The organism is Diaphorobacter sp. ED-3, from assembly GCF_027625375.1.
Lineage (GTDB): Bacteria > Pseudomonadota > Gammaproteobacteria > Burkholderiales > Burkholderiaceae_C > Diaphorobacter > Diaphorobacter nitroreducens.
Genome location: NZ_CP115182.1, coordinates 1,342,501 through 1,564,428 on the forward strand (window position 1 = coordinate 1,342,501; position 221,928 = coordinate 1,564,428).

Sequence of the window (221,928 nt, forward strand, 5' to 3'; positions counted from 1 at the left end):
GACGGAAAGACCCCATGAACCTTTACTGTAGCTTTGTATTGGACTTTGAACGGATCTGTGTAGGATAGGTGGGAGGCTTTGAAGTGAGGTCGCTAGATCTCATGGAGCCAACGTTGAAATACCACCCTGGTGCGTTTGAGGTTCTAACCTAGGTCCATTAGCTGGATCGGGGACAGTGCATGGTAGGCAGTTTGACTGGGGCGGTCTCCTCCCAAAGCGTAACGGAGGAGTTCGAAGGTACGCTAGTTACGGTCGGACATCGTGACGATAGTGCAATGGCATAAGCGTGCTTAACTGCGAGACTGACAAGTCGAGCAGATGCGAAAGCAGGACATAGTGATCCGGTGGTTCTGTATGGAAGGGCCATCGCTCAACGGATAAAAGGTACTCTGGGGATAACAGGCTGATACCGCCCAAGAGTTCATATCGACGGCGGTGTTTGGCACCTCGATGTCGGCTCATCTCATCCTGGGGCTGTAGTCGGTCCCAAGGGTATGGCTGTTCGCCATTTAAAGAGGTACGTGAGCTGGGTTTAAAACGTCGTGAGACAGTTTGGTCCCTATCTTCCGTGGGCGCTGCAGATTTGAGGAAGCCTGCTCCTAGTACGAGAGGACCGGAGTGGACACACCTCTGGTGTATCGGTTGTCACGCCAGTGGCATTGCCGAGTAGCTAAGTGTGGAAGAGATAACCGCTGAAAGCATCTAAGCGGGAAACTCGTTTCAAGATGAGATCTGCCGGGGCCTTGAGCCCCCTGAAGGGTCGTTGTAGACCACGACGTTGATAGGCTGGGTGTGGAAGTGCAGCAATGCATTAAGCTAACCAGTACTAATTGCCCGTGCGGCTTGACCCTATAACTTTGACTGCCAATCGCAGTTCAAGACTGTTATGCCAAGTACGCAATCAAATCCACGCTGATTCACAGACTCTATGAATTCGCTGTGCAGTCCTCACTGCTCAGCAACCCTTTATGCCTGATGACCATAGCAAGTTGGTCCCACTCCTTCCCATCCCGAACAGGACAGTGAAACGACTTCGCGCCGATGATAGTGCGGGTTCCCGTGTGAAAGTAGGTCATCGTCAGGCTCTTACAGCCCAAACCGCCCTCCCACTAACATAGTGGGAGGGCGTTTTGCTTTGCAGCGATAACGCCGTATTTCATGCAGCTTCAGGACATTCTCTATTCGCAAGGATTCGGCACGCGCCGCATTTGCGCCGGCTTGATTCAGCAGGGCAGAGTTGCCATTCATGCGACAGGCACCCTAGAGCCCACGATCTGCCAAGACGCGACGCAGGATATTGATGTCGAAGGTTTGGTGTTGCGCGTTCAAGGAGTGGATTGGCCATACCAACCCAGGGCCTATGTCATGCTCCATAAGCCTGCAGGAACCGAGTGTTCGCAAAAGCCATCGGCCTATCCCAGCATCTACACGTTGTTGCCCGCTCCGCTTAGGCAGAGGCCCAGCAAGGGTTCTGTAGATGGTGTGCAGGCCGTGGGGCGCTTGGACCAGGACACCACCGGTTTGCTGTTACTCAGTGACGATGGGCAATTCATCCACCGCATGAGTTCGCCCAAAAAGCATGTGCCAAAGGTGTACCGTGTGACTGCCAAGCATCCGCTGACCAAGGAGCAGGTCGACCGCTTGCTGGCAGGTGTGGTGCTCGATGATGACCCACGCCCTGTGCGGGCGGCTGCCTGCGCGCTAGTCGACGCGCATGTGCTTGACCTGACCCTGACGGAAGGAAAGTACCACCAAGTGAAGCGCATGATCGCCGCGGTAGGCAATCGGGTGGAAGCCTTGCATCGGTCGCACATCGGCCGTTTGGCATTGCCGGCGGATATGCAGCCGGGGGAGTGGCGTTGGCTCGGCGAAGAGGAACTCGCCCTGCTGCGGTAGCGAAAGACAGACAAGTGGTCTGCGCCCGTCGCGATCCAATAGGCGATTGCGTCAACGTCGCGCACATCGCGTCCGTTGTCTGCAAGTCACTTCTGTGAGTGATGTCCGAATGTTCGCAGGCGGGTGCCCAGTAGGAAGGGGAGCAGGGTGGTCAATCAGATGATGAGGCGCGTGGCATGCGCGTGGTGGGCTGCTTGGCTGGTGTGGGGAACATCCGCTGGTGCGAGTGAGCCACCGGTGTTCGTTCTCAATTCGCTGCAGGCGGACATCAGCGTCATCGACCCCGCGACCTGGACCGAAATCGGCCGTATTGCCACTGGCAAGGAGCCGCACCACCTGTACCTCACGCCTGACGAGAAATCGCTGATTGTTGCCAACGCGCTCGGCGATAGCCTGACCTTCGTGGACCCGGCCACAGCGCAAGTGCAGCGTACGGTGCGGGGGATCGTGGATCCTTACCACTTGCGGTTTTCACCTGACATGAAATGGCTGGTCACGGCCGCCAACCGCCTCAACCATGTGGACTTCTACCGTTGGGACGGCAAGGAGCTCACGCTCGTGCAGCGCGTGTCCACTGGCAAGACGCCAAGCCACCTGTGGATCGATGCCGGCAGCCGCACGGTGTATTCGACCATGCAGGACAGCGATGAGCTGGTGGCCATCGATATATCGACGCAAAAGATCAAGTGGCGCACGAAGACAGGTGCCATGCCGGCGGATGTGTACGGCAGTCCCGACGGCAAGCATCTTTTTGTCGGCCTTACCGGCAGCGATAGGGTGGAGGTCTTCGATATTGCCGGTGAGCAGCCGCGCAGCGTGCAACGCATCAAGACGGGAGATGGCGCCCATGCCTTTCGCGCTGCGGGCGACGGTCGCCATCTGTTCGTGAGCAACCGAGTGGCCAATACCATCAGCAAGATCGACATGCAGGCGCTGCGCGTGGTGGATAGCTATCCGGCGCCCGGCGGGCCGGACTGCATGGATGTCTCGGCGGATGGTCGCTGGCTCTACGTCAGCGCCCGCTGGGCGCGCAAGATGCTCGTGATCGACACGGTGGAGCGCAAGGTGGCACGGGCCGTTCAAGTGGGCAAGTCTCCCCACGGCGTTTGGACACTCCGACATGCCAAGCGCTGAGCCACGCGGCCGCTCCCCCGGAGCACGGCGGACGTGGCATACTTGTTGTGCTTCAATTTTGATAGCTGCTTGCGCTTATCCAGCAAGCGCTACAGGCCAAAATGACTGCAAAGGCGCGGTGTACCTGACTTTTGACACTGGCCACATGGGCGTTGCGCATCTGGTGGCCGAGGTGCTGCAGCGCCAGCAGGTCAAGGCGACCTTCTTTGCCGCAGACGAACCGACTCAGACGGGCGGCAGCAGCCTGGATGGCTACTGGGCGCCCTGGTGGCGCGCGCGCGCTGTAGAAGGGCACGAGTTCGCATCGCAGTATCCGTCCAGCCACCCCATCTACCCCGAATGAGCAATTGCAAGCACCATCGTGTCCACGTAAACCATCGTGCACACCATGTCTCAAGAGATTCCCAACTCGCGCTCCTGTGTCCCCCGCACTCGCCGGGTCTACAGCGCGCAATTCAAGGCTGAACTGATCGCCGCGTGCCAGCAGCCCGGCGCATCCATTGCCGCCACGGCGCGTGAACATGGCATGAATGCCAACGTGCTGCATCGCTGGCTCAAGGAGCATCGTCTGGGCCAGCACCAGAGCGCCTGCGATACCGCGCATGCCGATGCGTCCGGCATCGCCCCACACTGCGACGATGCAGCGGCTGAGCCAATGGCCAATGCACAGCCTGTTCGTGCCCCAGCGCATCAGGTTCATCCGGCGCTTGCCAACCCCGCACCCGCCTTCATCGCCATGACACTGGGCTCGCCAGTGATGGTTCCCCAGGCAGCGGGTGCACAGGCGGCCCCCACCAGTGCTGCATCGGCAGCTGCCTCCTCAGACATCCGCATCGAGTGCTGCCATCACGGCACCCTCGTGACGGTCAACTGGCCTGTGGGCGCTGCTGCCGAGTGTTCCCGCGCATTGCAGGGTTTGCTGCGGGTGCTGCGGCAATGATCCGCATCGACGCCGCCTGGCTGGCCACGGCACCGCTGGACATGCGCGCCGGCACCGACACGGCGCTGGCCCGGGTGGTCACCGTGTTCGGTGCCGTCCACCCCCACCACGCCTATCTGTTCGCCAACAAGCGCGCCAACCGCATCAAGGTGCTGGTGCACGACGGCATCGGCATCTGGCTGGCCGCGCGCCGTCTGCACCAGGGCAAGTTCATCTGGCCGGCACCAGGCGATGAACAGTGGCAGTTGGAGTCCAATCAGCTCGATGCCCTGGTGCTGGGCCTGCCCTGGCAACGCATGGGGGACGCGGGCATCATCACCGTGGTTTGAAGTCTGAGCGGCAGGTCTGCCGGCGCGCAATCCGTGGATCTGCGCATGACAGTGCAGTGCCTTCCTTGGCACACTGCCTGTCATGTTGATGCAGCCGCAATCCCTGGATGATCTGAGCGCAGAGCAACTGCGCGAGATGACCACGCGGCTGCTCACCGAACTGCGCCACAGCCAGGCCCTCAACGCCAAGCTCACCCACGAGAACGCGCTGCTCAAGCGCATGAAGTTCGCGGCCCAGTCCGAACGCTTCAACGCCGAGCAGCGCAGCCTGCTCGAAGACGAGATCGAGGCCGACCTGGCGGCGGTCGCCATCGAGATAGAGCAACTGCAGCCGCCTGCGGCGCCAGCCCCCCAAGCCAAGCAGCAACCCAAACGCCACCCCCTGCCGGCCCATCTGCCGCGCCGCGAGATCCGCCACGAGCCCGATTCGACCACCTGCCAGTGCGGCTGTGCGATGAAACGCATCGGTGAAGACGTGGCCGAGAAGCTCGACTACGTGCCCGGCGTGTTCACGGTGGAGCGCCACGTGCGTGGCAAGTGGGCCTGCGCCCAGTGCGAGACCATCACCCAGGTGCCAGTCGACGCGCATGTGATCGACAAGGGCATCCCGACTGCGGGCCTGCTGGCCCAGGTGCTGGTGGCCAAGTACGCCGACCACCTGCCCCTGTACCGCCAGGAAACCATCTTTGCGCGCGCCGGTCTGGCCATCCCTCGCTCGACCCTGGCGCAATGGGTGGGCACCTGCGGCGTGCGGCTGCAGCCGCTAGTGGATGCGCTCAAGGCGGAAATACTCGGCCACCGTGTGCTGCACGCCGATGAAACGCCGGTGCAGATGCTCCAACCCGGCAAAGGGGCGACGCATCGGGCTTACCTTTGGGCCTACGTGCCAGGCGCGTTCGAAGACATGAAGGCCGTGGTGTACGACTTCTGCGAGTCAAGAGCGGGCGAGCATGCGCGCCACTTCCTGGGCGATTGGAAGGGGGCACTGGTCTGCGACGACTTTGCTGGTTACAAAGTCACGATCGCCAACGGCGTGACCGAGGTGGGCTGCCTGGCGCACGCCCGGCGCAAATTCTTTGACTTGCATGCGGCGAACAAAAGCCAGCTTGCCGGGTTCGCGCTGGAGCAGTTCGCCAAGGTCTATGACATCGAGCGCGAGGTCAAGGAACTGAACGCCGATCAACGCAAAGCCATTCGTCAGCAGCACACCAGGCCGATCCTGGATGCGTTACACCAGTGGATGACATTGCAGCGGCAAAAGCTGCCAGACAGCTCGGCGACTGCCAGGGCCCTGGATTACAGCCTGCGGCGCTGGACTGCGCTGACGCGCTTCGTTGATGACGGGCAACTGCCCGTGGACAACAACTGGATCGAGAACCAGATCCGGCCGATTGCCATTGGCAGGAGCAACTGGCTGTTCGCCGGCAGCCTGCGCGCGGGCCAGCGTGCGGCTGCTGTGATGAGCCTGGTGCAGTCGGCCCGAATGAACGGGCATGACCCCTATGCCTACCTCAAGGATGTGCTCACAAGGCTGCCCACGCACAAGGCCAGCCGTATCGACGAGCTCTTGCCGCACCGCTGGCAAGCTCTGATCGTCTGATCAATAACCGGGTGACCGACAACGGTCAACATGGGATTACCGCGCGCTTACGCATCGCACACGCTGCACCATGTGTACTGGCGTGCCGACCAGGGGACGCCGCTGCAGCCGCGGTTCAAGGTCAGGCCATCGGCCGGTCCTCAGGCAGGTCAGGACCTGACGATGACGGGGGCGCAATACTGCGCACAGATCGATGGCGCTGCGAGCCGGTTGCGTGTCCTGACGGGCCGGGAGCCGCTCCCGCTATTCCGCGCGCCGGGCGGCAAGACCTCTCAGCGCCTGCTGGAGGCTGCCAAGTCCTGCGGTTATACGCATGTGGGATGGAGTGCTGCAGGGTTCCTCGGGGACGAGCTGCCCAGCGACCACTACAGCAATACGGCCCTGCTGGAGCGTGCGTTGCGCACCGTTCGTGACGGCGACATCCTGCTGGCGCATCTGGGCATCTGGTCTCGCAAGGATCCATGGGCACCCGCTGTGCTGGAACCTCTCGTCAAAGGCCTGAAGGCGCGGGGCATGTGCTTTCGCACGCTGCGCGAGCATCCTGTGTACGGAGCACAAGCGCAGAGAAAATGACACAACGCCCGGCTATGCTGCCGCGCACCCACGCAACGCCACGGTGACTCATGTCAGGGCTGACCTATTTATTCGATACCGCGCAGCAATGGCTGTTCGAGACGCTGGTACAGCCCGCGCTCTTCATGCTGGGCCAGGCCAATGTGCTGGAGGACGGTTATGCCGCCACCGGGTGGCTGCTGGTGGGACTGCTGCAACTGGGGGTGATGGTCGCGGTGATCGGGCCTTTGGAGCGTTGGCGCCCGGTGGAGCCGTTGCGCGACCGTGGTGCCGTGCACGTGGACATGCTTTACACGCTGATCCATCGCCTGGGTCTTTTTCGCCTGGCACTGTTCTTCACCACGGAGCCTCTGTGGAATGCACTGTTTGGCGCCCTGCGCGCCCATGGCTGGAAGACCCTGCAGCTTGATGCGCTCTGGCCGGGTGTCTCCGACTTGCCCGTCGTGAGCCTGCTGCTGTACCTGCTGGTGTTCGACTTCGTGGACTATGGGATCCACCGCGGCCAGCACCGCTTTGAATGGTGGTGGAGGCTGCATGCGCTCCACCATTCGCAGCGGCAGATGACGATGTGGAGCGACAACCGCAACCATCTGCTGGACGATCTGCTGCGCGATGCCATCATCGTGTTCGTCGCGCAGTGCATCGGTGTGGCGCCGGGGCAGTTTGTCGCCATCGTGGCCCTCACTCAGCTCAGCGAGAACCTGCACCACGCCAACCTGCGCCTGTGGTTCGGCCAAGTGGGCGAGCGCCTGTGGGTCAGCCCGCGTTTCCACCGCATGCACCACGCCATGAGCGTGGGCCCTGAAGCTGCACCTGGGCAGGGAACCGATCAGCACCTGCATGCGGCAGTGCCCGGGGGCAACAACTTCGGCGTGTTGTTGCCGTGGTGGGACATGTTGTTCGGTACGGCCAACTTCGAGCATCGCTACGAGCCCACGGGCGTGCGCGACCAGGTGGAGGCGGACGCGGACGGCCGCGTGCGTGATTACGGGCGGGGGTTCTGGGCGCAGCAGTGGCGCGGCCTGCTGCGGCTGGTGGGGCGGGCGTAGAGAGCCGATCGCGCTATGCTCGCGCGCATGGGGCTTTTCATCGATTCCTTCTGGCGCGCAGTGGGCTATTGCCTGATGCCGCGCGTCATTGCGCTGTCGCTGTTGCCGCTGGTGCTGATCACGGTGGTGGCGCTGGGCGGCGGCTACCTGTTCTGGACAACTGCCGTGGCCTGGACGCAGACGGCGCTGGAAAGCTCCACCTGGCTGGGCCTGCTGTGGGGGTGGCTGCACAACTTTGGCGTGGATAACCTGCCCGTGGCGCTAGCGCCGCTGCTGGTGCTCATGGGCGCCACGCCACTGATCGTCATTGTCTGCGTGCTCGCGGTGGCCGTATTGATGGCCCCTGCCATCGTGACTCTGGTGGCGCAGCGGCGTTTTGCGCAACTGCAGCGCAAGCGGGGCGGTTCATTCCTTGCCAGCGTGCTGTGGTCTCTGGGGTCGACCATCGCGGCGCTCATTGCGCTGGTGCTGTCCATGCCGCTGTGGCTGGTCCCGCCGCTGGTGTTGATCCTGCCTCCGCTCATCTGGGGATGGCTCACCTACCGTGTCATGGCCTTTGACGCACTGGCCGAACACGCGAGCAAGCCGGAGCGGCAGGAGATTTTCAAGCGCCATCAGCTCAGCCTGCTGAGCATTGGCGTGCTGAGCGGATTTCTAGGGGCCGCGCCCGGCATTGTCTGGGCGTCGGGAGTGGTGTTCGCAGCGGCGTTCCTCGTCCTAGTGCCGATCGCCATCTGGATCTACACGCTGGTGTTCGCCTTCTCATCGCTGTGGTTCACGCATTTCTGTCTGGCCGCGCTGCAACAGCTGCGCGAGCAGCGAGGCGAACGCCCGCCGGGCGATACGCCTGCAACCGCCGCGCCCGCAACGCCAGCGCCTTCTTTGCCATCCTCGTCTCACCTGCAGGACAACCCATGACACCGGCTTTCGGCCTCATCATCGTTGGCGATGAAATCCTCTCGGGCAAGCGGGCGGACAAGCACCTCGCCAAGGTCATCGAACTGCTTGCGGCACGCGGGCTTGCGCTGTCCTATGCGGACTACGTAGGCGACGACCGTCCGCGCATCACGGCGGCGCTGCAGCGGGCCTTTGCCTCGTCGGACATCGTGTTCAGCTGCGGCGGCATTGGTGCCACTCCCGACGACCACACACGCCAGTGCGCGGCGGCCGCGCTGCAGCGCCCGTTGGTCCTGCACCCCGAGGCCAAGCGCCTGATCACCGAGCGCATGCAGGATGTGGCACGGGAGCAGGGCGAGGCGTTCGACCCCGACCGCGCCGACAATCTGCATCGGCTGAACATGGGCGTTTTTCCTGAGGGCGCGCGCATCATTCCCAACCCTTACAACAAGATCCCCGGCTTCTCGTGTGACGGCCCTGGGGGCGGCATGGTGCATTTCGTGCCGGGGTTCCCGGTCATGGCCTGGCCTATGGTGGACTGGGCACTCCAGCATTACTGTGCCCCGTGGTTCAACCAGCAGCCGCAGATGGAGCGCTCCGTCGTGCTTTATGGCGCAATGGAAGCCGCGCTGACGCCGCTCATGGAGCGGATCGAGGCCGGACACCCGGGGATCAAGGTGTTCAGCCTGCCGAGCGTGGACCATCCGGTGCACGGGCGCCATGTGGAATTGGGCGTCAAGGGGGCCGCTGCCTTGGTGCCTGCCGCGTGGCAGGCACTGCAGGAAGGTTTGCACCAAACAGGTGCATCCATGGGCCCTGAAATGGTGCGCAAATGGTAAGAAGGCGGACCACTTAAAATCCTGCACGCGTTTGGTGCGCCGTCGCAGGGCTCTGCGCCCGGCTTGCCCCGTACGGGTGTCCCCATTCGCTGGCACGCAAACTGCTTTTCTGTGCGCATCATTGTTGATGAGCACTTCTATCCCTGGAGAACCCTGATGGCCAAGACCGTTGCAGACGTGATGAAGATGGTGAAGGAAAACGAAGTCAAGTTCGTGGACTTCCGCTTCACGGATACCCGCGGCAAGGAACAGCACGTCACCGTGCCGATCTCGCACTTTGACGAAGACAAGTTCGCCTCGGGCCATGCGTTCGACGGCTCGTCGGTCGCCGGCTGGAAGGGTATCGAGGCGTCGGACATGCTGCTCATGCCCGATCCGAACACCGCCAACATCGACCCGTTCTTCGAAGAAACCACCATGATCATGGCGTGCGACGTGGTGGAGCCGGCCGACGGCAAGGCCTACGACCGCGACCCGCGCTCCATCGCCAAGCGTGCCGAGGCGTACCTGAAGGCCTCCGGCATGGGCGACACGGCCTACTTCGGCCCGGAGCCCGAGTTCTTCATCTTCGACGGCGTGCGCTGGAGCACCGATCCCAACCACACCTTCTACGAGATCGAAGAGTACGAAGCCCCCTGGAACACCGGCGCCAAGCTCGAAGGTGGCAACCGCGGCCACCGTCCCACCACCAAGGGCGGCTACTTCCCCGTGCCCCCGGTCGACAGCACGCAGGACATGCGCGCAGAGATGTCCCTGATCCTTGAATCCCTGGGCATTCCGGTCGAGGTGTTCCACCACGAAGTGGCCGGTGCCGGCCAGAACGAGATCGGCACCCGGTTCAGCACGCTGGTGGAGCGTGCCGACTGGACCATGCTGCAGAAGTACGTGATCCACAACGTGGCCAATGCCTACGGCAAGACCGCCACCTTCATGCCCAAGCCCTACCACGGCGACAACGGCTCGGGCATGCACGTGCACCAGTCGGTCTGGAAGGACGGCAAGAACCTGTTCGCCGGCGACGGCTATGCGGGTCTGTCGGACTTCGCGCTGTACTACATTGGCGGCATCATCAAGCACGCTCGCGCACTGAACGCCATCACGAACCCGGGCACCAATAGCTACAAGCGCCTGGTGCCGCACTTCGAGGCGCCGGTGAAGCTGGCCTACTCGGCCAAGAACCGCTCGGCCTCCATCCGCATCCCGTTCGTGGCCAACCCGAAGGGCCGCCGCGTGGAAGCGCGCTTCCCCGATCCGCTGATGAACCCCTACCTGGGCTTTGCGGCCCTGCTGATGGCGGGTCTGGACGGCGTGGAAAACAAGATCCACCCGGGCGAAGCCGCTACCAAGGACCTGTACCACCTGCCGCCGGAGGAAGACAAGCTGGTGCCCACCGTGTGCCACAGCCTGGACCAGGCGCTGGAAGCGCTGGACAAGGACCGCGCGTTCCTGACCAAGGGCGGCGTGTTCACCGACTCCATGCTCGACGCCTACATCGAGCTGAAGATGCAGGAAGTCACGCGCTTCCGCATGGCCGTGCATCCCGTCGAGTACGACATGTACTACTCGCTGTGATGGCAGGGGCTCAGGCCCCCGGCTGTTGTCAACAAGGCGGCTCCGGCCGCCTTTTTCTATGGATGGGCTGCATGCGTGGTTGACGGAACACGGCAGCCCGTCGCACCAAAACCGCAGCGTTGGGCCGTCGCAATTGGCGGGTTGGAGTGATTGGGGGATACTCACCGGCACCGCGCATGCCCGACGCATGCCATGTGAGGAATTCGATGAAAAGCACTTTGTTCGCCCTGACCGTTATCGCCGCCGTGCTGCAGCCCGCTTGGGCGCAGGACCGCATTTACCGCTGCGGCAACGAATACACCAACAACGCCACGCAGGCCAAGGAGCGCGGCTGCAAGCTCGTGGAAGGTGGCAATGTGACGGTGCTGCAGGGTTCGCGCCCGGCGGCGGCCTCCTCGGGCGGCAGCGCCGGCGCTTCCGGTGCCAGCGCCAGCAGTTCGCCCGCGAACGCTCCGCGCGTGGGCGCGGCCGACCAACGTGCGCGCGACGCCGATGCGCGCGCCATCCTGGAGTCTGAACTGAGCAAGGCGGAAACCCGCCTGGCCGAGTTGCGCAAGGAGTACAACGACGGCTCGCCCCAGCGCACGGCGCTGGAGCTGCGCAACCCGCAGGGCTACATCGAGCGCACGGCCGAGCTCAAGGCCAGTGTGGCCCGGGCCGAGGCCGATGTGGCCGGCATCAAGCGCGAACTCTCGCGCCTGAACAAGTAAGCGCCGCGGTCCCTGCGTGCGGCACAAAGGCGCGATCATCCAAGAGCCCACCCCAACGGACCGCTACCAGGCGCTGGACCTCGTCTCCACGCTGATTGCCGTGCTGCACCCCGGCGGGGCGGTCCTCTTCGTCAACGCAGCGCTGGAAAACGCCCTGGGCCTGTCGCGCCGCACGCTGGAAGGCGTGGACTTCGCCGGCCTGTTCACCGATCCGACCATCCTGCAGACGGCGCTGGCCGGCGCGCGCGGGCGCGACTTCGCGGCGCTGCGCTTCGAAGCCGTGCTGCGCCGCTCGCCGCAGGAGCCTTTGCCGGTGCACGCCAGCGTGGCGGTGGTGGAGCACAGCGGCGACGTGATCGTGGAGCTGTGGCCCCTGGAGGCGCAGGCGCGCCAGGACCGCGAGGAGCGGCTGCGCGAGCAGGCGCAGGCCAACAAGGAGCTGATCCGCAATCTGGCGCACGAGATCAAGAACCCGCTGGGCGGCATCCGAGGGGCGGCGCAGCTGCTGGAGATGGAGCTGGAAAGCCGCGACCTGACCGAGTACACCCAGGTCATCATCCACGAGGCCGACCGCCTGCAAAGCCTGGTGGATCGGCTGCTGGCGCCGCACCGCCACCCGCACCTCGTCGGCGATGTGAATATCCACGAAGTCTGCGAGCGCGTGCGCTCCCTGGTACTGGTTGAGCATCCGCAGGGCCTGGCCGTGCTGCGCGACTATGACACCTCCATCCCTGAGTTTCGCGGCGACCGCGCGCAGCTCATCCAGGCCGTGCTGAACATCGTGCAGAACGCGGCGCAGGCGTTGCACGAGCGCATTGCCGCGGGCGACGCGGTCATCACGCTGCGCACGCGCGTGGCGCGGCAGGTCACGTTCGGGCGCCAACGCTACCGGCTGGCATTGGAATTGCATGTCATCGACAACGGACCGGGCGTGCCCGAAGCCATCAAGGAGCGGATCTTCTATCCGCTGGTGACGGGGCGGGACGGGGGATCGGGACTGGGCTTGACGCTGGCGCAAACCTTTGTGCAGCGACACCATGGGCTCATTGAGTGCGAGAGCCAGCCGGGCCGCACCGACTTCCGCATCCTCATACCACTGCCTTGAGTCCCTGACACGCACGACCCCAACGGGTAAAGGTAAAGGGAGCTGGAACACATGAAGCCGATCTGGATAGTAGACGACGACCCTTCGATCCGCTTCGTCCTCGAAAAGGCGCTGGCGCGCGAAAACCTGCCCACGCGCAGCTTCACGCAGGCGCGCGATGTACTGGACGCGCTGGCCGATGTGGCCGCGGGCGACCCCACCCACCAGGGACCGCAGGTCCTGGTGAGCGATATCCGCATGCCGGGTGGCTCCGGCCTGCAATTGCTGGAGAAGGTGCGCGGCCTGCAACCTGGTCTGCCGGTCATCGTGATGACGGCGTATTCCGACCTGGACAGCGCCGTGTCCGCCTTCCAGGGCGGCGCCTTCGAATACCTGCCCAAGCCGTTCGACCTGCCCAAGGCGGTGGAGCTGATCCGCCGCGCCGTGGAGGAGAGCCAGCGCGAGGAGGTCGCCGAGCAGCAGCTCACCGCCATGCCCGAGATGCTGGGCCAGGCACCCGCCATGCAGGACGTGTTCCGCGCCATCGGCCGGCTGAGCCAGAGCGTGGTCACGGTGCTGATCACGGGCGAATCCGGCTCGGGCAAGGAACTCGTGGCACGCGCGCTGCACAAGCACTCGCCCGTGGCGGGTGGGCCCTTCGTGGCCATCAACACTGCGGCCATCCCGAAGGACCTGCTGGAGAGTGAACTCTTCGGCCATGAGCGCGGCGCCTTCACGGGCGCGCAGACGCAGCGGCGCGGGCGCTTCGAGCAGGCCGAGGGCGGCACGCTGTTCCTCGACGAAATCGGCGACATGCCCTTCGACCTGCAGACGCGCCTGCTGCGTGTGCTGTCGGACGGGCAGTTCTACCGCGTGGGTGGCCATGCCGCCGTGAAGGCCAATGTGCGCGTGATCGCCGCTACGCACCAGAACCTGGAGCAGCGCGTGAAGGATGGGGCCTTCCGCGAGGACCTCTTTCACCGCCTCAACGTGATCCGCCTGCGCCTGCCGGCGCTGCGCGAGCGCAGCGAAGACGTGGCCATGCTGACGCGCTACTTCCTGCAGCGCAGCGCACGGCAACTGGGCGTGGAGCCCAAGCGCATCTCCGACGCGGCGCTGGCCCTGCTCACACGCTTTGCCTTCCCCGGCAACGTGCGCCAGCTGGAGAACATCTGCCACTGGCTGACGGTGATGGCGCCCGCGCAGGTCATCTCGGCGCAGGATCTGCCGCCCGAGGTGCTGGAGGCCACGCCGCATCCCGCCGCGCCGTTGCAGGGCGTGGCGGACGAGGTCGCCGCTGGCGCGACGAGCGCGTCGGCCCCCGCGCTGCCGCCTGCGCCGGCGGGCACGCGCACCGACCAGGCTGCGGCCCTGGATGGCATGGGCTGGGAGCCCGCGCTGGTGAGCGAGGCCCAGCAGCTGCTGCGCAGCGGCCAGGCCGACGTGTGGGACGTGCTCACGCGGCGTTTCGAGTCGCGCCTGATCCGCACGGCGCTGCAGGCCACGCACGGGCGGCGCATGGAAGCAGCGCAGCGCCTGGGCATCGGCCGCAACACCATCACGCGCAAGATCCAGGAACTGGGCCTGGATGCGCACGATGATGAGTGAAACAAGGCGCTGGCGCTTTGAGGAAAAGCGCTAGTAGCTATTGATTCGATAGCATAAGACCTGGTGGCGCGCATGCACAGCGTGCGCGTGAGTCCTACAGGCAGGGGCTGCCGTCACCGACCCGATGGTGCCCGGGGGGGCTTCAACAATGAATTCATTGTTCAACCAACCGGAGTCGATACATGTCGGATTTCAAGGATGCCAATCGTGACCCCCTGACCAACGAACCGGGGGCCCACCCCATCGGCACGGGCGTAGGCGCCGCGGGCGGAGCCGTTGCGGGCGCCGCCACCGGCGCTATCGGCGGCCCCATCGGTGCTGCCGTGGGCGGTGTGGCGGGAGCCGTTGTCGGCGGTCTGGCCGGCAAGGCGGCGGCCGAGGCGGTCAACCCCACGGCCGAGGACGCCTACTGGCGTGAAACCTACCAGCGCGAACCGTACTACGTGACCGGCCGGGCCTACGAAGAATACCGCCCCGCCTATGAGATGGGCTGGAGTGCCGCCAGCCGCTACCCCGGTGATTTTGAAACGGTAGAGCCCGAACTGTCGCGCGACTGGGGCCGCGCCCGTGCCCAAAGCTCGCTGGAATGGGCGCAGGCCCAGCCCGCCGCGCGCGCCGCGTGGGACCGCGTGCGCCGCAACCCCACGGTGACCGCGTCGGGCACCGCGGCAGGCGCCACGCTGATGGACAACGAGGACGTGGTGGACGTGCTGGACGATCTGCTGGAATGCAGCCGCGACGGCGAGTACGGGTTTCGCACCTCGGCCGAGCGTGCGGAATCGCCCGAACTCAAGAGCCTGCTGGAGCGCCGCGCCCAGGAATGCGCAACCGCCGCCACGGAGCTGGAGAGCGCGATCCGCAGCCACGGCGGCGAGCCCTCCAGCGGCGGCACCATGGCCGGCGCGCTGCACCGCGGCTGGGTGTCGGTGAAGGCGGCGCTGAGTACCTATGACGACAAGGCCGTGCTGGAAGAGTGCGAGCGCGGCGAGGACGTGGCCGTGGCCCGCTACAACAAGGCGCTGGAGAACGCACTGCCACCCGCCGTGCGCGCCCTGGTCGAGCGCCAGGCCCAGGGCGTGAAGCGCAACCACAACGAAGTGCGCGCGCTGCGCAACCGTTACCAGGCTGCGTCCTGATGGCCTTCAGCGCGGGCGCCTGTCACCCGCGTTGGCCACCTCAGCCCAGCGACACCACGACCGGCGCGTGGTCGCTGGGCTGCGGATTTTTGCGCGGCGCGCGGTCGATGCGGCAGGCCGTCACGGAGGGCCGCAGCGCAGCGCTGACCAGGATGTGGTCGATGCGCAGCCCGCGGTTCTTCTGAAACCCCAGCATGCGGTAGTCCCACCACGAGTAGCTCTTCTCGGGCTGATCGAACAGGCGGAAGGCGTCGGTCAGACCCAGCCCCAGCAAGTCCTGGAAGTGCTGGCGCTCCTCTACCGTGTGGTGGATGGTGTCCTTCAAGCCCACGGGATCGAAGGAGTCGCGGTCCTCGGGGGCGACATTGAAGTCGCCCACCAGCACCAGCCGTGGATGCGCGGCCAGCTCGGTGCGCAGCCAGTCGCGCAGCGCCTCCAGCCACAGCAGCTTGTAGCTGAACTTCTCGGTCCCTGGCGCCTGGCCATTCACAAAGTAGCAGTTCACCAGGCGCAGCGGGCCTTCAGGCGTATCCAGCGTAGCGGCGATGACGCGGGCCTGCTCGTCGCCATGGCCCGGGATATTGCGCACCACGTCGCGCAGCGGCGTGCGGCTGAGGATGGCCACGCCGTTATAGGTCTTCTGGCCGAAGCACACCGCGTGGTAGCCCGCTGCTTCGAAGGCGTCGTGCGGGAATTTCTCGTCCACCAGCTTGAGCTCTTGCAGGCCAATGGCGTCCACGGGGTTGGCCTCCAGCCAGGCCAACACCTGCGGCAGGCGCACGGAAAGGGAATTGATGTTCCAGGTGGCGATTTGCATTTTTTTGGCCTCCAGCGCTTGTCCAGCAAGCGCAAGCAGCTATCAAAAATAGAGTGATAAAGGCGGGGCGTCAGCCGCGGCGCTCGAAGGTCACGAAGGCGTAGGGCAGGCCGCCCGCGCCCACATGGCTGCTGCGAGCCGTTTCCACCCATTCAGGTCCCAGGGCCGGCGCGCAGGCATCGCCCTCGTAGTCCTGCGCGATCTCGGTCACCTCGACGCGCGCCGCCAGGGGCAGTGCCTGGGTGTAGATCTGCGCGCCGCCGATGACCCATGCCGTGGTGCTGCCGGACTGCTGGGCCAAGGCGAGTGCCTCAGGCAGGCTGGACGCGCGCTGGGCGCCGCTTTCCTGCCAGTCGGCCTGGCGAGTCACGACGATGTTGGCGCGGCCCGGCAGCGGCCGAAAGCGCGGGGGCAGCGAGTCCCAGGTCTTGCGGCCCATGATCACCGGGTGGCCCTGGGTGAGCGCCTTGAAATGCGCCAGGTCTTCGGGCAAATGCCAGGGCATGGTGCCGTCCTTGCCGATCACGCCGTTGGCGGCGCGCGCGTAGATGAGGGCAGTTTGCATTGCTATTCGAATTGCAAATCGTCGGGCCAGATAAAGTAAGAGCCAAATTTTTTACTGAATTTGTACTCGCCACCTGCATCTTTACCCTTAGCCGTGAGGTGGGGCTTCCCATCTTTGAGTTCTAGATGCCCTGTGCCAATCAGACGTTCAATGAACTGAGCTGTTTTAAGGCCGTGTTTGGCTGCTATTTTGGATGAAGTTAATTTACTTCCCTGTTCTTCCTCTGTGGTTTCTTCGGAATCTTTTGAATTTATCCGCTCTAAAGATATTCTTACCTCTTCGCTGATCCGGATAATACGTTGAGCCTCTTCGTAGGCGTCGCGATAAAGTTCTGGATCATCGGTGCGATTAAATAAAACTCCCATTTCGTTATTATTGACTTGACTGAATTCATAGAGATTCAGGCTTGTTACAATGCAGAACGATTCGTTTATGTAGCATTTTGCGTGCAAATTTTTACAAAAGCTTGTGCGGATGTAAGTGAGGTCATTTAGCCAGGAAATTTCCTCAGGCTGGAGTTCGCTTTTTCCGTAAACGATTCTTACATCAATTTTAAGCCTGTTTTTGTCTGCTAGAAGCTCCTTGATTCGATCGTTAAGTTTTAAAAAAGGACTGATTAAAACTAGGCGATCTTTCGCATCTTTGATTAGTTCTTCTAGAAAATAATTGGTTGCGCTAGTGTTCAAAAACTTAGCCATTGATATTGCTTGGTATTTAAGTTAATGAAAAGACTGGCTACACCGCCACCGGCGCCTTGATGGCGGGGTGGTGTTCGTAGCCCACCACTTCGAAGTCTTCGTAGGCGTAATCAAAGATGGATGCGGGCCGGCGCTTGATCTGCAGCGTCGGGTAGGCATAGGGCTGGCGCGCCAGTTGGGTCTGCACCTGCTCGAAATGGTTGCTGTAGATATGGCAGTCGCCGCCGGTCCAGATGAAGTCACCCACCTGCAGGTCGCACTGCTGCGCCACCATGTGCGTGAGCAGCGCGTACGACGCGATGTTGAACGGCACGCCCAGGAAGATGTCTGCGCTGCGCTGGTAGAGCTGGCAGCTCAGTTTGCCCGGCTCACCAGCCACCTGCGATGGCGCCACGTAGAACTGGAAGAACGCGTGGCAGGGCATGAGCGCCATCTGGTCCAGCTCGGCTACGTTCCAGGCGCTCACGATGATGCGGCGGCTGTCGGGGTGGGTCTTGAGGGTGTCGATCACTTGCTGGATCTGGTCGATGTGGCCTCCGTCCGGCGTGGGCCAGCTGCGCCACTGCACGCCGTACACGGGGCCCAGGCTGCCGTCGTCGCGCGCCCACTCGTCCCAGATGGTGCAGCCGCGCTCCTGCAGCCAGCGCACGTTGCTGTCGCCGCGCAGGAACCACAGCAGCTCCAGGATGATGGACTTGAGGTGCACCTTCTTGGTGGTCACCAGGGGAAAGCCTTCGGCCAGGTCAAAGCGCATCTGGTGGCCGAACACGCTCCTGGTGCCCGTGCCCGTGCGGTCGCCCTTGGCCGTGCCGTGCTCGAACACATGGCGCATCAGGTCTTCGTATTGGTGGCGGATGGGGCGTGGGGTCATGGTCTTGAATGAAAAGTGGCTCCAGCGCTTGCTAGACAAGCGCCAACAGCTCTCATTTTTGAAGAATGCAGCCCGGGTTCATGATGCCTTGCGGGTCCAGGGCCTGCTTGATGGCGCGCATCAGCCCCAAGGCCACGGGCGACTTGTACTGCGCCAGCTTGTCGGCCTTGAGCACGCCCACGCCGTGCTCGGCCGAGAACGAGCCGTCGAACTGCGCCACCGCGTCGTACACCAGGGCGTTGACGCGGTCCTCCTGCGTGCGCAGGAACTCCCGCGCATCGCCGCCCGCCGGCGCCTGTACGTTGTAGTGCAGATTGCCGTCGCCCAGGTGGCCGAAGTTGACCAGGCGCACGCCGGGAATCTCGCGCTGCAGCAGCGCATCGGTGTGCTCCACGAACGCGGGGATGCGCGACGCGGCGATCGAAATGTCGTGCTTGATGTTCAGGCCTTCTTCGGCCTGGGCCAGCGGAATGCTCTCGCGGATATGCCACAGCTCATGCGCTTGCGACAGGCTCTCGGCGACCACGGCGTCCAGCACGCAGCCGTCCTCGAAGGCCAGTTCCAGCAGCGCCTCGAAGCGCTGGCGCGCGTGTTCTTCGGATTCGCTGTCGCTGTTTTCCAGCAGCACGTAGTAGGGCGGCGCGCCGTCCAGCCCGGCGAACGGCACGCGCAACTGCGGCATGTGCTTGATGACCAGCGACAGCGCGAACTGCCCCATCACCTCGAAACCCGTGAGCCCGGCCCCCAGGTGCTGATGCGACAGGCCCAGCAGGCGCACGGCCGCCCCCATCGACGGCACGGCGGCCCAGGCGGTGAGCTGCGCGGCGGGCTGGGGGAAGAGCTTCATGGTGGCCGCGGTGATGATGCCGAGCGTGCCTTCGCTGCCGATGTACAGGTCGCGCAGGTCGTAGCCGGTGTTGTCCTTGCGCAGGCCCGAGAGGCCGTTCCACACTTCGCCCTGGGGCGTGACCACCTCCAGGCCCAGGCACAGCTCGCGCGTGTTGCCGTAGCGCACCACCTGCGTGCCGCCGGCATTGGTGGACAGGTTGCCGCCGATGGTGCAACTGCCTTCTGCGGCAAGCGACAGCGGGAACAGCAGATCGGCTTTCTCGGCCGTCTCCTGCAGGGCCTGCAATATGCAGCCGGCCTCCACCGTCATGGTGAGGTTGTCGCGGTCGATGGCGCGCACCGCATTCATGCGCGTGAGGCTCAGCACCACCTGCGTGCCGCTGCCGTCGGGCGTGCTGCCCACCGACAGGCCGGTGTTGCCGCCCTGCGGCACGATCGCCGCGCCGGCATCGGCACAGGCGCGCACCACTGCTGCCACCTCGGCCGTGCAGCCCGGGCGCACCACGGCCAGGGACTTGCCATGGGAGCGCTTGCGCCAGTCCTGTTCATAGGCGGCAAGGTCGCCCTCGGTCAGTACATGGGCGGCGCCAACGATCTGGCGCAGGGTGTCGAGCAGGGCAGTGGTCATGGCGGTCAATCCAGTCGATGTCAGGCAAAGGCTCAGCACGCTCATGCAGGCGCGGCGGCGCGTGCCGCCTTGGCGGCACGCTGGCGCAGCCGCACATGCAGCGCGCAGGCGGTGAACAGCAGCAGGCACAGCACGATCTCCAGGCCCGCCAGCCAGTTGCCGGGCGCCGGGTCGCTCCAGGCGCGCACCACCCCTTCGGTGAAATACAGCCACACCAGCAGGCTGACCCAGCGGTAGGTGTACATGCGCCGCTTGAGCAGCCCGGCCAGCGGCACCGCCAGCGGCAGGGCCTTGATCGCCAGCCACGAGCCGCCCGGGCGCACCGGCGCCAGCCACAGCTCCCAGGCCAGGCACAGCACGATCAGCGCCGCCAGGCTGCCCACGGCCAGCCAGCGCGTGGCCGCCACGTCGGTGGCGATGTGCAGGGCGGGGGCGGGGGGCAGGGTTTCGCGATGCATGGGGCTGGCATCATATCGGTCATGTCGTTGTCCCTACAGTCCATTGCAGTGCGTGCCGAGGAGTGGCTGGTGGAGCTTTCCCACTTCCCCTGGCGCACCACCGCGCAGACGCTGCGCGAGCGCTTTCGCGAGGACCGCCTGGGGCTGACGGCCAGCAGCCTCACCTTCACCACGCTGCTGTCGCTGGTGCCGTTCGTGACGGTGGCGCTGGCCATGTTCACCGTGTTCCCCATGTTTGCCGAGATGCAGCTCGTGCTGCAGCGCTGGCTGGTGGACAGCCTGGTGCCCGACAGCATCTCGCGCCCGGTGCTGGGCTACCTCACACAGTTCGCCGCCAAGGCGCATGGCCTGGGCGCGGCGGGCTTGTCCATCCTCATGGTGACGGCGCTGGCGCTGATCCTCACCATCGATCGCACGCTCAACAACATCTGGCGCGTGCAGCGCCTGCGCCCGCTGGGCCAGCGCGTGCTGATCTACTGGGCCGCGCTCACGCTCGGTCCGCTGGTGCTGGCGGCCAGCCTGGCGCTGACCACCTCGGTCGCCAGCGCCGCGTCGCGCGGTATCGGCGACACGCTGCCGGGCGGAGCGCGCCTGCTGTTCGATGCGATCGAGTTCTTCGTGCTGGCCGCCGGCATGGCGGCGCTGTACCGCTATGTGCCCAACACCCAGGTGCACTGGCGCCACGCCTGGGCGGGCGGGGTGTTCGTCGCCGTGGGCATTGAGCTGGCCAAGAAAGTGCTGTCGCTGTACCTGGCGTCGGTACCCACCTATTCGGTGCTGTACGGCACGTTCGCCACGCTGCCCATCTTGCTGCTGTGGGTGTACGTGGCCTGGGTCATCGTGCTGCTGGGTGCGGTGGTGGCCGCCTATCTGCCGAGCCTGCTCGCCGGCGTGGCGCGCTGCGCCACGGGCGAGGGCTGGGCCTTCTTGCTGGCCGTGGAGGTGCTGCAGCAGCTGCACCGCGCGCGCCAGCAACCGCCCCACGGGCTGAGCGTGTTGGAGCTGGCCCAGCGGCTGCGCGTGGATGTGCTGCAGGTGGGGTCCGTGCTGCCGGTGCTGGCGGCGCTGGATTGGGTGGTGCGGGTGGACGAGACGGCCGCCGATGGGTCCGACGCAGCCGACGCACGCTACGTGCTGCTGGCCGAGCCAGCCACCACGCACATGGAGCCGCTGGTGCAGCGCCTGCTGCTGGCGCGCACCCCGCCGCTGGAGCGCCTGTGGGCGCACACGGGGCTGGAGGTGCTCACGCTGGCCGACGTGCTGCCGCGCGAGTCCGTGCAGCGGTCGCCTGAGATGCTCCTTAAACGATAGCTGTTAGCGCTTGATGGGTAAGCGCTAGAGGCTGTTTTGGCCTAAATCATGCGCGGCCGCCGCGCCGTGCAGTACCGCACCCTCCAACGTGGCGGGGTAGGGCCCTGCCACGTAGTCGCCGCAGGCCTGCAGTCCTGGCGCAATCACGCGCGGCGGGCGCGCCAGGGCGGGCGTGCAGGCAAAGGTGGCGCGCTTTTCCACCACCGTCTGCACCGCGCGCAGGCCGGGCAGGGCCAGGTCCTCGGCCGCCTGGGCCAGCACGTCGCGCTCCAGCGCGGTGCGCTCGCCCTCGAAGGCGCTGACCACGAACGCCAGCAGCCCGGCCGGGCCGCCCAGCAGCGCGCGGTCGAAGACGAACTGCGCGGGCCGTTGTGCCCGCGCGCGCAGCGCCAGCATGGGGCGGGGCAGCAGCGGGGTGCGCGCTCCCGGCAGTTCGGCATACACGGTGGCGATGGCGCCAAAGCGCAGTGCCTGCGCACCGGCGGCCCAGGTCTGCAGGGCGGGGCGCTCGGCTGCGGGCACGGCGGCGTCGGCCACCAGGCGGGCGGACTCGGTGCTGCTGGTGGCCAGCAGCACGGCGTCGAACGCGCAGCCGTCCACGCGCCAGCCGGCCTCGTCGCGTGCGAGTGCCTGCACGCGTTGGCCGCGGTGCACCGCGTGGCCGCGCTGCTGCAGCCAGTGCGCCGCGGGCTCGGGGAACAGCGCGCCCAGGTCGGTGCGCGGCAGCAGCAGGTGGGAGCCGCCCCGGCCGGCGAACAGGCTGTCGTGCAGCACGCGCAGGAACACCTGGCCGCAGGAATCTTGCACGGGCGTGTTCAACGCCGACACGCACAGCGGCGCGATGAACTCGTCCACCAGCCGCTGTGGCAGGCCTGCGCACAAGTCCGACACGCTGGTGCCCGGTGCGCACCGGAACCCCGCCAGCCGCCAGCGTGCGGCGCGCGCCAGCAGGGCCGCACGCTCGCGCAGGCTCCAGCCGCGTGCGCGGGCGATGCCGGCCAGAGCATCCCAGGGCGGCGGGGCATCGGGCAGGGCCAGGCCGCTGCCGTCGGGGAACACCAGCGCCAGGGGTAGGCGCAGCAGGGCGGAGTCGGGCGTGACGCCCACGGTGCGCATCAGGCGCAGGCATTCGGCATAGGCGCCGATGAGGATGTGCTGGCCGTTGTCCAGCACCAGGGGCGAGCCGTCCGCGCGCTGGGCGGCCACGGCGCGCGCGCGCCCGCCCAGGGTGCGGCTGGCCTCGAACACGCTGACCGTGTGGCCCGCCTGGACCGCGTGCACGGCCGCGGCCATGCCGGCCCAGCCGGCGCCGACGATGGCAACCTTCACATCATCCCCAGCGCCTGCACCTTCCAGGCCAGCCAGAACTTGCGCAGCGGCGTGAGGCTCGTGCGCTGGTGCAGTACCTGGAAGTTGTCGGCCTCGATCTCGCGCAGCAGCGTGCGGTAGATGCTGGCCATCATCAGGCCGGGCTTCTGCGCGCGCCGATCCACGTCGGGCAGCAGCGCCAGCGCCTGGTCGTAGAAGAGGTGCGCGCGCTCGGCCTGAAAGCGCATCAGCGCGGTGAAGCGCTCCGAATACTCGCGTTTGGTGATCTCGTGCGCCTTCACATCGAACTGCTGCAGCTCGGAAATGGGCAGGTAGATGCGCCCGCGCATGGCGTCCTCGCCCACGTCGCGGATGATGTTGGTGAGCTGGAACGCCAGGCCCAGCTTGTGCGCGTACTGCGTGGTGCGCTCATCTTGCTGGCCGAAGATGCGCGCGGCCACCTCGCCCACCACGCCGGCCACCAGGTGGCAGTAGCGCGCCAGGCCCGCGAAGTCCAGGTAGCGCGTCTGCTCCAGGTCCATCTGGCAGCCCTCGATCACGGCCAGCAGGTGGCGCTGTTCGATGCCGTAGGCGGCCGCATGCGGCATCAGCGCCTGCATCACCGGGTGGCTGGGTTGCCCGGCAAAGGCCTTGGCCACCTCGCCCTGCCACCAGGCCAGCTTGGCCTGGGCCACGCTGGCTTCGGAGACTTCGTCCACCACGTCGTCCACCTCGCGGCAAAAGGCGTAGAAGGCCGTGATGGCCGTACGCCGCTCGCGCGGCAGGAAGAGGAAGGCGTAGTAGAAGCTGCTGCCGGAGGCGGCGGCCTTTTGCTGGACGTACTGTTCAGGACTCATGGGGGCGTGATTCTCCCATGGCCCTGGGCGGGGCTCGCGGGGGAAACATGCGCGGCGCAGGGCCTGAGCGCTGCGCCGCCGCAACGTCACTGGGCAGACGTGGAAATGTCATGCCGCTGTCGTGGCGCCGGCCCACCATGCCTGTTCATGATGCGCGACGATGCCTTCCTGAACGCCTGGAAATCCTCCGCGGCCCGGCCCCCGGACGACCCGGCGGATGATGCATGCGACCCGGCGCGCCCCCCGCTGCGCTACCGCACGCTCTGGATTTCCGATCTGCACCTGGGCACGCCCGGCTGCCAGGCGCAGGCGCTGCTGGACTTTCTCAAGCACACCGAGTGCGAGACGCTGTTTCTGGTGGGCGACATCATCGACGGCTGGCAACTGCGCCGCCAGTGGTACTGGCCGCAGGCGCACAACGACGTGGTGCAGAAGCTGTTGCGCAAGGCCCGCAAGGGCACGCGCGTGATCTTCATCCCCGGCAACCATGACGAGTTTGCGCGCCGTTATGTGCAGCTCAACTTCGGCGGTGTTGCCGTCGCCGAGGACTGGGTGCACGAGACGGCCGACGGCCGCGCGCTGTGGGTGATCCATGGCGACCTGTTCGACGGCGTGATCCAGTGCGCCAAGTGGCTGGCCCATGTGGGCGACTCGCTCTACGAATTCACGCTCAAGCTCAACCGGCACCTGAACACCCTGCGCGCGCGCCTGGGGCTGCCGTACTGGTCGCTGTCCAAATATCTCAAGCTCAAGGTCAAGCGCGCCGTGAGCTACGTGGGCGACTTCGAGAACGCGGTGGCGCGCGAAGCGCGCAAGCGCGGCCTGCACGGCGTGGTGTGCGGGCACATCCACCATGCGGAGCTGCGAGACATCGACGGCATCCTGTATGCCAACGATGGCGACTGGGTGGAAAGCCTCAGCGCGCTGGCCGAGCACGCCGATGGGCGCCTGGAGATCCTGCACTGGGCGCAGCACATGCCCGTGCAGCGCAAGAGCGGCGCAGAACTACCGCAACCCATTCCTGTCACTACCGATTGAAGTCCATGGCGCCTGAAGCTGCCCCGTTGGTCGAGCTGATCTATTTCAATGCCGGGGGCGGACACCGCACCTCCGCGCTGGCGCTGGAAGCGGCCATCGCCCGCGCTGGGCTGCCGTGGCAGGTGTGCCGCACCAATCTCTTCGAGGTGCTGGACCCGAACGCGCGCTTTCGCCAGTGGACGGGCATGGAGCCGGAAGACGTCTACAACAAGCGCCTGGCCCGGGGCTGGACGCTGGGGCTGACGCACGAGTTGCGCCTGCTGCAGGGCATGATCCGCTGGAGCCACCAGCGGCTCATGCAGTCGCTGCGCCGGCACTGGGCGGCACGCCGGCCGGCGATGGTGGTGTCGCTGGTGCCCAACTTCAACCGCGCCATGGCCGACGCGCTGGAGCAGGCCCTGCCAGGCGTGCCCTACGTCACGGTGATGACCGATCTGGCCGATTGCCCGCCCAGCTTCTGGATGGAGCCGCAAACCCAGCAGATCGTGGTCTGTGGCTCGCCTTATGCCGTGGACCAGGCGCGCGCTGCGGACTTTCCGCCCCACCGCATCTGGGAAACCTCGGGGATGGTGCTGAGTGCGCAGTTCCATGCGCCGGTGGACCAGGATCGTGCCGCCGAGCGGGCGCGGCTGGGGCTGGACGAGCGCCCCGTGGGGCTGGTGCTGTTTGGCTCCGAGGGTTCCAGGGAGATGGTGACGATAGCCCGCCGCTTGACGGACACCCCGCTGATCCTGGCCTGCGGGCGCAACGCGGCCCTGGCGCAGGCTCTGCGGGCACTGCGCCGCAACGCGCCTACCGTGGTGCTCGAATACACGCGCGAGATGGCGCGCGTCATGCAGCTGGCGGACTTCTTCATCGGCAAGCCGGGCAGCGGCAGCCTGAGCGAGGCGGTGCACATGGGGCTGCCGCCCATCGTCACGCGCAATGCGTGGACCATGCCGCAGGAGCGTTACTGCACGGAATGGGTGGGTGAGCAGGGCCTGGGACTGGTGTTGCCGAGCTTCCGGTCCATCGCATCGGGCGTGCAGGCCCTGCTGGCCGACCTGCCGCGCTACCAGGCCGCGACGCGGCGCATGCACAACCGTGCGGCGGCCGAAGTGCCGCAGGCGCTGGCGCAGATCCTGCGCCATGCGCAGGCCCGCGCCGAATGGGCCGGGCGCTGGGTAGCCTGAGGGTTGCACGCGCGCCGCGCGATGCGGTGATGGGGCCCCATTGACCCCCGCGTGCTCGCGCTGCTGCAGCCGGTGGGGCGGCCCTTACATGCGCGCGGCGCGCGCCAGCATGCGGGGCCAGTCGAGCGTGCCCAGCCGCGGCCGCGTGAGCAGGCTGGCGCCATCCAGCGCCTGCACCTTGTCCAGAATGCGCAGACCGCCCTGCACGACCAGGCGCAGCTCCCACCCGATGCTGCCGCTCAGCCGGTGTACCAGGGGGCTGCCTTCGAGCATGAGAGCGCGGGCCCAGGCGGCGCAGTCCAGCACCAGCCGGTCGCTGGCGGCGGAGCGGCGCTGCGCTGCGAGGTCCGCGCGCGCCACGCCATGGGCGGCGCAGTCGGCATCGGTGAGGTAGTGGCGCCCGCGGGGCAGGTCCACGCTCAGGTCCTGCCAGAAGTTGATGAGCTGCAGCGCGCTGCAGATGGCGTCGCTCTCGCGCAAAGCATCGTCGCTCTGCACGCCGTACAGGTGCAGCAGCAGACGCCCCACGGGATTGGCCGAGCGGCGGCAGTAGTCCAGCAGCGCGGCGCGGTCGGGGTAGGTGGCGCCGGCCTCGGTCAGGGTGACGTCCTGCATGAAGGCGTCCAGCAGGTCGTCCAGCAGCGGCACGGGCAGCTGGTGGCTGCGCAACACCGCCTGCAGCGGCCCAAACACGGCGGCCCAGCGCGTCTGGGGGGAGTGCCCGGCCGCCACGGATTGAAGCTCGGCGCGGTAGGCACGCAGGTCGGCCAGGCGCTCGTCGGCGGTGGCCGAGCCCTCGTCGGCAATGTCGTCGGCCGTGCGCGCAAACGCGTAGATCGCGGCGATCGGCGGGCGCAGCCGTGGCGGGCACAGCAGCGAAGCCACGGGAAAGTTCTCGTAGTGCGTGACCGGCGGCGCCTCGGCGGGCGCGGTGCGCGGATCGCGCAGGGGGGCGGGGGACTCGGGATGCTTCACGCGGCCATTGTCGTGCTTGACAAGAGCGACCGGCCTCTCATAGATTACTAACCAGTCAGTCAGTAATTTGGCATACCGGATGTTTCCATGACCCACCCTGTCGCACAGCGCGCCGCGGGCCTGCCGGGCCCGTCTTCATTGCAACCCCGCCGCGGGGTTTTTTTGTGGCCGCCGCGTGGCGGCGTGGCGGGTGCTGCACTGGTGCTGGCCGTGGCTGCCTTGGCGCTGGCGGGATGTTCGCGCCGCGAGCCGGCGCCAGAGCCGGTGCGCGCGGTGAAACTGCTCACCGTCGGCGTGGCGCCCCTGCAGATGCACCTGGAATACGCGGGCGAAGTGCGCGCGCGCGTGGAATCGCGCCTGGGTTTTCGCGTGGCCGGCAAGATCGTGCAGCGCCAGGCCGAGCTGGGCCAGCGCGTGCAGACCGGCCAGGTGTTGGCGCAACTGGATCCGCGCGACTATGAGCTGGCCGCGCAGGCCGCGCGCGCCCAGGTGGCGTCCGCCACCGCGCAGCGTGATTTGGCCGCGGCGGATTTCGAGCGCTTTTCCAAGCTGCGCGCGCAGAACTTCATCAGCGGGGCGGAGCTGGACCGCCGCCAGGCTCAGCTGAAGGCCGCGCAGGCTTCGCTGGACCAGGCGCGCGCGCAGCTCGCTTCCCAGGGCAACCAGACCGAGTACACACGCCTGGTGGCGGATGCGCCGGGGGTGGTGACGTCGGTTGACGCCGAGCCCGGCCAAGTGGTGTCTGCGGGCGCGCCGGTGGTGCGCATTGCACGCGACGGCCCGCGCGACGCGGTGTTCTCGGTGCCGGAGGACAAGGTGGGCCAGTTGCGCGCAGGGCAGGCCGTGCAGGTGCGCGCCTGGTCGGGCGACGCGCTGCTGCTGGGCCGGGTGCGCGAGGTGGCGGCCAGCGCCGATCCGGTGACGCGCACCTTCCTCGTGAAAGTGGCGGTGGAGGGCGCGGACGTGCCGCCGCTGGGCGCCACCGTGTATGTGGCGCCGCAGGTGCTGGCGCGGGGCGGCGTGCAGGCGATCAAGCTGCCCACCAGCGCCCTGCGCCAGGAGGGCGGTCAGACGGTGGTGTGGGTCTATGAGGCCAAGAACGGCAGTGCCACCGGCACCGTGCGCCTGCAGCCGGTGCAGATCGCCACGGCCGACGGCAACGAGGCCGTGATCGCCGCCGGCCTCACCCCCGGCATGCAGGTGGTGGCCACGGGCGTGCATGTGCTGGCGCCGGGACAGGTGGTGACGGTTTACAAGCCAAAAACGGCTCCAACGCCCGAAGGGCAAGCGCTACCAGCTATTAATAATGAAGCGCCAGCGGCCTCCGCTGCCGCTCGCTGAGGAGCCGCCCCATGCAGCAGACGCAGCCCAAGCAGGGCTTTAACCTGTCGCGCTGGGCGCTGGAACATGCCGCGCTCACGCGCTACCTGATGGTGGTGCTGATGGTGCTGGGCATCGCCGCGTACTTTCAGCTGGGGCAGGACGAGGACCCGCCCTTCACCTTCCGCGCCATGGTGGTGCGCACCTACTGGCCCGGCGCCACGGCGCAGCAGGTGGCCGAGCAGGTGACGGACAAGATCGAGCGCACCCTGCAGGAGGTGCCCTACGCCGACAAGATCCGCAGCTACAGCAAGCCGGGCGAGTCGCAGATCATCTTCGAGCTCAAGGACTCGTCCAAGCCGGCGGAGGTGGCCAACATCTGGTACCAGGTGCGCAAGAAGGTGGGTGACATGCGCTACCAGCTGCCGGGCAATATCCAGGGGCCGTTCTTCAACGACGAGTTCGGCGACGTGTACGGCGTGATCTACGCCCTGCAGGGTGAGGGCTTCAGCTATGCCGAGCTGAAGGACTTCGCCGACGACGTGCGCCAGCAGTTGCTGCGCGTGAGGGACGTGGCCAAGGTCGAGCAGTTCGGCGTGCAGGACGAGCGCGTCTGGGTCGAGGTCTCGCAAAAGCGTCTGGCGCAGCTGGGGCTGGACTTCAACGCGGTGTTGCAGCAGCTGGGTGCGCAGAATGCGGTGGAGAGCGCGGGCGCGATCCAGTCGCCGCAGGACGTGGTGCAGGTGCGCGTGGGCGGGCAGTTCACCAGCGTGGAGCAGCTGCGCGACATGCCGATCCGCGGCGGCTCTGGAGCCCAGCTGCGCCTGGGCGACATCGCCGAGGTGCGAAGGGGCTATGTCGATCCGCCGGGGGTGAAGGTGCGCTTCCAGGGGCACGAGGTCATCGGCCTGGGCATCTCCATGGCCAAGGGTGGCGACATCATCCGGCTGGGCAAGGCGCTGCGCGCTGCAGCGGCCGACATCCAGGCGCGGCTGCCGGCCGGCGTGCAATTGCACCAGGTGCAGGATCAGCCAGCGGCCGTGGCCGATTCGGTGGGCGAGTTCATCAAGGTGCTGATCGAGGCCGTGGTGATCGTGCTCGCCGTGAGCTTCATTTCGCTGGGGCTGCACAAGGGCGGGCGTTTTGGCTGGCACGTGGACTACCGGCCGGGCCTGGTGGTGGCGATCACCATCCCGCTGGTGCTGGCCGTGACCTTCCTGGCCATGCACTATTTGGGAATAGGGCTGCACAAGGTGTCGCTGGGGTCGCTCATCATCGCGCTGGGGCTGCTGGTGGACGACGCCATCATTGCCGTGGAGATGATGGTGCGCAAGATGGAGGAGGGCTACGACAAGGTGCGCGCGGCCACGTTTGCGTATGACGTGACGGCCAAGCCCATGCTCACCGGCACGCTCATCACGGCCGCGGGTTTCTTGCCCATCGGCATCGCCAAATCGGTCACGGGTGAATACACCTTCGCGATCTTCGCGGTGACGGTGATTTCGCTGGTGCTGTCGTGGATCGTGTCGGTCTATTTCGTGCCCTACCTGGGCACGCTGCTGCTGAAGGTGAAGCCGCATGCGCCCGATGCGTCGCCGCCCGAGGTGTTCGACACGCCGTTCTACCACCGCTTCCGGCACATGGTGGACTGGTGCGTGGCGCACCGGTGGATCACCATCGGCGCCACCATCGGCATCTTTGCGCTGGGGCTGGTGGGCATGGGGCGCGTGCAGCAGCAGTTCTTTCCCGACTCCAGCCGGCCGGAAATCATGGTGGACCTGTGGTTCCCCGAGGGCACCTCCTTCGCAGCCAACGAGGCCGTGGTGCGCCGTGTAGAGCAGCGGCTGATGGAGCAGGAAGGCGTGGCCAGCGTGGCCGCGTGGGTGGGTTCGGGCACCCCGCGTTTTTACCTGCCGCTGGACCAGGTGTTCCCCCAGCCCAACGTATCGCAGTTCATCGTGCTGGCCAAGAGCCTGCCCGAGCGCGAGTCGCTGCGCCTGCGCCTGCCCCGGTTGTTGGCCGAGGAGGTCCCCGAGGCACGCGGCCGCGTGAAGCTGCTGCCCAACGGCCCGCCCGTGCCCTACCCGGTGCAGTTCCGCGTGGTGGGCAGCGACCCGGCCGTGCTGCGCGAGCGCGCCGACGAGGTGAAGGCGCTGATGCGCGGCAACGCCAACCTGATCGGCGTGAACGACAACTGGAACGAGTCGGTCAAGGTGGTTCGCCTGGAGGTGGACCAGGACAAGGCGCGCGCGCTGGGAGTGACCAGCCAGTCCATCGCCCAGGCTTCGCGCATCATGTTCAGCGGCTCCACGGTGGGGCAGTACCGCGAGGGAGACAAGCTCATCGAGATCGTGCTGCGCCAGGCGCAGGACGAGCGCGAGGCGATCTCCGACATCGGCAACGCCTACCTGCCCACGGCTTCGGGCCGCTCCATTCCGCTCACGCAGATCGCCAGGCCCGTGTTCACCTGGGAGCCGGGGGTGATGTGGCGCTGGAACCGCAACTACGCCATCACCGTACAGGGCGACCTGGTGGAGGGGCTGCAGGGCGCCACCGTCACGGCGCAACTGCTGCCCGAGTTGCGCGCGCTGGAGGCCCGCTGGCAGGAGGCCGGTGAGAACGGCGTGCGCATCGAGGTCGCGGGTGCGGTGGAGGAGAGCAGCAAGGGCTCGGCCTCCATCGTGGCGGGCGTGCCCGTCATGCTGTTCATCGTGTTCACGCTGCTGATGCTGCAGCTGCACAGCTTCAGCCGCTCCGTGCTGGTGTTCCTCACCGGCCCGTTGGGGATTGCGGGAGTGGCGGCGGCGCTGCTGCTGCTGAACCGGCCCTTCGGCTTTGTGGCGCTACTGGGGGTTATCGCTCTCATGGGCATGATCCAGCGCAATTCGGTGATCCTGATCGACCAGATCGAGCTCAACCGTGCGGCCGGCGTGCCGGCGTGGGACGCGATCGTGGCGGCGGCCGTGTGGCGCCTGCGGCCCATCGTGCTGACGGCGGCGGCGGCGGTGCTCGCCATGATCCCGCTGTCGCGCAGCGTGTTCTGGGGGCCTATGGCCGTGGCCATCATGGGTGGACTGGTCGTGGCCACGGTGCTCACGCTGCTGGCACTGCCCGCGATGTACGCCGCGTGGTTTCGTGTGCGGCGGCCCGATCCCGGAGCGCCGATAAACGATTCCATTTAAAGGCGGGCCGCAACAGGGTAAAATCTGCCGTTTGACCTATTCCACCGGGGTGGCCTGCTGTGCCTGCCATCCGGGTGGCTTTCAGAACTGCGCGGGTGGCGAAATTGGTAGACGCACCAGGTTTAGGTCCTGACGCCAGCAATGGTGTGGGGGTTCGAGTCCCCCCCCGCGCACCAACGTGAGACTTTGGCGGGAACGTGGTGCAGGCTTGCACTGCAAGTCGGCACGGTCCGCATCCAGACACTAGGAACAACCATGGCCGTAACTGTTGAAACCCTTGAAAAGCTTGAGCGCAAGATCACGCTGAGCTTGCCCCTGACCACGATCCAGACCGAAGTGGACGCGCGCCTCAAGCGCCTGGCCCGTACGGTGAAGATGGATGGTTTCCGTCCCGGCAAGGTCCCTATGAGCGTAGTGGCTCAGCGTTACGGCTATTCGGTGCAATACGAAGTGCTGAACGACAAGGTGGGCGAGGCGTTTGCACAGGCCGCCAATGAAGCCAACCTGCGCGTGGCAGGCCAGCCCCGCATCACGGAGAAGGACGGCGCGCCTGAAGGCGAAGTGACTTTCGAGGCCGTGTTCGAGGTGTTCCCCGAGGTCAAGATCGGCGATCTGTCCACCGCGGAAGTCGAGAAGCTCTCCGCCGAAGTGACCGACAGCGCCATCGACAAGACCTTGGACATCCTGCGCAAGCAGCGCCGTACCTTTGCACAGCGTGCCCTGGCCGCTGCTGCAGAAGACGGCGATCGCGTGACGGTGGATTTCGAGGGCAAGATCGACGGCGAGCCCTTCCAGGGCGGCAAGGCCGAGGACTTCCAGTTCCTGGTGGGCGAGGGCCAGATGCTCAAGGAATTCGAAGACGCAGTGCGCGGCATGAAGTCGGGCGAGAGCAAGACCTTCCCCCTGGCCTTCCCCGAGGACTACCACGGCAAGGACGTGGCTGGCAAGACGGCCGACTTCATGGTGACCGTCAAGAAGATCGAAGCGGCCCACCTGCCCGAGGTGAATGAGCAACTGGCCAAGTCGCTCGGCATTGCCGACGGCACGGTGGAAGGCTTGCGCGCCGACATCAAGAAGAACCTGGAGCGCGAAGTCAAATTCCGCCTGCTGGCCCGCAACAAGCAAGCCGTGATGGACGCTCTGGTGTCCAAAGCGGAACTGGATCTGCCCAACGCCAGCGTGCAGGCTGAAATTGCCCGCCTGCTGGAAGCTGCACGCGCCGACCTCAAGCAGCGCGGCATCAAGGACGCCGACAAGGCCGAAATCCCCGAGGACGTGTTCCGCCCTCAGGCCGAGCGCCGCGTGCGCCTGGGCCTGGTGGTCGCCGAACTCGTGCGTGCCAATAACCTGCAGGCCAAGCCGGAGCAGTTGAAGGCCCACGTGGACGAGCTGGCTGCCAGCTACGAGAAGCCTGAGGACGTGGTGCGCTGGTACTTCAGCGACCGCAATCGCCTGGCTGAGGTGGAAGCCGTGGTCATCGAGAACAATGTGACCGACTTCGTGCTGGGCCAGGCCAAGGTGAACGACAAGGCCGTATCCTTCGATGAACTGATGGGCCAGGCCTGAGTAGCTGGCCCTTGCCCCGGGCTTTGACCCAGGGGTGAGGACGAAACCCGGCGGGGCTTGTGCTTTGCGGCACAAGCCCCAATTCATTTTCTGGGTACAGTATCCGCCTGACTGGAGAAACGTATGAGCGCATTGGAAACGCAAGCCCTGGGCATGATCCCCATGGTCATTGAGCAGTCCGGCCGCGGCGAGCGGTCCTACGACATTTATTCGCGCCTGTTGAAGGAGCGCGTGATCTTCCTGGTGGGTGAGGTCAATGACCAGACTGCCAACCTGGTGGTTGCGCAGCTGCTGTTCCTTGAGAGCGAGAACCCGGACAAGGATATTTCGTTCTACATCAACTCCCCGGGTGGCAGCGTGACGGCGGGCATGGCCATCTATGACACCATGCAGTTCATCAAGCCGGATGTGTCCACGCTGTGCTGCGGCTTTGCGGCGAGCATGGGGGCTTTCCTGCTGGCTGCAGGGGCCAAGGGCAAGCGCTATTCGCTGCCCAACTCCAAAATCATGATCCACCAGGTGCTGGGCGGTGCCCGCGGACAGGCGACGGATATCGAGATTCACGCCCGCGACATTCTGCGTACCAAGGATCAGATGAACCGCATCCTGGCGGAGCGCACGGGACAGCCCATCGAGAAGGTGAAGGCGGATACCGAGCGGGACTATTTCATGACCGCGGACGAAGCCAAGGATTACGGCATCGTGGACCAGGTCATTGCCAAGCGCCCCTGAGTTTTGGCCGGCGCGCGCGGCGTTTCCCCCTGTGGGAAACGCCGTTTTTATTTCGTTATCATCTTGACAACATCCCCAGTCATAAGGCATTGCCCCCATGGCCGAGAAAAAAGGCTCCTCCAGCGAAAAAACCCTTTACTGCTCTTTTTGCGGTAAAAGCCAGCATGAAGTAAAGAAGCTGATCGCCGGTCCGTCGGTCTTTATCTGCGACGAGTGCATTGACCTGTGCAACGAGATCATCCGTGATGAGCTGCCCACCGGCGATGCCGGACGCGAAGGCCGCGGAGATCTGCCTACGCCTGCGGAAATCAAGACCAACCTCGATCATTACGTGATTGGCCAGGAAAAGGCCAAACGTACGCTGGCCGTCGCCGTGTACAACCACTACAAGCGCCTGCGCCACAAGGACAAGGCCGGTAAGGACGAGGTGGAACTGTCCAAGAGCAACATCCTGTTGATCGGCCCTACGGGGTCGGGCAAGACGTTGCTTGCGCAGACCTTGGCGCGGCAGCTCGATGTGCCTTTCGTGATGGCTGACGCCACCACGCTGACGGAAGCCGGCTATGTTGGAGAGGACGTGGAGAACATCGTCCAGAAACTCCTGCAAAGCTGCAACTACGATGTGGAACGTGCCCAGCGGGGCATTGTCTACATCGACGAAATCGACAAAATTTCGCGCAAATCCGACAACCCCAGTATTACGCGGGATGTCTCAGGTGAAGGTGTGCAGCAAGCGCTGCTCAAGCTCATCGAGGGGACCATGGCGAGCGTGCCTCCACAAGGTGGACGCAAGCATCCCAATCAGGATTTTCTGCAGATCGATACCACCAACATTCTGTTCATTTGTGGTGGTGCGTTTGCTGGGCTGGAAAAGGTCATTGAGAACCGTACTGAAGCTTCCGGTATTGGCTTTGGCGCGGCAGTGCGTAGCAAAAAGCAGCGTTCTTTGACCGAGGTGTTTCAGGATATCGAGCCTGAGGACCTCATCAAATTCGGCCTGATTCCAGAGTTGGTGGGTCGCATGCCCGTGGTCACAGCGCTGGCCGAACTGAGCGAGGACGCGCTGGTGCAAATCCTCACCGAGCCCAAAAACGCCTTGGTCAAGCAGTACAGCAAGTTGCTGGCGATGGAAGGCGTTGAGCTGGAAATTCGTCCCGCTGCGTTGAAGTCGATCGCGCGAAAAGCCATCGCACGCAAGACGGGTGCCCGCGGCTTGCGCTCCATTCTTGAGCAAGCGTTGATTGGCACCATGTTTGACTTGCCCAACGTCTCCAACGTGGAAAAGGTGGTGGTGGACGAGGCCACCATCGAAGAGAACAAGGCCCCTTTGCTGGTTTATCGCGAGGCCGCCAAGACCGCCTGAAAGCCGTGTGTCGCCGGGAGTCGCGCGCGTTAGTGATGCGCCCGGCGAGCCATGTTGCTAACACCTGGGTGCAGATGCTGCCGGGTTGAAAAATGTGGTCCATGGACCATATTCCATGGAACTACTAGAGGATTGCCCCATGTCCGGACACACACCCCTGCCCGATACGCCCCTGGATCTACCACTGTTGCCTTTGCGCGATGTGGTGGTCTTTCCTCACATGGTGATTCCCCTGTTTGTGGGGCGTCCCAAGAGCATCAAGGCGCTGGAAGCCGCCATGGATGCCGATCGACGAATCATGCTGGTTGCGCAAAAAGCAGCCGCCAAGGATGAACCGCAGGTTTCGGATATGTTCGAAGTCGGGTGCATATCCACCATCCTTCAGATGCTGAAGCTTCCCGATGGCACGGTGAAGGTGCTGGTGGAGGGGCAGCAGCGCGCCCACGTTCGCATGGTGCATGAATCGGACGTTCACGTCACGGCGACGGTTGAGCCCATGCAGGCGTCCGCCGAGGACGCCGCTTCGAGTGAAATTGAAGCGCTGCGCCGGGCGGTAATGCAGCAGTTTGATCAGTACGTCAAACTGAACAAGAAGATTCCCCCTGAGATTCTGACTTCCATTTCGGCTATCGATGATCCGGGGCGGCTGGCTGACACCATTGCCGCGCACTTGCCGCTCAAGCTGGAGAACAAGCAGGTTGTTCTCGACTTGGCAGGCGTCAAGCAGCGTCTGGAGAATCTGTTCGAGCAGTTGGACCGCGAAGTGGATATCCTCAATGTGGATAAGCGCATTCGCGGTCGCGTGAAGCGCCAGATGGAGAAAAACCAGCGGGACTTCTATCTCAACGAACAGGTCAAGGCGATCCAGAAGGAACTGGGCGAAGGCGAAGAAGGCGCGGATCTTGAGGAGATCGAGAAAAAGATCAAGGCCGCGCGCATGCCGGTCGAAGCGCGCAAGAAGGCGGAAGGTGAGCTGAAAAAGCTCAAGCTCATGTCTCCTATGTCTGCCGAAGCCACTGTGGTTCGCAACTACATTGATGTGCTCACGGGACTGCCCTGGAGCAAGAAGTCCAAGGTCAAGCACGATCTTGCCCATGCAGAGGCTGTGTTAAACGAGGACCACTATGGCCTGGAAAAGGTGAAAGACCGAATCCTGGAATATCTCGCCGTGCAGCAGCGGGTGGACAAGGTGAAGGCGCCCATCCTGTGCCTGGTCGGCCCACCGGGTGTGGGCAAGACTTCGCTCGGTCAGTCCATTGCAAAGGCAACGGGGCGCAAGTACGTGCGTATGGCGCTGGGGGGGATGCGTGACGAAGCAGAGATCCGGGGTCACCGTCGTACCTACATTGGGGCGATGCCAGGCAAGGTGTTGCAGAGCCTGGGCAAGGTGGGGGCGCGCAATCCGTTGTTCCTGCTCGATGAAATTGACAAACTAGGCATGGACTTTCGAGGTGACCCCTCGAGCGCGTTATTGGAAGTCCTCGATCCTGAGCAGAACCACAAGTTCGGCGACCACTATGTGGAGGTCGACTTCGACCTTTCCGATGTCATGTTTGTCGCGACTTCCAACTCGATGAACATCCCGCCGGCGCTACTTGATCGCATGGAGGTGATACGTCTTTCCGGATATACCGAGGACGAAAAAACCAACATTGCCATCAAGTATTTGCTCCCCAAGCAGATGCAAAACAATGGCGTGAAAGACGCCGAGTTGCAGGTCACGGAATCCGCCGTACGGGACATTGTGCGCTACTACACGCGTGAAGCGGGCGTCCGTTCCCTAGAGCGCGAACTCTCCAAAATCTGCCGAAAAGTGGTCAAGGCAATCCAGCTCAAGAAGCTGACGGCCCCCGTGGAGGTGTCGGCGGACAACTTGCCTGAATACTTGGGAGTGCGCAAGTACACCTACGGTCGCGCGGAACAGCAGAACCAAGTGGGACAAGTGGTTGGCCTGGCATGGACCGAAGTCGGCGGGGATCTGCTCACGATCGAGGTCGCGACCATGCCCGGCAAAGGCAACATCCTTCGCACAGGATCGCTGGGCGATGTCATGAAGGAGTCGGTCGAAGCGGCCCGCACAGTAGTACGTAGCCGTGCGCGCTTACTTGGTATTCGCGATGAGGCGTTCGAGAAGCGAGATCTCCATATCCACGTGCCCGATGGTGCGACCCCTAAAGATGGTCCTAGCGCCGGCATTGCGATGACGACGGCGATCGTTTCTGCGCTGACCGGAATACCGGTCCGCGCAGATGTTGCGATGACGGGGGAGATCACATTGCGCGGAGAGGTCACAGCAATTGGTGGGCTCAAGGAGAAACTTTTGGCGGCATTGCGTGGAGGGATCAAGACGGTGTTGATTCCTGAAGAAAACGTAAAAGACCTCCAGGAAATTCCAGACAACGTCAAGATGGGGCTGGAGATCATTGCTGTGAAGTGGATCGACAAGGTGCTGGAGATAGCACTCGAGCGCAAGCCTGTTGCATTGGCAGAGGAGGACGGTGCCCAAACCGTGACGGTGCCTGCCCCCGCCGATGTGTCACGGGGCTCCGTGAAACATTGATGGAAAAAACTTTGCACTATTCTTGGAGCCCGCGAAAAGTACTCTATAATTTCACTTGTCGACGCTAAACATGCTACAGTGTGAGGCTTAGATAAATGCGGGAATAGCTCAGTTGGTAGAGCGCAACCTTGCCAAGGTTGAGGTCGTCGGTTCGAGACCGATTTCCCGCTCCAATTTATGATCTACAGACTTCCACTGACGTCTGTAAGTCATTGAAAAGAGGAGCTTCGGCTCCTTTTTTCATTCCAGCGAAAGCCACGGAAGTCCACTGACAGCCACCATTTTTGAGGCCAAAAACAAGGCCAAAGAATGCGGGTCGTGCCGGTTCCGGGTTGTTGCTGGGGTTGGATCGGGATGACAAGCAGCATCGGGCCTAAGTCCAAGACTTAGGAGCTTGATGATGACACTCTCTGATCTGACCGTGCGGCAAGCCAAGGCCGCCGAGAAAACCTACAGCATCCCCGACACCGATGGCCTCGGCCTGGTGGTCGCCCGCACCGGCGGCAAGTCGTGGCATTTGCGCTATTACTGGCTCGGCAAGCAAAAGCGCATCTCCCTGGGGAACTACCCCGAGATCGGTTTGCGCGAAGCGCGCACCTTGCGCGACGAAGCCCGGGCGCTTCTGGCAAAGGGCGTCAACCCCCATACCGATCGGAAACAGAAGCGACACGCGGTCAAGCTTGCGGCCGACTACACCTTCAAGGCCGTCTTCGATGCGTGGGTCGAGCATCGCCGCAAGGAAATCAAGGAGGGCAGGAACAGCACGCTGTCGCAGATCCTGCGGATCTTCAACAAGGACGTGCTGCCTAGCCTCAAGCAGATGTCGATCTACGACATTCGCCGGCCCCAACTCCTGGGCGTCCTGGCGAGGATCGAGGAGCGCAAGGCGTTCACCACTGCCGAGAAGGTCCGCACCTGGCTGGGGCAGTTGTTCCGCTATGCCCTCGTCATCGTGGAGGGGCTGGAAGCCAATCCGGCCTCCGACCTGGACGTGGTGGCCGAGCCCAAGCCCCCGGTGAACCACAACCCCTACCTGCATCTTCCGGAGCTTCCCGAGTTCCTGCACAAGCTCAGGCTCTACAACCCTCGTGGTTGGCAGACCCAACTCGGCATCCGGCTGCTGTTCCTGACCGGCGTGCGTACCGGCGAGCTGCGGCTGGCGACCCCGGACCAGTTCGATCTCGACCGTGGCCTGTGGATCATCCCGCCGCAGATCGTCAAGCAACTCCAGGACGAGATGCGCAAGGCCGGCAAGCGCCCGCAGGACGTTCCGCCCTACATCGTGCCGTTGTCCGTGCAGGCCATCGAGATCGTGCGCTACCTGTTGGGTGTGATGAGGCCGGCTCAGGTCCATCTGCTCACGCACCGCAGCGAACTCAAGAAGCGCATCAGCGAGAACACCCTCAACGCGGCCTTGAAACGAATGGGCTACAAGGATCAACTGACCGGTCACGGCATCCGCGGAACCATCTCGACGGCGCTCAACGAGATCGGCTATCCCAAGATTTGGGTGGACGCGCAGCTTTCGCACTCGGACCCGAACAAGGTGAGTTCGGCCTACAACCACGCCAAGTATGTTGAGCCGCGCCGCCGGATGATGCAGGACTGGGCGGATCGTCTCGATCTGCTCGAACAGGGCCAAGTGGAAGCGGCCAGCGCGCATCTGACGATGCGTATCGACGGGGTGCCGGCGATGGCGGAAACTGAGGACGTGGTGGACGCGGTCCCCATGGTGGCCGAGCCCGCTTCCCCTGGCGTCCCGCCGATGGTGGCCACGCCCATCGTCGTGACCCCGAACAGTGGCGAGATCACGTTCCAGCGGCTGTCGCAGGTGCCGCCACCGCCGACGCATGCTCCGGAGCCGGAAGTCTCCGCAATCCAGCGGGAGCGCGAGGAAATGCTGGCCATGTACGAGTCGCCGAACAATCTGCCGGTGCCGCTGTTCGGCAAGCTGGCCGGAAAGTCCAAGGACCAGATCAACCGGGAGCTGAAAGCCGGCAAGCTACTGTCCATCAGCCTGGGCAATCGGGGGCAGCGGGTTCCCGACTGGCAACTGGTGCCGCTCAAGCACAAGCTGGCTCAGGTGCTCATGAATCAATGTCCGCGGGCGGACTCGTGGGATCTGTATCGCATGCTCACCCGGCCACATCCGGACCTGGGTGATCGTGCCGCCATCGACATCGTGACGCCAAGCAATCTGGGCATGGTCGTCCGGGTCATCGCGGCCACCCACCAGCAGACAGGTGCGTCTGAGGCTGGCTTGCCGCCGAGGCTCATCCCCGAGGACGTCCAGCAGAGCGTTCGTCGGCTGGTGGACAGCGCTGCGATGCTTGAGACGGCGTAATCCGAGGTTCGACGGTACCGTGGCCAGCGGCACCATTCCTGTCGCTGACCACTGCATTTCGCCTTATTGCAACGATGTGCCCGAGCGCACCACGACGGCGTACAGATCGGCAATCGTCGCCAACGCGCCCTCATGCAGCACCTCGGCCGACACATTCACCACGCCCCTTCGGATGGGCCGCGTCGCGCATGCATCGGCCACCATGGTGGGCTGGTTGCCGCGTAGAAACGCACCCTCGGCGGTGAACGTCACGCACATGTGAGTCATTAATCCCATGACGATGACCTGTTTGTTACCGGCCGCCTCAACGCGCTCGCCCAAATCGGTGCCGACGAATGCATTGGGCGCCGTCTTGACGACCACGGGCTCGTTGGACAGCGGCGCGACGGCGGGATGAATCTGCCGATCTTGGCGGCGAGGTCGTAGGGCGAGCCCTCTCCACCATCGTGAACGACATGGATGCTGTTGGTGCCGGCGGCGCGCGCCCGGGTCAACAGTTCAGATGCCGAAGCCAGCGCCGGCTGCCAGCCGGCCAGTTCCATGACGCCGCGCGTGTAGGTGTTCTGGTAGTCCACGAGGATCAAGGTGGCACCGTCTAACGTGGCCGGTGTGGGGTCCAGTCCGTTGAGCTGGCGCAGCGTGGTCGAGGAGTTCATGGTTGTACTTCCTTGAATGGGAAATGGAGGATCCGGCCATCAGAAATGACCGCCTCGTCATGCTAGAAGCGCAGCGGAATGTCGGCAATGTCATCTAACATGTAGATTCAGACATTGCGGTGCGCGGGCACCCACGGAGCTTGCAGCATGGCAAACATCAAGCGCCTCATCGTCATGGTGCTGTTCGAGCACGTCTATCTGCTGGACGTGACCGGTCCGGCCGAGGTGTTCTCACTTCTTCAGCGCGAGATGGACGAGCCGACGGGCTACGAGGTGGTGTTGGCGGCTGCGACGCTTGCGCCCGTCATGACTTCGGCCGGTGTGCGTGTACTGCCCGATACGACATTCGCCGACCTCGCCCCCCGTAGGATCGACACCCTCGTGGTGCCGGGCGCGGTCGAGGTCGATGCGCAGCGACGCGTGCGCGCCGTCGTAGCGCCTTCGGTGGTGGTATCTGTGAGGGCGCTTGCAGGCCATACCCGACGCCTCGCGTCCGTGTGCGTGGGCGCGCATGTCCTGGCTGCGGCAGGCCTGCTCGAAGGCCGTCGTGTCACCACACATTGGTCCACCGCGCAACAACTCGCTGACGAGCACCCGGAGGTCAAGGTGGATGCCGACCCGATCTTCATCCGCGACCGTGATGTCTGGACCGGCGCCGGCCTGACCGCCTGTCTGGACCTGGCGTTGGCTTTGGTCGCCGATGACTTCGGCGAGCGGTTGGCGCTGCGCGTGGCGCGCCAACTGGTGATGTTCCTAAAGCGCCCGAGTGGGCAAAGCCAATTCAGTGCCTCGCTGGAACCGGCGTCCAAGACCCGGCGCATGGATGCGCTGCGCCACTACATCATGCGCTGCATCGGTAAGCCCATGAGCATCGCGGAACTGGCCGAACAGGCACATGTAAGCGATCGGCAACTGACCCGCATCTTCAAGACGGAATTGAACATGACGCCGGCCGCTTACATTGAATCGGTGCGCGTGGAGATGGCGCGCAATCGGTTGGAAACCACCGACGAACCGCTTGAACGGATTGCCACAACCTGCGGCTTCAATACCACTGACGCGCTCAACCGCGCATTCCGCAGGACCCTGGGCACCACGCCGGCCGAGTACCGCAGCCGGTTCAGGACAGTGTGCTGATCGCGCCCGCCTCGCCTGTCACTATCAGATCGTAACTGCAACCTGCAGCGCTCTGCGCTCGAACCGCTCGGTCGCCGGAGTGGCTTGTACGTAGGGCCGCTGGAGGTACGTCACGACCTCGTAGGGGCCGTCGGCGAGCGATCGCATACTGAGTCCCCATCCGTGAGCGCGCTCGATGCGCGATTGCGTAGAGATTCCCACGCCATAGCCTGCGGCGACCTTGAGCGCCAGCATCTCGAAGGAAGCCACGTACTGCGTGCTCTGCTGCCTCACCGCAGGAAGTGAAGACAACCGCTGATCCAGCAAAGGGCAACTCTCTGCCTGCCAGCGGAAGACAGGGTGATCCAGCAAATCGGCGATCGCGAGCTTGGCGTGATCCATCAAAGAGGATCGCAACGGCATAGCAACTGCCATGTGCTCGATCCACAAGGGTTGTGTATGGAGAGCCGAATCGGTCGCTCCTTGAAGCGACATCGCTGCGTCGTAATGGCCATCCTTCAGTCCCGCAAGAATCTCGTCACCTCTGACCTCAAGGAGCGCTATGGTGACCTCTGGCTCTTCGGCGCGTTGGAGCGCAAGCAGGTCCGAAAGCCTCGATGACGTTACGCCTGGCGCTATCGCAAGCCTGAGATGGGGAGGTTGGCTGATGACGGTGGGCATGTGAGCCTATAAAAGCGAAAAAGCAGATCAGGTTCAGCCAACATGAATTAATAGAGTGAAGTTTAACGTCTATAACTTTAACGTGGTTAATTTTTGCGGATTATTCGACGCTTCTGCTGATGCAGAAGCCCACTATTCAGCCAGGTCGTCCCGCTGGCACATCTACGTATGAGTCCGCTCCAGCAATGGCGTTTGGGCAGGCCGTACGCGCAGCGCGTGTCGCTCAAGCAATCGCTCAAGACGAGTTCGCAGCCCTGGCAGGCATTTCGCGCTCGCACATGGGCAAGATCGAGCGTGGCGAGCATGTACCCACGCTCCCCCTCATACTTAAAATTTCCATGGCGCTCAAGATCAGTGCGGCCGAATTGATCGCGGCAACGGAAAGCAATCTTCGCAATCCAACCGAGGCCTGAGATCGAGCGTTCCGAAGGGCAGCACCTTCCCTCAGTCACCCGAGTGTTCGCGCAGGCGCACGATAAATCGCTCCAGCGCCTCCGGCAAGTCGTCGCTATCGGGCCGAAGCAGATAGGTGGTGATCACCGCCGAATCAACGGCCAGGGGACGGACTACGACATCAGGACGCTGGCTGACTGCGATCCTGGCCGCGGTTGTGAAGCCGACACCATAGCCTGCGCCAACCAAGGTGAGCATCATGTCGAGCGAAGACACCTGCTCAGCGACGTTGGGTTCACGTTCCAGCGGCCGCAAGAGCCGGGCCAGTTCACGGCAGTAGCCTTCGCATACCTGTGGGTTGCACAGCACCAGAGGATGGCAGGCGAGTTCGTGCAGGGGAATCTTCTTGTGCGACAACAGCGGGTGCCTAGGAGGCATCGCGACCACCAATGGATCCTGCCAGATTGTTTCGGCCACGATGCCTTCGCCCACATCGGCAGCGTGCGCAAATCCGATGGTGAAGTCGCCTGATCGGAGTCCTCGCACTTGCTCGGCCAAGGGCACTTCGGACAGGCGAATCTCGATCTCCGGCTCTTCCTCGCGACAATGGGCCAGGAACGCCGACAGCCGAGGATCAATCGCGCCTTCGGATACGGCGATGCGCAGGCTCCCTTGTGAGCCCGCTGCTACCGCTTTGACGTTCTCCCGTGCTTGTTCCAATACGGTAAACAATCTGCGAACGTCCTGCAGAAAGGCGACGCCCGCGGAGGTCAGCAGAGTTCCACGTCGATTTCGATCGAAGAGCACCACTCCTAACTCATCCTCAAGTTCCTTGATGGCTCGGGACAGCGGGGGTTGCTCGATATGCAGGCGCTCCGCCGCTCGGGTGAAATGCAACTCTTCTGCTAGGGCTACAAAACAACGAAGGTGTCGCAATTCCATGGATCAGTGCCCCAAGATTGAATGCATGAATTGCTTAACCATTGTTCAGGTCACCCCTGACAGAGTGATGAGCAGATGATTATTTTCTTGTAAAGATCAATGCAATAGGAAGTCCTTGCCAGAGAGAAATGCTCCCGGCTTCTGCGCGGGCGGCTTGATCCCTCGCGTCCAGCAGGGCCTCGTCGTGAGGCCCTGCCGCGTTGCAACGTTAGCGTGGCTTACGCATCAGCAGGTAGGCAGCCGGAATCACGAACAGCGACAGCAACGGTGCGGTCACCATCCCGCCGAGCATCGGGGCTGCTATGCGGCTCATGACTTCAGAGCCCGTGCCGCTGCTCCAAACAATGGGTACCAGGCCCGCCAGGATGACCGCAACGGTCATCGCTTTTGGGCGCACGCGCAGCACCGCCCCTTCCCGGATCGCATCGAGCAGTTCTTCTCGCGTCGGTTCGCGTCCATCGGGGCAACGTTCCGCCAAGGCCTGCTTCAGATAGATGAGCATCACCACGCCGAACTCCGCCGCCACACCTGCCAGCGCGATGAATCCCACGCCGGTGGCGATGGACAGGTTGTAATTCAGCAGGTACAGGAACCAGATGCCCCCCGTGAGCGCGAAGGGCAAAGTCGCCATGATCAAGCCCGCTTCGTCCACACGCGCGAAGGTCAGGTACAACAGAACGAAGATGATCAACAGGGTGGCAGGCACCACAACCTTCAGGCGTGCATTGGCCCGCTCCATGTATTCGAACTGCCCGGAGTAGGTGATGCTCACACCCGGCTCCAGCTTGACCTGCTGCCCGATGGCATCGCGCAGTTCATTGGCCACCGAGGCTAGATCACGGCCGCGCACATCGACATAGACCCAACCGGAGGGCCGTGCGTTCTCGCTCTTGAGCATGGGCGGCCCATCGGTGATCGCGATGCGTGCCACGGTCCCCAACGTAATCTGCTGACCCATCGGCGTGAAGATGGGGAGTTCTGCCAGCCGTTGTGGTGAATCACGCCATTCTCGCGCGTAGCGCAGATTGATCGGAAAGCGGGCAAGCCCCTCGACCGTCTCCGAGACGTTTTCGCCACCCACCGCGCCGGCGATGACCGCCTGGATATCGGCGATGTTCAGGCCGTAGCGACCGGCGGCTACGCGATCGATCTGAACATCCACGTAGCGCCCGCCCGTCAAGCGCTCCGCGAGTGATGACGTCACGCCGGGAATGCCCTTGGCGACCTGCTCGACCTCTGCAGCGATGCGATCGATCACGCCCAGGTCGTTGCCAGTCACCTTCACCCCGATCGGGCTCTTGATGCCGGTAGCCAGCATATCGATGCGATTGCGGATAGGGGGAATCCATATATTGGACAGGCCCGGGATCTTCACGGCACGATCCAGCTCTTCCACGAGCTTCTCGGGCGTCATGCCTGGACGCCATTGTTCCCTGGGCTTGAGCTTCACCGTGGTCTCGAACATCTCCAGGGGCGCCGGATCGGTCGCAGTTTCGGCCCGTCCTGCCTTGCCGAACACCTTGTCCACTTCAGGTACGGTCTTGATCATGCGGTTGCTCAGCTGCAGCAACTCCGTGGCGCGCTGCGCCGAGAGTCCCGGCAGGGCCGAGGGCATGTAGAGCAGGTCCCCTTCGTCCAACCTCGGCAGAAACTCACCGCCGAGCCGCGCCAAGGGCCAGGCCGTGGTCGCCAAGGCCAGCACGGCGATCAGCAGCGTCGCCTTGGGCCGGCGCAGTACCCACTCCAGTGCTGGCCGGTAGGCTGCAATCAGGATGCGGGTAATGGGGTTCTTCTGCTCATCTGGGATACGCCCGCGAATCCAGTAGCCCATGAGTACGGGAATCAGCGTCACCGACAGCCCTGCGGCCGCAGCCATCGCGTAGGTCTTGGTGAATGCCAGCGGGCCGAACAGCCGGCCTTCCTGCGCTTCTAGGGTGAAGACCGGGATGAACGAGAGCGTGATGATGAGCAGCGAGAAGAAGAGCGCAGGACCGACTTCCTCCGCGGCCTGTGTGATCACGTCCCACCGTTCCTTGCCCTGCAGTCGTTGATTCGGGTGCGCGTGCTGCCAAGCCTCCAGCTTCTTGTGGGCGTTCTCGATCATCACCACCGCTGCATCCACCATCGCCCCCACGGCGATGGCAATCCCCCCCAGCGACATGATGTTGGCGTTGATGCCCTGGTAGCGCATGACCAGGAACGCCGTCATCACGCCCAGAGGTAGCGAGATGATGGCCACCAGCGCAGAACGAAGATGCCAAAGGAACAGTGCGCAGACCAGCGCCACCACCAGAAACTCTTCGCCCAGCTTGGTCGTGAGATTGCGAATGGCCCGCTCGATCAGCGCGCTGCGGTCGTAGGTGGTGACGATCTCGACGCCCGGCGGCAGGCTGCCCTGCAGCTCCGCCAGCTTGGCCTTGACGGCAGCGATCGTCTCCTGGGCATTCTTGCCGGAGCGCAGCACCACCACGCCGCCGGCGACCTCGCCTTCTCCGTCGAGTTCCGCAATGCCACGCCGCATCTCCGGGCCTATCTGGAGCATCGCCACATCCCCCAGCCGCACCGGCACACCGCCGCGTGCCGTCAAGGGGATCTCCCGGAACTCGTCCAGGGTCTTGAGGTATCCGCTCGCGCGGACCATGTACTCCGCGCCTGACAATTCCAGGACGGAGCCGCCGGTCTCCTGGTTGGCCGCCATCAGGGCATCGCGGACTTGAGCCTGACTGAGGCCATAGGACGCCAACTTGATCGGGTCGAGCACGACCTGGTACTGCTTGACCATGCCCCCCACCGATGCCACCTCGGCCACGTTGGGCAGGCTCTTGAGTTCGAACTTCAGGAACCAGTCCTGCAACGCACGCAGTTGCGCCAGATCGTTCTTGCCCGTGCGATCCACGAGCGCGTACTGGAAGATCCAGCCGACGCCTGTGGCGTCCGGACCCAGGGCCGGCTTCGCCGTGGCGGGCAATCGGCCCTGGACCTGGTTCAGGTATTCCAGTACCCGTGAGCGGGCCCAGTACAGGTCGGTTCCGTCCTCGAACAAGACATAGACGAACGAGTCGCCAAAGAACGAGAAGCCGCGCACGGTCTTGGCCCCTGGCACCGACAGCATGGTGGTGGCCAACGGGTAGGTGACCTGGTTCTCGACGATCTGCGGCGCCTGTCCTGGGTAGTTGGTGCGAATGATGACCTGCACGTCTGACAAGTCCGGCAGCGCATCCACGGGCGTGCTGCGAACGCCCCACACGCCCCATGCCGTGAGCATGGCGGTGGCCAGCAGCACCAGGAAGCGATTGGCCACCGACCATCGAATCAGCTTGGCGATCATGGCTGCACCTTTTCGATGGCCGTGATCACGTAGTCCTCACCTTGCTTGGAGAAGGTGAATCGCACCTGCTGCCGAACCGAAAGACCCGCGGCGAGCTGCGGGCTGCTCAGCTTGAAGCCCATGGTCATGGCCGGCCATTGGAGGGCCGGCACGGCCTCGTGCGCCAGCGTCAGCTCGGTGGGCGACATCTCCTCGATTGTTAATTTCCACGCAAAACTGACCCGCCTCAAACCCGCTAGGTTCTAGAACCAGAATCGCACGCCAGCCACCCAGCGCGTCTGCTGCGCACGGCCGCCTTCGGCACGCACATAGTCCGCGGTGCGTCCGAAGCTGCCCGCCCGTTCCACGCCGATATAGGGGGCGAACTGGCGACTGAATTCATAGCGCAGGCGCAAGCCAGCAGACGCTTCGGCCAGGCCCTTGCCGATACCGCGTTCCGGGTCGTCCTTGCCATAAAACTGCAACTCGGCGCGAGGCTCCAGAATCAGTCGCTGGGTCAGCAGCAGCTCGTAGCTGCCTTCGACACGCAGCGCCGTACGTCCACCACTTCCCAGGTAGCCCGTCGCCTCCAGCTCGAACCAGTAGGGGGCGAGGCCCTGGATGCCGAAAGCCAACCATTGACGGCTCGGGCCTTCCCCGTTATCCACCCGAACGCCGAGCTGGGTGTCCCAGTACGGTGCGACGGCGTGCCCCCAGAGAAGCTCGGTACGCGATTCTTCGAGCTTTCCTTTGGCGATATCGCCTTCGGCCTTCACGACGGCCTTGTTGTAGGTCGTCCCATACCACGCCTGGAGGTCGTAGGCCGTGGAGTCGTCTCCTTTGCGCGTGAAGCGGCGTTCCAGAGTTTCGCCGCGCAACGAAAAGAACCTGTGTTCGTCGGCCAGCATCAGCCGCGGCACACCGGGTACGGCGTAGTCGCCCGATCCCAATGTCAGGCCATTGGAGTAGCCATGCGGATCGCGGGCGTCAGGAGGCGCCGACCCGCCCTGCATCTGCATGTTGCCGTGATCCATGGCCGGGGCCGCGGTCGAGCCGCTCGCCGACGTCGCGTGACCCGCGTGCGGGTCGGCGGCAGGAGCCACGGTCTGAGTGGATGGCGCGGCCGTTTGAGCGTCGGCCTGGCCGTGCGCTGCATGGTCGTTCTGTGCTTGTGCCTGGGCGGCGACGCTTACCAGGGCCAGAAGCGTCGTGGCCAGTGCGCGAGTGGGGAGTGCTTTGGACATTCTTGGTCTTCCTTGTGCGCTGGGTTCAAGACACCACGACTTCGCGGAACATGCCGGCATCCATGTGGAACATCAGGTGGCAGTGCCACGCCCAGCGGCCGAGCGCGTCGGCTGTCACCAGGAAGCTGATGCGTTGTGCCGGCTGCACCGGCAGGGTGTGGCGGCGCGCAAGGAAGCGACCGTCGGGGCTTTCCAGCTCGCTCCACATGCCGTGCAGGTGCATGGGATGGGTCATCATGGTGTCGTTGTGCAGAATGACCCGCAGCCGCTCGCCGTGTTTGAAGTGCACCGGCGTGGACTTTCCGAACTCCAGCCCGTCCAGGGACCATGCGTAGCGTTCCATGTTGCCCGTGAGGTGCAGTTCGACCTCCCGGCCGGGGCCTCTCTTGTCCAGCGGCCCCGACGGGGTATGCAGATCCGCGAGGGTCAACACGCGCCGACCGTTGTTGCGCAGTCCGATGCCGGGGTCATCGAGGTTGGTGCGCGCCATGTCAACGCGCATGTCCGTGCTGGCACCATACTCGGTGCGAGCGTGGCGAGCAGTAGTGCTGGGCACGGCCAGTCCCCCCGCCGCCGCGGCGTGTTGGCTGTGATCCATCGCCATGCCACCGTGGTTCATGGCGCCGTGATTCATGCCTGCCATCGCCCCATGATCCATCCCGGACATCGAACCCGAGCCCATCCCGGTCATCCCGGTCATGCCCGTCATCCCGGTCATCTCCATGGCCTGGCCGGACCCGCCATGGTCCATGCCCCCCATCATGCCGCCCATCATGTCGTTCATGGTCAGCCATTCGACCGGATCGAGGGCAGGCACGGGAGCTTGAAGACCTTCACGCACGGCCAGCGTGGCACGCGCGTAGCCTGTCCGGTCCATCGCCTGGGCGAAGATCGTGTAAGCGTCATCCCGTGGCTGGACGATCACGTCGACGGTTTCGCCAGGACCGAATCGGAACTCATCGACGGTCACCGGCTCCACGTCAACACCATCGACGTGCACCACCGTGAGTTTCAGTCCTGGAATGCGTACGTCGTAGAAGGTGTTGCCCGCACCGTTGACCATGCGCAGCCGCACGCGCTCACCCGGTCGGAACAGCGCCGTCCAATTGCCGGCGGGGGTGACGCCGTTGGCCAGATAGGTCAGCGTGGCGGCAGACAGATCTGCGAGATCCGTCGGATTCATCCGCATCTCGTTCCACATCTTGCGCTTGTCGATCGCAGCGGCCGTGCCTTCGCGCGAGGCGTCCCGGAAGAAGTCGAAGACGGTAGGTTGGTTGTAGTTGTAATAGTCGCTTTGGGACTTGAGCTTGGTGAACACCCGCATCGGGTCTTCGTCGGTCCAATCCGAGAACAGCAGCACGTGGTCACGGTCGGCGTGGATGGTCTCGGCGCCAGCGGGGTCGATGATGATCGCCCCGTACATGCCCGTGAGTTCCTGAAAGCCGGAGTGCGAGTGGTACCAGTAGGAGCCGCTCTGCTGAACCTTGAAGCGGTACGTGAAGGTCTCGCCGGGAGCGATGCCATTGAAGCTGATGCCCGGCACGCCATCCATCTGATACGGCAGGATGATCCCGTGCCAGTGAATGGATGTGGCTTCACGCAGCTTGTTGGTTACACGGATTGTGACGGTGTCACCCTCGCGCCAACGCAATGTCGGTGCCGGCAGCGAGCCGTTGATGGTCGTAGCCACGCCTGGCTTGCCCGTGAAGTTCACGGGCGATTCGGCGATCACCAAGTCGAACTCGGTGCCCTTCAGCACAGGGGCGGCACCGCGCGTCGCGGAGCCTTGCTGGGCAAATGCCTTGAACGCCGGCGTGGACAGCCCAGCGAGAACGCCGCCGGCGGCTAACCCTTGGACGAAACGCCGACGAGAAAGGCCCTGTGTGGGCACGATAAAAAAGGGTGAACGAGGCGGCATGGCCTGAAATCCTCCATAGATGACTCGGAAGTCGTTCTAAACGCCACCCCATCCTGAGCGGCACAGTTCGACGCAATGCAGGTCATGCTATGGGTTGGGCACTTTCCATCGAATGACCCCTGAATTACATTCATGTAATGTTCGTGGAAGCTGGCAACCAGTAAATTGCTGATTGAAAGTGGATGAATGCGTACATCGTGAGCGGCTATTTTTCCGCGCCGTAGCGATTTCATGGGACATGCGATGAAACTGCTGGTCGTTGAAGACGAGAACAAGACGGCGGATTACGTCCGCCAAGGTCTCATGGAGGCGGGATTCGTCGTGGATCTGGCGCGCAACGGATTGGACGGACACCACCTGGCCATGGGCGAGACATACGATCTGGTGGTCTTGGATGTCATGCTGCCGGATGTCGATGGCTGGCGCATCGTGCGTGCCCTTCGAGATGCCGGTAAACAGGTCCCTGTGCTCTTTCTGACGGCGCGTGGCGGTGTAGACGACCGTGTCAAGGGATTGGAACTGGGAGCGGACGACTACCTCGTCAAGCCATTCGCGTTCTCTGAGTTGCTGGCGCGGGTGCGGACGCTGCTGCGACGCGGAAGCGCTCCGAGCCAGCCTGATCGCATCCAGGTTGCCGATTTGGTGCTGGACTTGGCGCGCCGGCGCGCAACGCGCGCTGGCCAACGCATCAATCTCACCAGCAAGGAGTTCGCGTTGCTTGAGCTCCTGGCCCGTCGCCACGGGGAGGTCCTTCCACGTTCTCTGATCGCGTCGCAGGTATGGGACATGAATTTCGACAGCGATAGCAACGTCATCGATGTAGCCATCCGCCGTCTCCGCGCGAAGATAGACGATGCGTTCAATCCGAAGCTCATTCACACCGTGCGTGGAATGGGATACTGAGGTTGCCCCCGAATTTCGGAGTTCATAGCTCAACCCGGAGAATGCCGGTATGGAGCATGAGATGAATGAAGTGAAAAGCAGAGGGAAGTACACCCTGGAGTTCAAGCAGGAGGCCGTCAGGCAGGTGAAGGGTGGACGGGCAGCGTCGGTGGTGGCCAAGACGCTGAGGATGCCCAAGGCCAGTCTGACGAACTGGGTCAGGGCCGATGCCAAAGGCCAGTTGGGGATGTCCGCAGAAGGTAAACCCGTGGCGATGGTGACCCCCGAGCAGGGGGAGATCGCTCGGCTGCGAGCGGAACTGGCACGGGTAAAGATGGAGCGCGACATCGCAAAAAAAGCCGCCTTGGATTCAACCCGTCGCTGCAACGGCTCGCTGAAGTCTACTGGCAGGAGTTTCATAGTCCAGCGTTTTTCGAGGCCTCATGTTCAAACGCATGGAGATCGCGTCCAGGTCTTCCTGGCTGTAGACCGATAGGTCCGCACCCTTGGGAAGGTACTGACGCACCAACCCATTGGTGTTCTCGTTCGTTCCTCGCTGCCACGGGCTTCGTGGATCGCAGAAGAACACATCGACTTCAGTGGCCATGGAGAACGTTCGGTGCAGGGCCAGCTCCATGCCCCGATCCCAGGTCAATGATTTCATCAAGCCTCCTGGGAGTCGCTTGACTTCACGCGTCAAAGCCTGCACCACGCTGGCCGTGTCCTTGCCATCGACCTGGACCAGTAGCGCGAAACGTGAATGACGCTCCACCAGCGTCGCAATGTGGCTATTCTTTGCTCCCGTGACCAAGTCACCTTCCCAATGACCAGGAACCGCCCGGTCTTCGATCTGCGCGGGACGGCTGTGGATGGATACGGCGTCAGTGATCTGCCCACGAGGAGACTCCTTGCCCAGGCCTGCTCGCGCTCGCCGCATTGAGCGACGAGTACGAAGATGCGCCATCAGCTCCTTCTTCAGCACGCCGCGCGCCTGTACGAAGAGACTGCGATAGATCGTCTCGTGCGACACCTGCATGCAGGCAGTATCCGGGTGTTCTCGTCGCAGCCATCCAGCGATTTGCTGTGGAGACCACTGAAGTGCCAACTTCTGGGCCACAAGGCTGGTCAGCTCAGGATTCAGTGCCAACGCACAAGGTTTGGTGCGGCGTGCTTGCTCCCAGGCTCGCTCATCGGCCACAGCCGCACGATATCGCGCGGCACCACCATTGCGATGTACCTCTCGGCTGATCGTTGAAGGCGAACGACCAAGTTCCGCGGCGATCTGCCTGCAAGAGTGCCCCGCCGCCAAGCCGCGAGAGACCTGCTCACGATCATCTGCTGTCAACGCCGAGGCTGCCCGTTTCCGCGCTGGTCTATAGATGCCTCCGCCTAGCGCGAGAACCCCATGCACAGACCCAGGGTACTTGAACAACGCACGACCGATGTCGCTGATGGAATCCCCTGCCTTCCAGCGCTCCCACAACTCGCGCCTCTGCGCATCCGACAGTCCGGGACGTCCCAATCTCGCCATGAATTTTTACCTCGCTGCATCCTTGTACCAAAGGTGTTGCAGCGACGGGTTGAATCCAAGGCGGCGTACTTTGCACAGGACGTGTTGCAAGGTACGCCTGGATCAGGTCGATGAAGAGACGTTGGCCGATCACGCTGATGTGCGAGGTTCTGGAGGTCAGCCCCAGCGGGTACTTCAGCTGGCAAGCATCTGGGCGCGGGCCTGGACAAGGCCCCAGGCGCAGTCTTGGCGATGAGGCAGTGCTGGCGCACATCCGGGCCATCCACGCGCAGTTGCGTGGCGAATACGGCTGGCCGCGCATGCGCAAGGAACTGCTGTCGCGAGGCCATCGGGTGGGCAAGGAGCGGGTTCGGCAGTTGATGCAGCGCCACGGTATCCGGGCCAAGGGGCGCAGGAAGTTCGTGGTGACCACGGACAGCAAACATCGCCTGGACGCCCTTGCCCGCCAACTTCGCATGCCAACAACTGCGGCTGCCTGAAAACGGAATTGTTCAGGGCGGACTAGGTAATGGGTCACGCTGTTTGGCGTGCCAGCTGGCACGCGACGGAATTGCATCATGGGAAGTGGACGTCAACGCGGAGAGCATCCTTGGGGTAATCAGTGCGATGGTTTCGAGCCCAACGATTCAGGAGCACCGAACATCACGCCGCCTGCGACCGGCGAGCAGTCTGGGCATTCAGCGCAAAACCGACCAATGCAATGATGAGGATCACGGCTTGCGCTAAGGTGGTCTCTGCCGACGGATAAATCCCAAGCACTTCGATGCGTGGCCAATGGATCGGGCTGGCGCTCAGCCAACCGGCTTCTTGAAGACCCGCAACTCCCTTGCCCGCAAGCACTACAGCGAGGACAGCGACCAGAATCGAGCTGAGGCTGAAGAACTTTCCAATCGGCATACGGGCGCTGGTGCGCAGCATGAGCCATGCGAGGATAGTCAGGGCGGCCACCCCGCTCAGCAGTCCGCCGAGCAATGCACCGTTATTGCCGTCACCGGCCAAGGCCGAGTAGAAGAGCACCGTCTCGAAAACCTCGCGGTAGACGGCGATGAACGCCAGCGCGAACAACGCCCATGCCGAGCGGCGCGTCATGGCTGCGGAGAGCTTCTCCTTCAGATATGCCTGCCATTTACCGGCGGTGCTCTTCTGGTGCATCCAGAGGCCGACACTCAGCAGAACAATAGCAGCGAAGAGTGATGACACCCCTTCGGTCACCTCGCGGCTGGCGCCGCTGATGCTCACGAAGTAGGTTGCCATGGCCCAGGTCAAGCCTCCGCACGCGAGCGCCGTAAGCCAACCTCCATGGACGTAGGCCAGAACATCGCGCCGTTCGGCTTTCTTCAGGAATGCGAGCATGCCGACGACGATCAACAGCGCCTCCACGCCTTCGCGCAGCAGGATGGTGATCGAGGCAATGAAGGTGGTCAGTGGCTCGGCTTTGTCCGCCCCCAATTCGGTATCGACTTGGGCAAAAAGGTAGTCCAGCTTTTGGGCCGTGGCGTCGGCTTGCTCCAGCTTGCCACTGGCAAGTGCGCCGCGGTAGGCCAGCATGGCGTTTTCCACTTCAGTGAGAAGCGCCTGGTTGCGCGCGCGCAATGCCGGTTCCAGTGGTTCAAAACCATCCAGGTAGGCGGACAAACCCAAGCGCGTCGCGTTGGCCTGGTCGCCTGCGCGCGCTGCGGCAAGGCTCTCCTGAAGCCGTGCGCGGGCCAACCCCAGCCCGCCCGTGCCGTTGGCGGTGACGGTCACTTCTGGATGGCTGCGGACGTAGGCGGTCAGGTCGCGCGCCGCGTCGGGTGGCATCCGTTCGGACAAGGCGGCCTCGGTCAATGTGGCAGCGGCCGCCAGGTCGGGAAAGACGGCTTTGGCGGTGGCGTCTCGGCCCCAGGATTCTTCACCGCGCGCCCGCATGGCGTCGTCGTGCGACAGCGTTCCGGCGAAAAATGCCAATGCCCACCGATCCTCGTCGGAGAGCGTGGCGAAACTGGGCATCGACGTGCCGGCGACGCCTTGAGAAATGACTTGGTAGAGCGCGAGCACGCTGCGCGAGCGTGCCCGGCCGCGATCGGTGAACGCGATCGGCGGCGGGGTCAGCTTTGCGCCGAGCGGGCCATCGCCCCGGCCAGTCGCCCCGTGGCATGCCGCGCAGTTGGCTTCAAACAGCACCTTGGCGCGCGTGAGATCCGGCGGCGTGGAGGGGGAAAGCGGGAACGGGTACGCCTTGACCAGTGCCGCCGCCAGTGAATGGGCACTGTCGGCCACTGTCTTCGCGTCGGCCTTGGCTGCGATGAGTTCGCTCAGTGCCGTGGCCTGGCGTTTCAGTTCGGGAAGTGCAGGCGTGCTCGGCAATGTGGCGATCTGCTGCCCCGCTGTCGCGGCGAACTCCTTCATTTCTTCGTATTCGCTGGCACTTTGAACCTTGCCATCCCGCACAGCGCCGCCGTAATCGACCGCTAGGTAGTCCAGCAATTGCCAGGTTTGCTTAGCCTTGTCTTGCGTAGCCAGAGGATCGGCATGCGCGACAGAGATGACCATGAACCAAGAGAACAGAACGGCTGAGAGTATGCGCAGGGCTTGCATGAGGGCCTTACCGGCAGAAAGTTCGCATCACAAATGCGAATGATTATAATTCATTGTTCTTGCGGGCCGCCAGCATCAGGGAGCTGGCGGGGCCTGTTGTTATGGCATGATCGGCTCGGCCCACTGGTCACTTGACGGGAGCAGTTGCTTCCTGCGCATCACATGCGCATCCCGACAGCCCTTGCAGAATTCCGCACGCTTCGACAGGTCTGGCACCGGAACATGCATCGCGCAAATCGGCCAGCTGGTGTTCCAGCTCGCGCAGCGCTTCAATCCGTGATTTCACCTCCCGGATGCGCTCATCGAGAAGAAGGTTGACTTCACCGCAATCCTGCGCAGGCCGATCCCGGTAGCTCAGCAAAGTTCGCACGTCGCTCAATGGCATGTCCAGCGAACGGCAGCGAAGTATGAATTGCAAGCGCTCCACATGCGCCTCTCCATACAAGCGGAAGTTCCCCTGGCTGCGGCGAGCCTGCGGCAGCAGCCCCTCTCGCTCGTAATAGCGGATCGTCACCACCGGACAGGCAGTGCGTTTGGCAAGTTCTCCGATCTGGAGGTTCATGGTGCGGATTGGGATAAAAGGAAAAAGGACTTGACTCTATAGTAACTATAGAGTGTTAAATCATCAACCTCAGATCTACACAAGAGGAGTTGCCATGAGTGAATGTGGCTCCAAGGGATGTGGCTGCTCTACCGTTGTGGTGCCCAACCCGAAACCGAACATCGTCGAAGCAGCGTTGCCGCAGGTGCGCTACCGCATCGAGAACATGGATTGCCCGACCGAGGAAGCGTTGATTCGCGACAAACTCGGAAAGGTGCAGGGCGTGAGCAGCCTTGAATTCAATCTGGTGCAGAGAACACTGGGAGTCAGCCATCAGCTTGCCTCGTTGCGCCCTATCGAAGACGCGTTATCGGCCATCGGGATGCGAGCGGTTCGGATGGATGAGAAGGCAGCCCAGCAAAGTACCTGGTTATCCATCCAGCAGATGGACTGCCCCACCGAGGAGGCATTGATCCGCGGCAAGCTTGCCGGCGTGCCAGGCGTTGCGAATCTTGAATTCAACCTCGTCCAGCGCAGGCTGCACGTCGCACATACACCCGACGCACTTCCCAATGTGCTTGCAGCCCTGAAATCGCTCGGCTTCGACGCCGAGGTGCGCACTTCTTCGGCCCCTTCGGCAGCCGAGGCGCAAGCGCCTGCACGCACAAACTGGTGGCCGCTGGCAGTGTCAGGCGTCACCGCAACGCTGGCCGAGGTTGTGTACTGGCTCAACGGCGGCAACCACTGGGTCGTGGTCGCGCTGGCCGTGGTGGCCATCCTCACTGGCGGCCTCACGACTTACAAGAAGGGCTGGATTGCGCTCAGGAACCGCAACCTGAACATGAATGCGTTGATGTCCATTGCGGTCACTGGGGCCATGCTCATAGGCCATTGGCCCGAGGCGGCTATGGTGATGGTGCTGTTCGCACTAGCCGAGGTGATCGAGGCCAAGTCCTTGGATCGGGCTCGCAATGCCATCCGTGGCTTGATGGACCTCGCGCCGGATACCGCATTGGTTCAACAAGCGGACGGCAGTTGGGCTGCGGTGGACGCCAACGCCGTGCCCGTGGGCAGCCGTGTTCGCGTCAAACCTGGTGAGCGCATTGCCCTCGATGGGCTGATCGTCGAAGGCCGCTCCTCCGTCAATCAGGCGCCGATCACTGGTGAGAGCCTTCCGGTAGACAAGGCTGAGGGCGATTCCGTGTTTGCAGGCACGATCAATGGGGAGGGTTCGTTTGAATTCCGCGTCACCGCTGCCGCCAGCGCATCGACATTGGCCCGCATCATTCATGCCGTTGAAGCGGCTCAGGGAAGCCGCGCGCCGACGCAGCGTTTCGTCGATCAGTTTGCGCGGCTGTATACGCCTATCGTATTTGCGGTAGCCCTTGCCGTGGCGCTTGTGCCTCCGCTGGTATTCGGCGTGCCGTGGCTGGACTGGATCTACAAGGCGCTGGTTCTATTGGTCATCGCTTGTCCTTGTGCTCTGGTGATCTCCACGCCGGTGAGCATTGTGAGCGGTCTGGCTGCTGCCGCACGGCACGGCATCCTGATCAAGGGTGGCGTCTATCTGGAAGAGGGGCACAAGCTCAAATGGCTGGCCCTGGACAAAACGGGCACGATCACACACGGCAAGCCAGCGCAGACTGATTTCGCTGCATGGGGCAACGCCGATCCTGATGCGTCCAGATTGCTGGCCGCCAGCCTCGCAGCCCGTTCAGACCACCCAGTGTCCTTGGCAGTGGCCCGTGCAGCCGTCAACGATGGGTTGACACCGCGTGATGTAGCCGATTTCGCAGCGCTGCCTGGGCGCGGGGTTCGTGGCGACATCAACGGGCAGATCTATCACCTGGGTAACCACCGCCTGGTCGAGGAACTGGGCATGTGTTCGCCAGATCTGGAGTCCAGGGTGTCTGCGCTTGAAGCCGAGGGCAAAACCGTAGTGATGTTGACGGGACAGGAAGGAGTGCGGGCGCTCTTCGCAGTGGCTGACACGGTGAAGGACAGCAGCCGCCAGGCCATTGCCGAACTGCACCGACTGGGCATCAAAGCCATTATGTTGACCGGTGACAACCCGCACACTGCCGCTGCCATTGCCAGTCAGGTCGGCATTGACCGCAGTCGTGGCAATCTGCTGCCCGAAGACAAACTGCATGAAGTGGAGCGACTGTCGGCGGACGGGAAAACTGGCATGGTGGGCGATGGCATCAACGATGCCCCGGCGCTCGCGCGTGCGGACATCGGCTTTGCAATGGGGGCGGCGGGAACCGATACGGCCATCGAAACCGCCGACGTTGCGTTGATGGATGACGACCTGCGCAAGCTGCCGACATTCGTGCGACTGTCCAGTGCAACAGCTAGCGTTTTGAAGCAGAACATCGCCCTCGCGCTGGGCATCAAGGCGGTGTTCCTGATTCTGACTTTCACCGGGCAAGCCACGATGTGGATGGCGGTGTTTGCCGACATGGGGGCCAGTCTGCTGGTGGTCGGCAACGGGTTGAGGCTGTTGCGCCGATGAACTGGAAAGCCATTCTTTACGATTGGGGTGGCTTGAATAGCGCTCTGTTTCAGCTCGTCTACGAGGCCACGCCGCCGATTTTGATACCGCTGGCCTGGATCTTCAGCAACGTCCTGGGCAACTACTGGACTGCGCCCCTAGTGATGCTCGGACTGTGGGCATGGTCAAGATCAACGGCAGCAGCCGATCACGCCTTGGCAATTCGGCGGCAGCTTCTTCAATTCGTGATCGGCTTCGGCATCGCGATCGCAATAGCCTCCATCTTGAAATTTTGGCTCGATTTTCCGCGACCGGCAGCGGTATTTGGCCATTTGAATCACGTGCTTGGCACAGTGGAGGAGCACTATAGCCTGCCGAGCGGTCATTCCACTTACGCCGCACTTGTTGCCGGGGCGTTGTGGCCGCTGACAGGTGTACGCCACCGATTGGCGTTAGTTGCTTATGTCGTTCTGGTCGGCTGGTCGCGCATTGCTGCGGGCATGCACTTTCCCGCCGACGTGCTGGCCGGCTGGGGCATCGCCTCCGGCAGCCTTGCGCTTGCTGGTTCGCTGTTGACGATGCTGGCGAGTGCCTGGAGGCTGACGAGGCTGCGGGCAATCGGAATCTGGTACGGCTTGGCTGCCGCAGTGCTATTTGGCGATCAGGTCGCAAAGGCCGCCGTCTCGCTTTTTTTCGGCTATGGCGATCAAGTCGCTGTAACCCCTTTCTTCAATCTCGTCCACTTGAAGAACAACGGCGCCGCATTCAGCCTGCTGGCTGGTGCTGGTAGCTGGGCGCGTTTCGGTTTTGCCGCGCTTGCGCTGGGAGTCTCAATCTGGCTGATCCGCCTATTGCGTCAAGGAGTATCTAAATGGGAAGGCGTGGGTTATAGCCTGATCTTAGGTGGCGCGCTGGGTAACGCAGTTGACCGCCTGTTGCGAGGGGCTGTAGTCGATTTCCTCGATTTCCATTGGCACGGAGCGCATTGGCCCGCTTTCAATTTGGCTGACGTTGCAATATCCCTTGGCGCGATCTGCTTGCTTTCGGCCACCATGCACCAAGGAAAACGGGATGTCGCCGTAAGCGGACAAATTCCTATGAAAACTCCATAGTCGGATACAAGTCAAGGAATATGAGGCGCGTATCGGGTGTGATCGACACATAACTCAGGAGCCAGAAAGACTGATTTGGAGAATGCCGCTGGTGACCTTTCGATGGGATCGCTTGCTGAGCCAACGTCGGAGCCAGCAGTTGGTCTCCATAAGAGGAGGGTGAGTATCCGCTACATTAAGGACTGTCCGCTCCTGCCGATTTCGAAGGGCGCTGACAGCTTTCGCCGCTACGTCTTCGATTCACTGCAGGAGGTGCGTGACATGACGGCCGACTGGCTACACCGATACAACCACCATCGACCCCATGAAGCCCTCGGCCGAATCCCACCGGTCGAGTACCGTGTCAAACTGTTCCCCAATCTCTACTTCTGAGTGGCTCAGGTATTTGAGGGGACTTCAATGTTGACCCTCATTGCTTTCATGAAGTCCGCTTCCTGTGGTCTCACACAACAGGGATAAGTAGGGATTATTCGGCGGCGTTTCTAAGAAAAGCAGGCTTGAATCTTCCAAAAGGTATCCGTGCAGGTGACGGGACTTTCTAGGCCCGGTGACTTTACAGGTCCAGATATTCAGGCCGTTCGGCTGCTTGCGATGCAGTTGCAGCCTCTCGAAGCGCTTTTGTATCCACTGCCAGTCTTGCTGGCTCTCCTGCTTAGCCTGCGCGCCGACTTGCGGGTGCTCTTGCGCATAGCGCTGGAAGACCCCGGGACTGACCAGGTAGGTCGTGCCGCTCACCGTATGCACGAGCGCTTTTGCGTCGTTGATGATGAGTCGGCGGGACAAGATGCCCTGTTTCAGCCACGCCATGAAGTGCTCCCCGGATGGATGCGCTATCGAGGGCGCTGGCGCAGGCGACGACGGCAGTGACGCGGGCAAGGTTGGTATTTCGGGACGTGCGGCAGGCACCTGCTCTGAGAGCACTGCCGCGTCCTGCCCGATCGCGGGTAAGTCGCCGATACCCACCATCGAAAGCATGTCTTCCATCACGTCCGGCAAGGTTTGGAACTTGGACGAAGGAGCTGAAGATGAACGACCTCCTTCCCCTGGTGGATCTTCTTGGCCTTCCGGGGCGGCCAGCGGGCCGGCCGTCGAAATGGTGGTGAACACGTCAGCCTCTTTGTCCGTGGGCGCCACGTCGATCGCCACCGTGCCGGGGAACGGTGCCGGCCGCTCACGCGGCTCCCAGATCAGCGTGGGCGTTAGACGCAACAAGGTGAACGAGTGGGACCAGCCAGTCGTGCTGGTCACAGTCGCGCGCCAGACCGCCTTGCCGTCGGACGTCGGCTGCAACATGCCGTGATCCTGCAGGACGTTGAACACCGCGGTGTTGTTCGCTGGAATGCCGTCGATACCCTGAGACAGCAGGTGCGCACGCAGCTTGTCCGAGACTGTCTTGCTCACCAGCCACAGGGCATCCTCGGTGAGCCAGCCATCGGAGGCTTCCGGCTGGTTCAGTTTCAACTGTTCCTTGAGCAGGTAGCGCAACCCGTCGAGCAGCTTGCGCTGCAGCGCGTGCTTGGGCGCAGCCATGGCGCGGGCCGGATCGCCGCCCAGTTCCTGGGCCACCGAAGCCCGGTCGGCCTGCACGACAAGTTCGCCCAGCACGCCGGCGTGCTCGTACTGGCCGGCCAGGACGTAGAGCAGCGGTCCCCACAGGTCGGGATAGCCACTGAGCCAGTCCAGGGCATCACGGTCGAGGAGTTGGCGGTAGAGCAAACCTGTCGCGGCGCTGTGAAGCCGATATTCCCGATCGTCGCGGTAGCGGAAGCGGTATGGCTGGTGCAGCGGGCCGTGCCAGGGGTGCCACAGCGAGCCGTCGGCCAGTTCGACGTGCAGATCGACGGCGATCTTGCCGATGTCGTGCAGCAGCGCGGCATAGGCGACCGCGGCAGTCCAGGCTTCAGACTGCGCCGCCTGGTCTTCGGGACTGGCGCCAATCGGCAGCAGATGGGACTGCCGCAGTTTCAGGCTGTAGGCGACGATTTCCAGGCCGTGGTCCAGCATGCCGCCCGGGTAGGCATGGTGATGCGCCTCGGAGGCCGGGAAGGCCTGGACCAGCTCGGCGTAGCGCTCCAGGGGCGCCCGGTACAAGGTGGCGAACTGCTTACGTGAGAGCGACGTGCGCTGCCAGATGTGCTCCAGCAGCTTCTGCCGGCGCGGGGTGGCCAGCAGCGATGCGGCCGACTCGGGCCGCATCAACCCTTTCGGGAGGTCGGTGACCGATGGTGGCGTCGGAGCGGCAGCGACCGCGGGCCGTTTTCGCTGGAACAGAGAAAGCATGCGGGTGTCCTGTCGGGGGCCGAGCGGGAGGCCTTTTTGCCTTTTGGGGATAGAGCCTTTCCCCTTGCACTCCATTCCCTTGCCATTTCGACCCTTTGCGGCCTTTGGGTATAGAGCAACGGGTCCTGATCGTCCATCGCCAATGTGGGTTGCGGCAGGGCCGGATTGATGCAGGAAGGCTGGCTGTTCACGCCCTACGATGGGCCAATTCTTGGACCGGGAGAGCGCCATGAGGCTTCACATTGACAAAGTAAGGAAATTTCCTTACCATGCGGGTATCGCAATCAGGAGAGCCGCCATGCCTGCCATCCACGAAGTCGCCACGTTGACCTCCAAGGGCCAGGTCACGCTGCCCAAGCCTATCCGGCAGGCGCTGGGCGTTGATGCCGGCGGCAAGCTCGCGTTCGATCTGCGGGGCAGCGAAGTCGTCGTCACCCGTGTCGATGCCGAGCACGAGGACCCCGCCATCGGCGCGTTCCTGAGCCTGCTGGCCCGCGACATCGAAGCTGGCCGGAACGTCCAAGGCCTGCCCGAGGATCTGGCCCGCGCCATGCTGGAGCATGCTGGCCATGGCGTGAACCTGGACGAGGAGATCGACGGGGAAGTGGAACTCTGATGCAACGGCATGGCTGGACGCTGCTCTTCCACGACTGCGTGATTGAGCCGTTGCAGAAACTGCAAGCGGCCGCGAGGCGCGCGCAGGAGAACGACCCGAAAGGCTTCGAGTCCAATGCCAACGTCAAGCTGTTCCGGGCCTTGAGCCAGTTGATGTTGGAAGTAGTGCCAGGCGATCCGGCACGCGACGAGTACCGTCAGGGCAATACCTTGGGATCGGCCCACCGCCACTGGCGAAGGGCCAAAATCGGAAGGCGGTTCCGGCTGTTCTTCCGGTACGACTCGAAGGCGAAGGTCATCGTGTACGCCTGGGTCAACGATGAACAGACCCTGCGGTCTTCGGGTAGCAAGTCGGACCCGTATGTCGTCTTCGAGAAGATGCTCGGACGCGGGAACCCGCCAGACGACTGGCACGCGCTGATACAGGCAAGCAAGCAGGATTGGAGCAAACTGGAATAGGCATCCCTCAGTAGCAGGAGACGACCATGACCACCACGACCCGCATCAGTACCGCAGAACGACTCGGCCGCGCCTTGGGTCGCGGATGGCGTGCCTACGTGCGCGGCGAACGCCGGGTATCGAGCTGGTTGGTGTCCAAGGGGATGCCGGCGGCCGGTGCCACCGCGCTCGTGTGGGTGGTCAAGCTGGTTGCGCTCGGGGTGCTGCTGTACACCACCTTCTGGCTGGCGGTGTTACTACTGCTGGGCGTTGCGGCGGCATGGATGGCTGGCAATTCGGCTAGAGATGACGACCGCTGGGCGCAACAGGATGAACTGCGCAATGGCGAGGCGGGCTTTGGCCTGTATTCTTCCAATGGCCAGCGGCTCGACCCTCACGACCCGAACGATCCGTTCGATGACTGAGATTTGGCCTGTCCGTCACAGAACCTTGCCGGCTACCTTGTTTGCACCTGACCCGGCGCTATCACGCGCTTCCTTGGAGCCGACAGCAAGGTTCTGAGCAATCACCCCAGCCTTAACTCCGACCCACCCCAAGGCAGCGACCCAAAACGTCGGCAGGACCAGAAACATCGTGCCCGTGACGAACATCAGGAGCATGTCACCGAAGGCGTTGTTCAGTCCTACCAACGGGTCGAAATTGGTGTGCGGCCGGTTCCAGCCGAACCCCCAGCCATAAAGTGCGTCCAGGATCGTCGAATCGATCCAGCGCGCAAGCTGAAACCAGAAGTCCGTGAAGAACAGCGCGAACTGCACGACGCTGACCGTGACGACCGTCTTCAGGTCATAGGTGCCCACAACCAGCACGAGCGGGATGCAGATGACCAGCGCCATCTTGAGCAAGGCGAGCACCATGGGCAGGGCCTGTCTCACAACGTCCATGGCGGGAAATGCCGCAAGCGCGCCGACTGCCATCCCAACGTCTCCCGTGGCCCGCGTCACGATGTTCGGCAAGGTCTTGTCGATCTGGCCGCCGTAGTCCGTATAGACGCTGCCCTGGTTCAACTTCTGCTGCCTCGGCGACGCGATGGTGCGGATCACCGAGTCGTCCACCTCGGCCCGGCTCAGGAACCCGGCCCAGCCCGCCAGCCGATTGAGCAGGCTCGGGTCCACCTGTCCCAGCAGGCGTGCCCGCAGGCCATTGCTGCCATCAGCCCACCATTGCCTGCAGGTCGGGTAGCCACCGCCACTGGATACCTGAGCCAGCCCGGCGTCGCGGTTGCTGTCATAGGGCCAGTCATCGCGCGGCGTGCTGGAACGGTACGTGTCGTAGTAGCCGTTCGTGTCGGTGAAGAACCGCGATCCGATCCAGGTCACGTCGTGCATCTGCTGCTCATCGAGCTGAGGGCGCTGCATGAACAATTTGGCCCGTGCAGGCCCATAGCAATCCCGCGAGAAATCCGCTACTTCCTGAGCCAGCACCGGGTCATCGATGCGCGTGGCGTCGATCTCCATGCGCATCTGCCGCAGGTCCGTGCCACACGGGATCGCCGCCACCGAGGCGCTCGTGACGGCGCGCGAGAGTGCATGCATGAACGCCCACCAGACGGGCACCTTCGCCGACTGGTTGTTGATGGTGCTGAAGGACTGCGACCAGCCGGTATCCGTGGGCTGCGGCACGCTGACCTGGCACTGGGCCGAGCGCGAGCTGTCGTACTGGATGGTGTTCAGGTCCACGTCGATGAACGGAATGCCGGCGAACATCACCACCACGATGGCGACGAAGACCCGGTTCTCGATGCGGGCGGCGCTCAGCACGCCTTTATTGCCCTCGTCGGCACCTTCCGCACGGGCCTTCAACCACTCCTGCACGATGATGGCGACGAAAGGCAGCGCGAATACCCCGCTGGATACCAGCACCGCCCAGATGCCGTTGTTGACGATCCAGGACACCAGCGTCAGGTAGTACTCCAGGTAGTCGGTCGTGAAAAGCGTCATCGCGCCATCTCCCCTCAACCGGCCTGCATCAGCAGGCTGGCTTCCAGCGCCACGATGGCGACGACGCCCGCGACCTCGGTGCGCACCAGGCGGCGCCGCGCCTGGGCGTCGTCCTCACGTACCAGCAGCCGGCGCCGCATCCAGACCCAGCCATAGGCCGTCGCCCCGTACAGGCACAACCGCCACACGAAGAAGTAGCCCGATGCGGCCGCGAGCCACCGCTCCCAGCCGGCCACGCTCCCGACCAGGTAGATGCCGGCGACGTTGGCCCCCACCGCAGCGGCGACGATCACCACCGCCCACAGCAGTGCTTTCGCCGCGCGCCGGCTGAACAGCCAGCGCAAGGGGCGCCAGGTCATGCGCATTGCGCTCATGGCCTGACTCCCGGATTGCCCTTCTGCAACTGGTCGAGGCGGTCGGGCACCGGATCGCCCTCGTAGATGCCGCGCGAGCCGGCCGCGCGCGTACCATGGCGCTGGATGATCGCCATCGGCGAGTTGTTCGCCAGCTCGCGGCGCAGCTCCAGCTCCGTTTTCAGGTTGCGGATCTCCCGGTCGAGCGTGTCGCTCTCGTGGTTCACAGCCTCGACCGCCAACTCGTTGGCCGCCACGTTGGGCTCCTTCTTTCCCGTGAGCAGCGTGCGCTGGAGCAACAAGGCCTTCTCCAGCACCGACGACAGCGCCACCTCGGACGCAAGGCGCCGCGCCAGCAGGTCCTGGTCCGGCTCGTCGCGCAGCGCCTCGATGACGCCGCGCGTGATCGGCAGCGACGTGCTGCCGGCCTCGCGCAAGTTCTCGAAGGTGGTGTTGCGCACGCCGGAAACCAGTTCCTGCAAGACTTCCAGTTTGGCTTCGTACTCCTCCTGGATCAGCGGCGTCAGCCCGACGCCGGGCACCGTCTCGGTCTTGGTGCAGGAATCGCACGTGCGCTGCACCTGTTCCCCGAGGACCCGGGTGGCCCATTCGGTCGCCTGCTGCGGCGACGTCCAGGTCTGGCAGGACAGGCTCGCGCAACTGGCGGGCGCGATGGAGGATGTGTCCGTCACGCCGCGCCCGTTGACCAGGTTGTAGCCCGCGCGGGTGACGTCGCCGACCACCCGAATGGCGGACTGGCCTGCGCCACCGGCATTGCTGCCGCCCACCCAGGGAACGCCGTCGTTGCCGCGGCGCGTCTCAGCCTGCTCGACGGCCGAAACGGCATCGTTGCTGCCAACCGCGTCACGCAGGGCCATGCCTTCGGCCATCTGGCTCCAGCCAAGCTGGCCGCCCGCCGTCTCGGCCATCTTCTCGGCCATCGCGCGGCACGTCAGCTTGGAGCGGTCGAAGTCCAGCCGCGCCTGCAGCACGCCGTTGGTCAGCAGGTTGTACAGGCCGGGATCGGCGCGCTGAATGATCAGCGCCGGCAGGGACGCCACCGCGCTGGTGGCGCTCTGGATCACGTTGCTCATGATCTGCTGGAAGCCGTTCGTGATGCCGTTGAGCTGGTTGCGCAGCGTGGTCTGGATGCTCATGTCGCCGCAGATCAGGTTGCTGTTCCACCCCAAGCCGACCCCGATGGAGCGCATGCCAGCCGCGCGGCCCATGGACACCGCGCTGCCGCCTCCGATCGAGTACATGACGTCATCGCCAATGACGGGGCCGCTGTTCTGGTATCCGACCTGCGCCCACGCCAGGCCGCAGACCAGAGCGAGCGTGCCGGCCAGCGCCGTCGGGCGCAGCAAGTAGCACGCCTTGGCGGAAAGGTTCATCGGTTCAGGACGCTTCATCGTGGCACCTCAGAGGAAATCGACGCTGCCCAGGAACACCTGCCCGCGGCGTTCGCAGCAGGCATACGGCCGCCACAGCGCCCAGGCGTAGTCGCCTTGCTGGGCCTGGGTCAGCGTGCCGCTGTGGGGGAAGACCACGCAGGTGTTCGACAGACGAGGGGTCAGCTCCTGCCACTTCCCGGTGGAGGTATCGCCTTCGACCAGCGCCCCGGCCGGCCAGTAGCCGTCACGGGCGTTGGCGAGCAGTGGCTGGTACACGTGCAACTGCCCGCGGCGCGTGACGACATCGCCCGCGCGCTGGGCCACCACCGCCCCGGATTTGTGGTCGTCGGTCTGGTGCAGGAAGCCACCGCGTGGATAGACATTGCCCCAGAGGTTCATCGTGGTGCGCGCACCGACCTCACGCATGCCCGGAATCAACGCCTCCGGGTAGGCCATCTCGGGCACGTTGTAGCGCCAGGCCAGCGTGTCCAGGGTGCTGAGCAGATACGGCATGAAGGCCGTGCCCGCGCCTTGGCAGAAGTAGCCGGAGGACGACGCGAACTGGTTGAACACCTCCCCGCCAGGATGGCCGATGACATCGCTGTTCTTGAATTTGGCGAGGTTGTTTTCGTGGTCTTCGTTAGTGGTCCCATCGCCGCCGGCCTGTGCGGAGGGATTGGGCGTGCTCATCGCCTGCACCTCGACCCAGGGGTTCTCGCCGGTGTTGCTGTAGCTGGAGACGACCGCATCGGGCACGTAGTGCCTGACCTTGACCGACGTGCGCACCGAGCAGCCGCCATAGGTGCAGTACAGCCAGTAGCAGATGCCCACCACCCGGTACTCCAGGCAGTCCGGCGACATGACGGACGAGACGATCGTGGCGGTGTTCAAGGCGTAGCTGCCTGTGGCGGTGGCCAGCAGCAGCGAGGCCACGGGCACGCGCAGGCGGCGCAGCAGATCGAATGGGCGCGTCATGGCTGCGCCCTCCGGTGCTGCTTGATGCGCGCGATGGCGCGGGCGACGTCCGGCTCGCCATAGACCACATAGCGCTGGTCCACCACCACGGCCGGGATGGTCGTGACACCCAAACTCCATGCGTCGGTCACGCCTTGGTAGGCCATCGCGATGCGGCGCTGAAGGTCGGCGCCTCCCTGGTTCAGGCCTTGCCGGACGATGGCTGCTGCCCGCTCAGGGTCGGCTGGAAGATTCGCGGAAAGCTCGGCCTCCATCCGGGGCGTTTCGTCCAACTCGATCAGTCGCTCGCCACCCATGGTCTTGACCGGGTGGCGGCTGTCGGTGACGACCACCACGTCGGCGGCGAAGGTGGCCGGGCTGAACACCGCCAGAGACACCGGCAGCGCTACGGCCAGGCCAAGGGTTCGCCAGCTTGGTGCGAACCGGATAAAAGCTGCTGGCATGTCATGCGCCCCGGAAGTTGATCAGGGCCATAGTCAAACGCCGAACCCCATGCGGGCCCAACAAACAATGCGCATCGCGGCCACCCCGCATAGCTGCTTGTGTCGCCACGAAGAAAAAGCGGAGGCCGAAGCCTCCGCGCTGATCAACGAAGCAGTGCAACCTTTACAGCAGGCCGGACTCCGCAAAGGAGAACGGGGCGCCCTGGCCGATGATGATGTGATCCAGTACCCGCACATCGATGAGCGCGAGTGCGGCTTGCAGTTGCTGGGTCAGCATGCGATCCGCGCTTGACGGCTCGGTGATACCCGAGGGGTGCTGGTGGGCGAAGACCACCGCGGCGGCATTCAACTCCAGCACACGCTGTACGACGACACGCGGATAGACCGAAGTCGAGTTGATCGTGCCCCTGAACAACGGCTCGTAGGCCAGCACCTGGTGCATGCTGTCCAGGAACACAGCGGCGAATATCTCATTGGGCTCGGCGACCAGTTTCAGACGCAGGTAGTCCCGCACAGCGGCCGGTCGGCTGAGGCACGGCCCAGCTTTGAAAATCCGTCTCTCCAGCAGCACGATGGCTTGCTGGATGATCCAGTCCTCGTGTTGGGCAGCGATGGCGGAAAGCGACTCCAGGCAGGAGTCATTGACGACGAAAGACATGGCGAACCTCCAGACGGTGAGATCGGAGGGCGCGCGCCCTGGGAGGGCAAGCCCTCCTGGGGATGAGAATGAAAAGATGCATCCATCACCGCGATTGCAGTGACCGTTCGCGGCCAGGATGCGAGGCGAACGGGTTTCGGTCAGCGCAGTGGACTGCGCCGTAGCCTTGAAGACCGGGGCTACCTGGGCATGTCGCCGACAACGTCGGCAGGCATTTCCGATGTGGGTGTGGCGGCGGGATCGCCGGCGGCGAGCATGTCCATGGCCGACAGCAAGGCATCGCCCTCGATCGGACCCTGCAGCAGGATCGCCTTGCCGGTTCCACGATCGTGCAACCGCAGCGACGGCGTGGCGGTCACGCCGCTGTTCGTGGCTTCCGCAGCTTGGGTGCGGATCGCCGCGTCGGGCCGCTCGCTCGCAATGCACTGCTCGATGGCTGGCGTAAGGTCGGGGTAGTGCAGGTCCTCGGGCAAGCCCTGGCCGTCGCTGCGCGTGTGGGCATAGACCCACTCGACGGCTTGCCAAAAGGCGGCGCGGCCGCCGGCTTCGCCCGCGCATTCCGCCAGACGCGCTTCGGCCGAAGCGGCCGGCTCGTGTGCGGCCAACGGCAGGTGGTGCCATTGCAAGGTCACGTCCGCATTGCCAGCCACCCAACGCTTGAGCAGTGGGAAATAGGACCGGCAGAACGGGCATTCGAGGTCCGCGTAGAGCGTCAGCGTGAAGCGTCCTTCCGGATTGCCCATCTGCCACGGAGGCCCAGCCACCTGCGTCTCGCTGACTGGCGCTGAAGTCTGAGGCGTGGACTGCCCGGGCCAACGGGACACGAGCCAGATCAGCAGCAGTGCAACCAGCGCTGCGGCCACTGTCCAAGGCCAGCTGGGCCGCCAGTGCCGACGGCGGAACGCCTGCACCTGCATCGGAATGGAAGGACGTTTCTGTTCCATGGCGTTCTCCGGTGTACGGCAGATTCAGGGCAGGTCCAGGGTCGGCGACTCGATGCCACGTGCCCGGTCGATCTTCTCAGCCACCTTGAAGGCGGCATCCAGCTCGCTGACGCCGTGCTGCTGCATGAGTTGGTAGCGTTCTGCCTTCTCCTCGGGCTCGGTTTGCGCGAGCGCGAGGTAGAGACTTGGCGGCACGGCGCGGAACAGCACTTCCATGCTCTTGGAGAGGATGACGCCCTCGGTGAACTTGCCCGCTTCCTTGCGTGCGGAGAGCATCAGCGCCTTCTGCGCCGGCGAGAGTTCGCGGAAGCGCGCGATCTTCTCCACCTCGTCCGGCGGCATCGACAGGCACACCCACCACTCGATCATGTTGAGCATCGGCTCCGCTGCACGTGGCAGGTCGTCGATGTTCTGCGTCGCCAGCCAGAACCAGGCGCCCAACTTGCGCCACATTTTTGTAATTTTCACGACATAGGGCGCGAGCAGCGGGTTCTTGGTGATGATGTGACCTTCGTCGGTCACGTTGACGATCGGCCGTCCCAGGTACTGGTCGCGCTCGGCGATGTTGTTCACCGTGCTGATCAGGCTGATGTAGGCGATGGAGAGCTGCGCGTTGTAGCCCTCGCGGGCATAGGTCGCCAGATCGACCAGCGTGATGTCGGCCTCGGGCCACGGCGTGCCGTCGCGGTCGAACATCTCGCCGTCCGTGCCTTGGCAGAACATGTCCATCGCGTCCGCCATCTCCAGCAGCCGCGCACGGCGCATCTCGGGCAACGTCGGGTCCTGGCCACGGGTGCGCAGTGCATTGCGCACATCGCGCGTGAGCACGGTGCGCTTCTCCGCCACGCAATGTTCGGCGGCGTCGAGGATGCACTGGCGGATCAGCGAGCGGTCGGCCCGCGTCATCCGCGCTTCTTCCTTGTCTTCGCCGCCCGTGATCATCAGCCGTGCCGTGATCTCCAGTTCGCCGAGCACGTCGCGCTGCTCATCCGCCTCCATGGCCGAGGCATCCGGTGGCAGGTCTTCGTCCAGGGCATCGGCATCGAGCGTCTGCACGTCGCTGGGCGTTTCGATCAGCCGGCGTGCGTCGGCGAACGGCGCCAGGCTGATGCCCGATCCGGGGGCCAGCTTGACCCGGTTCACGGTCAGGCCCAGGCGCCGCGCGAAGTCGCTGAACAGGCCGAAGCTGTTGCCGGCTTCCACGATGAAAAGCCGCGGCCGGTAGATGGCCGTCACCTGGTTCAGCAGGTTGTTGAGTGTGGCGGACTTCCCCGAGCCGGTGGGGCCAAATAGAAACAGATGGGCATTCATCTGCCGATCCAACCTGTTCAAGGGGTCGAACGTAATCGGGCCGCCGCCGCGATTGAACATCGTGATGCCGGGATGCCCCGTGCCCTGGGCGCGGCCCCACACCGGCGACAGGTTCGCCGCATGCTGGGCGAACATCAGTTGCGTGTACCACCGGCGCCGATCCTGGCCGGGGTTGTAGCAGCACGGCAGCCAGCGCAGGTAGCTGTTGAGCGGCGCCACCTCGTCGTCCTCGCGCACCGGCTGCAGGCCGGCGTTGAGCATCACGTTCGCGAGGTCCAGGCCGCGCCGATCCAGTTCCGCCTCGTCGCGCCCGCGTAGGTAGAACGCCAGAGTGCCCCGGTAGAGCTTGTGCGCGCTGCCGATCAGGGAGCGGGCTTCATGCACGTCCTTGAGCGTCTGCTCCGACGCCAGCGTCTCGCCCACAGCTTTCTTCGCCAGATGGTTGAGGTCCGATTCGAGGACGTCCTGCGGCGTGGCGACCATCGTGAGACACATCAAGGTGTCCTCGGGCATCTGGTCGAACAGCGTGTTGATCGCGTCCCCCTTGCGGGTCTCGCCGGTCAGGTGCCCGGTGCCGGGCGGCATGCGCAGCCGGTCGGTGATCAGCACGCGGTGCGGCATGCCGTCGAAGTACCAGGCCCCTTGCGCCACGTCCGAGCGCGGCTGCCCAAAGAACAGCCGCTGGCTGAAATCCCGCCCGCTCGCCAGCTCGATCTCGCCGGCCTCGCTTTCCTCGGTACTGTCCGGATAGCGCGCCAACGCGTAGAAGCGCTCCCGGTCCTCCACCCCAGGCCCGAGCAGCGTGGGGCGCGGGTTGAACCACCGCAGCAGCCAGTCGTGGACGTCGGCCGCGACCATGCGCCGGGCCTGGATGCCGGCGTTCGCCAGGCCGCCGCACAGGCGGTCGCAGACGATGCCCAGCATCTGCTCGGGTGTCTGGCCGCGGCGGTTTGCCTGTCCCTGTCCGCTCGCGCGGCGGTACACCACCATGCGCACGCGCCGCGTCTGGCCGCGCCAGCGCAGCCGCGTGACCACCGTGTCCTCGAACAGGCCGCCGGGCTTGGCCACAGCGCGCAGGTGGTGGCCGAAGAAGCGCAGGTAGAACTCGGTGAACGCCGAGCCGCGCGCACGTGGCTGCACGTAATCGCGCAAGGTCTGCATGTACTGGTCGAAGCTCGGTTCGTCCTGGGCATAGAGCTGGAGCACCCACGGGTTCTCGTCCAGTTCATCGAAACTGTCCTGAAGCGCGTTTTCCAGGGCGTCGCGGGCATGCGCGAGCCAGCCGGGTTCCCGGCCTTCGGTGCCCAGCGGCACCAGCTCGTAGAACGCCGCCACCGATTGGCCGTCCTCCAGGAGCATCGATTTCGACTCGGGCATGAACTCCACCCAGGGCAGCAGTTCCACGAAGGACGGCGCAACGTCGTACAGCGCCTGCTCGTCGGCCACGGTCGCTGGCTTGCGGCCGTGGACTGCCGAACCGGGTTCGGGGATGCCGGCCTGGCGCAAGGCCTCGACGTGGCGCTGCCAGCTGTCCGGCTGCTCATCGCTGGCCGGGCTACTGGAGCCGGCGCCGGCCAGCTTCGGCCATGGGAGTTTCCACCGCATCAGTAGTCCTCCACGCGCTCGCCCGGCATCGCGTACTGGATGCGCTGGTAGAGCGGGAAGACGGTCGTGTAGCCGGGCACCGGCACGGGATCGGTGCCGGCCAGGTGCGGGTACACGTACATCACGAGATCGGGATTGGGCAGGCGCTGGAACTGGCGGTGGACCTCATTGCGCGCGGTGCGCGTGTAGCGCATCTGCTCGACAGGTGCGGCCTGCACGTCGGCGTCGGTCAGGGGCCGACGCAGGCTCTGGCGCGCGTCGAGCAGCTGGCGGCCGGCGTTCCGTCCGGCTGCGCCACCGCCGTCGCCGGCCTCCTGCTGCCAGATGTCCATCATCGTGCGGTCACCGTGGGTCAGCAGCTTTTCCTTGCTGGTGGCGCAGCCGCCAAGCACCGCGACGGCGAGGGCCAGTGCCAGGCCACGGGCCAGGTTAGTCAAGTTCGAGTGCATGGCTTTTTCCTGCGCGGTGATCGACCTTGCGGCCTTCGGGATCGAAGTCGATGGCGAGCGGCTTTTCGAGGTGGACGGCCACCTTGGCGCCGGGCTGAACATAGACGGCGGCGAATGCCTGGCCGTACAACTTGTTGACCCAGGCCGACATGTCCCGCACGCCGCCCGCCAGAATCTGGCCGACCGCTTCCTGGCCGGTGATGCCCACGGTGCCGATGGAGCCGTCCGAGCCGACATAGGACATGCGGCCGCTGTCGCTCTCGATGAGCGAGGCCACACCGGCACCGGCCGCGGTGATCAGGGCCTGCGAGCCGAGGTATTGCTGGGCGTTGCTGCGCCGCTCGCCGCTGACGCACGGGATGCCGTGGGGATCGCTGATCCAGCCCAAGCCCCCACTTTGAGAGTTCTGCTGTTGGTTGTCCTGCTGGTTGCCCTCGCGGTCTTCGGGGATCGTGCGGATCGTGCCGTCGTGGAAGACGAACGTGATGCTGCGCACCTGACCGCGCACGCACGACAGCGTCCAGTCGCCCGAGGCGGTGCCGCTGAACACGGCGCCGGCCACGTCGGGAATGTCGATGCCATTGGCGGTCAGGTTGTCCGGCCCGACCAGGACTTTGAACGGATAGGGATCGTTGACCGTGCCGTCGATCGGCACGCGGCCGATCAGGGCCGTCATCGCCACCGATCCCATCAGCGTCGAGTTGGTCGGCACGGTATAGACCGGCTTGGCACTCTTGACCCCGGCGGCGCGGGCGCCCGCGTTGGCCACGGTTTCCGCGGTGGTTTCGAGCGTGCTCTGCGCCGGGCCGAAGCTCGTGGGGAAGCTCATGCCGCCGCTCGCGCCACGCCCCCCGTTGCGCCCCTCGGCGGGCTTTGCGTCGTCCGGCTCGACCCACCGCACGCCGCCCTCCATGCCGGCCTCGTCGCCGCCCTGCAGCCCCAAGCCCACGGGCAGGTCCGCATGGCCGCCGCCGCGCCCGCCGATGCTGTCCAGGCGCCGCTGCAGGTCGGCGAGCAGCCCTTCGGTCTGCTGGCGCGCGCTGGCCGCCTGCTCCTGGTCGCGGCGCAGGTTGGACCGCTCGGATTCGAGCGCCGAGTTGATGCGCTGGTCGATGGAGTTTTCGCGCTGACGCAGCCGCTGGTTCTCTTCACGCTGGGACTTGTTGTCCGAGAGCGCGGTCTGAAGCTCGGTGCGCAACTGCTTCACCTGCGCCACCAAGGTCGCCACGGTGTCGCGCGGGGTATCGCCCTCGATGCCGAGAGCCTTCATTTCATCGGGCGTGAGCTGGGCGCCGTTGTCCTCCGCGGGTGGCGCCGTGCTGCCTCCACCCGAGAACAGCCGGATACCGACGAACAGCACCAGGATGGCGACAGGGATCATCAGCCACTTGAGCAGGCCGTTACTGCGCATGGCGGGCCTCCTTGGTGTTCTCGTCGCCGTCCGGCTGCGGCAGATGCAGGGCAGGGTCGAAGCGGTGAATCGCCGGCAGCAGCGACTGCGCGAGGCCGCGGCCGCGCGTGACCAGGTACAGGACGGTCGTGTCCTCGGGCGTGCCGCGCGGGCCCAGCGCCTCGTGCTGGAAGGTGGCGGTGAGGAAATCGCCTTGCAGCACGCGCGGGTCGAGCGTGATCCAGCCGCCGCTGCCGTTGGTCAGGCGCACGGCTGTGACCCACTGGTCCTCCAGGCGCCACGACGCGAGCGCGACCGCGCGCACGGGCAGCGTTGGCATCAGTGTGTCCAGGTCGAGGTCGCGGGGCAGGTTGACCCGCATGACGCCCGGCAGCGGCTCCACGGTGCGCAACGGCGCGTAGAGGTTCTGCGCGGCGAAGCGCGTCAGGACGACAGGGACCGGGGTTTCGCGCCGCGCGGTCCGAGCACCTGCCTGGGCACGTGCTGGGGCATCGTCGGCGCCGCCTGCCTGATCGCCGTAGCGCGCTGGAGTGCTGCTGCCCTCGACGATGCGCACCGGCTCCAGCTCGGCCTCGCCGTCCTTGGGTGGTTCGGCCGCGATGTCCAGCAGGATCAGCGCGCCCGTGTCGGCGTCCTGCAGTTGCAACCGCGTGGGCTCGATCGGCTCGCTGGCGCGCAGGTACACCGCGCCGCCCGCGCTCTGTACGCGGAGGCGCTCGCCCACGCCCGCGGGCACGCCCACGCGCACGTCCCGGTCGATGAACACGATGCGTTCCTGACCGACCTTCAGCGGCACTGCCAGCGGCATGCGCTCCCAGCGCAGGATTTCCACTGCATGGGCGACGGGTGCCGCGGCCACGGCCAGCAGTCCCAGCAGCGCGAGTACAGGGTGCTTCATGGGGTGTTTCCTCCTTGAGGCGCTTGCGGAGACAGGCCACTCGGCGCCGGGCGCGTCGGCTCCGGTGCACTGATGCGCTGGGGCGCGCCGTCGTAGCAGTCCAGCGCCAGGCCGAACGGGTTGCGGGCGGGATCGACATCCACCCGCGTGACCTTGATCGGATAGCGCACCAGGGCGCGCTTGACCTGCTCGGCGCCGTAGTACTCGTCCGCCGTGATGTCCAGCGTCACCACCCAGTCGCGGTCGGACACGGTGCGCACGCGTGCCGTGGGGTCGTCGCCATAGCCGCGGCCGGGAATCTCGTAGATGCCGCGCACGCGCTGGCGCAGCTCGCCGGTGGAGCGGCGGTAGTCGTAGTCCGCCCGCAGGAAGGCCTGGCAGGATGGGGTGAGGTACGGCGAGAGCGTGTGGAGGTTGCGCGGGTAGTCCTCTTCGCCATTGGTCGGCCAGCGGTTCAACGTCTGGAACACGTAGAACGTGAACGCATAGACCGATTCGGGCGGCACCTCCCACCACTTGCGGGTACTGCCAGAGCGCAGGTCGGGCGGGACGTGGATGGTCAGGTCGCGCGGCGCGCTCCACCAGCCGCCGCCCATGACCAGGGCAACGACGACCAGCGCGCCCGCGCCCAGCCGCAAGGTCTTGATGTGCGCCTGCAGGTGGGCGATCTCGTTCTTGAAGCGGCTCATCGCATGCTCCTGCGGGTGGACCAGAAGCCCGAGCGCGAGATCAGCACATGGCCACCAACCCAGCCTGCCATCAGCGGATGGCGCGTGACGATGCGCCATTGCAGTTGTCGATACAGCCAAGTGTCGGGACGCCCACGCTTGAGGCGGCGCAGGATGCCGCCGCCGATGAAGACGCCGAGCGCCACACCCAGGACGACGAACGTCGGCGCCAGCGCGATCGTGCGGAACACCCAGGACAGGGGCGCGCCGACCAGCAGGCCGGCGGCGCCGGACAGGCCGCAGCAAATCCAGAGTTCATCGGCGGTGAGGCCGCGCACGACAACGGGATGGCGGTTGAGCCGGTGCGGAAGGAACGTCACGGTCCCGTCCGCACGGACGTGCTGCTGCTCGGACATACCGGCCTCGCTTACAGGATGCCGGTAGCTTCGGTGAGCAGCCAGATGCCGATCACCAGCAGCACGGCGCCGATGGCGACCGTGAGGCCGAACTGGCCCCACGTCTTGCGGCCGGTGTGGATCTCCGCGTAGGTCCCGTAGGCGTGGTAGCAGACGCCGATGAACATCGACGCCACCACCAGCAGGGCCACGAGCATGATGATGTCGTAGCCGTAGTTGCGGATGGTCTCCATGATGCCGTTGCCGGTGCCGCGCGTGGGGTTCTCCAATTGCGGCAGACCTTGCGCGAACGACAGCGCGGGCAGCGCGGCGGCGCCCAGGGCCACGGCGGCGCGCTGGGCAAAACGGGAAGTGAGGTTGCGGTTGTGCATGGTCGGGCCTTTCAGGTCAGGACAGAAGCAAGAAACTCAGGACGAGGTACATCGCGACGAAGCGGATGCAGACGCCGAGGAACTGGCGCTGGTTGAGGCGGCTCTCGGACCACCCCACGTAGGCCGTTCGGATGGCCCAGACGCCCCACACGAGCAGGACCGCGAACACGACGCCGACCAGGACGGTCGCCATTGCGGAAGGCGCGATGCCGCTGTTGGCTTGAAATGCCGAGACCTGGGCGCCGTTCATTGCTTGCCCCCCGCAGTCGTCGCCGGCAGCGGCTCGGCCGCCCGCTCGGTGCGGTAGTCGCCGGCCAGTTCGGAGGGGTCGCGCGGCTGAGCGCGCGATGGCGTCAGGTGAAACTGGATGCCGGCGCGAACGCGCGCCAGGTCAGCCAGCAGCCGCGGGTAGTCGAAGTGGTAGCGCTCGCCCGGCTGGATGGGGGCATGCGCGGCGCTGTCCGCGACGGTGCGCTCCAGCGCGTCGAGCTGGCGCAGTGCGGCGACCAGCTTCTGGCGCTGTGCCGGAGACTCGGCCAAGGCCATCTGGGACAGACCCAGCAGGAGGGCCGTCACGAGAAAAGTGGGCACGCCGCGATGCGCGGCGCGCAGCCAGATCGAAGCCACCATCGCGCCATTCCTGTGTGATCAGCAATGGGGTGATCGTGGAGATCAGGGCTGTTTTAGGCCGCAAACAATAGGAACTGGCGGACGACCGGATTGGGCATACCGCGAGCGAACCTACAAAAGCCCGGGTCGAGTTTCGATTATTGCGTTTTTCGAGTGTTTCGAATATGATCGGCTCTGCAACCGTTTTCGCTTAGGAGCTACCCATGACCACCGCCACTGCCCAATCCAAGATGACCCTTCCCGCCGCGGGAGAGGTTAAGGCAGCCGTCCAGGGTCAACGTGCCTTGGCGGCTTACCTCGCAACCCAGTTCGAGACGCAGCACATCCAGATCTTTGATGACCACAAACAGGCTCATCAGGTGGAACTGCCTACCTCGGCTTTACGCCTGCTGGTCGACATCCTGGCCGAGTTGGCCGATGGCAATGCAGTAAAGGTGGTGCCCGTCCATGCAGAGCTGACGACCCAAGAGGCGGCGGACTTGCTCAACGTGTCCCGTCCCCATTTCGTCAAGCTGCTAGAAGATGGGGTGTTGGCATTTCATCGCACCGGCAAGCACCGCAGGGTGAGGTTCGCCGATCTGATGCAGTACAAGGAAGCGCGCGAGCGCGCCAGTGAGCAGGCGATGGCCGAACTCGCTCAGCAGTCGCAAGAGTTGGGAATGGGATACGAATGAGGCATTCCCCATTCACCGCCGTCTACGACGCGTGCGTTCTATATCCCGCGCCACTGCGGGATTTCCTGATGTGGCTCGGCCTGTCTGGCCGCTTCCGGGCGCGGTGGAGCCAAGCCATTCATGAGGAGTGGAAACGCAATCTGTTGATCAACCGCCCCGATCTCACCCGGGTTCAGGTCGACAGGACGTCGGATCTCATGGACAGGGCCATTCCGGACGGCTTGGTGGAGGGCTACGAAGCGCTCGTGGCAGGCCTGACATTACCCGATCCGAACGATCGGCACGTCCTGGCTGCGGCGATTCGCTGCGGTGCGAGCGTGATTGTGACGTTCAACGAACGTGATTTCCCGAACGATCTGCTGGCTCCGTACGGCATCGAATCGCAGCACCCCGATGAGTTTGTGGACAACCTGCTGGATCTGGATGCGGCCGCCGTAGTGTCGGCTGCGCAGCGCCAGCGTGCCCAACTCAAGCATCCGCCGATCGATGTGGACCGCTATCTCGAAATCCTGCTGCGCCAAGGCCTTGTGCAAACGACCAAGGTGCTGGCGACCTATCGCACCATTCTCTGACCCGCCGAGAGCCACGGATGACCAAGAATCCTTCATCAGACGCCACTTTGCCGAAAGGCATCCATCGAAGCTGGAAGCTGCCGGATAAGTCGCTGGGTGACTTGTGGGATTCGATCGTGATGGACGAAGCCATCAAAAAACAGTTGCTGTCACAAGCGATCGTCAACTTCACGGTGCGCCCCAAGGTGGAGCGCACGGTACTCCCCCTGCACGGCGTGATCTTGTTGGTCGGCCCGCCGGGGACTGGGAAGACCTCCTTGGCACGGGGCTTGGCGCATCGTGTGGCCGAATCTTTTTCTTCTGCGAAGTTTCGATTGCTGGAAGTGGAGCCTCACACGCTGACGAGCTCTGCAATGGGAAAGACTCAACGCGCCGTGGCAGACCTGTTCTCGCAATCGATCGCAGAATCCGCAGCGGCGGGCCCGACGATCGTCCTTCTGGACGAGGTCGAAACGCTTGCGGCTGATCGAGCCAAGCTCAGCCTGGAAGCCAACCCGGTTGATGTGCACCGGGCCACCGACGCGGTGTTGGTGCAGTTGGACATGTTGGCCGAACGCAACCCGCATCTGCTGTTCGTGGCCACCAGCAACTTCCCACAGGCCGTCGACAGTGCCTTCCTATCTCGTTGCGACATGGTGATGGAGGTGCCACTGCCAGGCAAGGATGCCTGCAAGCAGATCCTGGTGGACTGCCTGAATGGCCTGGCAAAGACATTTCCGGGGATTGGCAAGCTTTCCTCGGCTCACCAGTTCGACGCGTGCGCTGGCGAGTGCGTCGGATTGGATGGTCGGGCCATTCGCAAGGTCGTAGCCAACGCCCTCGCGGCCGACCCGCAAGTGGCTATCGATCCGAACAAGCTTTCCGTAGAGCACCTGCGCAGTGCGATACGACAGGCAAAGCAAATGCGCCTTCAAGGAGGGAAGCAAAAATGACCACCGTTGTCAGCCGGACGTTTCGCAGCTCGCCGCACCGCGATGCGTTGCAGACGTGGGATGCCATTGTCGAACTGCTCACTCAGGGCAAGGACGGCACGGCTCGCTCTGAACTCAGGGCCGTGGCGGGCGTGGCCGCCAGCTTGATCGCCGACCAGGCACCCAAGAGCGCGCCCATCGTTGCGACATGCGATGGACCACGGACCAGGATCTACTGCCTCTTCGACGAAGACGCGATCGATGGTGATGATGCCAACGAAGATGTCTTGGGGTTCGAGCCGTTGAAGGGAGACTGGGGAGTCTCGCTGCCGTGTCCGAAGGAGCAGCTCGGCTGGGTGCAAACCGCGCTCAAAAAGCACAGTTCTCGCATCATTGCACGGGACTTGAGCCAAGGAATTGCCACGCAGGCGCAGGCCGATGCTGGGCAAGCGCTGTCGCTCGACCTCGGAGGTTTCCTCAAGTCATGAGCACCGTCGCCACCTACTCGTACACGCACTCGGTTACCTATGTGACCGACAACATCCTCAAGAGCTTGAAAGACATCATCCTGCTCAGTGGGCTGGACCCCGAGCACTTCGCGGATCGCTGGGAGAGCAATACCCGAGCCATCAAGACGTGGCTCGGGACCGGTGATCTGCGCAAGGTGATTCTGGAGATCTACAACCCGGCAGCCGACAAACTCGTGACCCGATGGGATATCGACATCGTGTATGGGTGGTCCGATGGCGACGGCAGCTTCTGGACAGATACCGAGCAGTTGAAGTACGCGATCAAGAAAGCTGGGCTGCTGCCATCGCAGGCCAAGTACAAGTTAATGCTCGATACAAAGCCAGGGCGGCCTGATGTGGAGGGGTGGAGCAAAGGAAGTTATCGCTCGACGGATGGAATGGTCAAGCAGAGCCTAGGCTCGACTGTCGAACACAGCGGCCTGGCGGGTCAGGCCGGATATTGGAGGCAACGCTGATGCTGTCGATCGATGAAGCTTTTCGCAAGTTCAAGTCGCGTCTGGAACTCAACGAACGCGAACAGAAGAATGCCTCGCAACGTCAGAACGAAGGGCGGGACTACCTGCAGACCAAGTTCGGCATTGCGCGCAGCTTCCTGACCGGGTCCTATGCTCGATACACGAAGACGAAGCCGCTCAAGGATATCGACATCTTCTTCGTGCTGAAGGACTCGGAGAAGCATTACCACGGCAAGGCCGCATCGGTAGTGCTGGATGATTTCCACTCTGCATTGGTGGAGAAATACGGTTCGGCGGCCGTGCGCAAACAGGCGCGCTCGATCAACGTGGATTTCGGTGTTCACATCGACGCGGAGGACAACACGGACTACCGGGTGGTCAGCGTGGATGCGGTGCCCGCATTCGACACCGGCGACCAGTATGAGATCCCCGATACGGCGTCCGGAAAGTGGATCAAGACGGACCCGGAGATCCATAAGGACAAGGCGACCGCAGCGCACCAAGCCTATGCCAATGAGTGGAAAGGTCTCGTGCGCATGGTGAAGTACTGGAACAACAATCCCAAGCACGGCGATCAGAAGCCGGTGAAGCCCTCGTTCCTGATCGAGGTAATGGCCCTTGAGTGTCTTTACGGCGGCTGGGGAGGATCGTTCGATCGCGAGATCCAGTCGTTCTTTGCCACGCTTGCCGATCGTGTTCATGACGAGTGGCCGGATCCCGCCGGACTTGGCCCGGCGATCAGCAACGATATGGATGCCGCGCGCAAGCAGCGCGCGCAGCAGCTGCTGTTCCAGGCGAGCCAGGACGCAAGCATCGCCATCGACCACGCGCGTCGTGGTCGCAATATCGAAGCGCTTCGCGCCTGGCGCGCACTGTTTGGCCCCAAGTTCCCACTGTCCTGATTCCATCGGCTTCCATACACGTCCCATCGAGGTACAGCATGTCCCAGTGGTCGCTTTCCCAGCTCCTGTCGTCCCTGCATGAAGACATCCAGCAGCGCTTGTCCGTAGTACGCAAGACCTTCGGTCACCCGGGTACGAAGGGGGATGCGAGCGAGAATGTCTGGATCGACATGCTGGATACCTATCTGCCCAAACGGTACCAGGCGGCGAAGGCGCATGTGGTGGACAGCCTGGGGAACTTCAGCCAGCAGATCGATGTGGTGGTGTTTGATCGGCAATATTCGCCTTTTATCTTCACCTACGAGAACGAGACGATCATTCCAGCCGAAAGCGTGTACGCCGTGTTCGAGGCCAAGCAGACGGCTGACGCGGGGCTTGTGGCCTATGCCCAGGAGAAGGTCGCCAGTGTGCGCAGGCTGCACCGCACGAGCCTGCCGATCCCGCACGCTGGCGGGACCTACCCAGCGAAGCCGTTGATTCCGATTCTGGGTGGCTTGCTCACCTTCGAGAGCGAATGGAGTCCTGCATTGGGCCCATCCATGGACAAGGCGCTGAATGCAAACCTCACCGAGGGGCGTCTGGACATCGGATGCGTTGCCGCCCACGGGCACTTTTTCTATGACCAAGCCAGCGGCGCGTACAGCTACACCAACGAAAACAAGCCGGCGACCGCGTTTCTTTTCAAGCTGATCGCGCAGCTTCAGTTCAGTGGAACGGTCCCCATGATCGATGTGGAGGCTTACGGTCAGTGGTTGACCAAGTGAGGGGTCGCTGTGGCAAGCATACGTTCGGAGTACCACCGGTTCCTGGCGCACTTGACGCAGCGGCACGTGCACGACGACGTGCGCCGGCTGGCGCACCTGGTGCTCGATCACCTGCAGCCACTGGCCGAGGTCGGTGCTGCACGCCGGGGGCGCTCCACGCGCTTGGCGCCGCTGGCCATCGCGCATCTGGCGCAGATGCCTGTCGCCTACGACGGGGACGCGCGCGGCCCCGAAAACGGGCCGGCGCTCGGGCGACTGCACCAGCTCGAAGTCGGGCCGTTTCGAGGATTCATGCGGCAGGAGACGTTCGACCTCAGCCATGACATCACCTTGGTCTACGGTGCCAACGGCACCGGCAAGAGCAGCTTCTGCGAAGCCTTGGAAGTGGCGATGCTCGGTTCGATCAGCGAAGCGCAGGCCAAGCGGGTCGACCAGCGGACGTACTGCAACAACGCTCGCCTGCGCCGCCACATCGCGCCAGTCCTGTCGTCTACGGCGGCGGGCGAAGCGCAGGCCGTCCAGCCCGACGAAGCTGAGTATCGCTTCTGCTTCATCGAGAAGAACCGCCTCGACGATTTCGCCCGAATCGCCGCGCGGACCCCGAGCGATCAGCGCCAGCTCATCGCCACCCTGTTCGGCGTGGACCAGTTCAGCGAGTTCGTGCGCGGCTTCAACCCCTCGCTCGATCAGGACCTGATGCTTGCCGGCGTGCAGGCGGCGCAGCTGGCGCAGCGTCGCCTGCAGTTGGCGAACTCCGAACAGACCATCGCCGCCTACCCGCAGAAGATCGCAGCGGTCGAGGGCCTGGAACAAGCTTTGGCGCAGCGCATGTCACCTGGCGCGACCTATCAAACCTGCGTGGACTGGCTGCTGGGTACGCCGCAGCAGCAAGGACGGCTACCGTATGTCCAGGCTCAGCTGGACGCCAACCCGCCTGCCATTCACGAGGTGACCCAGGCCCGCCTGCAAGCGTTGCTGGCAGAGGCCTACCGCGTCCAGGGACTGTGGCAAGCGTCTTCCGCGCAACTCGCGGCCCGCGCCGGCGAGGTGTCGTACGCGAAGCTCTACGAGGCCGTGCAAGCGTTAGCGGACGGGGCGACCGCGTGTCCGGCATGTGGAACCGGACTGGCCGCCGTGGCGCAGGACCCGTTCGCCAGGGCGCGAATGGGCCTGGAGCAGCTCGCGCAACTGGCCGTCCTGCAGCAGCAAGAGGCCGGGCATCGGACGCAGTTGAGCGAGGCGGTCCGAGCGCTGTGGGACGAAATGCGCCGCGTGGTGGCGGCGGCTGGGGTCGCTTGTCCTGCCGAATCGCAGGCCGCGGGCCTGCCACTGCTGCCTCCCACGTCGGCGGGCAATTGGCTCGGCGGCTGGGTGAATGGGGACCAGCGCGCCTGGCAAGCCCTCTTACGGATCGCACAGATCATCGAAGGCTTCGACGCGCAGGCGCGCGACGTGAATGCCCAGCGCGGCGCGATGGCCCAGGAGCGGGACCGCCTGCAACAGCATCAGCTGGAGATCGAACGGCTGCGGACCATGCGCACGACTGCGGATCAGGAGCTGGCGGCCGCCCGCCAAACCGTGGCCCAGTTCGACGACGCGAACCGCGGCCTAATCCAGGCGGCCACGGACGAAATGCCGGTGGTGGTGCACCATCAGCGGGTCAAGGCCGCCTACGACGGCTTCCTACCCGAGATTCAGGCATACCTGACCGCTCTGCCGGGGGTTCTGCTACAGGGGCTGGGAGACCAAGCCCGCCATCTCTACAACGCATTCAACCGGGCCGATCCGCCCGGCGATCTGCTGCACGCGCTGTGGTTGCCCGTGGCCGAGAACGGCAAGATCGAGGTGGAGTTCGCCGGCGAGCCGGGCGTGCGCTACGACGCGTTGATCGTCTTCAGCGAAGGGCACATCAAATGCTTGGGTCTGGCGATTCTGCTTGCCAAGAACCTCGCGCAGGGCTGCCCCGTGGTCATCTTCGATGACGTCGTCAATGCGATAGACGACGACCATCGCGATGGCATCTGGCGTACCTTCTTCGAGGACGGTTTGCTCCACGGCAAGCAGGTTATCCTCACCTCGCACGCAGAGGAGTTCCTGCACCGCATCCAGCAGGAGTTGGGCGTGCGCCGCGCCGCGGCCATCAAGCGCTACAAGTTTCTCCCGCATCAGGGAGAGCACGAACTGCGGGTCGACAGCGACCCGCCAGCGAAGAACTATGTTCTTCTGGCCCAGCAGGCGTTGGCGGCTGACGAGAAACGCGAGGCACTGCGCCAGGCCCGGCCGGCGCTGGAGAGTCTGACGGACCGCCTGTGGACGTGGCTGGGTCGGCGGGCGGACGGCCGGATCGACATCAAGCTGAGCGGGCCCCGCGCGCCTTGGGAGCTGAACAATAAATGCACCAAGTTGCGGTCGGCCGTCGAGCGTATCGCGGCGCAACATGCGGGTGCGCCGGATGCCGTAGGGGCGTTGGTCAGGCTGCTCAATGTCAGCGGTACGAGTATTGAATGGGGTTACCTCAATAGCGGTGTGCACGACGCTCAGCGCGATCATGAGTTCGATCGGGCGACGGTAAGAACGGTCGTCGAGGCGGTTACGGCGTTGGATGCTGCTCTTGATACCCTGCAGAACCGATGAACGGCACACGGCTTTGCAGAGCAGTGCCGCCCGTGTCACCTCATAAGTACTTCTTGAAGCTGCCTGCGGTCAGGCTGACTGCCATCCCCAGCAACGCCGCGCTGGGCAGCAGGATGACCAGAGGATGCACCGATATGGGCAGAGCGAGATAGGTGACCCAAGGCAGCACGGCCAACGGCATCAGGCTGGCCTTCGCGCGGTGGTAGATGAAGCCGGATTCGCGGCCGGCGCCGAACCGGCGCACATCCCGTCGCACCAGGCCGTCAATCAGGCCGACGAATGCCGCCGTGAGGATCAGGGGCAGCGTGAGCACCAGGACCAGCAGGCGCACCAGGAAGGTGAGCGTCGTGAAGGCCGCAGCGATCAGGTAGCTTTCGGCCCAGACATAGACTTGGCTGATGTAGTAGCGGAAGTTGCGGCTCTGCCCGTGGCTGGCCGAGCGGACGCGCTCGGCGGTCTGGCTCATGCGCTCCAGCAACCCCGAGCGCACGAACACCCACTCGTACCCGGTATCCACCAGCTCGTGCGCCGTGCGCCCCGGCTCCTGCACGACCACGCTGCGCGTGAAGTGGTCGGACAGGTGCCCGAGTTCGTACTGCAGCATCTGCTGGGAGTGGCGCCAGCCCTGGTCCTTCCAGAACAGGTGCATGCCGACGCACTCCACCGCGATCGAGAACAGCAGCGAGCCAATGAGCACCCCGAGCAGCCGGAACGGTAAGGTGATGGTGCCGACGATCAAGCCTTGGCGTTTGTTCTGCTCCCGCTGCGCGGTCGAGGCGGCATCCTTCATGGCACGGCCTCGTTGTCCGCGCCATCGTCGGCGCCGGTGGCCACCGCGCCGGGCTCGGCCGCAGCGGCATCGTCAAGCAGGTCGTCGGGCAAGGCCGGATCCTGCAAGGCCGACGAGCTGGTGAACTCCCACCACTGCGTGGCCTCGCTGTAGCTCTGGCGCATGTACCCGGCCAGTTGCTGCAGGTCCGCCGGCATCACTTCATCCGCGTCCGGCGCCGGCAGCGGCATGCGTACCTTCCAAAGCTGGCCGCCCTGCAGCAGCGCGAAGCACTGGCCCTTGGGCAGGCCGACGACGTGTGACGGCTCGATCATCGGCACGCTGGACATGCTGATGCGGTCCTGGGTGTTCGACGTGAAATCCGTCGCGCCGCGGATGTCTGAGCTGTCCGTCGCGCCCGAGACGATGGTAGTCGTATAGACCTCGACCTTCGGCAACTGCCTCGTCAGCAGTTCCGCGGTGGCCGTCTCGCGCACGCGCAACATGAACAGGTTGTTGAAATTCCCGATCACTTGGCCGGCCTTCGCGCGATTGCCGATGCGGGCCTCGATGTCCGAGAGCGTTTGCGTGTAGGCGGTGACTTGCAGGCCCGCGCCACCGCCCTTGTTGATGAGCGGAATGAACTCGTCACCCATCAATTCATTGAACTCGTCCGCATGCACGTTGATCGGCACGCGCGCACCAGCCGATGCACCCGGCAGTCCATCGTCGATCCCGTGCTTGTAGATGTGGCCTGCGACCGAAACCAGGTCGGAGAACATCGAATTGCCGACCGCCGCGGCGACCTCGGCATCGGACAGCGCATCCAGGCCCACATAGACGACGGCTCGCTTCCTGATCACCTGCATCCAGTCGAAGATCGGCCGTGGGTCGGCCAGGTCGGAGTAGTTCGGCGCCAGGAGCTGGGCGATCTTGCCGCTGGTGAGCTTTTCCAGCAGCGGCAGAAGCGATGCAACGATCTTGTCGAAGTAGGTCTTGTCGTAGCGGACCGCCGAGCGCAGCCCGTCGAGCACCGGGTCGTAGTTGCGCGCCTGGGAGAGGTACTGCTCCAGCGCCACCACGCGCTTCTCGCGCCCGATCATGTTCCTTGGGATGTTCTTCTCGTTGAGCTTGGCCTCGATCTGGACGATCACCTCCCAGGCCTTGGGCTCCGTCTTGGCGAAGTAGTGCTGGGCGTACTCGATGAACAGCGCGTCGATGTTGATGACGTGGCGCTGGATCAGCATGTAGTCCGGGCGCTGCCCCAGTTCCACCAGGGCGCGGGCGATGATGTTCACGAAGCGCCATGCGAACTCGCGGAACGCCGCGCTGTTGCCTTCGCCGGAGAGCTGCCCCGCCACCCGGGTCGCCACTTCGCTGATGCGGCCGAAGCGGCCCACCGCGTTGTAGCGTGCCGAAATGTCCGGCCAGCCCAAGTGGAAGACGTAGAACTCGCCTTCGCGGCCAGCGCGCTGGGCTTCGACGTACATCCGCTTCAAGAGATCGGCATCCCCCTTGGGATCGATGACGATGACGACCTCATGCTCGCCGGCAGCATTCCTGCGGCGGATGTCCTGCGTGACGAACAACTCGGCCAGGCGCGTTTTGCCCACCCGCGTGGTGCCCAGCACCAGCGAGTGGCCGACGCGCTCGCCCAGCGGCAGGCTGACATCCACCTCGTCGGGTTCGATGCCGTGCAGGCGCGGCAGGCCACCGACAGGCGGCAACGGGCGCACGGCGTTGAAAGGCACGTCCCAGCCGGTGAGCTTCGGCAGGCGCGAGAGCGGCAATGGCGCGAATTCCAGCCGTTCCTCCAGGCGCCTGGCCAGGCGGTAGGCCGGCGTCGGCTCGACGTAGCGGCGGAACTCGGGCCGGTACGTCTGCATCAGCCGATGCGTGTGCTTCTGCTCCCAGAGAAAGCCGCGCCCCACGAATAGGCGCTGCTGGCTGACCGGCACGTCCTTGCTGGTCATCACGTACCGCGGCAGACGGCGGATGTTGCGCCGGTAGCGCAGGATGATGCGGGCATCGCGGTAGCGGATCGCGCCGTAGGCGCCGAACGCCAAGGCGCTGCCGATGCCCATGGCCGGGCTCAGCGCGAGCGACCATGGGGCCACCAGGCACAGAAACGCGGCGCCTGCACACGCCGCGACGGTGTATAGCTCCACCGCTGGGCGTAGCAGAACCTCGACCGGCTGTTTGCCTGACATGGCTTCATTGCTCGATGCCGGTGGCCGTGATCAGCGCCGGGTAGTGCCGCAGGCCCAGGCGATCGGCCAGGTCGTCGCCGGCCACGGGCGCGAGCGGTACGCCAGGCACCAGGGCGCGCAGCCGCGCCAGGCCCTGCGCGGTCTCGACGTTGACCACCAGGCCGACCACGCCGCGTTCACGCAAAGCGGCGGCGCGGCGCTGCAACCAGGCCCGGGAAGCCTCGTCGTCGCCGATGACCACGAACGGCCGCAGGCCGGGCGCTTCGATCACCCGTCGCGCGACGGTGCCGGGCGTGAGCTTGGCGCTGCGCACCGGCAGCATCGCGGCTTCGTCCGCTGGCGTGGCGGGAACCCGGGGCGTCGGGATGGGCGGCCGCGCCGGTGCGTTGGCGCGCGGCTGCAGGTTCAGGGCTTCGTAGTACGGCAGCGCCGACGTGCCGCCGCGGTCCTCGACAACGATCAGTGGCTCGCCGGCACGCGAGGCCAGCGGCAGGCCTGACAGCAGCATGAGCAGGCCCGTGAACGCGAGATGGGCGGGATGGGGTTTCGTCATGGGGAGGTCTCCTGGCGCGCCGCGAGGACCGCGGCGGCTGGTCGCGTGCCCTGCACGCGGGCAAGGTGGCGCGACACGCTGCGCCGATAGCGGGCGGCGGGCTCGCCGCCTGCGGGGCGGTGGTAGCGGCCGATCGCCAGCAGCCAGTCCTCGCCGGGGGTGTGCTGCTCCTTCAGGATCTCGGCGGCAACGGCCAGGTTGCGATACGGATCCAGCAGGTCGCACGCGCCGGTAAAGCGGTGCTTGTGGTAGCCGAGGTTGATCTGGCCCAGGCCCGCATCAATGCGCGTGTGCGGCGTGGCGCGCATCGCCTGCTGCAGGTCAGCGCAGGCGTCGGCGCGCGTGGCGAAGCGGCGCGACTGGCCGGCGACGTTGAGGGACCACGGCCACGGCACCAGGCGCCCGTTGCGCCGGATGCCGCTCTCCTGCAAGGCCACGGCGTAGAGCACGGTCGAGGGGATGCCTGCGCGCTGGGCGGCAAGCTGGTAAGCCGGTGGCGGAACCTCCTGGGCCAGGGCGGCAACGGCATACAGGCCGGCAGTGAGCACCAGTGCGCGCAGGGGCATGGCTACGGCTGGCGCTGCCATTGGCCATTCACTTCGCGCACGGCGGCGGGCAGATCGCCGGGCAGGCCCAGCGACAGCCAGCGGCCGCCGTCGTGGTTGAGCGTGATGCTGCCGGCGCGCACGCGCGCCGGATCGACGTTCGCGCGCTTGGCCCAGTCGCGGATGCGCGCATCGTCCTGGCGGCTGCCGACCATGTAGAGGTCGAACTCGGCGCCCGAGGATTGCAGGCGCTGCACGAGTTGCCCGCAGGCCGCGCAGCCGTCCTTGACGAACACCGCCGTGCGGCTACTGCCGCGCACGCCTGCGGCGGTCGGCAGATCATCGGGGAGGTTCACTCGCTGCATGCCGGGGTTCAGGCGCTGCCACGCTTCGTCGTAGGCGCGCTGGTAGGCAAGCAACTTCTCGACGCGCCTTGCCTCGGCTTTCACCTGCATTTCGGCGTAGCGGCGCCGCTCTTCATCGGAGCGAGCCTCGACGCCCAGCGCGGAAAGCGGGTCCAGGTTGGGCGAGTAGATGCCCAGCGGCCCCTCCATCAGTTCGCGGTAGCGCGCCCACTCCTGCGGTTGCAGTCCCCAGTCGCTCGCCACGCGGTCGTCCAGGATGCGGCCGATCACGGGACGCTCCTGGCTCTGGGCATTGCGGGACTGGGCCGTGGCGGGCTGCTGCGCCCAGACGGGCAACTGCGCTGCGGCCAGCAGGAACAGGGTGAGCAAGATCGAGGGCTTCATGGCGGGACGGTCTCCGTCAGGGAATCGCCAAACGGCGGGTCTGCTCGCCGGCCTGGAAGACGGCGGTGTTGCCCTCGATCGCCTGCAAGCGCCACGGGCCGACCGCATCGCCGGGCAGCAGCACGTGAACCTGGTCGGCAGTGAACTCGCCCGTCGCTGGTGCAACGGAAAGGCTGCGCTGGCCGGCTCGCAGTTCGGCACCCACGATGCGGAGCGGCAACGGGAAAGGCTCAGGTTTGGCGGCGGCCTTGCTTGGTGAGCGCGGCTGCGCAGGCACAGCGGCACGAACCGTCGCTTGGCGAGCCTTGGCCTGCTCGACCTCGGCGCGCAGGGCCTGAAGGTCGTCGTTGGAGGCATGGCCGCCCAGCGCCTGTTCAACCTGCGCGATGCGGGCTTCCAGCGCCTGCCGGATGTGCTGCAATTCCGCCGCGGTTGCGGTAGCCGGCCGCTGCTGTACGGTCTCGGTCAGCCCGACCACCTGTGCTTCGAGCTGCTGCAGGCCGGAATCCACCCGTTCCTGGTCGGCCAGGCCATTCATCGCCTGGTGGTTCAGGGCAACGAAGACGCTCAGGCCGATCAGCCAAAGCCAGAGCAGGCTCTGCACGATCACGGCGGCGGTCGAGCGCTGGGAAGGCCGTGGTGCGTTGTTCATGGCTGACCTCCCGCGAGCGGGAACGTCTGCACCGCCTCGGTGGCGAGTGGTTCGGGAACCGGATCGGCATCTGCATCGCGGCCGTGCCGCTCGAAGCAGACCTGTCGCGTCCGGTCATCGGCGTGCAGGTCCCAGGCCGGGCCGGCAAGGGTGAGTAGCGCATCGCGCAAGGTCATAGGGCCGAGGTGCAGATGTGCCGCAGGCAACGGCAGCGCGTACAGCTCGATCACGGCATGCGCGGTCTCGCAAAGGCCATAGCCGCTGCGCTTGAGCACATGCCGCAGCCCGTCGCCAACCGTGGCGCGGGCATCCTCGGGCATGGACACGTCGATGGTCTGCAACAGCAGGTCGCGCTGCGCCGCCGTGGGTGCCAACTCGACCAGGGTGTAGCGGCCGTAGCGCACGACCGGGATGTACTCGGGCGCCTCGGGTTCGGGCGCGGCCGAGACTTCCTCGATGGCATCGGGTGCGAGCGGCGCCGTGGTGGTCGCGCAGCCGCTGGCCAAGGATGCGGCCAGGAGGCCGGCGCCGACCAGGTGCCGGGATACATGGATTGCGGGCATGGCATCGGCTCTTCTGTTGCGATGCCGATACCTTGGCCGCGCGCGGCGGCGCGGTCAGTCAGGAATGCGAACTCGGAGCTACCCGCTTTTGCAGTCCAACACATAGCGCAACCCGCAAACCCAACCGTGGTTTGCACATTGATTCAATACTTGTTGTATTATCGAATAATGCAAGAAGATCAAGCCATTTCCGCCTTAAACGCCCTGGCTCACACCCAGCGCCTGCGCGTGTTCCGCGCCTTGGTCGTTGCTGGGCCGGGCGGACTGACCCCGAGCACGCTAGCCGACCAGCTCGACGTGGCCCGCAACACCTTGTCGTTCCACTTGAAGGAGCTGGCCCATGCTGGCCTCGTCAGCATCGAGCAGCAGGGTCGCAACCTGATTTATCGCGCCGAGTACGGCCGCATGGACGGTCTGATCGGTTACCTGACCGAGCATTGCTGCCAAGGTGGCGTATGCGAGGTTTCTCCATCCAAGACCTGCTGCTGACCATGACCGATACCACTTACAACGCCTTGTTCATCTGTACGGGCAATTCGGCCCGCTCCATCCTCGCCGAAGGCATCCTCAACGACATAGGCCAGGGGCGGTTTCACGCCTGGTCGGCAGGCAGCCATCCGAAAGGCGAGGTTCACCCGCTGGCGCTCGCTACGCTAGAGCGGCTGCACCTGCCGACAACGGGCTACCGCAGCAAGAGCTGGGACGAATTCTTGAAGCCCGATGCGCCGGTGTTCGATTTCATCTTCACTGTCTGCGACAACGCCGCCGGCGAGGCCTGTCCGCTGTGGCCGGGCAAGCCGGTTTCGGCGCATTGGGGCGTGCCTGACCCGGCCGCGGTGGAAGGCACCCAGGAACGACAAAGCAAAGCATTCTTCGACACCGCCATGACGCTGCGCCGACGCATCGAGTTGTTCCTGTCGCTGCCGATCAAAAGTCTCGATGCCATGTCGTTGCAGCGCGAATTGCGCGACATCGGCCGTCAGTGAGGCCCGCGCGATGAGTGCAACCAATACCGCCGGCACCGCGCCCGCAAACTCCGCGATGAGCGGTTTTGAGCGTTACCTGACGCTATGGGTGGCGGTGTGCATCGTCGCCGGCATCGCGCTCGGCCAGTTCGCGCCCGCCGCATTCCAGGCCATCGGCCGCATGGAGATTGCCCAGGTCAACCTGCCGGTCGGCCTGCTGATCTGGGTAATGATCATCCCCATGCTGCTGAAGGTGGACTTCGCCGCGCTCGGCCAGGTGCGCCAGCATTGGCGGGGCATGGGGGTCACCCTGTTCATCAATTGGGCCGTCAAGCCGTTCTCAATGGCGCTGCTGGCGTGGATCTTCATCCGCCACGTCTTTGCCGACTGGCTGCCCGCCGATCAGCTCGACAACTATATCGCCGGCCTGATCCTGTTGGCTGCTGCACCGTGTACCGCAATGGTTTTCGTTTGGAGTCGGCTGACTGGCGGTGATCCGGTATTTACGCTGTCGCAAGTGGCCTTGAACGACACCATCATGGTGTTCGCCTTCGCACCCATCGTCGGCCTGCTGCTGGGCCTGTCGTCGATCACGGTGCCGTGGGACACCTTGCTGGTGTCGGTGGGTTTGTACATCGTCATTCCGGTCATCCTGGCCCAGCTCTGGCGCCGGGCGCTGCTGAGCAAGGGGCAGGCCGTGTTCGATCGAACACTGGAACGCATCGGCCCGTTGTCCATCGCCGCGCTGTTGCTGACGCTGGTGCTGCTGTTCGCCTTCCAGGGCGAGGCCATCATCCGGCAGCCGCTGGTGATCGCCATGCTGGCGGTGCCGATCCTGATCCAGGTGTTCTTCAATTCCGGTCTGGCGTACTGGCTCAACCGCCAGGCGGGCGAAAAGCACTGCGTCGCGGGGCCATCCGCGTTGATTGGTGCCAGCAACTTCTTCGAGCTGGCCGTGGCCGCCGCCATCAGCCTGTTCGGCTTCCATTCCGGCGCAGCACTCGCAACAGTGGTCGGCGTGCTCATCGAGGTGCCGGTCATGCTGCTGGTGGTGCGCGTGGTCAATCGCTCACGCGGCTGGTACGAACGCCGCGCGACCACTTCGTAATCTCCAAGAGGCATCCATGAGCACCATCACGATCTACCACAACCCAGCCTGCGGCACCTCGCGCAACGTGCTGGGCCTGATCCGCAACAGCGGCGAGGAACCGACCATCATCGAGTACCTGAAAACGCCGCCCGACCGCGACACGCTCCAGGCGCTGATCGCGGCGATGGGCGTTCCGGTGCGAGACGTGCTGCGCGAGAAAGGCACGCCCTATGCCGAACTCGACCTGGGCAACCCGAAGTGGAGCGACGACGACCTGATCGGCTTCATGCTCCAGCATCCCATCCTCATCAACCGGCCTATCGTGGTCACGCCGCTAGGCACGCGCCTGTGCCGGCCTTCGGAAGCCGTGCTCGACCTGCTGCCGCAGCCGCAGCGCGGCGCGTTCAGCAAGGAAGACGGCGAACCGGTGGTCGATCAGGATGGCCGCCGTGTCTGAATCCCGTCTCGACCTGCCGAACATCGACGCGGCGCTGTTCCAGCAATCGGACACCGAACACCTGTTCGCGCCGGCACGGGTCACGCACGCGCCGCGCTTCCTGCTGCTCTACGGCTCGCTGCGAGAACGCTCGTTCAGCCGCCTCGCCGCCGAAGAAGCGGCGCGCATCCTGCGGGCGCTGGGCGGCGAGACCCGATTGTTCAATCCGTCCGGCCTGCCGCTGGTGGACGATGCGCCAGCCGATCACCCCAAGGTGAAGGAACTGCACGAACTGGTGCAATGGGCCGAAGGCATGGTGTGGAGTTCGCCGGAGCGCCACGGCGCGATGACCGGCCTGATGAAGACGCAAATCGACTGGATTCCGCTGTCGGTCGGCGCGGTGCGCCCGACCCAGGGCAAGACGCTGGCAGTGATGCAGGTATCGGGCGGCTCGCAGTCCTTCAACGCCGTCAACCAGATGCGCGTGCTGGGCCGCTGGATGCGGATGCTGACCATCCCGAACCAGTCCTCGGTCGCCAAGGCGTACCAGGAGTTCGACGAGGCCGGGCGCATGAAGCCCTCGGACTATTACGACCGCATCGTGGACGTAATGGAAGAACTGATGAAGTTCACGCTGCTCACGCGCGACGCGGTCCCCTATCTGGTGGATCGGTACAGCGAGCGCAAGGAGAGCGCTGAATCACTGTCCAGGCGTGTACGGCAAGGTGCAATTTGACGCTGCGAGGCGCTGAAAAAAAGCCGACGACCTCTCGGTCGTCGGCATTGCGTGAAGTTCAGGCGGCGACCAATTGCCGGGCCAGTGCGACCTCGACGGAATCACCGTCCTGGTTGAGTACATCCAGCCCGGATTCGGGCACGTCGCCCGAGGTGGACTGCGAGACCATGATCTTCTTGGCCATCAGCTCCAGGCAGGTCATCTGCGAGGAACCGGAGTAGCCGAGGTAGATCACGCGCACCGGCTGCTTCTGCCCGATGCGCCAGGAGCGGCGTGCCGCCTGCTGGAGCGAGTACACGTTGTAGCCCGACTGCATGAATACGATCGTCGGGAAGTCCAACAGGTCCAACCCCGTCTTGACCAATTCGGGATTGGTGATGAGCACGTCGATGCCACGATCCAGTTGCTCCGCAATCCAGTCTTCGCGACGGCTGGCATCCACGCTTGCGCGCAGCACCGCCACCCGAAAACCTTCCTGCTCCAGCAGCACCTTCAACCGGCTGGTCGTGTCGCGTGTGCCGGTATAGACCGTGTAGGCCAGGACCTTGCGGCCCTGGGCCTTCTCTTCCTTGCAGATCTCGATCAGCTCACGCTCCTTGGGGCTGATCTCGAACTCGTTGAACTGAGCCGGGACGAACGCCAAGGTGTTGCGCGTGCGCGGATGCACCACGGTTTCCGACCGGAAGCAGCAATCCGGCCAGGCCAGCAGCACGTTGAGCACCACCCCCAGCAAGGTCGTATCGCGTCGCGCCAGAGCCTGTTTCAACTCCGCGGTCAGCCGACCCGCCAGATCGCGGTAGGCCGCGGCTTGCGCCGTGTCCATTGCGACCTCACGGAACTCTTCGTCATACGGCGGAAGCACGTTGCCGCCGATGTCTCTGAGCTTCAGGAAGATCGTGAACGGCAGGATGCAGCGCAACACGCCCTTGGGGCCGAAGCCTGGGGCCTTGACCGTTCTGACACTGACTTTCGTGCCTTTCGCGGTCTTGTGCGCCGTGCCGGTGCTCTCGGAATAAATGTCCTTCAAGACACCGTGATCGCGCATGAACGCCATCGCGGCCGAGGTCATGCTGCCGCTCGTGGTCGGGCGGTAGCCGTCTTCGATCATCCGCCCGGGAAGGGCTCGGAACAGCAGGTAGAACAGATCGTCGCCGTAGCCGCCCATCAGCGTGCCGGTCAGCAGCAAGGTCTTGCGAGCCTTCGCTGCCAGCACGCCCATGGCCTGGCCTTGGGCACTGCCACCGTTCTTGTACTCGTGGGCCTCGTCGGCGATGAGCAGGTCGAACGTGCCTTGCGGCAGGTAGCGTTTGATGAACTCGGACGGCTGGTAGCCGCCCTCGCCAAAGCCAAACTCCATATTGGCCATAGCGCGTTCCATGCGCGTAGCCTGGCGGTCGGAAAACACCAGCTCGCCGTTGCCGTCCATGAGGTTGATGAACTCATGGATGTTGTCGCCCAGCATCGACGCCAGGAACCCGTCACCGAACTTCTGCATCAGCTTCTGCGCAGTGACTTGCCCGATGGTCGGGATGCGCTTCAAGGCTTTCAGCACGGCCGAGGACTGGTCGCTGCCGGACAGGCTGCGCGGGCGGATCAGCGTCCACAGGGGCGCGGCGCAATGGCTGCACTTCCTGCGGTACTCCTCGGCTTCGAGCGCGACCGGGTTGACCGGCTCGCCGTCGAGGTCGGTGATGACCGTGCCGCAGTCAGGGCACGCTGCCACGTCGCCATGGCGGGTGCGCCGCGTGGTGAAGACGGGCTTCCAGTGGAATCCCATCCGCATCCGCACGCGCCCCAGGACAAAGAACTCCTGGCCCGTGGGCTGCACACCCAACTGCTCGCGCAGCTTGATGAGTTTGACCAGCGTATCCGGGCCGTTGAGCACCCAGACCTTGGCGCCTGCCACCGTCTCCTGGATCTCACGCCGCCACTTGTAAACAAGGTGCGGCGGCGAAAGTACCAGGGTGCGGCAGTAGCCTTCGGCGTTGAGAACGGCGGCCGTGGCGATGCCAACGGTCGTCTTGCCGCAGCCCATTTCGCCATTGACGATCGCGGCGCGTTCGCCACGGTCGATCAGCAGCTCGGCGGCGGCATGGACGACTTCGGCCTGAGCCTGGAACAGCTTGCGCTTGAGGCTGGCGACGACGAGTTGGCGATGCGCCTGCGGTTGGCCGGTATAGACCGGCGGGTTGGCGCGGTTGAGCGAGTCGAGCAGTTCGTCGCCGAACTCACCGACGAAATCCTGAAGGCTCAGGGTCAGAGGGGATGATTCCGCGTCGAGCAGTTCGCCCTGTACGGGCGCGGCGTCAGCGGCAGTGGTTTCGAGATCGAGGGACATGGTGATGCTCCAATGAAAAATGGGGCATGCACCACCCCCAGCGGGGCAATGGCACGCCCCGTGATGGGAAGTACATCGGCGCGCGGCCGAAGGTGGTTGAAGATGCTGGCCTGAGTGGCCTGCGGGTGAACCGTGCTCAGTCTTCGGACGGCAGCACGATGGCGGTGACACTGCGCCCCGCATCGGTGATGATGCGAATGGCGAGTCCCGGGTGGATCACATAGTGCGATTCCAGCGACGCGCCCGATTGAAGTGCAACGCCGTTGGCGTGCCATTGGTAGACGTTGACGTCACCCCAGTCGCCACGGGTGTGGCGCCTGAAGTACGGAATCGGGTCCAGGCGACCCGCGCGGACAAGGCGATCAATGCCTCGGCTGAAGATGAGCGCCCCGATGGGGAACGCCAGCCTCTGGCAGTAGGTTTCGATGCGATGCGATGCCATGGGCTCCTCCTTGAAAGGCTATTGAGCCACGACACCCCTGGCGGAGTGAAGTGGCTCCGTCAAGTGGATGGGATGACGAGGCGGCGCCTTCAGATCAGGTCGCGCTCTTCGGGAAGCTGGACCACCGTGGTCTGGTGGTCTTCGCTGGTCTTCACGAGCAACACCAGTTCCGGCGTGATCCGGTACTGGGAGATCATCAGGTTGTCCTGTTGGATTGCGACGTCGTTGGCTTGGCGGGTGGCCTCATCGATCTCGCCCCAGTCCCCGCGCACATGGCGCTGGACATAGGCCAAGGGGTCGATCAGGCCTCGCCGAGCCAGCCAATGCACCTTCTCGCTCAACTTCAACGTACTCGGTGCGAACAAGGGTTGCTTGCGCGGCGCAGGCCGCTTGAATGGATTGGGGAACATGGTGTTTCTCCTTCGAGGTGGTACAGCAGGACGGCAGCGCGTCCGGTGGATCAGCGGATGGTCAACACCTCGCCCCGTGTCGGGGAGCCAGGCGTCATGTCCCACGCGCGGATGACAGGCACGAACTTGTCGGTGAGGATGCGTGTCTCGGCGATGGAGCCGTCTTCGCGTTCGGTGAATTCCCGCTGGAGCGTCTTGTCCTTGTGGGTGTCACCTTTGACGACGAGCACGCGCCCCGTCTGGGAGCGCACGACGCCGGAGATCGCGCCCGCGGCCAGAGCCAGGGCGAGATGCCAGTGGGACAAGGCCCGCGCCGGTGGACGCAGCGACTGCTGCGCGGTCCCCAAGTGCGTGTCCAGCGACGGCCAAAGGCCTTGCAGCCGGCCAACCTCGTCGGCGAACTGTTCGGGCTCCATCGTCACGCGGAAGAAATGCTCCGGCTCGGCCGGACTGGCGGGGACGATGTACGGCAGGAACGGCCATTCGCTCGGCAGTTCCTCGGCTTCGACTTCGCCAAGCCCAACCTGCAGCAGCAGATTGCGCACGGCCTTGACGCCATCGGGTGCCAGCTCCCGCTGACGGACCCGGCGGCCGAAGATCACCACCTGCTTGAACTGCGTTTCCACCGCTCGGTAGATACGCAGATCGGTGTAGTGGCGCGTCAACCAGCCGACCAGCTCCGCGTCGAGCACGTAGCCGGGGACGATGAAGACCAGCACGCCGCCGTATTGCAACAGCGACAGCGAACGCTGATAGAACAGCTTTTCGAGGCGGGCACGGCCCTGGCCCTGATAGCCGATGTTGCCGTTGACGTCCTTGGACAGGTCGCCATACGGTGGATTCAGCCACAGTAGTCCGAAGGACTGCTTGGAGATCATCGTGTCCATCAGGTCCGCGTGCAGGCAGTGATCGACCAGGCCGCGGGCATGGCGCGCCCGCTCGGCGTCGAATTCGACGGCGAACGCCTTGGTCTGTTCGCGCCCGAGGGCATGAGAGGCTTCGGCGATTGCCACGCCTTCACCGGCGCAGGGATCGAGGATGCACATCGGCCCGTCGCTGGGCATCAGTGCGTTGAGGGCTCTTTCGAGCGTGGGTTCGTCGGTCGGGTAGTACCCATTTTTGGCGAAATTGCGGGCGAGCCGCGGGAACATGAGAGCCATGGAAGTCTCCTGGTTGGCGGGGATGAATGACGGAAGCACGCCAAGGCGTGCCTCCGAGGGTGGGTCAAGCCGCTACCGCTTCCGGCGTCCAAATCTTGGCCGGATAGGGATAGGCGGTGAGCGCGTCACTGCGGATCAGGGAGCCCAGCGCCAAGCTCAGCGCCGGCACGTCGATGGCGAGCCGATGGCCTTCCAGCGGCCCGAGGGCGAACGGAAGGCGGGCCAGCATCTCGCGGCTTTGCAGCAGTTCCAGCACGGTCTCGCGCCAGTGGTCGAGCAGCGGCAACGGGCAGGTGTCCCGCACCAGCATCCACAGGCGGTCAAGCCGGTGGGCGCTGTCACGTGGCAGCAGTGCCAATGCGCTGGCGTTGGCCTTGTCGGGCTTGACGCAGCGCCGGTCGAACAGCCACACGTTGGACAGCGAACCGAACAGCGTTCGCCGGTAGGCGCGCGTGATGCGCTTTTCCAGGCGATCGACGTTGCCGATGAATACCGGGACGCTGCCGCCCTGGTCGGTGATGACGTGGAACTGGTCCAGTCCCTGCTCGTCGCGCCCGAGGGTCAGGCGTGCAAGGAACTGCTGGACGGCGGTGTCCCGCGCCCAGATGGACAGGAAGATCAGGTTGCCCTGGTCATCGCCGACGCAGGCGTCGGCCATCACGTCCGGGCATTCGTCGATGCGGTACAGCGTGGAAGAAGTGTTTGCGGGCATGGTGGTGTCCTCGGATGAACGGGAACAGCACCGCCCGCTGGGGCAAGTACTGCCCCAGGGGGTGGAAGAAAACCGCTCAGTCCGGCTCGAACTGTTGGGTGTGCGGATTGAAGTGAAGCGCCTCGTCCACCGCGGTGATCGGCGTGAAGCCGTCCAGGTAGATGTTGTTGAGGTACTGGTCGCGGTAGGTCAGCGCCTGCCGTGCCTGCTCCTCGGTGAGGCCGTTGTCGATGAAGTACCCCAGCATTTCCTCGTCGGAGGAAACTTCGTCGTTGGACAAACTGCCTTCAACGAGCTTCAACAGCGAGAGCGGGAGTGCAGCCAGGATCGGGTCCATGTCGGTTCCTCCTGGCTCAGGCCAACAGCGCCGCGGCGGGTGCCGTGACAGCCGTGGGTGTGCGCCGCCGGGCGTGGTAGGCGCGAACGCCTGCACGCCAGTCGGCGGACTGCTCCGGTGCGAGGTCCAGATAGGACAGCGGGCACGAGTAATAGTACGGATGCATGGACTCTTCCAGCGGCTTGTAGCCCCACTGGTTGCCGCTGCGTTCCAGCAGATCGCAGCGGATGTAGCGCAGGGACTGGCCCGGCGCGAGATCACGATGCACACCTTCGACCTTGGCGGTCAGTTCGACCACGGACCACAGCACGTTGCCGCGCAATGCGTGAGCGATAACCTTCGCGCTGACGCGCTCGGTCTGCTGTGGTGCGATCAGTTCCGCGATCAGTTCAGACCGCGATTGGGGAGAGAAATACCAGCCCATGAGAGGCCTCCTCGAAAAGTTGAGCTGGAGGCCTCCCCGTGGGGAAGAACCCCCAGTGGGTGATGGAATGCCGCAGGTGCAGCGAAGGAAAACCTATGCCTTGGCCTTAGTCCCAGTCGTCATCGTCGCGATCACAACCGGCCGGGCAGCAGCCGAACTCGATCCCATGCGAGCAATAGCCATGCTCCGCATTCCAGTCCTGGGTTTCCTGCCGTTCGGCAGGTGTTGCGTAGTCCCATTCCTGGGCCGCGATTTCGAGAGCCTGAGCACGTTGCTCATCCGGCAAACGATTGGCCTGTGCGTCGATCGCCGAACTGAAGAGCGTCACGTAGTGGTCGTAGGACAAGCCGCAACCGCGCTGGGCGTGTGCGGCGGCCGCCTTGCAGAGTTCCCGCCACGCGGGTTCATCCAACGTTGAACGCGGGGTATCGCAAGCGATGGTGAACATAATGGGGACCTCCAGAAAATGGCCAGGGCCTCCCCCGCATGGGGAAGGAACCCCGGCAGGTGGATGAAGAACACCGCGCATGCGGCGTCTGCTCACGCAGCTTGTGGTTCGGCCTGGCGGCTCCACTCCTGCGTCTTGAAGTCCAGCGCGTAGCCCAGCTCGCCCAGGCGGGCGATCTGCGCGCGCAGGGTGCGGCGGTCGATGGTCGAATCCAGTTTCACGGACTCGCCCAGCGGCCACAGCAGGCCGAACAGCGCGGCGTCACCGTCTTCGGTGCTGCCGGGGGCAGCGGCCGCAGCAGGCGGTGGCGCATCCACGCCGAAGGGCGTGGTATCGACCAGCGGGTCCGCGGACGCCTGCACGGGTGCGGGCTTGGCAGGCCTGGATGCCTTGGCGGGCTTGGCCGGCGTTGCCGCAGGCTGCGCCCCTTGCTCTTCATCGAGCGGATCGACGTCCTGGGTGGCGAAGCTGCGGGCTTCGTCGCGGCTCAGTTTGTCGATGCCATTGAGCGTCATCCCGTCGAGGCTGGCGCGGATCTCGAACCGCATGCCGCCCCCGACCGGGTAGGACTTCGGAAAGATGTAGCGGATCACAAACTCCCCGTCGTATTTCCCTTCGGGGTACTGCTCCAGTTCCGGGTCTTTGACCTCGAACGTACCGAGGTGCGTCGCGAGGCGGCCGACCGTGAACGGGCCGTTCTTGCCGCGAATGGTGCGCAGCGTGAGCTGGCCGGGGACGACGATGGGCGCGACCGATTTCTCGGGTGCCGGTGTGGCTGCCATGATGGTTCTCCTTGAAGAATAGGAAAAAGCAAGGCCCCGTGAGGGGCCATGCCGGATCAGAACGAAGCAGCCAATGCCGGCTCCTGCTCCTCGACTTGCGCCTCGGGCTCGCGCTCGGCGGGCTCGGCAGGCTGGTCTGCAGCGGGGTCGGCAGCAGTGTCGATGGCTTCGTCGGCTTCGGACGCGGATGCGTCTTCGGCCGGCGACGCCTCGGCTTGCGCCTGGCTCGTCGGATAGACCTGGGTACCGTCGATCTTGATGAGACCGATGTGGACCAGCGTCGATTCCAGGCTTGCGGCCGGTTCCCCGGCGTGCTCGCCCTTGGTGCGGATGTACGGATCGATCTTCATGTCGTTCAGACGGAAGGCGATCAGGACCTTACGGTCCCCCTCGATGGCCTGGACGCACCGGCGAGCCAGATGCTCGGCTTCCGGGGTGGCGACGATGATGTCGAAGTACCGATACTCCGGTTCATCGACAGGCCCGGCCAGTGCTGCGACCGTGCAAGAGAGGAACGAGTCGCCAGCCTTCGGGGTGACGTCCTTCACACGATTGAGATAGCCGATGCCGCGGGTGATCAGCTCGTGCTGCTCGATCGAAGCCAGTTCGGCCCGGTCGATCAGTTCGGCCTTGAGCAGTCGCGCCTTGAGGGACGCGGCGGCCTGACCCTTCTGCTCACCCTTGTCGCGGATGTACGCATCGCCCCACAGGTCACCGAGGCGAAAGCGCACCAGCGGGCGCTGCTTGGGATCGTCAACGCCGATGTAGCGCTGAACGAGCTTCTTGGCCTCGGCTCCCGAGACCTTGACGTCGAAGTAGCGGTAGCTGGGGTCCCGGGCGGGGCCGACCAGCGCGGCGATGGTGCAAGCCAGGAAAGGCTGCGCACGGCGGCCGCCCCGGACGGGCACTTCACGGACACGCTGGATGTAGCCGATGCCCGAGGTGTGGAGGTCGAAATACGATTTCTCGTTGGACGTGGTGTTCATGGTGAATCTCCATTGGGATGAAGCGGAGACACACCGGCCCACGCATGCGGGGAAGGTGCGTGACCCCGCGGTGGGTTGATAAGGCGAAAGCATCCGCCACCAGAGGCTGGTGGCCGCTCGCGGAAGGATGCGGTGCGAGCTGGCTCGGTCACGCAGTGGGAACTGCGCCGCAACCTCGAAGACCGATGGTTGCCTGGCATGTCGCTGACGACGTCAGCAGGCATGGGGCCAGCATGGCGGGGCCTCGCGCGCGCGGCAGCAATCAATCGGCACCCGGGCGCTTCCCTTTGTCCGCGCCACCCGGCGCCTGTCACAGGCACTTGGCGCCGCGCAGGTGCTCGGGGGTATCGGCGCGCGGACGGCCGGGACGGCTCCAGGCGCCGCCACCGCGCGCGCCGATCAGCCGCCAGCCGGCGGCGCGCAGGCTGGCGCCACCTTCGTCGGGCATGGTGTAGGTGAGCAGGCGTATGTAGCCCAGCGCCCTTGCCGCCTGCCAGGCCGCGCCGTAGAGCTTGCTGCAGGCGCTGGGTGTGCCGTCGGTGCACAGCCGCGTGACTTCCAGCGTCCAGGTGCCGCGCGACCGGGCGGCCGACAATGGCCACGCCGTGGATCAGGTCGCTGTCGCTCAGCGTGACGGCCAGGGCGAACTTCGCGCCCTGGACCGGGCGGTGGTGGCGATGGTGCGACAGAACGAATGCATTGGCCGTGCGCAGCGACACCGGTAGGAGGTGCAGCCTCGGCGAGGTCGATGGCGTGTTCATGCGGTTGTCTCCGGTGGCATGCCGGCGTTGTGGCCGGCGGGGCGTGCCTCGGCGGCTGGAGACAAACGCGCACGCGCGGCGATGGCGGCGGTGCGAACAAAAGAAGGCCCCCGATGCGGGGGCTGCGAGGCGGTTGCCGCGTCAGGCGGGAGGCACCACTGCTAAGGACAGGTGCGTGGCGGTGGCGGAAAGCACGAGATCGTCCGCCGAGTGCTGGAGGCGCGTGAACAGGCCGTCCTTCGGGTCGAAATACTCCGCGAAGTCATCGCCGCCCAGCTCGCGGCCGGCGAGGTGCCACCAGTCATCGAACGGGTCGGTGTCCGGGTTGCATCCGACGGCGTAGGCGAGCAGTGCCTGGCGCCCATCCGGGCGACGCTCCCCACGCTCGGCGAGGAAGTACACGCCCTGATCCTTGACCAGGACAATGCGGCACTGATTGGGGACGTCTCAGAAAACGGAAAAAATCGTACGCTAAGCCGGTTGCAGCGGTCGTAGCGGCCTGAACTTGCCCGCGCCGATCTTGGCGCTGCTGCGCCAGAGGTAATCGCCGGTCAGGTTGATGTGCTCCCAGCCCAGCGGCGACAGGTACTGCAACAGGGCGTCATCGACAGTCTGGCCGTGACCGCGTAAGGCGTTTGAGGCCCGTTCCAGATAGACCGTGTTCCACAACACTATGGCCGCCGTCACCAGGTTGAGGCCGCTGGCCCGGTAGCGCTGCTGCTCGAAACTGCGGTCGCGGATTTCGCCCAGCCGGTTGAAGAACACGGCGCGGGCTAGCGCGTTGCGGGCTTCGCCCTTGTTCAGTCCGGCATGCACGCGGCGGCGCAGCTCGACGCTTTGCAGCCAGTCCAGGATGAACAGCGTTCGCTCGATGCGGCCCAGCTCGCGCAGCGCCACGGCCAGGCCGTTCTGGCGCGGGTAGCTGCCGAGTTTCCTGAGCATCAGCGAGGCCGTCACCGTGCCCTGCTTGATCGAGGTGGCCAGCCGCACCTTGGCGTTGATCGCCTTGCCGGACGCCTGGAACTGCTGCTGATGCTTGTGCTTGGCAGCGTTGAACAGCTTGCCCAGGATGCGGTCGTGCAGGTCGATGATTTCGTCGGTGACGGTGGCCATGCCCTCGATGGCGAGCGCACCAGGGTCGCGTAGCGGCGCTGTGCCTCGAACTTGGCCAGATCGGCGGGCGTCATCTGGCCGCCTTCGCGGGCGATCTTGAGCAGGCGGTTCTGGTGCACCGACCGCTCGATGCCGGAAGGCAGGTCGAGCGCCTGCCAGGCTTTGAGGCGCTCGATGTGTTCGAGTATGTGGCGCGAGTTCGGCTTGACGGGCGACTGGCGCAGCCAGGCCAGCCAGGTCGTCTTGCCGTTGTCGTGGCGCTTGAGCAGATCGTCGAGGCGGTGCCGGTGGGTGGCCGACAGGGGATCGGACAAGGCCGCGTAGATGCGGCGGTTGGCGCGGCTGTAGGCGTTCATCGAACACCTCCCTTTTCCTCATCCGGCGCAACAGGACAGTTGCTTCACGTCCTTGTTGAAGGTCTGCGCCGCGAGCTTCAGTCCCTCGACCATGGTCAGGTAGGGGAACAACTGGTCGGCCAGCTCCTGCACGGTCATCCGGTGGCGGATCGCCAGCGCGGCCGTCTGGATCAGTTCGCCCGCTTCCGGCGCGACCGCCTGTACGCCGATCAGCCGCCCTGAGCCAGCTTCCGCCACCAGCTTGATGAAGCCGCGCGTGTCGAAGTTGGCGAGCGCCCTCGGCACGTTGTCGAGCGTCAGCAGCCGGCTGTCGGTCTCGATGCCGTCGTGGTGCGCTTCCGCCTCGCTGTAGCCCACGGTCGCCACCTGCGGATCGGTGAACACCACCGCCGGCATCGCCGTCAGGTCCAGCGCCGCGTCGCCGCCGGTCATGTTGATCGCGGCGCGCGTGCCGGCCGCCGCCGCCACATAGACGAACTGCGGCTGGTCGGTGCAGTCGCCGGCAGCAAAGATGTGCGGTGCGCTCGTGCGCATGGCGCGGTCGATGACGATGGCTCCCTGCGCATTGACTTCGACGCCTGCCGCTTCAAGGTTCAGGCTGCGCGTGTTCGGCGCGCGACCGGTGGCGACCAGCAGCTTGTCGGCGCGCACTTCCCCCTGCCCGGTGGTGAGCACGAATTCCCCGCCCGCATAGGCAACGTGGCTCGCCTGGGTGTGGTCCAGCACCTCGATGCCCTCGGCGCGGAAGGCGTCTGTTACGGCTTCCCCGATGGCCGGGTCTTCTCGGAAGAACAGCGTGCTGCGCGCCAGGATCGTGACCTGGCTGCCCAGCCGGGCGAAGGCTTGCGCCAACTCGACCGCCACCACGGAGGAACCAATCACGGCCAGCCGCTCGGGGAGCGAGCTGCTTTCCAGCGCCTCGGTGGAGGTCCAGTGGGGTGTGTCCGCAAGGCCCGGGATTGGCGGAAGCGCCGGGCTCGCGCCGGTGGCAATCAGGCAGCGGTCGAAGTTCACCTCGTGCGTGCCGCCGTCAGCGGTCGCCACGGTCAGCGTGCGCGTGTCCCTGAACCGGGCCTCGCCGCGCAGCACGGTGATGGCCGGAGTGCTTGCCAGGATGCCTTCGTACTTGGCATGGCGCAGCTCCTCGACGCGGCCTTGTTGCTGGGCCAGCAGCCGCTCGCGCAGTACAGCGGGCGCTGCGGCCGGCAGGCCAGCATCGAACGGGCTTTCGCGGCGCAGGTGGACGATGTGCGCGGCGCGGATCATGATCTTGGACGGCACGCAGCCGACATTGACGCAGGTGCCGCCGATGGTGCCGCGCTCGATCAGCGTGACGCGGGCGCCTTGCTCCACGGCCTTCAAGGCAGCCGCCATCGCCGCGCCGCCGCTGCCTATCACAGCCACGTGCAGCGCTTGTTCACCGCCAACATGCTTCGTTTCGCCACCGAGCCAGCCCAGCGCCTTGTCTAGCAGGCCGGCAGGCTTGTTCGGCGTGTCGGTAAGCCGTGCGCGATAGCCGAGCGTGGCCACTGCGGCAACCAGCGGGGCCACGCTCACGCCTGCATCCGCCTCGATTTCGGCCTGCCGCTGCGGATAGGACACCGAGGCCGCGCGCACGCCGGGCACGTTCGTCAAAGCCTGCTGGACGTGCTCGGCGCACGACGTGCAGGTCATGCCTTCGATGTGGAGGGTGATCGCCTCGGCCATGATTACGCCCTCACTGCTTGACGCTGGACGGGTAACCCGCGTTTGCGGTGGCCTTGGTCAAGGCGTCGGCATTGGTCTTGGCCTCGTCGAAGGTGACGACGGCCTCCCGCTTCTCGAAGCTGACTTCGGCCTTCTCGACGCCGGCGACCTTGGACAGAGCCGTCTTGACCGTGATCGGGCACGCGGCGCAGGTCATGCCGGGCACCGACAGGGTGACGGTCTTGGTGGCAGCCCAGGCGGGCGCGCTTAGAGCGGCGGCCAGGGCGATGAGGGTGGTGAGGGTGGTAAGTTTCTTCATGGTGATCTCCTTTCAGTAGAACAGCGGCAGGACGTAGGGAAACGCGAGGGCAACCAGAACCAGGGCGGCCACGATCCAGAAGATCACCTTGTAGGCAGTCCGCACTTGGGGCACAGCGCAAACGTCGCCGGGCTTGCAGGCATGGGCTGGTCGGAAGATGCTGCGCCAGGCGAAGAACAGCGCGATGAGCGCTGCGCCGATGAAGATCGGCCGATACGGCTCCAGCACGGTCAGGTTGCCGATCCACGCGCCAGAGAAGCCGAGCGCGACCAGGACAAGGGGGCCGAGGCAGCAGGCCGAGGCGAGGACGGCCGCGACGCCGCCGGTCGCCAGTGCGCCGCGGCCGTTCTTGGGTTCCGACATAAGGTTCTCCTTCCGGGACTTCGCTTGATGCTGTAACGTTACTTCCGTAGTCAACTACGGAGTCAAGCGCCATGGAGAACGCTCAAGAGAATCTGACCATCGGGGCCTTCGCCAAGGCAGCCCGGGTCAACGTGGAGACGATCCGCTTCTATCAGCTCAAGGGCTTGCTACCCCAGCCGGAGCGGCCCTACGGTCGCATCCGCCGCTACGGGCAGGCGGACGTGGCGCGGGTGAAGTTCGTGAAGTCAGCCCAGCGCCTGGGATTCAGCCTGGATGAAGTCGGCCAGCTCCTGAAACTGGAGGACGGCACCCATTGCAGCGAGGCGGCCGAACTGGCTGCTCACCGGCTGGCCGATGTGCGCGCACGCATGGCGGACCTCACGCGGATGGAAGAGGCCCTGTCGACGCTAGTGAGAGAGTGCAACGCGCACCATGGCAATGTTTCCTGCCCGTTGATCGCAGCTTTGCATTGCTGCTAAAGGGCCCACTTCGGCTCTTAGCGTACGATTTTTTTCCGTTTTCTGAGACGACCCCTGATTGGCGATGGCTTCGGTCAGCACGGGGCGCAGGTCAGCGCCTTTGAATCGCAGTGACATGGATGAAATCTCCTGTGTGGAAGAATGAGAAAGGCCTCCATCCGATGGGATGAAGGGCCTGTAGTGCACGCGGCCGGAACGGCTGGAACGCCGTGGCGGATGCCTCGGGTCAGCCGCAGGACCGCCTGGTTTCGCTGCGGGGCGTCATGCCGGGACGGCCTGGCGCTTGCGGGCCGCTTTCGCGTCGAGGATGCTCACGTCGATCTGGCGCCAGCGCCCGTCGTCGATGAGCCTCTCCAGCACTTCGCCGAGCATGTCGAAATACACCTCGTCGTGCCGATCGACCAGTTCGACCGATTCACCGTTCTGACGGTGCAGTTCCACCACGTAGGTGTCTCCGCCGCGGTCGTAGAGGATCGTCACCCGGCCCTCGAACTTCGCGGTCGAGACCGTGAAGCTGATCGCCGGCGGGGTCTCGATGATCTTGGAGGGCGTGGGATCGACCCAGGTGAAGTCGCGGGCACCGGCATCCACCAGCATGTGGGTGATGCGCCGGAAGCGATCGGGGGCCGGCATCTCCTCCAACTGCTCGATGAGCTGGCCCAACTCCATGCACTGCGGCGTGGGAATGGGCAGCTTGGCCGGCGCCGAGCCGAGGATGTGCCTCGTGATGGTGTACGGCGTGCCGTCCGAAGTCTCCTCGGTGATGACCTCCGGCGTGTCCGCGCGCAGTCCGTCGAAGCGACGACGGGCATAGGGTTGGACATGCACCTTGGCGCCTTCGGCAGGAACCGTGGTCACCAGGCTGGGATCGAGCACCGCGAACTCGGAAGGCTTGAGCTTGACGACGATGGCATCGTCGGTCGCGGCGACCACCTTGCCGTCGAAGGGTTGGGGGTCGATGGCGAAGCCCAGCGTTGAGGACAGCGGCTGATCATCGAACACGCGGTACTTGAACGACCGCACGTTGCGGGGCACATGGCCTGCGACCAGCGAAGGCATCATGGATTTGATGAGGGAACGATCCATGGGGAAACTCCTTGAGGAAAAACAAGGGATTCCCCGCCCGCAAGGGAGAGGTCCCTTGTGGGTGGCGTGGATGGACGCGGTAGGTCCGTAGGAAGAAACGACCAGCACGGTTTCCCGCGCTTGCAGCCTCGAAGGTCTCGACTGCCTGGGCATGTGCCGGCAACGCCGACGAACATGGGGCAAGCATGGCCCTGGGGCGGTCTGCCTGCCCGCAGGAAACGGCACCGCACCACAACCGTTTTCCTGTGCTGCGGGCAAGAAAAAGCCCCTCGAAAGGGGCTGGAGGAATCAGGCTTGGTACACGAAGTAGTGCTCGCGCTGACGCGGAAAGAACACGTGTTTCCACGTGTCGCCGCTTGTGTTGCCACCGTCGAAGACGACCATTTCGTAGTCGTCCACGTCGGTGTCCACCAGGTCGGCGCTGGCGATATGGCGCATGTGCAGCGTGCCGCTCATGCGCTCGAATACCAGGATCTGGCCGATGGCATCTTCCTGGCTCATGGCGTTGACGCAGGCTCCGAGTTGGTGCTCGAAGTCGGATGCGGGTGTGATGAGGTCGGGGAACATGGGATCGCTCCTGTGAAAGTGCGCCGGCCCGGCTCTCTGGCGGGAGACCGGGCCGGCATGCGGTGAGGACAAGGAAGGCCGGGGATGTGTGTGGCAGCTATTCGCCGGCCAGCGATAGGCCCGGCAACACGGGTGCGTCGGCATCGAGGATGAGGATGCGCACGTCGGCCTGGCCGGCCAGTTCAAGGATCTGTGCCAGCTCGTCCGGCATGCCCTTGCTGCGGTGCTCCTGCCGAAGCTGCTCGGCGGCGATCCCCTCGACGTCCTGCAGGTGCTGGTCCGTCCAGGGCGTGGAGATCAGCTTGACGCCGATCGCCGGGCTGTAGGGAATCCGGAACGCGATGAACAAAAAGGCCTCCGGCGTCGCGAGGTCAGCCAGGTTGGCCAGGTACTGGCCGGTTTCGCGGCTGATGTGCGCGCTGCTGATTTCCCAGCACCGGCTGTAGTAGCCGGTCTCGAAGCTCAACCGCTGCACGACTTCCCGTGCGGCCTCGGCCGAATAGGTGTCGCCAATGTGGACGGGGCGGCCGTCGAAGTCGTCGCCGTGGATCGCGTACACCACGGCACCCACCATGCCTTCGCCGCTGCCCCCTTCAGCCGCGTCGCATTCGGCGATCAGTGCGGCGCCGACAGGTTCGGTGCCAGTCCTGACCACCGCGAAGTCGCTGGTGATGATGCAAGGAGAAGAAACCAGCGCCGCGTCGCAGAGGTGCTGCTGGCTCGGGTGGATGTTTCGCCAGACATGCGGGCTTCCGTCCTCGTAGCTGATGGACAGCGTGCGGACGATTTTCAGATTCCAGTAGCCGCGTAGAAAGGGATTGGGATTCTGGGACATGGGATTTCTCCAACAGAATAATGATGGAGCAAATCCCCGCCACCGGGAATTGACCCCGGTGGGTGGAAAGAAAGGAAACAGCGTCAGGTGACGCTGATCGTTGGCGTTTGGGCCAATCGCTCGGCGACGCGCCGGCGCAAATTCATGCGGAATGGCTCGTCGCTGACGCCCGCCAGCAGATTGATGGTCTCCAGCGCGATCAGGGCCGAAGCCTCTTCGATGTCGGCGGCCACAATGGTCTTGCGCAATTGGTCGCCGAGCTGGAGGGCCTGGGAGGAGGAGCTGATGAAGCGGACCTCGCGGCTCAGGTAGCAGCCGTTGCCGCCGAACTCGAACAGCCGCGGCTTGCTGCAGTACCAGCAGCCCTCGAACTGGATGGCGGTCAGGTGGTGCCCGTCATCGAACCGGGTGGCGATCAGAAACAATGCGTCGAGATCGGCGGTGTCCTCGAACGAATGACGGTCGATCAAGTTCCCCAGCTCTTCGTCCTCATCGGCACGGAAGTGCACGGCGAGCAGTTCGAGCAGCGGCGGGATCGACAGCCCTTCGTCGTCCGGCATCGGAATACCGAGTTGCGTGGCCAGGTCTTCCAGGCCATCGAGCACGTCCGGCCATTGCGGATTGGTGGTCTCGGCGATCTGGGCGATGTAGGCCTGCCCGTTGCCGGGGTGGCTCTCGTCCAGCGCGAAGGCGCCGAACAGCGCCTGGATGACGGGCGTCACACGGTCGAGCACGAGAACGCCGGTGGCTTCGTAGTAGTTGTTGGCCATGAAGGCTCCTTTCGATGAATGAACGGAGCCAGCTCTTGCGGACGATGGCATCCGCAGGGGAAACCGCCTGATGCCGGATGGCGCTGGGCGGGGAGAAAACGCGAGGGACATGGCCTCGAACGAGGCGCATGTCCCTCATGGGGTCCCGTGAACGCAGTGATGAAGGTGTGCCAGGGACCGGCTCACCAACCGCTGTAGTTCAGCAGCAGGTCGGCGATCACCTGGCGACGTGGCAGATCGAGGCCGTCGAAGTCCGACAACCCGTTGAAGTGGCAGCGCTTGAGCATGGCACCGCCCTCGCGCGCGTTGTAGAAGCTGACCATCGCGGACAGGAACATGCGTTCCCCGCTGCTCAGGACGCCGAGGGCGTCGTTGAGGCGCAGCATGTCGGGACGCAGATCCCACTTGCTCTTGGCCTGGTTCAGACCTTCACGGGTGCCATCGCCAAACCATTGCGGGCCGGCGATCTCGACACCACGCTTCCATGCCTCGAAAAAGGCTTGGGGCGCGGCGCTGAAATGCCGTTCTTCCCGAACGATCTGATCGACGACTTCCTGTGGCAGTAGCTGGTTCATGACGTGATTCCTCCAGTTGGATCAGGGAATGGCGAGCTGGGACCAGCCGCCTCTTTCGAGGGCACGTTGAGCCGCGGCATGGCTGCGGAAGTACTCACGAGATTCCCGCGAGACGGGACCTTCGGTATCGCGCGTGCCGATGTAGTGGCCGGCGGCGCTGTGCAGGACTTCGAGCGGCAGGAACTTGCCGCAGTAGGTCAAGGCCAATTGACCGAATCGGCCGAAAGAGGCTTGCTGGGACATGGATGGGCTCCTTGGAAAAGCGGGGCCCTGTCCCTCACGGGATGGCAGCTCCCGCACGCGGTTGAAAAAAAGCATCAGCGTCTTGGGGACGCGCGTCCGCGCAATGGATGCGATGCGGACTGGTGGGTTGCGCGGAGAGAACCCCGCGGCAGCCTGAAACCCTGGCTGCTGGCATGTGCTGACGAATCAGCGAACATGCGGACAGCTTCGTGAGGGTGCCGCGCCACGTCAGTTGGAAATCGGCATCTGGTCCAGCCCCGATTGATGTGCGCAGGGACAAAGAAAAGCCCCGCAACGAGTGCGGGGCGGTCATGACGGTGCGGTGAGGCTGGATCAGCGGGGCTTGTCGCCCAGGACATGCTGCTTCCAGATGGCGAATGCCTCGTCCGCTGGCAGCTCGGCCAGGATGACGATGGGCTGGTCCTGTCGGCTGCGCAGCTTTGCGAAATATGCCGCGCGTTCGGCAATGGCCTTGAGCTTGATGCCCTTGAGGAACAGCAGCCGGCCGTCCTTGATGAACAGCACCTTGTTGCCGATGTCGCGGTTGAACGCGGTGCGCAGCTTGCGCTCTGCGTGCATGGCATCGGCCAACTGGTCCACGAGGAAGTCGAGCGTCATGTCGATGAGAAGTGGCTCGTCGTCCTCGCGCTCGACGTCGAGCGATGCCGGCGGCAGGCTCTTGGCAAATTCCTCGGCTTGGGCCAGCAGCGCGGCCTGGCCTTGCAACGCGCGCACGAACGTCGAGCCGCCGTGTCCGTCATTGCGGGCTTCGGCGATGGGCCTGCCGTCGAACATGACGGTGGCGGTGAAGCACAGCGTTTCCTCGCTCGCGAAATCCGCGACCTTGAGGTTCTTGAGCGTGATGCGGTCTTGTCGGGTGATGGTGTCCATGGAAAGTCCTGATATCGACCGGGTTGACGACACGCCCCTGACGGGACGCGGCATACATCCCGTGGGTTGGAGGAAGGTGGCATCGATGCCCGGTGGGCAGCGTTCGCCGGAGAGATGCCGGGGCGAACTGGCGGGTGGCGTGGGAGGAACCCACGGCAGCCTTGACACCCTGGCTGCTGGCTGTTGCCGATGCGTCGGCAATGCAGGAGGGAGGATCACGCGGCCCGCCGGCCGCGTCGTGCATCAATCCGAAGCGCTCGATCCCGTCTTGTGCAGGCACTGCACCAGCCGCTGGCCCAGCCACGCGACGCACGGCACGGCCATGGAGTTGCCGATCGCCTTGTAGCGCGGCGCGTCGGCGGAGGGCCTGCCGCGGTACGGCACCAGCGTGTAGTCGTCGGGCATGCCTTGAAGCCGCTCGCATTCGACCGGCATCAGCCGACGCACCCGCCACTGCGACCAGTCGCCCGGACCGGGGTTATTCCAGTCGTAGCGGAAATGTGCCTCGAAGTCCGGTGCCAGCACATGGGGCTTGTCGGCACCGCCGCTGCTGGTGCGCAGCGCGGTCGAGACGCCATCGCCCAGTTCAGCGGCCAGGCCTTCGGTGCGACCGCGCAGCGCCACGCCGATCACCATCGGCCGGCCTTGGCCCGGCTTGCCGCCACCCGTGGAGAGCGTCCCGGCAAGCTGGCCGTGGCCGGATTCCAGCCGCAGCTCGCCGCGCGAGTTCTGCGCGAACGCGATGGCCGGCACCACGCCGGCGTTCGCGTGGCTGAGGCGATGTCTGCCGGCACGCAGCGTCGGTGCATGGTTCGTCGTCGCATCCGCCCCGCAGCCCTGTGCGGTGAAGGCAATGATCGGCACACCCTTGCCGGTGCCGTCCTCGCTGCAGCCCTTGCCGCCGTTGGCGGTGCTGAGCGTGTGGCTGATGCTGCCCGCGATGGACTGCGCCACGAAGGTCTCGACCTCGAAGTCGTTCTTCGGGCCGGGCGCCGCGGTCAGGCAGGCCGCGACGTCGATGGGTCCTGCGGTGTTGCCCCCGCCGAATCCGAACGTCACCGTGGCCTTGCCGTAGGGCTGCTTCAGTCCTGCATATCCCGAGTACCAGCCTGCTGCCGCAGCGCCCGATCCAGCAGCGCCGGCAGCGTCTTGCCACGGCGCGAAGCCCGGCGAAGAATCCCCGCGCAGGCCTGGGCGCTCAAAAAGTACCTCGGCGGGATCGACGCCACCTCCACCACTTGCCACAAGAAACACGCGACGGCGCCGTTGGGCGACGCCGAAATATTGAGCATCGAGCAAGCGCCAGGCGATGCGGCGCCGGGGTCCAGACACACAACCTGCGTGCGCCCATTTTTGCCCTGGCGGTTCGAGCGCACGGCTTTCGCCGGCCAGTGCGCCCAGGAAGTGTCCGAAGGCGTTGCTGCAGTCGCTGAGGACGCCGGGGACGTTTTCCCAGACGAGCGTTGCCGGCGGGCGGCGGTCTTGGCGGCGGGTTTGGTCGATGGCATTTGCAAGCTCCACATAGGCAAGGGTCAGGGCGCCGCGCGGGTCAGCCAGGCCACGGCGGGCGCCGGCCACGCTGAACGACTGGCACGGCGTGCCGCCGACCAGGAGGTCTGGCGCGGGCACGGTGCCGGCGCGGACCTGGCGGGCGATCGTGGTCATGTCGCCCAGGTTGGGCACGAGGGGGTTACGGTGGGCGAGCACGGCGCTCGGGAACGGCTCGATCTCGGCGAACCACGCGGCTTCGAGGCCGAGCGGTTGCCAAGCGAGGCTCACGGCCTCGATGCCGCTGCAGACGCTGCCGTAGAGCAGCGGCGTGTTGCGTGGCGGTGCGCAAAGTTTCGGGTGCATGTCGGTCTCCTGTTCGTATGGCGCAGGGCCATCGCCCTGGCCGGGGCGTTGAAAGGCAGGAGAAAGGCGCCGAAGGCCCCAGGGGCCTTCGGCTCGGGAGGAAAGAAGAACCACCCGTGGGCTGATTGGCAGGCCCGGTCGTCGCTAGAACCGTCTGCTCATCCAGCAATCACACCCGGCCCATGTCGTGGCTGGGGCCGGCATCGTCTGGCGCACATCCGCGCACAAAGGGAGCCCGTTTTTGCGCCGGCGGGCACCGGCACCGAATACCGCTGACCACGAAGGGTCTCCGGGTGGCTCGCACAGGCAAGCCATCGGGGGACCCTTCGCAGCGTGCGGAAGAGATGCGGACGGGGAGAACGCGCGGGGTGCGGTTCGCGGAGAAGCTACCTTCAGGTCCCGCGGCCGGGGGCGGCTGAACGGGACGCGCACACGGACAAGAAGGCGTTGCGCGCTGGGCGTCCCGCAGGGCATGCGGAACACGGGCCACGCCGCCGATGGCGGGCACGGCTCACGGGGAACGGGGGTCGGTCAGGAGCCTTTGCGGCCGCTCTTGCGTGGGCGCGAGGCACCACGCTTGGACGTGCCGGTTTCGACCGGCAGCGTGCCTTTGCAGTCGGGATAGCGACTGCACGACCAGAACGGGCCGCTCTTGCCGGTGCGTTGGCGCGTGGGCGCGCCACACTGCGGACAAGCCGGTCCTTGGGGCACCTTGATGGACAGGGACGTGCTGCCGTACTGCGCGATCAACTGCGAAATCCATGCAGCCTGCTTGCCGATGAACACATCCAGGGTGAGTTGTCCGGCCTCGATCATGTCCAGCGCCTGTTCCCAGACGGCGGTGGTGCCGGGGTCGGCAATCGCCGCGGGCACGGCGTCTATCAGCGTGAGCGCCGCATCCGATGCGCGGATGGAGCGTCCCTTCTTCACGATGTAGCCGCGGGCGATCAGCCCGCTGATGATGTTGGCCCGGGTCGCCTCGGTGCCGATGCCCGTCGTGTCCTTGAGCTTCTGCTTCAGGCGCGGGTCGGTCACGAAACGCGCAACGCCCTTCATCGCCTTGACCAGTTCGCCCTGGGTATAGGGCTTGGGCGGCATCGTCTTGAGGGCCTTGATGTCGGCCCCGGCGACCTGACATGCCATCCCGTCGCGCAATGCGGGCAGCACCTGGCTGCGCGGGGCATCGCCGTCCTCGTCGGCGCTGCCTTCACGTTCTGGCTCGGCCAGCACCAGGAGCCAGCGCTTGACGACGACCTGCTTGCCCGTGGCCACCAGCTTCTGCTGGCCGCAGGAGAGGTCCGCCACGGTGCGGTCGAACTCGTGGTGCGGGAGGAACTGGGCCAGGTAATGCGCCCGGATCAGCCGGTACACCGCCTGCTCCTTCTCGCTCATGGCGGAGAGGTTCGCGGGTTCGAGCGTCGGGATGATGCCGTGGTGCGCCGTCACCTTGCTGTCGTTCCAGGCGCGCGAGCGCTGGGCGCGGTCGAGCTGGCCCATGATCGGGGCCAGCGTGGGATCGGTCTTGAGCAGGCTGTCCAGGACCGTGGGCACCTCGGCGAACATGCTTTCGGGCAGGTAGCCCGAATCCGAGCGCGGGTACGTCGTGGCCTTGTGCGTCTCGTACAGAGCCTGGGCGATCTCCAAGGTTTCCTGCACGTCCAGCCCAAGCTGCTTGGAACAGACTTCCTGCAAGGTGCCCAGGTCGAACAGCAGCGGCGGGCCTTCGCGCACGCGCTCGGTCTCGACCGACACCACCTGGGCACTGCCCGCGGCGCGGATCTGTTGCGCGGCCTGCTGTGCGACGGGCTGCTGCAGGCAGCGGCCGGCGTCGTCGGTGCTGGCGTCGGGTGCCACCCACTGCGCGGTGAACGTCTGACCGCCTGCGGACAGGGACACGTCGATGGCCCAGTACGGCACGGACACGAAGGCCGCGATCTCTCGGTCGCGGTCCACCACGAGTTTGAGCGTCGGGGTCTGTACACGCCCGACCGACAGCACGCCGTCGTAGCCGGCCTGCCGCCCGAGCACGGTGAACAGCCGGCTGAGGTTCATGCCGACGAGCCAGTCGGCGCGCGAGCGCGCCAGCGCCGAGTAATACATCGGCAGCGTCTCGGCCGAGGGCCGCAGCTTGGCGAGCGCGGTGCGGATGGACGCATCGTTGAGCGCCGACAGCCACAGGCGTGCTATGGGGCCGCGGTATCCGCACAGGTCGATGATCTCGCGGGCGATCAGTTCACCCTCGCGGTCGGCATCGGTGGCAATGACGAGATGGGTCGCCTTCGCCAGAAGCGTTTTGACGACCTTGAATTGCGTGGCGGTCTGCGGTTTGACCTCGACCCGCCACTGCTGAGGGATGATGGGCAACTGCTCCAACGACCAGCGCTTGAGCGCCGCGTCATAGACCTCGGGTGCTGCCGCTTCGACGAGATGGCCGATGCACCAGGTGACCGTGACGCCGGAGCCGTTGAGGCAGCCTTCACCGCGCTGCGTGGCGCCGAGAATCCGGCCGATGTCTTTGCCCTGGGAGGGCTTCTCGCACAGAAACAGCCGCATGTCCGTCCATCCGCTTCCCGTTGTTCATGGAGTTGCTGGGATCGAGGATGCCGAGCGCCTGTTGGGGCAGCAGCAAACAAGCTGCATGCGGCAGCGACCGCTTTCACGAGATGGGATGGCTGAGGCGGGGATGGCGTGCGGCCGGCGATGTGCGAGTCGGGAGCCGCGATGTTCGGGAGCGCGTGGAAGCCGGTGGACGCTGGTGGCGCTGTCCCCTGGGGATAGCTCGCGAGGACATGGGGGGCGGCAACGTACTGCGGCCGCCCCCCCGTCGGATCACTTCCTGCGCTTGGGCTCCTTCGGCGCAGCCGGTTCCTGGGCGGCCTGGGGCTTGGGCTGCGCGTCCTGTGCGGTCTCCTGCGATTTGGGGCTCAGGACGACGGACTCGATGCGGAACGGCAGGATGCCGACGCTGCGCGCGTTGATCTGCCAAGTCTCACGTGGCTGATCCTCGTTGTCGGTCCAGGGTTCGCGCTCCATGCGGCCGACGACCAGCACGCGCATGCCCTTCTGGTAGAGGTCCTTCCAGTGCGCGGCGTCGCGGTGCCAGATTTCCACCGGCGCCCAGAAGCCGCCGCGATCCTCATAGTCGCCGCCCTTGGTGGGAACGGGGTTGTCGAAATACACGTTCAGCCGCAACAAGCGCCGCGGTTCGTCGTTGCCGTTGGGGAACTCCCGGTACTCGGGGGGCGAGCCGATGTTGCCTTCGCCCGAAAAATGCGTGCTCATGTTGCAATCTCCTTGGTGGTTGAAATACCCGCACCTGGTCGGCGCCGGGCGCGTGCTGGGATGCCCGGCGCAATCACCGATCGCGCATTGCGGCGGGAAAGGACGTGAGCCGGCGCAGGTAGGCGTCTTCCGCCTCGGCGGCCTTGCTGGCGCACTCCTGCGCCTGCCTGCCCAGGGTGTGCAACAGGCTGATCTGCATGTTCAGCGTGATGCGCTGCAGCTCGATCGCGTGCAGGTCGGCCAGCAGGTTGACCGGCGTGCTGGTGCTCGCCATCAGCTCCTGCCACAGGGCCACGCCCATGGCCGAGCGGTCGTGCCTGCGCCAGCGCAGGAACGTCGTTCCCGCGCCAGTGGTCTGCTGGGCCAGTTCCACGGGCAGCAGGTGGAAGGGATGCCCACTGGCCTGTTGCAGCACTTGTCGCTGCGCCAAGCCGATCAACTCGTCGCGCATGGCGAAGCACTGGCCGGCCCAGGCCTCCAAGTCCCCTTTACCTTTAAAAGGCTTTAAAAGGCCTTTTAGAGAGGCCGCGTGTTCCAGGCGCATGAAGGCTCCCGGTTGCAGGCCCCGGAAGTAGCGGGTCGGCTGGTTCAGATCGCTCATGCGGATTCGTCCTCGCCGGCAGTGGCTGCGTTTTCGGACGGGTCGGCAGCAGCGGCCGCATCACCATCGACGCTGGTAGCGGCTGCGGCAGGACTCTCACCGCGCTGTTGCAGACCACGGCGCACGATGGGTGGCGCAAATTTCGAGCGGCGCGTGCCTTCGAGCACGTCCTGCGGCAACTCGCCGAACTTCTCCAGCGCGGCCCGCGCTGCCGCATTCTTCGCCGCGAAATCGTCGCGGGTGCAGCCCGAATAGCGATACTGCTGGGCCAGCGAGAACAGGCTGCGCAGCGCGTGCGCGCCCTCGTTGAGCCAGCGCTCTAAGGTGCTGCGGTCGATCAGCGCGGTGTGGTGGGCGAGGATCAGCTTGCGCGCGATGTCGTCGTAGTCGGCCAGGAGATAGACAGCGGCAAAGCCCAACTGCGCATTGACGAACAGCGGCAGCTTGACGGGCTGCACGTTGAGGTTCTCGCCCAGGGTCAACGCGGCGGGCACGCCGGCCAGGGCCTGGTCCACCTGTTCGCGCAGCGTCTGCAGCGTGGTCTTGGTCTGGTCGAGCTTGTCCTCGATGCGCAGCATCCACCAGTCGCTGTACGGGTCGTCCTGCTCCGAGCCGCGCTTCATTTTGTTCATGACGGCGATGTAGCCGTTCAGGCCGACGATGCCCGGTCGCCCCTCGGCGGCGGCGCGGCCATGCCAGATGCGCGAGGCGTGGTGGGTGTGCAGCGTCAGCGACATTGCGCTGCGCAGGGAGCCGAGGTTGAGTTGCAATGGTTCGTTGCTGGTTGCCATGGTGATCGCTCGCTGGTGGACAGGGAGCCGCCAGCATCCGCATGCGGCGGAAGGCAGTCAGTCAACAAACCGAAATGAGCCGGCCCCCGGTTCTGTGCGCGCTGGCGGCGCAGCGCGCAACGGTCCCCTGGGGACCGCTCCGCAGATGGGCATTCACGTTGGCGCTCCGGGCCTCGGTCGTCGACGGGTTGCGTGCTGCACCGCACGTCGCGCTGTCGTTCGACACCATCCTTCGCAGCACGGCCGTCCCCAGGGGACCGTTCCGCTGAGCGCCATGGAGGTTTGCTTCATGGCCTTGCCAGGCGCTTTGCCCAGGTTTCGCGCAGCAGGTCGCGCCGTCACCCGGCGCTTCACCGCACAGCCGTCCCCAGGGGACCGTTTCTGCCGACCGCCATGGAGATCTACTTCACGGCTTTGACGAGCCCTGTGCTCAGGTCTTGCGCAGCAGGTCGCGCAGGCGCTCGATGTGCTGCCGGGCCACCTCGGGCGGCACGACGTTGCGCGGCGGCTCGGATGGTGGCGCTCGCGCCGCCGATGGTGTTGGCGGTGCCGGGCCGGTCTGCTTGGCCCACGCATTGAACTCGCCGCGCATGGCGCGCTGGATGATGCCGAACAGATATCCGGCGGGGTTGCGGATGCCATGCTTGCCGCACCGTGCGGCCCATTCGTCCAGCACGGCCTGCCCCAGGGCAGCGTCCACCTGCTGCAACGCCATCCTGGCTCCGGCCTGCTGTTCCGCCTTCAGTTCCGCGAAGCGCTTGGGCCATTGCAGGTCGCCCAGCGCACGCGCCTGCGCGGTAGTACGTACTTCATTAATACGACTACTACGTACTGTACGGTCCTGCTTCGGATTCCGAAGAGCGCCGTCTGGCGCGGGTTTCGGCCCTGCTTCGGATTCCGAAGAGGGGCGTTCGCCATTCCGAAGAAGGCTCGCGGGCCCTTCTTCGGAATCGTGGATCGCATCCTCCTGTGGATAACTTTGAGTGGCGGTGATGCCCTGGTCGGCCAGGCGCTCGGCGAGCACTTGCAGCCGCGACGGCAAGGTGCGTCCGGACAACATCGGGTCGTCCGCGATCTCCTGGAGGGTGTTGAGTCCCACCACCTGAACGGCCTTGGCCGAATGCCCCAGCGACTGGCTGACCAGGGCCAGGTAGTCGGCGTCGAGCTGCATGGCCTCGAACGGTGTCAGGGGTTCGTCATGCAGGACGTAGAGGTTTCCGAGGATGCGGCCGGTCTTGGGGTCGCGCCGTCGTCGCACGAGGCTCAGCCAGCGCGTCAGGCGCAGCAGCGTCAGCGCCCGCGCGACGGTCTCGTGGGAGGCTTGTCCCGCGCAGGGCATGGACGCCAGCCAGGGGCGCAACTGCTCATAGGTCGGGAACGCCGTGACGCCGTCGTCGTTGAGCATCAGCCGGAACACCTGCCAGGCGTTGCGCTCCAGCGGTGTCAGGCGGCGGTCGAGGAACAGCCGCCGCGGCACGCTCTCGTGCCGATTGCCACTGAACAGGAAGGCGTCGCCGGACGCGGCAGGCGTGGGCACTGCCATGGGCGCTGGCGCGCTGGGATGTGGCTTGGGCGTGAGGTCCTTCAGCGCAGCGTCGAACAGGTCGGCGAGTGCGACGGGGCCTTGACGCGGGGCTCGTGGGGCGGTGTCGTCCACGGCCATGGCCTAGCCCAATCCCTGATCGACCCAGTTCCTGATCGCGGCCCAGACCACCGAGAGCGGCAGTGACATACCCTCGGCCAGGTCCATGGCCGCATCGAGAATCGAGGTCTCGTCCTCCAGATCGACGTTCCTGCTGCTGGTCACGGCTTTCCATTGCCGCCACAGTTCGGTGTCCTGGGTCTCGTCCAGGACGGGGTGGCGCCCCTTGCGCTTGGGCAGGCCGAGGATCTCCCGCCGCAGGGCGACTTCCTGATGGGTCAGGCCATAGAAGCGGCTGACCATCTCCGTGCTGGCCCCCAGCCGCAGCATGCGATCGACCGTGGCGATTTCCTTCTCCACGTCCTGTGCCTGGTTGAGCAGGCGCTGCAGCACTTCGCGGTTGACCGTGACCGAGCACCACGAGACGCTGGCGTTGGCCAGCACGCTGATCAGCGCGGGGTGCTTGAGCGCATCCAGCTCGGCCTCGCCGAAGCCCATGGCCTTGCAGCGGCGCAGTTGGCCGTTGCGAAGGTCATACAGCGCCTGGGCGATCACGGCCTGGTTGAGCGGATGCGATGTGGACATGCGACCTCCCTCGCTCACGTCCCGGGCGCCGTGGTGCCGGCTTCCAGGTCCAGCAGACGCCGGGCCAAGCGCAGCAGCCGAAAGAGCTTGACCAACGCGGTGTCGCTCAAGCGCCTTGCGCCGCTGCCATGGCCTTGGCTCTGGCCGTGCAACAGGGTCGGCAGGTCGGCGGCGAGCTGCGCGCCGTCCAGGCCCGCTTCGGCGACGGGCTGACCCGTCAGCGAAGTGAGGAGCGTCAGCACCGCGCGGCCGAGCGGCGACGGGGCTTGGCCGCGGGCGCGGCACGCAAACCCGATGCCATCGGCGCGATCCTCGATGTACTCGTCCAGGCCTGCCTCCCCGGCGATCTCGCGCGCGAACTGCGCGATGTGGATGCGCAGCCGATCGGGCGTGTCCAGGCCGGCGTCGATGTACCAGACATCGGAGATCGGATAGAGTCCGCCGGCTTGCACCGGGATGGACTGCAACACGCTCGCCGAGAAGTCGGGCGGCAGCGCATCGCCCAACTGGTCGGCGACCATGCGCTGGATCGACTGCAGCCGTTCGGTCGTCGGTGCCGGCGAGACGATGTGCTCACGAAGCAGATCGCTCGGTGCAGCCGCCGGGCTTCCCGTGGCCGCTTCGCCAGCCGCCGTGTCGTCGTGGCGCAAGGTGGGCTCGGACGCCGGAGGGCTGGCGGGTGGAGGACCGGCCGCCGCTGCAGGCGTGGCGATGGACGATGCTGCGCCCGGCGGAGTCGGCGTGCCGGCGGTGGGCGAAGGCAACGCCGGCTGCGCCGCAGGTGGCGTCGGGTCACTGACCAGCGCCCGGTGGCGGCTTTCCGATTCGGTCAGGTCCAGCGCCAGCACGTCGTAGCCGATGCCCAGCAGCTCGGACATCTGGCCGATCAGCTCGTCTTGCACGCGCTGCGGCGCGAACTCGTCGCCCTGCGTGTCGAACTGCGCCAGCACCTCCTGAAAAAAGCTGTCGAAGTCCAGCGGCAGCGAGCGGTCCTTGGCGTAGTGCTCCCAGGTGCGTTTGCAGGCCGTGCGCATGACCGACAGCCGCTCGACCTGGTGGCGCCCAAGGCCGCCATAAAGCACGGTGGGAATGGCGGGCAGCAGGTAGCGCACCGCGTCGGCCATGCGGGTGATGTGCGACCGCTGGACGGGGAAGCCATCGGCCGCCAGGCGGCGGGCCAGTTCCGACTGGCTCAGGGCGGCGCCGCTCTCCTGCTCGTAGAACTCCCGTGCTTTCTCGACGCCGAGCGCGCGCTCGATGAACGTGAGGCCGCCGCGCAGTTCGTTCTCGGCAAGATGCCCGGTCAGCGCGACGATTTCACCGCGCTCCGGCCATGGTCGGAACAGACACGATATGCGGAAGAAGCGTTCTTCCTTGGTCTCCGACCAGAGTTCGCGCAGGATCGCCAGCCGCGTGTTGCCGCCGTTGCGGATGATGTAGTGGTCCCCGCCGGGCCGGCGCGTGATAGCCGGCGCCGCGTCCAGGCCGCGCTCGCGGATGGACGCCTTGATTTCCTCGTAAGCCGGGTTGCGCTTCATGCGCGGGTCATGGTCGTAGGGCCGCAACTGGTCCAGCGTCACGACCATGGGCGTGTCCGCGATCGGGTCGCTCAAGGCCGTAGCCGCTGGGCCGCTGCGCTCGAAGCCGGCCGCGAGCAGCTTGCCTGCCATGTCCTGCGAGGTCATGTCAGCCATGGCCGCACCCCTCGCAGTCCCCACGACCGCCGGCCGGCGCCATGCGGGCCTCTCGCTCGGCGCGGCGGATCTGCGCACGGGCGTTCAATTCGGCCCGGTGGTCACTCGCTGTCGAACTCGTGTAGATCGCCGCGCAGCCGGCCTTGGTGAACTTGAGGTGCCCGCCCGGCGTGCGCTTGACGTGCCAGCCCTCACCGACCGCGAACTCGATCAGGGCGCGCAGCCGCTTGTGGCCGCGGGCCAGCTCATGTGCGTTCGCCATGGGGCCTCCCAGGATCAAGAGGTCGCTGCGGGCGGCCGGATACTTGAGCCAGTCGGTCCTGCCATTGCGGGAACAACTCGCTGGCGAGCGCGCGCATCGTGTCGAGCGCGGCAGGGGCGACTCTGCCGGGCGGCTGGCGGTGCTCGACCCGATGCACCGGCAGGCCGCGCGTTGCGGCACGTGGATACGCTTCTATGGCCGGCACGTCGGTGGCGAGCACGCGGATGCCGGCGCTGTCCTGGAACAGGTCGCGCAGGGCCTGCTGGATCAGCCGTGCGTTGGCGGACACCGGGTGGACGCGGTTGATGAGCAAGTGCAGCGGCGGCGGTTCGATACCCAGGTGCCGGTACGGCGCAATGTCTTCGAGCAACTGCATGGTGCCGCGCCGCAGCTCGCGTGCCGCGAGGATTTCCGGCGTGACGGGCGACAGCGCGAGATCGGAGGCGAGCACCGCCATCTCCAGCAGCACGGAACGCGCGCCCTGGGTGTCGATCAGCACCAGGTCGTAGAGGGGAGCAAGTGCTGGCAGCAGATGCCGCAACCGCAGGCGGCCATCCGGCGCATGCAGCAACAACGTGTTCAGCTCGCCCCGGTGGTCGTTGGACAGCACCAGGTCCAGGCCCGCGATGATCGTGCGGGACACGAGCTGGCCAAGGTCGCGCTCGTTGAAGGCCAACAGCTCATAGATGCCGCCCGGCGCGCGCTGGGTCAGTTCGTAGTAGGAGGACAAGGTGGGCTGCACGTCGAGATCGAGCAGCAGCACGCGCAGGCCCGCGTCCGCGGCGAGCCCGCCCAGGTTGGCGGCCGTCGTGGTCTTGCCGACGCCGCCCTTCGTTGAAATGATGGACACGACCTGCATGGCGCTCTCCGGCTGGGAATGGGAAGTCCGCGGGAGAGCGGCTCAGGTCCGGTGGTTGAGGCGCTCGGCGATCCACTGGTCGATTTCGATCGAATCCCAGCCGACAGCGCGCACGCCCAGGCGCAGCGCCTGAGGGAACTGGCGCTTCTTCATCAGGTTGTAGATGTGGGCGCGTTTGAAGCCGGACTTCGCTTCGACTTCATCGAGCCGCAGGATGCGGCGCTCGTTCGGAGGGAGTACAGGGGTCTGCGACATGGCGGTCACTCCTGAACGCTCGGTGGCGTTTGTTGGCGTGACCTCTATTCAATAGACCTGGCTGCGGAAAGACATTGCAAATGCAATCTCCGCGATTGCACATACAAGCTGGATAACCTCATGCGCTTGCGCTACGAACGTACCTCTTAGCGTTGGCGAACTTTCCGTTTAAGGTGCGCTCAGTGATGCCCATGGTGCCGCCGTAGTGGGCGACCAATGCAGAGACAAGGGCCTCCTGCGTTTTGAAGCTGGAATAGGGCACGCCTGAAGGCGACTGGCTCAGCATCAGCGTCAACATCCCTCCAATGATGTTGAGATAGGTCGTTTCCGCCCGTTCGCTGATCTCGCATTGCTTGGATGCCAACAGCACCGAGGATTGCTTGAGTAGCGTGTCGTGCTGCTCCTGCAGTTCTCGCATCTCACGTCGGGCTTGTTCAAGCGCGGCCTGAAGGGCCAGCCGCTCCACGAGGATCGCCTGTCCTGTTTCCATGGTGATGAAAGGATGCGCCATGCGTTCGCCACGGCTGAACAGAAATCCTGGCCGGTGCTCGGGATAGTGGGTGCGCATCCAGCGTTTTAGATCGACATGGCGAACAGTCAGATCCAGAGAATTGAGCAGCTTCGGATCATTGAGCGTGATCCCGTTCTTGCCGTAGGGCAGCTCTCCGTTGAGGATGCCGTCATAGATACGTTCCGAGTGCAGCCGGCACTCATTCCATCGAGGGCAGTTCAGCGACCGAGGCAGGACACGCGGTGACGCGATCGTGGCCAGGATCATCGGGAGATACCGCAGCAACCCAGCCCATCGGATGGCCGCCTCGATGGGACGATAGAACACCTTTGATGTTGAAATGTCCTTGTGCATGGCTTCGTCTCCTTTCAGGTGCGCTACATCACCGGCTCCTTTCTTGCCCAAGGGCTGTTGTGTCGTTATGGCCTGCGACGGACGCTTGAGGCGATGCCCTAAGCGAAGGCGGAGGAGGCCATTGGCGTCCGCCGCAGGTGGCCTTGTCTTGCTTGATATGCAAGAATCGATCAGTTGCCGGCCCATCGAGCGATGAGGACGCAAGCTCGATATTGGCGCTCACGGTACCAGCGTCATAGGTGGCGCAAAGCCCATCAAGACCGATTTGGTATGGTCTGATATCCAGACGGTTCAAGACCAGCGAGTTGAAGCGTTCGACGCCCCTACGTCCAGTTGGTGACTGGAAATCAGCGGTTAGTGATGCATCGCTCCACATGCTGATATATCGACAAAGTATCTGCCGCAGTACCAGTGACCCTGCCAGGTTGCCCCAGCACATAGGAGACGGAGATGGCTGAACATTCCCATGAACATCAACATCACACATCCGGTCAGATGGGTAAGCACGGCCGACCATACGCCAAGTTCTGGGTGAACATGGTGTTGGGCCTCGTCGTCATGTACTTCGTAATGTTCAGCATGATCGACGGCGCCAGGGACTTCAGAAACAATCTCAACATGCTCTACATGGCGGTCACTATGTGGGCGCCAATGGGCATCTTCATGCTAGCGACAATGCCCGGCATGTTTCCAAACCGGCGGCTCAATCTCGTGCTGTACGGCTTGTTTGCCGTTCTCACACTCGGTTCTTTTGCCGCGACCCGTGCTCAAACCGGAATCGGCGATCGACAGTTCATCGCGTCTATGGTCCCGCACCATTCGGGAGCGATCCTCATGTGCCGCGAGGCGCAGCTCTCAGATCCGGAACTCGTCAACCTATGCCAAGCGATTTCCGATGGCGCTGTTCGCGTTAAGTATTGATGAGCTGTCGACCAAGGGCCGATGCGATGAACTGCGCAGGCAAAATCCCGTCTTTGAACCATGTCAGGAGCCGCTGCCAGGCCAAATAGTTGGGCAGGTACTTGGTGGCGACGCCACGCAACTCGCAATTCAGCCAGCCCTTGAGGCGTGAGTGATAGCCGTTGACAGTCTGGACGTGGAATGAGGGGTTCTGTGGTGAGCCATGCTTGGACGCGCTGAACATCTTCAGCGTGACGCCCAGTTCGCGCGGCAGCGCGTAATAGGCCGAGTTACCGTCGGAACACACTACGGTGTCAGGACGCACCAGCGGTCGGAGCGTGGCCACCAGTTCTTTGCCGTTCATGGCAGGCATAACCCGGTCAGCTGTGTGCTGCTGGCCACGGGCCCGGGCTATGAGGACGGGAACCTGCTCCTTGGAGAGTCCCCGCTTTGATGCTTTGCCCCCGCGCTTGCGGGCTTCGCGCGGTAGATTCCGCTCGCCTTTGCGGGAGTGCAAAAAGTAGGTCTCGTCCACCTCCAATAAGCCCTCCAGAGCCTTGGGCTGCTGCGGAACGACGGCAGTAAGGAAGCGATGGCGCCACCGGAAGGCGGTGGAGACCGCCACACCGGTGTCGGCAGCGGTATCGCGAACCGTCATTCCAGACGCCATGCAGGCGGCATTAGCGGCCAGCCGTTCCTTGCGACGCAGGCGAGCCAAGGGCGTATTCGTTGTTACGCCGGATGTGCGGTTGCAATCGCGGCAGAGATACCGCTGTAACCCATGAGCTCGACCGTTTTTGACGACCGAGAGACTGCCGCAGTGGCGGCAGCATACGAGGCCGCGAGCCTCGTCCAGCGCACGGAAGGACTCCAGGGCCGCTTGTCGTTGTTCAATGGCCTGAGCCAACTCTTTGAGCTGGTCAAGGGTCATGTTTCCTATCTTGCCTAGAACGCGCTGGAAGTGGTCGAGTCGCATCACTGCCTCCCTTGCTGGACAACAGTATGGACGAAATCAATACGTAACGCGAACAGCGCCTTTCCGATGGCCAGCGCGCGGAGATCGAGCAGATGAACCGGATTGCTGCACGCCTTCGTTGAGGCTGGCTGGGGGTGGTCGTACTTTTCGTGCAGATTGGTGCGCTTTCGCCTGAAGCCCAACATCCATGCGGGTTCCCGCGGGTCGCCACCCCCGCAAGCTGATCACTCAGTTGGGTTGACGGAAGCCGCGGCGGTACATTGACCGCCCACCTGCCGCTGCCCAACCCCATGCCCGCCTTCGCCCTGCGCTTCGTCGGCCAAGAGGCCTTGCCGCCTCGCCTGAGTGAGTTTGATCGGGAGCAGTTCTTTTCGCTCACGTCGGCGGACGTGGCGGCCCTCCGGGAGCAGTTCCGCAGCGACCGCCGCCTGCCCGCCGCGCTGATGCTCATGTTCATGCGCGTGGCCGGCCGACCGCTCGACGGTTTCAACGTGCTGCCCCGAAACCTCCTCCGGCACACCGCCCAGGTCCTGGCCGTGTCGCCGCCGTCCATCGCCAGCCTGCGGTCGATCTACAAGCGCCGGCAGACCCTCTTCAAGCACCAGCTCTGGGCCAAGACCTATCTCGGCCTGCGCGAACTTGCAATCGACGACGAAGTCGCGCTGACCGCGGCCCTGCTGGCCCAAGCAGCCGACGCCTCCCACGCCGATGACCTGGTCCAGTCGGCCAGCCACTGGCTGTTCACGCGGCGCATCCTGATCCCAGGAGCGCGCCGCCTGCAGGACTGGGCCCGAGATGCATTCGCCGCGGTGGAGGCGCAGATCCTCAGCGCGGTGAATGCCGCCGTACCACCGGCAGCGGCGCAGAAGGTTGTCGACGCCGCATACAGCACGCGGCCGGGCACCGACACGACGTGCCTGGAGTGGCTCAAGACGCCGTCCAAGCGTCACGGCCCGAGCACCCTTGCGGAGACCATCGACAAGGTCCGCTACCTGAAAGAGCTCGGTGCCCACGACTGGAACCTGAATGCCGTGTCGCTGGCAAAGCAGCAGGCCTATGCCCGTCAGGTCCAGGCCAGGCGCCCCGTGAAGACGCGGGAGATCAAGCCATCGCGCCAGCTGATCGAGTTGGTGTGCTTCCTGCGGGTGACGCTGCTCGAACTCACCGATGTCGCCCTCTTGCAAACCAGCCGGCGCAGCCAGCAACTGTTCCGCGAGGCGGCGGACAAGGCGCAATCAAACCGTATCCGGGGCACGACAGGCCTGATCCAGCAGGCGGCCAAGGCGCGATCCGTCCTGTACGACGAAACGAAGACCTGGCAGGCGAGAGTCCTGGAAGCCAGAGAACTGCTCGCCGAGCTCGGCGAAGCCGCCAGCGGCAGCTTCGTGTCCTTGGTTCGCAAGGCCTTGGCGGAAGACAGCCAGCGCGTGCGCGCTTGCCTGGGAGCGCTGAAAGATCTGGACCTCGGTGGCCGCCCCGGCGATCCGGGCTTCGAACAGTGGAAGTCCTGGACGGATCTGCAGCGCAAGGGTGTGACCGAGCTGAAGGAGGGCGTACCGCTGCCAGATGTTGGCACAGCCTGGCACGGCCTGGTCCGCGATCTGGACCCCCGCTCAGGGTTTCGGGCGTTTGAGGCCTGCACGATGATGTCGCTGCGCAAGAGCCTTCGCCGAGGCAGTGTCTGGCTGGACCACTCGCTGAGTTTTCGGGAGCGAGACCAGATGCTCATCCCGCCGGCGGATTGGGTCTTGCAACGGGACGAGCAGGTTGAGTTGCTGGGCATGCCCAAGTCGGCGGCCGAATTCCTGGAGCCCCTGCTGGCCAACTTGATGGCCGCTATGTCTGCGGTGGCAGAGGCCCAGCGGCGCGGCAAGGTCGAGATCGGCGCCGACGGCATGCTCCACCTGCCTGCGATCACGGCACTGCCGGATCAAGGCGAGCCGGTGCGCACACGCGAGACCATCTACAACTTGATTGGCAGCGTACAGTTTCCGGACATGCTGTTGGAGGTGGATGCCGCCACCGGGTACAGCGAAGCGCTGCTCGGCCACCGCGCGCAGTCCACCGGCGAACTCGTGGCCCTGTACGGCGCGTTGCTGGCGCACGGTACCGATGCGGACGCCAAGGGCGTGGCGTCGATGATCCCTGGTCTGGAGCCCACACAAGTCACTGTGGCCATGCGCGCCTTGGAAGGAAGTGGCCGCCTGCGCCGCGCCAACGAGCGCGTGGCCGAGTTCCAGAGCCGGATCCCCATCGCGGCACTGTGGGGCAACGGGGACAAGGCATCAGCCGACATGATGTCGCTGGACGTTTCGCGCCACCTGTGGAACGCCCGTGTGGACCCACGCCGGCGCACCTACGCCGCAGGCCTCTACACCCATGTGCGCGACCGCTGGGGCATCGTCTACGACCAACCCATCGTGCTCAACGAACGACAGGCCGGCGTCGCCATCGAGGGCATCGAGCAGCACAACAGCGCGGCGGATCGGATTCGGATCTCGCTGCTGGCGGTCGACACGCACGGCTACACGAATCCGGCGATGGCCATCTCCAAGCTGCTGGGATTTGACTTGTGCCCCCGCCTGCGGGACCTGGCCGAACGAAAGCTCTACCTGCCTCGTGGATTCACCGTGCCCGATGGCTTGGAAGTCGTCACCGTTCGGCGCGTGTCTTTGGCCGCCATCGAGCGCGGTTGGGATGAATTGCTTCGCCTGGCGGCGTCAATCCGCTCGGGACGTGTCTCCGCCACGCTGGCATTGCAGCGCTTCGGGTCGGCTGCCCAGGGGGATCCACTGCACCGGGCGGCGGAGCACCTGGGCCGGCTGCTGCGAACGGTGTTCCTGTGCGACTACATCGCCATCGAGGACTTCCGCCGCGAGATCCATACCTTGCTGAACCGTGGCGAGTCGGTGCATCAGCTGCAGCGCGCCGTGTACTCAGGCAAGGTGGCGCCCGAACGCGGCCGGCGGCGGGACGAGATGAAGGCGATCTCCGGCTCACACGCCCTGCTGACGAACATCGTGCTGGCCTGGAACACTGCCCGTATGCACGAGGTGGTCGAGAGGCTCAAGCGAGACGGGATCCCAGTCGAGGACTACTGGCTGCGCCGCATCGGCCCGGCGCACTTCTCGCACATCAATTTCCGCGGCACGATGAGATTCGGCATCGAGAAGTTCGCGGCGGCGCTGATCCAACGCGTGCCGGGCCAGGCAACTCGGTCTGCTTCGTGACGGGACCCGCTCCCGCACACGCAGAACTGGAAGAAGGTCAGCCGGCGGAGTTGACAACGGTTGTCAAACCGCCCAAGATGCCCACATGAGCCGACAAACCATGAGTTTCGCCTTGCCCGAGTCGATGCGCGAGTACATCGACAACCGGGTCGCCGCCGGCAACTATGGCAACACCAGCGAGTACATCCGCGACTTGGTCCGGCGCGACCAGGAAGAGCAGGCCAAGAAGCGGCTTCGCGACCTCATCGAAGAAGGGCTGGCATCCGGGCCCGGCCGGCGTCGCACCAAGGCGGACGAGAAGGAACTGCTGGCGATCGCTCGCGGCGAGATCGATTGAAGCCGGCGGTTCTGCGCCCGCAGGCGCTGCGCGACCAGCAGGGCGAAGTCCGCTACTACCGCAAGGAGGGTGGCACCCGCGTGGCGGTGAAGGTGGCCAAGGCCACCAACGCCGCGCTTGACCAGATCGAACTCGACCCTGGCATCGGCTCACCGACGCTCGGAAAGCTTCTTGGCATTCCAGGGCTTCGGACCTGGCGGGTCGCAAAGTTCCCGCTGCTGTGGTGCTACTTCGAACGCGGAGATGACCTGGATGTCGTCCGGCTGCTGGGCGAGCGCCAGGACCTCGCAGCGATCTTGGGCGATGAGTTCGCTTCGAACTAACGTTACTCACGTCGCGGCGGGCGCAGGGCCGGAGCTCAATGACCGGTCTACGGCAGACTGTTCGTCGAGTTGGCTGGCCGAAATCGACCCGTTGTAGTCAGTCGTATCGCGTCTAAGCAGACGTTCGCAAGTCGTTAGCTCGCGCATCACATGTACCTGTCGATTGACAGCGGCGGAGTCACTCAAGCCGGGGTCGGCCGCGCGCAGACCGGCAAAGAAGCTGCACGCTACGGCATCGAACTGATCATCAGCGCGGCTGAAACATGATGAGGCCCATGCCCGTCAGCGCGACGGCGACGCCCGCCACGTCCCATGCCGTCGGCCTGATGCCGTCCACGATCCACAGCCAAAGCAGCGCGACGCCGATGTAGACCCCGCCGTACGCCGCATACACCCGCCCCGCCGCCGTCTCGTGCAGCGTGAGCAGCCAGGCGAAGAGGGCCAGGCTCGCCGCCGCCGGAACGAGCAACCACGCGGACCTGCCCTGCTTCAGCCACAGGTAGGGCAGATAGCAGCCAACGATCTCGGCCAGGGCCGTGGCGATGAACAGGGCAAATGTCCTCATGGGGTCAGCGTACCGCCAAGTCGGCCACCAGCCTTGCCTTCAGCGCTCGTTCGCGGATCGCGTCCTCGGATTCGGTCGCCCAGGTGAACGTGCTCTTCCAGGCCCAGACCATGCCGTCGAGCCGGACGAACCGCACTTCGCCCGCCTTGCCCGCGACCGTCGTCGCTGGACGCTGCCCCTCGAAGTCGAAGGCGATCGAGTGCGAACCCGGCTTCAGCCGGTAGCGCACCATCGTGTTCGGCAGGGTCTCGACGGCGGCTCCGCCGTCGGCCTGAACCTTCACGAAGTTCCGGCCGTCGCCCCAGTTGCGCCGCACGACGTACACGGTGAGGGCGTTCGGGTCAGGCGCGAACTGTTTGGCCTGCGCATCGGCGTTCAGGCTCGGCGCCGGAGCCGTGGTGCAGGCGATCACCCGGCCCTTGTTGGTTTTGTGGCAGTACGGGATCTCGACGGTGGGATCGGGTGCGGGCGGCGTGGCGCAGCCCGCCAGCAGCCCAGCCACCAAGACCACCGAGGCACAGGTCAATCGGTCGGCAGTCATGGCGTTCACTTCACTGTGAAGCGTGCGGTGGCGGGCTTGCCGCCGACGATCACGACAGCGACGGCCTTGGTGCCGGGGCCGACCTTGAAGCTGCCGGAGGCTTCGAGCTTGTCGCCCGCGGGCTTCAGCTCGACCTCCTGCTTCTCGGTGCCGGTCAGCAGCGTCACTTTCGCGCTGGCCTTGGACACGTCGGCCGGCTTGCCGTGGTCGCGCAGGTAGAGCTGGATCACGGTGGCTTTGGCCACCAGTTCGTAGTCCATGTCCTTGACCTCGACCACGACGCCGCCATGCAGCGGCTTGTGCTCGTGGGCGTGGTTGTGCTTGTCGCCGGCGGCAAAGGCAGAACCAGCCAGGGCGAGGGTGATGGAGGCGAGGATGGATTGCGTCTTCATGAGAGTCCTTTCAGGGTTTGGGGGTGAACAGGAAGCCGCTCAAAGCGCCTCGGCGTCCTTGTCGTCCATCAGCGCTTCGGCCGGCTTGCGCCCGAAGAGCCAGAACATCGCGGGCGTGAGGAAGGTGTCGAGCAGGGTCGAGCTGATGAGGCCGGAGAAGATCACTACGGCCACCGGGTGCAGCACCTCGGTGCCGGGTTGCTCGGCCTCGAACAGCAGCGGGGCCAGCGCAAAGGCGGTGACCAGCGCGGTCATCAGCACTGGGCTCAGCCGCTCCAGCGAGCCGCGCAGGATCATCTTCTGGTCGAAGGACTCGCCCTCGAAGCGCATCAGGTTGATGTAGTGGCTGACCTTCAGGATGCCGTTGCGTACCGAGATGCCGGCCAGCGTGATGAAGCCGACGAGAGCGGCGACGCTCAGTGGCTGGCCCGACAGCCACAGGCCGATGACTGCGCCCACCAGCGCCAGCGGGATGTTCACCATGATCAGCGCCGACAGCGCAGCCGACTTGTAGCGGCTGTAGAGCACCACGAACATCAGCGTCAGCGACACGATGGACAGCAGGCCGACGAGCCGCGAGGCCTCCTCCTGGGCCTGGAACTGGCCGCCCAGGGTGATGAAGTAGCCCTCGGGCAGTTTCGTCTCGGCCACCACCTTGCGGATGTCGGCCACGATCTCCGACAGCGCGCGCCCGGACGCATTGGCCGACAGCACGATGCGCCGCTTGCCGTCGTCACGGCTGATCTGGTTGGGGCCGTCGCCGTCCTCGATCGCCGCAATCTTCGACAGCGGGATGCGCCCGTTCGGCGTCTCGATCAGGATCTGGCCCAGGCCTTCGACCGAACGCGCCGACTCGGGCAGCTTGACCACGAGTGCGAAGCGCCGGCCTCCCTCGACGATCTGGGTGACCTTCTCCCCCTCGACCAGCGCCTGCAATGCGGAGAGCACCTGCGGCGCCGGCACGCCGTACTGCGCCGCGGCGGCGTAGTCGATGCGCACCTTGATCTGCGGCGCCAGCACCTGCTTCTCGATCTGCAGGTCGGCGATGCCTGGGATCGTGGCCAGCTTGGCCCGCAGGGCATCTGCCTGGCCTCGCAGCGCGTCGAGGTCCTCGCCGAAGATCTTGATCGCGATCTGCGAGCGCACGCCCGAGAGCATGTGGTCGATGCGGTGCGAGATGGGCTGGCCGATCTCCAGCGCAGCCGGCAGGTTGATCAGGCGCTTGCGGATGTCGGCCTTGATCTCGTCCATGCTGCGCGTCAGCTCGGCGGTGGGCTTGAGGCCCACGTCGAGCTCGCTGACGTGCACGCCTTCCGCGTGTTCGTCCAGCTCGGCCCGGCCGCTGCGGCGACCGACGTGCGTCACCTCGGGCACCTGCTTGACCAGTACCTCGGCCTGGCGTGCCAAGGCCGACGACTCCGTCAAGGTGACACCCGGGTTCAGGCGCAGGCCGATCAGCAGCGTGCCCTCGTTGAACGGCGGCAGGAAGGTCGTCGGGAAGAACGGCACCGCCACTGCGGCCACCAGCACGGCCGCACCGGCCGCCGCCATGGCGGCCTTGGGCCGGTCCAGCACGCCCTGCAGGCCGCTGCGGTAGCGTGCCTTCAGCCAGGCCAGGACCTTGGTGTCACCGTGGTCCAGGTTCTTCATCCGCGGCAGCAGGTAGAAGCTGAGCACCGGCGTCACCGTCACCGAGACGATCAGCGAAGCCAGCGTCGAGACGATGAAGGCGATGCCCAGCGGCACGAACAGCTTGCCCTCCAGCCCCGGCAGTGCAAACAGCGGGATGAAGACGAGCACGATGATGACCGTCGCATAGAGGATGGCCGATCGCACTTCCATCGTCGCGTGCGCGACGATCTCGATCAGGTGCAGCCGGCTGTGCGGATGGTTGGCCCGGTCGGCCTTCAGCCGCCGCAGCACGTTCTCGACACCCACCACCGCATCGTCGACGAGACCGCCGATGGCGATGGCCAGGCCGCCCAGCGTCATCGTGTTGATCGACAGGCCGAAGTACTTGAAGACCAGAGCGGTGATGAAGATCGATACCGGAATGGCCGTCAGCGCGATGACGGTCGGCCGCAAGGTGCCGAGGAAGAAGAACAGGATCACCGCGACGAAGATCGAGGCGCCGATCAGCTTGCCCTGCAGCGTCGTGATCGAGGCCTCGATGAAGCTGGCCTGACGGAAGGTGACGCGAGGCGCCTCCATGCCGGCCGGCAGCGAAGCCTTCAGTCCGACGAGGGCGTCTTCGATGGACTTGGTGAGCGCGATGGTGTCGGCAGTCGGCTGCTTCTGGATGCCCAGGATCACCGCCGGCTTGCCCTCAAATCCTGCGTCACCGCGCTTGAGTGCCGCGGCGAACGTGACCTCGGCGATCTGGCGCAGGAGGATGGGTTGGCCGCCCTTGGCCGCGAGCGCGAGGTTCTTCAGGTCGTCGAGCCGGGACGTGCGGCCGAGGTTGCGGATCAGGTACTCGCGGCCGTTCAGCTCCAGGAAGCCACCCGAGGTGTTCGACGAGTAGCCCTTGAGCGCGCTTTCGAGCTGGTCGTGCGTGATGCCCAGCTCGGCCATGCGCGCGGTGTTCGGCTGCACCTGGAACTGCCGCACCTCGCCGCCGATCGGGATGACCTGCGCGACGCCTGGCACCGAGAGCAGGCGCGGTCGAAGCACCCAGTCGGCGTACTCGCGCACCGCCATCGGGCTGATCTTGCTCGGATCGACCGGAATGGCGATCTGCATGATCTCGCCCATGATCGAGCTGATCGGGCCCATGCGCGGCACCACGCCTTCGGCGATGCCTTCCTCCATCGAGGACAGCCGCTCCGACACCAGCTGCCGGGCGCGGAAGATGTCGGTGCTCCAGTCGAAGGTGACGTAGAGGAAGGACAGGCCGGCCGACGAGGTCGAGCGCACGCTTTCGACGCCGGGCAGACCGTTCATGGTCGTCTCCAGCGGGAAGGTGATGAGCTGCTCCACCTCCTCGGCGGCCATGCCGCCGGCCTCGGTCATGATGGTGACGGTCGGCTTGTTGAGGTCGGGGAACACGTCCACCGGGGTGCGCGAGAGCGTGAACGCGCCGTAGGCCATCAGAACGACGCTGGCGATGATCACCAGCAGCCGGTTCGTCAGGCTGTTGTCGAGTAGCCACTTGAACATGTCAGCGCACCTGGTTGATCAGGGTGGCGCCTTGGGTGGCGATGCGGTCCCCGGCCTTCAGGCCCGATGTGACCGCGACGTTCACACCATCGAGGGCCTCGGTCGTGATGCTGCGAGGCTCGAAGCGCTCGGGCGAAGTCTTGACCCAGACGACGGTCTGGTTGGCCGGGTTCTTCATCAGCGACGCGACCGGGACCGCGATGCCCTTGACCTTCTGCTTCGTCTGCACGAAGACGCGCACGGGTTGTCCTACGGCCAAGCCGTTCAGGGCCGCACCCTGAGCGCGGAAGCCCAGCGGCAGCGCTTGCTCGCGCAGGCTGCGCGCCGCACCCAGGTACTCCAGCGGCACACGCTGGTCACCGACTGCCAGCGTGGCACTGCCGACATTGGCCGCGAGCGAGGGCTCGAAGGCCAGTGCCTCGATGCGCAAGCGGCTCGGGTCGATGATCTCGAACAGCAGTTCGCGGGCATCGACCACCTGACCGGCCACCACATGGGCCGAGGCGATCACGCCCGACACCGGGGCCACCAGCGCTTCCCGCGTTGCCAGGCCGCCGCCAACGGCCGCCATGCGCTCGGCCAGGCTGGCTGCCTCGCTTTCGGCCGCCTCGATGTCCTTGCGCGGCACGGTATCCGACAACTCCTTCAGCCGCGTCACGCGCTTGTCGGCGAGCGACTTGGCCGCGCGCAACTCGGCCAATTGCGCGGATTGATTCGATCTCTCGATGGGCGCGGTCGAGGGCACCACGTAGGCCAGCACCTCGCCCTTGCGCACCACCTGTCCCGGGTTGGGCAGGCCGCGTGGACCGGGCTCGATGCGGCCGGCGTTCAGCGGCTGCACCTTGCCGCCGGCGTTGGGATCCATCAGCACCTTGCCGTTCAGCTCGACCGAGCGCGGCAGCTCGGCCTCAGCAGCCACCATCGTACGTACTCCCAGCTGGCGCTGGGCCGGCTTGGGCAGGAACACGCTGCCGTCGGGCTGGCGTTGGGGGCCGTTTGCGCTCGGCGCAGCGGGTGCGTCGCCGTGGTCATGGCCTTCCCCGGCCTGCGCGGTCAGTGGGCCCACGAGTGCCAGCACCACGCCGAGCCAGGCCAGGCGATGCAAAGAAGCGCGCTTCATGCTGCACCTCCGGCGCGAACCTGGCGGGCGGCCATCAGGCGTCTCCCGCCAAATACCAGCACGGCAAGGACGGCCAGGCCGCCGGAGGCCCATCCGCCGACCTCCTTCCATGAAAGTTCATGCGCAGGCTCGTCGGTGTGGGCGGCCTCGTGCAAGTCGAGTTCGCCGGCCAGCAGATCGACCTCCGCCCCAGCGGTCACGGTCGCGGTGATCGGCAGCACGCCGGGCTTGGGCGCTTCCTTGAGCACCACTTCATACGCGTCGTCGCCATGGGCCTCGGCCTTGAACTTGGTCCCGTCGATCTCGAGTTCGATCTGCGCGCCACGCACCGGGGTGTTGTCGACGAATCGGTCGAGGTAGAGCGTGACCTGCTTGCCATCGAGCACGCCGACGAGCTCGAAGGTCTCGGACACCGCCGCAAAGCGGGGCAGCGCGGTGCCCGTGGCGGCCGGGGCGGTGTCGCCGTGGTCATGGCCATCGCCGGCGATGACCGGCAGGGCGTTGCCGAGCAGCACGGATGCAAGGCAGAGCGCAGCCAGGGAGTGGGAAGACTTCATGGGATGGGATTCCTGATGGGGTTCGCTGAGCGTGTTCGTGGGGGCGTGTGCCGTCGGCTCACTGCGGCAGCAGGCCCAGGGCCTGCCGCCACGCCGAGATGGCTGCGGCGAGTTCGATGCGGGCGCGCACGGCCTGTCGCTCGGCGTCGGCGGCCTCGGCCTCGATGCGCAAGCGCGTGGGCAGGTCGGATTCGCCCAGGCGGAAGGACTTGTCGAAGAAGCCGCGCGATTCGCGCGCCAGTTGGGCGCGACGATCGGCAGCGGCCAGCTGCGCCCGCGCCGCGTCGGTGCGCGCGCGAGCGGCTTCGCGCTCGCCCGCCAGGCGGGCACGTTCCAATGCCATCTGCGCCTGCAGTTCGACCGCCTCGGCGCGCGCAGAGGCCACGCGGGCATCGTGCCGGGGACCGGCGCCGAAGGGGATGCGCACACCGACCGTGAAGGTCTGCTGGTAGGACTCTCCGTAAGTGCCCCGATCGCGGGTGGCGGCGATGGTGAGTTCCGGGCTGGCGCGAGACTGCGTGGCCGCGAGTGCAGCCACGCCGTCGGCGACGGCGGAGCGGTCCTTCAACGAGAGCAGTTCGGCATGCGTGTCCAGGCCGTCTGCAGGACCGGTCGCCGTGGACGGCTCGGGTTCGGCGTCGGCGCCGGGCGCGGCGCTGGGTGCGGCAGCCGCTGGCATGGCGACGAGGGGACGAAGCTGCTGCCAGGCGGCCGTGAGCGCGCCTTCGGCCTGCGCCACGGCCGCTTCGGCCGCCGCGACGGCGCCGTCGGCCTGGTGCTGGTCGGCACGGGCCAGGTCACCGGCTCTGAGCCGCTTGCCGACATCGGCGGCAATGCGTTGAACGTTGTCGAGCTGGCCGCGTGCGGCATCGAGCTCCACACGGGCCCGCTGCCACGCCCACCACGCTTCGCGCACAGCGGCAGCCACGCGCAGCTGTGCCGCCGTGGTACGGCTCTCGATGGCACGGCCCTCGGCGTCGGCCAGGGCCTGGCTGCGGCCACGTTCGCCCGGCAGCCACAATGGGATGGCCACGCCGACCTCGACCTCACGGGTGCCGAGGTTTCGGTTCAGGCGGTCCGTCTTGGTGGACAGCTCCATCGCCACTGGCTCGGGCGTCCATGCTTGGGCCGCGTCCCGCTGCGCGCGTGCCGCGTCGCGCCGCGCTGCCAGCGCTTGCGCTTCGGGCTGCCGCGCCCAGGCGGTTTCGAAGGCTGCTCGCAGCGTGGGCGGGGTCGGCTCGCTGGGTGCAGCAGGGGTCTGCGCACGCGCTTCGATCGCGACGCCCATCAGCGCTGCGGTGAGTGCCGTACTGGCTACGGTCGCCAGGGTGGCGCGGGCGGCGTGATGCCAGCGCCCGGCCGGCATGATTCTTCTTCGGTGCATCCGATGCTCCAGTGTTGAAAACAACCCACAGGAGATCGGCGAGAGTCGACGCTGAGGAACTCAGGGTCGGATCGGGCCTCGAGCGGCGCCGCTGACCCATGTGTCGGGCGGCGCGCACGCAGGCGCGAACGGGCTTCAGAAGGAGAAGGAACCCGCCTCGCCGATCAGGCGAGGGGCAGCCACTGAGGGCGTTCGGGCGGGCTTTGCGCGAGGGTTCGCACGGTGCCTTCGACAGGCGTTACCGGGTGGGAGGCCAGAGCCAGCGGCGAAATGTCGCCCATGGGCGCGGGCATGCTGGCGCAGGTGCCGTGGCAATGGCCGCAGTCGAAATCGAACCCAGCCGGCGCGCTCTGATCTGCCGGCGCGCTGCCCTGGTCGGCCGTGGCCTCATCCGTGTGCTGGTGCTCGTGATGGCCCAGGTGCTGAACATGCTGGCCGGTTTCGTGCCCGCAATACGCCGCCACTGCCGCCCAGCTGAACTGGAGCGGCAGCAGGGCGAGCATGAGGATCGCGAGCCAACGGCGCATGAAAAGAGTCTAGCAGCTACAGAGTTTGAGACGGGTTCGCCGGGCTGATCGCCGTGACCGGCATCACCACTTTTCGGCGCGGATGCGTCGGACCTGGGCGTTCATGCGGTGCCGGATGACCTGCGTGAAGAGCCAACGCTTGAGGCCGGAGAGGTTCGAGCCGTGGCGCGCATAGAACTCGTCCGGGCTGTCGAACACGCCGAAGTCGTCAGCGATCCCGTCCTTCTGGATGTACGTGTCCTGGCCGCGCCATTCAACGCCAGGCGCCGACAGGTCGGGCGTGGCCGCGCCGTAGCCGCAGAACCGCTGTCGGACCGGGAAGCGCCGCTGCAGGCTGGTCAGGTAGGGTGCATCGAGGATGAAGCCTTCCAGGTTCACCCACCGTCCCTCGAAGGCCACTTCGACCCAACTGTGGATGATGCGTCGCGGTGCCAGCACATAGGCGAGCCCCGTGATCGCACCCTTCTGCAGCGGCTTGTCGATGGTGAAACCGTGGAAGCGGCAGGCAATGCCCACGGCGCGCAGCAAGGCCATCAGCAGCGTGCCCTTGGTGTTGCACTGGCCGATGCCATCGGCCAGCACCGCCGATGCCGGCAACTCGTCGCCAGCGTTGTAGCCGAAGGCGATCTCGTTGCGCACGAAGTCGTAGACGGCGCCGATACGGTCATACATCGGCAACGGCCGCCACCCCCGCTTCTCGACCAGCGCTTCGATGGCGGGGTGCGTGAAATCGAGCAGCCGCGTGGGCTGTAGCAGTTGGGCTTTGGCCTCCATGGTCGCCTCAGCTTCGTTCGGGGTTTCGCAACAGGCGCAGGCCGTTGAAGACCACCAACAGGCTGGCCCCCATGTCGGCGAACACGGCCATCCACATGCTGGCGTTGTCGAACAGCGCGAGCACCAGGAAGACGGCCTTGATGCCGAGAGCCAGCGCGATGTTTTGCCACAGCACGGCGTGCGTGCGTTGCGACAGGCGCACCGTCTCGGCAATGCGCCGCAGATCGTCGTTCATCACCACCACGTCGGCCGCTTCCATCGCGATGTCGGTGCCGGCAGCGCCCATCGCCACGCCGATGTCGGCCTGCGCCAGCGCGGGTGCGTCGTTGATGCCGTCGCCGGTCATCGCCGTCGCCCCATACTGCTTCTGCATGGCCTGGATCGCGGCGAGCTTGTCCTCGGGCAGCAGGTTGCCGCGGATGTCCGTCAGACCGGCCTCGCGGCCGATGGCCTCGGCGGTGGCCTGGTTGTCACCGGTCAGCATCACCGGCGTGATGCCCATCGCCTTCAGCTCGCCGATGGCGGCGGCCGACGAGGGCTTGATCGTGTCGGCCACCGCGAAGAGCGCCAGCACCCCGGACGCGGTGGCCAGCAGGCTGACCGTGCGGCCCGCTTCCTCGTGACGGTGGAGCACGGCCTCGATCTCGGCGGAGCACTGGCCGCGCTCCTCGATCAGGCGGTGGTTGCCCAGCACGTAGCGCTGGCCGCCGATGTCGGCTTCGATGCCGCGCCCGGACAGCGCGGCAAAGTTGCGGGCCTCGACGCTGTTCGGCGTCAGCCCCGCGGCGATGGCGCGCGACACCGGGTGGTCCGAGTGCGCCGCCAGCGCGGCTGCGATGTGTTCGGCCTGCGGCTTGGGCAGGCTGGTGGACAGCATCTCCCACTCGACGAGGCGCGGCCTGCCTTCGGTGATGGTGCCGGTCTTGTCGAGCGCGACCGCCTTGAGCAGGCGCGCCTGTTCGAGGTGGACGCCGCCCTTGATCAGAATGCCCCGCCTGGCCGCCGACGCCAGCCCGCTGACGACGGTGACGGGCGTCGAGATCACGAGGGCGCACGGGCAGGCGATGACCAGCAGCACCAGCGCCTTGTAGACCGCGGCCAGCACCGTCCAGCCGAAGAGCCACGGGCCGGCGATGGCAACGGCCAGTGCCAGCACGAACACCGCCGGTGTGTACACGGCCGCGAACCGGTCGACGAAGCGCTGCGTGGGCGCACGGCTGCCCTGGGCCTGTTCGACCGCGTGGATGATGCGGGCCAGCGTCGATTGCGACGCCGCGGCGGTGACACGGCACTCGATGGTGCCGGTCTGGTTGATGGTGCCGGCGAAGACCGCATCGCCCGGCCCCTTGTCGACCGGCAGGCTCTCGCCGGTGACGGGCGCCTGGTCCACGGCGGTGCTGCCGTCGGTGACGATGGCATCCATGGCCACGCGTTCGCCCGGCTTGACCCGGACCGTGGCGCCGATAGGTACGCTGCCGACGGGCGCGGATCTCCAGGTGCCGTCGGGCTGCCGCAGGTCGGCGGTGTCGGGCGACAGCGCCAGCAGGCCGCTGATTGCATTGCGCGCGCGGTCGACGGCCCGCGCCTCGATCAGTTCGGCGATCGCGTACAGCGCCATGACCATGGCCGCCTCAGGCCACTGGCCGATCACGAAGGCTCCCGCGACCGCCACTGACATCAGTGCATTGATGTTCAGGCGGCCGTGCCGCAGGGCGGACAGGCCCTTGCGGAACGTGCCGAAGCCGGCCAGCCCGATGGCCGCGGCTGCAACGGCCAGGCCAGCCCACTTGGACCAGGGCGCGTCCGGTGCCAGGAAGGACAGGGCCTCGGCAGCCGTCGCAAGAGCGAGGGCAGCCAGCAGGCGGGGCAGGCCGGACCCGGTTGCTGCGTCGTGGCCGTGATCCGATCCATCACCGGCGTTGGACGACTCCGTCGCGTCGGGCCAGGCGTGAACCTCGAATCCGGAGTTCCGGATGGCTTCCACTGCCGCCAGCGCTGCCTGCGGCTCGCCGGCTATGCGCAGGCTGCGCTCGCCCAGCTGGAAGCGTAGCCCCAGGACGCCGGGGATGCCCTCGACAGCGCGACGGATCTCGGACTCCTCGCTGGCGCAGTCCATCGCCGGAATGCGGAAGCGCTGGCCACCACCCAGGGGGACCGAGGCAGAGGCAGCAGGTGCGTGGTCGGAAGCGCCGCAGCAGGCGCCGCAGCCAGCCGGTTGCAGTGCGCCGGCCGGATCCGGCTTGATGTCGTGGGGGTGATCGTGGGCCATGCCGACATTGAAAACCCTGAAGTGGGTATAGAGTCAAGGTGCGTCGCGAACTGTCACCGGCACAAGGGGAACCGCACATGCGCATCGGCGAACTGGCCCAGGCCAGCGGAACGCCCATCGAGACGATCCGCTTCTATGAACGAGAGGGGCTGCTGCCGGCCGCCGCGCGCACGGAGGGCAACTACTGCATCTACACCCCGCAGCATGCGGATCGGCTGGGGTTCATCCGCCAGTGCCGCAGCCTGGACATGACGCTTGACGAGGTGCGGGTGCTGCTGCGTTTCAAGGACCAACCCTTGGCCGATTGCGGCGAGGTGAACAGCCTGCTGGACGAGCACATCGGCCATGTGGCCGAGCGGATCAAGGCCCTGCGCGCCCTTGAGAAGGAGCTGAGGGCGCTGCGGGCGGCCTGCCCCGTGCCTCATGCCTCTGCCGACTGCGGCATCCTCCAGGGCATCGATCACGCAGGTGCGAAACCTGCGGCGGCTTCCAAGCGCCATGTGCGCGGCGCTCACTGAGCATTGCCTGGGGTCGGTGAGCGACGGGTTTCTGGTGCTGGCGGGGCCGACCGCTTGTGGCCGATGGCTGGTCTCCGCGAGCGGCAGCTTCCTGGAGCCTCAGTTGGGGCTGCACCCACCTCCCGGGCATCGAACTTGGGGTCTATCGTGATCACCTCGGCGTGCAACGGCACCCCGTGCTGAGTCTGCCAAGACTCTCACCGCGGTGAGAGTTCGCTGGCGAGCATATTCATCAGCAGTGATGCCAAGATAAACAACATTAGCGTGGCATGCATGCCGCGGGTCTAAACTGGCGCGGATGGAAAACGCGCTGTCAGCGCCGCCCAGCATGCTCACAGCCCCGACCTGGCCGGACGAGGCTTCGTTGGCCGCATTCCGCGCCTGGCTTCAAGGGGTGCCGACCCGCGCCGCGGTGGATCGCTATTTGCCTGATCGCCGGACTGCCGGCGCATCGGCGCGCTCCGTGATCGGGCGGGTGAAGCGCCAGCTCGTGGCCTTCGCGACGAGCCGTGCGCAGGCGGAACTGGCTTCCACACTCGCGGCGGCCAGTCCATCGGATCGGAAACTCGCCAGGGCAGCGACAGCCGCCATCGAGACGCTGCGAGGGATGCCGCGGCCGCAGCCCCTCATCGGCGACGCCGTCGAGCGCTGGCTACCCGTGCGGCTCGTGGACGTACTGCACGCGGCGGGCATTCGCACGCTGGCCGACCTGACCCTGCGCGTGCCCAGGCGCCGGCGCTGGTGGGCCGGCATCGCGGGGCTCGGGCCGGCCGGCGCCCGCCACATCGAGGCATTCTTTGCCCAACATCCTGCGCTCACCGAACGCGCTCGCGCGCTGATCACAGTGAACCAGGCGCAGGAACTGATCCCCTGGGAGCGACTGGTCGTCCCCGACGACGTCGATGGCTCACGGGGTACCTTCCGAGCGCCGCAAGCCAGCTGTGCGCTCGACGCCAGCAACGATTACCAGGCCGTGAACGCCTGGCTGTCGCTGCACGAGTCGGCGGCGACCCAGCGGGCCTACCGCAAGGAAGCCGAACGGCTGATCCTGTGGGCGATCGTCGAGCGAGGGCGGGCCCTTTCATCGCTGACCACCGAGGACGCCATTGCCTACCGCGCCTTCCTGCGTCACCCGGGCCCTCGCGCGCGCTGGGTCGGCGCACCACAGCCGCGGTTGTCGCCCGCGTGGCGCCCCTTCGCGGGAGAGCTCTCGGCGCGCTCCGCGGCTTACGCGCTGTCGGTACTCAACGCCCTGTACCGCTGGCTCATCGAGCAGCGCTACGTGCTGGCCAACCCTTTCGCCGGCGTCAAGGTGCGAGGGAGCCGGCCGGCGCAGCTCGACACGTCACACGCGTTCACCGAGCACGAGTGGAAGCTCCTCCGGGTCGTCGCCGACGGCCTGGAATGGTCCTACGGCTGGAGCGAGCCGGCAGCGCAGCGGCTGCGTTTCATGCTGGACTTCGCATACGCCACGGGCCTGCGAATCAGCGAATTCGTGGGCGCACGACTCGGCGCGGTCGACTCGGACGCACACGGCGACACGTGGATCGGGGTCGTCGGCAAGGGACACAAGGCCGGCAAGGTCGTGCTCCCGCCGCTGGCCCGGGCCGCCCTTGATCGCTACCTCGTTCAACGGGGGCTGCCCGTGACGCCTTCGAAGTGGCGTCCATCGACCCCGCTGATTGGCAGCCTTGGAGAGGATGGAAGTGGGATCTCCTCGTGGCGGCTATGGCGAGTGATGAAGCGGTTCTTCGCCACGGCGGCCGAAGTCGTGGAGGAAGCCACCCCGGCCCTTGCCGAGAAGTTGCGCCTGGCCACGCCGCACTGGACGAGGCACACGCATGCCACCCACCTGCTCGAAGGCGGCGCCGAGCTGACCACGGTGCGCGACAACCTGCGGCACGCCTCGCTCGCCACGACCTCGATGTACCTGCACACCGACGATGCCCGACGGGCCAAGCAGGTGGCTGATCGGTTCGCGGTGCCGCGTTCGTAGCCTAAAGTTGTCTCGCCTACACGCACACCGCATCACCCATGCAGCCAATCACCTGCGACGCCTGCCGTCAGCCCGCGCTCAGCCACGATGTCGTGAACTACGGGTCGACGGAGGGCGGCTACCGGCAGCTTTGCGGCCGATGCTTCAACGAGGCCGCCGCCAGCCGCCTCGGTCTGCATGGGTTTGAGCACGTGGTCTTCGAGCCCGTGCGCATGATCGACGGGCGTGGCGTCGAGCACGAGTTCCGGTTTCGCACCCGACTGTTCGGGCCCGGTATGGCGATCGACGCGTTCGAGCTGCGCGATGGCTGCCCGGCCGGGTATCGGTTTCAGGTGATCGGCGAGCCTGACGACGACCCTCTGGAGTTGCTGGGCAAGCTCATTGGCAAGATGCGCCGGGCCCTGGCTCTCACGCATCTTGAGGACACCGACCACGGGCCGCAGGTGAACGATCGCCTGATCCTGCGCGGCACCGTCGACAGCGATCCCGACGAGGACCACCGAGTGCCGATGGTCGTCATCGATGGTCGCGAGATCTCCTGGGACGAACTCGGCCGCATGGTGGCGGCCTTCGAGGGCTGGCAGTTCAAGCTGGAGTTTCGCGACCGAAGCGACGAGGTCTGACCCGGCAGATCGCGGGAAACCGCAGGGTGCGGCCTCATAGGGTGCCTGGGACGAAGCGCACCAATCTGCACGAAAAATGCGAAGCGCCCGAAAGTGCGGGAAACGTAAGTGCTTGTCGTGCAACGGGTTTTCGGAGCAAAGCGCACCAATCTGCACGAAAAGTACGACTACCCCGGCTGCCACTACACTGGCGCCGCGTTGCGCTCCGGCGAAGTTAGCCGCAGCGATGTAAAGATGAGTACTTGCGGTGTTCCGATGCCGGCGGTTGTGTCCTACAGCCGTCCAGGTGCCAGGCAGTCCACGCGACACCACCCCGCGCTGCCTGCGGAGCGAGCGCAAGTCATGATCGTCGCAAGTTGGAGTTCGATAGCGAACCCGCTCAGCAGCTGGACGCATCAGGCGTAACGACGGGTGGATGGATCATCCTTGGACGCTGGTGGAAGTGGTTGGATGAACTTTGTTGCCGAGGGCGAAAAACAAGGCTATAATTGAGTTCTTCGCTGATCACCACAGTGGAGAAAGTGATTGGGAAACAGAGACTTAGCGCTCTAGTGCATGACTCGTTTCCCGCTCCATATCCAGGAAAAGAGGAGGCAGTGCTTCCGCTTTTCATCAAGGCGCAAGACCTGGCGCGGTAGCAAAGCGGTTATGCACCGGATTGCAAATCCGTTTAGCCCGGTTCGACTCCGGGCCGCGCCTCCAGATGGTGTTATGTAGAGGAGGCGCAAGCTTCTTCAAAGGGTCAATTGGAAGCCTAATGGTGGAAAATTGATGCTACAATAAAAGTCTTTCCGGTGCCAGTTGGCGGCGGAAAATGCGGGAATAGCTCAGTTGGTAGAGCGCAACCTTGCCAAGGTTGAGGTCGTCGGTTCGAGACCGATTTCCCGCTCCAAAATTTGAAAGGGAAGCTACGGCTTCCCTTTTTTATTGGTCGAAGTGCTGGTGCAAGAAGTCGGTTCGTCTGTGGTGTTGCGCAACAATGCCGGCCCCGCTACTCTGTCTTCATCGCTTGCATACCGACCGGCGCCCCGATGGTGAAATTGGTAGACACTGCGGACTTAAAACCTCCTTTGTCAAGTTTTTTCCATCACGAGAGAATAGGCCGAAAAGCTAGCAATGGCGCGGGTTTCAAGCCTTCAGGCATTGCTTCCGAGTTGGTCCCTTGGACGGCTAGGAGCCAGCTAGGGGCCAAGCGAGCGGTACAGTTAGAGCAAGCTCGGCAGTAGCCGTGCGAAAATGGACTCGGTAACGAGGCAAGCCAGCCCGAGTGGTGAAATTGGTAGACACAAGGGACTTGAAAAATTTGAGCCCTCCGGAGGAAACTCCGAAGGTGAAGCCCGTCAAATTCGGTGAACGCCCTGGATGTGCAAACGTCCGAGCCAACGCCGAGCCAAGCCCTGAATCGAAAGGTTCGTGGGAAGGTGTAGAGAGCAGACGGCGGGCACCTACGGCCGCAAGGCTATGGTGAAGGCGTGCTCCAGACCACGAACAGCGCTCACGCTGGCGGCGAAAGTCGAAGTGGTAAGAAAATCCCTCGACCTCACGGTCATGCCGGTTCGATTCCGGCCCCGGGCACCAACTCAAAAACCGTTCCTGCGAAAGCGGGAACGGGTTTTTAGCTGGATGGTTGACCCGTATTCGATCCTCTTTGATTCACTCCAGAAGGCTTGCGTCCGATTAACTCGATTGCATTGGCTTTCCTGAACCCCCGATCCCCAGCCATGAATGCTTCGAGCATGTGCGGGATCAACGTCGCCACATCGACCGCTTTGCCATAGGTTTGCGCGTGCATCGCGGCGTAGCGGTCGAGGTCTGCTTTCAAGCTGGCCGGGCATGTGAAGGTCACCTTCGTGGACTCCAGTTTCGGGAGCGGCCCAAGCCGCAATTTTCTGGTCGTGCTCATCGGGCACCTCCTCGCTGATAGAACAAGGGCTGGTAGGGACGAAGCACCAAGTCGCGATTGACCTGCAACCCGCCACCCGTACCAAGGCAATAGAGAATCCGCGCAACCGAGAGGAAGCGCGATGCGCAAGAGCAGGTACACGGACGAACAGATCATTGGGTTCATCAAGCAGGCCGACGCTGGCATGAGCGTTGCGGACCTGTGCCGCCGAGAGGGTTTCAGCTCGGCCACGTTCTACAAGTGGCGAGCCAAGTTCGGCGGCATGGAAGCCAGCGACGCCAAACGGCTGCGCGACCTCGAAGCCGAGAACAACCGGCTCAAGAAGCTACTGGCCGAAGCGGTGTTGGACAACGAGGCGCTGAGGGTGGCCTTCGGCGTAAAGCGCTGAGCCCACCGGCGAAGCGACGCGCGGTGGGCAAGATGTTGGAAGAGACCTCGATCAGTGAACGGCGCGCCTGCGCTTTGGTGGGACTGTCGCGCGACAGCTGGCGGCACCCGCCCCAGCGCGCACAGCACGACCAGGCCACGAGTCAGCGCATCGTCGAGCTCGCGCACGAGCGGCGTCGCTTCGGCTACCGGCGCATTGCCGACCTGCTGCGGGCTGAAGGCACGAAGGTCAACGACAAACGCGTCTATAGGCTCTACAGGCTGGCTGAGCTGTCGGTGCGCAAGCGCCGCGGCAAGCAGCGCCTGAAGCTCGAACGCGTGCCGCTGCACCAATGCCAGAGCGTCAACGAGGTTTGGAGCATGGATTTCGTCAGCGACAGCTTGGCCAGTGGCCGGCGCATCAAGTGCCTGACCATCACCGATGACTTCAGCCACGAGTGCGTGGATATCGCCGTCGACCACGGCATCGGCGGCGAGTACGTAGTGCGCGTGCTGGAGCAGGTGGCGCGGTTTCGCGGTTACCCGCAGGCCGTGCGCACAGACCAGGGGCCCGAATTCACCAGCCGAGCCTTCATGGCGTGGGCGCAGGCCAGGGGCGTGCGCCATATCCTCAACCAGCCCGGCAAGCCCACGCAGAATGCCTACATCGAGAGCTTCAACGGCAAGTTCCGCGACGAGTGTCTGAACGAGCACTGGTTCCAGAGCCTGAAACAGGCCCGTGCCGAGATTGCGCGCTGGCGGGCTGACTACAACGAGATCAGACCGCACAGCAGCTGCGGCCGGATTCCCCCAGCAAAGTTCGCAGCGCGACATCGACAATCAACTGGCGGCGCCGTAACGGCGCCGCTTCAAACCCAGGAGTAATCTCCTTTAACCAGCGGATTTTCTCAAAACGACTGGTACGGGTATTGGGGGCAGGTCAATAAGGTGCTGTTACGCTGGTGGAAGTTCTGTTGGCGTTAGTTGTTCCTATTACGCCAACTTGCTAGGAAATTCCAGACTGAACTTTGTTCTCCCCGCGCCAGATACAACCGTCACACGTCCTCCATGCGCTTGTGCAATGGCCCGGGTAATTGATAGTCCGAGGCCAGCACCATCGGATTGTGGGTGGGACCGAGACGGGTCGGCACGGTAGAAGCGGTCAAAAAGGCGAGGAATGATTTGAGGGTCAATGTCCTCCCCCGTGTTCTCGACCGTCACTACAACGGCCTTTGCTGTCTCGCTGATATCAATCGTTACATCGCTATGGTCATTGGTATGGCGCAATGCGTTCGACAACAGATTGCTCAGCGCTCTTCGAAACATCAATCGGTCACCCAGGATGTTTCCATCACCGAACTGGCGTAGCGTGACATTCTTTTCTTCAGCGACGGCTTCGTAAAATTCCAGTAACGCCTGGGCTTCTTTCGCCGCGGAAAACTGCTCCTTGTTCGGCAAGTCAACTCCACGATCCGTCTTGGCCAGGAACAACATATCCGACACCATGCGCGCCAAGCGTTGGAACTCCTCCGCGTTCGACGCCAGTATGTCTCGATATGTGTCAGCGTCTCGCTTGTTGGCGAGTGCCACCTGGGTTTGCGTCAGCAGGTTGCTGATGGGCGTGCGAATTTCATGCGCCAAGTCCGAGGAGAACTCGGACAGTCGTTGAAAGTCATTTTGCAGCCTGTCCAACATTTTGTTGAGTTCCTGTGCCAAGTCAGCCATTTCCACAGGAACTGCTTCGATGGGCATTCGCTCATCGAGACGATGGGAACTGACCGTTGTGGCTTGGGTCTTCATGGCGCGCAACGGTGCCATCCCTTTGTAGGCTGCGAACCATCCCAGCATCCCGCTGACAAAGATGGCACAAATAGCATAGAGCACAAGCGTACGCTGTAATTGCGCCATGAATTGCATGTGATCTTCCATGTCAATGGCGATCAGGACATCCAGTGGTGGCGCCGCACTATTGGCAGGGTTGAAACGCAAGTTCAACGCGCGAAATTCACGGCCTTGATTTTTCCAACTCTGAATCTCGGAAATCCGATGCTCTGGTTTTGGCGCGTCCAAAGTGGCTGGAGGTTGAAACCCTTCAGTCCTGAAAAGAACATCCCCATTAGCGTTTTTGACAATGACAGACAAGCCGTGGTGATTGTTCAAAGATTCGCGTAAGCGCGATGGGATGTCATCGGTGGAGTTGGCATTGACTACTATGTTCTCGATCAGGTGCTGCTTGTCTTGCAGCGTGATTCGATCCAGTTCCAGGAAGTGGCGTTCGGTCGCAACCAGGAACAACATTCCAAGCCCCAGCACGACGGCTGCGGCCACCGTCGTGAAAAAGATGGCCAAACGATGGGTGAGCGAGAAGAACCGAAACATTCAAGCGTTCTCCGGTGCTTCCAGCACGTAGCCCATGCCCCGCACGGTCTGGATCAACTTGACGTCCTGGCCTTCGTCAATCTTCAGGCGCAAGCGGCGCATCGCCACTTCGATCACGTTGGTGTCGCTGTCGAAGTTCATGTCCCACACCTGGGAGGCAATCAGCGAGCGAGGAAGCACTTCTCCATGCCTGCGCAACAGCAACTCCAGCAAACCAAATTCTTTGGCTGTCAGGTCAATGCGACGGCCACCCCGCGAGACCCGTCGGCGCAGCAGATCAAGTTCCAGGTCAGCCACGCGCAATGTGTTGGTTTCGGTGCCTCCTCGGCCCCGGCGCAAGATTGTCCGTACACGGGCCAGCAACTCGGCGAATGAAAAGGGCTTGACAAGATAGTCGTCAGCGCCCAATTCCAACCCTTTGACCCGATCTTCCACCTGGTCCCGCGCCGTGAGGAACAACACAGGCATCTGCAATCCGCGATTGCGCAGCGACTGCAGCACCTGCCAGCCATCCAGTCCGGGCAGCATGACATCCAGGATCACGAGGTCGTATTCACCTTGGAGTGCCAGGTGCAGGCCATCACTACCGTTTTGCGCCAGGTCGGCCACAAATCCGGCCTCGCTCAATCCCTGGCGAAGGTATTCGCCGGTTTTAGGTTCATCTTCGACGATCAATATCTTCATGGTCACTCTCCGCTATCTGGCGTAGACGTGAGTTTGACGAGTTTCTGCGTGCCTGACACGTAGATAACAAATTTGTAATCCGGCGCACAGCTTTCTGACATGACCGCGCTTCAGAATCACCTCCATGAGATCGGTCATTTTTTGTGATGTGCCCAGCAAGGTCACGCGGGCCCTTGGCAAGCAAGGTGAGATCGTCTGGCAATTCGCCAAGAAGGCGGGCACTGCCGAGTTCGCGTGCCTGATGTCTGGTCATTCGAGGCCGGTATGAAAGGCGCTGTCAAAGTGGCTATGAAATAACCCACTTTTTTTACTCTCAATCGTGAGGAAATCATGAAAACCATCAAGAACATTCTGGCCATCTCCGCTCTTGCCATGGGCACATTCACGCCCATGGGCAGTTTCGCCCAGACCATGATGGATCACGGCAAGATGGATATGTCCCAAGCATCGGCATCCCTGACGGACGGCGAAATCAAGAAGGTCGATCAGGAAACTGGCAAGATCACCATCAAGCACGCAGAAATCAAGCACATGGACATGCCCGGCATGACTATGGTGTTCACCGCAAAAGACAAGAGCCTGCTGGGCAAGGTGAAGCCCGGCGACAAGGTCAAGTTCATGGTCGTCAACGAGGGCGGGAAGATGGTTGTCACTGACATTCAGCCCGCTCAGTAAGAACACGCTGCTCGGGCGTGCTGTGTCGTCGCGGACGTATGGGTTGAATGCTGACTGCGACGGTTTTTCACCGGAAGAAGGAGAACACTATGTCAAAAATTCGCCATACCCTGGTTGGTATCTGTGTCGCTTCGCTCTCACTGAGCGTGATGGCGCAAACCGCCGATGAGCACAAGGCCCATCACCCTGCAGGAAGCACATCGCCTGCGTCCACCCAAATGAAGGCGGCCGCGACGCCAACGGGTGCGGGGCAGATGGCCGGAATGGCCAAGATGGACGAGCACATGAAAGCCATGCAAGCGATGCACGAAAAGATGATGGCGGCCAAAACACCAGAAGAGCGGCAGGCGCTCATGGACGAGCACATGAAGCTGATGCAGGACGGCATGGGAATGATGCAGCAGATGGGCGCAGGCATGCAGGGCATGGGTGGCATGCAAGGTGGCAAGGGCATGCCCACCAACATGGCCGAGCGTCAACAGATGATGGAAAAGCGCATGGAAATGATGGAGTCCATGATGCAGATGATGCTGGACCGTCTGCCTGCCTCGATGACCAAGTAACGCATCCACCGAATTGGAAGTCACCATGAACCATCAACACGACGGGCACGAGTCGCCCCCCAGCTTCTGGAGTTCTCGCTATGCCATCGGCCTCGTGGTGATAGGCGGCGTGGCGGCATATTTCCTGTTGACCGAACACCTCGCGCATGTCGTCGGGGCACTGCCTTTTCTCTTGCTCCTAGCCTGCCCGCTGATGCATATCTTCATGCACGGCGGACATGGCGGACATGGCGGACATGGCGGACATGGCCAGAGCAAGCCTGATGCCAAGAAAACTACCGAATCACGCAATGAAGGGGATTCACGATGAACCATACCGAATCCGCTTATGGCCTGTGGTCGCTGGTCATCATCAATTCAGCGATCTTCATCATGTTTGCGTTCAGCTTTTTCAAGCCTGCGACGGCACGTGACTGGAGGACGTTTGGCGCATTTGCAGCCTTCATCGTTGCTTTGTTCGTGGAGATGTATGGCTTCCCGTTGACGATTTATCTGCTGTCGGGCTGGCTGCAAACCAAGTTCCCTAATCTGGATCTGCTCTCTCACACATCGGGTCACCTGTGGTCTACCCTCTTGGGCGAAAAGGGCGACCCGCATTTCGGCGTACTGCACATCGCCAGCTACGTTTTTCTGGGCTTTGGTTTCTACCTGTTGTCCACAGCGTGGAATGTGCTCTACCACGCTCAGCGTGGCCAATCGCTTGCAACAACAGGCCCCTACGCGCGCATTCGCCATCCGCAGTACGTGGCTTTTGTGATGATTCTGCTGGGCTTCCTGCTGCAGTGGCCCACCTTGCTGACCTTGGCCATGTTCCCTGTCTTGCTCCTGATGTACGGACGTCTGGCAATCACCGAAGAGAACGAAATGCACAAACAGTTCGGTGCAACGTACGACACATACGCCCAGCGCACACCCCGGTTTATCCCTCGCATGGGCAAGGCCCAGTCGACGACTGACTCGGTGTCAAAAAGATGATCTGGAATATTTCCCCGGCGGTATACGTTTCAATTTTTAGGAGTTGGATATATGAAAACGATTGATCTGCAAGTCGAGGGCATGAGCTGCGGCTCATGCGTCAAGCACGTCACGCACGCATTGCAACCGCTGCCGGGTGTCAGTGGGGTGGAGGTCGATCTCCAGTCTGGGCATGTCCGGGTGAGCGGGGAACTGGCGCAGGGCAGCGCCCCATTGTTGATGGCATTGACGGATGCGGGTTACCCCGCAAAGCTGGCCACAGACGCGCCCATTCCCGCTGCGACCTCGCAGCCTAAAGCCTCGGGCTGCCACAGCGGCGGTGCGGGGGGCTGTGGTTGCCGATGACGGCCACGGTATTTGATTCCGGGTCGACCGGCTGGGCGCGTCCGCGCCCGCACCTTTTGCTGGCAACTTTGAAGGAGCAACGCCATGGATCAGCCTGACAACGACTCCCATGCGCCATCGTTCTGGCGCCGCCCAGCCGGCATGGCGCTGGCAACGGCTGCCGTGATCGCTGGTTTTTATCTGCTGCGAGAGCACTGGGGCCATGTTCTGGGTTATTGGCCCTACCTGCTGCTCCTCGCCTGTCCGCTAATGCACCTGATGCACGGCCACGGCGGCCATGGTGGGCACGGCAACCATGCGCAGACGCCCCGGCGCACCAACAACGACAAGGAATAAGCAATGGACATGCATGCACACCACCATCACGGCAGTCACCCCCCTGCCGAGCCAGCCTCGCCAAAGGATCTAAAGGATCCGGTGTGCGGCATGACCGTTACGGAGCAGTCTGAACACAAATTGACGCACGAAGGGCGGCCCTACTATTTCTGTAGCGCCAAGTGCCAAGGCAAGTTCGCAGCGAACCCACTGCAATACCTTGTATCTACTGCACCCGAGGACACCGCGCCAGAGCCGGCCGGCACCATCTACACCTGCCCTATGCACCCCGAGGTGCGGCAGGATCATCCTGGAGTCTGTCCCAAGTGCGGCATGACATTGGAGCCCATCATTCCACTGGACGAGGAAGACAACCATGAGTTAAAGGATTTTCAGCATCGCTTCTGGTGGACGCTGCCATTCACAGTCATTGTCACCGTTCTTGCAATGTTCGGCCATCGTCTTGGATGGTTTGACATGAAGGTGCAAACCTGGGTTGAGCTGGTGCTTTCCTTACCCGTCGTGTTGTGGACGGGGTGGCCCTTCTTCGTACGCGGCTGGCAGTCTCTCGTCCTCCGCAGCCCCAACATGTGGACCTTGATCGGTTTGGGTACGGGCGCGGCCTTTCTCTACAGCCTCGTGGCTACCGTGGCGCCGGGCGTGTTCCCGGATTCATTCATTTCCATGGGGCGCGTGGCGGTCTACTACGAGGCGGCAGTGGTCATCATCTCGCTGACCATGCTGGGCCAGATCATCGAGTTGAAGGCCCGTTCGCAAACTTCTGCGGCCATCAAGGCGCTGCTCGGTTTGGCACCCAAGACGGCACGTCGGATCAATGCGGATGGCAACGAAGAAGACGTACCGCTGAACCATGTTCACGTCGGTGACCTGTTGCGCATCCGCCCCGGCGAGAAAGTGCCGGTCGACGGCGTTGTGACTGAAGGCAGCAGTGCGGTCGATGAATCCATGCTGACCGGTGAGCCTGTGCCGGTGACCAAACGCCTTGGTGACAAGGTGATTGGCGCCACGATGAACACCAGTGGCGCCCTGGTAATGCGCGCCGAGAAGGTCGGTGCGGCCACCATGCTGTCGCAGATTGTTCAGATGGTGGCCAATGCCCAGCGCTCGAAGGCGCCCATGCAGCGCATGGCGGACGTGGTCGCAGGCCAATTCGTGGTCGTGGTGGTGCTCATCGCCATTGCCACCTTCTTTGTCTGGGGTTGGTTCGGTCCGGAACCTAGCTGGGTGTTTGGCTTGATTAACGCAGTGGCCGTCCTGATCATCGCTTGCCCCTGTGCGCTGGGGCTGGCCACGCCGATGTCGGTGATGGTGGCCACAGGGCGTGCCGCGACACAGGGGGTGCTGTTCCGTGATGCTGGCGCCATCGAAAAAATGCGCGAGGTCGACACGCTGATTGTGGACAAGACAGGAACACTGACCGAAGGTAAACCCGCCTTCGACACCGCAGTTGCCGCCCCCGGCTATACCGCGGACGAAGTGTTGCGCTTGGCCGCCAGCCTGGACCAAGGCAGCGAACATCCCCTGGCCGAGGCCATCGTTAGTGCAGCACGTGCCAAGGGCCTGGAACTGATCAAACCGCTAGATTTCGAATCTGGCAGCGGTATTGGCGTGCGCGGCATGGTCGATGGGAAGCATCTGGTGCTGGGCAACACCGCATTGATGCAGCAGGAGGGCGTGGCCACTGATGCGCTCAAGATCGATGGCGAGCGTCTGCGCAGTGAAGGCGCCAGCGTGATGCATCTGGCCGTGGACAGACAACTGGCTGGCATCCTGGCTGTGACCGATCCCATCAAGGCCACCACGCTGGAAGCCATTAGGACTTTGCACGCCAGCGGCTTGCGCATCGTGATGGCAACTGGCGATGGTCTGACCACCGCCAAGGCAGTGGGTGCAAAACTGGGCATCGACGAGGTGCATGGCGAAGTCAAGCCCGCAGACAAGCTGGCGCTCGTGGAACGGCTCCAGAAAGAGGGCCACATTGTCGCCATGGCCGGCGATGGCATCAACGATGCGCCTGCGTTGGCAAAGGCCGATGTCGGCGTGGCCATGGGCACGGGGACCGATGTGGCCATGAACAGCGGCCAGATCACGCTGGTCAAAGGCGATTTGCGCGGCATCACCGCCGCACGCGACATCTCTATCGACACCGTCCGAAACATGCGCCAGAACCTCCTGTTCGCATTCGTTTACAACGGCATTGGGGTGCCGATTGCGGCAGGCGTGCTGTACCCATTCACTGGGTGGTTGTTGTCCCCGCTGATCGCGGCGCTGGCCATGAGTCTGAGCTCGGCCTCGGTGATTTTCAATGCTCTGCGTTTACGGCGCGGAAAAAAATGACCCCGTAGTTCGGAGGAATGATGAAAATCCCCACGTCACCACAAAAGCCTCGGACCTCTCAACGCACCACGGCGGTGGGTAAGGAAGCAGCGGTGCAATGGACGCACCGCCAGACAAAGGATCTACCACCGACCGTCTTGGATCATTCCGAGGAGTTGTTGAAGCCTGCGCCACAGGATGCGTCTAGTGGCATGAAAAGAGCAGCTGAAGCACCTTCGGCGCAGGACTATTTCGATTACCAGCGCGACTTCTTCGAACGCACCGTTCTGTTCTGGGACACGCTTCGCCAGCGCGCGAACAACATGCTGGAGCACGAGCGAGCCGGATTGCCGCCGCTTCTGGACTTCAAGTATGAAACGCTGTTGGACGCGCGCAGCTTCGAACGGTCCGTCAACTATGCACTGCTGCGCATCACGGAAATCGACGGGCATTGCTGGGACGACTGCGTCGACTCTGACAAACCGCCAGTCATCATCGTCGATCCACGCGCTGGCCACGGCCCCGGCATTGGCGGCTTCAAGCGCGACTCCGAAGTCGGGATGGCCATGCGCGAGGGCCATCCGGTTTATTTCGTGATCTTCTTTCCCGAGCCGACTCTGGGGCAGACCCTGGCAGACGTGTTGCATGTGCTGCGGCGTTTCGCCGAAGAAGTTGCGCAACGCCATCCTGGCAATCCTCCTGTGCTTTATGGCAACTGCCAGGCCGGGTGGGCGCTGACGCTGCTGTCCGCAGACTGCGCCGGTCTGGTCGGACCGGTGGTGCTCAATGGCTCACCCTTGTCATATTGGGCTGGCGAGTCCGGTGTCAATCCGATGCGTCTTTCCGGAGGGCTCCTTGGCGGCAGCTGGTTGGCGCATCTGACGGCCGACCTGGGCAATGGCCGCTTCGATGGAGCCTGGCTGGCGCAGAATTTCGAGAACCTCAAGCCCGAAAAGGCCATTTGGGAGAAGTACGCCCAACTCTTCACCAACGTTGACAGTGAGCAGGCGCGGTTTCTGGAGTTCGAACGATGGTGGAACGGTTTTTATTTCCTGAGCCGAGAAGAGATCCTCGCGATCGTTGAGAATTTGTTCATCGGCAACCAGCTTGAGCAGGGTGTTTTCCAGATTTGCCAGGGTTGCACTGCTGACCTGAGGCGAATTAAGAATCCAATCGTCATCTTTGCATCTTACGGCGACAACATCACGCCACCGCACCAGGCGCTTGGATGGATCCCCGCTGTCTATAGCGACACCGATGATCTCAAGCGGGCAGGGCAGCGAATCGTCTACCTCACCAACCCGCATGTCGGCCATCTCGGCATTTTTGTCTCCGCAGGAGTGGCTCGTCTGGAGCATCGAGCCATCCTGGAGAGCCTGGCTGACATTGAAGCGCTGGCCCCGGGTCTTTATGAAATGAAGATCGACAACCCGTCAGGTGACCCGGACTGCCATAAGCCCTCCTTCAGCATCCGCTACGAACCCCGTGAGGTGGAAGACCTGAAAGCAGATTACCCGGAAGAAGCTTTTGAGCGGGTGAAACAGGTCTCGACATTCAACGAGGCGCTTTACCGGGCATTCGTCAGCCCCTGGGCGCAAGCGCTGTCCACGCCCTGGACAGCCGAAGTGCTCAAGTGGCTCCATCCAATGCGCAGCAGCAGGTATTTGTTTTCAGAAGCATTTAGTCCGTGGATGAAAGGGGTCAGTCTGTTGGCCGAACCCCTCGCTAGGAGCCGACAGCCGCTTGCGCAGCATCACCCATTGATCGAGCGTGAGCGTGAAGCTGCAGAACAAGTAACTCATGCGCTGGCACGACTGCGTGAAGGCCGCGACGCTGCGGTTGAGCAAGCGTTTCGTCTGATTTTTCAACGCCCTGACTAGTTTTTATGCGTCCTGGACATGATGGAAAAAACGGTGACGGCAATACTGGACGCCCAAAGCAGACATAACCCTGTTCTAGGGGCCATTTCTCAACAAGGATTGATCATGATGATAAGAAAAATCAACTGGCTTTCGGCAGCGGTCCAGATCGGTCTGCTGGCCTGGTCTGGAACCACTTTGGCTGCCGACCAGGTATATGTGGCCAATGAAGGCGCTGACACGGTCAGCGTCCTCGATGCGGCATCGTTGAAAACGCTGACGAACGTGCGCGTCGGCAAGATGCCTCACAACGTGCAAGTGTCGCCCGACGGCAAGCTCGCATGGTTGACCAATAACGGCGAGCCTGATCAGGCAGCCGACGTTTCTGCGCACAAGGGCATGGCCCAAGGCGACCACGATGCGATGGGAAAACCGGGCGCGATCTGGGCCATCGACACCGTGACCAACACGGTCGTCGCCAAGGTGCCGGTGGGTTTGCACCCGGCCCATGTGGTGGTTTCACCAGACGGTCGCCTGGCCTATGTCACCAATGGGGGTGACAACACGGTCACAGTGATCGACACAGCAGCGCGGAGCCACGTGGCGACGATTACGGTTGGTCAGTTTCCCCATGGTCTTCGGTTCAGCCCGGATGGCAAGGAGGTCTACGTCGCCAATCTCAAGGGTGGCACGGTATCGGTCATCGACACCGCCAGCCAGAAGGAGGTTGCGCAGGTGCCGACCGGCAAAGGTCCGGCCCAGACTGGCTTCACGCCGGACGGCCGCTTGGCCTTTGCCTCGTTGTCCGGCGAAAACGCCATTGCCGTGATCGACCCAGCAACGCGCAAGGTGATTCGCAAGGTTGCGGTAGGAACGGTGCCGATCCAGTTGTACGCCACACCTGACTCGCGCACGCTCCTGGTGGCCAACCAGGGTACGCGCAAGATGCCGGGCAAGACCGTCAGCATGATTGACCTGGAGACTTTCAAGGTCGTCAAGACAGTCGTAACTGGCGCTGGTGCTCATGGAGTGGTTGTTGATCGTGACGGGCGGTACGCCTATGTGACGAACATTTACGCCAATTCGGTTTCCGTGCTTGACGTGAAAGATCGCAAGGTAACGAAGACCGTTCCTGTCGGTAAGGCACCCAACGGCATCAGCGTAACGCCTTGAGTGGGGCCCGTCGCCTACACCGGTACGTACGGTACACAAAAAAGTAGAACCAGCCAGCGTCAACCCTGGCGTATGTCCAAATGACGGTCATCGATATTCGAATTCAACGAATCACGCAGCTTTACGATTCTCTGGACCCTTCACCGCTCCATGAGAAAACACTGAGCCATGCTGTTGAAACCTATATCGTTGACTGTGCTGGTGAAGATGGTCGAGAAGAACCGCTTCGGCTTATGGTGCACGTCCCGACTCCGATCAGAGAGTACGAAGTCGAAATCACACGAGCGATTCACGCGCACTTTCAGGCGCAGCATGCACAGTGCAGGCGCCGATATCGCCGAAGGATGCGACAGGGCATGCGCTTTCTGTTCATAGGACTCGCCGTTCTGACGACGACACTGCTTGCACGAGCCTTATTGGTTGATCCGGGCAACAGCAAAGTGCATGTTGGGATTAGCGAAGGCTTGTTGATTATTGGTTGGGTGGCAATGTGGCGCCCGATAGAGGTCCTCTTATTCGAGCGTGCAGAGAACCACCAAAACATGGCGCTTCTTGAGCGTCTTTCCCAAATCGACGTGGAGTTCGCCCTTGAAGAGACTGCGGTGGACCCAGGGGAGAAAAGTGGTGAGACAAACGACCTGCGGGCACCGGCTTTGTTGCCTTGACGGCGAGAATACTTGGAGAACCCAACAAAAGGTGGCGTTGTTAGACAAGCCAGCACCGTAAGTCCTCTTTTCCATTGAGAGTTTCGACTCTAGGCGGCCGGAGCCGCGGAAATTCGGATCCTCTGTTTGTCTCTTGACCGTGCGAGGTCCGAGGTCTGCTGTTTTCGCGAGTTTGAGGGCAGACGGTTGCGTTTTTCATCTGGATTAGCGGAGACGACCGAGAACGGAGAGCTCCGGGAACGTCAAGTATCCGTCGCAGGTTGCAGGGCGATCACCGACATGCCGGCCAGCGCGATGGCCGCTCCCACGAAGTCCCAACGGGTCAAGGCAACACCGTCGACGACGTGCAACCAGACCAGCGCCACGGCGATGTACATCCCGCCGTAAGCCGCATAGGTTCGCCCGGCAGCTGTCGGGTGCAAGGTCAGCAGCCAAGCGAACAACGACAAGGAAACGGCAGCCGGCAAGAGCAGCCATGCCGACTTGCCCTGCTTTACGACCAGCCAGGGCAAGTAGCAGCCAACGATTTCAGCTACTGCCGTCACCGCAAACAGAATGGCAACTTTCAAGAGTTCCATCGTCACGCTTCCTGCAGCGCCTGGATCATCGGGCAACGCACCTGTCCCCTTGCGGCGCAGCAGCGCTGCACCAGTGCTTCCAGGACTGCCTCAATGCGGTGGAGATCGGCGAGCTTGGCGCGCACATCCCTGAGCTTGCGTTCGGCTTGTTCGCGGGCCTCGGGGCAATGCGACCCGTCCTCGAGCTTCAGCAAGTCCCCGACTTCGTCAAGGCTGAAACCCAGCCGTTGCGCCGATTTAATAAAGCGTACCCGGGCCAGATTTGCCTCGCCGTAGCGGCGGATGCCGCCCAGGGGGCGGTCGGGCTCTTGCACTAAGCCCTTGCGCTGGTAGAAGCGGATCGTCTCAACATTGACCCCAGCGGCCTCGGCTAAGCCACCGATGGTCAGGGTTTCGGTTGGTTCATTCATGGCACTTGACTCCGTACTTAACTACGGAAGTAAGCTTAAACGATGAAACCCGATTCCCCAACTGAAACTCGAAGCGGCGGCGGGCGTGGTGCGCTGTTAACCGGCGGTCTGGCGGCCATCCTCGCCTCCACTTGCTGCCTCGGGCCTTTGGTGTTGATTACGCTTGGCGTCTCCGGGGCATGGATTAGCAATTTGACCCTGCTCGAACCCTATCGGCCCATGTTCATCGGTGCCGCGCTTGTGGCACTGTTTTTTGCGTACAGGCGGATATGGCGAGCGCCAGCAGCCTGTGAGGCCGGGCAGGCTTGCGCGCTACCGCAAGTCAACCGAAGCCACAAGTCGTTGTTCTGGACCGTGGTGGCGCTAGTCATCGTCGCGCTCGGATTCCCGCTGATCGCTCCCTGGTTTTACTGAATGGAGATTGCTATGAAAAAACTCGTTGCTCTGGCCATGCTGGCCGCTTCTGCTTCGCCCCTCTGGGCTACCACGCAGAGTGTCACGCTGTCCGTGCCCGACATGAACTGCGCCACCTGCCCGATCACAGTCAAGAAGGCGCTTACCAAGGTATCCGGCGTCAGCAAGATCGACGTGAATCTGGATCGGCGCGAGGCCAAGGTGACGTTCGACGATACGAAGGCGAATGTCGAGGTCCTCACACGCGCCACCAGGAACGCAGGGTATCCCGCGACCGTGTTGGGAGACGCCAAGTGACTGCGGTGATACTGGAATCGACGCTGACCTGCCCCGAGTGCGGCCACGCCAAGACAGAGACGATGCCCACGGACGCCTGCCAGTGGTTCTACGAGTGCGAGCAATGTCACACCGTGCTAAAGCCCAAGTCGGGTGACTGCTGTGTGTACTGTTCTTACGGCTCAGTGCCTTGTCCTCCAATCCAGGAACGGGGGCACGCAGCCAATCTTGGGTTCGCGCCGGCCGGATCGCCCGATCGGAAATGAGTCAAGCGTCACGAGATCAATTCGGGCGCCAGGGACGCCATCACCACATCCGAGTTGAACTTCCGCAACACCGTTGTGCGGGCCCATGTGGCCATCAAACACGCCAACGTTCATCGGTGGCTGATATGCCAAGCCCCAAGAAGCACATGACAAAGATGTAATCTTTGAAACATATTCCGGTCAGCCTTGGTCTCGCAAAATGCATAACGTGCATTCACACAAGGTAGGTGGATACCAATGCGAAGTTCAACAACCTGAAAATCAGTGACCGAGGGTGCGATGCTGCGTGAGGAACTTATGCTGAGCCTGGATTGGACCGAAGAGGTGGTGCTGTTCAATGGCGACTCGCGTTATATCGGTAGTGCGGTCCTGGTGCCTGGCATGCGCAAGATCGTGCATGCGGCTACGCAGGCCATCAACGTAGAGAACCGATGAACAGCTACGAACTCCCCCCGGGTGCCGCGGGCTTGGTTGCCGCGCTTGCTGTCGGTCTGGTGATTGGCCTGGAGCGCGGCTGGCACGACCGCGAATTGCCGGAGGGTGGACGTGTCGCAGGCCTGCGCACCTTTGCGCTGACCGGACTGCTCGGTGGCGTGCTTGGGCATTTGCAGCCAGAGTTCGGCGCGTGGCCTTTGCTGGGTGCGCTGCTCGGACTCGCCCTGCTGCTGACGGTGTCCTACGCCCGTAACGCCAAACTGTCGGGCAACCTGAGTGCCACTACCCCGGTGGCAATGCTGCTCACTATGGTCCTAGGTGCCTTTGCGGCACACGGCAACATCACCTTGGCGTTGTCGGCAGCAGTGGTTGGCGCTGTGTTGCTGGACCTCAAGCCGACCTTGCACGGTTGGTTGCGTTTGATCGATCACCGCGAATTGACTGCATCGCTGCAACTGCTGGTGTTGTCCATGGTCATCCTGCCTTATCTGCCCAATACGGGCCTCGGGCCCTATGCCGCGCTCAATCCGTACCAGCTGTGGTGGGCAGTCATCCTGATTGCGGGCCTGTCGTTGACGGGTCACTTTGCCATGCGGATCACCGGCGCGCAAAGGGGTGTGCTGTGGACCGGTATCCTGGGAGGACTGGCATCTTCCACCGCAACCACGTTGGCTTTGGCTCGCTACGCACGCGAGCAGCCTTCGCTGACAGGCGCGGCGGTAGCCGGCACGTTGGCATCCTGTGGCGTCATGTTTTTTCGCATGGTCGTTCTGCTGGGTGTCATCCAGCCGGCGCTGCTGTCCACCTTCGGCAGCGCCCTGGTGGTCACTGGCGTGGCACTGCTGTGTATTGCGCTATGGGGGTGGCGCAAGTTGGACCGCACTGTAGTGGGGGAGGGCGCTGTCGGCGCGATGGCGCCATTCGACCTTGGCACCGCGCTCGGTTTTGGTGTGCTGCTCGCTGTCATGAGCGTCCTGGTGCCCGCGGCAAAGCAGTGGCTGGACACCAGCGGCCTCTATGTGCTGTCGGCGGTTTCAGGCCTTGCCGACGTGGATGCGATCTTGATCTCGGTCGCTCGGCTGCATGGTGCCGGTGGATTGTCCACGGGCGCCACCGTCACGGCGCTCGGTCTCGCGACATTGGCAAACATGGTGGCAAAGGTCGGCATCGCCTGGACGACAGGCGGCGCGCAGGTCGGTAAATCGGTTGTTTTCGGCTACCTGGGTGCGATGGCGTCCGGAGCTGCCGTATTGGCGCTGAGCGTGACGTTTTCGTGAGCGTCCACTGGCCACGTCTTCAGAATTTTTTGTGTTTGAACAATAGGGATCACCGCTATGGAAAAGTCATTTCATCGATTCTCTGAACTGTTTGCCCAGCTCGGCCTGCGCATGGATGCAGCAGGCATTGGGGAGTTCTTGGAGGCCCACTCTCCACTGCCGGCCGATGTGCTGCTGGCCGATGCCCCATTCTGGACGCCAGCTCAGGCGACTCTGTTGCGCGAAGAGCTTCTGGAAGATGCGGACTGGGCCGAAGTAATTGACCGGTTGAATGCCGCCTTGCGTGCACCCAAGGGGCGGTCATGATGCCTATGAGGAATCGTCTGTCGTTGGGGGTAGTCGTGGTGTCTCTGGCGCTGAGCTCGATGGTTCACGCGCAGGAGGCCAAGCTGGGATCGAGTGTCGAAGGGTTGCTGCAAGCGGCCAGGGATAGAAACCCAGAAATCGCCAGCATGCGTTTTGATGCGGATGCGGCAGCAGAGCGCGTCGCGCCTGCGGGCGCCTTGCCGGATCCGAAAATTCGAACCGAATTGCGTGACATCACGCGCATGGGAGAACAAAACCCCACGCTATTGCCAGGGCGCGTCGGAAGCACCCGCTACGTGCTGATGCAGGATTTTCCCTGGATGGGCAAACGCGGTCTGAAGCGTGAGGTGGCTGAGTCACAAGCACAAGCTGCGAGAAGCCGTGCAGCAGGCGCCTGGGTTGAACTGGCTGCCAAGATCAAGACGACTTATGCCGAGCTCTATTATCTGGACCAGAACGAACGCTTGTCGCGGGAAATTCTCGACCTGATGGCGCGATTGGAAAAAGTCGCGCAGGTCCGCTATGCGGGCGGGCTTGCTGCGCAACAGGATGTGATCCGTGCGCAGGTGGAGCAGTCCACCATGCGCAACGAACTGATTGCACTGGACGCTGAGCGTCGCCAACTCCAGTCCAAGTTGAATGCGCTCGTGGGGCGTCCGACCTCGGAGATTTTGGCTGCACCCGAGCAGATCCGCGCCTTGCCGTCGCCGGAGCAAGTCAGCTTCGCAGCGCTGGAAGGGCGCGCCCGGATGAACAATCCGCTGCTGCGCACGGAAGAGTCCCAGATCAGGGCGGCCGAGAAGAACCGCGAGCTGACCTACAAGAACCGCTATCCCGACTTCAACGTCGGTATCTCTCCGATTCAGTACCGAGGCTCGATCAAAGAGTGGGAGCTGATGGTCGAGTTGAATATTCCCCTGCAGCAAGACTCGCGGCGCGCCCAGGAGCGGGAGTCCGAGGCCATGTTGGCCGCTGCACGCTCACGCCAGGAAGTCGTCACGAATCAAGTCCTGGCAGACCTTTACGCCAACGTGGCAGGTTTTGAGTCCGCCCGGCGCTCTCTGGCGTTAACGACCGAAAGTCTCTTGCCGCAGTCGGAGTTGACCTTCCGCTCTGCGCTGGCTGGGTACCAGACGGGCAAGGTGGATTTTGCGACCTTGCTGGACGCGCAGCGCCAGATTCGTCAGTCCAAACTGAATCAGATCAAAGCCGGCGTGGAAGCGCAGAAGCGGCTTACCGAAATTGAACGCATCGTGGGAGAAGAACAATGACAACAGGTTTCAAGGCCGGCGTATTCCTGGCTATCGTCGCCGCAGGGTTGGCGGCGGGTGGTGGCTATTGGATGGGACAGCGCCAATCAGAAGCCCGCAGTGGTGACCAGACTGCGTCGCAGGGCGCCTCTGCCGGTCCTACCAAGAAGGAGCGCAAGGTACTTTTTTACCGTAACCCGATGGGGCTGCCCGACACATCTCCCACACCGAAAAAAGATCCAATGGGGATGGACTACATCGCGGTCTACGAGGGCGAGCAGGAAGAAGCAGAAACCAACTCCAATCAAATTCGCATCAGCACCGAAAAGATTCAGAAACTCGGCGTTCGCACCGAGGCGGTGAGTCTGCGCTCTCTGGACAAGGTGGTGCGTGCCGCCGGACGCATCGAACCAGACGAGCGCCAGACCTTCACCATCGCTGCCAAATTCGAGGGCTATGTTGAGCGTCTGCATGCCAACGTCACCGGACAGGCGGTGAGCAAGGGGCAGCCTCTCTTCGAGGTCTATAGCCCCGAACTGGTGTCTGCCCAGCGCGAGTACGCCATCGCGGCACAGGGTGTCGATGCGTTGAAGGATGCCTCTGGTGAGACACAGCGTGACATGCGTGAGCTGGCCGACTCCAGCCTGGCGCGGCTTCGCAATTGGGATATCTCGGACGAGCAGGTCAAGACCTTGGCCAAATCCGGCGACGCACGCCGCACGCTGACATTTCGCTCACCAGTGGCAGGGATCATCACCGACAAGAAGGCCATCCAAGGTATGCGATTCATGCCGGGCGAAATGCTCTACCAAGTCGCCAACCTGTCCTCGGTCTGGGTCATCGCCGATGTCTTCGAGCAAGACATCGGCTTGGTCAAGTCGGGGGGCAAGGCCAAGGTGCAAATCAATGCCTACCCAGACAAGGTGTTCCAGGGGACAGTCAGCTATGTGTATCCCACCCTGAAGCCTGAAACCCGAACGGTGCAGGTGCGCGTGGACTTGTCAAACACGGGTGGCTTGCTCAAGCCTGGCATGTTTGCCCAGGTGGAACTTCCGACCGCCAGCAAGGGGGCGGTTTTGACGGTGCCGACTTCGGCCGTGATTGACAGCGGCACGCGCCAGATCGTCCTGGTGCAGCTCAAGGAGGGACGATTCGAACCCCGCGATGTCAAAGTGGGCGCACGCAGCGACGACCGCATTGAAGTCACCGAGGGCGTTCGCGAGGGTGAGCAGGTGGTCATCGCTGCCAATTTCCTGATCGATGCAGAAGCCAACCTCAAGGCGGCCGTGGGCGGCTTTGGGCACTCCTCACATGGAGCTAAGTCGGAAGCACAAGGCACCCCTGATGCGAGCAAGCCCGCTGCCTCCGTCGGGCACCAAGGTGAGGGCAGGGTGGAGGAGTCTGATGCGAAGGCCGGCACGGTGACCATTGCCCATGGTCCCATACCCTCCCTCAAATGGCCTGCAATGTCCATGGAGTTCAAGGTCTCCAACAATGGGCTGATGGCGGGCTTGCAACCTGGCGCAGCGGTGGTCTTCGAGTTCGTTGAGCGTGGACAGGGTGAATGGGTGGTCACCTCCGTGAAACCCATGGGCAAAGCGGCGGCCACTCCGCACGCCGACCATAACTGATCTTAAGGGAACAACATGCTCGCGAAGATCATTGACTGGTCAGGAAGAAACAGCTTCCTGGTGCTCCTGGCCACGCTGTTTGTCATTGTCGCAGGGGTATTCGCGGTGTTGCGAACGCCTTTGGACGCCCTGCCGGACTTGTCCGACGTGCAGGTCATCGTCTACACCGAATACCCTGGACAAGCGCCCCAGGTGGTTGAGGATCAGGTCACCTATCCCTTGACCACCGCCATGCTGTCGGTACCCAAGTCCAAGGTGGTGCGCGGCTTTTCGTTCTTTGGAGCGTCCTTCGTCTACATCATCTTTGAGGATGACACAGACATCTATTGGGCGCGTTCGCGCGTGCTGGAATACCTCAATTTCGCATCCAGCCGAATGCCCAAGGGGGTCACGCCGCAAATTGGCCCTGATGCCACCGGTGTGGGTTGGGTCTACCAGTACGCTTTGATCGCCAAGGACCGGACGCTGGCCGAGTTGAGAACTTTGCAGGATTGGTACCTGCGCTACCAGCTGACCAAGGCGCATGGCGTCGCTGAGGTGGCATCCGTCGGTGGCTTTGTCCAGACCTACCAGATTACCGTCGACCCGGTGAAGCTGCGGGCCTACGGCATTCCGTTGGCCAAGGTGTCGCAGGTCGTGCGCGACTCCAATCGTGACGTCGGCGGCCGTGTGGTGGAGATGGCCGAGACAGAGTACATGGTGCGCGGAAAGGGCTATCTGCGCGGCGCGGCGGACATCGAGAACCTGGTCGTCAAGACCGAAAAAGGCACACCAGTATTGATTCGAGACATCGCTCGCGTTGAACTCGCTCCCGATGAACGGCGCGGCCTGACCGAACTCAACGGGGAGGGGGAGGTGGTCTCGGGCATCGCCATGGCCCGCTATGGCCAAAACGCCCTGGAAGTCATTCACAACCTGAAGGAGAAAATTACCGAAGTTTCGGCAGGGCTGCCGCAGGGCGTCAGCATCCAGGCTGTTTACGACCGATCTGACCTGATTCATCGGGCCATCGATACGCTCAAGCGAACGCTGATTGAGGAGAGCCTGATCGTTGCCCTGGTCTGCATGGTCTTTCTCATGCACATCCGTTCAGCCCTCGTGGCTATCTTGATGTTGCCCGTAGGGGTGCTGATCTCATTCATCGCGATGCGCTTGCTGGGCATGAATTCCAACCTGATGAGTCTGGGTGGTATCGCCATTGCGATCGGTGCCATGGTGGATGCGGCCATCGTCATGATCGAGAACGCCCATAAACACCTGGAGCGGCTCCCACCCGAGCACAACAGCAAGCAGCGGGTCGAGGCCATGATCGCCGCGTGCAAGGAGGTTGGCCCGGCACTGTTCTTCTCGCTGCTGATCATCACCGTGTCGTTTCTGCCCGTGTTCACGCTCGAATCACAGGAGGGGCGCATGTTCTCACCGCTGGCGTTCACCAAGACGTTTTCTATGGCAGGAGCGGCGCTGCTGTCGGTGACGCTGGTGCCGGTGCTCATGATGATTTTCATTCGCGGACGCATCATGCCGGAGTCCCGTAACCCGGTGAACCGGTTCCTGATCTGGGTCTACCGACCCATCATCGCTGGCGTGATGCGCTGGAAGAAAGTGACTATTGCTATTGCCCTGGTCGTGCTTGGGGTGTCGTTCTACCCGGCCAGCAAGCTGGGGTCCGAATTCATGCCGACACTCAATGAAGGCACTTTGCTCTACATGCCTGCTTCGCTGCCGGGCATGTCGATCACCAAGGCCGCCGAGTTGCTTCAGACGCAAAACAAGATCATCAAGAGTTTTCCAGAGGTTGAATCGGTCTACGGTAAGGCAGGACGGGCCAACACGGCCACCGACCCGGCACCGACCGAGATGTTCGAGACGGTCATCAACCTCAAGCCGGAGTCAGCGTGGCGATCTGGCATGACCACCGACAAATTGATCGCCGAGATGGACAAGGCACTGCAATTTCCTGGCGTCTCCAATGCCTGGACCATGCCCATCAAGGCGCGCATCGACATGCTGTCCACCGGTATCCGCACACCCATTGGTATCAAGGTCTTCGGCAAGGACTTGAACGAAATGGAACGCCTGGCGCGGGAGATCGAGACCGTAGTGAAATCTGTGCCCGGCACCACCTCGGCATTCGCGGAGCGGATCACAGGCGGCTTCTACCTGAACATCGAGCCCGACCGCGCCCAACTGGCACGCTACGGTCTGGCGGTGGGTGATCTGCAGGAGGTCATTGGTACGGCGCTCGGCGGTGACATGGTGACCACCACGGTGGAAGGGCGAGAGCGTTTTGGCGTGACGGTTCGCTACCCACGCGAATTGCGGTCTGACCCGCAGCAGATCGCCCGTGAAGTGCTGGTGCCGACGATGGATGGAGCCATGGTTCTGCTGGGCCAGGTTGCCCGCGTGGAGGTGGCCAAGGGCGCCCCGGGTATCCGTACCGAAAATGCGCTGCTATCTGCCTACATTTTTGTGGACATCCGTGAGCGTGACATCGGTGGCTACGTCGCCGAGGCGCGCAAAGCAGTGAATGACCAGGTCAAGTTCCCGCCCGGCTACTACGCCACATGGAGCGGTCAGTTTGAGTCCATGGAGCGTGCCATCGAGAAAATGAAACTCGTTGTGCCAGTAACGCTGTTGCTCATTTTCCTGCTGCTGTACCTGAACTTCAGGCGACTGACGGAGACTTTGATCGTCATGCTGTCGGTGCCGTTCGCGTTGGTTGGCGGCGTCTGGCTGATGTGGTGGCTTGGCTACAACCTCTCTGTCGCAGTTGCTGTGGGCTTCATTGCCCTGGCGGGTGTGGCCGCTGAAACCGGGGTCGTCATGCTGATCTACCTGGACCACGCCTGGGAAGAGATCAAGGAAAAACGCCGCTCTGAAGGGAAAGAGCCAGGAGTTGGTGACCTTTACGAGGCAGTCATGGATGGAGCCGTCGAACGGGTTCGTCCCAAGATGATGACGGTCGTTGCCATTATGGCGGGCCTGCTACCCATTATGTGGGGGACCGGCACCGGCTCGGAAGTGATGAGTCGCATTGCCGCACCGATGGTCGGTGGCATGATTTCTTCGACCGTGCTCACGCTGGCTGTGATTCCGGCGCTCTACGCGCTGGTCAAACAGTTTGAACTTCGAAGGCAGCGTGCTTCGGGAACGGATTCGCATCCATCCGACCCAGTCTGGAGCCGTGAAGTTTGAGCCATGGACGCTGGCCCTTGGCGTCGACGCGGAGCGTGGGACAGGGTCTAAAAGGAGGCGCTTTACTTGTTTCACCAACTGCTCTGACCCCTCTCTCAATGCACAACACATCAAACTGCGAGTTGACCTCCTTTGAGCGGCTCAACCGCGACTGCTTCTGTCTGAGCCTGGATCCTGCGGCGCTGGCGGCTGCGCTCGATGCCGAGTTGGGCTCTCCGAGCTTGTCGCAGCTAGTGCGCGACCGATGCCCCTACCTGTTTGCTGCGCAGCCGGTCTTCGTGGCGCGGCCTCCTCTCGAACGAATGGCCCGCGTCGTGCAAGCCATCGAGGCAGTGGTGGCACTCCCGGCCTACCGGGAGCAGGTCTTGGCGGATGCCCCCGCCATTGCGCGGGACGGCACCGGTGGCTCCCAGGGCGTGTTCTTCGGCTATGACTTCCATCTGGACCAAGACCGTCTCGGTTTGATCGAAATCAACACGAACGCTGGTGGTGCGATGCTGAATGCGGTGCTGGCCCGTGCTCAGCGCAGCTGCTGTCAGGCTGTGCATGCAATGGTGCCCGGCCGAGCAGGAGTCACAACGTTCGAGCAGCGGCTGGTGGACATGTTCCGCCGTGAGTGGCGGCTGGCCGGTCACTCACGGCCGTTGGTCTCGATCGCTATCGTGGACGAAGCGCCGCAGCAGCAATACCTGTATCCAGAGTTCCTGCTGTTCCGGCAGCTGTTTGAGCGCCATGGACTGCAGGCCATCATTGTCGATCCCTCCGAGCTGGCGTGCCGTCACGGCAGGCTCTGGCACGGCGAACTCGCCATCGACGTGGTTTACAATCGTGTCACAGATTTTTATCTGGATCTGCCTGCCAACGCCGTGCTGCGACAGGCTTGGCTGGAACAGGTAGCGGTTCTCACGCCCCATCCGACGGCGCACGCGCTATACGCCGACAAGCGGCGACTGGCCTTGTTCAGTGACGATGGTGCGCTGCGGGAGCTGGGCGTTGCTGACGACGACAGGAAGGTGCTGCTGGCGAACGTGCCGCGCACCGAAGTGGTCGATGAGGCACATGGTGACCGGCTGTGGGCGGCTCGTCGTAGCCTGTTCTTCAAACCCGCGGCGGGCTTCGGTAGCCGCGCCGCGTACCGAGGTGACAAACTCACGCGCCGGGTCTGGCAGGAGATCATGACGGGAGCCTATGTAGCACAGGCCCTCGTGCCTCCGGGCGAACGCGTCATTGCGAATACGGAGGGACTGCAGTCCATGAAATTCGATTTGCGCGCCTACGCCTATGCCGGCGACGTTCAGTGGGTTGCTGCACGCGTGTATCAGGGACAAACCACGAACTTCCGCCAGCCGGGCAGTGGCTTTGCCCCCGTCTACACCACCGTGGATGGCTCCGGCCGCGGAATGTGCGACTCGGATGGTGAACACGCGTCCTATGTGTTCCTGCTCGACGAGGCGGGCGAGGTGCACGCGTTGCCGCATGTGCTGTATGTGGCGCTTGCCAGGGGCCAGGCCTTGGCACCGATATTTGCGGACCAAACTCTGCGCCTAGCGGACTGGTATGTACGGCTTCGGGCCGATGGGGTGCCGGGTGCTGTGGTCAACGAGACCTATGGGTTTGTTCGCTTCGACCGAGAGGGGCGGTTCAAATTGGAGGCTGCGCCAGGAGATGCAGCATGGCCTACTCCTGAGGAGCGCCGACGGATGCAGGAGCTGCTATTCTCCATAGACTTGGAGCCCAACGGCGCCTGATCATAGGAGCCGGTAGGAGGGTGGGCCGCCCAACGAAGTGAATCATTTGGGTTGCTGCAAGAATGGTCAGACGATGATGCGTGGCTTCTGGCCTGGCAAAATGCAGATGGTCACGTCGCATGGGCGAGGACCAACTCCCACCAGATGCACGCAGCGACCAATCCCATCTCAAAAGTTACGGGGCACAGGTTTCTTTGGCGGCTTTTGCGCCATCTTTGCAGGCCTTGACTTCGGCCTCATAACGCGCCTTGCGCAATTGGTTCAGGTATGGCGTCGTCTGTGCGCGCGGGCCATGGTCGAGCTGCAATACGAGTTTCTTGGGAGGGCAGACCTTTTCTTGGTCTGGAGCGGCACTGGCCGAGAGACTGAAGCCAAGGGTCGTGGCGCCAACGAGAGCGATGAGCAAGTATTTCATGATGAACTCCTTGGATAGGAAAACCGAACGTATGAATCAGCGAGGCACAGGGCTGCCGGCTGACTGCGCCAACAGCGGTACGCGAAGCGCAAGGGCACGCTTTTTTCTGTTTTTGACAGATCCCGGGGTTTCTGTGCCAACGTCGAAGGTTTTTTCCGCAGTTGCCACGCCGCCTGTTTAGATTCCTCGGCCTCCCCGGAAACCCGCTGCAACCCCAACTGGCAATCAACCCCGGTAGTAGAGACGCAGACGCGCGTCGCGTTCTTCAGGGGACTCGCTCCGCAATTCGTTGATTACTTGCTCACGCGTCTTGCCTGGACCTGCCGCATCAGGAGTGCGGATCGGGAAGTTGCTTTGGCCGTAAGAAAGTCGTCCTTGCTGCATAGCAGCCTTAGTTTCGGCGATGACTTGCTCTCGCGTCTTCTCGCTCTTGAAGTGTTCCGGGTGAACGATGACGCCCTTTTCGTTGTTGGCGGGATGCTCGTACGCTGCCGAAGCAATCCCTGGAAGGCCCAGGGTAACCACTGCGGCCGCGGCGGCAATCATGGAAGAAAGGGAGAGGCGTTTTTGGATCATGGTTGAAGCTCCTAGCGATAGTGAATAAAACTTGCATCTCTCATGCCTTGCTTGGGCGTTGAGGAGATGTGTTCATCGTAGGGAGCGCACCCCAACAGAATCTAGACAGCCCGATGATATTTTTGTCAGGGAGCGGCGCGAACTGGAGCGCAAGTTGGTGGACCTGCGCGGGGGGTAAACACGGAGGACGGAGAATCTACCTCAAGGATACGCGCCTATCACGGCAGCAGTCCGGGTGCCATTGGGCAGCCCCTGGCTTACGCGCACCCTCCAGCGATGTGGCTCCAGCGAGCTATCGCAAGCGATTGATAGGTGGTTGTGGGTCCGCAGGCGTGCCAACAAGTGCGGCGATGATGGGGCAGGGAAACGCCTGCCCCGTCTCCTCGCACCGCGCGAGCATGTCACGCAGTGCACCTCGCATGCGCTCCAGATCCCCGACCTTCTCATCGATTTGCTCAAGGCGTCGCTGCGTCACCGTCTGGATGGCCCGGCGATTCCGTCCGTCCTCCAGGTCTAGCAGCGATCCCACCTCATCCAACGAGAAGCCCAGGCTCTGCGCCCGCTTGATAAAGCCGATCCGCTGAACCATTGAAGCGGGGTAACGCCGGAAACTGCCTGCGGCTTTCGGGACCGGCAAAAGCCCGCGACCCTGGTAGTAGCGAATCGTCTCTACACCGACGCCAGCGACTTTGGCCAGTCTGCCGACCGTCATCCAATCGCCCGGGCCTTCGTTCATCGAGGGATCTACCGTTTTCTTCATAGCCATGGCAGGATAACGCTGTACCGCGTAGTTGACCCCTGTCTCCATTTGATTAAGATCAAGATCTCGCAGCTTGCCTAAGCATAGGATTGCTGTTATTGGCTATATAGGCCGCACATGCGCACACATCTCAACCCTCGTAGGATTCGTGCCATCGCGTGGATGGTGCTGGGGGTATGGTTGTTTGCGCTTGCGGCCGGGATGGCGAATGCCTGCCTGTTGGAGTCCCCGGAGCCGCACCACTATGCGTCAGGGTATGAACACGGCAATGGCCACTCCCATGGGGGTCATGAGGGCGCCCACGAAAAGCATGAAGAGGGGAGCCAGGACCCGTCGAAGGCACCTTGCCTGAAACTTTGCGGAGAGGTCAACCAGTCGGCAATTCAGAAGACGCCGACCTTTGCGTTCGACCTTATTGGGCTTCCGCCCCCTTCCTATACTGCCTGGGAACCGGCCCCGGCGCTGGCTCTGCGAGCCATCCTATTGAGGAGCCCCCAGCGGGCTCACCCACAGCCGCCTGCTTGGCTGCTGTTTGCACGTCTCGCGTTATAGCCCCTCCTGTGAGCGCTGTGCCGGCTATGTCCCGCACGCGTCTCGTACGCCTTGACTCTGTACCCGGCTACGGAGTTCTCATATGGGATTTGTCTTCTGGAAGCGCCACTTGGCTCGACCAGACGACAAAAGCCAGCGGCTAAAGGAGAAAGAAATGACATTCGTGCGCTCCATCGCGGTCGTCTTCGGCGCCGCCCTCGTCAGTTTGTTTTCATTCGCGCAAGACGACCATCAGGCCCATCATCCTGCGGGTTCGAGCGCCCCTGGGACTTCGGCTCTAGTGGCGCCGAGCTTCGAGGGCATGCCGGAGCACTCGCGGATCAATGCTGCCTGGAACGAGCAGGCGTAACGGAGAACCCCATGGCAAAGAACAAGAAGGCCGCGACAGGCGCGACGAAAAAGGCTCATGCGGACGTGACCGATGTCGCGCACAACCCGTCGCGCGACGAGGCAACGGAACGCTCGATCGGCCGCGAGGACTATGAGGCGCAGTTGCACATGCTGCAGATAGAACTCGTGAAGCTGCAGCGCCATTTCATCAAGTGCAGCGACCGGATCCTCATCCTCTTGGAGGGACGGGACAGTGCGGGCAAGGATGGCAGCATCAAGCGGCTCGTCGAACACCTGAGTCCGCGGGAAACCCGGGTCGTCGCGCTCGGCAAACCCTCCGATCGGGACCGCACCAGTTGGTACTTCCAGCGCTACGTGCCGCACCTACCGGTCGGCGAAGAACTCGTTGTGTTCAACCGTAGCTGGTACAACCGCGCCGGCGTGGAGCCGGTGATGGGTTTCTGCACGGCTGAGCAGCACGAGGAGTTCATGAACTCAGTGCCGAAGTTCGAGGAGATGCTGGTCAACTCCGGCATCAAGCTGCTGAAGTATTACCTCGACATCGGGAAGAAAGAGCAGACCCGCCGGCTCGGTGAACGCCGCCGAGACCCGCTCAAGCAATGGAAATCAAGTCCGGTCGACGCCGTGGCGCTGAAGCACTGGGACGGCTACACGCGTGCGCGCGACGAGATGTTCATACGCACGCACACCGCTGCCGCTCCCTGGTCCGTCGTGCTCGCCGACAACAAGCGAGTCGCCAGGCTCAACCTGATCAGGGACGTCCTCTCGCGGCTCCACTACGCGGGCAAGAAGCACAAGCTCATCGCGCCCGACCGGGAGATCGTCTTCGAGTTCTCGCAGGACTGCCTGGATTCCGGCCGACTCGCACGTTGACACATCGAACAGAACCAACAGTAAGAACCATCCATGAAGGCAATCAACGTTGAAGTCGGAGGGCTCATATCGAGCCTGAGCGCGGAGGGAGTACGTCGCAAGTTGCTGCAGCTTCCCGGCGTCCATCACGCGGATGTCAACTACGTTGCGGGAAGCGCAACGGTCCATCTCGACGAACGGCAGCTCAGTGTCGAGGATCTGCGCCGCCGGATCGTGGAGTGCGGCTATCACTGCAGTGGCGAGCAGACGCCTAAGCATGTGTGTGATCCCGCCACGGGCAGTACGGCGGGCCAGAGCCATGACGGACACGCCGATCACGCCGTGTCTGCGAAGCAGGAGGATCACGCGGTGCATTCGGGGCACGCCCATGCAGCCGGAGCGACTGCGACGACGGCCGCCTCGCCGGCCTCCCATGTCGGGCACCAGGGCCACGCAGGCGAGCCCGCCATGGCCGACATGATGCACGACATGGGGCACGGGTCTGGGTCGATGCAGGACATGGCCCGGGACATGCGCAATCGGTTCTTCGTGTCCCTGATCTTTTCGATTCCGGTGTTTCTCTATTCGCCGATGGGGAAGATGTTCGGCGACTTCCAGACGCCGTTCGGGCTGGACAACAAGCTCTTTCTTTTCATCTTTGCGAGCGCGGCAATCCTCTATCCCGGGTGGCCTTTCTGCATCGCTGCGTGGCGCGCTTTGCGCAACGGTGTCGCCAACATGGCCACGCTGGTCGTGCTGTCGGTGGGCGTGGGATACCTGTTCAGCGTCGGAGCGACCTTCTTCTACGAGGGTGAGGTGTTCTATGAAGCGGCGTCAGTGCTGCTGGTTTTCATCCTGCTGGGCCACTGGTTAGAGATGCGCGCCCGCGCGGGTGCGTCCGACGCGATTCGCGCGCTGATGGATCTCGCGCCACCGATGGCCACCGTCGTGCGCAACGGTGTCGAGACCAAGGTGCCAACCGCCGAGGTCGTGGCCGGTGAACTGGTGGTGATCAAGCCCGGCGACAAAATCCCGGTGGATGGCGAGATCGTCGAAGGAGCCTCGCAGGTAGACGAGTCGATGCTGACCGGCGAGTCGATGCCGGTCAAGAAGGTGGTAGGCAGCACCGTCGTGGGCGCCAGCATCAACAAGAGCGGGAGCTTCCGCTACAAGGCCACGAAGGTCGGTGCGGACACGGCATTGGCCCAGATCGTCAAGCTGGTCCAGGAGGCCCAGAACTCGAAGGCACCCGGCCAGCTGCTGGCCGACCAGGCGTCGCAGTGGCTGGTGCTGGCGGCGATCGTGATTGGCCTGTTGACCTTCAGCGTCTGGTACTGGGTGATGGGCCAGACGCTGCTATTCGCACTCACCTTGACCATCACGGTATTCGTGATCGCATGCCCTGATGCGCTGGGCCTGGCCACGCCGATGGCCATCATGGTCGGGACCGGCCTGGGTGCGATGAACGGCATCCTCTTCAAGAACGCGGCCGCGCTGGAGAACGCTACCAAGCTGACAGTGGTGGTGTTCGACAAAACCGGCACCTTGACACTCGGGCAGCCCGATGTCGTCGAGATCGTGGCCGCGCCCGGTGTCGAAGAGGCGCGGCTTCTGGCGACGGCCGCCGCGGTGGAGAAGTTCTCCGAGCACCCCCTTGCACTCGCAGTGCTCAAGCGTGCGGGGGACATGCCGACGGAGGTCACCGAGAACTTCACCAACATCGATGGGCAAGGTGCACGGGCCACCATCGGGGGCGAGAGGGTGCTGCTCGGGAACCGGCTGCTGATGCAGTCGGAGCAGGTAGACCTGACCGTCCTCGCCAGCGAGGCAACGCGGCTGCAAGGCGGCGGGCGCACGGTGGTCTATGTCGCGCGCGGCGGCCGGCTGATCGGCCTCATCGCAATCGCGGACGCCGTCCGGCCGACCTCGCGCGAGACGATCTCCAAGCTGCAGGCGCGGGGCGTGAAGGTCGCGATGCTGACCGGCGACAACCAGGCGACCGCCGAGCGCATCGGCAAGGAACTGGGCATCGACATCGTCCTTGCGGACGTGCTGCCCGGCCAGAAGGCATCCAAGATCAAGGAGTTGCAGCAGCAGGGCCACAAGGTGGGCATGGTCGGCGACGGCATCAACGACGCTCCAGCGCTGACCCAGGCCGACGTCGGTTTTGCGATCGGCGCCGGGACGGATGTCGCCATGGAAAGCGCCCAGGTGGTGTTGATGAAAAGCGACCCGTACGACGTCGTCGGGGCCATCGAGCTCTCTCGCGCAACGCTGCGCAAGATGCACCAGAACCTATGGTGGGCCGTGGGCTACAACGTGGTCGCCTTCCCGCTTGCGGCTGGGGTGTTGTACCCCTTCACGCTGTCGCCGGAGGTTGCCGCGTTGTCGATGTCCGGCAGTTCTGCGATAGTGGCCATCAATGCACTAATGCTCAAACGCACGCGCTTACCGGGCATCAAGCGCGTCACGTCGCGCACCTCCGCTCAAGCGGTCGCGTGAGCCCGTGCTGCGAGCCACCATGGTCGAGAGCCGCCCGATGAGATCGCCGCCGTCCAAAGCCAGGCTGGCCCGTCAGGACGATCTGGGCGTCGTTCAGCTGGGCTGGCTAGCGGCGGCCGTGTTCGTTGTCTCGGCCGGGTACGGCGCGTTGATGCCCTTGATTCCCGACTGGCTGCGCCCTCTGATGGGTGACGCCGACCCAGCGGTGCTCGCGCGCCATGTCGGCTACCTCAGCGGCATCTACACGGCCGGGATACTTGTGGGGGCGCCACTGTGGGGCGTGCTGGCGGACAGGCTGGGACGCGCCCGCGTGCTGTTGGTCGGGCTGGTCGGCTATGTGGCGAGCCTGCTTCCGCTGCTGCGCCCCGAATCTGTGGGCGTGGTCGGCATCTATGCGCTGCGCGGCGCTGCGGGCTTCTTTGTCGCCGCAGTCGTGCCCGTGGTGCCGGCGCTCGTCGCGCAGTACACGCCGCAGGCGATACGCGCCAAGCGCTTCGCATGGTTGGGCGCGATGTCGCTGCTCGGGTTCCTGTTCGGACCCGGCCTCAACGCCGTCGCGGATCGCCTTGCCGGCTTGGGCGTCTTCGCCGCCCTCGTGCAGGGGTCATCGACCAAGCTCGTGATCGGACTCTCGGCCGCGCTGGGTGCGTTGATGATGCTGGGCCTGGCCGCCACGCTTCCCGCGCCGTCCAGCACTCTGGATGCGGGCCCGAGCGATGACGACGGCCCGCCCGAGAGCCGGTCCTTCACGCTCTGGCTGCTCAATGGCGTGGTCATGTTCGTGCTCGCCGGCTTTGAACTCGGCATCGTGCTGCAGGGCCAGCGTCATCCCGAACTCACGTCGCGCGAGGTGTCGTGGATGTTCGCCGCATGCAGCCTGGTGATGTTGGGCGTCAACGCGGTCCTGTTTTTCACCGGCTTGCTTGAGCGCGCTGATCCCCGTCGCATGTTGGCTGCCGGCATGGTCCTGGGTATCGCGGGACTCGCGGTGCTGGCTCGCCATGGCAGCGAGACCTGGATGTACGTTGGCGTCAGTTTCACAGCGGCGGGCACCGGTATCGTGCTGCCGACCGTTGCCTACCTCGCCGCAGGCTCCGCACGTCGGCGGCTCGGAACCGCGATGGGCGGCCTAGCGGCAGCAGCCGGCTTCGGGCAGACGCTTGGATCGGCAGTCGCCGGCTGGCTGTTCGGCACCGTCATGCAGAGCAGCTTCGCATGGCTCTCCATCCCGCTCGTGGCCACCCTCGCATTCTTGCTGATTCCCCGGCAGTGGTGGCCAGCGAACCCGGCCCTGCTGACAGCTTCACCTTCCTCCACGGAGACCGAACCATGAGACTTATCCTGACGACCCTGCTCGCAGCGCTTGCCCTGTCGCTGAGCGGATGCGGCTACAACGACTTCCAGCGGTTGGACGAACAGACCAAGTCTGCCTGGTCCGAGGTGCTGAACCAGTACCAGCGGCGCGCAGATCTGATACCGAACATCGTCGCGACGGTGAAAGGAGAGACCAACTTCGAACAAGAGACGCTGACCCGGGTCGTCGAAGCGCGCGCCAAGGCCACCTCGATTCAGGCTACTCCGGAACTCGTCAACAACCCCGAGGCGTTCCAGAAGTTCCAGGCGGTGCAGGGCGAGCTGTCCGGCGCGCTGAGCAGGCTGCTGGTCGTGAGCGAGAACTACCCGCAGCTCAAAGCCAACCAGGCCTTCCAGGAACTGCGCGCGCAGCTTGAAGGCACCGAGAACCGCATCACCGTGGCCCGCGGGCGCTATGTGAAGGTGGTGCAGGACTACAACGTCCTCACGCGCAGCTTCCCGACCAACATCACGGCCAAGGTGTTCAGCTACGACGTCAAGCCGAACTTCTCCGTCGCCGACGAGAAGGCGATGGCCACGCCGCCCCAGGTCGACTTCGGCGCCTCGGCACCGGCGGCGCGCCCCTGACATGAGCACGCTGAGAACAGCGGTGCCGTACCCGGCCGCCCACCTGCGCCTGGCCCGCATGTTGGCCTGGCTGTTGCTGAGCCTGTTCCTGGTGGTCGCGTCCGCGCAGGAACTGGTAGCTATTCCGCCGCTGCAGGCGCGTGTCACCGACCTCACGGGGACGCTCGCCGCCGATCGGATCGCCTCGCTGGATGCGCAGCTTCGTGCCTTCGAGGAACGCAAGGGCGTGCAGATCGCGGTGCTGATGGTCGGCTCTACGCGGCCAGAACCGGTCGAGCAGTACGCCATGCGGGTGGTCGAACAGTGGAAGCTCGGCCGCCGCAAGGTGGACGATGGCGCACTGCTGCTGGTTGCCAAGGAAGATCGTGCCGTGCGCATCGAGGTTGGCTACGGCATCGAGGGCGCGCTGAGCGACTTGGTGGCGCGGCGCATCATCGACGAAGTAATCACGCCGCGCTTTCGCCAGGGCGATTTCGACGGTGGCATCGCGGCAGGCGCCGAACAGATCATGCGCGTCGTCGACGGCGAAGCCCTGCCTGCGGCGGATCCACGGCGGCAAGGCCGGACCAACGACATCGGCCAGGCCTGGCCCTTCCTGTTCATCGTGGCTTTGATGCTGGGCGGATTGCTGCGCAACGCGCTCGGCCGGGTCCCTGGCGCCGTGGTCACAGCCGGGGTATTGGGTGCTGCGGCGTGGCTGGTGGTGGGCACGCTCGCGGTAGCCGCGATGGCCGGATTGGCGGGGTTCTTCGTCACGCTGCTAGGCATCGGCATGGGCGGCCACGGCGGCATGCATGGGCACCATCGGGGTGGTGGGTGGCCTGGTGGCGGATTCGGCGGCGGCGGAGGAGGATTCCGCGGCGGTGGCGGTGGCTTTGGTGGCGGTGGCGCCTCAGGACGGTGGTGAGATGAACATTCAACGACTTCTTCGCCACCTCGCCACCACCGGCGGCGCGGTACGCCGCGCCTTCCCGTCGCGCACTCTGGACGCCATCGAGCAAGCCATCCGTGCGGGAGAGTCCCAGCATGGCGGCCAGTTGCGCTTCGTGGTCGAGGGCGCGCTGGATGGATCGCCGCTGTGGCGAGACCAGTCGCCGCGCGAGCGAGCGCTGGATCTGTTCGCCCGTATGGGCGTATGGGACACGGCACATAACAGCGGCGTGCTCATCTACGTGCTGCTGGCCGATCGGGCGGTGGAGATCGTGGCCGATCGCGGCATCCATGCCTGTTGCGGCGCCGACATGTGGTCAGGTGTGTGCCAGCGCATGGAAGCCCAGTTCGCGCAGGGGCACTTCGAGGCCGGTTCCATGGAAGGCATCGCCGCCGTCAGCCATCTGTTGATGCAGCACTTTCCGCGCGACTCGGGCGACGGAAACGAGTTGCCCGATCGGCCAGTCCTTTTTTGAACGACAACATCCTTGGAGACTTTCCATGCAACTTCAGTTTTTGGGTGCCACGGGCACCGTGACCGGTTCGAAATACCTCCTGCGCCATGGCGACTCGACCATCCTGGTGGACAGCGGCCTGTTCCAGGGCTTTAAGCAGCTGCGGCTGCGCAATTGGGAGCCGCTGCCGGTCGCGCCCAAGACGATCGATGCTGTCGTGCTCACCCACGCCCACATCGATCACAGCGGCTACCTGCCGCTGCTGGCGCGGCAGGGTTTTCGCGGGCGGGTCTATTGCACGTCCGCGACGCATGAGCTATGCAAGATACTGCTCACCGACAGTGGTCATTTGCAGGAAGAAGAGGCGAAGTTCGCCAACCGCTACGGCTTCTCCAAGCACAAGCCCGCGCTGCCGCTGTACACGCGGGAGGATGCCGAGCGCTGCCTGAAGCTTTTCTCACCGCGTCCGTTCGCCGAGGCCTTCGAAGCTCTGCCCGGACTCACAGCCCGGCTGGAGCCCTCGGGGCACATGCTCGGCTCCGCCTTCGTGCACCTCAGCGATGGGCAGCGGTCGGTGCTCTTCTCCGGCGACATCGGCCGCCCGAACGACCCGGTGCTGCGCCCGCCGGTGCAGGTTCCGGGCGCAGACTACCTGCTGGTGGAGTCTACCTACGGCAACCGCAAGCATGAAGAGACTGACGCGCTGGAAAAACTGGAGACCGTGATCAATCAGACCGCCGCCCGCGGCGGTGTCGTGGTCATCCCCGCGTTCGCGGTCGGCCGCGCCCAAAGCCTGATGTATGGCATCTACCAGCTCAAGAAGCAGGGCCGCATCCACCACCTGCCGGTGTACCTCGACAGCCCGATGGCCATCGATGCGACGCAGCTGTATCACGCCCACCGTGACGAGCATCGGCTCTCGCCCGAGGAGTGCGAGGGCATGTGCCACGCCGCGAAGATCGTCAACAAGGTCGAGGAGTCCAAGGCGCTCAGTGCCAGCCGCGGCCCGATGGTGATCATCTCCGCCAGCGGCATGGCCACGGGTGGCCGGGTGGTTCACCACCTGAAGTCCTTCGCACCCGATCGGCGCAACACGATCCTGTTCGCCGGCTACCAGGCGGGTGGAACCCGCGGCGCGGCGATCCTGCATGGTGCGTCCACCGTTCGCATCCATGGCGAAGACGTGCCGATTCGCGCCGAGGTGGCCTCGCTCGACAACCTCTCCGCCCATGCCGATGCCGACGAGATCATCGCGTGGCTGCGCGGCTTCACGCAAACGCCGCGCCGCACGTTCGTGACGCACGGCGAGCCCGAAGCGGCCGATGCGCTGCGCTCGCGGATCGACCATGAACTCGGCTGGGCGGTTTCGGTGCCCGACTACCTGCAGACCGTGGAGCTCGCATGACAGCGCAAATGCATGAAGCCGGCCGCACCAAGGAGGCCGGGAACAGGCTGCAGGCGTGGCGCACGGGCATCGACACCTATCAGGAGCCGGTGGTCTACATGCGGCGCGATTGCCCGGTCTGTCGATCGGAGGGTTTCACGACCCAGGCGCGCGTGCAATTGACGGCCGGCGGCCGAAGCATCGTGGCGACGCTCAGTGTCGTCGACGGTGATTGGCTGGCCGAGAACGTCGCCGGTCTGTCCGAGTCCGCGTGGGCATCGCTGGGTGCGCAGCCGGGTGAGCCGGTCGCGGTCACCCATGCGCCACCGCTGGATTCGCTCAGCCATGTCCGGGCCAAGGTCTACGGCAACTCCCTTGGCGACGCCCAGTTCGGCGCGATCATCTCCGACGTCGCGGCGGGCCGTTACTCGGACCTGCACCTCGCCACCTTCATCACCGCCTGCGCGGGTGATCGCCTTGACCTGGCGGAGACGCTGTCGCTCACGAAAGCCATGATCGCCGTCGGCGACCGCATCGATTGGGGTCGTCCGCTGGTCGTGGACAAGCACTGCGTCGGCGGCCTGCCGGGGAATCGCACGACCCTGCTCGTGGTGCCCATCGTGACCGCCTGCGGCCTCATGATGCCAAAGACCTCCTCGCGCGCCATCACCTCACCGGCCGGGACGGCCGACACGATGGAGGTGCTGGCACCGGTCAACCTGGATGTGCCGAGCATGCGACGCGTGGTCGAGCGCACGGGCGGCTGCATCGTGTGGGGCGGCTCGGTCCGGCTCAGCCCCGCCGACGACATCCTTATCCGCGTCGAGCGGCCACTCGATCTCGACAGCGAAGGGCAGCTCGTGGCCTCGGTTCTGTCCAAGAAGGCCGCTGCGGGTTCGACCCATGTGCTGATCGATCTGCCCGTGGGCGCCACCGCGAAAGTGCGCAGCGCACACGCCGCGGCGTCGCTCGGCCGGCGCCTGCAGGAGGTGGGTGGCGCCATAGGCCTGCAGGTGTTCTTGCGCGTCACCGACGGCGAACAGCCGGTTGGCCGCGGGATCGGTCCCGCACTGGAAGCCCGCGACGTGCTGGCCGTCCTGCAAGGGACGCGCGAGGCCCCGGCCGACCTGCGAGAGCGGGCGCTGCGGCTGGCGGCGGACATCCTCGAAATGGGCGGCGCGGCGCCGGCCGGCGGCGGCCTGAAGCTCGCCACCGAGGTGCTGGCCGATGGCCGGGCCTGGGCCAAGTTCCAGGCAATCTGCTCTGAGCAGGGCGGCCTTCGCAGCCTCCCGATGGCGGCGCATCTGCACACCGTCGAATCGCCGGGCACGGGCCGTGTCACCCGCATCGACAACCGCCTGCTCGCGCGGGCGGCCAAGCTCGCCGGTGCGCCGACCGCCCCGGCCGCCGGCATCGATGTGCACGCGCGCCTTGGCGATCGCGTCGAAGCCGGACAGCCGCTGTTCACGCTGCATGCCCAGGCACCAGGCGAACTGGCCTATGCCCTGGAGTTCGTCCGCGCGCGCCCACCGATCTTCCAGATTTCAGAGAACGTATGAAACCACTCATTTTTCACCTGTCAGGCGACGAGGCCTTCGCCGAAGGCCTCGTCCGCGCGTTGCGTGCGGAGCGGGCCACCCTGCAATTGCACCGGTTTCCGGACGGCGAGTCGCTGGTGCGGCTGGACGCCGACGTGACGGGCCGCACCGTCGTGCTCATGGCCAGCCTGGCACAGCCCGACGCCAAGGCGCTGCCCCTGCTGTTCGCGGCAGACGCTGCACGCGACCTCGGTGCCACACGCGTACTGCTGGCAGCGCCCTACCTGGCGTACCTGCGCCAGGACCGGCGCTTCAACACGGGCGAAGCGATCACGTCCCGAACGTTCGCTGCGCTGGTATCGACGGTGTTCGATGGCGTCGTCACCGTCGACCCCCATCTGCACCGCTACCACTCGCTCGGCGAGATTTACCGTGTGCCCACGCGCGCCGTGCAGTCCGCGCCCGTCATCGCGGCCTGGGTCGCGGCGAACGTGGAGCGCCCAGTGCTGATCGGCCCCGACGCCGAAAGCGAGCAATGGGTCCAGGAAGTCGCGCGGGGGGCCGATGCACCGTTTACCGTGCTGCAGAAGATTCGCCGGGGCGACAAGGACGTGGAGGTCAGCCTGCCCGACACCTCGGCCTTGGCAGGCCGCCAGCCCGTGCTCATCGACGACATCGTGTCCAGCGCGCGCACGATGATCCAGGCCATCGCGAGCGTGCGCCGCGTCGGATTGCCGCCGCCGGTGTGCATCGGTGTGCATGCGCTCTTTGCCGCCGATGCCTATGACGCGCTCCTCGCGGCGGGCCCCCAGCGGGTGCTGACCTGCGACACCGTGCCGCATGCCTCCAATGGCATCAGCGTGGTGGAACCGCTGGCGGCCGCGGTTCAGGACCTGATCGAGGCCAGCGTCACATGAGCGACGACCTTGTACGCCGCCCCTCCGCGCTGCGGCGGCTCTGGCTCCTGCTGGCCCAGGCAATCGCGATTGGCGCGGGTGTCATCATTGCTTGGCGGGCCTTCGGGCCGGCGCCTGTCCCTGTGACGCCCGACGTCGTGGCGGTACAGGAGGCGCCGCATGCGGGCGCCACTACCGGCTCGGCGCCTGCCACACCGAGCGCGATCACAGCCCGCCTGGAGGCGGGGTTTCGCGCCGCCGCCGCCAAGGCGTCCGCTTCGGTTGTGAACATCTACACCCGCAAGACACCTCCGCGCAGGATGCAGAACTGGTTGCGGCCCGATGGCGGCGATGAGGACGCCGCCCAAGGCGCGTCGAGTCTTGGGTCAGGCGTCATCGTCGCGGCCCAGGGCTATATCCTCACGAACAACCATGTCGTGGAGGGCGCCGACGAGATCGCCGTGATGCTGCCAGGCGAGAAGGTTGCCACGGCGCGCGTCGTCGGTATCGATCCGGAGTCGGACCTTGCCGTGCTGCGCGTCGAGGCCACGGGGCTGCAGCCCATCACCTTCGCTGATCCAGCATCGGTGCAGGTCGGCGACATCGTGTTGGCCGTCGGCGATCCGTTCGGGGTCGGCCAGACCGTCACGCAAGGCATTGTGAGTGCCACGGGGCGCAACCGCCTGGGCATCAACACCTTCGAGAACTTCATCCAGACCGACGCCGCGATCAACCCCGGCAATTCGGGCGGCGCGCTCGTCGATGGAAACGGCCATCTCGTCGGCATCAACACCGCCATCTACTCGCGCAGCGGCGGCTCCCAGGGGATCGGCTTCGCGATCCCGGTCAGCTTGGCACGGCAGGTGATGGAGCAGATCATTGCCACCGGCCGCGTGCGCCGGGGCTGGCTGGGGGTGAGCGCCCGCGACGTGATCCACGAGGCCACCGGTGCCACCGGGGGCGCCGCACTGGTGGCGGTGCAGCGCGGCGGGCCTGCCGATCGCGCCGGGCTGAGGCCCGGTGACACGGTGCTTGCGATCAACGGCAAGGAGATCCCGGACACCGCCGGCCTGATCGGCGAAACAGCCGCGGTCGCACCGGGCAGCAACGCCCAATTCAAGATCCTGCGCGGCCGCGAGACGGTGACCGTACAAGTCGAACTCGGGCAGCGGCCCGCGGTCCGCAAGCCCTGAGCGCCGATGACGATGCTGCACGAAACCGTTGAGACCGGCCTGCTGCGCGCGCTGACCCGCGGGGCGGAGACGCGTGCCTTTCCCCTCATCGTGGCGGCCGTGGCCATGGCCACCACGCTGTCGATGACGATTCCGTTCGGAACGTTGCTCGTCGCTGCCGTGCTACTCGCCCCGCGGCGCTGGCGGAGCATCGCCGCGACCTCCAGCATCGGCGCGGCCATTGGCGCACTGGTCCTCTATCTCGTGTTTCATCACTTGGGCTGGAACCGTTTCTTCGTCGCCTACCCCGACGTGGTGCGATCGACGGCCTGGCGTGACGCCACGTCCTGGCTCGGCGGGTACGGCGTGCCCGCGCTGCTGGTCATTGCAGCGCTCCCGGTACCGCTGACGCCTGCCCTCATGTTCGCGGCAATCTCCCGGCTGCCGGTGGCCGAGGTTCTTCTGGCGCTCTGGTTGGGCAAGCTGGTGAAGTACACGCTCTATGCGTGGCTTGCATCTGCTTTCCCATCGCCCTGGATCCGCAGGGTCCAGGACCGGACGGCGACCCTGCACGCCGCGCTGAGCCGCGCCCAGGCGCTCGATCCGGGTTCGCAGCATCGAGCCGCACCGGGAACATCTCCGCCAGGACCGACAGATCGGCCACAGCCATGAACGCCATGACACCCACATTCAAGAGGAAATGACAGCGATGTGTTTTTCTGCACCAGCCAGTTTCACGGCAGCCGCGGTACTTCTGGGGACGGGGATCGTCACCGTGCGCCGGGTCCGCGCGTGGCGCGAAGTGCCTTACGCGGCCATCCCGTTGCTCTTTGGGATTCAGCAGCTACTCGAAGGCATGTTGTGGCTGACATTCCCCGACCGCGCGCCCTTGCTGAAGGTGGTGCTGACGCATCTTTATTCGTTCTTCTCGCACGTCCTGTGGCCGATCTACGTGCCGCTGGCCGCCCTGGCGCTGGAGACCGTTCCGTGGCGCCGTCGGGTTCTCGCGGGCATCGCGCTCGCAGGCGCGCTCGTCGGGGTGTACCTTTTGGTGATGCTGGTGCGACTGCCCATCACCGCGCGCGTGGTCGGCCAGCACATCTTCTACGACTCCCCGCACTTCTACGTCCTGACCACGATGGCCTTGTACCTGATCGGCACCTGCGCAGGTCTAATGGTCTCCAGCCACCGGCGCGTAGCGGCTTTCGGAAATGCGGCCTTCGTGTCCGCGGTCGCCGCCTATTTTTTTTATGCGACCTGGTTCATCTCGGTGTGGTGCTTCTTCGCCGGCGTCCTCAGCATCATCGTGCTGTGGCAGTTCCGTGAACCCCGAGCGAGGCTCGCCGTGCAATGACGGATCGTCCGGCCGGCTTCAGGCCCGCACTTGCCCACCACGTGCTCACGCCTCTGTACGACCGGGTGGTGGTGCTGACCACGCGCGAGCAAGCGTTCAAGCCGGCCCTCGTGGCGCAGGCGTCGATCCAGCATGGCCACGACGTATCGGACGCCGGATGCGGAACGGGGACGCTCGCCCTCCTTGCGGCCACCGCATGCCCGCAGGCCCGTGTCACCGGGGTGGATGCCGACCCCGCCATCCTGTCGCTGGCCCGCCGGAAGGCGGCGAGCGTGGCGGCGCCGATCCGATTCGACGAAGGCCTGTCGACAGACCTGCCTTACGGCGATGGCTCGTTCGATCGGGTCGTGTCGAGCGTCTTCTTCCGTCACCTGGCGCACGCGGACAAACTGAAAACGGCCCGCCAGATGCATCGCGTTCTGCGCGTTGGCGTTCAACTGCACTTCGCGGACCGGGAGCGCTCGCGCCGACCGATCAGCCGTACGGCGTTCTTCGCCGTTCAACTGCTCGATGGCTTCGAGACCACGCGCGACGCGGTCGCCGGTCACTTGCCGTCGGTGCTCGCGCAAGCAGGGTTTGCGCAGGTTGCCGAGACACGGCAATTCGTTGCCATCTTCCACATCCTGTCCCTGTACAGCGCCATCAAGGTTGAGCCATGACCGAGGACCATCGTCTCACCGTTCTGTTCACCGACTTCGCACCAACGGACCAAGCGGCGATGCAGCAACGGCTTCCGGCCCACTGGCACGCGCACTTCGTCCAGCGCGAGCACCTGGTGGCGTCCGACACCGAAGATGGGGCGATCGAGGTCCTTTGCGTGTTCGTGCGCACGCGGGTGGACGAATCGGTGCTTCGCATGCTGCCGCGCTTGCGGCTCGTCGCCACCCGCTCCGCGGGCTTCGACCACATTGACCTGGAGGCGTGTCGAAAACGAGGCATTGCCGTCTGCCATGTGCCGGACTACGGGTCGGCCAGCGTCGCAGAGCATGCCTTTGCACTGTTGCTGGGCGTGACACGCCATCTGACGCAGGCCCACGAGCGGGCGCGCCAGGGCTCGTTCGCCTACCGCGGACTCACCGGCTTCGAGCTGGAAGGCAGGACGCTGGGCATCGTCGGCCTGGGCCGCATCGGACGCCACGTGGCGCGTATCGCCGTGGGGTTCGGCATGGACGTTCTCGCCTACGACCCCGCCTTCGCTGCTTCGGCTGCGCGCCCAGCTGGCGTGTCCCTCGTGACATGGGAGCAGGTCCTGCAAGGCAGCGACATCCTGAGCCTGCATGTTCCGGCCACCGAGGCCACGCGCCACCTCATCGACGCCCGGGCCTTCGCGCGCATGAAGCCTGGCGTGGTAGTGATCAATACGGCACGTGGAGCGCTGATCGACGAGGCCGCCTTGCTGCGCGCGCTGGACGACGGCAGTGTCGCAGCCGCCGGCCTGGACGTGCTGGAGCAAGAAGGCGCGCTGTCTCCCGAGGTGCCCACGGGCTGCGGGGGGCTCGGTTGCGATACCGGCTGGATGGCGTCCAGCCCGCTGCTGACCCATCCGCGCGTGCTCGTGACTCCCCACGTCGGTTTCAACACGACAGAGGCGATCGCGCGCATCTTCGACGAGACCATCTCGAACATCGCAGCCTGGCATGCGGGCCGGCTGCGCAACAGGGTGGATGAGCCGTGATGCGCCCTGACCGCTCCGTTTCTGCCGCGCGCCTTCCGGACCGTCCACCGCAACGCTCGGCGCTGCGCCGGGCGACGCAGATCGCAATGGCGCTGACCGGGTTCCTGCTCTGGGTGGCCTGGCACCGGGGACTCATGCGCTGCGACACGCACCGGGCGGCCGAGCGCTTTGCCCAAGTGCTGGAGCGATTGGGAACGACCTTCGTGAAGCTGGGCCAGCACCTCAGCCTGCGCGCGGACGTCCTGCCTCCCGATGCGCAACGGGCCCTGGCCAGCCTGCAGGCGCATGTGGCCCCGTTTTCTTCGGAACAGGCTGTCCAGGAGGTCGAGGCGGCCCTGGGCCGCCCTTGGCAAGAGGTCTTCGCACGCTTCGACATGCAGGCGCTGGCCGCGGCCTCGATCGCGCAGATCCATCGTGCGGCGCTACCCGACGGGACGGAGGTCGTGGTGAAGATCCGCCGCCCTGGTGCGGCCGAGCAAGCCGAGACCGACATGCGCATCCTGCGCCGGCTGGTCCTGACCATCCAGTGGTTCGTCCCCTCGCTGCGCCGCTGGGGTCTGGCGGCCATCGTGGACGAGGTTGCGGCGAACTTCCGCTACGAAATGGACCTGTCCCGGGAGGCGAGTTCCGTGCGACGTTTCGCCGACGCCTGGCGAGATTCTCCCGACATCGTGCTGCCCGACGTGGTGGACGGGCTGTGCACATCGACGGTGATGGTCCAGCAGTTCAGCCGCGGGGCCCACCTGCACGGTCTGCCGCCTGCCATGGGCGCGGCCGCTGCGGGCAAGCTCGTGGACAGCTACATCGTGCAGATCTTCCGCGATGGCTTCTTCCATGGCGATCCACACCCCGGCAACGTCTTCGTGATGGACGATGGCCGCATTTGCCTGCACGATTTCGGCATCGTGGGCCGGGTCGACCGCAGCATGCGGCGCGCTTTGGTGGCGTTCGCGCTGGCCTTCGTCGAGCAGGATGCCGACTGGGTGGTCGACGCCTGGCTGGACTTGGGACTGGTCGGCGAGGGCACGGATAGGGCCGTCTTCGTGCCCGTGGTGCGCACGCTGGTCGCGGACTGCGCAGAGCACCCGCTGAAAGACTGGTCGCTTTCCGATGCGCTCGCGCAGCTCGTGGCGGCCGGCCGGACCCAGGATGTCCGGCTTCCCAGAGACCTGCTGGTACTCACCCGCACACTGCTGCTGCTCGAAGGGACGGTACGCCTGCTCGCGCCGGACTTCTCCATCATCGAGGCCATCTCGCGCCACACGGCAACCGGCATATTCGATGAGCGCAAATCCGCGGCGTCACAACGTCTGCCCTACGAGCTGGGAAATGCAGCCAACGCGCTGCCCACGCTGCTGGCGCGGCGCCTGCACAGCGTACTGCGGCAGCGTGAGTTGCTGCAACTGTCGATCAAGCCCGACGTCCGGATGCTGAGCGGTATCGACCGCCTCGGCCGCCGCATCGCCCTCGCGCTCGTGACGCTGGGCCTGTACATCGCGTCAAGCTTGCTGATGCAGCACGCCGTAGGCCCTCGCTGGGGTGACATGCCGGTGCTCGCGCTGCTGGGCTATGCGCTGGCGATCCGGCTCACGTTTTTCATTGCGCGCAGCCGTGGCTGACGCGTCTCATCAAGTCAGGAGCAAGGAATGAACAAGGTCAGAGTGGCGGTGAACGGGTACGGTGTGATCGGCAAGCGGGTGGCAGACGCGGTCGCGCTCCAGGAGGACATGGCACTTGCCGGCGTCGCAGACGTGGTGCACGACTATCGACTACAGGTCGCCGCGCAGCGCGGCTTCGCCATCCACGCGGCAACCTTTGAAGCTGAAGGAGCGATGCGCGCCGCAGGTCTTGCTTTGGCGGGCAATCTGGCAGAACTGCTCGCGAAGGCCGATGTCGTGGTCGACTGCACGCCCAAGAAAGTCGCTGCGGTCAACAAAGAGGTGTACGCCGCGGCCGGCGTGAAGTCGATCTTCCACGGTGGTGAGTCTCATGCGCTGACGGGGCACTCATTCGTCGCGCAAGCGAACTATGCGTCGGCCATCGGCCGCGAGTCCACTCGCGTGGTCTCCTGCAACACCACGTCCATCGTGCGAACGCTGGGGGCGCTGCGGACGGCCGGCCTGCTCAAGCGTGCACGCGGCACGCTCATCCGCCGCGCATCCGACCCCTGGGAAGCGCATGCTGAGGGCATCATTAACACCCTCGTGCCGGAGAAGGCGATCCCCAGCCACCAGGGACCGGACGCGAGGACCGTGATCCCGGACCTGGATGTGGTAACGATCGCGGTCAAGGCGTCCCACAACAGCAGTCACCTGCACACCTGGTGGGTCGAACTGACGAGGCCGGCAACGCGCGACGAGGTGCTGGCGGCCTTCCGTGCGGCACCACGGATCGCGTTCGTGCGTTCCTCGGATGGCCTCGTGGCACTCAACAGTACGGTGGAGCTGATGTCCGATCTTGGCCGCCCGCGCGGCGACATGTGGGAGGTCGCCCTGTGGGAGGACGTCCTCGCGGTAGATGGCGACCAAGCGTACTACACCTACCAGGTCTTCAACCAGGCGATCGTGATTCCCGAAACCATCGATGCGATCCGCGCGCTGAGCGGCATCGAGTCCGATCCGTCAGCGTCAATCGCTCGGACGGATGCCGCACTCGGCTTGCGGCACGACTTCATCCACGACCGCGACTAGGCGTCGATTCACGCTTGGGCGGTACATTCTGCCGCTGGTGCCGCTGGTGCCTCGACGACCGTGCATCACAGCAGGTGCGATATCTCGTTCAACGGCTTTAGGCCTGAGCCGAATCTGCCGATCGCATCGCGATGCGCGCCAAGCTCGCTGTAGGGGAGGTAGCGAATTCCCAGCTCCGCCACCCGCGTGAATGCCGGCCGACGCAACTGGCTGCGGACATCCTCGCGGCGAGCGTCCGGCGCCACCAGGAACATCGATACGCCCGCTCCCAGTTCCGTTCCCAAGGCCAGGTCGAGCATGCGCACGATGCCGGAATAGATCGAGGTCGAGTGCTCGACCTCGAAGGCAGCGGCGACCTTCGAGCCGTCGGCCTCCACCCAAATGACGTCGATCAGGCGAACAGAGTCCAGACCGGCCCGGGCCTGCGCGGGGAGCTGCGTCAGACAGCCGTCTCCAAGGCGACCTCCCTGATAACTGCGCCCCTGATCGTTGGACGCAATCCAGACACCGTAGCCGAGCGACTTGCCCAGGTCGCGCAGCCATCCCTGAATTTCGGTGTGGGTCGCGTCGCTCTCGCGCTCCGCGGCCCAGCGTTTGTGGGCCGCGGCCGATTCCTCGCGCACCTTTTCGAGATCGGCCTCCCAGCCCTGGAGGGCGGCCGCATCGTCATCGCGCGGTGGCGCCGCGTACCGGCCCGAGCCGATGTCGAACAGCAGCCCAGCCAGTGCCCCCATGTCGTTCGACAACGCGTTGCGGTGCTGGGCATTGAGGCGAAGGCCGCCTTCGCGCATCGAGAGGTAGTGCTCCCACTTGCCGAGCTTGACGCTGCTGCCCGTGACCGCGTTGTAGCCCTTCACGATCGCGGTGTTGAACGGCATCACGATCGTGGGGTGAACGAAGTACAGGAGATTCGCCACGGCGGGGCCCAGACCCTTGATCTGACGAGCGTCGATCCGCCGTATTGCTTCGATCACTTCCTCTGCGCTGTTGCAGCAGTCGCAGGTGTGCAACAACCGGGCAAAGGCCTGTTGGTTGGTCGCGTTCTCGTAGATGTCGGGAATGCGCAGCTTGGGCTTCCACAGGAATGCATGGTCTGCCCCCTTGAAGATCTGGCGCTGCTCTGCCACCGAGCCGACCACCGTTTCGAGCGAGGAACCGCGGAATGCGCTACCGAAGGTGCCCGCATCGATGTCCTTGACCACCTGCGCCAGGCCGCGGCGAATCGAGCGGAAGTTCTTCAGCCGTTCTTCCCAAAGGAACCAGGTGTTGTAGGTGCTCAGCGGATCGGCTTTCCAGTGACCGATGAGAGTTTCAAGCGCGTGGGACATGGTCTCGATAAATGGGCGGGCACAGGGTTCCAATTGGACCACGGCCTCGTACCGATCGGCGCCGGAAACGACGTTATTCTTGTCCCTATGGGGAGAACAGGGGAATCATGCCGAGACCATCACCGCCCGCGGGTCGCCGTGGCCTCCCACCGCGGCCAACTCCTCGGCGGTCAATATGCTCGCGGGATCGACGCCGAGCGCCTGCGCTGCCTCGGTCGCGACGTGCGCCCACGTGCAGCGGTTCGCGAACAGCATGCCGGCAACGTCGAGCGTCCCACCGCGCGCCTGGTAGCCCAGTGCACGGGTCTGCCGAGGCCCTGTATCGATGCGGCGCAACAGGCCCAGCGTCGGCTCCGGCCGCATGTGCGAGACGATGACGCGCACCGCAGCGGTGTCCGGGAACAGCGAGCGCAATGCCGCGTCGCCCGCCACGAAAGCCCGCTCGCGCTCGTCGCGTGGCAGCCGGAAGCGGCCCGGCTCGATGACGCAGGTGACTGCCGTCCGATGCCCGGCGTCGTCCAGCCGCCGCGCCGCGAGCAGCGCCTGCTGTAGCTGGTACGCACCGATGGCGACCAGCAAGACATCGGGTGCGTCGCAGGGCTTCACCACGCAGGCACCCTCATCGGCCAGACGCTGGGCCTGTTCGCCGCTCAGTTGGCTGGCCATGGCCCGCTTTGGAACGACCAGTGTCCAGAACTGGCCATGCGAGGTGTAGGCGGCTCGCAGCGCCGCGACGGCACTGTTGGCATCCACCGGGAACAACACACGTGCGGTGTCGGACATCTCGCCCAGCAGCGCTTCGGCCAGTGTCGGGTCCTGATGGGACTGCTCGTTTTTGCCGTTCTCCCAGGTGTGGGATGTCGCCACCGTCACTACCGACAGCCAGCCCGGAGGCATGCCGGCCTCCGCCTGGTGGCGCGCGAACAGGATTTCCTGCCGCAGTGCACCCAGCATCTTCACGGCAAAGGCCTCGTAAGAAACAACGAGGTTGATGCCGCCCTTGTTACCCAGCGCCGCACTGACCACAGCCTCTTCGTTGAGGGCCGTGATCACGGCACCATCCACGGCTTCAGCCAAGCCCGGTTCGGGCGTGAAGACGCGGTGTTTGAGCAGGTCCAAGGTCTGGCCCATGCGGTTGCTGCGCAGCTCGTCGGGATTGCCGACGCGCGGGCGCAGTTGAGTATTGGCCTTGATGATTGCGGCGAAGGCCCCGTCGAGCGCGCCCATCGGCGAGACATCGTTGTCGTGCCACTGCGGCTCCGGAAGCCTCGGCGCTGCGACCTGGCGATGCGCTAGGGCATGGTCCCGCTCAAGGGGACGGCGCTGCACCTCATGCCTGCAGAGCAGGGCCACCGCTTGGTCGATTTCACCCGGCGGTACAAACAACGCGCGCGCGCCCTCGTTGAACTGCTGCCGTGCTGACGGGTCGAGACGGGGATTGCCCGCCAGCGGCAGGTTGTGCGCGGCGTTGGTTCCGGCACCGGGAAAACCGAATCCTTTGGGCGCTTCGGCGATGGTGTAGTGAAGTGGCACCGGGTACTGAACGGTTCCACGCGAAACCCCCGTAGCGCAGGCCGCCAGCCGTTCCTCCATCGCGTGGATGGCCCAGGCGAATGCGGCGGGGTCGGTGCCGTCGATCTCCATAGGGTCGAAGCCGTTCAGGCGCAGATGCTGCTGGAACCATTCGAGGCCGCCCTGCTGCTGCATGGTGCTGCGCTGCTCAATGCGACGGCCGTTGAGGATCATGAACGGAGCCACGAATCCACTGTCCTCGGCGCGCCACCAGCGCGGCGCCCAGTCGCTGCCGCGCTGCTCCTCGAATGCACCGTCGCTGAGGAACACCACCAGCCGTTCGCCGGGCAGGGGCATGTGCACGTACTGCAGTTCGGCAAAGCCGAGATAGCCCCCCTCGGACAGGCCGCCTGCCGTGTTCGGGCCGACGTGGCTGCCCAGCGGCGAGGCCGGGCGCCCCTGCGCGTCGATCGCGTAGCTGTAGAAGTCCCGAGCGAAGCGCGTAAGGCCGTTCTCGCTTCGGTCGTACCGCTCGGCGTGGCGCGGCGTCATGTTGCCAACAAGCAGGTTGCAGGCGTCGATGCCCGCCACGCAATGGCCTTGACCCATCAGCCAGCCGCGTGTCAGGCCGCTGAGCGCGTTCGCGGCAAGGTAGCCGACATAGGCCGGCACGATGTTCAGTGATCCGCCGGTGTGGCCTTCAGGCGTCTCCTTGAAGTCCTCGGCCGCCATTTCCCGGCCGTCGGTATAGACCCGATCGGCATAGGTCATGTGAACCGTTAGCCACATCCCGGCCACGGCCAATCGGTCTGCGGCCCACAGCGTGCGGTAGATCGCGGATGTGTCGCTCGCCTTGCCTTCGGCGACCAGCACCTGTGCGAGGTCGTGGATTCGCAGCTGCGTGAGGTCGTTGTGGGCGATGGGGCCATGCCCGCGCGCCCAGCGCGCGAACTCGGGATCGAATTCGCGGAACAGTCGCACCCGCTCGGCGACCCAGGGGAGGTTGTGATTCATTTTGAAGGTCCTTGGAACCGACCCGCAATGACGAGCGTCGGTGGGGTTGGGAACGCCGGCGTCTCGGATCGCCGGCGCAGAAACGAATGGCATGGCGCTGGGCACGTCAGACCTGCCTCGCATATAGCACCGCGGCCACGGCCCACAGCAAGGCAGGCAGCAATAGCACCCAGCGGAAGTCCGAGTGGAGGACGAAGTCCATCGCACTCATCAGCCCGACCGTCACAAGCCCGGAGAACGCGACGGCCCAGCCGGTACCGCCTTGCCGCTCGCGCATGGCCATGCGCGCCAGGTGGACGATCAGTACGCACGCGCCCGTCATGAAGCCGCCCATCACCGTGAACACGATTCGCCGCCATGCCTCCAGACCGGGTGCCAATCCACGAAGCCGATCCAGCGGCACGCTGATGAAGCGCGGATCCTCGGGCAGCAGCGCCGGCCGCAGGAACACGAAGTAGGCGCCCAGCCCGACGAGCCAGACGCCGCAGGCCATGAACAGCGACATGGAGGTGCGCGGCGCCTGCGTGCGCAGAGGCGCCACGGCGCTGTGTCGGCGGGCGTCTCGGCGTGCTTGTCGGCGGCTCACGGCGTACCATCGCTGCGGCGACCGCTTCACTGCGACCACGCGAAGCCGAACTGCGGATAGGGCGAACGCGGGTCTGCTGACCGTCCACCTCCACGCCCTCACATTGACCTGCATCGGACAGAAGAATACAACTCGCGCAACCCGGTCAGCGGGCCTGCTCATTTTTCGCGCACCGTCATTGGCTTTGATGGGGTAGTACCCGAGTAAAGATCGCGGCGCGTCAAAGGAACGGGCCATCTTCCGTCGTCTCGTTTGGACGCTACGATCTGGTAGATCCCTGTGCCGCCCGCCTCGAATTCCAGCGCGCAAGCCGCCATGTACAGGCGCCAGACGCGGAAGGTCACCTCATCGACTTCCTGCAGGGCCTCCTCTCGGCGCGCTTCGAGTCGCTGAACCCAATGACGCAACGTCAGCGCGTAGTGTGATCGAAGACCTTCGACATCATGGATTTCGAAGCCGGACCGCTCCATCCCGAGCTGGATGTTGCTGACGCAGTCCAATTCGCCGTCAGGGAAGACATAGCGGTTGATGAAATCGGTCGCGACAGTTCGGTTCCAGCCCTCTTCGTCATGGGTGATTCCATGGTTGAGAAAGAGCCCGCCCGGCCGCAAAACACGCTGCACCACGGCGTAGTAGGCCGGCAGATGAGCGAGGCCCACATGCTCGAACATGCCGATGCTGGACACCTTGTCGAATACGGCAGTGCCATCGAGGTCGCGGTAGTCGCGCAGCTCAACCGTGACGAGGTCCTGCAAGCCTTCTGATCGGATGCGCTCGCGCGCGTATTCGAGCTGCTGCTGGCTGAGAGTGATGCCGTACGCGCGCACGCCATGTTCTCGTGCCGCCCAGCACACGAGTGCGCCCCAGCCGCAGCCGATGTCGAGCAGACGTTCGCCCGGCTGCAGCCGCAGCTTGCGGCAGATGTGCTCCAGCTTGTTGCGCTGCGCCTGGTCCAGCGTGTCGTCCGGCGTCTCGAAGTAGGCGCAGGAATAGACTCTCTCGGCATCGAGCCAGAGACCATAGAACACGTTTGAAACGTCGTAGTGGAATGAAATTGCTGCTCGGTCGGTTTGGCGCGAATGTCGATGGGAGAAGCGGCGCGCAACGCGCGAGGCCAGACTACGCGATGGTTTCAAACCATCCTGGTCAGACACGCGCAGTATCAGAGCGTCGCGCAACAGGGCCAGCTTGTCGCGCCAGGAGAGCGAGAACTTCTCGAAGTGCGCCTTGAGCCCAAGCGCGGTGTACAGGTCCCCTTCGATGTCGATGGTGCCGCGGAAGTAGGCCTCCGCCAGCAGCAGAGGATCCGGCCGCAGGACAAGGCGTCGAAGCAGACCCGGGTCGCGGATGATCAGGGTGTACTCTGGATGCGCCTCGAACTCGTGCAGGAGCACATCGCCCAGACGCAACGCCGGCTGGCGCTCGATGCCGGCCAGCAACCGGCGCAGGATGCGCAGCGCGGCGGCATTCATGTCTGGTGACGGGGATTGCGCAAGTGTCTTGGAATGGTTCATCTGGGGCACCTCAGTTGCTCGCGTGCAGCGCAAGCTGCGATGTAGCAGACGACTCTTTTTCGCGCCGGCACGATCGACATGACCAACGCCACTTTTTTGCATGTCCGTAGAGCCTCATGATGTCTGGGACTATCAAAATCGATCAAAGTCGGTCATGCGCGTACACGACTAGACTTCGCTCGCACAGATTTGCGCTGAACGTCCGCTGCCGCTCCTTCGATCAGACTGCAGACGGAATGGCCATCCGGTACTCCGTCAGGGAGTCGCGTCCAGTCGCGGTCTGCCTGCTGCATGCGCAGATGCAGCTCCGTCGCTTCCTTCAGTCGTCGAGCCTGTTCGTCAAGCCGCTCGCTCAGCAGCGCCCGAGCGCGCGGACAAGGAGATGTTCCGCGTTGACTCATCTCAACGAACTCCGCGGCGTCCTTGAGCGTGAAGCCGAGCGCCAATGCGTTGCGGATGAACCGCACCCGCGCCACGCTGCGCTCGGAGAACGCGCGATAGCCGTTCGCGCCGCGACCATCCGGCACCAGGAGGCCAACCCGCAGGTAATGGCGCAGCGTGTCTGGGGTCACACCTGCCTCCCGGGCGCATTCAATGAGTTGCATCACCGTTCTCCAGCGGGGTAGTCTCGCGTCGAAACGCATGGCAAGAGTTTGAACCCAGGTGCCGCACATAGGTCAAGAGCGTGGGTGTTTGAGCGGCTGTGATCCCATTGTCCATGCGCTTTCGGAAGTACAACCGGCAGAACGCGGTGACAGGGATGGACCGGCTTGTGGGCGACGCCGAGAACGGGGCTGTTGTTGACCACGGTGCTCTCCCTATCCATCGATTTCGTGTTCGGCACTTACCGAACCATTCAACAACCTGGCAGTCTCGTGCGCGATCACCCACTGTTCGCGCGCACGCACGGCCAGCACCGCGACCGAGGACCGTGACGCCTGAAGCTGGGAGACTTCGGATGCCGGACTGAAGGCGCGATTGCGCTCCTCGTCCAGATGCAGGCCAAGGAATTCCAGGCCGTCCAGAATGCGGCAACGCAGCGTCGGGGAGTTTTCCCCTGCTCCGCCCGTGAAAGCCACCGCATCGCAGCCGCCCATCGCCGCGGCGTAGGCACCGATGTACTTGCGCACGCGGTAGGCATGGACCTGCAACGCCATTTGGGCAGCAGCATGACCATCCCGCGCGCGACTCTCGATCTCGCGCAGGTCCGAGCCCACACCCGACAACGCCTTCAGTCCACTGTCGCTGTAAAGCGCCGCTTCGATTTGCACCAGTGACAAGCCCAGGGTACGCGCGACATAGCCTGGCACGCCGGGGTCGAGGTCCCCGCTGCGTGTGCCCATCACCAGACCTTCCAGGGCCGTCATCCCCATCGAGGTGTCGACAGAGCGGCCACGGTCGATCGCGCAGACACTTGCCCCATTGCCGATGTGGCAGCTCACGATGCGCAGTTCGGATGGAGGCCGCATCAACGCGGAACTGACAGCCGCCAGTACGCTCTGGTGCGACAGGCCATGAAACCCGAATCGCCGCACCCCAACTGCGCGCCATGACTGCGGAACGGCATAGCATGAGGCGTGTTCTGGCATGCCGGCATGAAAAGCGGTGTCGAAGACCGCCACGTGGCGCACGCCTGGCCAACGCTCGCGCGCGATGCGGATGCCGGCCAGTGCAACGGGGTTGTGCTGCGGCGCCAGCGCAGCAGCCTGGTCGATCTCGTGCTCGACTTTCGCGTCCACGAAAGCCGCCTCGCGCAAGAAGGGGCCACCGTGTGCGACACGGTGGCCGATGGCATTGAGCGACGTCACGCCGGAACTTCGTACTTGCTGCTTGATCTCGTCAAACGCCGCGGCATCAACTGCGGGATGGTCGATCGTCGACTCGATCACGGGCATGGCCGATGCCGGGTCGAAAACCCCGAACTTGAGGGTCGCACTGCCGGCGTTGATGGCTAGGATGTGCATGTCTTGGTCGCCGTCAGTGCACATCGACGTCGCGACTTCCGGCCTCGGCAGTATGAGCCAGCCAGTACAACAGGACAACACACAGTGCGAGCAGCGCATGGAGCCACCAGCCCAGTTCATGGGCTCGGTGCTCCAACACCCCGGTACTAAAACGGCTCTTCAGGCGGTCAGCAGTTAAAGCTGGAGGGGCCTTTGTCAAAAAGGCTCCAACTCCAGCTTGTTCGCCACGTGAGCCGGCGATTTCAGCAACGAGTGCGCTCATTACCTGCATTTTTACTGCTTCGCCTTCGGCGCATCAGACCTGCATGTTCATTACATCGGTGTAAGCCTGAACAATTCGGTTTCGGCTCTGCAGCGTGGCCTGAAATGCAATGTTCGACTTGACTCCTGCAAGCATCGTTTCTTCAAGACTGACAGTAGGGTTGCCGAACGTGACCTCGCGGCTCAGGCGCCCAGATTCACTTTGCAATTGGCTCGTGGTCGCTAACGCTTGCTTCATCGCGTCCAAAAATCCACCGTCCTGAACTATGGGTGCTTTGGACACCAACTTGTCCACCGGAATGACTGGCAGTAGTGCGCCAAGCGGGTTTGTGATGACGTTCATGGTGTGTCCATTGTCGAACTGACGGAGGTTATGAGGGGCCCTTTTTTGCGGGAGAAATAGACCAGCGATCGATACGAAATAGTAAGTTTCGCCAGCCGATCAAGAAGCCCTGCAACTGGTGCGTAAGCCGTTCAATTGCACGGCTATGGATAACAGAAACGTCATCTTGCCGACATTGCCGTGAGTTGCCGGTACGCGCAGTGGTGTGCACCGCAAAGCATGAAGGTTGGCAGGAACCACGCAAAGGGAGCGTGGTCTACGGCAGTTGCGAAATCTCGAACACCAGTTTGGTGCTGGAGCCATAGCGGCTCATGGACGCGTGGTTCTGCTCCAGTTGGCTGTCGGGCAGATAACGGATCGGCAGCTCTGACAACCGGGAGCGCAGTGGAAGCGGCCACGGACGCGAGAAGCGCAGATGCGACGCTACGGGCTTGATGCCCTGCGCGCATGGCGCTCCAGCGTCAACTGGCGCGGCCCCTGGTGGAACCTCGGGGCCAGGCACATGGTCGCCGCACTGCCGCCCAAATACTTCACAGGCGTGGGGCTTGTATCGGTAGTTGACCATCCACCAACACCTCCAGCGGTCCACGTGAACCGCCGTAGGCGGAACCGCACGTACGGTGGTGTAAGAGGGGTGAGGGGTTACCCCTCACCCCGCTCGATCATGACAAAGATGTAATGAAGCCGTTATGCCTTTGACAGCTAGTCGTTTGCACAATGACATACGTCAAAAATGCATCACAAATCCATGAACAATCTCTGGCTTTCACGACCTACCTCAAGCCTCTGGCTGGGCGCCGCACTAATGGTGCCATCCCTGGCATTCGCACAGATGCCAGAGGTCGAAACCGCGAAGGTGGGCTACCTGCTCTCGTACCGATCAGCCCTCTCGGGTTACGAGGCCTACAAGGAGCAGTCCGTCCAGCCCTGGAAGGCGGCGAACGACAAGGTGGGTGAAATCGGCGGCTGGCGCGCCTATGCGAAGGAAATCAAGTCCGGCGAGCCCGGGTCCGCCAAGGACGCTGCTCCCGTCAGCGATCCGCATTCTGGCCATCACGGGGGAGAAAAACCATGATGCGTTTGCGTGCCACTCACGCCAAACTCGCTCTATCTGCACTCGGACTGGCGGTGCTGACCGGCTGTGCCAGCGTCAGCCTGGAGCAGAACATCGGCCGTGTCAACGAAGAAGCTGGTAGCTTCACCGATGGGAAACTCGCCCTGGCTCGTACCCAGGAGGAGCGCGACCAGCGAGCGCAGGCCGCTCAAGCCTTGCTGGCACAGCCTCTGGGTCAGAAAGAAGCCGTTCAATTGGCCTTGGTGAACAGCCCGTCCCTGCAGGCCTTGCTGGCGCGAGGCTGGGCGGAGTCGGCCGATGCCGCGCAGGTAGGCCGGATTGCCAACCCCATCTTCAGTTTTGAGCGCATGACGGCCGGCACCGAGCTGGACTTAGGGCGTGCGCTCTCCTTTGGCCTGTTGGATCTGCTGACCCTGCCGTCCCGCTACGGCGTTGCCACCCGGAGAATCGAGCAGTCTCAGCTGCGTTTGACCAGCGACGTGGTGGACCAAGTCACGCGCGTGCGCCAGGCCTGGGTGCGCGCCGTAGCGGCGCAGCAATCGCTCAAGTATGCCAAGCAGGTCTATGACAGTGCAGAGGCCGGAGCCGAACTGGCCAAACGCATGCAGAGCGTGGGGAACTTCAACCGCATCACCCGCGCACGCGAGCAGGCTTTTTATGCCGATGCCGCCACCCGCCTGAGCACGGCCCAGCACCAGGTCACGGCCAGCCGGGAAGAACTGGTACGTTTGCTGGGGCTGGATGAAAGCCAGGCGCAGGCGCTCAAGCTTCCGGAACGTCTACCTGATCTCCCCATGCAAGCACTGGATCCGCAGGCGGTTGGCTCGCTCGCTACCAAGGCACGCCTGGACATCCGCCTGGCGCAGACCGCGCTGGATGGCGCGGCCAAGGCCCAAGGCCTGAACATGGTGACCAGCTTCACCGATATCGAGCTCACTGGGCGTCGCAACACGACATTTGACAATGCCGAGGGCACCCGCTCCACCGCACGCGGCTGGGAAATCGATGTGCGCCTACCCCTCTTTGACTGGGGCGGAATGCAGCGCGATGCGATGAACGCTCGAACGCTGGCGGCCGCCAACCAGCTTGAAGGCACGGTGCGTTCCGCGGGCTCCAGCCTGCGCGAAAGCTATTCGGCCTATCGAACGGCCTACGACGTGGCGCGGCACTACCGCGACGAAGTGGTTCCGGTGCGCAAGGTGATCGCGGAGGAGAACCAGCTTCGCTACAACGGCATGCTGATCAGCGCGTTCGAACTGCTGGCCGATGCGCGCGACCAGGTCGGTGCCGTCACGGCGGCCTTGGACTCACAGCAGCAGTTCTGGCTGGCCGATGCCGCATTGCAGGCATCCGTAATCGGACGCCCCACCAACACCACCTTGTCGGTCACCACCAGCGCTTCCAGCGACGCGGGTGCCGGTCACTGATGCAGAGACGATTGCCATGACATCCAGAAGAGATTTTTTCAAGTTCGCCGGTATTGCTGGCGGCGCCGTTGCGGCCGGCGCGGTGAGCCGTGTCGCCATGGCGGCCTTGCCCGAGCCCGTCATTCAGACCAGCCCGAACACCATGGCCCCGCTGATGCCCAATTCGGGACGACCGTACAACCCAGTGGTGACGCTCAACGGCTGGACGCTGCCCTGGCGCATGAATCAGGGCATCAAGGAGTTCCACCTGGTCGCCGAACCGGTGGTTCGCGAAGTGGCACCAGGGATGAAGGCCCACCTGTGGGGCTACAACGGACAGAGCCCCGGCCCGACCATCGAGGTCGTCGAGGGCGACCGTGTGCGCATCTTCGTGACCAATAGGCTGCCCGAGCACACCAGTGTTCACTGGCACGGCCAGCGCCTGCCCAGCGGGATGGATGGCGTGACCGGTCTGACGCAGCCGGCGATTCCGTCCGGCAAGACCTTTGTCTACGAGTTCGTGGCGCGCCGCCCGGGCACCTTTATGTATCACCCGCACGGCGACGAGATGGTGCAAATGGCCATGGGCATGATGGGCTTCTGGGTCACGCACCCGAAAGCTAGGCACCCGCTGATCGACGAGGTGCAACGGGACTTTTGCTTCCTGCTCAGTGCATATGACATTGAGCCCGGGGCCGCTACACCCAAGGTCGCGGAGATGACGAACTTCAACCTGTGGACCTGGAACAGCCGTGTCTTTCCTGGTATCGACTCTCTGAACGTGCGTCTCAACGACAAGGTGCGCATCCGCATGGGCAACCTCACCATGACCAATCACCCGATGCACGTGCATGGCCACGAATTCGTGGTCACTGGCACCGATGGCGGCCCGACGCCCAAAAGCACGCGCTGGCATGAAGTAACCACCGACGTGGCCGTGGGGCAGATGCGCCAGATCGAATTCGTCGCCGACGAGGAGGGCGACTGGGCCTTCCACTGCCACAAGAGCCACCACACCATGAACGCAATGGGGCACGACATTCCCACCATGATTGGCGTGGATCACAGCGGCCTTGCCAAGAAAGTCAACAAGCTGATCCCGGACTACATGGTCATGGGCGAGCGCGGCATGGCCGACATGACGGAGATGGAAATGCCGATTCCCGACAACACCATCCCGATGATGACCGGCCAGGGGCCGTTCGGCTCGGTGGAGATGGGTGGCATGTTCAGCGTGCTCAAGGTGCGCCGCGACCAGAAGCCGGGCGACTACAAGGATCCGGGCTGGTACAAGCATCCCGCAGGCACGGTGGCGCATGAGTACACCGGCCCCATGGCCGAGCCCGCACGCTTCAGCGCCGAGGGCGGCCAGTCCATGCCGCGTGTGCGCAAGCCAGCAACGCCGACCGAAGTCAAGGTGCGCAAGCCCACTTCGCATGGCGAGCATTGAGGTTTCCCTTCAGTTATCAACGAGAGTCCATCCATGAAATTCACGCGATCCACTATTTCTCAATTCTTCGCTATGGCTGCACTGGCCACGTCCGGGGTAGCCTTCGCCAGCGGCACTCATGCAGGTGGCCACGGTGACGGGGGTGAAACAGCCATTGGCAAACCCGGCGTTGCCGCCAAGGCCGGTCGCATCATTACCATCGAAATGAGCGACAACATGCGTTACACGCCGTCGAACATTCAGGTCAAACAGGGCGAAACCGTGCGCTTCGTTGTCAAGAACGTCGGCCAGGTCAAGCACGAACTCAGCCTGGGCACCGAGAAGGAACTGCTGGAGCATTTGGAGCAGATGAAGAAGTTCCCGGACATGGAGCACGACGAACCCGGCAAGGTCACGCTCGCACCGGGCAAGCAGGGTGAAATCGTCTGGCAGTTCACCAAGGCGGGCGCCGTGAACTTCGCCTGCCTGATGCCTGGCCACTATGAGGCCGGCATGAAGGGCGCCATCCAGGTGGGCCGCAAGTGATGGCCTGAAGCGCCCACCACAGCTGGCCCAGCCATGGCCGGGTCAGCCCATAGATCCATCCATTTACCCAGAGGTCACCATGAACACCATCCAACGTCTGCTTACCATCTCCGCTCTCGCCATGGGCGCTGCCCTGCCGCTGGCGGGCCATGCCCAGGTCAGTCCCAATTCAGGCCAGACCTCGGCGCCCGCACCCGCATCCATGACCGATGGCGAGGTCAAGAAGGTCGATTTGGACAATGGCAAGATCACCCTCAAGCACGGGGACATCAAGAACCTGGACATGCCCGGAATGACCATGGTCTTTACCATCCGTGACAAGGGTCAACTCACCAACCTCAAGCCCGGCGACAAGGTGCAATTCATGGTCGTCCAGGAAGGCGGGAAGATGATCGTCACCGACATCCAGCTCGTGCGCTGAGAAAACTCACAACCGCGCCATCTCGTCGGGCGCGGCAGCCCTAGTCAGCCCCTCCACCACAAGGAGGATGCATCATGTTTCACATTCGCCATACCCTGATCGGCCTCTGTGTCGCCGCCGCCTCCGTGGGCGTGCTGGCGCACGGCTCCGACGAGCACAAGGACCAGGCTTGCTGAAACCGAAAGGGATCACCACGCAGAGAGCTCTTGGAGGCCAATGCTGCCCAGACCCGGTTGGCGGCGGAACTGGACGGTGCATGGGCCGCTATGGCCGAAAGCGCCAGGGTCAACCAGGCGCAAGGTGCTGAGCTGCAGCAAGTCCTTCAGGCGGTGGCGCAGCACAAGGCTGAAGCGGAAACTCTGCGCACGTTGGTCGCACAGTTCAGGCCACCGCAGAAGTCCGCTCGCCGAAAGCGGGCCAACGAGGCGCCAGAAGGTCAATGAATAGCGCCCAGCCATTGACGGTTGATGACGCTACGCAGGTCTTGGCGATTAGCGTCATTTTGAAATAAAAAACTTACTCTTAATAAGAAAAAGCTTATAAATTAAAACTGGTCGTATCCTGGCTTGCCCGCTGGAGGGGAAACTCTTCCATTGGGAATTGGTCTACGGAACCAAATCACCGGAAACGGTGAGTTGGTGTTGCATCCCGGACGATCATATGGCCGCTTATGAAACAGATCCGGCCTCTCCAGGTACCACTGCTTCATGGCCTGCATCGGCGTCTTGCTGCCCAGTGCTGACTGCGGCAGCTGGTGGTTGTACAAGGCCACATAGCGCTGCAAGGTCTGCTCCATATCTTCACGGCTGTTGAACCGGTGGGTCTTCAGAACGTCCGCAATGCGGCCATTGAACCGCTCCACCATGCCATTGGTTCTGGGTGTCCTGGGCTTGGTCAGCCGGTGCTCTATGCCCAGTTCCCGGCACAGTTGGTCGAACTCATGGTTGCCGCTGGGTTCGCGTTCCTTGCTGGCAAACAGGCGGTCCGTGAACTCCTTGCCGTTGTCTGTCAGCAGCTTGTTGATCCTGATCGGACAGGCCTTGTGCAGTGCCTTCAGGAAGGCCTGTGCACTGGCCGCCGTCTTGTTGGCCTTGAACTGCACAAACACCCAGCGCGTGGCCCGGTCAATGGCCACGAACAGATAGCGTCTGCTGCTCTCGTCCTGCATCTGGGGCAGGTACTTCACGTCCATGTGCACATAGCCTGGCTCGTAGGTCTTGAACGCCTTGTGCACAGGCTGTGGCTCCTGGGGCTTGAGGGCGTTGAGGTTGCCGGCCCCATGGCGGCGCAGGCAGCGGTCCAGGCCTGAGCGCGAGACATGGGGGCAAATGAACTCGCGCGTGACCGCCAACAGGTCATCCAGGGGCAACAGCAAGGTGCGCCGCAGGTGGACCACCACGGTCTCTTGCGCTGGCGTGAGCACAGTCTGCAAATGGTGCGCCGTGTGCGAGCGATCTCCAAAGACTTCACGCTTCTTCCACTTGTAGACCGTCTGCTCGGTGATGCCATAGCGTTGGGCCAGCACAGGGGCGGTCTCACTGCTGGCCGCAATCTCGGCACGCACTGCAGGCGTGGTGCGGGCGTTCTTGTGCAGGGCAATCAACATAACTTCACTCCCCGGGTGGATTGCAAGGACTCTATCAACTCTTGCAGGACGGCTCTGGCCATGAAGAGTGGATAGCGCTTTGGATCGATGCAATCATCCGGGATGCGACACCTACACAACTGCGCCTTTCCGATCTCGAACTCGACCTAGTGCGGCGCAAGGCATCCCGCGGCGGTCAGCGGCTGGATCTGACTGCCAAGGAGTTTCTGCTACTCACGCTCTTTCTGCGAAGGAAAAGCGAAGTGTTGTCTCGCACCGAGATTGCCGAGCAGGTGTGGGACATGCACTTCGACAGCGAAACCAACGTAGTGGAGGTCGCAATTCGTCGCTTGCGAGGCAAAATAGATAAGCCCTTTAACACTGCGCTGCTTCACACTATCCGGGGTATGGGCTACATCATGGAAGAACGCAACGGATGAAGGTATTGGACCAACATCGCTCGTTGCGTCAGCGGCTATCCTGGTGGCTGGCGCTGCAGAGTTTTGCCGGATTGGGGTTGGTCTGTCTGGCCGTCTACCTAGTGACGGAGTTCAACTTTCGCGACCGCCAAGAGGAAACGCTGGCGCAAAAGGAGAACGTCATCCGGCATCTTCTGGCGGGTGGCAAGGAGCACCGAGATGCGGAGGACCTTACTCACAAGCTCGACGACTTTCTGGTAGGGCACGGAGATCTTTCACTCGAAGTATTGCAGTCCGACGGAGTCGTGCTTTTCATACACACTCGGAATCAGAACGCGCATACGGTGCTGCGCCATCGGCAATTCGAGGTAGAGCGAGTCGATGGCTTGGCGTCAAGGGTATTGCGCGTGCAACTGTCGCTGGACATACAAACTGACAACCAATTGCTGCATCGGCTCGCAGTCACTTTGCTCGTAGCTGCGATCGGAGGCGCGATCGTGGTTTCGCTTGGGGGGGTTTCTCTGGTCAACCTCGGGCTGGCGCCGGTGCGAAGGCTGGCCAGTCAAACACGCGCACTGTCTGCGGGCAGCCTGCATCAGCGGCTCGATGGCGGGGAGCAACCCCTTGACTCGTGCCACTGATCGACCAGTTCAATGCGCTTCTGGCACGCATAGAGAAGGCATATTCGCAGATGGAGGGCTTCAACGCAGATGTGGCGCACGAGTTGTGCACGCCGTTGGCCACGCTGATTGCCAACAATGAACTGGCACTCAGGCACCTCCACCAAGCTGACATGCAGGAGGTCATTGCATCTAATCTAGAGGAACTGCATCGCCTGACCGGCATCGTCAAGGACATGTTGTTTCTGTCCCAGGCGGATCGAGGCGTGGGTGCACGCCGCGCACCAGTACCGAGCCTTGCGTCTGTAGCTGCAGACGTGTTGGACTACCACGAGGCGTCTCTGGCCGAGGCAAGACTCACGGCCGAAGTGGTTGGTGACGCGCAAGGTGCCTTCGACTCACCACTGCTGCGTCGTGCGTTGTCAAACTTGCTGGGAAACGCCACGCAGTACGCGAGAGAGGGTTCGATCGTTCAGGTTGGTTTCAAGACCATTGGCGAGGACCGCGTGCTCATCACCGTCACCAATTGCGGCGACACCATTGATCCGGAAATACTTCCCCATTTTTTCGATCGATTCTTTCGCGCCGATCCCGCTCGCAGCCATGGGCAAAGCAACCATGGCCTAGGCTTGGCCATCGTCGGTGCGATCGCCCGCATGCACCATGGCAAGCCAGTCGCATGGTCAGAGTGCGGGGTGACAAGTGTGGGAGTGGAGATCCGCGCCCAGTAATGTCGGTTATAGAGTGGCATCTCGTGATGCAATGGATCAGGACGTCAAGAAGTCTGTCATATGGCGAGAGCGTTAGATGGCGGGGTTGAGCCTCGGATGCTGCTCCTCCCACCAGAGGAACAAAACGGCACGGGCGTGTCCGAATTTTTGTGTAAACGGGTCGGACTTCAATTGACGGAGATGCGGTCTCCGAACTGAATGGTAAAGCGGGTCAGCGCGGCCTTCCAATCCCGGATGGGCATGGTCCACTTCTGGCTGATGTTGCGCAGCGCCAGGTAGAACAGCTTGGTCAGCGCCTCGTCGCTGGGGAACGAGCCCCGGTTCTTGGTCAGCTTCCTCAGGCTCATGTTCACCGACTCGATGGCATTGGTGGTGTAGATGACCTTGCGGATTTCCGGCGGGTAGTCAAAGAACGGGGTCAAGCGGCTCCAGTTCCTGCGCCAGGACTGGCCGATGGGCAGGTACTCGGCATCCCATCGGGCCTCGAACTCTGCGAGCATCAGTTCGGCCTCCTCGGCGGTGGCGGCCGTGTAGATACGGCGCAGGTCGGCCGCCACTTCCTTGCGGCGCTTCCATGAGACGTAGTTCAGGCTGTGACGCACCATGTGAACGATGCACAGTTGCACCACCGCCTTGGGGAAGACTGCCTCGATGGCGTCAGGGAAGCCCTTGAGCCCATCGACGCAGGCGATGAAGATGTCCTGCACGCCCCGGTTGCGCAACTCGGTGACCACCTGCAGCCAGAACTTGGCGCCCTCGGTCTGGGCCAGCCACAGGCCCAGCACCTCCTTGTCGCCCGTCATGGTGATGCCGATGGCCAGGTACACCGCCTTGACCCGCACCGCGCCCTCGCGCACCTTCACATGGATGCAGTCCAGATAGACGATGGGATAAATCGGCTCCAGCGGTCGGGCCTGCCAGGCCTTGACCTCGTCGGCCACGGCATCTGTCACCGAGGAAATCAGGCTGGGTGAGACCTCGGTGCCGTACATCTCTTCGAGGTGGGCCTGTATCTCGCGCACCGTCATGCCACGGGCGTACAGCGAGATGATTTTGTCGTCGAAGCCGGCCCAGCGGGTCTGGTGCTTGGGGATGAGCTGAGGCTCGAAGCTGCCATGGCGGTCGCGTGGCACTTCGATGGGCAATTCGCCGAACTCGCCCTTGAGGGTCTTCTTGCTCTTGCCGTTGCGGGTGTTGCCAGCGGGGTTGGCCACCGCCTCGTTGCGTTCATGGCCCAGGTGCTCAGTCAGCTCAGCGTCCAGGGCTCGCTCGACCAGCAGCTTGGTAAGTTGCTTGAGCAGACCGTTCTCGCCGATGAGGTCTTCGGGCTTCTTGTAGTTGGCCAGCAGGCCAGACAGCAGTTCTTCGGGTACGTCGTGTTTCTTGGTGTTCATTGTGCTTACGGACAGGCCGGCTTACGCCGGCGGTGGATTGTCCGTTTACACAAAATTCTGCACACCCTCAACGGCACCAGATATCAGCATCGCAACGATGACAAACCAGAAGGCACTTTCGGCAGGTTCGCGCCGATCCGCTGGTGACTTCTGTCTACTCGTGTGGTCGGTCCTACATCCTCCGCATTGGCCCCCCCGCGCAGGTCCACCAACTTGCGCTCCAGTTCGCGCCGCTCCCTGACAAAAATATCATCGGGCTGTCTAGATTCTGTTGGGGTGCGCTCCCTACGATGAACACATCTCCTCAACGCCCAAGCAAGGCATGAGAGATGCAAGTTTTATTCACTATCGCTAGGAGCTTCAACCATGATCCAAAAACGCCTCTCCCTTTCTTCCATGATTGCCGCCGCGGCCGCAGTGGTTACCCTGGGCCTTCCAGGGATTGCTTCGGCAGCGTACGAGCATCCCGCCAACAACGAAAAGGGCGTCATCGTTCACCCGGAACACTTCAAGAGCGATAAAACCCGTGCTCAAGTCAAAACAGAAGCCGAGGCTGCCATGCGGCAAGGCCTCCTTTCTTACGGCGAAAGCAACTACCCTATCCGCACACCTGATGCGGCAGGTCCAGGCAAGACGCGTGAGCAAGTAGTCAACGAGTTGCGGAACGAGTCACCTGCCGAACGCGACGCGCGTCTGCGTCTCTACTACCCGGGTTGATTGCCCACGTTTGGGGTGCGGAAAATTGCTTGGAATCCATTCTGTGGGATTGTTGACGTCGGCCTGACTAACCTCGGGACAGCCCAGGCCGCCGTCCAATTTCCCATGACACCCCGCCGCCGCGCACCGTCGCGGCGAGCTGCTGTCCCAGCCGCTGCTCGATCACTGGCTTCCACGGCACCAGGCTGAATCCCATGCCGTCATCGAGCATGGCGTAGCGCCCACTGGCGAGCATGACGTTGCGCCGATAGATGCCGGCCACTCGGTGGCCATCGGCCACGGGGCGATGCTCCAGGCCGGTATCAGCCGCTATGTCCTGCGCGGCCTGCACCACTTCCCGATTACGCAGCGTCGTCAGCAGATTGCGCACCAGAATCACACGCTGGCCGCGCTTCTCGGCCAGTCCTTGTTCGGCCAGGAAGTCGGCACGTTTCTGTAGCGCCTCCTTGACCTCGCTGCCAAATCCCAAATCGCCCAATCCCTTGCCCCCACCGATCAACTGCTGGTCCAGCCAGGTGGCGCCGATCACGCGGGCCTGCCGCTCGATGGGCAGGTGCGACTTCAGTTCCACCGCCACGCCGCCCAGGCGCTGTGCGTCGTACTGCCGTCCACGCTCGGGCAGATCGTCGGGCACCTTCCATAGCCCCTCGGCCACGCGCTCCACGATGCCGGCGCGGCGCAGGGCTTCCAGCCTTCGGACATGGGCCGCGACTACCTCCTGCGGGTCGCGCCCAGCTTGGGTCTGGCCCTGTGCAATCGCCAGATGATGGTCGGTGCGGTACAGGCCATCGCTTGCCAGCGCAGCGATGTTGTGATCCGCCGTCCGCACCTTGGCGGAACCGCGTAGTTCCACCACCGCGCCGGTCGGGTAGTTGCCGGGTTCGTCGCGGGCATTGAGCCCGACATAGTGCGCCTTGCCGTCCACGCCGTCGATGACCAGATAGCTCCGGTCTCGCAGCTCGTCGGCCAGCCCCTTGGCGGCCACGCGGCCAATGATGGTGCGGCCGTCGTCGCCCGGCTCAAACACCGCCAGTTCTCGCGGCTGGCCGCTCATCGCCCGCTGCATCGTTCGGATAATGTCGTCGCGCTCACCCAGGGCGCGCAAGGTTTTCTCGGCATCGGCATGGATGGCCCAGGTGCCGGGTTGTACCTCGTCGGCCAGGCCCAGGCGCAGCAAGCGTTGCAGGCGGCCGATCAGCAGCAGGCGCTGACGTTGCAGCTTCGGTTCGTTGAAGCGTCCGACCCGCACACGGCCATCGTCGCCAGTCTCGCGTTTCAGCGTGCGATCCAGGCTCGTCCACCGCTCTTGCTCCACCTCGCGCTGCAAGGTCTGCTGGATCTCCAGCTCGGTACGTGGCCCCAGCCATTCGGTCGCCAACTCGGCGGCACGATGGCGGAAACCATCGGCGATGTAGTCGCCCGCGATGATGAGGTCTTTGCCAGTGTCGTCGCGCCCGCGCACGACGATGTGCGTGTGCGGACTGTCGGTGTTCCAGTGATCGACGGCCACCCAATCCAGCCGCGTGCCCAGGTCTGCCTCCATGCGGCCCATCAGGTGCCGCGTGTAGGTGCGCAGGTCTTCCAGCTCCGCGCCGTCCTCGGGCGAGAGGATGAAACGGAAATGGTGCCGGTCGTCGGCGCAGCGTTCCTTGAAGGCGTCGAGGTCGGCGGCATCGGTTTGCGGTCCGTAGGTGTCGCATCCCGGATGATTGCATCGATCCAAAGCGCTATCCACTCTTCATGGCCAGAGCCGTCCTGCAAGAGTTGATAGAGTCCTTGCAATCCACCCGGGGAGTGAAGTTATGTTGATTGCCCTGCACAAGAACGCCCGCACCACGCCTGCAGTGCGTGCCGAGATTGCGGCCAGCAGTGAGACCGCCCCTGTGCTGGCCCAACGCTATGGCATCACCGAGCAGACGGTCTACAAGTGGAAGAAGCGTGAAGTCTTTGGAGATCGCTCGCACACGGCGCACCATTTGCAGACTGTGCTCACGCCAGCGCAAGAGACCGTGGTGGTCCACCTGCGGCGCACCTTGCTGTTGCCCCTGGATGACCTGTTGGCGGTCACGCGCGAGTTCATTTGCCCCCATGTCTCGCGCTCAGGCCTGGACCGCTGCCTGCGCCGCCATGGGGCCGGCAACCTCAACGCCCTCAAGCCCCAGGAGCCACAGCCTGTGCACAAGGCGTTCAAGACCTACGAGCCAGGCTATGTGCACATGGACGTGAAGTACCTGCCCCAGATGCAGGACGAGAGCAGCAGACGCTATCTGTTCGTGGCCATTGACCGGGCCACGCGCTGGGTGTTTGTGCAGTTCAAGGCCAACAAGACGGCGGCCAGTGCACAGGCCTTCCTGAAGGCACTGCACAAGGCCTGTCCGATCAGGATCAACAAGCTGCTGACAGACAACGGCAAGGAGTTCACGGACCGCCTGTTTGCCAGCAAGGAACGCGAACCCAGCGGCAACCATGAGTTCGACCAACTGTGCCGGGAACTGGGCATAGAGCACCGGCTGACCAAGCCCAGGACACCCAGAACCAATGGCATGGTGGAGCGGTTCAATGGCCGCATTGCGGACGTTCTGAAGACCCACCGGTTCAACAGCCGTGAAGATATGGAGCAGACCTTGCAGCGCTATGTGGCCTTGTACAACCACCAGCTGCCGCAGTCAGCACTGGGCAGCAAGACGCCGATGCAGGCCATGAAGCAGTGGTACCTGGAGAGGCCGGATCTGTTTCATAAGCGGCCATATGATCGTCCGGGATGCAACACGTAGGCTTGGCCCGGCTCGCCATCGCGGCCCACACCGTCGCGCTCGATGTAGCGCAGGTGCTTGGCGAGCGACTGCGGGCTGGCCTGGCGCTGGTTGACCAGCAACGTCTTGATGGTCACGCGCCGCGACATGGGCGTCAGCTTGGCGCCGGCGAAGCGCGCCGCTGTGTGGCCGCGCCCCAGGCGCGAGCCGGGCCGCTGGCCGGTGCCGCTGGCAGTGCCAGGACGGCGCACAACGGACTTGCCGCTGCTGGCCTTGCCCGCCTGCTTGAGCACCTTGGAAACGAAGCCCTGGCCGTGGTTCTTTGGGGCGCCGGGGCGGATGCGGAAATCGTCGTCGCGGCGGTCGGTCATGGCTGTGCTCCCTGCAAGCTCTGGCATGTCCGGTCGTGCGAAGCACGCGGACAAGCCTGCATTGGCGCGAGCCTCGCGCCCCACGCGGCACGGCGGCGAAGCCGCTGCGTGCCGCGCCACCCCCACGTGCAGGCTGGCTTTGCGGGCGACGAAGTGCCGCCCCCTTTTGTCTTGCCTTCCGCCTTTGCCCTTCGCTGTCGCTCCGGGCGTCGGCGGCCCGGCGGCGCCGTGCTGCTTGCAGCCAGCCCGCCGGCGAACGCAACGACGACCGCAGGCCGGGCGCGTTCGAGGCAAGACGCCTGCACGTTGGACGGCTGCGCCGAAGGCAGCGCGAAGTGCGGTGCGAATGCACCCGCACTGCACGCGCGACGACACGGCGACGAACAGCAGGACGACACGCCCGATGGCACGATGAGATGCACGGCGACATGCAGCGAATCGGCGGCCGTCATGGGCGTGTCTCCAGCCAGACCGGATGCGCGATGCCGATCACGGCGGATGCGCTGACCGGGCCGAAATAGCGGCTGTCGAACGATGCCGGATTGGTCACGCTCAACAGGAACAGCTCGCCCGGTTCGAGGCAGCGGCAAAGCTGCAAGGATGGCAGCGGCCGGCCCAGTCGGTCGGCAGGCAGCGCGGCGGCCACCGGCACGCCGTCGATGCGTACCTGCCCGGCGACGATGCAGACGTGTTGCGGCGCGACCGCGCCCACACGTTTGAGCAACGGAACGTGTGCCGGCAGGTAACCGCGCTGCGCAGCGAGCGCGGCACCGTCGGCAGGCAATTGGGTCAGGACGATGCTGCCCACGGACAACGAACGTGCCAGCGAGCCGGCCCGGTGTTGGATCGGATCAACGCGATACCAGCCGACCGGAACGCTGTCGGACGGGTTGTAGATCAGGCGCGGCAGCGGCTGCACGAACGCCGCCCAGGCCAGCGCAGCGAGGCCGACGGCGGCGAAGCCCGCCAGCACGAGGCGAGCGCGCGGGCGCGAGCGAGGATGCGGCGCGGCTCCGGGCGTGCGCGCGGTGGTGGATTGGGCCGTCATGGCAGCGTCCTCCCGGCCAGCCAGGCGGTGTGCCGCTCGGCGGTGTATTCGGGCAGCGCCAGGCGGGCCGCCAAGCGGTTGGCGAGAGTGCGCCAGTACGCGGGCGACACGTCGATGGCGGCGATGCCCTGCGCGTCGATGCCGTCGATGCGTTCCAGCACGGCGCGCACCGCGTTCTCGCCTTCGGCGTGCAGCAGCAGGCGTGCGCCGGGCCGCACGCCGGGGATGCGCTGCACGTCGTCCGGCGGCGCGCCGGCCTGCATCACCATGAGCTGCCAGCGGATCGTGCCGTAGTCGTTGGCTTCCCAGCGCACGCGGCAGAACATGGCACGCGGCAGGAACACCGCGCAGCGCCGCCAGCGGTCGAGCCGCAGCGTGCGCGCCGGTTCGCCGAAACGCAGGTAGAGCTTGAAGCGCGGTTCGATGTAGGCGAGCGATACGCGCGTCAGCAGCACGTTGCTGGCTTGGCCCGCGAGTGCTGAAAGTGACGGCGATGGCGTGGTCGATGCAGCCGCCGTGGCCGCGTTCGCGGCAGGCGCGATGGATGCGTTCATGGCAGGTTCTCCGTGCGGTTGTCGGGAAACTCCCGCTCCAGCAGGTCACGCAGCAGTTCGGCCACGGTCACGCCTCGCGTGAAGGCCGAAACCTTGATGCGAGCACGCATCGCGGGCGTCACGTCGAGCGTGAGGCGTGCGGTGTAGAGGTCGCCCTTGTTGAGCGCATCGGCATCGCCCTGGCGAATCCACGCCTCGGCGTGTGGATTCGCGGGCGGACGTGCGCCGATGCCGACGCGCTTGCTGGCACGCGAACCGTTGCGGGTGGTGCTATTGCTGCTCATGCCGGCCACCGCAACAGTTCATCGACCAGCGCGGCGATCTCGCGTGCGGCGGCGCTATCCGGCGCCGTCTCGCGGGCGAGCCGGCCAGCGGCCACGCTGTCGGCGAAGACGATGCGCTGGCGCACTTCGCTACGCAGCGCCGGCAGCGGCTGTTCGGCCAGCGATTGCCGCGCCTCGCGGCCGATGATCGTGGTACTGACGCGCCGGTTGATGACGAAGGCCGCGCGCAGCGCAGGCCGAAAGACTTGTGCCTCGCGGATCATCGCCACCATCTCGGCGCTGGCCCACAGGTCATACGGGCTGGGCTGCACGGGAATCAGCACGCGCTCGGCCGCCAGCAGCGCGGAACGCGCCAGGGCGGCGATGCGCGGCGGGCCGTCGATGATGACGTGATCGGCGCGGCGCGCCAGCTCCGGCGCTTCCTGGTGCAGCGTCTCGCGGGCGAGGCCCACGGCGCTGAACAGCCTTGGCAAACCCTGCTGGCTTCTGCGCTGCGTCCAGTCCAGCGATGAACCCTGCGGGTCGGCATCCAGCAGGACGACGTGCTGGCCGCGCATCGCCAGTTCGCCGGCGATGTGGGTGGCGAGCGTGGTCTTGCCGACGCCGCCTTTCTGGTTGAGAAACGCGAAGATCATGGCCTGGCCCTCCATGCTGGAAAGCCGGGCTGTTGCTGCCGCGTTTGTGGCCGCGTGGCGGTTGTCCACCACAGCGGCGCTTCTCTACCAAAAGTTAGAGAAATTAAGTTAGGGAAGTTAGAGGGCGATAAAACCCAGTGCTGGCGCGGGTTTGCGGACGATCGGCACGCCTGATAGCACGATAGGGCCACGCCTGATAGCACGATACCCCGCACGCCTGATAGCACGACACCATTCACAGGCTTTCCCGGAGTTATCCCCGTGCCGTCTGCGGCACGGGCCGGAAGGTCAGCAGCTCCGTTCCGTCGTCCGGCATCCGCTCGATGCCCAGGACGTAGCCGGGCAGCGACTGCCGCGCGACCAGCGCGCGCAGGTCGCAGGCGAAGTCGTAGGGCTTGGCGGTGCTGCCGGATTTCTGGTGCAGATAGCGGAAGTCGAACTGCCAGCCGTGCTCCTGCCGCCCGCCATGCTTGCGCACCAGGCGGTACAGCCACCGCTCGATGCCGCCGGTGAGCCGGAAATACGCCGGGTCGATGGTCAGCACCAGAGCGGCGTCGAGCACGCCGGCGTAGAACCAGTCCGGCAGGATCAGCTCGATGCCCAGCGGCGTGCCGCTGGCGTCGGCCAGCTCCTTCCATTCGTTGATCCACGAGAAGCGGTGCAGGCGCCGTCCGGTCGTCTCGCGGATGGACGTGGCCACCGTGGTCGATTGCAGGCGATCCAGCGCGGCCTTGAGGCGCTGGTAGTCTCGCAGCGACTTGCCGCGCCCGATGAAGCGCAGGATCTCGTAGGGCGTCGCGCGCATCAGCCGCGACGGGCGCAGGCCCGCGTCCTTCGCTTCCACGATCTGCGAGGCCGCCCATATCAGCACGTCCGCATCCCAAATCGTGGCGATGCCGTGCTCCTGCGTGCCCTCTACGCGGATCGTCACGTTGCCCGCGCGGAAGTCGATGGGCTTGACCCGCTTGGACTTGCCGAGCGAGAAGAACGGATAGGCCATCAAGTCCTGGCTGTCGCGCGGCGCCATGTCGCCGGGCAAGGCGCGGAACAGGTCGAGCTGTTCGCGCTCCTGCAACGACCGCTGCCGGAACGGCAGCGCGGAGCTGGACATGGTGATGGCCTGCCGCGCGCCGCCGATCAGCGCGCACGGCTGTCGGCCGAGTGGTGCTCGGCGTACTCGGGATCGGAAGTCGTCTCGAAGCTGCGATCGGCGGCCCAGGCATCGAGGTCGGCCACGGCGTACATGACGCGCCGGCCGAACTTGCGAAAGCGCGGACCACCACCGATCACGCGCTGCTTTTCCAGCGTGCGCGGCGACAGCCGCAGGTACTCGGCGGCTTCGTCGTTGGTGAGATAGCGTTGGGGCTGCGCGGCAGCGGTCGAGACAGTGGCGGCAGGCCGCAAAGGAGCGGGACGCATGGTGTGAACCTCCATAGCTTTCAAAGCTCCGGCCACACAGCGCAACCGGATGGAGGCAGTCTCAGAAAACCAAGCTGTCCTGCTCAGGGCCGTTTTGCGTCGTCCTCAAAACGACCCTTCTCAAGCGGCGGAAGCTGTGCTAGGCGGCGATAGCCGCCGCGCATCAGCGCATCGCCGCGCCGTACCAAGCGGCGTACCTTGGAGCGCAGGCCGCCGTCGCTGTACCAATCGGCTGCGGCATCGCCGCCGAACAAGCCTTCGGCCACCTCGCGCAAGGACGCACCCGCTAGGGTTGCGTCGAGCGCCTGCAAGGTGTGTAGCTCAAGCAGCGCGGCGGGTGCCGGCCTGGGCTTCGCAGAAGCCAGGGCCGCGCCGAGCGCATGGTTGCGCGCAGGTGCGGCGGCGCCGCCGCGGCGGGCATAGGCGACAGCCATCCCGTCTTCCAGGCCGGGCGCCAGCGCGAAGCGCAGGCAATGACCTGGGCTGTGCGCCATCAGCGCCAGCCCTTTGCCGTCATGGAGCAGTTGCTTGTGCCCGGCAATGCGCCAAAACGTGAACGCGGGAGCATACTGCGGCGGATCGGCGTCGGGATAGAGCTGCACCACGGCCACATGGCCGGGCAACCAGGCTGGATGCGCGTCGCGCGCATCCAACGCCGGATCTTCCAGCAGGCGCAAGCCCCAGCGATGCGCCGCCTGCTGCGCGGCTTTCGGCCGGCGATGATGGCGCAGCCAGTCGAGCCGGTAATCGGGGTTTCTGCGCAGATATTCCCAGGCCGTCCCAAGGTCGTCCAAGTGCAGCACGTACAGATACGCGGCAGTCGGATACCAGTGCTCGGCGCTGCGATCGACCATGACGCAACCTCCCTGCGAACAGGACTGGCCGCGACGGAAGAACTACGTGCTACATCGGTGTCATCAGAACGAAATGGGTTAAGGGAATAGTTGGGCTGTCAAGTCCGACTGGCTCCGATGCGTTGCGGTATTCGTCTCAATGCTGCGGCGGCAGCGTCCCTCCCGTGGGACGCCGTACAGGCCAGCCTGCCGCAGTCCGCGTCAGGCATCATGTCCGTTTGGATCAGACTGGCGCGGCTACGCCGCAAGAATCTCGATTGAGACCTGCCCGGTATGACACCAGACTGAAAAAGTCACAGTAGGCTGTGTTCAGTCCGGGATAGCCCCGTCGCGCTCGGCCAGCCGGGTGTATTCCGACAGCGTGCGCGTGGGCCGGAAGTAGCGGTCGCGCATCACGGGCTGCTGATGCGGCCCGACGATGCCAGCCAGCTCGGACAGCTTGACGGTTCCTTGCGCCGGCATTCCGATTCCCAGGTCGATGAGGCCCCAGGCGGTGTCGCCATCGGCGGGATCGAGTGCGGCCAGCAGCCAGGTCACATGCGCGTCCGGCGTGAACAGCCGCACCACGGGCACCGGGTCGATGGCCTGGCCGGCGGCACGAGCCTCGCCGTTGGCGAGCAGTTGCGCGCGCTCCGGGACGGTGGCGAGTGGCTGGGGCATGGTTGGCAATCCCACAAATCCAATGATGCACGGATGCGGTTTCACGCCCAAGCGCAGAACCGCCAAACCGGATTTACGCCTTCGTGTGCAAGCACGGATGCGCTTGCGTGGCTTTGCTGGAACCAGCAAATGCGGATTTCCGTAAAGGCACGAAAACGTAGAACACCAAATGAACACTATAGATTGTAGCCCTATAGGGCGCAATGGGCTGTCATCTTGGTTTTTCGAGGGAAACCATAGGTGGCGGCTGGGAACTCATTGGCGAAGGCGTTGAAGACAGTCAGGAAGGCGCGTGGCTTGAGCCAGGAAGCCTTCTCTGACGTGTCCAGCCGCACCTATATGAGCACCCTCGAACGCGACCTGAAAAGCCCGACCCTGCATAAGCTGGCCGAGCTGTGCGAGGTGATGGAGATCCACCCGCTCACGCTGCTGACGCTGGCCTACGCGGGCGACAGCCCGCACAAGGCCGACGAGCTGCTGGCGCAGGTGCGCCGGGAGCTGGAGGCGGTGCTGAAGGAGCGCGGCGCGGCGAAGCCGCGCGCGTGACGTGGTGATGTGCTGCGAACAGCAGCACAGCGCCCCGCCGCGATGGGCGGGGCGCTGCGGCGGTCACGCCGCCTGGGGCTTGCTGCGCGACCAGATCAGGTCGTGCGTACCGTCCTCGCCTTCGATCAGGCGGGCATAGACCGGAGCCGGGAACGAAGGATCGTCGAGGGTCACGGACTTGTATTCCCGCCCGGCCTCGCTGGTCTTGTTCCACGCCGCGCCGATGTCGTGGCCGGCGGCTTGGAGGCGGAAGTCGGGGGCGTTCTCGCTGCTGCCCTTGTCGTTGGGAACCAGCTTGACCTTGACGTTGAGCGTCAGGGTGCGCAGCGTGCCGGTGAAGCCGTCTTTGTCTGCGGTGAAGGTGCCGATGTTGGCCATGATGATTTCTCCTTTCGGTTGAACAAGGTTCGCGCCCATCGCGTCCTTGTTGTGATCCGGCCGGCGGGGGACGGGCTGGCTGCACCGCTTGCGGTCGAAACGCAGTGGAGAGCCTGGAGGCGAAAAGAATTTGCTGCGCGAGGAAGCCGCGCAGCGGCGGGGAAATTGTTTTCGCCGGACGGTTGCAGCCATGAAGCCCGAGGCGCAGCCGCGCCCCGCCAGGATTCACAACGAGACAAGGACGCCTTGGGCCGAACCGCTCCGAAAGGAGACATGGCCGGCTCGGCATCCCCGCCCGAAGGCTTCCCAGGTGCGCTTCCTGACGCGGGCCAGGTCAACCATCCAACGATGGGCGAGAACGCCCCTGCCGCACCTTGCGGCGCCGGTCTTGAGGCGTGGCGTGGAAGCTCCATAGCGATACCGGGCGGGTTGTCCGTGAACCGTCCTTCGTGACGTGATGGGCAGGAACCGCCAGCGTTGAGGACGGCACGCACCTGCACAACCTGCCGCAGCAAGCGCCAGCGTGTTCGCCAGCGTCCCGTCCATCGCGGCGGGGCGCTGGCCGGGCCGATCCGGCGCAGCCGGTTTGGCCGCATCGAGAGGCGCCAAGCTGCGCGCGGCGGGGATAGCCCGCAGGGCTTCCCCTTGGAGGCAAGCGCAGCGCCGCAGGCGCGAAGGCGTGAGGGATTGAAGCCGAATGGCCGTGACAGCGAAGTCGGCACGGGGCGCAGCCCGAAAGTCCGGCGGCGCATTGCGCCGACACGCCAAAAACAAAATATTGAATCGAGAAGGGTGCTATGTCCGCTGTAACATCAAGCTGGAAAACTGGACTGGACTCGCCATTGCATGCCAAGGCCCTGAGCCTGCATGTGATCTTCATGCTGCTGCCAATGCTGACCGGCGAGGGCCGAGCCGAGCACGGTCGGATTCTCAAGGAAGTCGCAGCCTTGTGTGATGCGGGCTAGCTACGTCCTATCTTGGATGATGCATGTTTTGATTTGGCCCATGCTGCTGAAGCCCATGCGTTGCTACAGGCCGGTGGGGTGACAGGTAAGGTAGTCGTGGATGTGATTCGTAGCTGATCGGAGATTGGTTGTCGCCACCAGTTTTTGAGGGCCTCGTACTGGACTGCGGCGCTTCTAACTCCGCCGTCTGAGCTGCTGCGAAGGCGGCGGAGTTCTGATTTGGCTGTTGGCTTGGAACACCGGGCGCGGCTACTGCCGCGCTCGGATTTTTGCGTCCACCGCGCCCAGGGTGGAACGGCCTAGGCGCGGTGCCGATCGTGGCTATTCCTTCGTTTCGATAAGCCACCACACGGCACGCGGCAAGGCGCGGCCCGTGATGGGATGAATGTCGGTGAGGCCGGCGCGGGCCGACCAACCCGAGGGCGGGCGTTAGCCGCGCACGTCGCCTGCGCCGTGCCAGCGGCGGGCGCGTGCCTTGCCGGGGGCGTAGATCGCCGCCATGCGCGGGCGGCTGTTGGTGATGTGGGTCATGGGGCCTCTCCTTCCAGCGAAGCGCCCCGGTCGAGGCCGGGGCGCTTGCCTTCGGCGCGGGTCAAGCGGCCAGCGCCTCGGCGGGTTCATCCGCCCTTGCTTCGGCATCCTCCGGTGCGTCCTGCTCCGGGCCTGCCTCCTGCGCGCTTTCCCGTACTGCCTGCTGCGGGCCTTCGGCCTTGAAGATGGCGGGCATCCAGCCCGTACCATCGGCCAGCCGCTCGGCTTCGCTGGCAATGTCGGCCTTCTTGCGTTTCGCCAGTCGGGTGACGGATTCCGGTGCAAATGCGCCCACGGCATCCAGAATCACGGCCTTGGAAACGTGCTTGAAGTAGCCTTCTGCGGTCGGCTTCCACCATGCGGCCATGTCGAGGCCCACGGCCTGCGCCAGTTCCTCGCCGGGCCGGTGCGTCGTGGCGCGAGGCGTCACCACGTCCACCGTGGAAGCCACGCACACGGCCAGCAGCCGCACCAGTTCGTCTTGCGACTTCGCCAGCAGCGCGGCGAACAGTTCGGCGCTGTCCTCCGGCAAGGCAACACCTGCCACCTGTTGCAGTTCGCGCAGCGCCACGGCGGCGGGCGATTCCGGCCAGTCCGGTGCCATGCCTTCCAGCCGGTCTTGCGCCGTGAGGCGCACGCCGAGCGGCAGGCCGTCACCATAGGCGTCAGGCTGCAAGACGGTCTGCGCCATGCCATGCACCAGCGCGGCCAGCGCAACGTGCGGATGCCGGGCGACTTCGATTTGCAGCGCCGCCGTGCGGTGGGCGCTCAACCGCTGCGCCAGCCGGTCGGACAGGCTCGCGGCCTTGGGCGCGTCGTCGGCGTCCTCGTGCTCGTCGTTGGCGGCTTCGCCTTCGGCACTGCCGAAACCGCGCCGCAGCTTTTCCAGCGTGCGCAGCGCCTTGGCCTCGGCTTCGCGCAGCAGACCGCGATGAATGACGGCCTCGCCGTTGCGGTCGATGGTGACGATGGCACCGGCCACGTCGCGCACCTCGGGCGCATAGCCTTGTAAGGCGTCCTCCGCGTCTTGCAGTTCCTCGACTACCTGATCGCGCCGCTGTTCCAGCTTCTCGGCCTTGGCCTCGTCCTCGCTGCTTTCACCTTGGCAGGCCTCTTCCAGTTCGGCGTCGA

219 protein-coding genes, 4 tRNA genes, 2 rRNA genes and 11 pseudogenes (2 of these 236 cut by a window edge) are annotated in these 221,928 nt (G+C 64.3%); 114 read left to right on the top strand and 122 right to left on the bottom strand.

The genetic code is table 11. The features are described 5' to 3' along the window. From PCQ86_RS06515 to PCQ86_RS06595, 17 genes and pseudogenes are all read left to right on the top strand, one after another. A 23S ribosomal RNA gene (locus PCQ86_RS06515) occupies positions 1 to 851 on the top strand (it extends 2,025 nt beyond the left edge of the window). A 120-nt stretch (positions 852 to 971) separates the two neighbouring features. After that, a 5S ribosomal RNA gene (rrf, locus tag PCQ86_RS06520) occupies positions 972 to 1,084 on the top strand. Positions 1,085 to 1,158: 74 nt separating this feature from the next. Beyond that, on the top strand, positions 1,159 to 1,896 hold the full coding sequence (locus tag PCQ86_RS06525; RefSeq protein ID WP_103738717.1) for a 16S rRNA pseudouridine(516) synthase: 738 nt from the start codon (positions 1,159 to 1,161) through the stop codon (positions 1,894 to 1,896). A gap of 159 nt (positions 1,897 to 2,055) precedes the next feature. Next, positions 2,056 to 3,030, top strand: a complete 975-nt coding sequence (locus tag PCQ86_RS06530; protein ID WP_442874547.1) for a YVTN family beta-propeller repeat protein — start codon at positions 2,056 to 2,058, stop codon at positions 3,028 to 3,030. Further along, positions 3,017 to 3,337: pseudogene (locus tag PCQ86_RS06535) on the top strand (polysaccharide deacetylase family protein); the annotation flags it as partial. The gene PCQ86_RS06530 and the pseudogene PCQ86_RS06535, both read left to right, overlap by 14 nt. An 81-nt stretch (positions 3,338 to 3,418) precedes the next feature. After that, a complete protein-coding gene (locus PCQ86_RS06540) occupies positions 3,419 to 3,970 on the top strand; it encodes a transposase (RefSeq protein WP_270174758.1) in 552 nt (183 codons plus the stop codon). Beyond that, positions 3,967 to 4,299: an IS66 family insertion sequence element accessory protein TnpB gene (gene tnpB, locus PCQ86_RS06545; protein WP_270174759.1), complete on the top strand. Its 333-nt coding sequence runs from the start codon at positions 3,967 to 3,969 to the stop codon at positions 4,297 to 4,299. The genes PCQ86_RS06540 and tnpB overlap by 4 nt, the downstream gene beginning before the upstream one ends. Before the next feature lie 88 nt (positions 4,300 to 4,387). Continuing rightward, complete coding sequence (gene tnpC / locus PCQ86_RS06550; RefSeq protein WP_442874517.1) at positions 4,388 to 5,899, top strand: IS66 family transposase; 1,512 nt, start codon at positions 4,388 to 4,390, stop codon at positions 5,897 to 5,899. A 48-nt stretch (positions 5,900 to 5,947) separates the two neighbouring features. Beyond that, positions 5,948 to 6,472 (top strand): annotated as a pseudogene (locus tag PCQ86_RS06555) (polysaccharide deacetylase family protein); the annotation flags it as partial. A gap of 50 nt (positions 6,473 to 6,522) precedes the next feature. Further along, a complete protein-coding gene (locus tag PCQ86_RS06560; RefSeq protein ID WP_011804618.1) occupies positions 6,523 to 7,521 on the top strand; it encodes a sterol desaturase family protein in 999 nt (332 codons plus the stop codon). A gap of 15 nt (positions 7,522 to 7,536) precedes the next feature. Continuing rightward, a complete protein-coding gene (locus PCQ86_RS06565) occupies positions 7,537 to 8,439 on the top strand; it encodes an EI24 domain-containing protein (protein WP_011804619.1) in 903 nt (300 codons plus the stop codon). Next, positions 8,436 to 9,257, top strand: coding sequence for a competence/damage-inducible protein A (locus PCQ86_RS06570; RefSeq protein WP_011804620.1), 822 nt, complete (start codon positions 8,436 to 8,438; stop codon positions 9,255 to 9,257). Before PCQ86_RS06565 ends, PCQ86_RS06570 begins: the two co-directional genes overlap by 4 nt. 156 nt (positions 9,258 to 9,413) lie before the next feature. Then, the gene (gene glnA / locus PCQ86_RS06575; RefSeq protein WP_047351607.1) at positions 9,414 to 10,829 is read left to right on the top strand and encodes a type I glutamate--ammonia ligase; all 1,416 of its coding nucleotides are present in this window, start codon (positions 9,414 to 9,416) and stop codon (positions 10,827 to 10,829) included. A gap of 206 nt (positions 10,830 to 11,035) precedes the next feature. Then, complete coding sequence (locus PCQ86_RS06580) at positions 11,036 to 11,539, top strand: hypothetical protein (RefSeq protein WP_015912808.1); 504 nt, start codon at positions 11,036 to 11,038, stop codon at positions 11,537 to 11,539. Between the two features lie 34 nt (positions 11,540 to 11,573). Next, positions 11,574 to 12,644, top strand: coding sequence for a nitrogen regulation protein NR(II) (glnL, locus tag PCQ86_RS06585; RefSeq protein ID WP_270175425.1), 1,071 nt, complete (start codon positions 11,574 to 11,576; stop codon positions 12,642 to 12,644). Positions 12,645 to 12,695: 51 nt separating this feature from the next. Beyond that, entirely contained in the window at positions 12,696 to 14,231 is a 1,536-nt protein-coding gene (ntrC, locus tag PCQ86_RS06590) for a nitrogen regulation protein NR(I) (protein ID WP_103738720.1), read from the top strand. Positions 14,232 to 14,413: 182 nt separating this feature from the next. Then, complete coding sequence (locus tag PCQ86_RS06595) at positions 14,414 to 15,367, top strand: ferritin-like domain-containing protein (RefSeq protein WP_270175130.1); 954 nt, start codon at positions 14,414 to 14,416, stop codon at positions 15,365 to 15,367. A gap of 40 nt (positions 15,368 to 15,407) precedes the next feature. On the opposite strand, the gene xth is transcribed toward PCQ86_RS06595, so the two are convergent. The 6 genes from xth to PCQ86_RS06625 form a co-directional block, all read right to left on the bottom strand. Next, on the bottom strand, positions 15,408 to 16,184 hold the full coding sequence (xth, locus tag PCQ86_RS06600) for an exodeoxyribonuclease III (protein ID WP_011804626.1): 777 nt from the start codon (positions 16,182 to 16,184) through the stop codon (positions 15,408 to 15,410). A 70-nt stretch (positions 16,185 to 16,254) separates the two neighbouring features. Further along, positions 16,255 to 16,749, bottom strand: coding sequence for a dihydrofolate reductase (locus PCQ86_RS06605; protein ID WP_270175131.1), 495 nt, complete (start codon positions 16,747 to 16,749; stop codon positions 16,255 to 16,257). A gap of 2 nt (positions 16,750 to 16,751) precedes the next feature. Next, positions 16,752 to 17,447 carry a phospholipase D family protein gene (locus tag PCQ86_RS06610; protein ID WP_270175132.1) on the bottom strand — a complete coding sequence of 232 codons (696 nt, stop codon included), beginning with the start codon at positions 17,445 to 17,447 and terminating at the stop codon, positions 16,752 to 16,754. A 37-nt stretch (positions 17,448 to 17,484) separates the two neighbouring features. Beyond that, complete coding sequence (locus tag PCQ86_RS06615; protein ID WP_047351250.1) at positions 17,485 to 18,318, bottom strand: thymidylate synthase; 834 nt, start codon at positions 18,316 to 18,318, stop codon at positions 17,485 to 17,487. A gap of 52 nt (positions 18,319 to 18,370) precedes the next feature. Beyond that, positions 18,371 to 19,795 (bottom strand): FAD-binding oxidoreductase, encoded by a 1,425-nt coding sequence (locus PCQ86_RS06620; protein WP_270175133.1) that lies wholly within the window; start codon positions 19,793 to 19,795, stop codon positions 18,371 to 18,373. A 41-nt stretch (positions 19,796 to 19,836) separates the two neighbouring features. Continuing rightward, positions 19,837 to 20,253 (bottom strand): DUF2069 domain-containing protein, encoded by a 417-nt coding sequence (locus PCQ86_RS06625; RefSeq protein WP_123676570.1) that lies wholly within the window; start codon positions 20,251 to 20,253, stop codon positions 19,837 to 19,839. 21 nt (positions 20,254 to 20,274) lie between these two features. Between PCQ86_RS06625 and PCQ86_RS06630 the strand changes: the two genes are divergently transcribed. Continuing rightward, a complete protein-coding gene (locus tag PCQ86_RS06630; protein WP_270175134.1) occupies positions 20,275 to 21,564 on the top strand; it encodes a YihY family inner membrane protein in 1,290 nt (429 codons plus the stop codon). A gap of 24 nt (positions 21,565 to 21,588) precedes the next feature. On the opposite strand, the gene hpnE is transcribed toward PCQ86_RS06630, so the two are convergent. Both hpnE and hpnD read right to left on the bottom strand, forming a co-directional pair. Then, complete coding sequence (gene hpnE / locus PCQ86_RS06635) at positions 21,589 to 22,893, bottom strand: hydroxysqualene dehydroxylase HpnE (protein WP_270175135.1); 1,305 nt, start codon at positions 22,891 to 22,893, stop codon at positions 21,589 to 21,591. Next, the gene (gene hpnD / locus PCQ86_RS06640; protein WP_015912817.1) at positions 22,890 to 23,729 is read right to left on the bottom strand and encodes a presqualene diphosphate synthase HpnD; all 840 of its coding nucleotides are present in this window, start codon (positions 23,727 to 23,729) and stop codon (positions 22,890 to 22,892) included. Before hpnD ends, hpnE begins: the two co-directional genes overlap by 4 nt. A gap of 147 nt (positions 23,730 to 23,876) precedes the next feature. Between hpnD and PCQ86_RS06645 the strand changes: the two genes are divergently transcribed. Together PCQ86_RS06645 and PCQ86_RS06650 are read left to right on the top strand one after the other, a co-directional pair. Continuing rightward, entirely contained in the window at positions 23,877 to 24,767 is an 891-nt protein-coding gene (locus PCQ86_RS06645) for a UDP-2,3-diacylglucosamine diphosphatase (protein ID WP_011804635.1), read from the top strand. 5 nt (positions 24,768 to 24,772) lie between these two features. Then, the gene (locus PCQ86_RS06650; RefSeq protein ID WP_103738764.1) at positions 24,773 to 25,939 is read left to right on the top strand and encodes a glycosyltransferase; all 1,167 of its coding nucleotides are present in this window, start codon (positions 24,773 to 24,775) and stop codon (positions 25,937 to 25,939) included. An 84-nt stretch (positions 25,940 to 26,023) separates the two neighbouring features. Here PCQ86_RS06650 and hpnC read toward each other — a convergent pair whose 3' ends face one another. After that, positions 26,024 to 26,914, bottom strand: coding sequence for a squalene synthase HpnC (gene hpnC / locus PCQ86_RS06655; RefSeq protein ID WP_270175136.1), 891 nt, complete (start codon positions 26,912 to 26,914; stop codon positions 26,024 to 26,026). A gap of 87 nt (positions 26,915 to 27,001) precedes the next feature. On the opposite strand from hpnC, the gene PCQ86_RS06660 reads away from it, so the two are divergent. The 9 genes from PCQ86_RS06660 (at position 27,002) to PCQ86_RS06700 (ending at position 39,981) form a co-directional block, all read left to right on the top strand. Further along, positions 27,002 to 28,255 carry an efflux RND transporter periplasmic adaptor subunit gene (locus PCQ86_RS06660; protein WP_270175137.1) on the top strand — a complete coding sequence of 418 codons (1,254 nt, stop codon included), beginning with the start codon at positions 27,002 to 27,004 and terminating at the stop codon, positions 28,253 to 28,255. Between the two features lie 11 nt (positions 28,256 to 28,266). Next, the gene (locus PCQ86_RS06665) at positions 28,267 to 31,416 is read left to right on the top strand and encodes an efflux RND transporter permease subunit (RefSeq protein WP_270175138.1); all 3,150 of its coding nucleotides are present in this window, start codon (positions 28,267 to 28,269) and stop codon (positions 31,414 to 31,416) included. A gap of 89 nt (positions 31,417 to 31,505) precedes the next feature. Beyond that, positions 31,506 to 31,592, top strand: a tRNA-Leu gene (locus tag PCQ86_RS06670). 79 nt (positions 31,593 to 31,671) lie between these two features. After that, entirely contained in the window at positions 31,672 to 32,982 is a 1,311-nt protein-coding gene (gene tig, locus PCQ86_RS06675) for a trigger factor (protein WP_135148946.1), read from the top strand. A gap of 123 nt (positions 32,983 to 33,105) precedes the next feature. Then, positions 33,106 to 33,714 carry an ATP-dependent Clp endopeptidase proteolytic subunit ClpP gene (clpP, locus tag PCQ86_RS06680; RefSeq protein ID WP_015912823.1) on the top strand — a complete coding sequence of 203 codons (609 nt, stop codon included), beginning with the start codon at positions 33,106 to 33,108 and terminating at the stop codon, positions 33,712 to 33,714. Between the two features lie 97 nt (positions 33,715 to 33,811). Further along, entirely contained in the window at positions 33,812 to 35,077 is a 1,266-nt protein-coding gene (clpX, locus tag PCQ86_RS06685) for an ATP-dependent Clp protease ATP-binding subunit ClpX (protein ID WP_011804642.1), read from the top strand. Between the two features lie 139 nt (positions 35,078 to 35,216). Then, on the top strand, positions 35,217 to 37,637 hold the full coding sequence (lon, locus tag PCQ86_RS06690; RefSeq protein WP_270175139.1) for an endopeptidase La: 2,421 nt from the start codon (positions 35,217 to 35,219) through the stop codon (positions 37,635 to 37,637). A 97-nt stretch (positions 37,638 to 37,734) separates the two neighbouring features. Then, positions 37,735 to 37,810, top strand: a tRNA-Gly gene (locus tag PCQ86_RS06695). Positions 37,811 to 38,037: 227 nt separating this feature from the next. Then, positions 38,038 to 39,981: a tyrosine-type recombinase/integrase gene (locus PCQ86_RS06700; RefSeq protein ID WP_009516244.1), complete on the top strand. Its 1,944-nt coding sequence runs from the start codon at positions 38,038 to 38,040 to the stop codon at positions 39,979 to 39,981. 63 nt (positions 39,982 to 40,044) lie between these two features. Here PCQ86_RS06700 and PCQ86_RS06705 read toward each other — a convergent pair whose 3' ends face one another. After that, positions 40,045 to 40,380 (bottom strand): isochorismatase family protein, encoded by a 336-nt coding sequence (locus PCQ86_RS06705; protein ID WP_231403488.1) that lies wholly within the window; start codon positions 40,378 to 40,380, stop codon positions 40,045 to 40,047. 404 nt (positions 40,381 to 40,784) lie between these two features. On the opposite strand from PCQ86_RS06705, the gene PCQ86_RS06715 reads away from it, so the two are divergent. Continuing rightward, positions 40,785 to 41,774 carry a GlxA family transcriptional regulator gene (locus tag PCQ86_RS06715; protein ID WP_009516242.1) on the top strand — a complete coding sequence of 330 codons (990 nt, stop codon included), beginning with the start codon at positions 40,785 to 40,787 and terminating at the stop codon, positions 41,772 to 41,774. 24 nt (positions 41,775 to 41,798) lie between these two features. On the opposite strand, the gene PCQ86_RS06720 is transcribed toward PCQ86_RS06715, so the two are convergent. Beyond that, a complete protein-coding gene (locus PCQ86_RS06720) occupies positions 41,799 to 42,434 on the bottom strand; it encodes a LysR substrate-binding domain-containing protein (RefSeq protein ID WP_035624309.1) in 636 nt (211 codons plus the stop codon). Positions 42,435 to 42,553: 119 nt separating this feature from the next. Between PCQ86_RS06720 and PCQ86_RS06725 the strand changes: the two genes are divergently transcribed. After that, on the top strand, positions 42,554 to 42,847 hold the full coding sequence (locus PCQ86_RS06725) for a helix-turn-helix domain-containing protein (RefSeq protein ID WP_035624306.1): 294 nt from the start codon (positions 42,554 to 42,556) through the stop codon (positions 42,845 to 42,847). 31 nt (positions 42,848 to 42,878) lie between these two features. Here the strand turns inward: PCQ86_RS06725 and PCQ86_RS06730 are convergent, their stop codons facing one another. The 5 genes from PCQ86_RS06730 to PCQ86_RS06750 form a co-directional block, all read right to left on the bottom strand. Next, positions 42,879 to 43,769 (bottom strand): LysR family transcriptional regulator, encoded by an 891-nt coding sequence (locus PCQ86_RS06730; RefSeq protein ID WP_270175140.1) that lies wholly within the window; start codon positions 43,767 to 43,769, stop codon positions 42,879 to 42,881. Positions 43,770 to 43,977: 208 nt separating this feature from the next. Further along, positions 43,978 to 47,097 carry an efflux RND transporter permease subunit gene (locus PCQ86_RS06735; RefSeq protein ID WP_270175141.1) on the bottom strand — a complete coding sequence of 1,040 codons (3,120 nt, stop codon included), beginning with the start codon at positions 47,095 to 47,097 and terminating at the stop codon, positions 43,978 to 43,980. Continuing rightward, a complete protein-coding gene (locus PCQ86_RS06740; protein WP_049756457.1) occupies positions 47,094 to 47,285 on the bottom strand; it encodes a copper-binding protein in 192 nt (63 codons plus the stop codon). The genes PCQ86_RS06735 and PCQ86_RS06740 overlap by 4 nt, the downstream gene beginning before the upstream one ends. A 54-nt stretch (positions 47,286 to 47,339) precedes the next feature. Further along, positions 47,340 to 48,320, bottom strand: coding sequence for a copper resistance protein B (locus PCQ86_RS06745; RefSeq protein ID WP_011804654.1), 981 nt, complete (start codon positions 48,318 to 48,320; stop codon positions 47,340 to 47,342). A 25-nt stretch (positions 48,321 to 48,345) separates the two neighbouring features. After that, a complete protein-coding gene (locus PCQ86_RS06750) occupies positions 48,346 to 50,238 on the bottom strand; it encodes a copper resistance system multicopper oxidase (protein ID WP_084217409.1) in 1,893 nt (630 codons plus the stop codon). A gap of 243 nt (positions 50,239 to 50,481) precedes the next feature. On the opposite strand from PCQ86_RS06750, the gene PCQ86_RS06755 reads away from it, so the two are divergent. After that, positions 50,482 to 51,141 carry a heavy metal response regulator transcription factor gene (locus tag PCQ86_RS06755; protein ID WP_011804656.1) on the top strand — a complete coding sequence of 220 codons (660 nt, stop codon included), beginning with the start codon at positions 50,482 to 50,484 and terminating at the stop codon, positions 51,139 to 51,141. A gap of 61 nt (positions 51,142 to 51,202) precedes the next feature. Beyond that, positions 51,203 to 51,481, top strand: a pseudogene (locus PCQ86_RS06760) (transposase); the annotation flags it as partial. A gap of 9 nt (positions 51,482 to 51,490) precedes the next feature. On the opposite strand, the gene PCQ86_RS06765 reads toward PCQ86_RS06760, so the two are convergent. Beyond that, complete coding sequence (locus PCQ86_RS06765) at positions 51,491 to 52,651, bottom strand: IS30 family transposase (protein ID WP_011804657.1); 1,161 nt, start codon at positions 52,649 to 52,651, stop codon at positions 51,491 to 51,493. Positions 52,652 to 52,713: 62 nt separating this feature from the next. On the opposite strand from PCQ86_RS06765, the pseudogene PCQ86_RS06770 reads away from it, so the two are divergent. Then, positions 52,714 to 53,082: pseudogene (locus PCQ86_RS06770) on the top strand (IS3 family transposase); the annotation flags it as partial. Between the two features lie 211 nt (positions 53,083 to 53,293). Here PCQ86_RS06770 and PCQ86_RS06775 read toward each other — a convergent pair. Beyond that, complete coding sequence (locus PCQ86_RS06775) at positions 53,294 to 55,228, bottom strand: cytochrome c/FTR1 family iron permease (RefSeq protein WP_011804659.1); 1,935 nt, start codon at positions 55,226 to 55,228, stop codon at positions 53,294 to 53,296. A gap of 127 nt (positions 55,229 to 55,355) precedes the next feature. Further along, entirely contained in the window at positions 55,356 to 55,790 is a 435-nt protein-coding gene (cadR, locus tag PCQ86_RS06780; protein WP_011804660.1) for a Cd(II)/Pb(II)-responsive transcriptional regulator, read from the bottom strand. 94 nt (positions 55,791 to 55,884) lie between these two features. Between cadR (PCQ86_RS06780) and PCQ86_RS06785 the strand changes: the two genes are divergently transcribed. The 3 genes from PCQ86_RS06785 (at position 55,885) to PCQ86_RS19840 (ending at position 59,747) form a co-directional block, all read left to right on the top strand. Continuing rightward, complete coding sequence (locus PCQ86_RS06785) at positions 55,885 to 58,284, top strand: heavy metal translocating P-type ATPase (protein WP_009518529.1); 2,400 nt, start codon at positions 55,885 to 55,887, stop codon at positions 58,282 to 58,284. Beyond that, positions 58,281 to 59,375: a signal peptidase II gene (lspA, locus tag PCQ86_RS06790; protein WP_009518528.1), complete on the top strand. Its 1,095-nt coding sequence runs from the start codon at positions 58,281 to 58,283 to the stop codon at positions 59,373 to 59,375. The genes PCQ86_RS06785 and lspA overlap by 4 nt, the downstream gene beginning before the upstream one ends. Before the next feature lie 102 nt (positions 59,376 to 59,477). Beyond that, entirely contained in the window at positions 59,478 to 59,747 is a 270-nt protein-coding gene (locus tag PCQ86_RS19840) for an integrase core domain-containing protein (RefSeq protein WP_041835936.1), read from the top strand. Between the two features lie 24 nt (positions 59,748 to 59,771). On the opposite strand, the gene mobH is transcribed toward PCQ86_RS19840, so the two are convergent. Beyond that, positions 59,772 to 61,655, bottom strand: a complete 1,884-nt coding sequence (mobH, locus tag PCQ86_RS06795; RefSeq protein WP_009518527.1) for a MobH family relaxase — start codon at positions 61,653 to 61,655, stop codon at positions 59,772 to 59,774. 298 nt (positions 61,656 to 61,953) lie between these two features. On the opposite strand from mobH, the gene PCQ86_RS06800 reads away from it, so the two are divergent. The 3 genes from PCQ86_RS06800 to PCQ86_RS06810 are packed head-to-tail and all read left to right on the top strand — an operon-like array spanning position 61,954 to position 63,133. Then, positions 61,954 to 62,271, top strand: coding sequence for a type II toxin-antitoxin system PrlF family antitoxin (locus tag PCQ86_RS06800; RefSeq protein ID WP_038204260.1), 318 nt, complete (start codon positions 61,954 to 61,956; stop codon positions 62,269 to 62,271). After that, on the top strand, positions 62,271 to 62,729 hold the full coding sequence (locus tag PCQ86_RS06805; RefSeq protein ID WP_011804662.1) for a type II toxin-antitoxin system YhaV family toxin: 459 nt from the start codon (positions 62,271 to 62,273) through the stop codon (positions 62,727 to 62,729). Before PCQ86_RS06800 ends, PCQ86_RS06805 begins: the two co-directional genes overlap by 1 nt. Positions 62,730 to 62,755: 26 nt before the next feature. Continuing rightward, on the top strand, positions 62,756 to 63,133 hold the full coding sequence (locus tag PCQ86_RS06810; RefSeq protein WP_011804663.1) for a DUF3742 family protein: 378 nt from the start codon (positions 62,756 to 62,758) through the stop codon (positions 63,131 to 63,133). 15 nt (positions 63,134 to 63,148) lie between these two features. Here the strand turns inward: PCQ86_RS06810 and PCQ86_RS06815 are convergent, their stop codons facing one another. The 16 genes from PCQ86_RS06815 to PCQ86_RS06890 form a co-directional block, all read right to left on the bottom strand. Then, on the bottom strand, positions 63,149 to 64,666 hold the full coding sequence (locus PCQ86_RS06815; protein WP_011804664.1) for a conjugal transfer protein TraG N-terminal domain-containing protein: 1,518 nt from the start codon (positions 64,664 to 64,666) through the stop codon (positions 63,149 to 63,151). A gap of 14 nt (positions 64,667 to 64,680) precedes the next feature. Next, positions 64,681 to 65,040, bottom strand: coding sequence for a hypothetical protein (locus PCQ86_RS06820; RefSeq protein ID WP_009518522.1), 360 nt, complete (start codon positions 65,038 to 65,040; stop codon positions 64,681 to 64,683). Next, positions 65,037 to 66,431: an integrating conjugative element protein gene (locus PCQ86_RS06825; RefSeq protein ID WP_009518521.1), complete on the bottom strand. Its 1,395-nt coding sequence runs from the start codon at positions 66,429 to 66,431 to the stop codon at positions 65,037 to 65,039. The genes PCQ86_RS06820 and PCQ86_RS06825 overlap by 4 nt, the downstream gene beginning before the upstream one ends. A gap of 9 nt (positions 66,432 to 66,440) precedes the next feature. After that, a complete protein-coding gene (locus PCQ86_RS06830) occupies positions 66,441 to 67,388 on the bottom strand; it encodes a TIGR03756 family integrating conjugative element protein (protein WP_121382470.1) in 948 nt (315 codons plus the stop codon). Further along, positions 67,385 to 67,831: a TIGR03757 family integrating conjugative element protein gene (locus tag PCQ86_RS06835; protein WP_011804667.1), complete on the bottom strand. Its 447-nt coding sequence runs from the start codon at positions 67,829 to 67,831 to the stop codon at positions 67,385 to 67,387. Before PCQ86_RS06835 ends, PCQ86_RS06830 begins: the two co-directional genes overlap by 4 nt. Positions 67,832 to 67,994: 163 nt before the next feature. Beyond that, positions 67,995 to 68,489: a RadC family protein gene (radC, locus tag PCQ86_RS06840; protein WP_003119996.1), complete on the bottom strand. Its 495-nt coding sequence runs from the start codon at positions 68,487 to 68,489 to the stop codon at positions 67,995 to 67,997. Positions 68,490 to 68,668: 179 nt separating this feature from the next. Next, positions 68,669 to 69,433, bottom strand: a complete 765-nt coding sequence (locus tag PCQ86_RS06845; RefSeq protein WP_220638721.1) for a DsbA family protein — start codon at positions 69,431 to 69,433, stop codon at positions 68,669 to 68,671. Positions 69,434 to 69,457: 24 nt separating this feature from the next. Further along, positions 69,458 to 72,349, bottom strand: a complete 2,892-nt coding sequence (locus tag PCQ86_RS06850) for a conjugative transfer ATPase (protein ID WP_024766751.1) — start codon at positions 72,347 to 72,349, stop codon at positions 69,458 to 69,460. After that, a complete protein-coding gene (locus PCQ86_RS06855; protein ID WP_009516217.1) occupies positions 72,349 to 72,798 on the bottom strand; it encodes a TIGR03751 family conjugal transfer lipoprotein in 450 nt (149 codons plus the stop codon). The genes PCQ86_RS06850 and PCQ86_RS06855 overlap by 1 nt, the downstream gene beginning before the upstream one ends. Continuing rightward, complete coding sequence (locus tag PCQ86_RS06860; protein WP_011804670.1) at positions 72,779 to 74,209, bottom strand: TIGR03752 family integrating conjugative element protein; 1,431 nt, start codon at positions 74,207 to 74,209, stop codon at positions 72,779 to 72,781. The genes PCQ86_RS06855 and PCQ86_RS06860 overlap by 20 nt, the downstream gene beginning before the upstream one ends. Further along, positions 74,199 to 75,107, bottom strand: coding sequence for a TIGR03749 family integrating conjugative element protein (locus PCQ86_RS06865; RefSeq protein ID WP_009516219.1), 909 nt, complete (start codon positions 75,105 to 75,107; stop codon positions 74,199 to 74,201). The genes PCQ86_RS06860 and PCQ86_RS06865 overlap by 11 nt, the downstream gene beginning before the upstream one ends. Then, entirely contained in the window at positions 75,104 to 75,796 is a 693-nt protein-coding gene (locus PCQ86_RS06870) for a PFL_4703 family integrating conjugative element protein (protein ID WP_009516220.1), read from the bottom strand. Before PCQ86_RS06870 ends, PCQ86_RS06865 begins: the two co-directional genes overlap by 4 nt. Continuing rightward, complete coding sequence (locus tag PCQ86_RS06875) at positions 75,793 to 76,191, bottom strand: TIGR03750 family conjugal transfer protein (RefSeq protein ID WP_009516221.1); 399 nt, start codon at positions 76,189 to 76,191, stop codon at positions 75,793 to 75,795. Before PCQ86_RS06875 ends, PCQ86_RS06870 begins: the two co-directional genes overlap by 4 nt. A gap of 11 nt (positions 76,192 to 76,202) precedes the next feature. Then, positions 76,203 to 76,562 (bottom strand): TIGR03745 family integrating conjugative element membrane protein, encoded by a 360-nt coding sequence (locus PCQ86_RS06880; RefSeq protein WP_003090173.1) that lies wholly within the window; start codon positions 76,560 to 76,562, stop codon positions 76,203 to 76,205. A gap of 16 nt (positions 76,563 to 76,578) precedes the next feature. Next, entirely contained in the window at positions 76,579 to 76,812 is a 234-nt protein-coding gene (locus PCQ86_RS06885; protein WP_270175142.1) for a TIGR03758 family integrating conjugative element protein, read from the bottom strand. Then, positions 76,809 to 77,192: an integrative conjugative element protein, RAQPRD family gene (locus tag PCQ86_RS06890; protein ID WP_011804671.1), complete on the bottom strand. Its 384-nt coding sequence runs from the start codon at positions 77,190 to 77,192 to the stop codon at positions 76,809 to 76,811. The genes PCQ86_RS06885 and PCQ86_RS06890 overlap by 4 nt, the downstream gene beginning before the upstream one ends. A 203-nt stretch (positions 77,193 to 77,395) precedes the next feature. On the opposite strand from PCQ86_RS06890, the gene PCQ86_RS06895 reads away from it, so the two are divergent. Genes PCQ86_RS06895 through PCQ86_RS06930 form a run of 8 tightly spaced genes read left to right on the top strand, consistent with a single transcriptional unit; the run spans position 77,396 to position 84,634 of the window. Then, a complete protein-coding gene (locus PCQ86_RS06895) occupies positions 77,396 to 77,866 on the top strand; it encodes a helix-turn-helix domain-containing protein (RefSeq protein WP_003050245.1) in 471 nt (156 codons plus the stop codon). Then, positions 77,863 to 78,438 carry a PIN domain-containing protein gene (locus PCQ86_RS06900; RefSeq protein WP_003153636.1) on the top strand — a complete coding sequence of 192 codons (576 nt, stop codon included), beginning with the start codon at positions 77,863 to 77,865 and terminating at the stop codon, positions 78,436 to 78,438. Before PCQ86_RS06895 ends, PCQ86_RS06900 begins: the two co-directional genes overlap by 4 nt. A gap of 17 nt (positions 78,439 to 78,455) precedes the next feature. Next, a complete protein-coding gene (gene cap6 / locus PCQ86_RS06905) occupies positions 78,456 to 79,370 on the top strand; it encodes a CBASS system CD-NTase-associated protein Cap6 (protein ID WP_003050256.1) in 915 nt (304 codons plus the stop codon). Further along, positions 79,367 to 79,837: a type III CBASS phage resistance system CD-NTase-associated protein Cap8 gene (gene cap8, locus PCQ86_RS06910; RefSeq protein ID WP_011804672.1), complete on the top strand. Its 471-nt coding sequence runs from the start codon at positions 79,367 to 79,369 to the stop codon at positions 79,835 to 79,837. Before cap6 ends, cap8 begins: the two co-directional genes overlap by 4 nt. Further along, on the top strand, positions 79,834 to 80,334 hold the full coding sequence (gene cap7, locus PCQ86_RS06915; protein ID WP_011804673.1) for a type III CBASS phage resistance system CD-NTase-associated protein Cap7: 501 nt from the start codon (positions 79,834 to 79,836) through the stop codon (positions 80,332 to 80,334). The genes cap8 and cap7 overlap by 4 nt, the downstream gene beginning before the upstream one ends. After that, positions 80,334 to 81,236 (top strand): CBASS oligonucleotide cyclase, encoded by a 903-nt coding sequence (locus PCQ86_RS06920; RefSeq protein ID WP_011804674.1) that lies wholly within the window; start codon positions 80,334 to 80,336, stop codon positions 81,234 to 81,236. Before cap7 ends, PCQ86_RS06920 begins: the two co-directional genes overlap by 1 nt. A gap of 38 nt (positions 81,237 to 81,274) precedes the next feature. Then, the gene (gene nucC, locus PCQ86_RS06925; protein ID WP_003050273.1) at positions 81,275 to 82,000 is read left to right on the top strand and encodes a CBASS effector endonuclease NucC; all 726 of its coding nucleotides are present in this window, start codon (positions 81,275 to 81,277) and stop codon (positions 81,998 to 82,000) included. 9 nt (positions 82,001 to 82,009) lie between these two features. Next, positions 82,010 to 84,634: an AAA family ATPase gene (locus tag PCQ86_RS06930; RefSeq protein WP_011804675.1), complete on the top strand. Its 2,625-nt coding sequence runs from the start codon at positions 82,010 to 82,012 to the stop codon at positions 84,632 to 84,634. 40 nt (positions 84,635 to 84,674) lie between these two features. On the opposite strand, the gene PCQ86_RS06935 is transcribed toward PCQ86_RS06930, so the two are convergent. Genes PCQ86_RS06935 through pilL2 form a run of 7 tightly spaced genes read right to left on the bottom strand, consistent with a single transcriptional unit; the run spans position 84,675 to position 90,675 of the window. Beyond that, positions 84,675 to 85,424 carry a TIGR03747 family integrating conjugative element membrane protein gene (locus PCQ86_RS06935; protein WP_023108453.1) on the bottom strand — a complete coding sequence of 250 codons (750 nt, stop codon included), beginning with the start codon at positions 85,422 to 85,424 and terminating at the stop codon, positions 84,675 to 84,677. Further along, positions 85,421 to 87,613: a type IV conjugative transfer system coupling protein TraD gene (gene traD / locus PCQ86_RS06940; RefSeq protein WP_270175143.1), complete on the bottom strand. Its 2,193-nt coding sequence runs from the start codon at positions 87,611 to 87,613 to the stop codon at positions 85,421 to 85,423. The genes PCQ86_RS06935 and traD overlap by 4 nt, the downstream gene beginning before the upstream one ends. Positions 87,614 to 87,617: 4 nt before the next feature. Next, positions 87,618 to 88,166, bottom strand: a complete 549-nt coding sequence (locus PCQ86_RS06945; protein ID WP_196995167.1) for an integrating conjugative element protein — start codon at positions 88,164 to 88,166, stop codon at positions 87,618 to 87,620. Then, positions 88,163 to 88,753 carry a transglycosylase SLT domain-containing protein gene (locus PCQ86_RS06950; protein WP_196995168.1) on the bottom strand — a complete coding sequence of 197 codons (591 nt, stop codon included), beginning with the start codon at positions 88,751 to 88,753 and terminating at the stop codon, positions 88,163 to 88,165. The genes PCQ86_RS06945 and PCQ86_RS06950 overlap by 4 nt, the downstream gene beginning before the upstream one ends. Further along, on the bottom strand, positions 88,735 to 89,460 hold the full coding sequence (locus PCQ86_RS06955; RefSeq protein WP_011804680.1) for a TIGR03759 family integrating conjugative element protein: 726 nt from the start codon (positions 89,458 to 89,460) through the stop codon (positions 88,735 to 88,737). The genes PCQ86_RS06950 and PCQ86_RS06955 overlap by 19 nt, the downstream gene beginning before the upstream one ends. Positions 89,461 to 89,476: 16 nt before the next feature. Next, a complete protein-coding gene (locus tag PCQ86_RS06960; protein ID WP_011804681.1) occupies positions 89,477 to 90,112 on the bottom strand; it encodes a hypothetical protein in 636 nt (211 codons plus the stop codon). Beyond that, positions 90,109 to 90,675, bottom strand: coding sequence for a PFGI-1 class ICE element type IV pilus protein PilL2 (pilL2, locus tag PCQ86_RS06965; RefSeq protein ID WP_270175144.1), 567 nt, complete (start codon positions 90,673 to 90,675; stop codon positions 90,109 to 90,111). Before pilL2 ends, PCQ86_RS06960 begins: the two co-directional genes overlap by 4 nt. A gap of 168 nt (positions 90,676 to 90,843) precedes the next feature. Here pilL2 and PCQ86_RS06970 point away from each other — a divergent pair, with 168 nt between their 5' ends. From PCQ86_RS06970 to arsH, 5 genes are read left to right on the top strand one after another with little or no spacing between them, the layout of a single operon-like run. After that, entirely contained in the window at positions 90,844 to 91,164 is a 321-nt protein-coding gene (locus PCQ86_RS06970; RefSeq protein ID WP_023108449.1) for an ArsR/SmtB family transcription factor, read from the top strand. 2 nt (positions 91,165 to 91,166) lie between these two features. After that, complete coding sequence (locus tag PCQ86_RS06975; RefSeq protein ID WP_011804684.1) at positions 91,167 to 91,661, top strand: arsenate reductase ArsC; 495 nt, start codon at positions 91,167 to 91,169, stop codon at positions 91,659 to 91,661. Positions 91,662 to 91,671: 10 nt separating this feature from the next. Next, positions 91,672 to 92,748: an ACR3 family arsenite efflux transporter gene (arsB, locus tag PCQ86_RS06980; protein ID WP_270175145.1), complete on the top strand. Its 1,077-nt coding sequence runs from the start codon at positions 91,672 to 91,674 to the stop codon at positions 92,746 to 92,748. 16 nt (positions 92,749 to 92,764) lie between these two features. Continuing rightward, on the top strand, positions 92,765 to 93,187 hold the full coding sequence (gene arsC, locus PCQ86_RS06985; RefSeq protein ID WP_011804686.1) for an arsenate reductase (glutaredoxin): 423 nt from the start codon (positions 92,765 to 92,767) through the stop codon (positions 93,185 to 93,187). Then, the gene (gene arsH, locus PCQ86_RS06990) at positions 93,180 to 93,902 is read left to right on the top strand and encodes an arsenical resistance protein ArsH (RefSeq protein WP_023108446.1); all 723 of its coding nucleotides are present in this window, start codon (positions 93,180 to 93,182) and stop codon (positions 93,900 to 93,902) included. The genes arsC and arsH overlap by 8 nt, the downstream gene beginning before the upstream one ends. A gap of 58 nt (positions 93,903 to 93,960) precedes the next feature. On the opposite strand, the gene PCQ86_RS06995 is transcribed toward arsH, so the two are convergent. From PCQ86_RS06995 to merT (PCQ86_RS07070), 17 genes and pseudogenes are all read right to left on the bottom strand, one after another. Next, positions 93,961 to 96,240, bottom strand: a complete 2,280-nt coding sequence (locus tag PCQ86_RS06995; RefSeq protein WP_033986397.1) for a helicase-related protein — start codon at positions 96,238 to 96,240, stop codon at positions 93,961 to 93,963. Between the two features lie 136 nt (positions 96,241 to 96,376). Then, complete coding sequence (locus PCQ86_RS07000; RefSeq protein WP_011804740.1) at positions 96,377 to 96,682, bottom strand: hypothetical protein; 306 nt, start codon at positions 96,680 to 96,682, stop codon at positions 96,377 to 96,379. An 89-nt stretch (positions 96,683 to 96,771) separates the two neighbouring features. After that, positions 96,772 to 97,092 carry a hypothetical protein gene (locus PCQ86_RS07005; protein ID WP_003098896.1) on the bottom strand — a complete coding sequence of 107 codons (321 nt, stop codon included), beginning with the start codon at positions 97,090 to 97,092 and terminating at the stop codon, positions 96,772 to 96,774. A 50-nt stretch (positions 97,093 to 97,142) separates the two neighbouring features. Beyond that, positions 97,143 to 98,276, bottom strand: coding sequence for a DUF6094 domain-containing protein (locus PCQ86_RS07010; RefSeq protein WP_254917107.1), 1,134 nt, complete (start codon positions 98,274 to 98,276; stop codon positions 97,143 to 97,145). Positions 98,277 to 98,316: 40 nt separating this feature from the next. Continuing rightward, positions 98,317 to 98,964: a hypothetical protein gene (locus PCQ86_RS07015; protein ID WP_003098901.1), complete on the bottom strand. Its 648-nt coding sequence runs from the start codon at positions 98,962 to 98,964 to the stop codon at positions 98,317 to 98,319. A gap of 76 nt (positions 98,965 to 99,040) precedes the next feature. Further along, the gene (locus PCQ86_RS07020) at positions 99,041 to 99,301 is read right to left on the bottom strand and encodes a hypothetical protein (protein WP_003098905.1); all 261 of its coding nucleotides are present in this window, start codon (positions 99,299 to 99,301) and stop codon (positions 99,041 to 99,043) included. Between the two features lie 16 nt (positions 99,302 to 99,317). Further along, positions 99,318 to 99,725 (bottom strand): hypothetical protein, encoded by a 408-nt coding sequence (locus tag PCQ86_RS07025; RefSeq protein ID WP_011804742.1) that lies wholly within the window; start codon positions 99,723 to 99,725, stop codon positions 99,318 to 99,320. A 106-nt stretch (positions 99,726 to 99,831) separates the two neighbouring features. Beyond that, on the bottom strand, positions 99,832 to 100,173 hold the full coding sequence (locus tag PCQ86_RS07030) for a hypothetical protein (protein WP_023108442.1): 342 nt from the start codon (positions 100,171 to 100,173) through the stop codon (positions 99,832 to 99,834). 92 nt (positions 100,174 to 100,265) lie between these two features. Continuing rightward, positions 100,266 to 100,955, bottom strand: coding sequence for a DUF3275 family protein (locus PCQ86_RS07035; RefSeq protein ID WP_011804693.1), 690 nt, complete (start codon positions 100,953 to 100,955; stop codon positions 100,266 to 100,268). Positions 100,956 to 101,011: 56 nt separating this feature from the next. Further along, positions 101,012 to 101,941: a DUF3577 domain-containing protein gene (locus tag PCQ86_RS07040; protein WP_011804694.1), complete on the bottom strand. Its 930-nt coding sequence runs from the start codon at positions 101,939 to 101,941 to the stop codon at positions 101,012 to 101,014. Positions 101,942 to 102,251: 310 nt separating this feature from the next. Then, positions 102,252 to 102,702: pseudogene (locus tag PCQ86_RS07045) on the bottom strand (XF1762 family protein). 141 nt (positions 102,703 to 102,843) lie between these two features. Next, a pseudogene (locus PCQ86_RS07050) lies at positions 102,844 to 103,140 on the bottom strand (DUF3085 domain-containing protein); the annotation flags it as partial. Positions 103,141 to 103,173: 33 nt separating this feature from the next. After that, a pseudogene (locus PCQ86_RS19845) lies at positions 103,174 to 103,692 on the bottom strand (Tn3 family transposase); the annotation flags it as partial. Beyond that, positions 103,656 to 104,171, bottom strand: coding sequence for a Tn3 family transposase (locus tag PCQ86_RS19850; RefSeq protein WP_003098931.1), 516 nt, complete (start codon positions 104,169 to 104,171; stop codon positions 103,656 to 103,658). The gene PCQ86_RS19850 and the pseudogene PCQ86_RS19845, both read right to left, overlap by 37 nt. Positions 104,172 to 104,189: 18 nt before the next feature. Further along, positions 104,190 to 105,878, bottom strand: coding sequence for a mercury(II) reductase (gene merA, locus PCQ86_RS07060; RefSeq protein WP_003098932.1), 1,689 nt, complete (start codon positions 105,876 to 105,878; stop codon positions 104,190 to 104,192). A 10-nt stretch (positions 105,879 to 105,888) separates the two neighbouring features. After that, the gene (gene merP / locus PCQ86_RS07065; RefSeq protein ID WP_003116826.1) at positions 105,889 to 106,176 is read right to left on the bottom strand and encodes a mercury resistance system periplasmic binding protein MerP; all 288 of its coding nucleotides are present in this window, start codon (positions 106,174 to 106,176) and stop codon (positions 105,889 to 105,891) included. A 12-nt stretch (positions 106,177 to 106,188) separates the two neighbouring features. Continuing rightward, positions 106,189 to 106,539: a mercuric ion transporter MerT gene (merT, locus tag PCQ86_RS07070; protein ID WP_011804695.1), complete on the bottom strand. Its 351-nt coding sequence runs from the start codon at positions 106,537 to 106,539 to the stop codon at positions 106,189 to 106,191. A gap of 71 nt (positions 106,540 to 106,610) precedes the next feature. Between merT (PCQ86_RS07070) and merR (PCQ86_RS07075) the strand changes: the two genes are divergently transcribed. After that, positions 106,611 to 107,018, top strand: a complete 408-nt coding sequence (gene merR, locus PCQ86_RS07075; RefSeq protein ID WP_003098939.1) for an Hg(II)-responsive transcriptional regulator — start codon at positions 106,611 to 106,613, stop codon at positions 107,016 to 107,018. A 261-nt stretch (positions 107,019 to 107,279) separates the two neighbouring features. Here merR (PCQ86_RS07075) and PCQ86_RS07080 read toward each other — a convergent pair whose 3' ends face one another. The 19 genes from PCQ86_RS07080 to PCQ86_RS07170 all read right to left on the bottom strand — a co-directional run bounded on the left by PCQ86_RS07080 (position 107,280) and on the right by PCQ86_RS07170 (position 124,675). Further along, positions 107,280 to 108,104, bottom strand: a complete 825-nt coding sequence (locus PCQ86_RS07080) for a hypothetical protein (protein WP_003098941.1) — start codon at positions 108,102 to 108,104, stop codon at positions 107,280 to 107,282. Between the two features lie 288 nt (positions 108,105 to 108,392). After that, positions 108,393 to 108,671, bottom strand: a complete 279-nt coding sequence (locus PCQ86_RS07085; protein ID WP_003116828.1) for a hypothetical protein — start codon at positions 108,669 to 108,671, stop codon at positions 108,393 to 108,395. Positions 108,672 to 108,768: 97 nt separating this feature from the next. After that, positions 108,769 to 109,506: a DUF5983 family protein gene (locus PCQ86_RS07090; protein ID WP_003116829.1), complete on the bottom strand. Its 738-nt coding sequence runs from the start codon at positions 109,504 to 109,506 to the stop codon at positions 108,769 to 108,771. 83 nt (positions 109,507 to 109,589) lie between these two features. Further along, positions 109,590 to 110,276, bottom strand: coding sequence for a hypothetical protein (locus tag PCQ86_RS07095; protein ID WP_003116830.1), 687 nt, complete (start codon positions 110,274 to 110,276; stop codon positions 109,590 to 109,592). 182 nt (positions 110,277 to 110,458) lie between these two features. Then, positions 110,459 to 110,851, bottom strand: coding sequence for a hypothetical protein (locus PCQ86_RS07100; RefSeq protein WP_003050375.1), 393 nt, complete (start codon positions 110,849 to 110,851; stop codon positions 110,459 to 110,461). 21 nt (positions 110,852 to 110,872) lie between these two features. Then, positions 110,873 to 111,094, bottom strand: coding sequence for a hypothetical protein (locus PCQ86_RS07105; protein WP_003120032.1), 222 nt, complete (start codon positions 111,092 to 111,094; stop codon positions 110,873 to 110,875). 333 nt (positions 111,095 to 111,427) lie between these two features. Continuing rightward, entirely contained in the window at positions 111,428 to 111,985 is a 558-nt protein-coding gene (locus PCQ86_RS07110) for a hypothetical protein (RefSeq protein ID WP_023108433.1), read from the bottom strand. 243 nt (positions 111,986 to 112,228) lie between these two features. Next, positions 112,229 to 113,839 (bottom strand): DNA cytosine methyltransferase, encoded by a 1,611-nt coding sequence (locus tag PCQ86_RS07115; protein WP_038204406.1) that lies wholly within the window; start codon positions 113,837 to 113,839, stop codon positions 112,229 to 112,231. A 531-nt stretch (positions 113,840 to 114,370) separates the two neighbouring features. After that, positions 114,371 to 116,392, bottom strand: a complete 2,022-nt coding sequence (locus tag PCQ86_RS07120) for a DNA topoisomerase III (protein WP_270175146.1) — start codon at positions 116,390 to 116,392, stop codon at positions 114,371 to 114,373. A 276-nt stretch (positions 116,393 to 116,668) separates the two neighbouring features. Then, positions 116,669 to 117,121, bottom strand: coding sequence for a single-stranded DNA-binding protein (locus tag PCQ86_RS07125; RefSeq protein ID WP_003120036.1), 453 nt, complete (start codon positions 117,119 to 117,121; stop codon positions 116,669 to 116,671). 73 nt (positions 117,122 to 117,194) lie between these two features. Beyond that, positions 117,195 to 117,722: a DUF3158 family protein gene (locus tag PCQ86_RS07130; protein ID WP_270175147.1), complete on the bottom strand. Its 528-nt coding sequence runs from the start codon at positions 117,720 to 117,722 to the stop codon at positions 117,195 to 117,197. After that, positions 117,719 to 118,513, bottom strand: a complete 795-nt coding sequence (locus tag PCQ86_RS07135; RefSeq protein WP_003090099.1) for a PFL_4669 family integrating conjugative element protein — start codon at positions 118,511 to 118,513, stop codon at positions 117,719 to 117,721. The genes PCQ86_RS07130 and PCQ86_RS07135 overlap by 4 nt, the downstream gene beginning before the upstream one ends. A 430-nt stretch (positions 118,514 to 118,943) precedes the next feature. Further along, positions 118,944 to 120,176, bottom strand: a complete 1,233-nt coding sequence (locus PCQ86_RS07140; RefSeq protein WP_023113902.1) for an STY4528 family pathogenicity island replication protein — start codon at positions 120,174 to 120,176, stop codon at positions 118,944 to 118,946. 3 nt (positions 120,177 to 120,179) lie between these two features. After that, positions 120,180 to 120,740 carry a DUF2857 domain-containing protein gene (locus PCQ86_RS07145; RefSeq protein WP_003090097.1) on the bottom strand — a complete coding sequence of 187 codons (561 nt, stop codon included), beginning with the start codon at positions 120,738 to 120,740 and terminating at the stop codon, positions 120,180 to 120,182. 14 nt (positions 120,741 to 120,754) lie between these two features. Continuing rightward, positions 120,755 to 122,434: a ParB family protein gene (locus PCQ86_RS07150; RefSeq protein WP_023108429.1), complete on the bottom strand. Its 1,680-nt coding sequence runs from the start codon at positions 122,432 to 122,434 to the stop codon at positions 120,755 to 120,757. Next, positions 122,427 to 122,696 (bottom strand): hypothetical protein, encoded by a 270-nt coding sequence (locus tag PCQ86_RS07155; RefSeq protein ID WP_003050422.1) that lies wholly within the window; start codon positions 122,694 to 122,696, stop codon positions 122,427 to 122,429. The genes PCQ86_RS07150 and PCQ86_RS07155 overlap by 8 nt, the downstream gene beginning before the upstream one ends. After that, a complete protein-coding gene (locus PCQ86_RS07160; RefSeq protein ID WP_003090095.1) occupies positions 122,680 to 123,555 on the bottom strand; it encodes a ParA family protein in 876 nt (291 codons plus the stop codon). The genes PCQ86_RS07155 and PCQ86_RS07160 overlap by 17 nt, the downstream gene beginning before the upstream one ends. Before the next feature lie 42 nt (positions 123,556 to 123,597). Beyond that, the gene (locus PCQ86_RS07165) at positions 123,598 to 123,810 is read right to left on the bottom strand and encodes an AlpA family transcriptional regulator (RefSeq protein WP_003090093.1); all 213 of its coding nucleotides are present in this window, start codon (positions 123,808 to 123,810) and stop codon (positions 123,598 to 123,600) included. Positions 123,811 to 123,928: 118 nt separating this feature from the next. Next, a complete protein-coding gene (locus PCQ86_RS07170; RefSeq protein ID WP_003120040.1) occupies positions 123,929 to 124,675 on the bottom strand; it encodes a hypothetical protein in 747 nt (248 codons plus the stop codon). Positions 124,676 to 125,125: 450 nt separating this feature from the next. Between PCQ86_RS07170 and PCQ86_RS07175 the strand changes: the two genes are divergently transcribed. Beyond that, positions 125,126 to 125,596, top strand: coding sequence for a DUF305 domain-containing protein (locus PCQ86_RS07175; RefSeq protein WP_270175148.1), 471 nt, complete (start codon positions 125,126 to 125,128; stop codon positions 125,594 to 125,596). Here the strand turns inward: PCQ86_RS07175 and PCQ86_RS07180 are convergent. Further along, on the bottom strand, positions 125,586 to 126,551 hold the full coding sequence (locus tag PCQ86_RS07180; RefSeq protein WP_235575184.1) for an IS1595 family transposase: 966 nt from the start codon (positions 126,549 to 126,551) through the stop codon (positions 125,586 to 125,588). The two genes, PCQ86_RS07175 and PCQ86_RS07180, sit on opposite strands and share 11 nt — an antisense overlap. 290 nt (positions 126,552 to 126,841) lie before the next feature. Here PCQ86_RS07180 and PCQ86_RS07185 point away from each other — a divergent pair, with 290 nt between their 5' ends. The 3 genes from PCQ86_RS07185 to PCQ86_RS07195 all read left to right on the top strand — a co-directional run bounded on the left by PCQ86_RS07185 (position 126,842) and on the right by PCQ86_RS07195 (position 130,441). Further along, positions 126,842 to 129,781, top strand: a complete 2,940-nt coding sequence (locus PCQ86_RS07185) for a Tn3 family transposase (protein WP_041836223.1) — start codon at positions 126,842 to 126,844, stop codon at positions 129,779 to 129,781. An 85-nt stretch (positions 129,782 to 129,866) separates the two neighbouring features. Next, the gene (locus PCQ86_RS07190) at positions 129,867 to 130,118 is read left to right on the top strand and encodes a type II toxin-antitoxin system ParD family antitoxin (RefSeq protein ID WP_011804706.1); all 252 of its coding nucleotides are present in this window, start codon (positions 129,867 to 129,869) and stop codon (positions 130,116 to 130,118) included. Further along, on the top strand, positions 130,115 to 130,441 hold the full coding sequence (locus PCQ86_RS07195) for a type II toxin-antitoxin system RelE/ParE family toxin (protein WP_041835938.1): 327 nt from the start codon (positions 130,115 to 130,117) through the stop codon (positions 130,439 to 130,441). The genes PCQ86_RS07190 and PCQ86_RS07195 overlap by 4 nt, the downstream gene beginning before the upstream one ends. Positions 130,442 to 130,688: 247 nt before the next feature. On the opposite strand, the gene PCQ86_RS07200 is transcribed toward PCQ86_RS07195, so the two are convergent. From PCQ86_RS07200 to PCQ86_RS07245, 10 genes are all read right to left on the bottom strand, one after another. After that, positions 130,689 to 131,006, bottom strand: coding sequence for a YnfA family protein (locus PCQ86_RS07200; RefSeq protein ID WP_011804707.1), 318 nt, complete (start codon positions 131,004 to 131,006; stop codon positions 130,689 to 130,691). A 4-nt stretch (positions 131,007 to 131,010) separates the two neighbouring features. Beyond that, on the bottom strand, positions 131,011 to 131,547 hold the full coding sequence (locus PCQ86_RS07205; protein WP_011804708.1) for a hypothetical protein: 537 nt from the start codon (positions 131,545 to 131,547) through the stop codon (positions 131,011 to 131,013). A gap of 5 nt (positions 131,548 to 131,552) precedes the next feature. Further along, positions 131,553 to 131,939 (bottom strand): hypothetical protein, encoded by a 387-nt coding sequence (locus PCQ86_RS07210; protein ID WP_011804709.1) that lies wholly within the window; start codon positions 131,937 to 131,939, stop codon positions 131,553 to 131,555. A 39-nt stretch (positions 131,940 to 131,978) separates the two neighbouring features. Beyond that, positions 131,979 to 135,098, bottom strand: coding sequence for an efflux RND transporter permease subunit (locus tag PCQ86_RS07215; protein ID WP_196995178.1), 3,120 nt, complete (start codon positions 135,096 to 135,098; stop codon positions 131,979 to 131,981). Between the two features lies 1 nt (position 135,099). Continuing rightward, a complete protein-coding gene (locus tag PCQ86_RS07220; protein ID WP_011804711.1) occupies positions 135,100 to 136,218 on the bottom strand; it encodes an efflux RND transporter periplasmic adaptor subunit in 1,119 nt (372 codons plus the stop codon). Next, complete coding sequence (locus PCQ86_RS07225; RefSeq protein WP_011804712.1) at positions 136,215 to 136,775, bottom strand: hypothetical protein; 561 nt, start codon at positions 136,773 to 136,775, stop codon at positions 136,215 to 136,217. The genes PCQ86_RS07220 and PCQ86_RS07225 overlap by 4 nt, the downstream gene beginning before the upstream one ends. Before the next feature lie 58 nt (positions 136,776 to 136,833). Then, positions 136,834 to 138,159 (bottom strand): TolC family protein, encoded by a 1,326-nt coding sequence (locus PCQ86_RS07230; RefSeq protein ID WP_251708770.1) that lies wholly within the window; start codon positions 138,157 to 138,159, stop codon positions 136,834 to 136,836. A gap of 164 nt (positions 138,160 to 138,323) precedes the next feature. Next, positions 138,324 to 138,686 carry a DUF2946 family protein gene (locus PCQ86_RS07235; RefSeq protein ID WP_251708771.1) on the bottom strand — a complete coding sequence of 121 codons (363 nt, stop codon included), beginning with the start codon at positions 138,684 to 138,686 and terminating at the stop codon, positions 138,324 to 138,326. A 63-nt stretch (positions 138,687 to 138,749) separates the two neighbouring features. After that, positions 138,750 to 139,460, bottom strand: a complete 711-nt coding sequence (locus PCQ86_RS07240; protein WP_011804715.1) for a transglutaminase-like domain-containing protein — start codon at positions 139,458 to 139,460, stop codon at positions 138,750 to 138,752. 7 nt (positions 139,461 to 139,467) lie between these two features. After that, positions 139,468 to 141,729: a heavy metal translocating P-type ATPase gene (locus PCQ86_RS07245; RefSeq protein WP_220638729.1), complete on the bottom strand. Its 2,262-nt coding sequence runs from the start codon at positions 141,727 to 141,729 to the stop codon at positions 139,468 to 139,470. A 77-nt stretch (positions 141,730 to 141,806) separates the two neighbouring features. Between PCQ86_RS07245 and cadR (PCQ86_RS07250) the strand changes: the two genes are divergently transcribed. From cadR (PCQ86_RS07250) to PCQ86_RS07270, 5 genes are all read left to right on the top strand, one after another. After that, on the top strand, positions 141,807 to 142,247 hold the full coding sequence (cadR, locus tag PCQ86_RS07250) for a Cd(II)/Pb(II)-responsive transcriptional regulator (RefSeq protein ID WP_011804717.1): 441 nt from the start codon (positions 141,807 to 141,809) through the stop codon (positions 142,245 to 142,247). 298 nt (positions 142,248 to 142,545) lie between these two features. Next, complete coding sequence (locus tag PCQ86_RS07255; RefSeq protein WP_196995177.1) at positions 142,546 to 144,243, top strand: site-specific integrase; 1,698 nt, start codon at positions 142,546 to 142,548, stop codon at positions 144,241 to 144,243. Between the two features lie 38 nt (positions 144,244 to 144,281). Next, on the top strand, positions 144,282 to 144,866 hold the full coding sequence (locus tag PCQ86_RS07260; protein ID WP_011804719.1) for a DUF7686 domain-containing protein: 585 nt from the start codon (positions 144,282 to 144,284) through the stop codon (positions 144,864 to 144,866). Between the two features lie 628 nt (positions 144,867 to 145,494). Beyond that, positions 145,495 to 145,568 (top strand) — tRNA-Cys (locus PCQ86_RS07265). A 114-nt stretch (positions 145,569 to 145,682) separates the two neighbouring features. Then, a tRNA-Gly gene (locus PCQ86_RS07270) sits at positions 145,683 to 145,758 on the top strand. 723 nt (positions 145,759 to 146,481) lie between these two features. On the opposite strand, the gene PCQ86_RS07275 is transcribed toward PCQ86_RS07270, so the two are convergent. Further along, entirely contained in the window at positions 146,482 to 146,769 is a 288-nt protein-coding gene (locus tag PCQ86_RS07275) for a DUF2274 domain-containing protein (RefSeq protein WP_011804752.1), read from the bottom strand. A gap of 121 nt (positions 146,770 to 146,890) precedes the next feature. Here PCQ86_RS07275 and PCQ86_RS07280 point away from each other — a divergent pair. Then, positions 146,891 to 148,020 (top strand): IS3 family transposase gene (locus tag PCQ86_RS07280; protein ID WP_442874548.1). Its coding sequence is split into 2 segments (ribosomal slippage): positions 146,891 to 147,146 and positions 147,146 to 148,020, totalling 1,131 coding nucleotides; the frame shifts between segments, so codons are not numbered across the junction. A gap of 108 nt (positions 148,021 to 148,128) precedes the next feature. Here the strand turns inward: PCQ86_RS07280 and PCQ86_RS07285 are convergent. Then, positions 148,129 to 149,514, bottom strand: a complete 1,386-nt coding sequence (locus tag PCQ86_RS07285; protein ID WP_011804754.1) for a heavy metal sensor histidine kinase — start codon at positions 149,512 to 149,514, stop codon at positions 148,129 to 148,131. Beyond that, positions 149,515 to 150,198 carry a heavy metal response regulator transcription factor gene (locus tag PCQ86_RS07290; RefSeq protein WP_011804755.1) on the bottom strand — a complete coding sequence of 228 codons (684 nt, stop codon included), beginning with the start codon at positions 150,196 to 150,198 and terminating at the stop codon, positions 149,515 to 149,517. It lies immediately after the preceding gene. 124 nt (positions 150,199 to 150,322) lie between these two features. Here PCQ86_RS07290 and PCQ86_RS07295 point away from each other — a divergent pair, with 124 nt between their 5' ends. From PCQ86_RS07295 to PCQ86_RS07345, 11 genes are all read left to right on the top strand, one after another. Beyond that, complete coding sequence (locus PCQ86_RS07295; protein WP_172734523.1) at positions 150,323 to 150,466, top strand: hypothetical protein; 144 nt, start codon at positions 150,323 to 150,325, stop codon at positions 150,464 to 150,466. 62 nt (positions 150,467 to 150,528) lie between these two features. Further along, positions 150,529 to 150,873, top strand: coding sequence for a copper-binding protein (locus PCQ86_RS07300; protein ID WP_011804756.1), 345 nt, complete (start codon positions 150,529 to 150,531; stop codon positions 150,871 to 150,873). A gap of 89 nt (positions 150,874 to 150,962) precedes the next feature. Further along, positions 150,963 to 151,436, top strand: a complete 474-nt coding sequence (locus tag PCQ86_RS07305) for a hypothetical protein (RefSeq protein WP_011804757.1) — start codon at positions 150,963 to 150,965, stop codon at positions 151,434 to 151,436. A 25-nt stretch (positions 151,437 to 151,461) separates the two neighbouring features. After that, positions 151,462 to 151,746 (top strand): DUF2933 domain-containing protein, encoded by a 285-nt coding sequence (locus tag PCQ86_RS07310; protein WP_011804758.1) that lies wholly within the window; start codon positions 151,462 to 151,464, stop codon positions 151,744 to 151,746. Then, on the top strand, positions 151,743 to 152,411 hold the full coding sequence (locus tag PCQ86_RS07315; RefSeq protein ID WP_059401320.1) for a methyltransferase family protein: 669 nt from the start codon (positions 151,743 to 151,745) through the stop codon (positions 152,409 to 152,411). The genes PCQ86_RS07310 and PCQ86_RS07315 overlap by 4 nt, the downstream gene beginning before the upstream one ends. Positions 152,412 to 152,462: 51 nt before the next feature. Further along, entirely contained in the window at positions 152,463 to 152,756 is a 294-nt protein-coding gene (locus PCQ86_RS07320; RefSeq protein ID WP_011804760.1) for a heavy-metal-associated domain-containing protein, read from the top strand. 84 nt (positions 152,757 to 152,840) lie between these two features. Next, positions 152,841 to 153,092: a DUF2933 domain-containing protein gene (locus tag PCQ86_RS07325; RefSeq protein WP_059401319.1), complete on the top strand. Its 252-nt coding sequence runs from the start codon at positions 152,841 to 152,843 to the stop codon at positions 153,090 to 153,092. Between the two features lie 3 nt (positions 153,093 to 153,095). Further along, entirely contained in the window at positions 153,096 to 155,429 is a 2,334-nt protein-coding gene (locus PCQ86_RS07330; protein WP_059401318.1) for a heavy metal translocating P-type ATPase, read from the top strand. A 20-nt stretch (positions 155,430 to 155,449) separates the two neighbouring features. Further along, positions 155,450 to 157,288 (top strand): DUF3141 domain-containing protein, encoded by a 1,839-nt coding sequence (locus PCQ86_RS07335; RefSeq protein WP_011804763.1) that lies wholly within the window; start codon positions 155,450 to 155,452, stop codon positions 157,286 to 157,288. A gap of 105 nt (positions 157,289 to 157,393) precedes the next feature. Next, positions 157,394 to 158,440 carry a YVTN family beta-propeller repeat protein gene (locus tag PCQ86_RS07340; RefSeq protein WP_011804764.1) on the top strand — a complete coding sequence of 349 codons (1,047 nt, stop codon included), beginning with the start codon at positions 157,394 to 157,396 and terminating at the stop codon, positions 158,438 to 158,440. An 80-nt stretch (positions 158,441 to 158,520) separates the two neighbouring features. Next, on the top strand, positions 158,521 to 159,105 hold the full coding sequence (locus PCQ86_RS07345) for a hypothetical protein (RefSeq protein ID WP_011804765.1): 585 nt from the start codon (positions 158,521 to 158,523) through the stop codon (positions 159,103 to 159,105). 242 nt (positions 159,106 to 159,347) lie between these two features. Here PCQ86_RS07345 and PCQ86_RS07350 read toward each other — a convergent pair whose 3' ends face one another. Together PCQ86_RS07350 and merR (PCQ86_RS07355) are read right to left on the bottom strand one after the other, a co-directional pair. Beyond that, positions 159,348 to 159,683 carry a YnfA family protein gene (locus PCQ86_RS07350; protein ID WP_005795281.1) on the bottom strand — a complete coding sequence of 112 codons (336 nt, stop codon included), beginning with the start codon at positions 159,681 to 159,683 and terminating at the stop codon, positions 159,348 to 159,350. A 2-nt stretch (positions 159,684 to 159,685) separates the two neighbouring features. After that, complete coding sequence (gene merR / locus PCQ86_RS07355) at positions 159,686 to 160,093, bottom strand: Hg(II)-responsive transcriptional regulator (protein ID WP_005795284.1); 408 nt, start codon at positions 160,091 to 160,093, stop codon at positions 159,686 to 159,688. A 42-nt stretch (positions 160,094 to 160,135) separates the two neighbouring features. On the opposite strand from merR (PCQ86_RS07355), the gene merT (PCQ86_RS07360) reads away from it, so the two are divergent. The 10 genes from merT (PCQ86_RS07360) (at position 160,136) to PCQ86_RS07405 (ending at position 170,891) form a co-directional block, all read left to right on the top strand. Next, complete coding sequence (gene merT / locus PCQ86_RS07360; RefSeq protein ID WP_011804766.1) at positions 160,136 to 160,507, top strand: mercuric ion transporter MerT; 372 nt, start codon at positions 160,136 to 160,138, stop codon at positions 160,505 to 160,507. Positions 160,508 to 160,519: 12 nt separating this feature from the next. Next, a complete protein-coding gene (gene merP, locus PCQ86_RS07365) occupies positions 160,520 to 160,804 on the top strand; it encodes a mercury resistance system periplasmic binding protein MerP (RefSeq protein ID WP_005795286.1) in 285 nt (94 codons plus the stop codon). Beyond that, a complete protein-coding gene (locus PCQ86_RS07370; protein WP_005795288.1) occupies positions 160,801 to 161,049 on the top strand; it encodes a GDCCVxC domain-containing (seleno)protein in 249 nt (82 codons plus the stop codon). The genes merP (PCQ86_RS07365) and PCQ86_RS07370 overlap by 4 nt, the downstream gene beginning before the upstream one ends. Positions 161,050 to 161,346: 297 nt before the next feature. Continuing rightward, a complete protein-coding gene (locus tag PCQ86_RS07375) occupies positions 161,347 to 161,484 on the top strand; it encodes a hypothetical protein (RefSeq protein WP_162143898.1) in 138 nt (45 codons plus the stop codon). Then, positions 161,481 to 162,761 (top strand): MgtC/SapB family protein, encoded by a 1,281-nt coding sequence (locus PCQ86_RS07380; RefSeq protein ID WP_041835943.1) that lies wholly within the window; start codon positions 161,481 to 161,483, stop codon positions 162,759 to 162,761. Before PCQ86_RS07375 ends, PCQ86_RS07380 begins: the two co-directional genes overlap by 4 nt. Positions 162,762 to 162,818: 57 nt before the next feature. Next, positions 162,819 to 163,067, top strand: a complete 249-nt coding sequence (locus PCQ86_RS07385) for a DUF2789 domain-containing protein (RefSeq protein ID WP_011804768.1) — start codon at positions 162,819 to 162,821, stop codon at positions 163,065 to 163,067. Continuing rightward, positions 163,064 to 164,338: a TolC family protein gene (locus tag PCQ86_RS07390; protein ID WP_011804769.1), complete on the top strand. Its 1,275-nt coding sequence runs from the start codon at positions 163,064 to 163,066 to the stop codon at positions 164,336 to 164,338. Before PCQ86_RS07385 ends, PCQ86_RS07390 begins: the two co-directional genes overlap by 4 nt. After that, positions 164,335 to 165,948 carry an efflux RND transporter periplasmic adaptor subunit gene (locus PCQ86_RS07395; RefSeq protein WP_011804770.1) on the top strand — a complete coding sequence of 538 codons (1,614 nt, stop codon included), beginning with the start codon at positions 164,335 to 164,337 and terminating at the stop codon, positions 165,946 to 165,948. Before PCQ86_RS07390 ends, PCQ86_RS07395 begins: the two co-directional genes overlap by 4 nt. A 15-nt stretch (positions 165,949 to 165,963) precedes the next feature. Beyond that, positions 165,964 to 169,143 carry an efflux RND transporter permease subunit gene (locus tag PCQ86_RS07400; protein WP_270175150.1) on the top strand — a complete coding sequence of 1,060 codons (3,180 nt, stop codon included), beginning with the start codon at positions 165,964 to 165,966 and terminating at the stop codon, positions 169,141 to 169,143. 98 nt (positions 169,144 to 169,241) lie between these two features. Beyond that, positions 169,242 to 170,891, top strand: coding sequence for a hypothetical protein (locus PCQ86_RS07405; protein ID WP_041836035.1), 1,650 nt, complete (start codon positions 169,242 to 169,244; stop codon positions 170,889 to 170,891). A 175-nt stretch (positions 170,892 to 171,066) separates the two neighbouring features. Here PCQ86_RS07405 and PCQ86_RS07410 read toward each other — a convergent pair whose 3' ends face one another. The 3 genes from PCQ86_RS07410 to PCQ86_RS07420 form a co-directional block, all read right to left on the bottom strand. Further along, positions 171,067 to 171,306, bottom strand: coding sequence for a hypothetical protein (locus PCQ86_RS07410; protein ID WP_005795304.1), 240 nt, complete (start codon positions 171,304 to 171,306; stop codon positions 171,067 to 171,069). A gap of 225 nt (positions 171,307 to 171,531) precedes the next feature. Then, positions 171,532 to 171,882 (bottom strand): DUF4148 domain-containing protein, encoded by a 351-nt coding sequence (locus PCQ86_RS07415; protein ID WP_005795305.1) that lies wholly within the window; start codon positions 171,880 to 171,882, stop codon positions 171,532 to 171,534. Between the two features lie 292 nt (positions 171,883 to 172,174). After that, complete coding sequence (locus tag PCQ86_RS07420) at positions 172,175 to 172,648, bottom strand: MerR family transcriptional regulator (protein ID WP_232504739.1); 474 nt, start codon at positions 172,646 to 172,648, stop codon at positions 172,175 to 172,177. Between the two features lie 628 nt (positions 172,649 to 173,276). Here PCQ86_RS07420 and PCQ86_RS07425 point away from each other — a divergent pair. From PCQ86_RS07425 to PCQ86_RS07505, 17 genes are all read left to right on the top strand, one after another. After that, complete coding sequence (locus tag PCQ86_RS07425; protein ID WP_232476753.1) at positions 173,277 to 173,543, top strand: hypothetical protein; 267 nt, start codon at positions 173,277 to 173,279, stop codon at positions 173,541 to 173,543. 11 nt (positions 173,544 to 173,554) lie between these two features. Then, on the top strand, positions 173,555 to 174,418 hold the full coding sequence (ppk2, locus tag PCQ86_RS07430; protein WP_005795313.1) for a polyphosphate kinase 2: 864 nt from the start codon (positions 173,555 to 173,557) through the stop codon (positions 174,416 to 174,418). Positions 174,419 to 174,451: 33 nt separating this feature from the next. After that, positions 174,452 to 176,899, top strand: coding sequence for a heavy metal translocating P-type ATPase (locus tag PCQ86_RS07435; RefSeq protein ID WP_005795314.1), 2,448 nt, complete (start codon positions 174,452 to 174,454; stop codon positions 176,897 to 176,899). Between the two features lie 19 nt (positions 176,900 to 176,918). Further along, entirely contained in the window at positions 176,919 to 178,232 is a 1,314-nt protein-coding gene (locus PCQ86_RS07440) for an MFS transporter (RefSeq protein WP_005795317.1), read from the top strand. After that, positions 178,229 to 178,840, top strand: a complete 612-nt coding sequence (locus tag PCQ86_RS07445; protein ID WP_005795319.1) for a LemA family protein — start codon at positions 178,229 to 178,231, stop codon at positions 178,838 to 178,840. Before PCQ86_RS07440 ends, PCQ86_RS07445 begins: the two co-directional genes overlap by 4 nt. A gap of 1 nt (position 178,841) precedes the next feature. After that, complete coding sequence (locus PCQ86_RS07450; protein WP_005795321.1) at positions 178,842 to 179,747, top strand: TPM domain-containing protein; 906 nt, start codon at positions 178,842 to 178,844, stop codon at positions 179,745 to 179,747. 1 nt (position 179,748) lies between these two features. Then, positions 179,749 to 180,246: a TPM domain-containing protein gene (locus PCQ86_RS07455; protein ID WP_005795323.1), complete on the top strand. Its 498-nt coding sequence runs from the start codon at positions 179,749 to 179,751 to the stop codon at positions 180,244 to 180,246. A 25-nt stretch (positions 180,247 to 180,271) separates the two neighbouring features. Next, complete coding sequence (locus PCQ86_RS07460) at positions 180,272 to 181,630, top strand: MBL fold metallo-hydrolase (RefSeq protein WP_005795326.1); 1,359 nt, start codon at positions 180,272 to 180,274, stop codon at positions 181,628 to 181,630. Then, positions 181,627 to 183,168, top strand: a complete 1,542-nt coding sequence (locus PCQ86_RS07465) for a thymidine phosphorylase family protein (protein WP_011805859.1) — start codon at positions 181,627 to 181,629, stop codon at positions 183,166 to 183,168. The genes PCQ86_RS07460 and PCQ86_RS07465 overlap by 4 nt, the downstream gene beginning before the upstream one ends. Continuing rightward, positions 183,165 to 184,064, top strand: coding sequence for a ribose-phosphate pyrophosphokinase (locus PCQ86_RS07470; protein WP_011805858.1), 900 nt, complete (start codon positions 183,165 to 183,167; stop codon positions 184,062 to 184,064). Before PCQ86_RS07465 ends, PCQ86_RS07470 begins: the two co-directional genes overlap by 4 nt. Next, positions 184,061 to 185,236 carry a S1C family serine protease gene (locus PCQ86_RS07475; protein ID WP_011805857.1) on the top strand — a complete coding sequence of 392 codons (1,176 nt, stop codon included), beginning with the start codon at positions 184,061 to 184,063 and terminating at the stop codon, positions 185,234 to 185,236. Before PCQ86_RS07470 ends, PCQ86_RS07475 begins: the two co-directional genes overlap by 4 nt. Positions 185,237 to 185,242: 6 nt before the next feature. Further along, entirely contained in the window at positions 185,243 to 185,887 is a 645-nt protein-coding gene (locus PCQ86_RS07480) for a YqaA family protein (RefSeq protein ID WP_005794586.1), read from the top strand. A gap of 37 nt (positions 185,888 to 185,924) precedes the next feature. Beyond that, complete coding sequence (locus PCQ86_RS07485; protein ID WP_005794588.1) at positions 185,925 to 186,569, top strand: DUF6629 family protein; 645 nt, start codon at positions 185,925 to 185,927, stop codon at positions 186,567 to 186,569. Beyond that, positions 186,566 to 187,228, top strand: coding sequence for a class I SAM-dependent methyltransferase (locus tag PCQ86_RS07490; protein ID WP_011805855.1), 663 nt, complete (start codon positions 186,566 to 186,568; stop codon positions 187,226 to 187,228). Before PCQ86_RS07485 ends, PCQ86_RS07490 begins: the two co-directional genes overlap by 4 nt. Beyond that, entirely contained in the window at positions 187,225 to 188,244 is a 1,020-nt protein-coding gene (locus PCQ86_RS07495) for a hydroxyacid dehydrogenase (RefSeq protein WP_011805854.1), read from the top strand. The genes PCQ86_RS07490 and PCQ86_RS07495 overlap by 4 nt, the downstream gene beginning before the upstream one ends. Before the next feature lie 86 nt (positions 188,245 to 188,330). Then, complete coding sequence (locus tag PCQ86_RS07500) at positions 188,331 to 189,863, top strand: ABC1 kinase family protein (protein ID WP_202190498.1); 1,533 nt, start codon at positions 188,331 to 188,333, stop codon at positions 189,861 to 189,863. 27 nt (positions 189,864 to 189,890) lie between these two features. Then, complete coding sequence (locus PCQ86_RS07505; RefSeq protein ID WP_005794597.1) at positions 189,891 to 190,934, top strand: type II glyceraldehyde-3-phosphate dehydrogenase; 1,044 nt, start codon at positions 189,891 to 189,893, stop codon at positions 190,932 to 190,934. 65 nt (positions 190,935 to 190,999) lie between these two features. Here PCQ86_RS07505 and PCQ86_RS07510 read toward each other — a convergent pair whose 3' ends face one another. The 9 genes from PCQ86_RS07510 to PCQ86_RS07550 form a co-directional block, all read right to left on the bottom strand. Next, the gene (locus tag PCQ86_RS07510; protein ID WP_005794599.1) at positions 191,000 to 192,262 is read right to left on the bottom strand and encodes a hypothetical protein; all 1,263 of its coding nucleotides are present in this window, start codon (positions 192,260 to 192,262) and stop codon (positions 191,000 to 191,002) included. Positions 192,263 to 192,367: 105 nt separating this feature from the next. Continuing rightward, the gene (locus PCQ86_RS07515) at positions 192,368 to 194,788 is read right to left on the bottom strand and encodes a D-xylulose 5-phosphate/D-fructose 6-phosphate phosphoketolase (protein ID WP_011805852.1); all 2,421 of its coding nucleotides are present in this window, start codon (positions 194,786 to 194,788) and stop codon (positions 192,368 to 192,370) included. 106 nt (positions 194,789 to 194,894) lie between these two features. After that, on the bottom strand, positions 194,895 to 195,293 hold the full coding sequence (locus tag PCQ86_RS07520) for a hypothetical protein (RefSeq protein ID WP_013722286.1): 399 nt from the start codon (positions 195,291 to 195,293) through the stop codon (positions 194,895 to 194,897). Positions 195,294 to 195,532: 239 nt separating this feature from the next. Then, entirely contained in the window at positions 195,533 to 196,888 is a 1,356-nt protein-coding gene (locus tag PCQ86_RS07525) for an SAM-dependent methyltransferase (RefSeq protein ID WP_005794605.1), read from the bottom strand. Between the two features lie 152 nt (positions 196,889 to 197,040). Next, the gene (locus PCQ86_RS07530) at positions 197,041 to 197,493 is read right to left on the bottom strand and encodes a MerR family transcriptional regulator (protein ID WP_005794607.1); all 453 of its coding nucleotides are present in this window, start codon (positions 197,491 to 197,493) and stop codon (positions 197,041 to 197,043) included. A gap of 213 nt (positions 197,494 to 197,706) precedes the next feature. Then, on the bottom strand, positions 197,707 to 198,852 hold the full coding sequence (locus PCQ86_RS07535) for an acetate/propionate family kinase (protein WP_180987928.1): 1,146 nt from the start codon (positions 198,850 to 198,852) through the stop codon (positions 197,707 to 197,709). Between the two features lie 13 nt (positions 198,853 to 198,865). Further along, positions 198,866 to 199,114, bottom strand: coding sequence for a hypothetical protein (locus PCQ86_RS07540; protein WP_172734524.1), 249 nt, complete (start codon positions 199,112 to 199,114; stop codon positions 198,866 to 198,868). Positions 199,115 to 199,147: 33 nt separating this feature from the next. Next, on the bottom strand, positions 199,148 to 199,456 hold the full coding sequence (fliE, locus tag PCQ86_RS07545; RefSeq protein ID WP_005794611.1) for a flagellar hook-basal body complex protein FliE: 309 nt from the start codon (positions 199,454 to 199,456) through the stop codon (positions 199,148 to 199,150). 256 nt (positions 199,457 to 199,712) lie between these two features. Then, complete coding sequence (locus PCQ86_RS07550; RefSeq protein WP_005794613.1) at positions 199,713 to 200,021, bottom strand: hypothetical protein; 309 nt, start codon at positions 200,019 to 200,021, stop codon at positions 199,713 to 199,715. Between the two features lie 183 nt (positions 200,022 to 200,204). Here PCQ86_RS07550 and PCQ86_RS07555 point away from each other — a divergent pair, with 183 nt between their 5' ends. The 5 genes from PCQ86_RS07555 to PCQ86_RS07575 all read left to right on the top strand — a co-directional run bounded on the left by PCQ86_RS07555 (position 200,205) and on the right by PCQ86_RS07575 (position 204,333). Continuing rightward, on the top strand, positions 200,205 to 200,531 hold the full coding sequence (locus tag PCQ86_RS07555; protein WP_013722282.1) for a hypothetical protein: 327 nt from the start codon (positions 200,205 to 200,207) through the stop codon (positions 200,529 to 200,531). Next, entirely contained in the window at positions 200,528 to 201,958 is a 1,431-nt protein-coding gene (locus PCQ86_RS07560) for a TolC family protein (protein WP_011805847.1), read from the top strand. Before PCQ86_RS07555 ends, PCQ86_RS07560 begins: the two co-directional genes overlap by 4 nt. A gap of 16 nt (positions 201,959 to 201,974) precedes the next feature. Then, positions 201,975 to 203,387: a multicopper oxidase family protein gene (locus tag PCQ86_RS07565; RefSeq protein ID WP_005794621.1), complete on the top strand. Its 1,413-nt coding sequence runs from the start codon at positions 201,975 to 201,977 to the stop codon at positions 203,385 to 203,387. 33 nt (positions 203,388 to 203,420) lie between these two features. Beyond that, positions 203,421 to 203,912, top strand: a complete 492-nt coding sequence (locus PCQ86_RS07570; RefSeq protein ID WP_011805845.1) for a cupredoxin domain-containing protein — start codon at positions 203,421 to 203,423, stop codon at positions 203,910 to 203,912. 79 nt (positions 203,913 to 203,991) lie between these two features. Then, positions 203,992 to 204,333 carry a copper-binding protein gene (locus PCQ86_RS07575; RefSeq protein ID WP_011805844.1) on the top strand — a complete coding sequence of 114 codons (342 nt, stop codon included), beginning with the start codon at positions 203,992 to 203,994 and terminating at the stop codon, positions 204,331 to 204,333. Between the two features lie 544 nt (positions 204,334 to 204,877). Here the strand turns inward: PCQ86_RS07575 and PCQ86_RS07580 are convergent. Then, entirely contained in the window at positions 204,878 to 205,939 is a 1,062-nt protein-coding gene (locus tag PCQ86_RS07580) for an IS481-like element ISAisp3 family transposase (protein WP_270175151.1), read from the bottom strand. Positions 205,940 to 206,043: 104 nt separating this feature from the next. Between PCQ86_RS07580 and PCQ86_RS07585 the strand changes: the two are divergent. Then, positions 206,044 to 206,358, top strand: a pseudogene (locus tag PCQ86_RS07585) (winged helix-turn-helix domain-containing protein); the annotation flags it as partial. Next, positions 206,355 to 207,688, top strand: a pseudogene (locus PCQ86_RS07590) (heavy metal sensor histidine kinase). The pseudogenes PCQ86_RS07585 and PCQ86_RS07590, both read left to right, overlap by 4 nt. Positions 207,689 to 207,855: 167 nt before the next feature. Here the strand turns inward: PCQ86_RS07590 and PCQ86_RS07595 are convergent. After that, entirely contained in the window at positions 207,856 to 209,082 is a 1,227-nt protein-coding gene (locus PCQ86_RS07595; protein ID WP_011805843.1) for an IS256 family transposase, read from the bottom strand. Positions 209,083 to 209,448: 366 nt separating this feature from the next. Here PCQ86_RS07595 and PCQ86_RS07600 point away from each other — a divergent pair, with 366 nt between their 5' ends. Further along, a complete protein-coding gene (locus PCQ86_RS07600) occupies positions 209,449 to 209,799 on the top strand; it encodes a DUF4148 domain-containing protein (protein ID WP_005793691.1) in 351 nt (116 codons plus the stop codon). A gap of 67 nt (positions 209,800 to 209,866) precedes the next feature. Here the strand turns inward: PCQ86_RS07600 and PCQ86_RS07605 are convergent, their stop codons facing one another. After that, entirely contained in the window at positions 209,867 to 211,522 is a 1,656-nt protein-coding gene (locus tag PCQ86_RS07605) for a relaxase/mobilization nuclease and DUF3363 domain-containing protein (protein WP_270175152.1), read from the bottom strand. A gap of 79 nt (positions 211,523 to 211,601) precedes the next feature. Between PCQ86_RS07605 and PCQ86_RS07610 the strand changes: the two genes are divergently transcribed. Continuing rightward, a complete protein-coding gene (locus PCQ86_RS07610) occupies positions 211,602 to 212,573 on the top strand; it encodes an IS481-like element ISAisp3 family transposase (RefSeq protein ID WP_011805842.1) in 972 nt (323 codons plus the stop codon). Here PCQ86_RS07610 and PCQ86_RS07615 read toward each other — a convergent pair. The 9 genes and pseudogenes from PCQ86_RS07615 to PCQ86_RS07655 all read right to left on the bottom strand — a co-directional run. Then, positions 212,570 to 212,923 (bottom strand): annotated as a pseudogene (locus PCQ86_RS07615) (type VI secretion protein); the annotation flags it as partial. The gene PCQ86_RS07610 and the pseudogene PCQ86_RS07615 overlap by 4 nt on opposite strands. 448 nt (positions 212,924 to 213,371) lie before the next feature. Beyond that, on the bottom strand, positions 213,372 to 213,971 hold the full coding sequence (locus PCQ86_RS07620) for a S26 family signal peptidase (protein ID WP_011805841.1): 600 nt from the start codon (positions 213,969 to 213,971) through the stop codon (positions 213,372 to 213,374). After that, a complete protein-coding gene (locus tag PCQ86_RS07625; RefSeq protein ID WP_011805840.1) occupies positions 213,968 to 214,525 on the bottom strand; it encodes a DUF2840 domain-containing protein in 558 nt (185 codons plus the stop codon). Before PCQ86_RS07625 ends, PCQ86_RS07620 begins: the two co-directional genes overlap by 4 nt. After that, positions 214,522 to 214,809, bottom strand: a complete 288-nt coding sequence (locus PCQ86_RS07630; RefSeq protein WP_011805839.1) for a hypothetical protein — start codon at positions 214,807 to 214,809, stop codon at positions 214,522 to 214,524. Before PCQ86_RS07630 ends, PCQ86_RS07625 begins: the two co-directional genes overlap by 4 nt. Then, on the bottom strand, positions 214,806 to 215,444 hold the full coding sequence (parA, locus tag PCQ86_RS07635) for a ParA family partition ATPase (protein WP_011805838.1): 639 nt from the start codon (positions 215,442 to 215,444) through the stop codon (positions 214,806 to 214,808). Before parA ends, PCQ86_RS07630 begins: the two co-directional genes overlap by 4 nt. 253 nt (positions 215,445 to 215,697) lie before the next feature. Then, on the bottom strand, positions 215,698 to 216,555 hold the full coding sequence (locus PCQ86_RS07640; RefSeq protein ID WP_270175153.1) for a replication initiator protein A: 858 nt from the start codon (positions 216,553 to 216,555) through the stop codon (positions 215,698 to 215,700). 26 nt (positions 216,556 to 216,581) lie between these two features. After that, on the bottom strand, positions 216,582 to 216,863 hold the full coding sequence (locus PCQ86_RS07645; protein ID WP_003107109.1) for a helix-turn-helix transcriptional regulator: 282 nt from the start codon (positions 216,861 to 216,863) through the stop codon (positions 216,582 to 216,584). Positions 216,864 to 216,946: 83 nt separating this feature from the next. Then, complete coding sequence (locus PCQ86_RS07650; RefSeq protein WP_023114173.1) at positions 216,947 to 217,717, bottom strand: DUF2285 domain-containing protein; 771 nt, start codon at positions 217,715 to 217,717, stop codon at positions 216,947 to 216,949. A gap of 309 nt (positions 217,718 to 218,026) precedes the next feature. Further along, positions 218,027 to 218,377 (bottom strand): DUF2958 domain-containing protein, encoded by a 351-nt coding sequence (locus tag PCQ86_RS07655; RefSeq protein WP_023103962.1) that lies wholly within the window; start codon positions 218,375 to 218,377, stop codon positions 218,027 to 218,029. A 240-nt stretch (positions 218,378 to 218,617) separates the two neighbouring features. Here PCQ86_RS07655 and PCQ86_RS07660 point away from each other — a divergent pair, with 240 nt between their 5' ends. After that, positions 218,618 to 218,923 (top strand): helix-turn-helix domain-containing protein, encoded by a 306-nt coding sequence (locus PCQ86_RS07660; protein ID WP_023103963.1) that lies wholly within the window; start codon positions 218,618 to 218,620, stop codon positions 218,921 to 218,923. Between the two features lie 63 nt (positions 218,924 to 218,986). Here the strand turns inward: PCQ86_RS07660 and PCQ86_RS07665 are convergent, their stop codons facing one another. Continuing rightward, positions 218,987 to 219,301 carry a DUF736 domain-containing protein gene (locus PCQ86_RS07665; RefSeq protein WP_023103964.1) on the bottom strand — a complete coding sequence of 105 codons (315 nt, stop codon included), beginning with the start codon at positions 219,299 to 219,301 and terminating at the stop codon, positions 218,987 to 218,989. 797 nt (positions 219,302 to 220,098) lie between these two features. Between PCQ86_RS07665 and PCQ86_RS07670 the strand changes: the two genes are divergently transcribed. Together PCQ86_RS07670 and PCQ86_RS19855 are read left to right on the top strand one after the other, a co-directional pair. After that, positions 220,099 to 220,266: a hypothetical protein gene (locus PCQ86_RS07670; protein WP_172734558.1), complete on the top strand. Its 168-nt coding sequence runs from the start codon at positions 220,099 to 220,101 to the stop codon at positions 220,264 to 220,266. Between the two features lie 12 nt (positions 220,267 to 220,278). After that, positions 220,279 to 220,383 carry a hypothetical protein gene (locus PCQ86_RS19855; protein ID WP_172734557.1) on the top strand — a complete coding sequence of 35 codons (105 nt, stop codon included), beginning with the start codon at positions 220,279 to 220,281 and terminating at the stop codon, positions 220,381 to 220,383. Positions 220,384 to 220,587: 204 nt separating this feature from the next. Here PCQ86_RS19855 and PCQ86_RS07675 read toward each other — a convergent pair. Next, positions 220,588 to 220,797 (bottom strand): annotated as a pseudogene (locus PCQ86_RS07675) (hypothetical protein). Positions 220,798 to 220,858: 61 nt separating this feature from the next. Next, positions 220,859 to 221,928 carry the 3' portion of a ParB/RepB/Spo0J family partition protein gene (locus tag PCQ86_RS07680; protein ID WP_011805832.1) on the bottom strand. It continues 1,003 nt past the right edge of the window, so 1,070 of the gene's 2,073 nt are visible here — the last part of the coding sequence; its start codon lies beyond the right edge, outside the window; its stop codon occupies positions 220,859 to 220,861.

Bases quoted from the DNA above. Each gene is read 5' to 3' on its own strand.
- PCQ86_RS06525 (WP_103738717.1), top strand. From the start codon at position 1,159: ATGCAGCTTCAGGACATTCTCTATTCGCAAGGATTCGGCACGCGCCGC.
- PCQ86_RS06530 (WP_442874547.1), top strand. From the start codon at position 2,056: ATGATGAGGCGCGTGGCATGCGCGTGGTGGGCTGCTTGGCTGGTGTGG.
- PCQ86_RS06540 (WP_270174758.1), top strand. From the start codon at position 3,419: ATGTCTCAAGAGATTCCCAACTCGCGCTCCTGTGTCCCCCGCACTCGC.
- tnpB (WP_270174759.1), top strand. From the start codon at position 3,967: ATGATCCGCATCGACGCCGCCTGGCTGGCCACGGCACCGCTGGACATG.
- tnpC (WP_442874517.1), top strand. From the start codon at position 4,388: ATGCAGCCGCAATCCCTGGATGATCTGAGCGCAGAGCAACTGCGCGAG.
- PCQ86_RS06560 (WP_011804618.1), top strand. From the start codon at position 6,523: ATGTCAGGGCTGACCTATTTATTCGATACCGCGCAGCAATGGCTGTTC.
- PCQ86_RS06565 (WP_011804619.1), top strand. From the start codon at position 7,537: ATGCTCGCGCGCATGGGGCTTTTCATCGATTCCTTCTGGCGCGCAGTG.
- PCQ86_RS06570 (WP_011804620.1), top strand. From the start codon at position 8,436: ATGACACCGGCTTTCGGCCTCATCATCGTTGGCGATGAAATCCTCTCG.
- glnA (WP_047351607.1), top strand. From the start codon at position 9,414: ATGGCCAAGACCGTTGCAGACGTGATGAAGATGGTGAAGGAAAACGAA.
- PCQ86_RS06580 (WP_015912808.1), top strand. From the start codon at position 11,036: ATGAAAAGCACTTTGTTCGCCCTGACCGTTATCGCCGCCGTGCTGCAG.
- ntrC (WP_103738720.1), top strand. From the start codon at position 12,696: ATGAAGCCGATCTGGATAGTAGACGACGACCCTTCGATCCGCTTCGTC.
- PCQ86_RS06595 (WP_270175130.1), top strand. From the start codon at position 14,414: ATGTCGGATTTCAAGGATGCCAATCGTGACCCCCTGACCAACGAACCG.
- xth (WP_011804626.1), bottom strand. From the start codon at position 16,184: ATGCAAATCGCCACCTGGAACATCAATTCCCTTTCCGTGCGCCTGCCG.
- PCQ86_RS06605 (WP_270175131.1), bottom strand. From the start codon at position 16,749: ATGCAAACTGCCCTCATCTACGCGCGCGCCGCCAACGGCGTGATCGGC.
- PCQ86_RS06610 (WP_270175132.1), bottom strand. From the start codon at position 17,447: ATGGCTAAGTTTTTGAACACTAGCGCAACCAATTATTTTCTAGAAGAA.
- PCQ86_RS06615 (WP_047351250.1), bottom strand. From the start codon at position 18,318: ATGACCCCACGCCCCATCCGCCACCAATACGAAGACCTGATGCGCCAT.
- PCQ86_RS06620 (WP_270175133.1), bottom strand. From the start codon at position 19,795: ATGACCACTGCCCTGCTCGACACCCTGCGCCAGATCGTTGGCGCCGCC.
- PCQ86_RS06625 (WP_123676570.1), bottom strand. From the start codon at position 20,253: ATGCATCGCGAAACCCTGCCCCCCGCCCCCGCCCTGCACATCGCCACC.
- PCQ86_RS06630 (WP_270175134.1), top strand. From the start codon at position 20,275: ATGTCGTTGTCCCTACAGTCCATTGCAGTGCGTGCCGAGGAGTGGCTG.
- hpnD (WP_015912817.1), bottom strand. From the start codon at position 23,729: ATGAGTCCTGAACAGTACGTCCAGCAAAAGGCCGCCGCCTCCGGCAGC.
- PCQ86_RS06645 (WP_011804635.1), top strand. From the start codon at position 23,877: ATGATGCGCGACGATGCCTTCCTGAACGCCTGGAAATCCTCCGCGGCC.
- PCQ86_RS06650 (WP_103738764.1), top strand. From the start codon at position 24,773: ATGGCGCCTGAAGCTGCCCCGTTGGTCGAGCTGATCTATTTCAATGCC.
- PCQ86_RS06660 (WP_270175137.1), top strand. From the start codon at position 27,002: ATGACCCACCCTGTCGCACAGCGCGCCGCGGGCCTGCCGGGCCCGTCT.
- PCQ86_RS06665 (WP_270175138.1), top strand. From the start codon at position 28,267: ATGCAGCAGACGCAGCCCAAGCAGGGCTTTAACCTGTCGCGCTGGGCG.
- tig (WP_135148946.1), top strand. From the start codon at position 31,672: ATGGCCGTAACTGTTGAAACCCTTGAAAAGCTTGAGCGCAAGATCACG.
- clpP (WP_015912823.1), top strand. From the start codon at position 33,106: ATGAGCGCATTGGAAACGCAAGCCCTGGGCATGATCCCCATGGTCATT.
- clpX (WP_011804642.1), top strand. From the start codon at position 33,812: ATGGCCGAGAAAAAAGGCTCCTCCAGCGAAAAAACCCTTTACTGCTCT.
- lon (WP_270175139.1), top strand. From the start codon at position 35,217: ATGTCCGGACACACACCCCTGCCCGATACGCCCCTGGATCTACCACTG.
- PCQ86_RS06700 (WP_009516244.1), top strand. From the start codon at position 38,038: ATGACACTCTCTGATCTGACCGTGCGGCAAGCCAAGGCCGCCGAGAAA.
- PCQ86_RS06715 (WP_009516242.1), top strand. From the start codon at position 40,785: ATGGCAAACATCAAGCGCCTCATCGTCATGGTGCTGTTCGAGCACGTC.
- PCQ86_RS06720 (WP_035624309.1), bottom strand. From the start codon at position 42,434: ATGCCCACCGTCATCAGCCAACCTCCCCATCTCAGGCTTGCGATAGCG.
- PCQ86_RS06725 (WP_035624306.1), top strand. From the start codon at position 42,554: ATGCAGAAGCCCACTATTCAGCCAGGTCGTCCCGCTGGCACATCTACG.
- PCQ86_RS06730 (WP_270175140.1), bottom strand. From the start codon at position 43,769: ATGGAATTGCGACACCTTCGTTGTTTTGTAGCCCTAGCAGAAGAGTTG.
- PCQ86_RS06735 (WP_270175141.1), bottom strand. From the start codon at position 47,097: ATGATCGCCAAGCTGATTCGATGGTCGGTGGCCAATCGCTTCCTGGTG.
- PCQ86_RS06740 (WP_049756457.1), bottom strand. From the start codon at position 47,285: ATGTCGCCCACCGAGCTGACGCTGGCGCACGAGGCCGTGCCGGCCCTC.
- PCQ86_RS06745 (WP_011804654.1), bottom strand. From the start codon at position 48,320: ATGTCCAAAGCACTCCCCACTCGCGCACTGGCCACGACGCTTCTGGCC.
- PCQ86_RS06750 (WP_084217409.1), bottom strand. From the start codon at position 50,238: ATGCCGCCTCGTTCACCCTTTTTTATCGTGCCCACACAGGGCCTTTCT.
- PCQ86_RS06755 (WP_011804656.1), top strand. From the start codon at position 50,482: ATGAAACTGCTGGTCGTTGAAGACGAGAACAAGACGGCGGATTACGTC.
- PCQ86_RS06765 (WP_011804657.1), bottom strand. From the start codon at position 52,651: ATGGCGAGATTGGGACGTCCCGGACTGTCGGATGCGCAGAGGCGCGAG.
- PCQ86_RS06775 (WP_011804659.1), bottom strand. From the start codon at position 55,228: ATGCAAGCCCTGCGCATACTCTCAGCCGTTCTGTTCTCTTGGTTCATG.
- cadR (WP_011804660.1), bottom strand. From the start codon at position 55,790: ATGAACCTCCAGATCGGAGAACTTGCCAAACGCACTGCCTGTCCGGTG.
- PCQ86_RS06785 (WP_009518529.1), top strand. From the start codon at position 55,885: ATGAGTGAATGTGGCTCCAAGGGATGTGGCTGCTCTACCGTTGTGGTG.
- lspA (WP_009518528.1), top strand. From the start codon at position 58,281: ATGAACTGGAAAGCCATTCTTTACGATTGGGGTGGCTTGAATAGCGCT.
- PCQ86_RS19840 (WP_041835936.1), top strand. From the start codon at position 59,478: ATGGGATCGCTTGCTGAGCCAACGTCGGAGCCAGCAGTTGGTCTCCAT.
- mobH (WP_009518527.1), bottom strand. From the start codon at position 61,655: ATGCTTTCTCTGTTCCAGCGAAAACGGCCCGCGGTCGCTGCCGCTCCG.
- PCQ86_RS06800 (WP_038204260.1), top strand. From the start codon at position 61,954: ATGCCTGCCATCCACGAAGTCGCCACGTTGACCTCCAAGGGCCAGGTC.
- PCQ86_RS06805 (WP_011804662.1), top strand. From the start codon at position 62,271: ATGCAACGGCATGGCTGGACGCTGCTCTTCCACGACTGCGTGATTGAG.
- PCQ86_RS06810 (WP_011804663.1), top strand. From the start codon at position 62,756: ATGACCACCACGACCCGCATCAGTACCGCAGAACGACTCGGCCGCGCC.
- PCQ86_RS06815 (WP_011804664.1), bottom strand. From the start codon at position 64,666: ATGACGCTTTTCACGACCGACTACCTGGAGTACTACCTGACGCTGGTG.
- PCQ86_RS06820 (WP_009518522.1), bottom strand. From the start codon at position 65,040: ATGAGCGCAATGCGCATGACCTGGCGCCCCTTGCGCTGGCTGTTCAGC.
- PCQ86_RS06825 (WP_009518521.1), bottom strand. From the start codon at position 66,431: ATGAAGCGTCCTGAACCGATGAACCTTTCCGCCAAGGCGTGCTACTTG.
- PCQ86_RS06830 (WP_121382470.1), bottom strand. From the start codon at position 67,388: ATGACGCGCCCATTCGATCTGCTGCGCCGCCTGCGCGTGCCCGTGGCC.
- PCQ86_RS06835 (WP_011804667.1), bottom strand. From the start codon at position 67,831: ATGCCAGCAGCTTTTATCCGGTTCGCACCAAGCTGGCGAACCCTTGGC.
- radC (WP_003119996.1), bottom strand. From the start codon at position 68,489: ATGTCTTTCGTCGTCAATGACTCCTGCCTGGAGTCGCTTTCCGCCATC.
- PCQ86_RS06845 (WP_220638721.1), bottom strand. From the start codon at position 69,433: ATGGAACAGAAACGTCCTTCCATTCCGATGCAGGTGCAGGCGTTCCGC.
- PCQ86_RS06850 (WP_024766751.1), bottom strand. From the start codon at position 72,349: ATGCGGTGGAAACTCCCATGGCCGAAGCTGGCCGGCGCCGGCTCCAGT.
- PCQ86_RS06855 (WP_009516217.1), bottom strand. From the start codon at position 72,798: ATGCACTCGAACTTGACTAACCTGGCCCGTGGCCTGGCACTGGCCCTC.
- PCQ86_RS06860 (WP_011804670.1), bottom strand. From the start codon at position 74,209: ATGCGCAGTAACGGCCTGCTCAAGTGGCTGATGATCCCTGTCGCCATC.
- PCQ86_RS06865 (WP_009516219.1), bottom strand. From the start codon at position 75,107: ATGAAGCACCCTGTACTCGCGCTGCTGGGACTGCTGGCCGTGGCCGCG.
- PCQ86_RS06870 (WP_009516220.1), bottom strand. From the start codon at position 75,796: ATGAGCCGCTTCAAGAACGAGATCGCCCACCTGCAGGCGCACATCAAG.
- PCQ86_RS06875 (WP_009516221.1), bottom strand. From the start codon at position 76,191: ATGTCCGAGCAGCAGCACGTCCGTGCGGACGGGACCGTGACGTTCCTT.
- PCQ86_RS06880 (WP_003090173.1), bottom strand. From the start codon at position 76,562: ATGCACAACCGCAACCTCACTTCCCGTTTTGCCCAGCGCGCCGCCGTG.
- PCQ86_RS06885 (WP_270175142.1), bottom strand. From the start codon at position 76,812: ATGAACGGCGCCCAGGTCTCGGCATTTCAAGCCAACAGCGGCATCGCG.
- PCQ86_RS06890 (WP_011804671.1), bottom strand. From the start codon at position 77,192: ATGGTGGCTTCGATCTGGCTGCGCGCCGCGCATCGCGGCGTGCCCACT.
- PCQ86_RS06895 (WP_003050245.1), top strand. From the start codon at position 77,396: ATGACCACCGCCACTGCCCAATCCAAGATGACCCTTCCCGCCGCGGGA.
- PCQ86_RS06900 (WP_003153636.1), top strand. From the start codon at position 77,863: ATGAGGCATTCCCCATTCACCGCCGTCTACGACGCGTGCGTTCTATAT.
- cap6 (WP_003050256.1), top strand. From the start codon at position 78,456: ATGACCAAGAATCCTTCATCAGACGCCACTTTGCCGAAAGGCATCCAT.
- cap8 (WP_011804672.1), top strand. From the start codon at position 79,367: ATGACCACCGTTGTCAGCCGGACGTTTCGCAGCTCGCCGCACCGCGAT.
- cap7 (WP_011804673.1), top strand. From the start codon at position 79,834: ATGAGCACCGTCGCCACCTACTCGTACACGCACTCGGTTACCTATGTG.
- PCQ86_RS06920 (WP_011804674.1), top strand. From the start codon at position 80,334: ATGCTGTCGATCGATGAAGCTTTTCGCAAGTTCAAGTCGCGTCTGGAA.
- nucC (WP_003050273.1), top strand. From the start codon at position 81,275: ATGTCCCAGTGGTCGCTTTCCCAGCTCCTGTCGTCCCTGCATGAAGAC.
- PCQ86_RS06935 (WP_023108453.1), bottom strand. From the start codon at position 85,424: ATGAAGGATGCCGCCTCGACCGCGCAGCGGGAGCAGAACAAACGCCAA.
- traD (WP_270175143.1), bottom strand. From the start codon at position 87,613: ATGTCAGGCAAACAGCCGGTCGAGGTTCTGCTACGCCCAGCGGTGGAG.
- PCQ86_RS06945 (WP_196995167.1), bottom strand. From the start codon at position 88,166: ATGACGAAACCCCATCCCGCCCATCTCGCGTTCACGGGCCTGCTCATG.
- PCQ86_RS06950 (WP_196995168.1), bottom strand. From the start codon at position 88,753: ATGGCAGCGCCAGCCGTAGCCATGCCCCTGCGCGCACTGGTGCTCACT.
- PCQ86_RS06955 (WP_011804680.1), bottom strand. From the start codon at position 89,460: ATGAAGCCCTCGATCTTGCTCACCCTGTTCCTGCTGGCCGCAGCGCAG.
- PCQ86_RS06960 (WP_011804681.1), bottom strand. From the start codon at position 90,112: ATGAACAACGCACCACGGCCTTCCCAGCGCTCGACCGCCGCCGTGATC.
- pilL2 (WP_270175144.1), bottom strand. From the start codon at position 90,675: ATGCCCGCAATCCATGTATCCCGGCACCTGGTCGGCGCCGGCCTCCTG.
- PCQ86_RS06970 (WP_023108449.1), top strand. From the start codon at position 90,844: ATGCAAGAAGATCAAGCCATTTCCGCCTTAAACGCCCTGGCTCACACC.
- PCQ86_RS06975 (WP_011804684.1), top strand. From the start codon at position 91,167: ATGACCGATACCACTTACAACGCCTTGTTCATCTGTACGGGCAATTCG.
- arsB (WP_270175145.1), top strand. From the start codon at position 91,672: ATGAGTGCAACCAATACCGCCGGCACCGCGCCCGCAAACTCCGCGATG.
- arsC (WP_011804686.1), top strand. From the start codon at position 92,765: ATGAGCACCATCACGATCTACCACAACCCAGCCTGCGGCACCTCGCGC.
- PCQ86_RS06995 (WP_033986397.1), bottom strand. From the start codon at position 96,240: ATGTCCCTCGATCTCGAAACCACTGCCGCTGACGCCGCGCCCGTACAG.
- PCQ86_RS07000 (WP_011804740.1), bottom strand. From the start codon at position 96,682: ATGGCATCGCATCGCATCGAAACCTACTGCCAGAGGCTGGCGTTCCCC.
- PCQ86_RS07005 (WP_003098896.1), bottom strand. From the start codon at position 97,092: ATGTTCCCCAATCCATTCAAGCGGCCTGCGCCGCGCAAGCAACCCTTG.
- PCQ86_RS07015 (WP_003098901.1), bottom strand. From the start codon at position 98,964: ATGCCCGCAAACACTTCTTCCACGCTGTACCGCATCGACGAATGCCCG.
- PCQ86_RS07020 (WP_003098905.1), bottom strand. From the start codon at position 99,301: ATGGACCCGATCCTGGCTGCACTCCCGCTCTCGCTGTTGAAGCTCGTT.
- PCQ86_RS07025 (WP_011804742.1), bottom strand. From the start codon at position 99,725: ATGGGCTGGTATTTCTCTCCCCAATCGCGGTCTGAACTGATCGCGGAA.
- PCQ86_RS07030 (WP_023108442.1), bottom strand. From the start codon at position 100,173: ATGTTCACCATCGCTTGCGATACCCCGCGTTCAACGTTGGATGAACCC.
- PCQ86_RS07035 (WP_011804693.1), bottom strand. From the start codon at position 100,955: ATGGCAGCCACACCGGCACCCGAGAAATCGGTCGCGCCCATCGTCGTC.
- PCQ86_RS07040 (WP_011804694.1), bottom strand. From the start codon at position 101,941: ATGAACACCACGTCCAACGAGAAATCGTATTTCGACCTCCACACCTCG.
- PCQ86_RS19850 (WP_003098931.1), bottom strand. From the start codon at position 104,171: ATGAACGCCTACAGCCGCGCCAACCGCCGCATCTACGCGGCCTTGTCC.
- merA (WP_003098932.1), bottom strand. From the start codon at position 105,878: ATGGCCGAGGCGATCACCCTCCACATCGAAGGCATGACCTGCACGTCG.
- merP (WP_003116826.1), bottom strand. From the start codon at position 106,176: ATGAAGAAACTTACCACCCTCACCACCCTCATCGCCCTGGCCGCCGCT.
- merT (WP_011804695.1), bottom strand. From the start codon at position 106,539: ATGTCGGAACCCAAGAACGGCCGCGGCGCACTGGCGACCGGCGGCGTC.
- merR (WP_003098939.1), top strand. From the start codon at position 106,611: ATGGAGAACGCTCAAGAGAATCTGACCATCGGGGCCTTCGCCAAGGCA.
- PCQ86_RS07080 (WP_003098941.1), bottom strand. From the start codon at position 108,104: ATGGATCGTTCCCTCATCAAATCCATGATGCCTTCGCTGGTCGCAGGC.
- PCQ86_RS07085 (WP_003116828.1), bottom strand. From the start codon at position 108,671: ATGTTCCCCGACCTCATCACACCCGCATCCGACTTCGAGCACCAACTC.
- PCQ86_RS07090 (WP_003116829.1), bottom strand. From the start codon at position 109,506: ATGTCCCAGAATCCCAATCCCTTTCTACGCGGCTACTGGAATCTGAAA.
- PCQ86_RS07095 (WP_003116830.1), bottom strand. From the start codon at position 110,276: ATGGCCAACAACTACTACGAAGCCACCGGCGTTCTCGTGCTCGACCGT.
- PCQ86_RS07100 (WP_003050375.1), bottom strand. From the start codon at position 110,851: ATGAACCAGCTACTGCCACAGGAAGTCGTCGATCAGATCGTTCGGGAA.
- PCQ86_RS07105 (WP_003120032.1), bottom strand. From the start codon at position 111,094: ATGTCCCAGCAAGCCTCTTTCGGCCGATTCGGTCAATTGGCCTTGACC.
- PCQ86_RS07110 (WP_023108433.1), bottom strand. From the start codon at position 111,985: ATGGACACCATCACCCGACAAGACCGCATCACGCTCAAGAACCTCAAG.
- PCQ86_RS07115 (WP_038204406.1), bottom strand. From the start codon at position 113,839: ATGCACCCGAAACTTTGCGCACCGCCACGCAACACGCCGCTGCTCTAC.
- PCQ86_RS07120 (WP_270175146.1), bottom strand. From the start codon at position 116,392: ATGCGGCTGTTTCTGTGCGAGAAGCCCTCCCAGGGCAAAGACATCGGC.
- PCQ86_RS07125 (WP_003120036.1), bottom strand. From the start codon at position 117,121: ATGAGCACGCATTTTTCGGGCGAAGGCAACATCGGCTCGCCCCCCGAG.
- PCQ86_RS07130 (WP_270175147.1), bottom strand. From the start codon at position 117,722: ATGAGCGATCTGAACCAGCCGACCCGCTACTTCCGGGGCCTGCAACCG.
- PCQ86_RS07135 (WP_003090099.1), bottom strand. From the start codon at position 118,513: ATGGCAACCAGCAACGAACCATTGCAACTCAACCTCGGCTCCCTGCGC.
- PCQ86_RS07140 (WP_023113902.1), bottom strand. From the start codon at position 120,176: ATGGCCGTGGACGACACCGCCCCACGAGCCCCGCGTCAAGGCCCCGTC.
- PCQ86_RS07145 (WP_003090097.1), bottom strand. From the start codon at position 120,740: ATGTCCACATCGCATCCGCTCAACCAGGCCGTGATCGCCCAGGCGCTG.
- PCQ86_RS07150 (WP_023108429.1), bottom strand. From the start codon at position 122,434: ATGGCTGACATGACCTCGCAGGACATGGCAGGCAAGCTGCTCGCGGCC.
- PCQ86_RS07155 (WP_003050422.1), bottom strand. From the start codon at position 122,696: ATGGCGAACGCACATGAGCTGGCCCGCGGCCACAAGCGGCTGCGCGCC.
- PCQ86_RS07160 (WP_003090095.1), bottom strand. From the start codon at position 123,555: ATGCAGGTCGTGTCCATCATTTCAACGAAGGGCGGCGTCGGCAAGACC.
- PCQ86_RS07165 (WP_003090093.1), bottom strand. From the start codon at position 123,810: ATGTCGCAGACCCCTGTACTCCCTCCGAACGAGCGCCGCATCCTGCGG.
- PCQ86_RS07170 (WP_003120040.1), bottom strand. From the start codon at position 124,675: ATGCACAAGGACATTTCAACATCAAAGGTGTTCTATCGTCCCATCGAG.
- PCQ86_RS07175 (WP_270175148.1), top strand. From the start codon at position 125,126: ATGGCTGAACATTCCCATGAACATCAACATCACACATCCGGTCAGATG.
- PCQ86_RS07180 (WP_235575184.1), bottom strand. From the start codon at position 126,551: ATGCGACTCGACCACTTCCAGCGCGTTCTAGGCAAGATAGGAAACATG.
- PCQ86_RS07185 (WP_041836223.1), top strand. From the start codon at position 126,842: ATGCCCGCCTTCGCCCTGCGCTTCGTCGGCCAAGAGGCCTTGCCGCCT.
- PCQ86_RS07190 (WP_011804706.1), top strand. From the start codon at position 129,867: ATGAGCCGACAAACCATGAGTTTCGCCTTGCCCGAGTCGATGCGCGAG.
- PCQ86_RS07200 (WP_011804707.1), bottom strand. From the start codon at position 131,006: ATGAGGACATTTGCCCTGTTCATCGCCACGGCCCTGGCCGAGATCGTT.
- PCQ86_RS07205 (WP_011804708.1), bottom strand. From the start codon at position 131,547: ATGACTGCCGACCGATTGACCTGTGCCTCGGTGGTCTTGGTGGCTGGG.
- PCQ86_RS07210 (WP_011804709.1), bottom strand. From the start codon at position 131,939: ATGAAGACGCAATCCATCCTCGCCTCCATCACCCTCGCCCTGGCTGGT.
- PCQ86_RS07215 (WP_196995178.1), bottom strand. From the start codon at position 135,098: ATGTTCAAGTGGCTACTCGACAACAGCCTGACGAACCGGCTGCTGGTG.
- PCQ86_RS07220 (WP_011804711.1), bottom strand. From the start codon at position 136,218: ATGAAGCGCGCTTCTTTGCATCGCCTGGCCTGGCTCGGCGTGGTGCTG.
- PCQ86_RS07225 (WP_011804712.1), bottom strand. From the start codon at position 136,775: ATGAAGTCTTCCCACTCCCTGGCTGCGCTCTGCCTTGCATCCGTGCTG.
- PCQ86_RS07230 (WP_251708770.1), bottom strand. From the start codon at position 138,159: ATGCACCGAAGAAGAATCATGCCGGCCGGGCGCTGGCATCACGCCGCC.
- PCQ86_RS07235 (WP_251708771.1), bottom strand. From the start codon at position 138,686: ATGCGCCGTTGGCTCGCGATCCTCATGCTCGCCCTGCTGCCGCTCCAG.
- PCQ86_RS07240 (WP_011804715.1), bottom strand. From the start codon at position 139,460: ATGGAGGCCAAAGCCCAACTGCTACAGCCCACGCGGCTGCTCGATTTC.
- PCQ86_RS07245 (WP_220638729.1), bottom strand. From the start codon at position 141,729: ATGGCCCACGATCACCCCCACGACATCAAGCCGGATCCGGCCGGCGCA.
- cadR (WP_011804717.1), top strand. From the start codon at position 141,807: ATGCGCATCGGCGAACTGGCCCAGGCCAGCGGAACGCCCATCGAGACG.
- PCQ86_RS07255 (WP_196995177.1), top strand. From the start codon at position 142,546: ATGGAAAACGCGCTGTCAGCGCCGCCCAGCATGCTCACAGCCCCGACC.
- PCQ86_RS07260 (WP_011804719.1), top strand. From the start codon at position 144,282: ATGCAGCCAATCACCTGCGACGCCTGCCGTCAGCCCGCGCTCAGCCAC.
- PCQ86_RS07275 (WP_011804752.1), bottom strand. From the start codon at position 146,769: ATGAGCACGACCAGAAAATTGCGGCTTGGGCCGCTCCCGAAACTGGAG.
- PCQ86_RS07285 (WP_011804754.1), bottom strand. From the start codon at position 149,514: ATGTTTCGGTTCTTCTCGCTCACCCATCGTTTGGCCATCTTTTTCACG.
- PCQ86_RS07290 (WP_011804755.1), bottom strand. From the start codon at position 150,198: ATGAAGATATTGATCGTCGAAGATGAACCTAAAACCGGCGAATACCTT.
- PCQ86_RS07295 (WP_172734523.1), top strand. From the start codon at position 150,323: ATGAGATCGGTCATTTTTTGTGATGTGCCCAGCAAGGTCACGCGGGCC.
- PCQ86_RS07300 (WP_011804756.1), top strand. From the start codon at position 150,529: ATGAAAACCATCAAGAACATTCTGGCCATCTCCGCTCTTGCCATGGGC.
- PCQ86_RS07305 (WP_011804757.1), top strand. From the start codon at position 150,963: ATGTCAAAAATTCGCCATACCCTGGTTGGTATCTGTGTCGCTTCGCTC.
- PCQ86_RS07310 (WP_011804758.1), top strand. From the start codon at position 151,462: ATGAACCATCAACACGACGGGCACGAGTCGCCCCCCAGCTTCTGGAGT.
- PCQ86_RS07315 (WP_059401320.1), top strand. From the start codon at position 151,743: ATGAACCATACCGAATCCGCTTATGGCCTGTGGTCGCTGGTCATCATC.
- PCQ86_RS07320 (WP_011804760.1), top strand. From the start codon at position 152,463: ATGAAAACGATTGATCTGCAAGTCGAGGGCATGAGCTGCGGCTCATGC.
- PCQ86_RS07325 (WP_059401319.1), top strand. From the start codon at position 152,841: ATGGATCAGCCTGACAACGACTCCCATGCGCCATCGTTCTGGCGCCGC.
- PCQ86_RS07330 (WP_059401318.1), top strand. From the start codon at position 153,096: ATGGACATGCATGCACACCACCATCACGGCAGTCACCCCCCTGCCGAG.
- PCQ86_RS07335 (WP_011804763.1), top strand. From the start codon at position 155,450: ATGAAAATCCCCACGTCACCACAAAAGCCTCGGACCTCTCAACGCACC.
- PCQ86_RS07340 (WP_011804764.1), top strand. From the start codon at position 157,394: ATGATGATAAGAAAAATCAACTGGCTTTCGGCAGCGGTCCAGATCGGT.
- PCQ86_RS07345 (WP_011804765.1), top strand. From the start codon at position 158,521: ATGACGGTCATCGATATTCGAATTCAACGAATCACGCAGCTTTACGAT.
- PCQ86_RS07350 (WP_005795281.1), bottom strand. From the start codon at position 159,683: ATGGAACTCTTGAAAGTTGCCATTCTGTTTGCGGTGACGGCAGTAGCT.
- merR (WP_005795284.1), bottom strand. From the start codon at position 160,093: ATGAATGAACCAACCGAAACCCTGACCATCGGTGGCTTAGCCGAGGCC.
- merT (WP_011804766.1), top strand. From the start codon at position 160,136: ATGAAACCCGATTCCCCAACTGAAACTCGAAGCGGCGGCGGGCGTGGT.
- merP (WP_005795286.1), top strand. From the start codon at position 160,520: ATGAAAAAACTCGTTGCTCTGGCCATGCTGGCCGCTTCTGCTTCGCCC.
- PCQ86_RS07375 (WP_162143898.1), top strand. From the start codon at position 161,347: ATGCTGAGCCTGGATTGGACCGAAGAGGTGGTGCTGTTCAATGGCGAC.
- PCQ86_RS07380 (WP_041835943.1), top strand. From the start codon at position 161,481: ATGAACAGCTACGAACTCCCCCCGGGTGCCGCGGGCTTGGTTGCCGCG.
- PCQ86_RS07385 (WP_011804768.1), top strand. From the start codon at position 162,819: ATGGAAAAGTCATTTCATCGATTCTCTGAACTGTTTGCCCAGCTCGGC.
- PCQ86_RS07390 (WP_011804769.1), top strand. From the start codon at position 163,064: ATGATGCCTATGAGGAATCGTCTGTCGTTGGGGGTAGTCGTGGTGTCT.
- PCQ86_RS07395 (WP_011804770.1), top strand. From the start codon at position 164,335: ATGACAACAGGTTTCAAGGCCGGCGTATTCCTGGCTATCGTCGCCGCA.
- PCQ86_RS07400 (WP_270175150.1), top strand. From the start codon at position 165,964: ATGCTCGCGAAGATCATTGACTGGTCAGGAAGAAACAGCTTCCTGGTG.
- PCQ86_RS07405 (WP_041836035.1), top strand. From the start codon at position 169,242: ATGCACAACACATCAAACTGCGAGTTGACCTCCTTTGAGCGGCTCAAC.
- PCQ86_RS07410 (WP_005795304.1), bottom strand. From the start codon at position 171,306: ATGAAATACTTGCTCATCGCTCTCGTTGGCGCCACGACCCTTGGCTTC.
- PCQ86_RS07415 (WP_005795305.1), bottom strand. From the start codon at position 171,882: ATGATCCAAAAACGCCTCTCCCTTTCTTCCATGATTGCCGCCGCGGCC.
- PCQ86_RS07420 (WP_232504739.1), bottom strand. From the start codon at position 172,648: ATGGCTATGAAGAAAACGGTAGATCCCTCGATGAACGAAGGCCCGGGC.
- PCQ86_RS07425 (WP_232476753.1), top strand. From the start codon at position 173,277: ATGGGATTTGTCTTCTGGAAGCGCCACTTGGCTCGACCAGACGACAAA.
- ppk2 (WP_005795313.1), top strand. From the start codon at position 173,555: ATGGCAAAGAACAAGAAGGCCGCGACAGGCGCGACGAAAAAGGCTCAT.
- PCQ86_RS07435 (WP_005795314.1), top strand. From the start codon at position 174,452: ATGAAGGCAATCAACGTTGAAGTCGGAGGGCTCATATCGAGCCTGAGC.
- PCQ86_RS07440 (WP_005795317.1), top strand. From the start codon at position 176,919: ATGGTCGAGAGCCGCCCGATGAGATCGCCGCCGTCCAAAGCCAGGCTG.
- PCQ86_RS07445 (WP_005795319.1), top strand. From the start codon at position 178,229: ATGAGACTTATCCTGACGACCCTGCTCGCAGCGCTTGCCCTGTCGCTG.
- PCQ86_RS07450 (WP_005795321.1), top strand. From the start codon at position 178,842: ATGAGCACGCTGAGAACAGCGGTGCCGTACCCGGCCGCCCACCTGCGC.
- PCQ86_RS07455 (WP_005795323.1), top strand. From the start codon at position 179,749: ATGAACATTCAACGACTTCTTCGCCACCTCGCCACCACCGGCGGCGCG.
- PCQ86_RS07460 (WP_005795326.1), top strand. From the start codon at position 180,272: ATGCAACTTCAGTTTTTGGGTGCCACGGGCACCGTGACCGGTTCGAAA.
- PCQ86_RS07465 (WP_011805859.1), top strand. From the start codon at position 181,627: ATGACAGCGCAAATGCATGAAGCCGGCCGCACCAAGGAGGCCGGGAAC.
- PCQ86_RS07470 (WP_011805858.1), top strand. From the start codon at position 183,165: ATGAAACCACTCATTTTTCACCTGTCAGGCGACGAGGCCTTCGCCGAA.
- PCQ86_RS07475 (WP_011805857.1), top strand. From the start codon at position 184,061: ATGAGCGACGACCTTGTACGCCGCCCCTCCGCGCTGCGGCGGCTCTGG.
- PCQ86_RS07480 (WP_005794586.1), top strand. From the start codon at position 185,243: ATGACGATGCTGCACGAAACCGTTGAGACCGGCCTGCTGCGCGCGCTG.
- PCQ86_RS07485 (WP_005794588.1), top strand. From the start codon at position 185,925: ATGTGTTTTTCTGCACCAGCCAGTTTCACGGCAGCCGCGGTACTTCTG.
- PCQ86_RS07490 (WP_011805855.1), top strand. From the start codon at position 186,566: ATGACGGATCGTCCGGCCGGCTTCAGGCCCGCACTTGCCCACCACGTG.
- PCQ86_RS07495 (WP_011805854.1), top strand. From the start codon at position 187,225: ATGACCGAGGACCATCGTCTCACCGTTCTGTTCACCGACTTCGCACCA.
- PCQ86_RS07500 (WP_202190498.1), top strand. From the start codon at position 188,331: ATGGCGCTGACCGGGTTCCTGCTCTGGGTGGCCTGGCACCGGGGACTC.
- PCQ86_RS07505 (WP_005794597.1), top strand. From the start codon at position 189,891: ATGAACAAGGTCAGAGTGGCGGTGAACGGGTACGGTGTGATCGGCAAG.
- PCQ86_RS07510 (WP_005794599.1), bottom strand. From the start codon at position 192,262: ATGTCCCACGCGCTTGAAACTCTCATCGGTCACTGGAAAGCCGATCCG.
- PCQ86_RS07515 (WP_011805852.1), bottom strand. From the start codon at position 194,788: ATGAATCACAACCTCCCCTGGGTCGCCGAGCGGGTGCGACTGTTCCGC.
- PCQ86_RS07520 (WP_013722286.1), bottom strand. From the start codon at position 195,293: ATGTCGCTGTTCATGGCCTGCGGCGTCTGGCTCGTCGGGCTGGGCGCC.
- PCQ86_RS07525 (WP_005794605.1), bottom strand. From the start codon at position 196,888: ATGAACCATTCCAAGACACTTGCGCAATCCCCGTCACCAGACATGAAT.
- PCQ86_RS07530 (WP_005794607.1), bottom strand. From the start codon at position 197,493: ATGCAACTCATTGAATGCGCCCGGGAGGCAGGTGTGACCCCAGACACG.
- PCQ86_RS07535 (WP_180987928.1), bottom strand. From the start codon at position 198,852: ATGCACATCCTAGCCATCAACGCCGGCAGTGCGACCCTCAAGTTCGGG.
- PCQ86_RS07540 (WP_172734524.1), bottom strand. From the start codon at position 199,114: ATGAGCGCACTCGTTGCTGAAATCGCCGGCTCACGTGGCGAACAAGCT.
- fliE (WP_005794611.1), bottom strand. From the start codon at position 199,456: ATGAACGTCATCACAAACCCGCTTGGCGCACTACTGCCAGTCATTCCG.
- PCQ86_RS07550 (WP_005794613.1), bottom strand. From the start codon at position 200,021: ATGGTCAACTACCGATACAAGCCCCACGCCTGTGAAGTATTTGGGCGG.
- PCQ86_RS07555 (WP_013722282.1), top strand. From the start codon at position 200,205: ATGAACAATCTCTGGCTTTCACGACCTACCTCAAGCCTCTGGCTGGGC.
- PCQ86_RS07560 (WP_011805847.1), top strand. From the start codon at position 200,528: ATGATGCGTTTGCGTGCCACTCACGCCAAACTCGCTCTATCTGCACTC.
- PCQ86_RS07565 (WP_005794621.1), top strand. From the start codon at position 201,975: ATGACATCCAGAAGAGATTTTTTCAAGTTCGCCGGTATTGCTGGCGGC.
- PCQ86_RS07570 (WP_011805845.1), top strand. From the start codon at position 203,421: ATGAAATTCACGCGATCCACTATTTCTCAATTCTTCGCTATGGCTGCA.
- PCQ86_RS07575 (WP_011805844.1), top strand. From the start codon at position 203,992: ATGAACACCATCCAACGTCTGCTTACCATCTCCGCTCTCGCCATGGGC.
- PCQ86_RS07580 (WP_270175151.1), bottom strand. From the start codon at position 205,939: ATGTTGATTGCCCTGCACAAGAACGCCCGCACCACGCCTGCAGTGCGT.
- PCQ86_RS07595 (WP_011805843.1), bottom strand. From the start codon at position 209,082: ATGAACACCAAGAAACACGACGTACCCGAAGAACTGCTGTCTGGCCTG.
- PCQ86_RS07600 (WP_005793691.1), top strand. From the start codon at position 209,449: ATGATCCAAAAACGCCTCTCCCTTTCTTCCATGATTGCCGCCGCGGCC.
- PCQ86_RS07610 (WP_011805842.1), top strand. From the start codon at position 211,602: ATGTTGATTGCCCTGCACAAGAACGCCCGCACCACGCCTGCAGTGCGT.
- PCQ86_RS07620 (WP_011805841.1), bottom strand. From the start codon at position 213,971: ATGACGGCCCAATCCACCACCGCGCGCACGCCCGGAGCCGCGCCGCAT.
- PCQ86_RS07625 (WP_011805840.1), bottom strand. From the start codon at position 214,525: ATGAACGCATCCATCGCGCCTGCCGCGAACGCGGCCACGGCGGCTGCA.
- PCQ86_RS07630 (WP_011805839.1), bottom strand. From the start codon at position 214,809: ATGAGCAGCAATAGCACCACCCGCAACGGTTCGCGTGCCAGCAAGCGC.
- parA (WP_011805838.1), bottom strand. From the start codon at position 215,444: ATGATCTTCGCGTTTCTCAACCAGAAAGGCGGCGTCGGCAAGACCACG.
- PCQ86_RS07640 (WP_270175153.1), bottom strand. From the start codon at position 216,555: ATGTCCAGCTCCGCGCTGCCGTTCCGGCAGCGGTCGTTGCAGGAGCGC.
- PCQ86_RS07645 (WP_003107109.1), bottom strand. From the start codon at position 216,863: ATGCGTCCCGCTCCTTTGCGGCCTGCCGCCACTGTCTCGACCGCTGCC.
- PCQ86_RS07650 (WP_023114173.1), bottom strand. From the start codon at position 217,717: ATGGTCGATCGCAGCGCCGAGCACTGGTATCCGACTGCCGCGTATCTG.
- PCQ86_RS07655 (WP_023103962.1), bottom strand. From the start codon at position 218,377: ATGCCCCAGCCACTCGCCACCGTCCCGGAGCGCGCGCAACTGCTCGCC.
- PCQ86_RS07665 (WP_023103964.1), bottom strand. From the start codon at position 219,301: ATGGCCAACATCGGCACCTTCACCGCAGACAAAGACGGCTTCACCGGC.
- PCQ86_RS07670 (WP_172734558.1), top strand. From the start codon at position 220,099: ATGTCCGCTGTAACATCAAGCTGGAAAACTGGACTGGACTCGCCATTG.